At 58.9% G+C, this 230,686-nt stretch carries 210 protein-coding genes, 2 tRNA genes and 1 riboswitch (1 of these 213 running past the window's edge); of the genes, 94 read left to right on the forward strand and 118 right to left on the reverse strand.

All coding sequences use genetic code 11. The features are described from left to right. The 4 genes from GRI41_RS06165 to GRI41_RS06180 all read right to left on the reverse strand — a co-directional run. Window positions 1-235, reverse strand: the start of a protein-coding gene (locus GRI41_RS06165) for an XrtA system polysaccharide chain length determinant (protein ID WP_160603864.1). 1,286 nt of this gene lie to the left of the window's left edge; only the first 235 of its 1,521 coding nucleotides appear in the window; the start codon lies at window positions 233-235; the stop codon falls past the left edge of the window. 16 nt (window positions 236-251) lie between these two features. Continuing rightward, on the reverse strand, window positions 252-896 hold the full coding sequence (locus GRI41_RS06170; RefSeq protein ID WP_160603865.1) for an XrtA/PEP-CTERM system exopolysaccharide export protein: 645 nt from the start codon (window positions 894-896) through the stop codon (window positions 252-254). Between the two features lie 205 nt (window positions 897-1,101). After that, window positions 1,102-2,328: a pyridoxal-dependent decarboxylase, exosortase A system-associated gene (locus tag GRI41_RS06175; RefSeq protein ID WP_160603866.1), complete on the reverse strand. Its 1,227-nt coding sequence runs from the start codon at window positions 2,326-2,328 to the stop codon at window positions 1,102-1,104. Further along, window positions 2,325-3,863: an acyl-CoA ligase (AMP-forming), exosortase A system-associated gene (locus GRI41_RS06180; protein WP_160603867.1), complete on the reverse strand. Its 1,539-nt coding sequence runs from the start codon at window positions 3,861-3,863 to the stop codon at window positions 2,325-2,327. The genes GRI41_RS06175 and GRI41_RS06180 overlap by 4 nt, the downstream gene beginning before the upstream one ends. 30 nt (window positions 3,864-3,893) lie before the next feature. Between GRI41_RS06180 and GRI41_RS14235 the strand changes: the two genes are divergently transcribed. From GRI41_RS14235 to GRI41_RS06200, 4 genes are all read left to right on the forward strand, one after another. Next, complete coding sequence (locus tag GRI41_RS14235) at window positions 3,894-4,883, forward strand: GNAT family N-acetyltransferase (protein ID WP_407985519.1); 990 nt, start codon at window positions 3,894-3,896, stop codon at window positions 4,881-4,883. Between the two features lie 61 nt (window positions 4,884-4,944). Continuing rightward, window positions 4,945-5,271 (forward strand): acyl carrier protein, encoded by a 327-nt coding sequence (locus tag GRI41_RS06190; RefSeq protein ID WP_160604653.1) that lies wholly within the window; start codon window positions 4,945-4,947, stop codon window positions 5,269-5,271. A gap of 69 nt (window positions 5,272-5,340) precedes the next feature. Further along, on the forward strand, window positions 5,341-5,961 hold the full coding sequence (locus GRI41_RS06195; protein ID WP_328600521.1) for an alpha/beta hydrolase family protein: 621 nt from the start codon (window positions 5,341-5,343) through the stop codon (window positions 5,959-5,961). Next, the gene (locus GRI41_RS06200; RefSeq protein ID WP_160603869.1) at window positions 5,958-6,734 is read left to right on the forward strand and encodes a hydrolase 1, exosortase A system-associated; all 777 of its coding nucleotides are present in this window, start codon (window positions 5,958-5,960) and stop codon (window positions 6,732-6,734) included. The genes GRI41_RS06195 and GRI41_RS06200 overlap by 4 nt, the downstream gene beginning before the upstream one ends. On the opposite strand, the gene GRI41_RS06205 is transcribed toward GRI41_RS06200, so the two are convergent. The 8 genes from GRI41_RS06205 to GRI41_RS06240 all read right to left on the reverse strand — a co-directional run bounded on the left by GRI41_RS06205 (window position 6,723) and on the right by GRI41_RS06240 (window position 15,383). After that, window positions 6,723-7,940, reverse strand: coding sequence for a class I SAM-dependent RNA methyltransferase (locus GRI41_RS06205; protein WP_160603870.1), 1,218 nt, complete (start codon window positions 7,938-7,940; stop codon window positions 6,723-6,725). The two genes, GRI41_RS06200 and GRI41_RS06205, sit on opposite strands and share 12 nt — an antisense overlap. After that, window positions 7,937-9,370: an NAD(P)H-hydrate dehydratase gene (locus tag GRI41_RS06210; protein ID WP_160603871.1), complete on the reverse strand. Its 1,434-nt coding sequence runs from the start codon at window positions 9,368-9,370 to the stop codon at window positions 7,937-7,939. Before GRI41_RS06210 ends, GRI41_RS06205 begins: the two co-directional genes overlap by 4 nt. Continuing rightward, window positions 9,354-9,749 (reverse strand): hypothetical protein, encoded by a 396-nt coding sequence (locus GRI41_RS06215; protein WP_160603872.1) that lies wholly within the window; start codon window positions 9,747-9,749, stop codon window positions 9,354-9,356. Before GRI41_RS06215 ends, GRI41_RS06210 begins: the two co-directional genes overlap by 17 nt. A gap of 1 nt (window position 9,750) precedes the next feature. After that, entirely contained in the window at window positions 9,751-11,595 is a 1,845-nt protein-coding gene (ilvD, locus tag GRI41_RS06220; protein ID WP_160603873.1) for a dihydroxy-acid dehydratase, read from the reverse strand. A 96-nt stretch (window positions 11,596-11,691) separates the two neighbouring features. Then, window positions 11,692-12,426, reverse strand: a complete 735-nt coding sequence (locus tag GRI41_RS06225) for an N-formylglutamate amidohydrolase (protein WP_160603874.1) — start codon at window positions 12,424-12,426, stop codon at window positions 11,692-11,694. 12 nt (window positions 12,427-12,438) lie between these two features. Further along, window positions 12,439-13,251 (reverse strand): 4-(cytidine 5'-diphospho)-2-C-methyl-D-erythritol kinase, encoded by an 813-nt coding sequence (locus GRI41_RS06230; RefSeq protein WP_160603875.1) that lies wholly within the window; start codon window positions 13,249-13,251, stop codon window positions 12,439-12,441. 5 nt (window positions 13,252-13,256) lie between these two features. After that, window positions 13,257-13,664 carry a hypothetical protein gene (locus GRI41_RS06235; RefSeq protein WP_160603876.1) on the reverse strand — a complete coding sequence of 136 codons (408 nt, stop codon included), beginning with the start codon at window positions 13,662-13,664 and terminating at the stop codon, window positions 13,257-13,259. A 57-nt stretch (window positions 13,665-13,721) separates the two neighbouring features. Beyond that, window positions 13,722-15,383 carry an electron transfer flavoprotein-ubiquinone oxidoreductase gene (locus GRI41_RS06240; RefSeq protein ID WP_235901066.1) on the reverse strand — a complete coding sequence of 554 codons (1,662 nt, stop codon included), beginning with the start codon at window positions 15,381-15,383 and terminating at the stop codon, window positions 13,722-13,724. A gap of 87 nt (window positions 15,384-15,470) precedes the next feature. Between GRI41_RS06240 and GRI41_RS06245 the strand changes: the two genes are divergently transcribed. The 5 genes from GRI41_RS06245 (at window position 15,471) to GRI41_RS06265 (ending at window position 20,071) form a co-directional block, all read left to right on the forward strand. Next, complete coding sequence (locus GRI41_RS06245; protein WP_160603877.1) at window positions 15,471-16,223, forward strand: uracil-DNA glycosylase family protein; 753 nt, start codon at window positions 15,471-15,473, stop codon at window positions 16,221-16,223. Window position 16,224: 1 nt separating this feature from the next. Next, window positions 16,225-18,027, forward strand: coding sequence for a lytic transglycosylase domain-containing protein (locus GRI41_RS06250; RefSeq protein ID WP_160603878.1), 1,803 nt, complete (start codon window positions 16,225-16,227; stop codon window positions 18,025-18,027). Then, entirely contained in the window at window positions 18,027-18,554 is a 528-nt protein-coding gene (moaB, locus tag GRI41_RS06255) for a molybdenum cofactor biosynthesis protein B (protein WP_160603879.1), read from the forward strand. The genes GRI41_RS06250 and moaB overlap by 1 nt, the downstream gene beginning before the upstream one ends. Window positions 18,555-18,660: 106 nt before the next feature. Further along, on the forward strand, window positions 18,661-19,749 hold the full coding sequence (locus tag GRI41_RS06260) for a PA0069 family radical SAM protein (protein WP_160603880.1): 1,089 nt from the start codon (window positions 18,661-18,663) through the stop codon (window positions 19,747-19,749). 145 nt (window positions 19,750-19,894) lie between these two features. Then, a complete protein-coding gene (locus GRI41_RS06265) occupies window positions 19,895-20,071 on the forward strand; it encodes a hypothetical protein (RefSeq protein WP_160603881.1) in 177 nt (58 codons plus the stop codon). 38 nt (window positions 20,072-20,109) lie between these two features. Here GRI41_RS06265 and GRI41_RS06270 read toward each other — a convergent pair whose 3' ends face one another. Both GRI41_RS06270 and GRI41_RS06275 read right to left on the reverse strand, forming a co-directional pair. Further along, window positions 20,110-20,541 carry a DUF1330 domain-containing protein gene (locus GRI41_RS06270; RefSeq protein WP_160603882.1) on the reverse strand — a complete coding sequence of 144 codons (432 nt, stop codon included), beginning with the start codon at window positions 20,539-20,541 and terminating at the stop codon, window positions 20,110-20,112. Window positions 20,542-20,545: 4 nt separating this feature from the next. Beyond that, entirely contained in the window at window positions 20,546-22,162 is a 1,617-nt protein-coding gene (locus tag GRI41_RS06275) for a long-chain fatty acid--CoA ligase (RefSeq protein ID WP_160603883.1), read from the reverse strand. Window positions 22,163-22,245: 83 nt separating this feature from the next. Here GRI41_RS06275 and GRI41_RS06280 point away from each other — a divergent pair, with 83 nt between their 5' ends. Continuing rightward, on the forward strand, window positions 22,246-22,617 hold the full coding sequence (locus GRI41_RS06280; RefSeq protein WP_160603884.1) for a hypothetical protein: 372 nt from the start codon (window positions 22,246-22,248) through the stop codon (window positions 22,615-22,617). Here the strand turns inward: GRI41_RS06280 and dnaE are convergent. From dnaE to GRI41_RS06310, 6 genes are all read right to left on the reverse strand, one after another. Continuing rightward, window positions 22,600-26,157, reverse strand: a complete 3,558-nt coding sequence (dnaE, locus tag GRI41_RS06285; protein ID WP_160603885.1) for a DNA polymerase III subunit alpha — start codon at window positions 26,155-26,157, stop codon at window positions 22,600-22,602. The two genes, GRI41_RS06280 and dnaE, sit on opposite strands and share 18 nt — an antisense overlap. Window positions 26,158-26,253: 96 nt before the next feature. Beyond that, window positions 26,254-26,595, reverse strand: coding sequence for a hypothetical protein (locus tag GRI41_RS06290; protein ID WP_160603886.1), 342 nt, complete (start codon window positions 26,593-26,595; stop codon window positions 26,254-26,256). 50 nt (window positions 26,596-26,645) lie between these two features. After that, window positions 26,646-27,125, reverse strand: a complete 480-nt coding sequence (locus tag GRI41_RS06295) for a glutathione peroxidase (protein WP_160603887.1) — start codon at window positions 27,123-27,125, stop codon at window positions 26,646-26,648. Next, window positions 27,122-27,691 (reverse strand): DUF1579 domain-containing protein, encoded by a 570-nt coding sequence (locus tag GRI41_RS06300; RefSeq protein WP_160603888.1) that lies wholly within the window; start codon window positions 27,689-27,691, stop codon window positions 27,122-27,124. Before GRI41_RS06300 ends, GRI41_RS06295 begins: the two co-directional genes overlap by 4 nt. A gap of 39 nt (window positions 27,692-27,730) precedes the next feature. Further along, on the reverse strand, window positions 27,731-28,405 hold the full coding sequence (locus GRI41_RS06305; protein ID WP_160603889.1) for an ABC transporter ATP-binding protein: 675 nt from the start codon (window positions 28,403-28,405) through the stop codon (window positions 27,731-27,733). After that, window positions 28,398-29,639, reverse strand: coding sequence for a lipoprotein-releasing ABC transporter permease subunit (locus GRI41_RS06310; RefSeq protein WP_160603890.1), 1,242 nt, complete (start codon window positions 29,637-29,639; stop codon window positions 28,398-28,400). The genes GRI41_RS06305 and GRI41_RS06310 overlap by 8 nt, the downstream gene beginning before the upstream one ends. Window positions 29,640-29,858: 219 nt before the next feature. Here GRI41_RS06310 and purF point away from each other — a divergent pair, with 219 nt between their 5' ends. The 3 genes from purF (at window position 29,859) to GRI41_RS06325 (ending at window position 32,508) form a co-directional block, all read left to right on the forward strand. After that, a complete protein-coding gene (gene purF / locus GRI41_RS06315) occupies window positions 29,859-31,325 on the forward strand; it encodes an amidophosphoribosyltransferase (protein WP_160604655.1) in 1,467 nt (488 codons plus the stop codon). Continuing rightward, entirely contained in the window at window positions 31,325-32,047 is a 723-nt protein-coding gene (locus tag GRI41_RS06320) for an SDR family NAD(P)-dependent oxidoreductase (protein ID WP_160604656.1), read from the forward strand. Before purF ends, GRI41_RS06320 begins: the two co-directional genes overlap by 1 nt. A gap of 110 nt (window positions 32,048-32,157) precedes the next feature. Next, on the forward strand, window positions 32,158-32,508 hold the full coding sequence (locus tag GRI41_RS06325) for a PilZ domain-containing protein (protein ID WP_160603891.1): 351 nt from the start codon (window positions 32,158-32,160) through the stop codon (window positions 32,506-32,508). Between the two features lie 83 nt (window positions 32,509-32,591). On the opposite strand, the gene GRI41_RS06330 is transcribed toward GRI41_RS06325, so the two are convergent. Both GRI41_RS06330 and GRI41_RS06335 read right to left on the reverse strand, forming a co-directional pair. Beyond that, entirely contained in the window at window positions 32,592-33,806 is a 1,215-nt protein-coding gene (locus GRI41_RS06330; protein ID WP_160603892.1) for a serine hydrolase domain-containing protein, read from the reverse strand. Window positions 33,807-33,844: 38 nt separating this feature from the next. Then, entirely contained in the window at window positions 33,845-35,086 is a 1,242-nt protein-coding gene (locus tag GRI41_RS06335) for an SAM-dependent methyltransferase (protein WP_160603893.1), read from the reverse strand. A 132-nt stretch (window positions 35,087-35,218) separates the two neighbouring features. On the opposite strand from GRI41_RS06335, the gene GRI41_RS06340 reads away from it, so the two are divergent. Continuing rightward, window positions 35,219-35,632 (forward strand): hypothetical protein, encoded by a 414-nt coding sequence (locus GRI41_RS06340; RefSeq protein WP_160603894.1) that lies wholly within the window; start codon window positions 35,219-35,221, stop codon window positions 35,630-35,632. Here the strand turns inward: GRI41_RS06340 and GRI41_RS06345 are convergent. From GRI41_RS06345 to GRI41_RS06360, 4 genes are all read right to left on the reverse strand, one after another. Beyond that, a complete protein-coding gene (locus GRI41_RS06345; RefSeq protein WP_160603895.1) occupies window positions 35,622-37,010 on the reverse strand; it encodes a cryptochrome/photolyase family protein in 1,389 nt (462 codons plus the stop codon). The genes GRI41_RS06340 and GRI41_RS06345 overlap by 11 nt on opposite strands. A 169-nt stretch (window positions 37,011-37,179) precedes the next feature. Next, window positions 37,180-38,160 carry a metal-dependent hydrolase gene (locus GRI41_RS06350; protein ID WP_160603896.1) on the reverse strand — a complete coding sequence of 327 codons (981 nt, stop codon included), beginning with the start codon at window positions 38,158-38,160 and terminating at the stop codon, window positions 37,180-37,182. Between the two features lie 12 nt (window positions 38,161-38,172). Further along, a complete protein-coding gene (locus GRI41_RS06355; protein ID WP_160603897.1) occupies window positions 38,173-39,222 on the reverse strand; it encodes a 2-oxoacid:ferredoxin oxidoreductase subunit beta in 1,050 nt (349 codons plus the stop codon). A 104-nt stretch (window positions 39,223-39,326) separates the two neighbouring features. After that, on the reverse strand, window positions 39,327-41,246 hold the full coding sequence (locus GRI41_RS06360; RefSeq protein WP_160603898.1) for a 2-oxoacid:acceptor oxidoreductase subunit alpha: 1,920 nt from the start codon (window positions 41,244-41,246) through the stop codon (window positions 39,327-39,329). Between the two features lie 150 nt (window positions 41,247-41,396). On the opposite strand from GRI41_RS06360, the gene GRI41_RS06365 reads away from it, so the two are divergent. After that, window positions 41,397-41,918 carry an RNA pyrophosphohydrolase gene (locus tag GRI41_RS06365; RefSeq protein ID WP_235901067.1) on the forward strand — a complete coding sequence of 174 codons (522 nt, stop codon included), beginning with the start codon at window positions 41,397-41,399 and terminating at the stop codon, window positions 41,916-41,918. Further along, window positions 41,915-42,136 carry a hypothetical protein gene (locus GRI41_RS06370; protein ID WP_160603899.1) on the forward strand — a complete coding sequence of 74 codons (222 nt, stop codon included), beginning with the start codon at window positions 41,915-41,917 and terminating at the stop codon, window positions 42,134-42,136. Before GRI41_RS06365 ends, GRI41_RS06370 begins: the two co-directional genes overlap by 4 nt. Window positions 42,137-42,217: 81 nt before the next feature. Here GRI41_RS06370 and GRI41_RS06375 read toward each other — a convergent pair whose 3' ends face one another. From GRI41_RS06375 to GRI41_RS06400, 6 genes are all read right to left on the reverse strand, one after another. Beyond that, complete coding sequence (locus tag GRI41_RS06375) at window positions 42,218-42,721, reverse strand: tetratricopeptide repeat protein (RefSeq protein WP_235901068.1); 504 nt, start codon at window positions 42,719-42,721, stop codon at window positions 42,218-42,220. Window positions 42,722-42,793: 72 nt separating this feature from the next. Further along, window positions 42,794-43,975 (reverse strand): RsmB/NOP family class I SAM-dependent RNA methyltransferase, encoded by a 1,182-nt coding sequence (locus GRI41_RS06380; protein ID WP_160603901.1) that lies wholly within the window; start codon window positions 43,973-43,975, stop codon window positions 42,794-42,796. Continuing rightward, window positions 43,972-44,247, reverse strand: coding sequence for a hypothetical protein (locus tag GRI41_RS06385; RefSeq protein ID WP_160603902.1), 276 nt, complete (start codon window positions 44,245-44,247; stop codon window positions 43,972-43,974). Before GRI41_RS06385 ends, GRI41_RS06380 begins: the two co-directional genes overlap by 4 nt. Before the next feature lie 5 nt (window positions 44,248-44,252). Continuing rightward, complete coding sequence (guaB, locus tag GRI41_RS06390; RefSeq protein ID WP_160603903.1) at window positions 44,253-45,707, reverse strand: IMP dehydrogenase; 1,455 nt, start codon at window positions 45,705-45,707, stop codon at window positions 44,253-44,255. A gap of 122 nt (window positions 45,708-45,829) precedes the next feature. Further along, complete coding sequence (locus tag GRI41_RS06395; protein ID WP_160603904.1) at window positions 45,830-47,332, reverse strand: M28 family peptidase; 1,503 nt, start codon at window positions 47,330-47,332, stop codon at window positions 45,830-45,832. 26 nt (window positions 47,333-47,358) lie between these two features. Beyond that, window positions 47,359-48,114: a 3-hydroxybutyrate dehydrogenase gene (locus GRI41_RS06400; RefSeq protein WP_160603905.1), complete on the reverse strand. Its 756-nt coding sequence runs from the start codon at window positions 48,112-48,114 to the stop codon at window positions 47,359-47,361. Between the two features lie 115 nt (window positions 48,115-48,229). Here GRI41_RS06400 and ypfJ point away from each other — a divergent pair, with 115 nt between their 5' ends. Next, entirely contained in the window at window positions 48,230-49,093 is an 864-nt protein-coding gene (gene ypfJ / locus GRI41_RS06405) for a KPN_02809 family neutral zinc metallopeptidase (RefSeq protein WP_160603906.1), read from the forward strand. Between the two features lie 68 nt (window positions 49,094-49,161). Here the strand turns inward: ypfJ and GRI41_RS06410 are convergent, their stop codons facing one another. The 8 genes from GRI41_RS06410 to sdhC all read right to left on the reverse strand — a co-directional run bounded on the left by GRI41_RS06410 (window position 49,162) and on the right by sdhC (window position 57,234). Next, the gene (locus GRI41_RS06410) at window positions 49,162-50,715 is read right to left on the reverse strand and encodes a M56 family metallopeptidase (protein WP_160603907.1); all 1,554 of its coding nucleotides are present in this window, start codon (window positions 50,713-50,715) and stop codon (window positions 49,162-49,164) included. After that, a complete protein-coding gene (locus GRI41_RS06415; RefSeq protein ID WP_160603908.1) occupies window positions 50,712-51,101 on the reverse strand; it encodes a BlaI/MecI/CopY family transcriptional regulator in 390 nt (129 codons plus the stop codon). Before GRI41_RS06415 ends, GRI41_RS06410 begins: the two co-directional genes overlap by 4 nt. Before the next feature lie 204 nt (window positions 51,102-51,305). Further along, complete coding sequence (creD, locus tag GRI41_RS06420) at window positions 51,306-52,724, reverse strand: cell envelope integrity protein CreD (protein WP_160603909.1); 1,419 nt, start codon at window positions 52,722-52,724, stop codon at window positions 51,306-51,308. 157 nt (window positions 52,725-52,881) lie between these two features. After that, a complete protein-coding gene (locus tag GRI41_RS06425) occupies window positions 52,882-53,928 on the reverse strand; it encodes a C13 family peptidase (RefSeq protein WP_160603910.1) in 1,047 nt (348 codons plus the stop codon). A gap of 64 nt (window positions 53,929-53,992) precedes the next feature. Beyond that, window positions 53,993-54,523, reverse strand: coding sequence for an STM3941 family protein (locus GRI41_RS06430; protein WP_160603911.1), 531 nt, complete (start codon window positions 54,521-54,523; stop codon window positions 53,993-53,995). Next, on the reverse strand, window positions 54,520-56,346 hold the full coding sequence (sdhA, locus tag GRI41_RS06435; protein WP_160603912.1) for a succinate dehydrogenase flavoprotein subunit: 1,827 nt from the start codon (window positions 56,344-56,346) through the stop codon (window positions 54,520-54,522). Before sdhA ends, GRI41_RS06430 begins: the two co-directional genes overlap by 4 nt. 1 nt (window position 56,347) lies before the next feature. Further along, the gene (gene sdhD / locus GRI41_RS06440; protein WP_160603913.1) at window positions 56,348-56,788 is read right to left on the reverse strand and encodes a succinate dehydrogenase, hydrophobic membrane anchor protein; all 441 of its coding nucleotides are present in this window, start codon (window positions 56,786-56,788) and stop codon (window positions 56,348-56,350) included. Window positions 56,789-56,799: 11 nt separating this feature from the next. Then, window positions 56,800-57,234: a succinate dehydrogenase, cytochrome b556 subunit gene (gene sdhC, locus GRI41_RS06445; protein WP_160603914.1), complete on the reverse strand. Its 435-nt coding sequence runs from the start codon at window positions 57,232-57,234 to the stop codon at window positions 56,800-56,802. Between the two features lie 108 nt (window positions 57,235-57,342). Between sdhC and GRI41_RS06450 the strand changes: the two genes are divergently transcribed. The 3 genes from GRI41_RS06450 to GRI41_RS06460 are packed head-to-tail and all read left to right on the forward strand — an operon-like array spanning window position 57,343 to window position 59,924. Beyond that, window positions 57,343-58,053 carry an SDR family NAD(P)-dependent oxidoreductase gene (locus GRI41_RS06450; protein WP_160603915.1) on the forward strand — a complete coding sequence of 237 codons (711 nt, stop codon included), beginning with the start codon at window positions 57,343-57,345 and terminating at the stop codon, window positions 58,051-58,053. Beyond that, window positions 58,043-59,008, forward strand: coding sequence for a subclass B3 metallo-beta-lactamase (bla, locus tag GRI41_RS06455; protein ID WP_160603916.1), 966 nt, complete (start codon window positions 58,043-58,045; stop codon window positions 59,006-59,008). The genes GRI41_RS06450 and bla (GRI41_RS06455) overlap by 11 nt, the downstream gene beginning before the upstream one ends. A gap of 4 nt (window positions 59,009-59,012) precedes the next feature. After that, the gene (locus GRI41_RS06460) at window positions 59,013-59,924 is read left to right on the forward strand and encodes a 50S ribosomal protein L11 methyltransferase (protein ID WP_160604658.1); all 912 of its coding nucleotides are present in this window, start codon (window positions 59,013-59,015) and stop codon (window positions 59,922-59,924) included. Here GRI41_RS06460 and GRI41_RS06465 read toward each other — a convergent pair. From GRI41_RS06465 to GRI41_RS06490, 6 genes are read right to left on the reverse strand one after another with little or no spacing between them, the layout of a single operon-like run. Next, a complete protein-coding gene (locus GRI41_RS06465; RefSeq protein WP_160603917.1) occupies window positions 59,921-60,415 on the reverse strand; it encodes a CinA family protein in 495 nt (164 codons plus the stop codon). The genes GRI41_RS06460 and GRI41_RS06465 overlap by 4 nt on opposite strands. Beyond that, on the reverse strand, window positions 60,412-60,948 hold the full coding sequence (locus GRI41_RS06470) for a DUF4166 domain-containing protein (protein ID WP_160603918.1): 537 nt from the start codon (window positions 60,946-60,948) through the stop codon (window positions 60,412-60,414). Before GRI41_RS06470 ends, GRI41_RS06465 begins: the two co-directional genes overlap by 4 nt. A gap of 41 nt (window positions 60,949-60,989) precedes the next feature. After that, on the reverse strand, window positions 60,990-62,168 hold the full coding sequence (locus GRI41_RS06475) for a sterol desaturase family protein (RefSeq protein ID WP_160603919.1): 1,179 nt from the start codon (window positions 62,166-62,168) through the stop codon (window positions 60,990-60,992). Further along, window positions 62,165-63,331 (reverse strand): serine hydrolase, encoded by a 1,167-nt coding sequence (locus GRI41_RS06480; RefSeq protein ID WP_235901069.1) that lies wholly within the window; start codon window positions 63,329-63,331, stop codon window positions 62,165-62,167. The genes GRI41_RS06475 and GRI41_RS06480 overlap by 4 nt, the downstream gene beginning before the upstream one ends. Next, entirely contained in the window at window positions 63,331-65,472 is a 2,142-nt protein-coding gene (ligA, locus tag GRI41_RS06485; RefSeq protein WP_160604660.1) for an NAD-dependent DNA ligase LigA, read from the reverse strand. The genes GRI41_RS06480 and ligA overlap by 1 nt, the downstream gene beginning before the upstream one ends. A gap of 34 nt (window positions 65,473-65,506) precedes the next feature. Next, a complete protein-coding gene (locus GRI41_RS06490) occupies window positions 65,507-65,893 on the reverse strand; it encodes a putative quinol monooxygenase (protein WP_202388669.1) in 387 nt (128 codons plus the stop codon). 231 nt (window positions 65,894-66,124) lie between these two features. On the opposite strand from GRI41_RS06490, the gene GRI41_RS06495 reads away from it, so the two are divergent. Then, complete coding sequence (locus tag GRI41_RS06495; RefSeq protein ID WP_160603920.1) at window positions 66,125-67,069, forward strand: hypothetical protein; 945 nt, start codon at window positions 66,125-66,127, stop codon at window positions 67,067-67,069. A 49-nt stretch (window positions 67,070-67,118) separates the two neighbouring features. Here GRI41_RS06495 and recN read toward each other — a convergent pair whose 3' ends face one another. From recN to GRI41_RS14390, 3 genes are all read right to left on the reverse strand, one after another. Further along, complete coding sequence (recN, locus tag GRI41_RS06500; protein ID WP_160603921.1) at window positions 67,119-68,783, reverse strand: DNA repair protein RecN; 1,665 nt, start codon at window positions 68,781-68,783, stop codon at window positions 67,119-67,121. A gap of 161 nt (window positions 68,784-68,944) precedes the next feature. After that, window positions 68,945-69,772: an outer membrane protein assembly factor BamD gene (locus GRI41_RS06505; protein ID WP_160603922.1), complete on the reverse strand. Its 828-nt coding sequence runs from the start codon at window positions 69,770-69,772 to the stop codon at window positions 68,945-68,947. A gap of 72 nt (window positions 69,773-69,844) precedes the next feature. Further along, entirely contained in the window at window positions 69,845-69,973 is a 129-nt protein-coding gene (locus GRI41_RS14390; RefSeq protein ID WP_268893180.1) for a hypothetical protein, read from the reverse strand. A 668-nt stretch (window positions 69,974-70,641) separates the two neighbouring features. Here GRI41_RS14390 and GRI41_RS06510 point away from each other — a divergent pair. After that, entirely contained in the window at window positions 70,642-71,022 is a 381-nt protein-coding gene (locus GRI41_RS06510; RefSeq protein ID WP_160603923.1) for an outer membrane protein assembly factor BamD, read from the forward strand. Then, window positions 71,019-71,945, forward strand: a complete 927-nt coding sequence (locus GRI41_RS06515; protein WP_160603924.1) for a FecR family protein — start codon at window positions 71,019-71,021, stop codon at window positions 71,943-71,945. The genes GRI41_RS06510 and GRI41_RS06515 overlap by 4 nt, the downstream gene beginning before the upstream one ends. Window positions 71,946-71,966: 21 nt before the next feature. Here GRI41_RS06515 and GRI41_RS06520 read toward each other — a convergent pair whose 3' ends face one another. Continuing rightward, entirely contained in the window at window positions 71,967-74,195 is a 2,229-nt protein-coding gene (locus GRI41_RS06520) for a CHASE2 domain-containing protein (RefSeq protein ID WP_160603925.1), read from the reverse strand. 353 nt (window positions 74,196-74,548) lie between these two features. Between GRI41_RS06520 and GRI41_RS06525 the strand changes: the two genes are divergently transcribed. The 4 genes from GRI41_RS06525 to GRI41_RS06540 are packed head-to-tail and all read left to right on the forward strand — an operon-like array spanning window position 74,549 to window position 78,966. Continuing rightward, window positions 74,549-75,379, forward strand: a complete 831-nt coding sequence (locus GRI41_RS06525) for a hypothetical protein (RefSeq protein ID WP_160603926.1) — start codon at window positions 74,549-74,551, stop codon at window positions 75,377-75,379. After that, the gene (locus GRI41_RS06530) at window positions 75,376-76,566 is read left to right on the forward strand and encodes a DNA cytosine methyltransferase (RefSeq protein ID WP_328600522.1); all 1,191 of its coding nucleotides are present in this window, start codon (window positions 75,376-75,378) and stop codon (window positions 76,564-76,566) included. Before GRI41_RS06525 ends, GRI41_RS06530 begins: the two co-directional genes overlap by 4 nt. A 19-nt stretch (window positions 76,567-76,585) precedes the next feature. Then, window positions 76,586-77,983 (forward strand): ATP-binding protein, encoded by a 1,398-nt coding sequence (locus GRI41_RS06535; RefSeq protein WP_160603927.1) that lies wholly within the window; start codon window positions 76,586-76,588, stop codon window positions 77,981-77,983. Then, window positions 77,980-78,966, forward strand: coding sequence for an O-methyltransferase (locus GRI41_RS06540; protein WP_160603928.1), 987 nt, complete (start codon window positions 77,980-77,982; stop codon window positions 78,964-78,966). The genes GRI41_RS06535 and GRI41_RS06540 overlap by 4 nt, the downstream gene beginning before the upstream one ends. A gap of 63 nt (window positions 78,967-79,029) precedes the next feature. Here GRI41_RS06540 and lepA read toward each other — a convergent pair whose 3' ends face one another. From lepA to GRI41_RS06555, 3 genes are all read right to left on the reverse strand, one after another. Beyond that, window positions 79,030-80,847 carry a translation elongation factor 4 gene (lepA, locus tag GRI41_RS06545; protein WP_160603929.1) on the reverse strand — a complete coding sequence of 606 codons (1,818 nt, stop codon included), beginning with the start codon at window positions 80,845-80,847 and terminating at the stop codon, window positions 79,030-79,032. Window positions 80,848-80,914: 67 nt separating this feature from the next. After that, window positions 80,915-83,131 carry an EAL domain-containing protein gene (locus GRI41_RS06550; RefSeq protein WP_328600523.1) on the reverse strand — a complete coding sequence of 739 codons (2,217 nt, stop codon included), beginning with the start codon at window positions 83,129-83,131 and terminating at the stop codon, window positions 80,915-80,917. 30 nt (window positions 83,132-83,161) lie between these two features. Next, window positions 83,162-85,909 carry an EAL domain-containing protein gene (locus GRI41_RS06555; protein ID WP_235901070.1) on the reverse strand — a complete coding sequence of 916 codons (2,748 nt, stop codon included), beginning with the start codon at window positions 85,907-85,909 and terminating at the stop codon, window positions 83,162-83,164. A gap of 89 nt (window positions 85,910-85,998) precedes the next feature. On the opposite strand from GRI41_RS06555, the gene GRI41_RS06560 reads away from it, so the two are divergent. The 3 genes from GRI41_RS06560 to GRI41_RS06570 are packed head-to-tail and all read left to right on the forward strand — an operon-like array spanning window position 85,999 to window position 89,939. Next, on the forward strand, window positions 85,999-87,735 hold the full coding sequence (locus GRI41_RS06560) for a PHA/PHB synthase family protein (protein ID WP_235901071.1): 1,737 nt from the start codon (window positions 85,999-86,001) through the stop codon (window positions 87,733-87,735). Window positions 87,736-87,763: 28 nt separating this feature from the next. After that, window positions 87,764-88,612: an alpha/beta fold hydrolase gene (locus GRI41_RS06565; RefSeq protein ID WP_235901072.1), complete on the forward strand. Its 849-nt coding sequence runs from the start codon at window positions 87,764-87,766 to the stop codon at window positions 88,610-88,612. A gap of 10 nt (window positions 88,613-88,622) precedes the next feature. Further along, a complete protein-coding gene (locus tag GRI41_RS06570; RefSeq protein WP_160603930.1) occupies window positions 88,623-89,939 on the forward strand; it encodes an FAD-dependent oxidoreductase in 1,317 nt (438 codons plus the stop codon). Here the strand turns inward: GRI41_RS06570 and GRI41_RS06575 are convergent. After that, a complete protein-coding gene (locus GRI41_RS06575) occupies window positions 89,936-90,829 on the reverse strand; it encodes an alpha/beta fold hydrolase (protein ID WP_160603931.1) in 894 nt (297 codons plus the stop codon). The two genes, GRI41_RS06570 and GRI41_RS06575, sit on opposite strands and share 4 nt — an antisense overlap. A 67-nt stretch (window positions 90,830-90,896) precedes the next feature. Between GRI41_RS06575 and GRI41_RS06580 the strand changes: the two genes are divergently transcribed. Then, window positions 90,897-92,651: an N-acyl-D-amino-acid deacylase family protein gene (locus GRI41_RS06580; RefSeq protein WP_160603932.1), complete on the forward strand. Its 1,755-nt coding sequence runs from the start codon at window positions 90,897-90,899 to the stop codon at window positions 92,649-92,651. Between the two features lie 45 nt (window positions 92,652-92,696). On the opposite strand, the gene GRI41_RS06585 is transcribed toward GRI41_RS06580, so the two are convergent. From GRI41_RS06585 to GRI41_RS06615, 7 genes are all read right to left on the reverse strand, one after another. Next, a complete protein-coding gene (locus GRI41_RS06585; protein WP_160603933.1) occupies window positions 92,697-93,779 on the reverse strand; it encodes a DUF2855 family protein in 1,083 nt (360 codons plus the stop codon). A gap of 73 nt (window positions 93,780-93,852) precedes the next feature. After that, window positions 93,853-94,488 (reverse strand): glutathione S-transferase family protein, encoded by a 636-nt coding sequence (locus GRI41_RS06590; RefSeq protein ID WP_160603934.1) that lies wholly within the window; start codon window positions 94,486-94,488, stop codon window positions 93,853-93,855. Continuing rightward, entirely contained in the window at window positions 94,485-94,940 is a 456-nt protein-coding gene (locus tag GRI41_RS06595) for a hypothetical protein (RefSeq protein WP_160603935.1), read from the reverse strand. Before GRI41_RS06595 ends, GRI41_RS06590 begins: the two co-directional genes overlap by 4 nt. 14 nt (window positions 94,941-94,954) lie before the next feature. Next, window positions 94,955-96,082 (reverse strand): DNA polymerase III subunit beta, encoded by a 1,128-nt coding sequence (dnaN, locus tag GRI41_RS06600; protein ID WP_160603936.1) that lies wholly within the window; start codon window positions 96,080-96,082, stop codon window positions 94,955-94,957. Between the two features lie 157 nt (window positions 96,083-96,239). Continuing rightward, on the reverse strand, window positions 96,240-96,992 hold the full coding sequence (gene fabG / locus GRI41_RS06605) for a 3-oxoacyl-ACP reductase FabG (RefSeq protein WP_160603937.1): 753 nt from the start codon (window positions 96,990-96,992) through the stop codon (window positions 96,240-96,242). Further along, a complete protein-coding gene (gene fabD / locus GRI41_RS06610) occupies window positions 96,992-97,930 on the reverse strand; it encodes an ACP S-malonyltransferase (protein WP_160603938.1) in 939 nt (312 codons plus the stop codon). The genes fabG and fabD overlap by 1 nt, the downstream gene beginning before the upstream one ends. A 52-nt stretch (window positions 97,931-97,982) precedes the next feature. After that, window positions 97,983-98,807, reverse strand: coding sequence for an LD-carboxypeptidase (locus GRI41_RS06615; RefSeq protein ID WP_160603939.1), 825 nt, complete (start codon window positions 98,805-98,807; stop codon window positions 97,983-97,985). Between the two features lie 53 nt (window positions 98,808-98,860). Here GRI41_RS06615 and GRI41_RS06620 point away from each other — a divergent pair, with 53 nt between their 5' ends. Next, window positions 98,861-100,285: a glutamate ligase domain-containing protein gene (locus GRI41_RS06620; protein WP_160603940.1), complete on the forward strand. Its 1,425-nt coding sequence runs from the start codon at window positions 98,861-98,863 to the stop codon at window positions 100,283-100,285. Here the strand turns inward: GRI41_RS06620 and GRI41_RS06625 are convergent. From GRI41_RS06625 to GRI41_RS06635, 3 genes are all read right to left on the reverse strand, one after another. Then, window positions 100,282-100,947, reverse strand: coding sequence for a glutathione S-transferase family protein (locus tag GRI41_RS06625; protein ID WP_160603941.1), 666 nt, complete (start codon window positions 100,945-100,947; stop codon window positions 100,282-100,284). The genes GRI41_RS06620 and GRI41_RS06625 overlap by 4 nt on opposite strands. Next, window positions 100,947-101,909 carry a DUF808 domain-containing protein gene (locus tag GRI41_RS06630; RefSeq protein ID WP_160603942.1) on the reverse strand — a complete coding sequence of 321 codons (963 nt, stop codon included), beginning with the start codon at window positions 101,907-101,909 and terminating at the stop codon, window positions 100,947-100,949. The genes GRI41_RS06625 and GRI41_RS06630 overlap by 1 nt, the downstream gene beginning before the upstream one ends. A gap of 100 nt (window positions 101,910-102,009) precedes the next feature. Beyond that, window positions 102,010-103,149, reverse strand: a complete 1,140-nt coding sequence (locus GRI41_RS06635) for a patatin-like phospholipase family protein (protein ID WP_160603943.1) — start codon at window positions 103,147-103,149, stop codon at window positions 102,010-102,012. 288 nt (window positions 103,150-103,437) lie between these two features. Here GRI41_RS06635 and rpsF point away from each other — a divergent pair, with 288 nt between their 5' ends. The 5 genes from rpsF to GRI41_RS06660 all read left to right on the forward strand — a co-directional run bounded on the left by rpsF (window position 103,438) and on the right by GRI41_RS06660 (window position 107,464). Then, window positions 103,438-103,803, forward strand: coding sequence for a 30S ribosomal protein S6 (rpsF, locus tag GRI41_RS06640; RefSeq protein ID WP_160603944.1), 366 nt, complete (start codon window positions 103,438-103,440; stop codon window positions 103,801-103,803). Continuing rightward, window positions 103,803-104,027, forward strand: a complete 225-nt coding sequence (rpsR, locus tag GRI41_RS06645; RefSeq protein WP_160603945.1) for a 30S ribosomal protein S18 — start codon at window positions 103,803-103,805, stop codon at window positions 104,025-104,027. The genes rpsF and rpsR overlap by 1 nt, the downstream gene beginning before the upstream one ends. 11 nt (window positions 104,028-104,038) lie before the next feature. After that, window positions 104,039-104,728: a 50S ribosomal protein L9 gene (gene rplI / locus GRI41_RS06650; protein WP_160603946.1), complete on the forward strand. Its 690-nt coding sequence runs from the start codon at window positions 104,039-104,041 to the stop codon at window positions 104,726-104,728. 137 nt (window positions 104,729-104,865) lie between these two features. Further along, complete coding sequence (locus GRI41_RS06655; protein ID WP_160603947.1) at window positions 104,866-106,305, forward strand: AMP nucleosidase; 1,440 nt, start codon at window positions 104,866-104,868, stop codon at window positions 106,303-106,305. A 70-nt stretch (window positions 106,306-106,375) separates the two neighbouring features. Beyond that, window positions 106,376-107,464 (forward strand): FG-GAP repeat domain-containing protein, encoded by a 1,089-nt coding sequence (locus tag GRI41_RS06660; RefSeq protein WP_160603948.1) that lies wholly within the window; start codon window positions 106,376-106,378, stop codon window positions 107,462-107,464. On the opposite strand, the gene rimK is transcribed toward GRI41_RS06660, so the two are convergent. From rimK to GRI41_RS06700, 8 genes are all read right to left on the reverse strand, one after another. Next, window positions 107,461-108,366 carry a 30S ribosomal protein S6--L-glutamate ligase gene (rimK, locus tag GRI41_RS06665; RefSeq protein ID WP_160603949.1) on the reverse strand — a complete coding sequence of 302 codons (906 nt, stop codon included), beginning with the start codon at window positions 108,364-108,366 and terminating at the stop codon, window positions 107,461-107,463. The genes GRI41_RS06660 and rimK overlap by 4 nt on opposite strands. 10 nt (window positions 108,367-108,376) lie before the next feature. Beyond that, entirely contained in the window at window positions 108,377-108,841 is a 465-nt protein-coding gene (locus tag GRI41_RS06670; RefSeq protein WP_160603950.1) for an ATP-dependent zinc protease family protein, read from the reverse strand. Beyond that, window positions 108,838-109,803 (reverse strand): beta-propeller fold lactonase family protein, encoded by a 966-nt coding sequence (locus tag GRI41_RS06675; RefSeq protein ID WP_328600524.1) that lies wholly within the window; start codon window positions 109,801-109,803, stop codon window positions 108,838-108,840. Before GRI41_RS06675 ends, GRI41_RS06670 begins: the two co-directional genes overlap by 4 nt. A gap of 50 nt (window positions 109,804-109,853) precedes the next feature. Next, the gene (locus GRI41_RS06680) at window positions 109,854-111,728 is read right to left on the reverse strand and encodes a M2 family metallopeptidase (RefSeq protein WP_160603952.1); all 1,875 of its coding nucleotides are present in this window, start codon (window positions 111,726-111,728) and stop codon (window positions 109,854-109,856) included. An 80-nt stretch (window positions 111,729-111,808) separates the two neighbouring features. Beyond that, on the reverse strand, window positions 111,809-112,339 hold the full coding sequence (locus GRI41_RS06685) for a hypothetical protein (RefSeq protein ID WP_160603953.1): 531 nt from the start codon (window positions 112,337-112,339) through the stop codon (window positions 111,809-111,811). An 11-nt stretch (window positions 112,340-112,350) separates the two neighbouring features. Beyond that, complete coding sequence (locus tag GRI41_RS06690) at window positions 112,351-113,106, reverse strand: alpha/beta fold hydrolase (protein WP_328600525.1); 756 nt, start codon at window positions 113,104-113,106, stop codon at window positions 112,351-112,353. Further along, window positions 113,103-113,753, reverse strand: coding sequence for a 2-hydroxychromene-2-carboxylate isomerase (locus GRI41_RS06695; RefSeq protein WP_160603954.1), 651 nt, complete (start codon window positions 113,751-113,753; stop codon window positions 113,103-113,105). Before GRI41_RS06695 ends, GRI41_RS06690 begins: the two co-directional genes overlap by 4 nt. A gap of 32 nt (window positions 113,754-113,785) precedes the next feature. Further along, window positions 113,786-114,811, reverse strand: coding sequence for an aspartate-semialdehyde dehydrogenase (locus tag GRI41_RS06700; protein WP_160603955.1), 1,026 nt, complete (start codon window positions 114,809-114,811; stop codon window positions 113,786-113,788). Window positions 114,812-115,074: 263 nt separating this feature from the next. Here GRI41_RS06700 and GRI41_RS06705 point away from each other — a divergent pair, with 263 nt between their 5' ends. Beyond that, window positions 115,075-115,941, forward strand: a complete 867-nt coding sequence (locus GRI41_RS06705) for an alpha/beta fold hydrolase (protein WP_160603956.1) — start codon at window positions 115,075-115,077, stop codon at window positions 115,939-115,941. A gap of 33 nt (window positions 115,942-115,974) precedes the next feature. Here the strand turns inward: GRI41_RS06705 and GRI41_RS06710 are convergent, their stop codons facing one another. The 9 genes from GRI41_RS06710 to GRI41_RS06750 form a co-directional block, all read right to left on the reverse strand. Continuing rightward, window positions 115,975-118,230 carry a S9 family peptidase gene (locus GRI41_RS06710; RefSeq protein ID WP_160603957.1) on the reverse strand — a complete coding sequence of 752 codons (2,256 nt, stop codon included), beginning with the start codon at window positions 118,228-118,230 and terminating at the stop codon, window positions 115,975-115,977. A gap of 176 nt (window positions 118,231-118,406) precedes the next feature. Next, window positions 118,407-118,775 carry a 50S ribosomal protein L19 gene (gene rplS, locus GRI41_RS06715; protein WP_160603958.1) on the reverse strand — a complete coding sequence of 123 codons (369 nt, stop codon included), beginning with the start codon at window positions 118,773-118,775 and terminating at the stop codon, window positions 118,407-118,409. A 42-nt stretch (window positions 118,776-118,817) separates the two neighbouring features. Continuing rightward, on the reverse strand, window positions 118,818-119,519 hold the full coding sequence (gene trmD, locus GRI41_RS06720) for a tRNA (guanosine(37)-N1)-methyltransferase TrmD (protein ID WP_160603959.1): 702 nt from the start codon (window positions 119,517-119,519) through the stop codon (window positions 118,818-118,820). Beyond that, on the reverse strand, window positions 119,516-119,917 hold the full coding sequence (locus GRI41_RS06725) for a hypothetical protein (RefSeq protein ID WP_160603960.1): 402 nt from the start codon (window positions 119,915-119,917) through the stop codon (window positions 119,516-119,518). Before GRI41_RS06725 ends, trmD begins: the two co-directional genes overlap by 4 nt. Window positions 119,918-119,970: 53 nt before the next feature. Further along, window positions 119,971-120,462, reverse strand: a complete 492-nt coding sequence (gene rimM, locus GRI41_RS06730) for a ribosome maturation factor RimM (RefSeq protein ID WP_160603961.1) — start codon at window positions 120,460-120,462, stop codon at window positions 119,971-119,973. Between the two features lie 5 nt (window positions 120,463-120,467). Then, window positions 120,468-121,040: a 30S ribosomal protein S16 gene (gene rpsP, locus GRI41_RS06735; RefSeq protein ID WP_160603962.1), complete on the reverse strand. Its 573-nt coding sequence runs from the start codon at window positions 121,038-121,040 to the stop codon at window positions 120,468-120,470. Between the two features lie 50 nt (window positions 121,041-121,090). Further along, window positions 121,091-122,518, reverse strand: coding sequence for a signal recognition particle protein (gene ffh / locus GRI41_RS06740; RefSeq protein WP_160603963.1), 1,428 nt, complete (start codon window positions 122,516-122,518; stop codon window positions 121,091-121,093). Between the two features lie 268 nt (window positions 122,519-122,786). Then, window positions 122,787-122,862: transfer RNA gene (locus tag GRI41_RS06745), tRNA-Ala, on the reverse strand. Between the two features lie 349 nt (window positions 122,863-123,211). Further along, complete coding sequence (locus tag GRI41_RS06750; protein ID WP_160603964.1) at window positions 123,212-123,541, reverse strand: TIGR02300 family protein; 330 nt, start codon at window positions 123,539-123,541, stop codon at window positions 123,212-123,214. 173 nt (window positions 123,542-123,714) lie between these two features. Between GRI41_RS06750 and aroA the strand changes: the two genes are divergently transcribed. From aroA to GRI41_RS06785, 7 genes are all read left to right on the forward strand, one after another. Beyond that, window positions 123,715-125,046, forward strand: a complete 1,332-nt coding sequence (gene aroA, locus GRI41_RS06755) for a 3-phosphoshikimate 1-carboxyvinyltransferase (protein WP_160603965.1) — start codon at window positions 123,715-123,717, stop codon at window positions 125,044-125,046. A 7-nt stretch (window positions 125,047-125,053) separates the two neighbouring features. Further along, the gene (locus GRI41_RS06760) at window positions 125,054-125,311 is read left to right on the forward strand and encodes a CBU_0592 family membrane protein (RefSeq protein WP_160604668.1); all 258 of its coding nucleotides are present in this window, start codon (window positions 125,054-125,056) and stop codon (window positions 125,309-125,311) included. Then, window positions 125,308-125,931 (forward strand): (d)CMP kinase, encoded by a 624-nt coding sequence (locus GRI41_RS06765; protein ID WP_160603966.1) that lies wholly within the window; start codon window positions 125,308-125,310, stop codon window positions 125,929-125,931. Before GRI41_RS06760 ends, GRI41_RS06765 begins: the two co-directional genes overlap by 4 nt. A gap of 378 nt (window positions 125,932-126,309) precedes the next feature. After that, entirely contained in the window at window positions 126,310-128,013 is a 1,704-nt protein-coding gene (gene rpsA, locus GRI41_RS06770; protein WP_160603967.1) for a 30S ribosomal protein S1, read from the forward strand. Window positions 128,014-128,319: 306 nt separating this feature from the next. After that, window positions 128,320-129,075 (forward strand): hydroxyacylglutathione hydrolase, encoded by a 756-nt coding sequence (gene gloB / locus GRI41_RS06775; RefSeq protein WP_160603968.1) that lies wholly within the window; start codon window positions 128,320-128,322, stop codon window positions 129,073-129,075. 12 nt (window positions 129,076-129,087) lie between these two features. Next, window positions 129,088-129,777 (forward strand): alpha/beta hydrolase, encoded by a 690-nt coding sequence (locus tag GRI41_RS06780; RefSeq protein ID WP_160603969.1) that lies wholly within the window; start codon window positions 129,088-129,090, stop codon window positions 129,775-129,777. Beyond that, complete coding sequence (locus tag GRI41_RS06785; protein WP_160603970.1) at window positions 129,777-130,757, forward strand: NADPH:quinone oxidoreductase family protein; 981 nt, start codon at window positions 129,777-129,779, stop codon at window positions 130,755-130,757. Before GRI41_RS06780 ends, GRI41_RS06785 begins: the two co-directional genes overlap by 1 nt. A gap of 54 nt (window positions 130,758-130,811) precedes the next feature. Here GRI41_RS06785 and GRI41_RS06790 read toward each other — a convergent pair whose 3' ends face one another. The 8 genes from GRI41_RS06790 to GRI41_RS06825 form a co-directional block, all read right to left on the reverse strand. Then, a complete protein-coding gene (locus GRI41_RS06790; RefSeq protein WP_160603971.1) occupies window positions 130,812-131,345 on the reverse strand; it encodes a F0F1 ATP synthase subunit B family protein in 534 nt (177 codons plus the stop codon). Next, entirely contained in the window at window positions 131,338-131,832 is a 495-nt protein-coding gene (locus GRI41_RS06795) for a F0F1 ATP synthase subunit B family protein (RefSeq protein WP_160603972.1), read from the reverse strand. Before GRI41_RS06795 ends, GRI41_RS06790 begins: the two co-directional genes overlap by 8 nt. 74 nt (window positions 131,833-131,906) lie before the next feature. Next, complete coding sequence (locus GRI41_RS06800) at window positions 131,907-132,134, reverse strand: F0F1 ATP synthase subunit C (protein WP_160603973.1); 228 nt, start codon at window positions 132,132-132,134, stop codon at window positions 131,907-131,909. A gap of 60 nt (window positions 132,135-132,194) precedes the next feature. Then, window positions 132,195-132,953 carry a F0F1 ATP synthase subunit A gene (locus GRI41_RS06805; protein WP_160604669.1) on the reverse strand — a complete coding sequence of 253 codons (759 nt, stop codon included), beginning with the start codon at window positions 132,951-132,953 and terminating at the stop codon, window positions 132,195-132,197. 68 nt (window positions 132,954-133,021) lie between these two features. Then, window positions 133,022-133,357 carry an AtpZ/AtpI family protein gene (locus tag GRI41_RS06810; protein ID WP_160603974.1) on the reverse strand — a complete coding sequence of 112 codons (336 nt, stop codon included), beginning with the start codon at window positions 133,355-133,357 and terminating at the stop codon, window positions 133,022-133,024. 159 nt (window positions 133,358-133,516) lie between these two features. Beyond that, window positions 133,517-133,918 carry a YdbL family protein gene (locus GRI41_RS06815; RefSeq protein ID WP_235901073.1) on the reverse strand — a complete coding sequence of 134 codons (402 nt, stop codon included), beginning with the start codon at window positions 133,916-133,918 and terminating at the stop codon, window positions 133,517-133,519. Window positions 133,919-133,946: 28 nt separating this feature from the next. Further along, window positions 133,947-134,120: a YnbE family lipoprotein gene (locus tag GRI41_RS14290; protein WP_407985525.1), complete on the reverse strand. Its 174-nt coding sequence runs from the start codon at window positions 134,118-134,120 to the stop codon at window positions 133,947-133,949. Window positions 134,121-134,203: 83 nt separating this feature from the next. Then, window positions 134,204-137,452: an intermembrane phospholipid transport protein YdbH family protein gene (locus tag GRI41_RS06825; RefSeq protein WP_160603975.1), complete on the reverse strand. Its 3,249-nt coding sequence runs from the start codon at window positions 137,450-137,452 to the stop codon at window positions 134,204-134,206. A gap of 66 nt (window positions 137,453-137,518) precedes the next feature. Here GRI41_RS06825 and radC point away from each other — a divergent pair, with 66 nt between their 5' ends. Further along, window positions 137,519-138,217: a RadC family protein gene (gene radC / locus GRI41_RS06830; RefSeq protein WP_160603976.1), complete on the forward strand. Its 699-nt coding sequence runs from the start codon at window positions 137,519-137,521 to the stop codon at window positions 138,215-138,217. 10 nt (window positions 138,218-138,227) lie between these two features. On the opposite strand, the gene GRI41_RS06835 is transcribed toward radC, so the two are convergent. Then, on the reverse strand, window positions 138,228-141,017 hold the full coding sequence (locus GRI41_RS06835) for a DUF3857 domain-containing protein (protein ID WP_160603977.1): 2,790 nt from the start codon (window positions 141,015-141,017) through the stop codon (window positions 138,228-138,230). 179 nt (window positions 141,018-141,196) lie between these two features. Between GRI41_RS06835 and purB the strand changes: the two genes are divergently transcribed. The 5 genes from purB to GRI41_RS06860 all read left to right on the forward strand — a co-directional run bounded on the left by purB (window position 141,197) and on the right by GRI41_RS06860 (window position 145,078). Beyond that, on the forward strand, window positions 141,197-142,507 hold the full coding sequence (gene purB, locus GRI41_RS06840) for an adenylosuccinate lyase (RefSeq protein WP_160603978.1): 1,311 nt from the start codon (window positions 141,197-141,199) through the stop codon (window positions 142,505-142,507). A 94-nt stretch (window positions 142,508-142,601) separates the two neighbouring features. Beyond that, window positions 142,602-142,964 (forward strand): LapA family protein, encoded by a 363-nt coding sequence (locus GRI41_RS06845; protein WP_160603979.1) that lies wholly within the window; start codon window positions 142,602-142,604, stop codon window positions 142,962-142,964. Next, window positions 142,961-143,635, forward strand: coding sequence for an orotidine-5'-phosphate decarboxylase (pyrF, locus tag GRI41_RS06850; protein ID WP_160603980.1), 675 nt, complete (start codon window positions 142,961-142,963; stop codon window positions 143,633-143,635). Before GRI41_RS06845 ends, pyrF begins: the two co-directional genes overlap by 4 nt. Next, window positions 143,632-144,429, forward strand: coding sequence for a subclass B1 metallo-beta-lactamase (bla, locus tag GRI41_RS06855; RefSeq protein ID WP_160603981.1), 798 nt, complete (start codon window positions 143,632-143,634; stop codon window positions 144,427-144,429). The genes pyrF and bla (GRI41_RS06855) overlap by 4 nt, the downstream gene beginning before the upstream one ends. Before the next feature lie 4 nt (window positions 144,430-144,433). Then, window positions 144,434-145,078, forward strand: a complete 645-nt coding sequence (locus tag GRI41_RS06860; RefSeq protein ID WP_160603982.1) for a phosphoribosylanthranilate isomerase — start codon at window positions 144,434-144,436, stop codon at window positions 145,076-145,078. A 65-nt stretch (window positions 145,079-145,143) separates the two neighbouring features. Here GRI41_RS06860 and GRI41_RS06865 read toward each other — a convergent pair whose 3' ends face one another. After that, on the reverse strand, window positions 145,144-145,614 hold the full coding sequence (locus GRI41_RS06865) for a hypothetical protein (RefSeq protein WP_160603983.1): 471 nt from the start codon (window positions 145,612-145,614) through the stop codon (window positions 145,144-145,146). A 214-nt stretch (window positions 145,615-145,828) separates the two neighbouring features. On the opposite strand from GRI41_RS06865, the gene trpB reads away from it, so the two are divergent. The 5 genes from trpB to GRI41_RS06890 all read left to right on the forward strand — a co-directional run bounded on the left by trpB (window position 145,829) and on the right by GRI41_RS06890 (window position 150,496). Further along, window positions 145,829-147,040: a tryptophan synthase subunit beta gene (trpB, locus tag GRI41_RS06870; RefSeq protein WP_160603984.1), complete on the forward strand. Its 1,212-nt coding sequence runs from the start codon at window positions 145,829-145,831 to the stop codon at window positions 147,038-147,040. Continuing rightward, complete coding sequence (locus GRI41_RS06875) at window positions 147,037-147,465, forward strand: hypothetical protein (protein WP_160603985.1); 429 nt, start codon at window positions 147,037-147,039, stop codon at window positions 147,463-147,465. Before trpB ends, GRI41_RS06875 begins: the two co-directional genes overlap by 4 nt. Continuing rightward, complete coding sequence (trpA, locus tag GRI41_RS06880; protein WP_160603986.1) at window positions 147,458-148,234, forward strand: tryptophan synthase subunit alpha; 777 nt, start codon at window positions 147,458-147,460, stop codon at window positions 148,232-148,234. Before GRI41_RS06875 ends, trpA begins: the two co-directional genes overlap by 8 nt. An 11-nt stretch (window positions 148,235-148,245) precedes the next feature. Continuing rightward, on the forward strand, window positions 148,246-149,097 hold the full coding sequence (gene accD / locus GRI41_RS06885) for an acetyl-CoA carboxylase, carboxyltransferase subunit beta (protein WP_160603987.1): 852 nt from the start codon (window positions 148,246-148,248) through the stop codon (window positions 149,095-149,097). Between the two features lie 88 nt (window positions 149,098-149,185). After that, entirely contained in the window at window positions 149,186-150,496 is a 1,311-nt protein-coding gene (locus tag GRI41_RS06890) for a bifunctional folylpolyglutamate synthase/dihydrofolate synthase (RefSeq protein WP_160603988.1), read from the forward strand. Here GRI41_RS06890 and GRI41_RS06895 read toward each other — a convergent pair. Continuing rightward, the gene (locus tag GRI41_RS06895; protein ID WP_160603989.1) at window positions 150,493-152,223 is read right to left on the reverse strand and encodes an AmpG family muropeptide MFS transporter; all 1,731 of its coding nucleotides are present in this window, start codon (window positions 152,221-152,223) and stop codon (window positions 150,493-150,495) included. The two genes, GRI41_RS06890 and GRI41_RS06895, sit on opposite strands and share 4 nt — an antisense overlap. Window positions 152,224-152,296: 73 nt before the next feature. On the opposite strand from GRI41_RS06895, the gene GRI41_RS06900 reads away from it, so the two are divergent. Genes GRI41_RS06900 through rsmD form a run of 3 tightly spaced genes read left to right on the forward strand, consistent with a single transcriptional unit; the run spans window position 152,297 to window position 154,802 of the window. Further along, the gene (locus GRI41_RS06900; RefSeq protein WP_160603990.1) at window positions 152,297-153,457 is read left to right on the forward strand and encodes an aromatic ring-hydroxylating oxygenase subunit alpha; all 1,161 of its coding nucleotides are present in this window, start codon (window positions 152,297-152,299) and stop codon (window positions 153,455-153,457) included. A gap of 17 nt (window positions 153,458-153,474) precedes the next feature. Continuing rightward, window positions 153,475-154,257: a pseudouridine synthase gene (locus tag GRI41_RS06905; protein WP_160603991.1), complete on the forward strand. Its 783-nt coding sequence runs from the start codon at window positions 153,475-153,477 to the stop codon at window positions 154,255-154,257. Beyond that, window positions 154,254-154,802 carry a 16S rRNA (guanine(966)-N(2))-methyltransferase RsmD gene (gene rsmD / locus GRI41_RS06910; protein WP_160603992.1) on the forward strand — a complete coding sequence of 183 codons (549 nt, stop codon included), beginning with the start codon at window positions 154,254-154,256 and terminating at the stop codon, window positions 154,800-154,802. The genes GRI41_RS06905 and rsmD overlap by 4 nt, the downstream gene beginning before the upstream one ends. On the opposite strand, the gene GRI41_RS06915 is transcribed toward rsmD, so the two are convergent. Beyond that, complete coding sequence (locus GRI41_RS06915; protein WP_160604672.1) at window positions 154,799-155,188, reverse strand: GFA family protein; 390 nt, start codon at window positions 155,186-155,188, stop codon at window positions 154,799-154,801. The two genes, rsmD and GRI41_RS06915, sit on opposite strands and share 4 nt — an antisense overlap. 76 nt (window positions 155,189-155,264) lie before the next feature. Here GRI41_RS06915 and GRI41_RS06920 point away from each other — a divergent pair, with 76 nt between their 5' ends. Together GRI41_RS06920 and GRI41_RS14245 are read left to right on the forward strand one after the other, a co-directional pair. Continuing rightward, window positions 155,265-157,580, forward strand: a complete 2,316-nt coding sequence (locus tag GRI41_RS06920; RefSeq protein WP_160603993.1) for a UvrD-helicase domain-containing protein — start codon at window positions 155,265-155,267, stop codon at window positions 157,578-157,580. Between the two features lie 189 nt (window positions 157,581-157,769). Beyond that, entirely contained in the window at window positions 157,770-158,363 is a 594-nt protein-coding gene (locus tag GRI41_RS14245; RefSeq protein ID WP_202388671.1) for a hypothetical protein, read from the forward strand. On the opposite strand, the gene trhA is transcribed toward GRI41_RS14245, so the two are convergent. The 3 genes from trhA to GRI41_RS06940 form a co-directional block, all read right to left on the reverse strand. Next, window positions 158,347-158,979 (reverse strand): PAQR family membrane homeostasis protein TrhA, encoded by a 633-nt coding sequence (gene trhA, locus GRI41_RS06930; protein WP_160603994.1) that lies wholly within the window; start codon window positions 158,977-158,979, stop codon window positions 158,347-158,349. The two genes, GRI41_RS14245 and trhA, sit on opposite strands and share 17 nt — an antisense overlap. Window positions 158,980-158,991: 12 nt before the next feature. Beyond that, complete coding sequence (locus GRI41_RS06935) at window positions 158,992-160,371, reverse strand: DEAD/DEAH box helicase (protein WP_160603995.1); 1,380 nt, start codon at window positions 160,369-160,371, stop codon at window positions 158,992-158,994. Between the two features lie 168 nt (window positions 160,372-160,539). Continuing rightward, a complete protein-coding gene (locus GRI41_RS06940) occupies window positions 160,540-161,076 on the reverse strand; it encodes a hypothetical protein (RefSeq protein ID WP_160603996.1) in 537 nt (178 codons plus the stop codon). Window positions 161,077-161,268: 192 nt separating this feature from the next. On the opposite strand from GRI41_RS06940, the gene GRI41_RS06945 reads away from it, so the two are divergent. Then, the gene (locus GRI41_RS06945) at window positions 161,269-162,699 is read left to right on the forward strand and encodes an FAD-binding oxidoreductase (protein WP_160603997.1); all 1,431 of its coding nucleotides are present in this window, start codon (window positions 161,269-161,271) and stop codon (window positions 162,697-162,699) included. 153 nt (window positions 162,700-162,852) lie between these two features. After that, the gene (locus GRI41_RS06950; protein ID WP_160603998.1) at window positions 162,853-163,638 is read left to right on the forward strand and encodes a SapC family protein; all 786 of its coding nucleotides are present in this window, start codon (window positions 162,853-162,855) and stop codon (window positions 163,636-163,638) included. A gap of 214 nt (window positions 163,639-163,852) precedes the next feature. On the opposite strand, the gene GRI41_RS06955 is transcribed toward GRI41_RS06950, so the two are convergent. Further along, window positions 163,853-164,800: an N-formylglutamate amidohydrolase gene (locus tag GRI41_RS06955; RefSeq protein ID WP_160603999.1), complete on the reverse strand. Its 948-nt coding sequence runs from the start codon at window positions 164,798-164,800 to the stop codon at window positions 163,853-163,855. Between the two features lie 113 nt (window positions 164,801-164,913). Between GRI41_RS06955 and cpdR the strand changes: the two genes are divergently transcribed. The 4 genes from cpdR (at window position 164,914) to GRI41_RS06975 (ending at window position 168,656) form a co-directional block, all read left to right on the forward strand. Then, complete coding sequence (cpdR, locus tag GRI41_RS06960) at window positions 164,914-165,303, forward strand: cell cycle two-component system response regulator CpdR (RefSeq protein ID WP_160604000.1); 390 nt, start codon at window positions 164,914-164,916, stop codon at window positions 165,301-165,303. Window positions 165,304-165,392: 89 nt separating this feature from the next. Further along, window positions 165,393-165,467: transfer RNA gene (locus GRI41_RS06965), tRNA-Val, on the forward strand. An 83-nt stretch (window positions 165,468-165,550) separates the two neighbouring features. Then, window positions 165,551-166,765 carry an NADP-dependent isocitrate dehydrogenase gene (locus GRI41_RS06970; protein ID WP_160604001.1) on the forward strand — a complete coding sequence of 405 codons (1,215 nt, stop codon included), beginning with the start codon at window positions 165,551-165,553 and terminating at the stop codon, window positions 166,763-166,765. Between the two features lie 133 nt (window positions 166,766-166,898). After that, window positions 166,899-168,656: a cation:proton antiporter domain-containing protein gene (locus GRI41_RS06975; protein WP_160604002.1), complete on the forward strand. Its 1,758-nt coding sequence runs from the start codon at window positions 166,899-166,901 to the stop codon at window positions 168,654-168,656. Window positions 168,657-168,658: 2 nt separating this feature from the next. On the opposite strand, the gene alaS is transcribed toward GRI41_RS06975, so the two are convergent. From alaS to smpB, 9 genes are all read right to left on the reverse strand, one after another. Beyond that, the gene (gene alaS, locus GRI41_RS06980; protein WP_160604003.1) at window positions 168,659-171,310 is read right to left on the reverse strand and encodes an alanine--tRNA ligase; all 2,652 of its coding nucleotides are present in this window, start codon (window positions 171,308-171,310) and stop codon (window positions 168,659-168,661) included. Between the two features lie 202 nt (window positions 171,311-171,512). Beyond that, on the reverse strand, window positions 171,513-172,586 hold the full coding sequence (recA, locus tag GRI41_RS06985; RefSeq protein ID WP_160604004.1) for a recombinase RecA: 1,074 nt from the start codon (window positions 172,584-172,586) through the stop codon (window positions 171,513-171,515). A gap of 158 nt (window positions 172,587-172,744) precedes the next feature. Next, window positions 172,745-174,397, reverse strand: a complete 1,653-nt coding sequence (locus GRI41_RS06990) for a DUF4139 domain-containing protein (protein ID WP_160604005.1) — start codon at window positions 174,395-174,397, stop codon at window positions 172,745-172,747. A gap of 10 nt (window positions 174,398-174,407) precedes the next feature. Beyond that, window positions 174,408-175,913: a DUF4139 domain-containing protein gene (locus GRI41_RS06995; RefSeq protein WP_235901074.1), complete on the reverse strand. Its 1,506-nt coding sequence runs from the start codon at window positions 175,911-175,913 to the stop codon at window positions 174,408-174,410. A gap of 146 nt (window positions 175,914-176,059) precedes the next feature. Further along, complete coding sequence (locus GRI41_RS07000; RefSeq protein WP_235901075.1) at window positions 176,060-176,680, reverse strand: phage tail protein; 621 nt, start codon at window positions 176,678-176,680, stop codon at window positions 176,060-176,062. A 29-nt stretch (window positions 176,681-176,709) separates the two neighbouring features. Further along, window positions 176,710-177,330 carry a phage tail protein gene (locus GRI41_RS07005; protein ID WP_160604006.1) on the reverse strand — a complete coding sequence of 207 codons (621 nt, stop codon included), beginning with the start codon at window positions 177,328-177,330 and terminating at the stop codon, window positions 176,710-176,712. A 371-nt stretch (window positions 177,331-177,701) separates the two neighbouring features. Next, on the reverse strand, window positions 177,702-180,173 hold the full coding sequence (locus GRI41_RS07010; RefSeq protein ID WP_160604007.1) for a hybrid sensor histidine kinase/response regulator: 2,472 nt from the start codon (window positions 180,171-180,173) through the stop codon (window positions 177,702-177,704). Then, window positions 180,170-180,775, reverse strand: coding sequence for a DUF2062 domain-containing protein (locus tag GRI41_RS07015; RefSeq protein WP_235901076.1), 606 nt, complete (start codon window positions 180,773-180,775; stop codon window positions 180,170-180,172). Before GRI41_RS07015 ends, GRI41_RS07010 begins: the two co-directional genes overlap by 4 nt. A 465-nt stretch (window positions 180,776-181,240) precedes the next feature. Then, a complete protein-coding gene (gene smpB, locus GRI41_RS07020) occupies window positions 181,241-181,723 on the reverse strand; it encodes an SsrA-binding protein SmpB (protein ID WP_160604008.1) in 483 nt (160 codons plus the stop codon). Window positions 181,724-181,878: 155 nt separating this feature from the next. Here smpB and GRI41_RS07025 point away from each other — a divergent pair, with 155 nt between their 5' ends. Further along, window positions 181,879-183,813 carry an alpha/beta hydrolase family protein gene (locus GRI41_RS07025; protein WP_160604009.1) on the forward strand — a complete coding sequence of 645 codons (1,935 nt, stop codon included), beginning with the start codon at window positions 181,879-181,881 and terminating at the stop codon, window positions 183,811-183,813. 4 nt (window positions 183,814-183,817) lie between these two features. Here the strand turns inward: GRI41_RS07025 and dapA are convergent, their stop codons facing one another. Further along, a complete protein-coding gene (gene dapA / locus GRI41_RS07030) occupies window positions 183,818-184,699 on the reverse strand; it encodes a 4-hydroxy-tetrahydrodipicolinate synthase (protein ID WP_160604010.1) in 882 nt (293 codons plus the stop codon). 94 nt (window positions 184,700-184,793) lie between these two features. On the opposite strand from dapA, the gene GRI41_RS07035 reads away from it, so the two are divergent. The 5 genes from GRI41_RS07035 to GRI41_RS07055 are packed head-to-tail and all read left to right on the forward strand — an operon-like array spanning window position 184,794 to window position 189,868. Further along, window positions 184,794-186,752, forward strand: coding sequence for a lytic transglycosylase domain-containing protein (locus GRI41_RS07035; RefSeq protein WP_160604011.1), 1,959 nt, complete (start codon window positions 184,794-184,796; stop codon window positions 186,750-186,752). 3 nt (window positions 186,753-186,755) lie between these two features. Next, window positions 186,756-187,286 (forward strand): invasion associated locus B family protein, encoded by a 531-nt coding sequence (locus tag GRI41_RS07040; protein WP_235901077.1) that lies wholly within the window; start codon window positions 186,756-186,758, stop codon window positions 187,284-187,286. A gap of 52 nt (window positions 187,287-187,338) precedes the next feature. Beyond that, window positions 187,339-188,583 carry a 23S rRNA (adenine(2503)-C(2))-methyltransferase RlmN gene (rlmN, locus tag GRI41_RS07045; protein WP_160604012.1) on the forward strand — a complete coding sequence of 415 codons (1,245 nt, stop codon included), beginning with the start codon at window positions 187,339-187,341 and terminating at the stop codon, window positions 188,581-188,583. Next, entirely contained in the window at window positions 188,580-189,173 is a 594-nt protein-coding gene (locus GRI41_RS07050) for a class I SAM-dependent methyltransferase (protein WP_160604013.1), read from the forward strand. The genes rlmN and GRI41_RS07050 overlap by 4 nt, the downstream gene beginning before the upstream one ends. Before the next feature lie 41 nt (window positions 189,174-189,214). Then, window positions 189,215-189,868, forward strand: coding sequence for an MOSC domain-containing protein (locus GRI41_RS07055; RefSeq protein WP_160604014.1), 654 nt, complete (start codon window positions 189,215-189,217; stop codon window positions 189,866-189,868). 12 nt (window positions 189,869-189,880) lie between these two features. On the opposite strand, the gene GRI41_RS07060 is transcribed toward GRI41_RS07055, so the two are convergent. Then, the gene (locus GRI41_RS07060; RefSeq protein ID WP_160604015.1) at window positions 189,881-190,726 is read right to left on the reverse strand and encodes a PhzF family phenazine biosynthesis protein; all 846 of its coding nucleotides are present in this window, start codon (window positions 190,724-190,726) and stop codon (window positions 189,881-189,883) included. A 76-nt stretch (window positions 190,727-190,802) separates the two neighbouring features. Here GRI41_RS07060 and GRI41_RS07065 point away from each other — a divergent pair, with 76 nt between their 5' ends. From GRI41_RS07065 to GRI41_RS07075, 3 genes are read left to right on the forward strand one after another with little or no spacing between them, the layout of a single operon-like run. Beyond that, entirely contained in the window at window positions 190,803-191,612 is an 810-nt protein-coding gene (locus tag GRI41_RS07065) for an SDR family oxidoreductase (protein WP_235901165.1), read from the forward strand. 2 nt (window positions 191,613-191,614) lie between these two features. Beyond that, window positions 191,615-192,307 carry a cytochrome b/b6 domain-containing protein gene (locus tag GRI41_RS07070; RefSeq protein ID WP_160604016.1) on the forward strand — a complete coding sequence of 231 codons (693 nt, stop codon included), beginning with the start codon at window positions 191,615-191,617 and terminating at the stop codon, window positions 192,305-192,307. Beyond that, on the forward strand, window positions 192,304-193,068 hold the full coding sequence (locus GRI41_RS07075; RefSeq protein ID WP_160604017.1) for a molybdopterin-dependent oxidoreductase: 765 nt from the start codon (window positions 192,304-192,306) through the stop codon (window positions 193,066-193,068). The genes GRI41_RS07070 and GRI41_RS07075 overlap by 4 nt, the downstream gene beginning before the upstream one ends. 90 nt (window positions 193,069-193,158) lie before the next feature. Here GRI41_RS07075 and GRI41_RS07080 read toward each other — a convergent pair whose 3' ends face one another. Continuing rightward, the gene (locus GRI41_RS07080; RefSeq protein ID WP_160604018.1) at window positions 193,159-193,596 is read right to left on the reverse strand and encodes a DUF1801 domain-containing protein; all 438 of its coding nucleotides are present in this window, start codon (window positions 193,594-193,596) and stop codon (window positions 193,159-193,161) included. Window positions 193,597-193,701: 105 nt separating this feature from the next. On the opposite strand from GRI41_RS07080, the gene GRI41_RS07085 reads away from it, so the two are divergent. Both GRI41_RS07085 and GRI41_RS07090 read left to right on the forward strand, forming a co-directional pair. Further along, window positions 193,702-195,045, forward strand: a complete 1,344-nt coding sequence (locus GRI41_RS07085) for an SAM-dependent methyltransferase (RefSeq protein ID WP_160604019.1) — start codon at window positions 193,702-193,704, stop codon at window positions 195,043-195,045. A 74-nt stretch (window positions 195,046-195,119) separates the two neighbouring features. Beyond that, window positions 195,120-196,028 (forward strand): hypothetical protein, encoded by a 909-nt coding sequence (locus GRI41_RS07090; protein WP_160604020.1) that lies wholly within the window; start codon window positions 195,120-195,122, stop codon window positions 196,026-196,028. Window positions 196,029-196,258: 230 nt separating this feature from the next. Here the strand turns inward: GRI41_RS07090 and GRI41_RS07095 are convergent, their stop codons facing one another. Then, window positions 196,259-197,593 (reverse strand): acyltransferase family protein, encoded by a 1,335-nt coding sequence (locus GRI41_RS07095; protein WP_160604021.1) that lies wholly within the window; start codon window positions 197,591-197,593, stop codon window positions 196,259-196,261. 155 nt (window positions 197,594-197,748) lie between these two features. Here GRI41_RS07095 and GRI41_RS07100 point away from each other — a divergent pair, with 155 nt between their 5' ends. The 3 genes from GRI41_RS07100 to GRI41_RS07110 all read left to right on the forward strand — a co-directional run bounded on the left by GRI41_RS07100 (window position 197,749) and on the right by GRI41_RS07110 (window position 201,725). Further along, window positions 197,749-198,999 (forward strand): class I SAM-dependent methyltransferase, encoded by a 1,251-nt coding sequence (locus tag GRI41_RS07100; RefSeq protein WP_160604022.1) that lies wholly within the window; start codon window positions 197,749-197,751, stop codon window positions 198,997-198,999. 73 nt (window positions 199,000-199,072) lie between these two features. Then, window positions 199,073-200,287: an argininosuccinate synthase gene (locus GRI41_RS07105; protein ID WP_160604023.1), complete on the forward strand. Its 1,215-nt coding sequence runs from the start codon at window positions 199,073-199,075 to the stop codon at window positions 200,285-200,287. Between the two features lie 904 nt (window positions 200,288-201,191). Next, window positions 201,192-201,725, forward strand: a complete 534-nt coding sequence (locus GRI41_RS07110) for a septal ring lytic transglycosylase RlpA family protein (RefSeq protein ID WP_235901078.1) — start codon at window positions 201,192-201,194, stop codon at window positions 201,723-201,725. 435 nt (window positions 201,726-202,160) lie between these two features. Here GRI41_RS07110 and GRI41_RS07115 read toward each other — a convergent pair whose 3' ends face one another. Beyond that, window positions 202,161-202,490 carry a hypothetical protein gene (locus GRI41_RS07115; RefSeq protein ID WP_160604024.1) on the reverse strand — a complete coding sequence of 110 codons (330 nt, stop codon included), beginning with the start codon at window positions 202,488-202,490 and terminating at the stop codon, window positions 202,161-202,163. 113 nt (window positions 202,491-202,603) lie between these two features. Then, window positions 202,604-203,449 (reverse strand): hypothetical protein, encoded by an 846-nt coding sequence (locus GRI41_RS14395; RefSeq protein ID WP_160604025.1) that lies wholly within the window; start codon window positions 203,447-203,449, stop codon window positions 202,604-202,606. A gap of 1,024 nt (window positions 203,450-204,473) precedes the next feature. Here GRI41_RS14395 and GRI41_RS07125 point away from each other — a divergent pair. Next, the gene (locus GRI41_RS07125) at window positions 204,474-205,763 is read left to right on the forward strand and encodes a deoxyguanosinetriphosphate triphosphohydrolase family protein (RefSeq protein ID WP_160604026.1); all 1,290 of its coding nucleotides are present in this window, start codon (window positions 204,474-204,476) and stop codon (window positions 205,761-205,763) included. Here the strand turns inward: GRI41_RS07125 and GRI41_RS07130 are convergent. Together GRI41_RS07130 and uvrA are read right to left on the reverse strand one after the other, a co-directional pair. Then, window positions 205,760-206,230 (reverse strand): CYTH domain-containing protein, encoded by a 471-nt coding sequence (locus GRI41_RS07130; protein ID WP_160604027.1) that lies wholly within the window; start codon window positions 206,228-206,230, stop codon window positions 205,760-205,762. The two genes, GRI41_RS07125 and GRI41_RS07130, sit on opposite strands and share 4 nt — an antisense overlap. 2 nt (window positions 206,231-206,232) lie before the next feature. Further along, window positions 206,233-209,160, reverse strand: coding sequence for an excinuclease ABC subunit UvrA (gene uvrA, locus GRI41_RS07135; RefSeq protein WP_160604028.1), 2,928 nt, complete (start codon window positions 209,158-209,160; stop codon window positions 206,233-206,235). 342 nt (window positions 209,161-209,502) lie between these two features. Here uvrA and GRI41_RS07140 point away from each other — a divergent pair, with 342 nt between their 5' ends. The 3 genes from GRI41_RS07140 (at window position 209,503) to GRI41_RS07150 (ending at window position 213,795) form a co-directional block, all read left to right on the forward strand. Next, window positions 209,503-210,813, forward strand: a complete 1,311-nt coding sequence (locus tag GRI41_RS07140) for a hypothetical protein (RefSeq protein WP_160604029.1) — start codon at window positions 209,503-209,505, stop codon at window positions 210,811-210,813. A gap of 135 nt (window positions 210,814-210,948) precedes the next feature. Beyond that, on the forward strand, window positions 210,949-211,386 hold the full coding sequence (locus GRI41_RS07145; RefSeq protein ID WP_160604030.1) for a hypothetical protein: 438 nt from the start codon (window positions 210,949-210,951) through the stop codon (window positions 211,384-211,386). Window positions 211,387-211,590: 204 nt separating this feature from the next. Beyond that, a complete protein-coding gene (locus tag GRI41_RS07150; protein ID WP_160604031.1) occupies window positions 211,591-213,795 on the forward strand; it encodes a M3 family metallopeptidase in 2,205 nt (734 codons plus the stop codon). Between the two features lie 134 nt (window positions 213,796-213,929). Here GRI41_RS07150 and GRI41_RS07155 read toward each other — a convergent pair whose 3' ends face one another. The 4 genes from GRI41_RS07155 to GRI41_RS07170 form a co-directional block, all read right to left on the reverse strand. Continuing rightward, window positions 213,930-214,658: an ABC transporter ATP-binding protein gene (locus GRI41_RS07155; protein WP_160604032.1), complete on the reverse strand. Its 729-nt coding sequence runs from the start codon at window positions 214,656-214,658 to the stop codon at window positions 213,930-213,932. After that, a complete protein-coding gene (locus GRI41_RS07160; RefSeq protein ID WP_160604033.1) occupies window positions 214,655-215,620 on the reverse strand; it encodes a FecCD family ABC transporter permease in 966 nt (321 codons plus the stop codon). The genes GRI41_RS07155 and GRI41_RS07160 overlap by 4 nt, the downstream gene beginning before the upstream one ends. Further along, window positions 215,617-216,402, reverse strand: coding sequence for an ABC transporter substrate-binding protein (locus GRI41_RS07165; protein ID WP_160604034.1), 786 nt, complete (start codon window positions 216,400-216,402; stop codon window positions 215,617-215,619). The genes GRI41_RS07160 and GRI41_RS07165 overlap by 4 nt, the downstream gene beginning before the upstream one ends. Window positions 216,403-216,521: 119 nt before the next feature. Then, a complete protein-coding gene (locus tag GRI41_RS07170) occupies window positions 216,522-218,381 on the reverse strand; it encodes a TonB-dependent receptor plug domain-containing protein (protein WP_235901079.1) in 1,860 nt (619 codons plus the stop codon). A gap of 145 nt (window positions 218,382-218,526) precedes the next feature. Continuing rightward, a riboswitch (cobalamin riboswitch) is annotated at window positions 218,527-218,725 on the reverse strand. 221 nt (window positions 218,726-218,946) lie between these two features. On the opposite strand from GRI41_RS07170, the gene GRI41_RS07175 reads away from it, so the two are divergent. The 9 genes from GRI41_RS07175 (at window position 218,947) to odhB (ending at window position 230,631) form a co-directional block, all read left to right on the forward strand. Continuing rightward, entirely contained in the window at window positions 218,947-220,164 is a 1,218-nt protein-coding gene (locus tag GRI41_RS07175; protein ID WP_235901080.1) for a cell wall hydrolase, read from the forward strand. Between the two features lie 123 nt (window positions 220,165-220,287). Next, on the forward strand, window positions 220,288-220,593 hold the full coding sequence (locus tag GRI41_RS07180; RefSeq protein ID WP_160604036.1) for a hypothetical protein: 306 nt from the start codon (window positions 220,288-220,290) through the stop codon (window positions 220,591-220,593). Window positions 220,594-220,678: 85 nt separating this feature from the next. After that, a complete protein-coding gene (locus tag GRI41_RS07185) occupies window positions 220,679-221,605 on the forward strand; it encodes a Coq4 family protein (protein WP_235901081.1) in 927 nt (308 codons plus the stop codon). A 241-nt stretch (window positions 221,606-221,846) separates the two neighbouring features. Then, a complete protein-coding gene (locus GRI41_RS07190; protein ID WP_235901082.1) occupies window positions 221,847-223,709 on the forward strand; it encodes a putative bifunctional diguanylate cyclase/phosphodiesterase in 1,863 nt (620 codons plus the stop codon). Between the two features lie 288 nt (window positions 223,710-223,997). After that, a complete protein-coding gene (gene mdh / locus GRI41_RS07195; RefSeq protein WP_160604037.1) occupies window positions 223,998-224,960 on the forward strand; it encodes a malate dehydrogenase in 963 nt (320 codons plus the stop codon). Next, window positions 224,957-225,544: a hypothetical protein gene (locus GRI41_RS07200; protein ID WP_160604038.1), complete on the forward strand. Its 588-nt coding sequence runs from the start codon at window positions 224,957-224,959 to the stop codon at window positions 225,542-225,544. The genes mdh and GRI41_RS07200 overlap by 4 nt, the downstream gene beginning before the upstream one ends. A gap of 45 nt (window positions 225,545-225,589) precedes the next feature. Next, complete coding sequence (gene sucD, locus GRI41_RS07205) at window positions 225,590-226,480, forward strand: succinate--CoA ligase subunit alpha (protein WP_160604039.1); 891 nt, start codon at window positions 225,590-225,592, stop codon at window positions 226,478-226,480. Between the two features lie 83 nt (window positions 226,481-226,563). Beyond that, on the forward strand, window positions 226,564-229,419 hold the full coding sequence (locus GRI41_RS07210) for a 2-oxoglutarate dehydrogenase E1 component (protein WP_160604040.1): 2,856 nt from the start codon (window positions 226,564-226,566) through the stop codon (window positions 229,417-229,419). Between the two features lie 9 nt (window positions 229,420-229,428). Further along, entirely contained in the window at window positions 229,429-230,631 is a 1,203-nt protein-coding gene (odhB, locus tag GRI41_RS07215) for a 2-oxoglutarate dehydrogenase complex dihydrolipoyllysine-residue succinyltransferase (protein WP_160604041.1), read from the forward strand. Window positions 230,632-230,686 lie beyond the last annotated feature (55 nt).

Genomic DNA, 230,686 nt, shown 5'->3' on the forward strand with positions numbered 1-230,686 from the left:
GCGTTTGGCGCACGCGCGCAATGTCGCGTTCGCCAGCACCCTTTACGTCGACGATCTTGTCGAGGACGTCATCGAGCTGGACATAAATGCGCGCCTCCGATTCGTAGGAGTTGGGGATCATCGCGACCACCAACCAGCCCAGAACGCTCACGCCCCATGCGACACCAAGCGCCAACCAGCGCCGGTGCCAGACCGAGAAAAGCGCTGCGCGCAGATCTTCAAATACTTCGTTCATGCTGTTTGCCGATCCCTCAGAACATGCTTTCCGGAATGATGATCACATCGCCCGGCTGGAGGAGAACATTCGCGCGGCTGTCACCTTTCTTGAGAAGGTCGCTGAGACGCAGCTTGTATTCGGTCTGGCGGCCCGTGTTCCGGCTCTTGCGGATCAGTTTCGCGCGGTTGCCCGCGGCAAATTCGGACAGGCCGCCCACTGCAATCATCGCGTCGAGCAGCGTCATATTTGCGCGGTAAGGGATCGAAGCCGGTTTTTCGGTCGCGCCGATGATGCGGACCTGCTGGCTATATTCGCCATAGGGCTTGGTCACGATAACCGAGACCAGCGGCTCTTCGATATATTGCGAAAGCTGGAGGCGGATATCCTGCGCCAGCATCGTCGGCGTTTTGCCCGCGGCGGGCATATCGGTAACCAGCGGTGTGGTCAGGCGGCCATCGGGGCGAACCTGTATTTTTTCCGCGCCCAGTTCCGGATTGCGCCAGACATGGATCGTCAATTCGTCATTGGCGCCGATAATGTAATCCTCGCTGGCCGGAGCCTGCGAAGTCACAAAGGTTGCTTGCGGAAGCTCTGCACCACCTCCGGCAGCACAACCCGAAAGGGTCAATGCAGCCAAGGCTGTACCGGCGAGCAGTTTCGTGAACTTAATATTGGGCATCGATGCGCATCCTTGCCGTTGAGCGGGCTTTTCAGCGCAAGATCGGAGCTACCGCCCTTACACTACCCGCAGGTATGAAGGTGGCTTCTCGTAGAAAAGGGTGAACATACCGTTAGCCTTTTTGCGTTTACGGCTGTTTAGGATGTTGCAGTCCCAAAGCGGGACACATTGGTTTCAAACGTTAATTCGCCGATTCAGGCGTGAATTACACCAGAATCTCGCGGGCAGCGCCCTGCCCGAGGAAGTCCGCTGGAGACGCGGTTGCCCCATATGCACCCGCGCAAAAAATTACGACCAAATCACCGACTTCGGCCCTTGGAAAATGCGCTTTATCGGCCAAACGGTCGAGCGGAGTGCACAAACAGCCGACAATGTTAACTTCTTCGCTGGGTTCAGAATCATACTTCGTCGCAATCGCTGACGGGTAATTCCGCCTGACGACAGTTCCGAAATTGCCAGACGCAGCAAGTTGGTGATGCAATCCCCCGTCAGTAACCAGAAAAGTCGAGCCGTGGCTTTCCTTACGATCGACAATTTCAGTCAGATAGATTCCGGCCTCGCCCACAAGATAACGGCCCAGCTCTATGCACAAATCGGTGTCGGCCAGATTCGCCGGCAGGTTGGAAAAACGCTTGTCCAGTGCGGCGCCTATCGCCGCGATATCGACCGGTTCATCTCCGTGGAAATAGGGGATCCCCAAGCCGCCGCCCATATTGAGCTTTGGCAATGGCTGCCCGATTTCCGACGCAAGCTGGTCCGCCAGGTCGATCACATTGGCCTGCGCTTCGATAATGGCCTCTGCACTCAGCGCCTGACTGCCGGTGAAGATATGCAAGCCGCGCCATTCAGCGCCCGCCGCGATGATTTCCTTGGCCAATGCGGGAACGCGCGCCTGATCAATCCCGAACTGCTTGGCCCCGCCGCCCATCTTCATACCCGAACCACGCAGCTCGAAATCGGGATTTACCCGTATCGCCATGCGCGGAACCGCACCGATCCTTTCGCCGATAGCCAAAGCGCGGCGCGCTTCGTTTTCTGATTCGAGATTGAGCGTCACGCCGGCGCGCAGCGCGGCTTCCAGTTCTTCATTGCGCTTGCCCGGGCCAGCGAAACTGATCGCTCTCGGATCGAGACCGGCAGCCTGCGCCATCGCCAGTTCGCCGCCCGATGCAATATCGAAGCCGTCCACCAATCCCGCCATATGCTTTAGCAGCGGCGCGAAGGGGTTTGCCTTTATGGCATAGTTGATTTTCAGCCGATCGGGCATGGTGGCGCGCAGATCACCGACGCGCTTGGTCAAATGCTCGCGCGAATAAACAAACAAAGGCGTTGCCCCGCCCTGCTCCACCAAATCGCGCGCGGTATGGCCCGCAACGGCGATCTGTCCGTCCTTGCTTTGGTAACCGGCAGGAATTGGTCCGACTGGCTTCATGTGCCCAGCTCCCCCAGAATCTCTTTCGCAATGGCCGTCCGGTCGAGCTTACCGTTCGGATTGAGCGGCATCACTTTGCGCCAATGGATAACATGCGGCTGCATGAAATTGGGAAGTTCCTTCGCCAACGCCTTGGGAAGGTGGTCTTTCGGATCTTCCACGCCGGGCGCGGCGCGCACGACCAGATGGATCGCATGACCCAGCCGATCATCGGCAACACCCAGCGCAACGGCCTCTGCAACCAGATCAGTGGCGCGCGCGGCGTCTTCGATCTCTTGCGGGCTGATCCGGTTGCCCGCGCTCTTGATCATCGCATCGCGCCGTCCGACGAAATACAGCAAGCCGTCCGCATCGCGTTTGACCCTGTCTCCCGACCAGACCGCGACCCCGCCATAGTGCGAAGCGCCGGGCGCAGGCTTGAAGCGTACTGCAGTCCGCTCCGGGTCCTGCCAATAGCCTTGGGCGACAAGCGGCCCGCAATGGACCAATTCGCCTTCCTCTCCCGGTTCAGCGACATCGCCATCATCATCGATCACCATAATCTCTGCAAACGGGATGGCTTTGCCCATCGATGTCGGGTGGGTTGCGACCAGATCGGGATCAAGATAGGTCGAACGGAACGCCTCTGTCAGTCCGTACATCGGAAACAGTCGCGCTTGCGGAAAGATACCGCGCAATCCCTCGACCAGTTCTTCCGTCAATGCGCCGCCACTATTGGTCAAACGGCGCAGCGGTGCACTGGATTCGGCAGGCCAATCAAGCTCAGTCAATTGCACCCATAGCGGGGGGACGGCAGCCAGCGTTGTCACACCATATTTCGCGCAGGCCCGCGCAACATCGCGCGGAAAAAGATAATCAAGCGGTACAACGCAGCCGCCGGCATACCAGCTGCTCAAGAGCTGGTTCTGCCCGTAATCGAATGACAGCGGAAGCACGCCAAGCGTCACATCATCGGATTCCATGCCCAGATATTGCGCCACGCTGACCGCGCCGAGCCATAGATTGGCATGGCTGAGCATCACGCCCTTGGGCCGACCGGTAGAGCCGCTTGTGTATAGAATGGCGCACAATTCATCGGTCTGGCGCTGCGAAGGCGGCAGCGGCGCGGAAACATCGTCCAAAGCGTCCAGCACTTCGTTTTCGTCTAGCGCTTTGCAGGCCGCGGGCAGATCGCCAGACTCAAGCGATTCCAGCCGTGCTTTGGTCCCCAGCAACAAAACTGCCCCGCTATCGGCGAGGATATGGGCGGCCTGCGTGTGTTTGAGCAGCGGGTTAATCGGCACATGGACCAAACCCGCCCGCGCCGCAGCCAGCGGCATCAAGCAGGTGAGCTCATTCTTCGCAGCCCAAGTCGCCACGCGTGCGCCTTCCTGCGGCACGCGATCCCTTAACCATCCACTAAGACGCGCAACACGGTCCCTTAAGTCCTTGAAGCTAAGTGTCCGGTTGCGCAGGACCAGCGCCGGACTATCATCCGCGCCAATCTCGGCAAGATGATCCAGCGGTTTGGATTCTGGATTGGGCAAACTGGGCATTGAAGCTCCGGCAAAGGGATACGGCAATTGGTGTTGAGCGTCAGCTATCACGACACGGTTAACGTTCTGCAAGGGGTGATTGAAAAATCATCCGCGCAGGCTGCCACGCCGTTTGACCGCTTGGAATGGTTCACGCTCTTGCAGAAATCGGGTGCGCAGCCGTTTATAGCGATTGCCAATGGTTCCGATGAACGGGCGGCCTTGCCGCTCATTCATAGCGCAGGGCGGCTGGAAGCGCTGACAAACTGGTACAATTTTACCTGGCAGCCGCTCGGTTCAAACGATCCGGCCTTGCTCGAAGCCTTGGCAGCGGGGCTGAAGACCAAAGCGCACCGTATCGTCCTCTCTCCTCTTCCAGACGAAGATGGAGTTGCCTCGGCCTTGGAAGAGGCCTTTCGCAAGGCCGGTTGGAACGTGCTGCGCGAACATTGCGATCACAACCACATTCTTCACGTCAACGGGCGTGAATTCGCCGACTATTGGGCGTCGCGGCCGGGAAGGATGCGCACGACGCTGAAGCGCAAGGCCAAGAAAGTTGATGTCGAATTGCTCACCCGCTTCGATGCCGCTGCATGGGCCGAATATGAAGGGGTATACGAAAACAGCTGGAAACCGGAGGAAGGCGACCCCGCTCTGCTGCGCTCATTTGCCGAGCAAGAAGGTGCCGCCGGGCGCATTCGCCTTGCCATCGCCCGCCACGATGGAAAAGCCGTGGCCGCGCAGTTCTGGACCGTAGAAAACGGTATCGCCTACATCCACAAGCTCTCGCACCTTGAAGAGCATAAGAATCTCTCTGCCGGCACCACGCTGAGCGCGGCATTGTTCGAACATGTGATGGACACCGACAAGGTCGATCTCATTGATTTCGGAACCGGCAATGATCCTTACAAGCGCGACTGGATGGAGGTCGACCGGCCGCGCTATCGCTTGGATTGTCTCAATCCCGGCCAAGCTCAGGCGTGGCCTGCCCTCGCAAAGCGAATTATTACCCGGCTTGCACGCGGTGGCACCGAAAGCTAAGGGCGGCGGCGCACTTGCAGGGGAAAGCACGCAGATGACTGGCGAGCCCGTAACTGACGGTATGGAAAATACACCGGTGGATGCCGCCACAGATGCTGACGCGAAAGCTGATTGGCTGCCGCCCAGCCGCCACGCGATCGATACCCAGCTGCGTTCGATCCTGTGCGATGTTCTGGGGCTGGACGCTGACGATGTCGAAAAATTCGACGGAGACACCGGACTGTTCGGGCACCTTCCCGAACTCGATTCCATGGCAGTCGCCGGATTGCTCACCGAAATGGAAGACCGGTTGCACATCATTATCGAAGATGACGATGTCGATGGCGAAATGCTCGAAACATATGGCGGGCTTCTCGCCTTTGCCGAGGCCAAAGCAATCGAAGGCTGATCGGTGCGAAGCTTTGCACAATGGCCTGCTCCCCTAGCCGCCAAAGGCACTAGCGAAGAGCATGCTCTTGTGTTCAATCAGGGACGCGAAAAGCGCCTACTGATCCTTCCCGCATTGTTCGATGAAGCCAACAAGTTGCGGCGACAAACCGTTGAAATAATGCACCGTCTCGACCTGTCTGGGATCGACAGCGTCCTACCCGATTTTCCCGGCTGCAATGACAGCATGCAGCCGCTTGAGGCGCAAACGCTGGACAGCTGGCGCGCAGCAACAGCAGCGGCGGCCAAGCATTTCGATGCGACACATTTGCTTACCATGCGCAGCGGGGCTTTGCTCGCGCCCGATGGCTTGCCCGGATGGCGCTATGCGGCGCATGGCGGCAAACAAATGCTCCGCTCCATGCTCCGCGCCCGCACGATCGCGGCACGCGAAGCCGGCCGAGAGGAATCCACGGCTGAGCTGGAGCAAACCGGGCGCAAAGATGGGATTGAACTGGCCGGTTGGAAAATCGGGCCAGATATGTTTGCCGCCCTTTCCGACGCTGCCACTCCATCGAGTGAAACACTGGCGGATATTCCCCGCGAGGCAGTGCCCGGCGCAGGGTTGTGGCTCCGCGCCGAGCCTGACGAAGACCCCGAACAGGCCGATGCCATCGCCGCAATCATTGCAATCGGGCTGTCACACGAATGACCCGGCTATCGCTCACTTTCGAATGCCAGGGCTGCCGCTTAGCCGGCACTTTCGACACCGCGCCAGGGGCCACCGGCCTGTTGATCGTGACCGGAGGGAATGAAGTTCGCGCAGGGGCATTCTCGGGGCAGGCCAAGCTGGCGGCAAAATTGGCCGTTTCGGGTTTTCCCGTATTCCGCTTCGACCGCCGCGGGGTCGGCGATAGCGATGGCGAAAATCGCGGGTTCACCAAGAGCCGCAAAGACATTGCCGCTGCGATAGAAGCATTCCGCGCGATCAATCCGCAAATGACGCGCGTTGTCGGCTTCGGAAATTGCGACGCAGCGAGCGCGCTGATGCTGGCAGGCGGTGCAGAACTGGATGGATTGATCCTGTCCAACCCGTGGACAATCGAAGATGATGCCGATGATACGCCGCCGCCAAGCGCGGTCCGGTCTCGTTATCTAGAAAAGCTCAAAAACCCCAAGGAAGTGCTTCGGCTTCTGTCAGGGGGCGTGAACCTCAAAAAGCTGTTTCGCGGTTTGAAACAGGCCGCCAGCGGACCTTCCGAAGCGACCGGATTGTCGCAGCAAATGGCGCAAGGCATTGCCGCGTATGACAAGCCTGTGCGTATTCTTCTGGCAGATGCCGATCGCACCGCGCAGATGTTTTTGGAGAACTGGGATGCAAGCGATCCGCGCATCCATCGCTGCGAGGGTGCGTCGCACGCTTATGTCGAACCACAAGCGAGCGAATGGTTGGAGAACCAGATTTTGACCGCGTTACGCGGCTGAATCATCTTCCTCCCGCACGAAAAGGCTGCTCAATTCCACATGCGTTGACCAACGGAATTGCCCCACGGGCCGCAATTTCTGCAGCGTGTAGCCGCCTTCGATCAATCGCTTGGAATCGCGCGCCCAGCTTGAGGGATTGCAACTGATATAAACAATCTTAGCGACCGTGCTTTGCGCCAGCAATTCCACCTGATCGCGCGCACCCGCCCGTGGAGGATCGAGCAACACGGCGCTGAATTTGTTGAGTTCTTCCAGTTGTAGCGGATTGCGGAACAGGTCGCGATGGATCGGGTGAACCGGCTTTCCGGTAGCCCGCGCAGCCATCTGGCAGGCCAGATGCGTATCGCGCGCCGCCTCCGCCGCGAGCACCTTTGTCCTGCCAGCCAGCGCAAATGCGAAAGTGCCCAAGCCTGAAAAAAGATCCGCAACCACTGCCGCGCCGGAGAGCCAGGCTCTGGCATCGCCCGCAAGCACATCTTCTCCATCAACCGTGGCTTGCAGAAATCCGCCCGACGGAAAACCAACCGGCACACCGGAAAGCGTAACCGTTACCGGCTCCGGCTCCCACAATGTTTCGGGGCCGTATCCCTGATCGAGCGTCAGCCGCGCCAAACCCTGTTCGCGGGCAAAATCGAGGATCTTCTCGGTCTGCTCAAGCCCTTCGATGGGCAGGTTTTTCAGCGAACAATCAACGCCTTGATCGGTGTCGGTCAACTCGATGTCCACTGCCAGCTTGCCCTTGCGCCGCGCGAGGATTGTGCGCAGCGCCTGCGCAACCGAAAACAGGCTTTCGGTCAGGATTTGACACTCTGTCAGATCGACAATCCGGTGCGACCCCGCCTCGCGAAAACCAAGCTGCGGTTTACCCCCGCGGCTGATCGCGCACAGAGTTGCCCGGCGGCGGCTTCGCGGCGGCGAAAGATGGGTGGGAAGCAATTCGCCAACCGCAATATCCTGCCCCTCGGCCGCGTTCGAAACGCGCGAAGTCACAAAATCGCGCAATGTTTCTTCGTCCACATGCTGCAACTGGCAGCCGCCGCATTTGCCGAAATGCCGGCACACCGGCTTCACGTGATGCGGGCCGTGTTTCAGCGTTCCGTCGCTCTGTAGCACGTCACCCGGGACGGCCCCGGCAACATGGCGCCCATCAGCGGACAGGCCATCGCCTTTGGCAGCAATACGAATGATTTCTGATGCAGTGTTCACAGACACGCCGCGTAGGCGTCTGCCACCTTTCCGGCAAGACGGGACGCGGAGAAAGCCGGTCCGGCAAGTCTTGCAGCCTCGCCGTGGAGCCAAACCGCCTGGCATGCGGCGTCGAAGGGTTGCTCACCTGTCGCGAGCCGGCTTGCCGCTATCCCGGCCAGCACGTCACCCGTTCCCGCTGTCGACAGCCAGCTTGACGCAGCAGGGGAAACCGCAAGGCCAGCATCGCGATTGAAAATGACCGTGTCCGGGCCCTTTGCGACGATTGTTGCGTCAGTCATCCAATCCAGCTCGATAGCCTGATGAACTTTGTCAGGCAGCGGCGGTTTCTTTGCGGGTGGTTCAAAAACGCTGCGGAGCCGCGCCACTTCCCCGCCATGCGGTGTCAGCAGATAGGGCCGTTCGCTCGGCCCCGGCCATTCTACTGCGCCGATCAGGTTCAGTGCATCGGCATCGAGCACAGTGGGCACCGCGCGTTCCATTCCAAACACTGCCCGCAGCCGACCGCAGGCAACTTCGCCGGTTCCCAAGCCGGGCCCGATCAGAATGGAGGCAATCCGCTCGTCACTCAGCGCTTCGCCCAGCGGGCGGGCGTCCACAACAAGGTCAGACGGAGTTTCGATGTCACGGCCATCGCTCAGAATTTTCACATAACCCGCGCCTGCAGACATTGCTGCCTTGGCCGCCAATTTCGCAGCACCGGTCATTTCCCCCGCGACAATCGCTACCAGCCCGCGCGAATATTTGTGCGCGTCCGTATCGGGCACTTTCAGCGCGGGTTTCTGCAACACGGCGCCGGTTACAAAGTCTCTCTGCGCGGAAGCATCGATGCCGATTTCGACCAATCGCCGCTCTCCTAGCTGCGTTGCAGCGGGCAGCATCCAATGCCCCCATTTCCACGCGCCCAGCGCCAGCGTCAGATCAAAATCGGGGACAGGAGACAGCACCGCGCCATTGTCTGCATCGACACCGCTGGGCAGATCCACCGCAATGCTGAAATCATGCTGCGCCGCCAATCCGGCCAGCAGGCTGACCAATTCGCTCGACAAGGGGCGGGACAGGCCGGTGCCGAATAGACAGTCAACGAACACAGATCCGGAAATTTTCGCGCCGTCTTCGCTTATGTTCCCCTGAAAGGCCTCTCGGGCGCTTTGTGCGGCCTTTGTAGCGGGCTGTTTGGGGGCGACCACCTTTACGGCCAAACCGCGCCGCCGAAGCACCTCTGCAATCACATAGCCATCACCGCCATTGTTGCCCGGCCCGCACAGCACCGTCACCGGGCGCCCTGATGCCATCCGCCAGACCCATTCGGCAGCGCCCTTCCCCGCAATCTGCATCAATTCTTCGACGCTTGATCCGGCGTCTATCAGCGCCTGCTCCGCCGCCTGCATTTGCACGGCGGTGAGGATCAGATCATTCGGCCGCGTCATCCGCGCCGCTGTCCTGGTTATCCTGCCCGCTGACATTGGCGGTAAAGCGATAGCGGTCTGCGCCAATACTGATTTCCAGCACATCACCATCAAGCCGCCGCGTCAGCTGGTCCGCGCCGTCCAGTTCAACCAGACCGCGCCCGTCATCGAGCTGGGCAAAACGGCGGAACCCGCCATCGGGATGACGCACAATCAGGTGATTTTCGCCTTCAACCGTTTCCCGCTCGACCAGACAATCGGGGCCGAACTGGCTTCCTTCACCCAGCGCGCAGTCGATCATGGCCGCGCCTTCTTCGGCTTGTGGCTGCTCGACATCGGGTTGCGAACACGCCGCAATTGTGCAGCACAGCATCGTCAAGACATAGGCAGGATGCTTCACATTACCCTCTTTTCAATTGCGAGATATCGCGCACCGCGCCGCGCGCCGCGCTGGTCGTCATGGCTGCATAGGCTTCAAGCGCTTGCGACACCATACGCGGGCGGTCTTTGGCCGGTTGCCACGCCCCGCCCATCGCCGCGCGCCGTGCCTCCAGAACATCATCGGAAACCGCCAGTTTGATGCTGCGTCCGGGAATGTCGATTTCGATGATATCGCTATCTTCGACCAGTGCGATCGCACCACCTTCGGCCGCTTCGGGCGAGACATGGCCGATTGAGAGGCCTGAAGTCCCGCCAGAAAAGCGCCCGTCGGTCAGCAAAGCGCAGGCCGCGCCCAATCCCTTCGATTTGAGGTAGCTGGTGGGATAGAGCATTTCCTGCATGCCCGGTCCGCCTTTGGGGCCTTCATAGCGGATAACCACCACATCGCCTTCGCTCACCTGATCGGTGAGGATCGCGGTCACCGCATCGTCCTGGCTCTCATAGACCTTGGCCGGACCGGTGAAGGTCAGGATCGATTCGTCGACGCCCGCAGTTTTCACGATGCACCCGTCGAGCGCGATATTGCCCGAAAGAACCGCCAGGCCGCCGTCCTGGCTGAAAGCGTGCTCTTTGCTGCGGATCACGCCGTTTTCGCGGTCCAGATCAAGCTCTTCCCAGCGGCGGGACTGGCTGAAGGCGGTCTGCGTGGGCACGCCGCCGGGCGCAGCCGCGAAGAATTCGTGAACCTTGTTGTTCTGTGTGCGGCTGATGTCCCAATCATCGAGCGCATCGGCCATTGTCGGGCTGTGCACCGTGGGCAGCGCGGTGTTGAGCAGCCCGGCATTGTCGAGCTGGCCGAGAATCGCCATAATGCCGCCCGCACGGTGGACATCTTCCATATGCACGTCGTCCTTTGCCGGGGCGACTTTGGACAGGCAGGGAACGCGGCGGCTCAGCCGGTCAATATCTTCCATGGTGAAATCGACACCCGCCTCATGCGCGGCGGCCAGCAAATGCAGCACGGTGTTGGTCGATCCGCCCATCGCAATATCGAGCGACATGGCGTTCTCGAATGCAGAAAAGCTGGCGATAGAGCGCGGCAGAACGCTCTCGTCATTCTCTTCGTAATACCGCTTGGCCAGCGTCACGACCAAGCGGCCTGCGCGCAGGAACAGGCTTTTGCGATCCGCATGCGTTGCCAGCGTCGATCCATTGCCCGGAAGCGACAGGCCAAGCGCTTCGGTCAGGCAGTTCATCGAATTGGCGGTGAACATGCCCGAACACGATCCGCATGTCGGGCAGGCGTTCTGCTCGATCTCGGTAACTTGTTCGTCGGTGTAGCTGTCATCCGCAGCGGCCACCATCGCATCGACCAGATCAAGCGCCTTTTCCTTGCCATCGAGGACAACCTTGCCTGCCTCCATCGGCCCGCCGGAAACGAACACCGCCGGAATATTCAGCCGCATCGCGGCATTGAGCATACCCGGCGTGATCTTGTCGCAATTGGAAATGCACACCATCGCATCGGCGCAATGGGCGTTGACCATATATTCGACGCTATCGGCGATCAGATCGCGGCTAGGCAGCGAATAGAGCATCCCGTCATGCCCCATCGCAATGCCATCATCGACGGCTATGGTATTGAATTCCTTGGCAACGCCGCCCGCTTCCTCGATCTCGCGCGCGACCAGCTGGCCCAGATCCTTCAAGTGGACATGTCCGGGGACAAACTGTGTAAAGCTGTTCACAACCGCGATGATCGGCTTGCCGAAATCGCCGTCTTTCATCCCCGTTGCGCGCCACAATCCGCGCGCTCCGGCCATGTTGCGGCCATGGGTGGTGGTGCGGGAACGATAGGCGGGCATGGTGAACTCCGTTCGGTTGCGCTTCTGTCGGCTCAGCTTTGGCAGCAATGATACCTTACCGGAAGGCGCATCCGAAACAGAAAATCTTCAGGCCGCTCAGCCTTCTGCTTTGAGAGCCAGCGCAACGCGGTTGGCAATATCGGTTACCAGCGCGGCCCAGCGCGCTTGTTCGGCCCTGGTCGCGATAAGATCCTGCCTGATCTCGATGGTCAGATATTTGCGCCCCATCGCCTCCGCATGGCGATCCATCGTCGCGTTCAACTGTTTGCCCGAATAAGGCTGATTGTCTCCTACCGTCAGCCCCTCTTCGCCAAACAGCCGGATCGCATGGCGCGCGGCGCTGTCATCCTGATTGTAGAGCAAAGCCACTTCCCACGGGCGATCTTCGACTTTGGATTCAAGTTCGGGCGTAAAGCTGTGCAATGCAACGATAAGTTCCGGGTCCGCCTCGTCCAGCCACTCGCCCAGCGCAGCGTGATAGGGCCGATGGAAACGCTCAAGGCGGGCTTTGATATTCGCGCCGATGTTGCCCGCGATCAGATGGCCGTCGCTTTCGGTCGGGACAAGGCCGGGCGAATCCTCTGTCCGGTGGAGATCGCACACCAAACGGCTGACCGTTGCGATATGCGCCGCGATTCCATGGCGCCGGCCCATCCGGTCGGCAATGCCGTCGGTTCCGATATCGATGGCAATATGGGTGTCGAGAAGCGCGGCGGGAATGCCGAGCGGAACGTCCTCCGGCACGAAATTCGATGCATGGTCGGCGACGCACACAATACCGCCCCGGCGCGGCTCACCCACACGGCGATAAGGCAGATCGTCGGCTATCATTGTGGAATGTTCTTACCTTAGCTTTCCGGTCATCTGCCACCAGTCGGGATGCTCCAAAGCCAGCTTTTCTGCGGCCTCGCGCATGACGTCATGACTTCGATATAGCGCAAAACATGTCGCGCCTGAACCCGACATACGGCTGAGAAACGCATCGGTTCCGGCAAGCGCCGCCAGAACATCGGCGATTGCGGGGCACAGCCCGATGGCCGGTCCTTCGAGATCGTTGCGGCCCGCCAATGCGATTTGCTCAACCGATCCGCCCGGCAGCGCGCCGCGATCTTCGCCATCCCAAGCGGCAAACACGGGACCTGTCGCCAGCGGAACGCGCGGATTGACCAGCAGCACCGGCGTGCCGGTCAAATCGCTTTCAACGGGTTCAAGCTCGGTGCCGGTGCCGCGCCCGATACAGGTTACGCTCTCGACACAGGCCGGAACATCGGCGCCAAGCGCGGCTGCGCGGTCATGCCAGTCATCGGGCAATCCGTGCATCTCGCGCACCAGCCGAAAGACTGCCCCTGCATCAGCGGAACCGCCCCCCAAGCCCGCGGCAACGGGCAAATTCTTCTCAAGACTGACTCGCAACCCATTGGATCGCGGCAATTTCCCAAGCGCTTTGGCGACGATATTGTCGAACGGATTGGTCAGCGCTCCGCCAAATTCACCCGACACAAGAACCTCGTCCTGTTCCGCAGCGCTCGCTATCAGAACATCACCCTGATCGACAAAGGCGAACAGCGTTTCGAGCTCATGATACCCGTCATCCCGACGACGCCGCACATGCAGCGCGAGATTGATCTTGGCATAGGCGGTTTCGGCCAGTGACATGCGAGTCAGTCGCCCATTACCTGATAGCTCTCGACAACACCCTCGTCGTCGAAATCAATGATAAGCCATTCGGAATCGAGGCTCATTAGCCCGCGCTCTGGCCCCAACGGATAAACCAAATCGTGCTCGGAGAAGTATGTTGTCTCAGGGTCAGGCCCTAGCAAACTGATGACTGCGCCCTTGTCGAGACCATCAAGCCTTTTGCTCCACAGTAGATGCTCAATCATCTCAACACGCGTTCCATCCCAGTAGCTTGCCGACTTCCATTCTGCTGAATCAAAAAGTCTTATTGGAAGATAACCGGTTTGATATGCGCAGCCGACACTGAGCGCGGACAGCGCCAAAGCGAAAATCGCAAAAAAGCTTCGCAGTTTTCTTGCACGTATTACCGTGTCTCGGGGTCCGGTGATCATGCCTGTGCCCCTCCACCACTTCGTGGTCCCCCTCCCCGGTTCGGGGAGGAACTCTACTCACATATTCGGATAGTTCGGCCCGCCGCCGCCTTCGGGCGTGGTCCAGTTGATGTTCTGGTTGGGATCCTTGATGTCGCAGGTCTTGCAGTGGACGCAGTTTTGCGAGTTGATCTGGAATTTCATCTCGCCGCTGCTTTCGTCCTCCAGCCACTCATACACGCCCGCCGGGCAATAGCGTGTTGAGGGGCCCGCATAGACGCCCAGCTCGCTTTGTTTTTGCAGTTCCCAATCGGCCACTTTGAGGTGGACCGGCTGGTCCTCGGCATGGTTGGTGTAGCTGAAAGAGACGTTGGTCAGGCGGTCAAAGGTAATCTCGCCATCGGGCTTGGGATAGTCGATGGGCTGATACAGGTCAGCACGTCCGGTATGCGTGTAATCGGGCTCGTGCTTCATCGAGATAGGCAGGCCGATTTTGAGCTGGCGCATCCACATATCGATGCCGGCAATCACGGTGCCGAAATCGCCGCCGAATTTGGCAACGGCGGGCTGGGCATTCTGGACCTGCTTCAGTTCCTTTGCGATCCAGCTTTCGCGCAAGTTTGCTTCGTAATCCGGCAATTCGGTGTGCTCTGCACCGCCAGCGATAGCAGCTGCGACCGATTCCGCCGCGAGCATCCCGCTCTTCATCGCTGTGTGGCTGCCCTTGATGCGCGGGACGTTCACGAAGCCCGCTGCGCAACCGATCAGCGCGCCGCCCGGGAAGGCAAGTTTCGGGATGGATTGCCAGCCACCTTCATTGATCGCCCGCGCGCCATAGGCCACGCGTTTCCCGCCTTCGAGATATTCGCGGATCGCTGGGTGCGTCTTCCACCGCTGGAATTCCTGATAGGGCGACACATAGGGGTTGGCGTAATCAAGCGCGGTCACGAAACCGAGCGCGACCTGACCGTTTGCCTGATGGTAGAGGAAGCCCCCGCCCCAACTGTCGCTTTCGCTCAGCGGCCAGCCCTGCGTGTGGATCACACGGCCCGGCTCATGCTTGGCAGGATCGATGTCCCAAAGCTCTTTGATACCAAGGCCATAGACTTGCGGCTGGCAATCCGCCTCAAGGTCGAATTTCGCCTTCATCTGCTTGGTCAGATTGCCGCGAACACCCTCTGCGAACAGCGTGTATTTCGCTTCGATTTCCATGCCGGGCTGGAAATCGCCCTTGTGCGAGCCATCTTCGGCAACGCCCATATCCTGGGTAATCACGCCTTTGACCGCGCCATTATCGTCAAACATCACTTCGGCAGCAGGGAAGCCGGGGAAAACCATCACCCCCATCCCCTCGGCCTGCTCGCCAAGCCAGCGGGTCATGCTGCCCAGCGATCCGGTGTAGCAGCCATTGTTGGACATGAATGGCGGCATCATCAGATGCGGCATCGGATATTTGCCGCCTTTGGTCAGAACCCAGTGCCAGTTGTCGGTCACCGGCGTTTCCGCCATCGGGCAATCCATATCGCGCCAGTCGGGGAGCAGCTCGTCAAGTGCCTTCGGATCAACCACCGCGCCCGAGAGGATATGCGCGCCGATTTCAGAGCCTTTTTCGAGGACAACAACTTCAAGCTCGTCATTGATCTGCTTGAGGCGGATTGCCGCAGCAAGGCCTGCTGGCCCACCGCCGACAATCACAACGTCGCATGGCATCGATTCCCGTTCGATAGTCTCGGCACTCATCAGGTCTGATCCTCGTAATTTACTGTCGTCAAAGGTTGCGCAAACCCTTGAATAGTACGGCGCAGCAGGTCAAGACCCGCACCAGAGATGACCGAGCCGTCCCCCACCACTCTGGCAGACGAATTTGCCGCCGCGCTTGATTGGTGGCGCAGTGCAGGTGTCGATCACGATTTCGGCGATGACGTTACGGAGTGGCTGGCTGCGCACGAGCCGGACGAAATATCGCCGCAGCCGCCGGCCAAGCTTGCAAAGAATGAAGTGGCGGCCCCGCCTCCGCCAAAGAAAATTGGTGGGGAGAAGGAATCCTGGCCGGAAGATCTCGCACAATTCCACAATTGGTGGGTGACCGACAGTTCGATCGACGATGGCGGCGCCTATCCCGCGCTAGCTCCGCGCGGCTCCGCAGGGGCAAAATTGATGATAGTGGTTGCCGAGCCGGAAGAGCACGATAGCGACACTTTGTTGTCAGGTCCGCAAGGGCGGCTGCTCGATGGCATTCTCAAAGCAGCCGGGTTTGCGGCGGAAGATACCTATATCGCGGCCACTTTGCGGCGCCATACGCCGGTGCCCGATTGGGCGGCTTTGAAGGCCGCAGGTCTGTGCGATTTGCTCGCGCATCACATCGCTTTGGCCGCCCCGAATCGTATTCTTACCTTCGGACGCAACATTCCACCGCTTCTTGGGAACGATACGGCGCAAGGCGCTGCTATTTTACACAATATTAACCATGATAACCGAAGCACTCCTGTAATGAGTGTCGGTTCCTTGGCGCAGCTCCTTCGATCAGCGGGCAGACGGCAACGGTTCTGGCAACACTGGCTCGAATGGACGGATAGCTGATTTGACACAGTTTAAGCTACGGTTTGGCCTCCTGCACAAGGCCGCGACAATCGCGGGCGGAGCCATCGCAATCTCGGTTTCAACGCCCGTTCTGGCGGATGAAGCCATTGCAATTTCCAACAATAGCGCGGCGGAATATTTCCGCGACCGCGCGAATTCGACCAACGTCCCGCAATTGCTCAGCAATCCCGACCGGGTTTATTACACCAATCTGTTCGATGCGATCGACGGACAGGATTGGACCCGCGTCGAAGCCATGCTCAATGAACGCAGCGACGGCCCGCTGCATCAGGTGGCGATTGCAGAATATTACCTCCACGCCAATTCACCGCGCGTCGAAGGCCCGCAAATCCAGAAATGGCTGAGCGCCGGGCGCGCTCTTCCGCATGCAGAGCAAATGGGCCGGTTGGGCGAGAGGCGCGGTCTCGAGGCAACCTACAGCCTTCCTCAGGAACAATCGCTCGTCAGCCAGCCTTACGCATCCAAACGCATTCGTCCGCGCACGGTGCAGGACGGCACCATGCCCGGCTCCATTCGCAATGCGATCCTCGACCGGATCAAGAATGACGATCCCGATGGCGCGCGCCAATTGCTTGACGGTATCGATGCAAGCCTGAGCAGCGCCGCGCGCGCCGAATGGCGCCAACGCGTCGCTTTCAGCTATTACATTGAGAACAACGATCCCGCCGCCTTCGCGATGGCCCAAACGGTCAATAGTGGCGGTTCGGGCGGATGGGTCGCCGAAGGAAACTGGGTGGCCGGCCTTGCCGCCTGGCGGATGCAGGATTGCGGCAGCTCTGCAGTCTATTTCGAACAGGCAGCGATTGGTTCAACCAATGACGAACTGACCGCCGCCGCGCGCTATTGGGCGAGCCGGTCCTATGTCCGTTGCCGTGCCCCTGAAAAGGTCACCGAACAACTGCGCGCCGCCGCGCAACTGGACGAAACTTTGTACGGGATGCTTGCCCGCGAACAATTGGGCCAGCACTTGCCGCAATCGCACTCCGCCGATTTCGATCTTGAAGATTGGCAGAAGATCCGCAGCGTCGATAATGTCCGCACCGCCGTTGGCCTGGCAGAGATCGGCCGCGACAATCTGGCCGACGAAGTGCTGCGCCACCAAGCGAAAATCGGCGATGCGTCGCAATATCGCGAACTGTCGCGTTTGGCGCGCGAGCTTGGCCTTCCTTCGACCCAGCTGTGGATGGCGCACAACGCCCCTCGTGGTACATCGTCGGAGCCTGCGCTCCGTTATCCCGCCCCGCGCTGGACTCCGGTGACGGGCTGGAAAGTCGACCCGGCGCTGGCCTATGCCCACACATTGCAGGAATCCAACTTCCGCGCATCGGTGGTAAGCCCGGCGGGTGCGCGCGGCCTGATGCAGATCATGCCCGCCGCCGCGATCGACCACCGCGGAACATTGGGTATCCGCGGCACCGCCAGCGATCTTTCGAAGCCGGAAGTGAACCTCGCATTCGGTCAGGAACATCTCAACATGCTGCGCAACAGTTCTGCAACGCAGGGACTGCTGCCGAAGATCATGGCCGCCTATAATGCCGGTCTGACGCCGGTAACGCGCTGGAACACCGAAATCCGCGATCAAGGCGATGCGCTGCTTTACATGGAAAGCATCCCCTATTGGGAAACGCGCGGCTATGTCGCGATCGTGATGCGCAATTACTGGATGTATGAACGCCAGGCAGGCGGCGCATCCGAAAGCCGCCGTGCCTTGGCCCAAGGCATGTGGCCCACTTTCCCCGACATGTCCGGCAACAGTTCCGGACGCTATCTTGCGCAAAACTGATGCCGGTTGACGCGGAGCTCCCCTTCAAACCGCTCAATATCGCAATCATCACCGTGTCGGACACGCGCACCCGCGAGACCGACAGTTCGGGCGATATTCTGGCGGAGCGGGTCAAATCCGCAGGCCACAAACTGACCGCGCGCGTGATCGAGAAGGACGATTCCGACACCCTTGTGCGCCGACTGAACAACTGGATCGATGATGCGGGGATCGACGCGATCATCACCACCGGCGGAACCGGCCTGACCGGGCGGGATATCACCCCCGAAGCGTTGGACAGGGTTAAAGAGAAAGACATCCCCGGCTTTGGCGAGCTGTTCCGCTCGATCAGCTATCGCAGCATCGGGACCAGCACGATCCAGAGCCGCGCCTGCGCGGTTCTATCACGCGGCACCTATATTTTTGCCCTGCCCGGATCGAACGGCGCGGTGAAAGATGGCTGGGACGGAATTCTGGCCGAGCAACTCGATAGCCGGAATCGGCCCTGCAATTTCGTGGAACTGATGCCGCGTTTGCGCGAATCCTGAACAACTTCGCTTTCCGGAAATTTTCCGCAATCTATCTGGATTGCCGCGTTTCTCTGGCAAAGACAGATTGTGTTGCCAGACGGTATGTTCTATATATGTTCCAATTATGGAACACGCCAAGATCAAAGGGCGCGGGGCACAGTCGGGCGCTGTTCCGCAGCGCTTCGGGCTCGCCGCGCGCGAGGCCGACGGCGATTGGCGCGATCATGTGAAAGCGCTGGATGGGCCGCCGGTAAAGCTGCGCACCACGGTCACTGAGGAGCATCCCAAATCCATTCTCAGTTTCAACCAGTCGCCCGACATTCCTTTTGACAGGTCGGTCAACGCCTATCGCGGATGCGAGCATGGCTGCGTCTATTGCTATGCCCGCCCTACCCATGCCTATCATGATCTGTCGCCCGGACTTGATTTCGAAACCAGGCTGTTCGCCAAACCCAATGCTGCGGAGCTACTGCGCGAAACGCTTGCCAAAAGAAAATACATTCCGCGCTGGATCGCGATGGGGACCAACACCGACCCCTACCAACCGATCGAGGCGCGATACCGGATCACGCGCGATATACTGAAACTGTGCCTCGATACGTGCCATCCGGTGACGATCACCACCAAAAGTGACCGCGTGCTGCGCGATCTGGATCTTTTGACGGAGCTCGCCCGGCGCAACCTTACGGCGGTATCCGTATCCGTAACCACTTTCGATCCTCGCCTCTCCGCTTTGCTCGAACCCAGAGCCTCCGCGCCGCGAAAACGGCTCGCGGCGATAGAGCAATTGTCAGCAGCAGGTGTGCCAGTGCATTGCTCCGTCTCCCCGATCATTCCGGCGATTACCGACGAATTTATGGAGGAGATCGTTGCCTGGGCGGGCGAAGCCGGCGCACGGTCCGCGGGCTGGATTCCGCTCCGCCTTCCGCATGAAGTGGCGCCCTTGTTCCGCGAGTGGCTGGAAGTGCATTTTCCCGACCGTGCGGGCAAAGTGATGAGTATTGTCAGATCGATACGCGGCGGACGGGACAATGACCCCAATTTCCGATCGCGGATGAAGCCCTCGGGTGTCTGGGCCGATTTGCTGCGGTCGCGTTTCCATCTTGCCTGCAAGCGCGCGGGGCTGACCGGCAATGATCTTGACCCAAAGTTCGAGCTTGATTGCACCCAGTTTCGCAAGCCCGAAACAGGCGGCCAATTGCGGCTGCTCTAAAGGAAAAGTGGCCCAGAGCCCGGGTGCCGCGCGGCAGCGTTAATACAGAGCCGGTACCCTTTGTTAACTGTTGCTCCATAGCCTCGACGGGTCGCCCACCGGATATGGTGGCGACATCCCAAAGCGAGAAATCGAAGGCACGCCTATGTCAAAGACCATTCAAGCCACACTGATCGCAGCTGTATTGCTGATCGTGATTGCAACGCTGTTCAACTCGACATTCGTCGCAGGCGGAAGCGGCGTGGTTCTGATTGTCGGGCTCGCTTATGCCTATGTCGTCAGCAAGCGCGAAGTGGAACGCGGCGAGGTTATTGAGGGCTAGATCAGCCTGACCCAGCGGCTCGATGCTGCGGGCCTTGACTAACCGAAGCCCTCCCCGGCTGCGCCCGGCTCAAAGCGCATCAACCGGCTGTCGACCAGCGCGGCGGTGCGGTTCACGACCGCCAGCTGATACTCCGGATCTTTGATCATCTCGAAGAACGCGCCGGAATTGGGATATTGCGCGACAAAGCCTTCGTGCCATTGCTTGGCGTCGGGGCCCGTCACCATTGTTTCGAATGCCCCGCGCCAGACTATGCTTCCGCCGACCCGCTGGAAAATCGGGCCGCTGGTCTTGCCATATTCCTGATAGGCGCGCTTGCCGCTCCAGCCTTTGCCCGCATGTTCGTGTCCTTGCGGATATTCCGCATTGTCGCGAAATTGCAGCAGGTTGAGCATGTGAATAGGCCGGTCGCGCGGAAGATCTTTGAACGCTTGGAAATTTGCCGGAGATGGATCGATGTAAGTGGTCATTCGATCACCCCAGCGTGTAATCGCTGAACCGGTCGCGCAGGTCTTTCTTGCTGATTTTACCCGTCGCGGTGTGCGGGATGTCATCAACAAACTCGACCGCATCGGGCAGCCACCATTTGGCAACCAGCGGCTTCAGATGTTCGACAATATCATCGGCGGAGACATCTGATCCTTCCTTGCGCACCACGAACAGCACGGGCCGTTCATCCCATTTCGGATGCGGCATCCCAACGGCCGCGGCTTCGGCGACTTCTGCATGGCCAACGGCGGCATTTTCCAGCTCGACAGAGCTGATCCACTCACCGCCCGATTTGATCACGTCCTTTGTGCGATCGGTCAGCTGCAGCGTGCCGTCCGGATGGATGATGCCGACATCGCCGGTGTCAAACCACCCGTTCTCGTCAACGCAGTCTTCTTCTGCCTTGAAATAGCGGCGGATGATCCACGGGCCACGAATTTGCAGCGCGCCCGAGGTCTTGCCATCGCGCGGCAATTCCTTGCTCCAATCATCCAGATCAACCGTCCGCAGCTCGACACCGAAAATCGGGCGGCCTTGCATCGCGGTCTTGTCGACCTTTTCATCGAAGCTGAGTTCGTCCCAATCATATGTCGGCCCGCCAACGGTGCCGATCGGGCTGGTTTCGGTCATGCCCCATGCGTGTTGCACGCGCGTGCCGTTCTTCATCAGCCGCTCGATCATGAAGCGCGGGCAGGCAGAGCCGCCAATCGTCGCCGCTTTCAGTTTGGGAAGGTCAATTCCCTGCGCATCGCAATATTGAAAATGCGCCAGCCATACCGTCGGCACACCCGCGCTATCGGTCACGCCTTCGCGCTCCATCAATTCGTGGAGAATGGCGGGCTCATTGCTGCAAGAAAAGACGAATTTGATCCCCGCCATCGCGCCTGCATAGGGAAGACCCCAGCTCGCCGCGTGGAACATCGGCACCACCGGCAGCATCACGCTGGATGCGCTGAAATTGAAGGTCGATGGCTGAAGCCCGGATACGGCGTGGAGAATGGTTGAACCGTGTTCGTACTGGACGCCTTTCGGGTTGCCAGTGGTTCCGCTGGTATAGCACAGCATGCACGGGTCTGTGGAAGCTCCCTTCACCCATTCGAATTCGCCATCCTGGGCACCGATCCATTCTTCGAAACCAAGCACATCGGCGCCTTCTGGCGGATCATAGCAGACATAGTGATCGATCGTCGGCCATTTGTCTTTCATCTTGTCGATGATCGGCTGGAACATCGCATCGTACAGCATCACTTTGTCTTCAGCGTGATTGACGATGTAATCGAGCTGATCCTCGAACAGGCGCGGGTTGAGCGTGTGCAGCACCCCGCCCATCCCTGCGACGCCATACCAGCTGACCAAATGCCGCGAATGGTTCATCGCGAGGCTGACAACACGCTCGCCCTTTTTGATGCCCATTGCTTGCAGCGCCTGCGCCATTTTCAGCGCATCGCGGCGGATTTCAGCCCAGTTTGTGCGGGTTTCTTTGCCATCGGCCCAGCGCGTAACAATCTCGCGCATTCCAGCTTCGCGCGCGGCATGATCGATCACATGGGTAATGCGCGGCGTCCAATCGTTCTGCATGGCGCCCAAAACTGCTGCTGACATTATTTTCCTCTCCAAAAATACAAGTTGTTTTTTGCCACCATGCCCGCGCTTGCCCGATTGCGCAATCGCTCTAAAGCATAGGCATGAGCCCGATAAACGATCTCAAGAACATCATTGTCGATTTCAGCGGCCTCGCGAAGGACGCTCTGCATGTCTATGTCGCGCTGGTGGTGTTCCTCGCCGCCTGCCTGATTTTCCGCTGGCGCGTATCGGAATGGAAACCCTTGCTGCTGGTCTTTGCGGTGATCATCCTGGGCGAGATCGTGGACATCCGCGACACTTTGGCAATCGAAGGGCAGCTTTACCTGGGCGGCAACTGGCACGATATCTGGAATTCGATGCTGGCGCCCGTTCTGCTGTTCGTCGCCGCGCGATTTACCAATGTGCTTGAAAAACGCGATCCCGCGCCCATCACAACATCTGCGGCGCAAAGCGGCTTAGACGACGAGCCTTAGGTTCCGCTGCGCAGTCAGCGCGACTTTGTCGATCCCTTCGATCAAAGCCAATCGCTCTGCCAATTCGCCGTCGAGCGCATAGTCGCGGCCCAGACGGACTTCGGGTTCATTCTCCCCGCCGGTCTTGAGCCGGACCAGCACTTCGCCATGTCCTGCCGTGCCGGGTGCGAGCTCCAGCTTCAAATCGTGCAGTGCAGCCGCATCGCTCAATTCCATCCGCAGCATCATCCGCGAACCGCCCTTGATTTCCTCAAGCGGTCTGCCGCCGCGCACTGTCACGCGAGGGGGTTCATCGGGGCTTGGCGAATCCAGTTCCACATTGAGCAGAATACAGGTGCTGTCGGCGGCCCATTGCTGGAACTTTTCGACCAGCGATTCTTCAAAACATGCCGCGCTGAATTGCCCGGTAGAATCCGAAAAATCGGCGCGGATGAAGTCCTTGCCCTTGCGCGTTTTTCCCTTGTTCACGCTCTCGACCATGGCCGCCATTACCGCCGACTGCCGTCCGCCCGGCGGTGCCCCGGCCTCCATCAGGTTCTGATATGTTCGCGCGCCATTGGCAGAGGCAACTTGCCAATATTGCTGAACCGGATGGGCGGAGAAATAGAAGCCGAAATTCTCGCGCTCTTTCGCCATACGTTCGGGCCGCGACCATTCTTCAACCTCTTTCAGGCGCAGCGTGTCGTCCGCCTGATCGTCACCGCCAAACAATGCCGCTTGCCCGCTTTCGCGCTCGCGGGTTGCTGCATCGGCAATGGCCAGCAGCAATTCGACATTGCCGAACAATTTGTCGCGATTGGGCTCCAGCTCATCCAGAGCGCCAGCGCAGATCAAGCCTTCCAGCTGGCGGCGATTCATCGATCCGGGCGGGAGCCGTTCGAACAGATCGCTCAGGCTTTCAAACGCGCCATTTGCCTCGCGCTCGGCGGTGATGGCCTCCATCGCTTTTTCACCGACATTGCGAATGCCCGCCAGTGCATAGCGCACTGCATAGCCATCATCGGTTTGCTCGACCGAATATTCGGCCTCAGAACGGTTGATATCGGGCGGCGCAACCACAATTCCGTGGCGCCGCGCATCATCGACGAACAAAGCCAGTTTTTCCGATTGGTGCATGTCGAAACACATCGAGGCAGCGTAAAACTCCTCCGGATAATGCGCTTTCAACCACGCCGTTTGATAGGCGAGAAGAGCATAGGCCGCCGCGTGCGATTTGTTGAAGCCATAGCCCGCAAACTTGTCGATCAAATCGAACAATTCGTTGGCTTTCTTGGCGTCGATGTCGGACACCTCTTTGCACCCGTCAACAAAGCGTTGGCGCTGCGCATCCATTTCCGCCTGGACCTTTTTACCCATCGCGCGGCGCAGCAAATCGGCATCGCCAAGCGAGTAACCGGCAAGGATCTGCGCAGCCTGCATCACCTGTTCCTGGTAAACGAAAATCCCGTAGGTTTCGGCCAGAATCCCTTCGAGCTTGGGATGCGGATATTCGATCTCCGCTTCGCCGTTCTTACGTTTGCCGAACAGGGGAATATTATCCATCGGCCCCGGCCGGTAGAGCGAAACCAGCGCGATAATATCGCCGAAATTGGTCGGCTTCACCGCAGACAGCGTGCGCCGCATGCCTTCGGATTCGAGCTGGAACACGCCGACGGTGTTACCCGATTTGAGCAGTTCATAGACTTTGGGATCGTCCCAGGTGAGCGTGCCCAGATCGATGTCGATCCCGCGCTTCTTCATCAGCTCGGTCGCCTTGTGCAGCACCGAAAGCGTTTTCAGACCGAGAAAATCGAACTTTACCAACCCGCTGCTTTCGACATGCTTCATGTCGAACTGGGTAACCGGCATGTCTGATCGTGGATCACGGTACAGCGGGACAAGCTTGGCGAGCGGCCTATCGCCAATCACCACACCGGCGGCATGGGTCGAGGAATTACGCGGGAACCCTTCCAGCTGCATCGCCAGATCGACGAGGCGTTTCACCTCGTTGTCATTGTTATATTCGCGCTTGAAATCCGCCGCGCCATTGAGCGCACGCGGCAAAGTCCACGGATCTGTCGGATGATTGGGCACCATCTTGCACAGCCGGTCCACCTGACCATAACTCATCTGCAAGATCCGGCCCGTATCGCGCAGCACAGCGCGCGCTTTCAGCTTACCGAAAGTAATGATCTGCGCGACGTGATCGCTGCCATATTTTTGCTGCACATAGCGGATGACTTCGCCGCGCCGCGTTTCGCAGAAGTCGATATCGAAGTCGGGCATCGATACGCGTTCGGGGTTCAGGAACCGCTCGAACAGAAGGCCCAGTTTGAGCGGATCGAGATCGGTAATCGTCAGCGCCCACGCCACCACCGAACCCGCGCCCGAACCACGCCCCGGCCCCACCGGAATGCCGTTATCCTTGGCCCATTTGATGAAGTCAGCAACGATCAGAAAATACCCGGGGAAACCCATGCCAACGATCACTTCGACTTCAAATTTGAGTCGATCAGAATACGCTCTCACTTCCTCCAAATTTCCGCTCGCCCTGAGCTTGTCAAAGGGTTGCCCTTCTTCGGGCATTCCGTTCGAAAGCAAGGACAAGGCTTCGACAAGCTCAGCCTGATCGGTTTCTGGGTAGTATGGCGCCAAGCGCTCGGCCAAGCCCTTGCGCGCATCCTCGGCCAGTGCCTTGGCCTCGCCTTCCAGATCACCGGCAAGGCTGGGCAGGATCGGGTCGCGATATGGCGGCGCATAGGCACATCTCTGCGCGATGGTCAGCGTGTTGGCGATGGCTTCGGGAAGATCATCGAAAAGCTCTTCCATCATCGGCGCGGATTTGATGAAAGCCTCTCGATTGGAACGCGGCCGGTTTTCGGCATCGATCTGGGACGAATTGGCAATGCACAGCATCGCATCATGCGCCGCAAACATATGCGGCTCTGCAAAGAAGGAAGGATTGGTCCCGACCAGCGGCAGATTGCGCTGATAAGCCAGATCGATCAGGGCCTTTTCCGCCGCGTCCTGAACCGCATCAAATTTGCGCGACAGCTCGATATAGAGACGACCGGGGAAAAGCCCTTGCAGCCTGTCGAGCAGCGCCTCGCCATGCTCCTGCTGCCCTTCGCCCAGCAGCCGTGACAAAGCCCCGTCCCCCGATCCGGTCAGCGAAATTAGCCCGTCCGTATGGCCTTCCAGATTGCTCAGCCGGACATGCGGTTCAAATTCCAGTGGCCGGTCGAGATGCGCCATGCTGACAAGGTGGCAAAGATTGTCATAGCCCGCTTCATCCTGCGCATAGAGCGGGAGATAATCGACCTGCTTGCCTTCTTTGTCGCGGGCAATCCCCAGCAGCGTTCCGATGATGGGCTGGATGCCTTCATCAAAGCACGCCTTGGCGAACATCACCGCGCCGTAAAGCCCGTTGCGATCACAAATGGCGATTGCCGGAAAGCCGCGCTCTTTGGCCAGTTTCGCAATCTGCTTGGGATCAATCGCCGCCTCGAGCATCGAGTAGGACGACAGAACGCGAAGCGGAACGAAGGGAGCAAAAGGCATCAGAGGAATATGCGGGCGATTGGTCGAGTCGTGAAGAGCGAAGGAGCCTTATTCCCCTCTTTCGTCATCCCCCCGAAAACCGGAATGACGGGAGCACTACGGTTTTGTGGCTTCCGCCTTCGCCGCGGCAATCTTCTTGCGCGTGTCACGAATGCTCGACCATGCACCGTAAAGGATCAGCGCACCAAGAAAAATCCACACCCAGATCGGGATATTGCGCCCTGCAATGGCGAGATAGAGATAGGCCGAAACAAAAAAGAAGCCCGCGCACATTGTCGGCAACAGGGTCGATTTGCCCGATTTCGCATTGCGCACCAGCCAACCGATGCTGAGCAGAAAGAACGGGATTGCTCCGACATAGATAGCGCCGAAGATATACGGGTTCACACCATATTCGGCGCCAAGCGACAGGAACCACTGATTGATCGATTCGAGCACGCTGCCCTCCTAAAATAACGTCCGGCTATTCGCAGCGGAATCGCAAGCGGTTACAGCAGCTTGGCAATATCCTTCCCGATCTTCGCGGGCGTGTCTTGCGGTGCATAGCGTTTCACCACTTCCCCATCGCGATTGATCAGAAATTTGGTGAAATTCCATTTGATTGTCTTGCTGCCCATCAGCCCCGGCGCTTCGCGCTTCATCCAGTCGAACAGCGGGCTTGCGCCGTCGCCATTGACTTCCACCTTTTGCATCAGCGGAAATGTCAGGCCGAAATTGACTTTGCAAAATTCTTCAATCTCTTCCGCATTGCCCGGTTCCTGTCCGCCGAACTGGTTGCAGGGGAAAGCCAGCACCTCAAAACCCTTCTCGCCATATTCCTGATGCAGCGACTCGAGCCCGTCATATTGCGGAGTAAATCCGCATTTGCTGGCGGTGTTGACCACCAACAGGACTTTGCCTTTCTTTTCAGAGAGGTCGAGATCGGACCCGTCCGGTTTCTTGACGCTGAAATCTGCAATCGTGGTCATCGTGAATCTTTCGTGTCGCCGCTTGGCCGGTAAGTGAAATCAAAGCTCGGCCCCCAGCTTTTTCCCTGATCGTAGGAAACTTCGCCGCGTTGTCGAACCGAGCCGTCCAGCTCATTTGGGGTGTAGGTCATGCGGATCAAGCCATCCTTGCCCGGCCCGCCGATATTGGGCCAAGTGCCCGTCAGCACCATGCCGGTGCGCACGCCCTGCCCCTTGAAATAGACCGGCCCCGGCGATGATCCGATCCAGGTCTGTTCCCACAGCTGTGTTCTGGGGTTGTAACTGCTCAAACTGCCGCCGGGATTGGGCCGCACAGGCATCCAGTTTTCGCGGATCGCACAGCCATTATAGAGCCTTTCGACGAGGCTTCGGGCGACGATCTTTTCCGATCCGTCCGCCGCGGTTTCTGCCCCGGTGACATAGACTTTCCACGCGCCAACCCAGAAATCGAAAGCATCGTAATTTTCGCCGCTGCATGCAGGCTGCGATGGCGGCGGCGCTACCGGTTGGACCGTTTCAACCGCAGTTTCCTGCGCGAGTGCGAGAGCAAGAACCGAAACTAACATCTATAAAGCCCTTTCCGCAGAAATTCTGCCTTGGGCCACTCAGGAAAGTGTGCCCTCGTGCAAGCGTACCACACGGTCCATCTGTGAGGCCAGCCGTTCATTATGCGTCGCCACCAGCGCCGCGCTGCCCTCGCCCCGCACAAGCGCCAGAAACTGGTCGAGCACTTTGTCAGCGGTTGCCTCGTCAAGATTGCCGGTTGGTTCATCGGCGAGCACGAGCTGCGGGCGATTGGCCAAGGCGCGCGCCACGGCAACACGTTGCTGCTCGCCGCCCGAAAGCTGGCTTGGCCTATGCTCCAGCCGGCCGGCCAAACCGAGCGAGCTGAGCAATTCGCGCGCGCGGTCATCCGCCTCTTCGCGCGAAGTCCCTCCAACCATTTGTGGGAGGACGACATTTTCTTCCGCGCTGAAATCGGGAAGGAGATGGTGGAACTGATAGACGAAGCCCATATGTGTCCGCCGCAATTCGGTGCGCCCATCAGAGGGGAGCTGGCTCGCATCTATCCCGTCAATCTGGATAGTTCCGCCAAAACCGCCTTCCAGTAGGCCCACCGCTTGCAGCATCGTCGATTTGCCCGAGCCCGAGGGGCCAAGCAGCGCAACGATTTCACCCGGTTGGATTTCCAGATTAACCCCGCGCAAGACATCAATACGCACGCCGCCCTGTTCGAACGACCGCGTCAGGTCGGTGAGTTTGACGACCGGATTACTCATAGCGCAGCACCTGTACCGGATCGGTCTTGGCCGCCTTCATCGCCGGATATAGCGTCGCGAGGAAGCTGAGCCCGATAGCCAGCGCGCATATCCCGACAATTTCGGCCGGATCAGATCGCGCGGGAAGTTCGGTCAGCAAGCGGACTTCGGGGTTCCAGATGTCCTGCCCCGTGGCCCAATTGAGAAATTTCAGGATCGGCTGACGGAAGTAAAGCACCAGAAAGCCGAGAGCGACACCGGTGAATGTGCCGAACGCGCCGATCACCGTCCCCGTCGTCACGAAAATCTTCAGAATGTTCCGCCGCGTTGCGCCCATGGTGCGCAGGATCGCGATATCGCGGGTCTTGGCGCGCACCAGCATCACTAGCGAGGACAGAATATTGAACGCTGCGACCAGCACAATCAGCGACAGGGCAAAGAACATCGCCACGCGTTCCACCTCGAGCGCTTCGAAAATGCTGGAATTGATCGTCCGCCAGTCATTGATCACCGCGATTCCCTGCAACCTGGGCTGCAATGGCTCGAGAATGCGGCCCACATCCTCCGCATCGGTGGTCATGACTTCGATCAGGCCAATCTTGTCACCGGTCAGAAGCAGCGTTTGCGCATCCTTGATCGGCATCACCACAAAGGTCTGGTCAAATTCGTACACACCCGTCTCGATCAGCGCGGAGACTTGATAACCAACCTGGCGCGGGACCGTACCGAAGGGCGTCGTGCGGCCCTGCGGATTGAGCAGCGTCACGGTATCGCCCGTCCGCGCCCCGAGATTTTCTGCGAGCCGTTTGCCAATGGCAATCTGGCCGGCCTCGGGCTGGATTGCGGACAGATTGCCTTCAACGAGATTGGGAGCCAGCTTGGCAATGTCCTGCTGCGTATTCCCGCGGACTTTGACGCCGTTTGCGCGGCCATTGAACGTGATCAGCAGCGGCTGTTCGATGATCGGAGAGGCGCTGACCACATCGGGTGTCGCGCGCACTTCCTCCAGAATCTCTTCCCAATTATCGAGCCGGCCATTGTAGCCGATGATCATCGCATGGCCGTTGAGATTGACGAAACGGTCGAGCAGCTCGCCCCGAAACCCGTTCATCACGCTCATCACCACGATCAGCAGCGCGACGGATAGCATGACCACAAGCACACTGATCCCGGCCACGAGCGCGATAAACCCCTCGCCCTTGCCCGGCAGCATGTACCGCTTGGTGATCGTCCATTCGAAAGGATTGAGGAACAAGATAGTGGTGTGCTTCCCGTTAAGACCTGAGCGCCCGTTTAGGCATGGTTTCCTGTCGCTGCAATGAAATCTCTAAGACTATGCGCATAAACCCGAAGACACCTTCGCGATGGCCCTTGTAATTGAACTGCAACACCGCCATTGAGCGCGCATGTTTGCACCCCTGCGGCGCAGCAATCGGCCACACGCAACAAACAGCAGGCATCGGGCGGTCCCAATATGAACCTTTCTCACCCGTTTATCGACGCCAATGGAGACAAGCTGCGCGAAGAATGCGGCATCTTCGGCACCATTAATGCCGATAACGCCTCTGCTCTGACCGCGTTGGGTCTGCACGCCTTGCAACATCGCGGGCAAGAAGCAGCGGGCATCACCAGCTACAATGGCGACCGTTTCTATTCCGTGCGCGGAACTGGCCATGTTGCTGACAATTTTTCAACCGAAGAAGCGCTGGCCGAATTGCCCGGCCATATGGCGGCGGGCCATGTACGCTATTCAACCACCGGCGGATCGGGCCTCAGGAACGTCCAGCCGCTATTTGCCGATCTGGCCAGCGGCGGCTTTGCCGTGGCGCACAATGGCAATATCTCCAACGCGCGCACTTTGCGCGATGATCTGGTCAGCCGCGGCGCGATATTCCAGTCGACTTCGGATACCGAAGTCATCATCCACCTCGTCGCGACCAGCCGCTATCCCACCATGATCGACAGGATCGTGGACGCCTTGCGGATGGTCGAAGGCGCCTATTCGCTGATCATCATGACGCCCGAAGGGATGATCGCCTGCCGCGATCCGCACGGTATCCGCCCGCTGGTGATGGGAAAAGTCGGCGACACAATCACCTTTGCCAGCGAAAGCGTGGCCTTCAATGTAATCGGGGCGGAGATGATCCGCGAAGTAGAACCGGGCGAATTGATCCGCGTTGATTATGACGGAAAGATCGAATCGCTTCATCCTTTCGGCAACATCAAGCCGCGTCCCTGCATTTTCGAGCACGTCTATTTCAGCCGCCCGGATTCGGTGTTTGTCGGACAGTCGGTCTATTCCTCGCGCAAGTCGATTGGCGAACAGCTGGCAATTGAAAATCCCGCCGAAGTCGATCTGGTGGTTCCTGTGCCCGACAGCGGCGTTCCCGCGGCCATCGGTTATGCCCAGCAAGCGGGCATTCCTTTCGAGCTGGGAATCATCCGGTCGCACTATGTCGGGCGCACTTTCATCCAGCCGACGCAAGGCGCGCGTACTTCCAGCGTGTCGCTCAAGCACAATGCCAACCGGGCGCTGGTCGAAGGCAAACGCATTGTCCTGATCGACGATTCGCTGGTGCGCGGCACGACCAGCATCAAGATCGTCCAGATGATGCGCGATGCGGGTGCAACCGAAGTCCATTTCCGCGTTGCCAGTCCGCCATTTGCAAATAGCTGCTTTTACGGTGTCGACACGCCCGAGCGGGAAAAGCTGCTCGCGGCGCAGATGGATATGGACGCGATGCGCGATCATATTGGCGCAGACAGCCTCGCTTTTGTGTCGATTGACGGGCTCTATCGCGCGGTCGGTCTGGAAGGCCGCAACAGCGCGTGCCCGCAATATTGCGACGCCTGTTTCACCGGAGAATATCCGACACCGTTGACCGATCAAGCCGGGCGCGACGACAAGGACGCCCAGCTATCCTTTGACAGAGTTGCATGATGGCTGACAGCAAGCCGCTCGACGGCAAATTGGCGCTCGTCACCGGATCAAGCCGCGGAATCGGCGCAGAAACCGCCAAATCGCTGGCCAAGGCAGGCGCGCATGTGGTGCTGACCGGGCGCGATGTCAAAGCGCTGGAAGCGGTTGAAGATGAAATTCACGCGATAGGTGGCAGCTCCACCATCGCGCCGCTCGATCTTGCGGAAGTGGATGCGATTTCGCGCTTGGCAGCGGCCATTTCTGGACGCTGGGATAAGCTGGATTACCTAGTAATTTCGGCCGCCTATTTACCAACCCTCACACCCGTCACGCAGATCGACCAGAAACAGTTCAGCGTGGCGATCACTACCAATGTGCTGGCAACACAAGCATTGCTGGCGGCATTCGATCCACTGCTCAAGCGCGCCGATGCGGGCCGCGTGATCGGTCTGACCAGCAGCGTTGGTTCGGATGCCCGTGCCTACTGGGCGGCATACGGATCCACCAAAGCCGCGTTTGAATCGATGCTCGACAGCTACGCGCAGGAAGTCGAGAAAATCGGCGGTGTGAAAGTCGCAATTGTCGATCCGGGCGCGACTCGCACGGCAATGCGCGCAAAAGCCTATCCCGGAGAAGATCCCGCGACGGTCAAAAGCGCGGACGTGGTGGGCGACCGAATCGTCGAGTTGCTGGTTGAAGATTTTGCAACTTCGCACCGCGAGCGTGTGGTAAAACATCCGTAACCATTGCCGGTAACTTCCCGGAAAGCAGACCAGTCCACATTGTGCAAAGCCTGAGCGGAAACTTCCGCGAAAGGTGTGGTTAGTCTTTAAGCATTCTGGATGCCCGAAAAATGTTGGCTGAAACCTACGATTCATACGAGCTTGCCGCGCAAGAGGACCGCTGTTCTCCGCGCACCAAGCTGACAATTCCGGCGCAGCTACGCGCTTCGGGTGGTCGGGCATTCCAGACCGTGATCCACGACCTGTCGATTTCCGGCTTCTCCGGCGCTGCGATCAGCCGCATGCGTCCCGGCCAGATTTGCTGGGTCACTCTGCCGGGCCTTGAATCGCTTCAGGCCGAAGTGGTCTGGTGGGACGATTCGGTTGTCGGCTGTGCCTTCACCGAATTGCTCAGCCCGATCGTGCATGACAATATCTTGCAGCGATACAGCCCAAGCTCCGTGTATCGCGGCAACCTCTAAGGGGTCTGCCCCCAAAACAAAGACACCCTTAGATGTCCCGAAGCGGGTCGCCCGAAAGAGCGGCCCGTTTTGCTGTCCGGCGGCTATTCTGCCGGCGCGCCAGCTGCCGGAGCTGACCGCGCATCAACCGCAGCCTGCACCGCTTTGTAGAATTCGCGCCGTTGCGCGCCCTCTTCGCCCTGCCCCGATGCATTGGGCCAGTTGCTGTTGGACGCGATTACCAGCTTGCGCGCGGGGTCGACGAAGATACCTTGCCCGAAAATCCCTTGCGCGGCGAAAGCGCCGTCATCTTCGGTCCACCATTGGAAACCATAGCCGAAACCCGGCGATCCGATATCGGCCTGTTTGGTGGTGGCCTGCGCCAACCAATCGTCGGGCACGATCGACACGCCATCGATCATCGCGCCTGTTCGGATAAACTCGCCAAACCGGGCATAGTCGCGCGTCGCCGCCTGGATACAGCACCCGCCGATCTCGTGGCCGGTGGAACCGAGCAGCCATGTTGCATCCTGCTGCATACCGTATGGCGCCCACACTTTTTCCGACAGATATTCGGCAAGTGTCTTTCCGGTTGCCTCGCTGACCAGCACACCGATCAAATTTGTTTCACCGGTGCTATAGACCCATTTCTCCCCCGCCGGGACATCGCGGGGTAGTGTTTTCATATAGCTGACAGTGACATCTTCCCCTTCAGCCGCCTGATGTTCGTTGAACAAGGCAACATCCGATTTTGGATCGGTATAATCCTCGTTCCAGCGGACGCCCGATGTCATGGTCAGCAATTGCCGGATCGAAACATCGTCATAGGCAGAGCCTTTGAGACCTTCGATGTAGTCGGTCACCTTGTCATCAAGGCTCTTGATATGTCCGTCCTTCACAGCCGCGCCGACCAATGTGGAAGTGAAACTTTTCGCGACCGAGAAACTGGTCCACTTGCCATCGCGCCCGAAATCGAGCCCGTAGCGTTCGTAAACCAACTTTCCGTCAAGCAGGATGACAATCGCCGCTGTGCGCTGCTCTTTCATGTAAGCGTCAACATCGGTCGCAATGGTCAGCGGATCACCTTCGGGGAGTACACGGATCGTATCGCCCGACGCAATCACATTGGCATTGGCCAAAAGCGGAATTGCATCCATCGCCCGGAAAGCCGCCTCGCGCTGTTCATCTGACCAGAACAGTACATTGCGATCGGTCGGCATATTCGCGACCAGCGCGCGCTGGTCTTTATCGAGGGTGAAATAGGTAATCCCGCCGCCCGCCAGCAGCATTAGCAAAATGCCGATGATCCACTTTTTCATCTCTCAACCACTCCCATTCGTTTCTTACCGGACTGTTATTATTGGGCTTTGACCAGCGTCACCTGGCTCACATCAATCCCGCCTGCGCGAAAACCGCCTTCGCAATACATCAGATAGAACCGCCAAAGCCGGACAAAGCGTTCGTCAAATCCATCGGGCAATCTGCCCTGTTTGACCGCAGCATCAAAATTTTCCCGCCAGATGCGCAGCGTTTCGGCATAATCCTGCCCGAAATATTCCTGATCCGTCCATTGCAGCCCACGTGACTCTGCAAGCTCTTGAAACTCGCTATTGCGGATCAGCAAACCGCCCGGGAAAATATATGCCTGGATGAAGTCCGCGCTTGCGGCATAGGCATCGAACAATTCGTCATCAAAAGTGATAAACTGGATGGCCGCGCGGCCACCGGGTTTCAGATTACGCGCGATGCAGTCGAAATAGCTGGGCCAATATTCGCGGCCGACCGCTTCGACCATTTCGACGCTGACGATGGCATCGAACTGTTCTTCGGTGTCGCGGTAATCCTGCTTGCGGAACTCGATTGCCGGATCGTGATGCTCGCGCGCCCAGGCCAACTGCGCATGGGACAGGCTGATACCGGTGACCTTCGCCCCCTCGTCCGCAAAATGCCCCGCCAATGCGCCCCAACCGCAGCCGATTTCCAGCAGCGTTTCGGGCTTTTGCAAACGCCGGGACAACCGCGCCCATTTGCGCCGCTGCGCCGATTCAAGATCGTCTCCATCCGCAAACATCGCGGAGGAATAGCTCATCGTGCGGTCGAGCCATTGCGCGTAGAAATCATTGCCCAGATCATAATGCGCGTGGATGTTGCGCGCCGATCCCGATTTGCTGTTGCGATTGAGCCAATGGGCAATCTTGGCCGCCCAGCGGAACGGGCCCTTGGCCCTGCCCGCCGTGCCCAGTGACTTGGCATTGTGATTGAACACCGCGAACACATCGACTTCGTTGGGGCTGTCCCACTCGCCCGCTTCCCATGCCTGATACCACCCGACAGAACCGTTGGTCGCCAGCCGCATGACACCGCGCCAATCATGCAGATAGACGACCGCTTCGAAACCGGGATTGCGCGCGCCCAGCAGGCGGGTTGTTCCATCGGGCAAATGGCCGAGGATCGAACCGCGTTCCAGCCCGCGATCAATCTGGTCCAGAACCTTGTGAAAGCTGGGGGCAAACAGGCGCGTGAAAAGGCCGGGCTTGCGCTCGAATCGTGACGCGCCCTCGATCAGCTGTGACCCCCGATTTGTCCCCTCCGCACTCATGGCGGGGTTTATGCCGCGCAGCTTTGACGGGGGCAAGCCCACCGGCAAATTTGCGTGGCAGCAGCATCTGGTGGTAACAAACGGCCATCAGACAGAGCGCCGCATGAAAGCGCGTCGTCGATGGGGGGAAGCATGCAAAATCCATTGGTAAAAAGAATTGTCGCCGTCGTTGTGGGTGTATTGGTCGCCGGTCTGGTAGTGGGCGTTGTCGAAGGGCTCGGCCATATGGCTTTTCCGCCGCCAGAGGGGCTGGATATCACCGACCCTGAAGATCAGGCGCGGATCATGCTCGAGATACCGCTTGCTGCAAAAATTTCTGTCGTCGCCGCGTGGTTTCTCGGCGCGCTTGCGGGCGCTTGGAGTGCGATCCGTATTGCGAGCGAGGTCATTCCCGGCTGGATTGTCGGGCTGGTGATGGTCGGGCTCAGCGCGTGGACCACCCAGATGTTTCCGCATCCGCTGTGGATGATGGTTTCGGCATTCGTCTTGCCGCTCATTGCAGTGCTGGTGGCCAAACAGCTGCACAAAGCGCGGCTTACTGCTTGATCGCCTTATACGTGTCGAGCGCGCGTTCGCGTGCTTCGCGGTGCCCGATGATTTTCGCCGGATAGCCATCGGGCAGGCATCCATGCTCCTCGGGATCGTGGATATAGGGCGCGTCCAGCTGCGCCAGTTCGGGCACATATTCGCTGATATAACCCGCCGCATCGAATTTCTCCGACTGGCTCAGCGGCGCCATAATCCGCACGAACATATTGCTGTCCACGCCGGTCCCCGCGACCCATTGCCAATTGGTGCCGTTTTGCGCGTAGTCGGCATCGACCAGCGTGTCCCAAAACCATTGTTCGCCATGCCGCCAATCAATCAGCAGATGCTTGATCAGAAAACTCGCCGCGATCATCCGCACGCGGTTATGCATCCATCCCGTTTGCCATAGCTGGCGCATTCCCGCATCGACCACGGGGTATCCGGTCTTTCCCTTTTGCCACGCTTTCAGATCAGCAGCGGCATCCGCGTCGGTTTTCGGATCGCGCCATTTCAGCTTTTCGAAATCCTCACGATAGGATTGCGTGGGATAGGCCGGAAACTGGCAAATCACATTTTGTGCATAGTCGCGCCAGATCAGCTCCTTGCCATAAACATCCCAGCCCTTCCCCCGCCGCCCTTTCAAGGCGTGCCACACCTGCGCGGGCGAAATTTCGCCGAAATGCAAATGCGGTGAGAGACGCGATGATCCATCCTGCGAGGGCAAGTTGCGCGCGTCATCATATTCGGCGACATCGCCTTCCCATTCGGCCAGGCGATCTTGCGCAGCGGCCTCACCCACTTGCCAGAAGGCATCGATCCCGCCCGACCAATCGGGCCGCGTGGGCAGCAGGTTCCAATCATCCAACGCATCGCTTTTGGGCCAGCTATCGGGATGCGACAGCGTCTCTGGCTCCGGCAACACATCGCGCGGAGGCATCTGTTCGAGCGTGGCTTTGGAAAACGGCGTGTAGATCTTGTACGGCGTGCCCGATCCGGTGGTGACCGCGCCCGGCGGCAGCAGGTAATTCCCGTCATAGAGCTGCAGATCGAAGGCGTCTGACAGTTTGCCCTGTGCCTTGCGCCACCATGGTTCGTAATGGCGAATGGCGTGGATAACCTCTGCGCCTGTTTCTTCGACAATTTTTGTCAGCTCTTCCACCGTATCGCCGCACCGCAGGATTAGCCGCGAATGTCTTGCGCCAAGCGACTTGGACAGGCTGTCCAGCGAGTGATGCATCCACCAGCGCGAGGCACCACCATAGGCATGGCTGCCCGCGGCATCGTCATCCAGCACATAGACCGGAATAACCGGCCCTGCCTGCGCGGCGGCATACAGAGCGGGCTGATCTGCCATCCGCAGATCACGCCGAAGCCAGACGATTTGTGGTTTGGTCATCTGTCTCCTTACCGCCCCTCTTCTTTAGAGGAGGGGCAACGAGACTTGGCGTTGCTCGGCAATGCCTAGTCGCAGTGGGGTGGTGGAGATGGCTCGCGCGAGGCTCACGCCTCGCCACCACCCCCAACCCCCTCCTCTAAAGAAGAGGGGGCTTTCGTGTTAAAGCGCCCTACCCCGCCGGAAGTTCCTCACATTCCACTTCGGGCAACGCGACAGTGAAGCGATCCCGCGCACGAGGATCGTAGAATCGCGCGTCGCGGAGGAGAACGGTGCCGTCTTCGGCGCGCTCGGCAAAGGGAGCGCGTGACCAGAAGAGGAAGGCGTCAACACCCGGATCTTTTCCTCGATCAGATTCCAAATCCGGCAGTAGGCATCTTCCACTGACGATTTCTTCAGCGTGGAACCCTCCGCTATCATATCGGATGAGCGTCAGCCACCTTCCTTCATTGACCGCGAGCGTTTCACGAGCCCAAAAGTCAAAGGGGATCGGGCTTGCGATCACTTCAGCGCTGCTCATTTCCGCAAATGAACTCCCGGCATCCAATCCCGCGACATATTGGCTTCCATCGCGTTCAAATTTGTAAGTAATCGCCCCATTCAACCCGATATACGCCAAGCTCACCGCAATCGCCACGCGCGCAGGCTTCTTCCAATCCCCGCCCCGCTTCTCTCGTCGCAAAGAGAACCACGTCGCAAAACCCATCAGCGCCCATAGCCACACATCGATGATAAACAGCGTATCGCCGTAGAACCATTGGCTCGAAAATGGCTCCAGCAGGCGGATGCCATACACGTTCAGCCAATCAAGCGCGGGATGCGTCAAGCAGCCGATAAAGCTGAGCAGGAACAGCCATTTGAAATTGACCGGCAACCTGCCCTCGGGCCTCTTGCCGCGTTTCGTCTGCCACCTGTCAAACGCATAGAGCAGCCCTGCCAATATCAGCGGCAACAGCACCAGCGCCGGCGGGCCATGCGTAATCCCACGCCGGAAACCGAGATGCTCCGCGCCCTCCAGCCAGAAAAAACACGCCGCATCGACATCGGGCAAATTCGCCCCGATAATCAGCGCGGGCATGGCAAGGCCGGTTTTCTTCTTGAGACCAGCCTGCCCCAGCAATGCACCAACGAGAGAGTGGGTTAGGTTGTCCACGCGCCGCGCACCCTAATCCGTCGGATGCCCTTCATTCGGATCGACAGTCCACGTCTGCCCCTTGCCTAGCAGTTTGGCGAGATTGGCTTCTTTGCCCTCTGATGCCCGCGCGCGTTCTTCGATTACGGCAGTTTCAAAGGTCGGGCGCGGATCGTCATAGATCACGCCCAGAGCCATCGGGAACGGCCCGAAAGGCATTTCGATCAGCATATGCGCGATGGTGCGGTCTTTGGCGTTGTGGACCAGCACGCCCGCCTCTTCCCAATTCTCTTCACTCGCATCGACGACTTTGAGAGTCAGCGTGTCGCGATCGAGCGCAATGCCCTTGTCGTAGCCCGCCTTGGGATCGCCGAACAGCATCGGCTTGCCATCTTCCAGCCATAGCTGGCGGTCGCCCGCGCCTTTCGGGGCGGCGAAATCGTTGAACACGTCTTTGTTATAGACGATGCAGTTCTGGAAAATCTCGATAAAGGCCGCGCCTTGATGGGCATGCGCTGCCATCAGCACATCGGGCAGGTTTTTCGAAACATCAAAACCGCGCCCGACAAAACGCGCACCTGCACCCAGCGCAAAGGCGCATGGATTGGCCGGGTGATCATAGGACCCGATCGGCGTCGACGGGCTCTTGGTCCCTTCGCGGCTTGTGGGGGAGCTTTGCCCCTTGGTCAGGCCGTAAATCTCGTTGTTGAACAGCATGATCTGCATGTTCACATTGCGGCGCAGCACATGCATCATATGGTTGCCGCCGATGGACAGCCCGTCACCGTCACCGGTCACCAGCCAGATATCGAGATCGGGATTGGCCAGCTTAACACCCGTCGCAATCGCCGGCGCACGGCCGTGGATCGTGTGGAAGCCGTATGTTTCCATATAATAGGGGAACCGGCTGGAGCAGCCGATGCCGCTGATAAAGCAGGTGTTCGAAGGGTTCGCGCCAAGCTGCGGCAAAGTGCGCTGCACCGCCTTGAGGATCGCATAGTCCCCGCAACCGGGACACCAGCGGACCTCTTGATCCGTTTCCCAATCCTTGAGCGTGGTTTCGAATTTAACGGGTGCGTTCATAATTTACCTCGTCATCCCAGCGAATGCTGGGATCGCTATCAGCAAGCTCCGCCCAAGCGGAGGAAGATCCCAGCTTTCGCTGGGATGACGGAAGAGAGAATGGATCACTGCTCCGGACTCGGCAGTTGGTCGTCATTGACCGGAACCTGCCCGCCTTCATTGCCCGAAACATCGTCAAAATATTTGCCAATTGCCGCTTCCATTTCCGCAATCGCGAAAGGCTGTCCGCTGGTTTTGGTCAGCGGGGTCGCATCGACAAGGAACTGGTCGCGCAGCACGGTTTTGAACTGGCCGGTGTTCATTTCGGGCACCAGCACATTGTCATAGCTTTTCAGCAGATCGCCAAGGTTCGCGGGTAGCGGCCACAAATGGCGCACATGGATATGGCTGACATCGCAGCCCTTGGCGCGCATCCGGCGGACCGCCTGATGGATCGGGCCAAAAGTGGACCCCCAACCGACCACTGCCAGAGTGCCCGAAGTCTCGCCCAGTGCCACGTCCTGATCGGGCACTTTCACGCCTTTAACCTTGTTCACGCGCGCATCGGTCATCGCCTGATGGTTGTCGGGCGCGTAATCGATATGGCCGGTATCGACCGCCTTCTCGATCCCGCCAATGCGGTGCATCAGATCGGGCGTGCCCGGCTTGATCCATGGGCGCGCGCCCTTTTCGTCGCGCTTGTATGGGAGCAGCTCTTCGCCGCCGTTTTTCTCTTGCAGGAACTTCGCCGGAAACGGCTCAAACGTTTCGGGATCGGGCACTTTCCAGGGTTCTGCTGCATTGGCGATATAGCCATCGGTCAGCAGCATCACCGGCGTCATATATTCAACCGCGATCCGGCATGCCTCGATAGCGACTTCAAACGCGTCGCCCGGGCTGCATGCAGATACAACCGGCATCGGCGCATCGCCGTTGCGGCCATAAATCGCCTGATAGAGATCGCTTTGCTCGGTCTTGGTCGGAAGGCCGGTCGATGGCCCGCCGCGTTGGCTGTTGACGATGACCAGCGGCAGCTCGGTCATAATCGCAAGCCCCATCGCCTCGCCTTTCAGCGCGATACCGGGGCCGGAGGATGACGTAATGCCAAGCTGGCCTGCATAGGACGCGCCGATTGCCGCACAGATCGCGGCGATCTCGTCCTCTGCCTGAAAAGTGGTGACGCCGAATTCTTTGAGCCGCGCCAGATGGTGGAGGATCGCCGAGGCTGGCGTGATCGGATAGCCGCCAAAGAACATCGGCAATTCGGCCAATTGCGCGCCCGCAACCAGACCCAGCGAAATCGCCTCTGCCCCGGTGATGGTCCGGTACAGGCCCGGCTCGCTTTCAACCGCATCGACGTGGACCTTGGTCAGCGGCCCCGCAATTTCTGCCGTCTCGCCATAGGCATGGCCGGCATTCAGCGCCGCGATATTGGCATCGGCAATCTCGGGCTTGGATTTGAACTTGGCTTTCAGCCAATCCTCGATCGGCGTGCGATCGCGGTCAAACATCCACAGCGCGAGGCCCAGCGTCCACATATTCTTGGACCGCAGCGCATCCTTGTTACCCAGACCGAAGGGCTTCACCGCCTCGATCGTCAGCGCGGAAATGTCGAAGGCCAGCACATCCCATTTGGCCAGCGTGTCATCCTCCAGCGGCGACACATCATATTTCGCCTTGTCGAGATTGCGCTTGGAAAATTCGCCGGTGTCGATGATCACCAGCCCGCCGGGCTTGAGCGACGGCAAATTCACTTTGAGCGCGGCGGGGTTCATCGCCACCAGCACATCGGGAGCATCGCCCGCGGTGTTGATCTCGCGGCTGCCGAAATTGATCTGGAAAGCAGACACACCGAACAAAGTGCCCTGCGGTGCACGGATTTCGGCGGGGAAATCAGGGAAGGTCGCCAGATCGTTGCCCGCAAGCGCGGTTGATAGAGTGAACTGACCGCCGGTCAGCTGCATTCCATCGCCCGAATCTCCGGCGAAACGAACGACAACTGCTTCGGGTGCTGTGGTGGGTTTTTCCTTGGCCAAACTAGCCATCAACATTCCTTTTCGTGCGCGATTTTGCGCGCCTTATTCTGTCAGGAAACCGCACCTATGCGCGGTCACCTGCTCCCGCAATGTAGTTTTTCTCCTAGAAGGGCAAAAAGTCGAGTGGAAAATGAAGTTTTCCGCGTTAGAGCAGCCCCCATGAGCAAGGATGCGCAGATGAAAGAGCTTGGCTATCGCCCCTGTGTCGGGGTGATGCTGGTCAATACACACAGCAAGGTGTTTGTCGCCGAACGGCTCGATAGCCGCCACGGCAACGGCCACACGTCGGGCTTCTGGCAAATGCCGCAAGGCGGCGTCGATAAGGGCGAAGATTTGCAGGAAGCCGCGCTGCGCGAACTGGCCGAAGAAACCGGCGTCGGCGCCGACAAGGTCACTCTGCTGGGCCAGACGCGCGAACCCATCCGCTATGACTTGCCCGATGAATTGATCGGCAAATTATGGAAGGGAAAATATCGCGGCCAGGAACAGGTCTGGTACTGCGCCCGCTTCCTGGGCGACGATGCCGATATCGATCTGGAGGCACACGATCCGCCGGAGTTTTCCCAGTGGAAATGGATCGACCCTGAACGGCTTCCCGATGTGATCGTGCCGTTTAAGAAGCACGTCTATCAGGCTGTTCTGGAAGAGTTTCGTGCTTTGGTTTTTGCGGACACACCATGACCGACTATCAATGCTGGTTCTGTGGCGAGGGCATCAATCAGTCAGATTGCGGAGCGGTTATCATCACCATCGAAAATCTATGGCGATGGAACAAGGCGTCCAGCGAAACGGATGCCCCCGCTCAAGCTGTTTTTGCGCATAGAGAGTGTGCCAAGAGGAAGCTTCGCGGTCAGGGAATGGAATTTGACCCAGGAGTCTTCAACGAGGACGATAGTTAGCCAATCGCTCTCAGGCGTGGACACATCGCCCCATAATCAACCGGCTAATGGGCGAATGAGAATTTCGGAACGATACCGCTCTCAGTTCTGAGAAATTTCCGTATCGGGCATCACCGCCTCTGCGCGCAGCACTTGTGGCTGCGGGCCTCTTGCAATGGCGGCGGCCAGTTGGCGGGTTTCGGTGCAGGAAGTGCCGCACAAAGTTTCCAGCCGGGAAAGGTTTCCGCGCGCTTTTTCAACCGCGCCTTTTTCCACCAGAGCCTCGCCCTCACCCGAAATTGCGGCGAGATTTTCAGGCTCTCGCGCCAGGGCTTCACGATAGAGGCGGATTGCCTTGCCTTGCAGCCCTTCGCGGCGCGATGCCTCCGCCAGATAAAGGAAAACCGGCGTATAGGCCGGATCGACCGCCAGCGCGGCCTCGAAACTGTCAATGGCGCGTTGCGGCTGGCCGGCGTCAAGCGCTGCCTTGCCCTCGGCGATCAACATCGCGGCGCGTGGATGCGCATCGCGGTCCTGCGCCTGACCAATGCTGGCAGTAACGGCAAAAACCAGTGAAAGAGCCGCGGCGGCAGGGGCAAAGCGCATTATTAACTCCTTGACGGCAGTTTTCTCGGGATGGGTCGAATCTGCCATGGCCATAGTAGTTAACAGCGATTCCTATGCGGGTGAAGTGACGCGCGCGATGAAGAAGCCGTCCGTGCCGTCATGGAACGGAGTAAGCCGCCTTCCTTTCCCGTGCGGTCGGCCAATCGGCCAGTCGAGCGCGTCTGCCTGCCAGCCGGGATGCGCGGTCAGAAACGCGTCGATCCGGCTCGACCCTTCTTCGTCGAGCAAAGAGCAGGTGACATAGATAATCCGCCCGCCGGGTTTCACCAATTGCGCCGCCATGCCCAGCAAGCGCGATTGCAGCAGAGAGAATTCGGTCACCGCGGCCTTGTCCAGCCGCCAGCGCGCTTCGGGGTTGCGCCGCCATGTGCCGACGCCCGAACATGGTGCATCAACCAGAACCGCATCGGCCTTCCCACGAAAATCGGCGAGAATCTCCAGCTCTTTGCCCGGATCAAGCAAGATGGTTTCGATAACACCCGCACCGGCGCGTTCGGCGCGCGGGGGCAAATTGCCCAAGCGGCGTTTGTCGGTATCGCTGGCGATCAACGTCCCGCAATTGTCCATCGCCGCCGCGAGAGACAGCGTTTTGCCCCCTGCCCCGGCGCACAGATCGATCACCGTTTCGCCCGGTTTCGCATCGACCGCTGAACAGGCCCATTGGCTGCCGTGATCCTGCACTTCGATCTGGCCTTCGCGGAAGGCCTGCCATTGCTCTACCTGCGTTCCCGAGGGAAAGCGCAAACCCTGCGGGGCGAGCAATTCTTCGCCCTGTTCGGGAAGCTCCAGCGTGCCGCGATCGGCGCGCAGCGTATTCACCCTGATGTCGAGCGGCGCACGGTCGAGCAATGCCCCCGCTTCGGTTCCAACGATGTCGGATGCGGCGAGCAATTTGTTGACCACAGAATGCGCGATGCCGCCCTTCGCCGGGACTTCCCTGTCACCAATCGCAGGCGGGCCGTATTGCGATCCGTCAAACAGCGGCTTCAGCTCTGCATCGATTTCTGCAAGCCGCAACATTGCCGCGCGGCCGGTATCAGGAATGGGGCCGCAAGCGCGAATGGCACCATAGACCAGCTCGCGGATGGCGCGGCGGTCTTTCGAACCGGCATAGCGATTGCTGCGCGCCCAATCTGCGATGATCCGATCTGCCGGCGCGCCTTTGATCCGCGCCTTGTCGATAATGGTGTCGAGTATCTCAATCGACGCCTGAACGCGTGCTGCTGGGGTCATTTTCTGCTTCCAAGGTCGCGTTCCAGCTTGCGTTCGATTTCTCTGTCGAACGCGTCGCTGATTTTTTCAGATCTAGGTATCTCGGTGCAAGCGAACTGGTACCGCAACCCATCACTGGCGCTCATATTGCGCTCGTCAGCGAGTTTGGTGCCTTCAGCCTCGCATTCTTCGAGGGTTCGAAACACAACCGGTTGACGTTGCAAATCGAACTCTCCCGCTCGATCCGGATGCCATTCGATCAGGAAGAGCATGAAAGGGATGATTTCGATCATGTCATCTACCGCGTCGGGTAATTCGGTGCTTCACGTGTGATCGCGACATCGTGAACGTGGCTTTCATTGAGGCCCGCACCGGTGATCCGGACGAAATTGGCCCGTTCGCGCAAATCGGGAATGGTCGCCGAACCGGTATAGCCCATCGCCGCCTTGATCCCGCCGACCAGCTGGTGAACGATATCTTTCGCGGGGCCTTTATACGGGACTTGCCCTTCGATGCCTTCGGGAACCAGCTTAAGCGCCGAAACGTCTGCCTGGAAATAACGGTCGGCGCTGCCGCGCGCCATCGCGCCAACGCTGCCCATCCCGCGATAGCTTTTGTAACTGCGGCCCTGGTAAAGGAATGTTTCGCCCGGAGCCTCTGCAGTACCGGCCAGCATAGAGCCGACCATCACCGTTGAAGCGCCCGCTGCAATCGCCTTTGCCGCGTCGCCCGATGTGCGCAGGCCGCCATCGGCGATAATCGGAATGCCCGATGCCGCCGCTGCGCCCGCGCTGTCCATAATCGCGGTCAATTGCGGGACGCCGACGCCCGCGACAATCCGTGTGGTACAGATAGAACCCGGCCCGATGCCCACTTTCACCGCATCAGCGCCCGCATCGATCAGGGCTTTGGTGGCTTCTGCGGTCGCAACATTGCCCGCAACGACCTGCACATTGCCCGACAGTTTCTTGGCCCGCTCCACCGCTCGTGCCACATCCTTGTTGTGACCGTGAGCGGTGTCGATAATCACCACATCGCATTCGGCATCGATCAGCGCTTCGGTGCGTTCAAAGCCCTTGTCGCCAACGGTTGTTGCAGCGGCAACGCGCAAGCGCCCGCCTTCATCCTTGGTCGCGTCAGGGTAATTGACCGCCTTTTCGATATCCTTGACGGTGATCAGCCCGATGCAGCGATAGGCATCATCGACCACCAGCAGTTTTTCGATCCGGCGCTGGTGCAGCAAATGCCGTGCTTCGTCCTGCCCGATGCCCAGCGGCACGGTGACCAGATCGTCGGTGGTCATCAGCTCGCGAATGGGCTGTTTTGGGTTCTCGGCAAAGCGGACATCGCGATTGGTCAGGATGCCGACCAGTTTCTCGTCCTTGTCGGTCACCGGAATGCCGCTGATCTTGTTCTGGTCCATCAGCATTTGCGCATCACCCAATGTCGCATCGGGTGCGATGGTAATCGGGTTGACCACCATGCCGCTTTCAAAACGCTTCACCGCACGCACCGCGGCGCATTGCTGGACCACATCGAGATTGCGGTGAAGCACGCCAATGCCGCCCAGTTGCGCCATGACAATCGCCATGTCCGCTTCGGTCACCGTGTCCATTGCAGCCGAAAGAACCGGAATATTGAGGCTGATGCCGCGCGTCAGCTGCGTTCGTGTGTCGGCCATGCTCGGCAAAATGTCGCTTTCTGCGGGCCGCAGCAGCACATCATCGAATGTCAGACCGAGGGGGATATCCATAATCGTCACTTTCAAATCTATCATCCACGGCGATTTACGCCGGGAGAATCGTGACGGTCCATGTAACCAAGGTTTGTGACAGTCGCTAGAGCAAAGCGCGGAAATTTCCGCCGCGATTGTCGCTATTCGACCACCGGCCTTTGCGGGAAAGTGGCGACATTGGCGAAATGGCGCACCAAATCGATATGCAGCAGCAGATCTTCGGCAGCGCCGCCAAGCTCGACCGCGTCGATTTCGTCGCTTGGCATGTGATAGCGCTCGCGCGCATAGCGCCGCATCAGATCGGGCTGCGCAAAGGCGCTGGAGACCATCAGCACCGGCACATCGCGTTGGAGCAATGCCCAGCCGTCCTGACGCTGCACAAACAACTCCGCAAATGCCTGCCCCGCCATTCCGCGCCCCGTTTGCGCGATGATCGGTTTCACTTCATCGTCGAGCGCGGTCAGCCCTTCCCCCACGATCGCCACCGGTCCGCCGCGCGGCGCAACGCCGATACTATCGATATTGAAACCGGCGATGATGGATTCGAGAGGAATCGGCGGATTGCGCGAAAATGCCCGCGCGCCGAGCAGACCCCATTCTTCAGCGGTTGTCGCAACAAAATAGATATCGCGGTCCATCTGCCGCATCGCGCCCAAGCGCTCTGCCAATTCGGTCAGAACCGCCAGCCCGCTGGCATTATCCACCGCGCCGTTGCAAATCCTGTCGGACTGGCCCGGCAAATCGGGGCTTTCATCCAGACATTGGCCGAAATGGTCCCAATGCGCCATCAACAGCACCACCCCGGCATCGGGATCGCGCCCCGGCAGCTTTGCAATGAGATTATGCGTTTGCACCACAGCCTCCGATGATGTCGCATCGAGCGTGGCGACAAGGTCCAGCGCTTGCGGGCGGAAGCCCTCCTGAGCCGCCGCGCTTTTGAGCTGCGCATAGCGCGCGCCGATCAGCGCCGTGGCCGCTTCTGCAGTGATTATGCCATCGAGCGTCGACCCGTCGGCATCGCTGGAAAGGCGGTAAGCCCCCTTCTCGCGGATCTGGCGGATCTCGGCAAAATCATCATCGTCAGCGATGATCGCGAGCACCGCCGCGGCACCGTTTTCGAGCAGCGCTTCGCGTTGCGCGATCTGGCCGGCATGCCCCCATTCCATGATCGCCACGCGCCCCGCCAATTCCGATTGTTCGAGCGAAGCCCCCAACCGGCCGACATATTGAAGCGGCGCATCCTCTATCAGCGCCCGCCTGCCAGAGGCGAACAGCGCAATTGCATCATCGGGTATCGCCACCGTGGTGCCTTTGCGTTCGAACTTTGCGGTGGCGCTTTCCGCCGCCCACAATCCCAATTCGACCGGCTCGAACCAGGGATTGGCGGGATCGTTGGTTGCGGTTTCAAGTCCCGCAGATTGCCAAGTCTCGGCCAGATAGCGCAGTGCCTTGCGCTCCCCCATTGTGCCCGGGCGTCTGCCTTCGAATTCGTCGCTTGCCAGGATCGCGATATGCGCGCGCAATTCGCCTTCGATGGCGTCCAGGTTGGACGCGGTGGGAGAGGAGCTGGCGCCAATGCTCGCACAACCAGCCAAGGCGAACAAAGCCGCCAAGCCAGCGAATTGCGCGCCCCCGATCCTCATGTGCCCTTAACCCGTCCCCGTTGGCTTTATTCGGCGGTCCACCCGCCGTCGATGCTCCAATTGGCACCGGTTACATTGCCCGCTTCCTCGCGGCACAGGAACACTGCCAGAGCGCCGATCTCTGCAGGCTGAACGAATTTCTTGGTTGGTTGTTTGGCCAAGAGGACATCGTTGATAACCTCTTCCTCGCTCAAACCGCGCGCTTTCATCGTGTCGGGGATCTGCCCTTCGATCAGCGGGGTCCAGACATAGCCCGGGCTGATGCAATTGGCGGTCACACCGGTTTGCGCCAGTTCGAGCGCGATAGTCTTGGTGAAACCGTCAATCCCGTGTTTCGAAGCGTTGTAAGCGCTTTTGAAAGGCGAAGCGGTTTTGGAATGCGCGCTGGCGGTGTTGATGATCCGGCCCCAGCCCGCTTTTTTCATATACGGCACCGCGAGCCGCGTTGTGTGGAATGCGGCCGTGAGGTTGAGCGCGATGATCGCTTCCCATTTGGCGGTCGGAAAATCCTCTATCGGAGAGACAAATTGCATCCCCGCATTGTTTACCAAAATATCGACCGCGCCCGCATCGGCCATCAACTTTTCGCACCCTTCCTGCGTCAGCAGATCTGCATTCACATGGGTGGCTTTCAGTTCGTCGCACAGCGCCGCTATCTCGTCCGCTTCGCCGAAACCGCTGATCACCACTTCGGCCCCTTCGCCGGCCAATGCGCGGGCAATGGCAACGCCAATTCCCGAAGTTGATCCTGTGACAAGCGCGCGTTTTCCGGACAGGGACATTTGGTACTCCAGATAGTTAGAGAAATCGGACCTTTGCGTATGCTGTCATTTGCGGCCATCATGCGCGCCACGCAAGAATTATCCGCAACACCAGGTCGATTCGAAGGGAAAGACTATGCGCCTCAACCGGTTCAACCCGAACTCGATCCGCGTCGAAGACCAGCGTGGGGGCAGGTTCCCCGGCGGCGGCGGCGGCAAGGTCGGTTGCGGTACGATCATCATCGCGATCATCGCCGCTCTGGTTTTTGGCGTCGATCCGGCGCAGATGATCGGCGCGCTCGATGGCGGCCAGCAACCGGGAATTACCCAATCCGGCCAAGCGGGCAGGAGCACCGAAGAAAGCTGCGCGGTAAACCAGTATAGTCAGGAATCCTGCGCCGTTCTGGCCTCGCTCAACGAGACATGGCAGCCCGAATTCGAAAAGGCGGGCATCCGCTTCGGGCAGCCCAAGCTGGTGTTCTATGGCGGACGCGGCCGGTCAGGCTGCGGCGCGGCGCAGTCGGCAATGGGGCCGTTCTATTGTCCGGCGGACCAGGGCATTTACATCGACACCAGCTTTTATGACACGATGGCGCAGCGCATGGGCGCAGGTGGCGACTTTGCGCGCTATTACGTGATGGCGCATGAATACGGGCATCATATCCAATATCTGACCGGGATCGCGGGCCAGGTACGCAGCGCGCAGCAGCAAAATCCGCGCGGCGCCAACCAGTTGCAAGTCCGGATGGAATTGCAGGCAGACTGCTATGCCGGGGTCTGGGCCGGGAAAAACCGCCATCTGATCGAGGCCGGCGATATGGAAGAAGGCCTGCGGGCAGCGGCTTCGATCGGCGACGATACGCTGCAACGCAATGCCGGCCAGCGGGTACGGCCGGAAAGCTTCACTCACGGGTCAAGCGCGCAGCGCATGGAAGCGTTGAAGATCGGCATGCAAAGCGGAGACGATACCCGCTGCGACGCCTATTTCGACATGCGCTAAACATAAAAAGAGGCGGGAATTGTCGCCATTCCCGCCTCTTCAGCTGACTTAAAATTTAGGGGATTTAGTCAGCGTTCTTTGCCCCAATGCGCGATCTTGTCATCGATCGTGCGGAGAACTTCGGCGCGCATCTCATCGGACATGTCCGAATTTTTGGCGATGGATTCGCGCGCTTCCTTCAGACCTTTGAGAGCGCTCGCCATCACTTCGCTCTTGCAGACATGGACAACGCGCTGTCCGTCCACTTCGCTGGTATCGCCGAGCCGCTTGCCCGCTTTGCAGGTTGTTTCGACCCGGGTGCGTTTGCCATCATTGTTCATCTCGATAACCGAAACGCGCACTTCCTTCATCGCGTCTTCGATCTCGCCTTCCATGCCCGCCATTTCGGCTCGCATCTCAGCAATCATCGCGTCTTTTTCTTCGCGCGTCATGTGCTTCCCATCTCGGGTAACGATGCGGTGCTTGCGCACTTTGCGCCGCTCGCCATCGGCATCTTCTTCGACATCTTCGATCACGAAGACTTCGCGTTCGACTTCCTTTGCTTCGGGCGCTTCCGGCGCATCGGGTGCCTCGGGCGCAGCTTGCAAAGCCAGCGGCGCAGCGGGTGGCGCAGGCGGTGTGACCTTGGGCGATGCAGACGCGGCGGGTGGAACCGGCGCGCTCGGCGCCGAAATGGCTTCGGCGTATGAGATCGACGCGGTCAGCGGCAGCGCAAGCAGCGCAGCGCCCATCAATGCGCGACCGGCCAGTTTCCGGCGGGGGGATATTTCTGTCATAGTCAGGCTCCTCAAACGGTGGATTATCGATTTTTCGCCAATGACGGGGCACGCCATCGGCGCAGCAAGTGCAAGTTTCGGGGTGGCATCGTGCCGCGCAGCAAAACCGGCAATCACCGCCGCATAGGCCGCCTTTTGCGCACCGCCGCGAGCGGCCATCACGCGAGCATCGCATGCGGCCTCCTGATCGCGGCGCATCGCGCGCCATCCATACCAGGCAAGCGGGTTGAACCAGTGCAGCGCGAAAAGCGGTTGCGCCAGAAAATTGGCAAGCAGATCGTGCGCCTTGTGGTGCGACAATTCATGCTCCAGCGCGAGATCACGCTCGGTCCGGTCGCTCAGCGCCATAAAGCCTTGGGGCAGCGCCACGACCTTGTCGAACACGCCAAAGGCAATCGGGGAATTGGTCGTCGGTGTTTCCACCAGCCTGACCGCACCGTCTTCGCCCACCGGATAGGCATCTTCGAGCAATTCGTCGCGCATGCGGAAATAGATGTTGAAGCGCACCGCCAGGAAGATCGCGGCCCCGACCAGCCACACCGTCAGCGCCAGTGGCGTCCAGTCGAAAGGCGCGGCCTCCGCAAGCGGTTCTGCAACAGCAAGCGGGGCTTCGCTGAGCGTGTAATTGACTGATGTGTGCGACACCGGATCGGGCGCAGGGGCAAGCCACGCAGGCAAGACGACCGGCGGCAAAATCAGCCGCAGCAACGGGATCGTCCACAAGGCATAGGCAACATGCGGCCCGAAATGGCGCGCAACCGGGCGGCGAAGGACAAGAACCAGCGCAATCAGTGCGGCGGTCCAGACGAGCGTATCAAGCAGGAATGATTGGACTTCGGCGGTCATTTGCGCAGCTCCTTCAACAGAGCTTCCATTTCGGCGAGGTCATCTTCGGTCAGCGCCTCCGCCTCCGCCAATTGCGCGAATAGCGGCGCCGCGCGCCCGCCAAACAAGCGATCCACCAAACGGCGCGATTCCGATCCTGTATAATCGGCCCGCTCCAAAAGCGGGGAGTAAAGAAACCGGCGGCCATCGGGCTGCGTGGCGATCGCCTTCTTGGCGACCAGCCGTGACAGCAATGTCTTGACCGTTGCCAGCGACCAGTCGCGCTGCTCGCAAACCTCGTCGCACACTTCCGATGCGGTAAGCGGGCTACGCTTCCACAGCGCTTCCATCACCGCATGTTCGGCATCACTAATACGTTCTGGCTTTTCAGGATTCGACCCGGACATTCAGCCCTCCCCGGCATTTCCGCCAAAGGGCCCGATCTGTGCCCCGTTGTTAGACGATTACATCTGTAGCCATTGCGATTACGTCTGTAAACATGAAGCATGGATGAACGGCATATGTCGCTCGTCGAACGACCGGCGCGCCCCATGGAAAACGGGCGGAGAAGCCATGCTCCCCCGCCCGGTCCTTTCCCCAAAGGGAGTGGGTTAGCTTGCCGGGGCGAAGCCTTCCTCTTCTTCCTGCCCGGTGATGCCCGACCAATTGATGTTGCGTGTTGCATACATCACCGCCGCAAGAGCCACGAACAGCAGCACCGAACCGATCACCAGCGACAGCGCCTCGAGGCTCAGCAAGATGTAGAGCGTGGTGTACAATCCGGCGAGCATACCGCCGATCATTGCCGCACGATGCCATCCGCCCAGCACCGCCGCGCTGTAGGATGTCAGCAATCCGATGATCGCTGCGCTGGCGACGATATAGGCCCAGGCAAAGCCGATCACTTCGGCAAAGGCGAGCAACATCACGAAGAACAGCACCAGCCCGACACCGGTCAGCAGATATTCCGCGGCCGCCACGCGCGCACCGGCAACCACATCGAACATGAAGAAGCACACGAATGTGAAGCCGATAAACAGGAACCCGTATTTCACCGAGCGATCGACCTGGCTGTAAAGATCAACCGGTTCGATCAGGCGGATCGAGGCGTATTTGGTGCTCGAGCCATCGCCCATTTCTGTCGCATAGCGGATATCGGTCCGCCCGTGCACATCGTCCACCACCGGCGCCGGCGCGTCGCTCAGATTGACCAGCGATTCACCCAAGGCGAGGTTGGTGATACCGCCATAGGTTGCGGTGAAGCCTTCGCCATTGCCTTGCGATTCATCAGGATTGTCGGGCAGGAAATCGCCTTTGAAGCTGGGATGCTGCCACGGTGATTTGACGGTCCATTCGGTTTCGCCGCCGCGCGGGACGAGCGCAATCGAGCGGCTGCCGCGCAGGCCATATTGCCAGCTGACCGACAGCTCTTCGCTGCCATCCCATTCGACCGCTGTCGAGAAGCCCGATCCGTTGGTGCTCGCCGGGCCGTTGCCCGGATGCAGTTCCTGAACCTTTCCCGCAACGCGAACCGTAGTCCCATCGGTCAGGCCGCGCGGGTCGGAAACGCCGAAGCGCAATTCTGCCTGATCGAACAGCAATTGATCGCGCGAAACGCCGCTGCGGGCGAGATCGCGCGGCAGCATAAAGCGTGCACTGCCAGTCATGTCCGATTGATAGATGACCGAGCGATAGATCGAAATTTGTTTCACATCGGGCTGCAAATCGGTTTCGATGCTCTGCTTGAGCGGCGAAAGGAACAATTCGCGCCGGACATTGGTTGATCGCGTGACCTGCTTGCCATCGACGGTTTCGGTTTCCACCGACCGGCTGTTGTAAGGGATCACCAAAACCGGCCCGGTGACAATCTGCGCACCGCCCCAACCCGCGGTGATAGACGCCTGCGCGGTTTCCGACTGGTTTTCACGATCGCTCACCAAGGCGTAAACCATCACCAGCGGGATTAACAAAACGGCGCCTATCAGCGCCGCCAAAAACAACTTCACTCCGGGACTTCGATCTCGTTTCATCACTACCTCCTTCTGCGATGAACCGTGCATTGGGAGCGATGAACTGAATGGTCTGTGAACACTGTTTCGCTGCACCCACACCGCAAAAAGCCTCGCCAAACCGGCGAAGCACACGTTTTCGGTATATGTGGGAGTTTGTGCTGGAACCGCCGGAAAATCAGCGTTGTGAAGGTCGCTGCCGGGCCTCAAACTTCTTGCGCAGCTCATTCACCTCGGTGAGCTTACCCGTCGGCGCGGTCGCGCCTTTGGGGATATTCGCTTCCAATTGCGGCAACCATTCGCTGACCGCCGGGCCTATCGACGTTTGCGGCAGTGAGTTCTGTACGCCCAGCGCGGTTTCCCAGCCGGTGATCATCTGCTTTGCCTCCTTGGCCGCTGCCTCCAATGAATGCGGCTTGCGCAACGCGCGATTGATCAAGGCGTCGCCAAAAAACGTCCAGTCATTATCCGCTTCGCAGCCGAACGAGGTGCGGTTGAAAGTCGATGCGGTAACCACCGCAGTATCAGGCCCCGAAAGCTCGGGCACGAACACGCCCGAATAGCATGCGCTGATAATTAGGATCCGCCGATCGATCCCGACGCTTTGCAAAATATTGTGCAGGCGCTTGGGCGAGAGAATTCCATAACCCGTATTGCCATAGTGATAGGCCAGCCCCTGCGGTGCGCCGTGAGTGGTGGTGTAGAGCACCAGCACATCTTCATCGGTGTCCATAAGTTCCGCAATCCGGGCGATTGCAATGGTCATCGCGGTTATCGATCCGCGCGGCAGCCTGTTGGTGGCTTCGCGGCCATTGGGCCCGGCCAGCGTCACCGTGCGCCCGGCGGCATTGTATCGCCGCGAAAGGACATTGGCGGCTTCCCTCGTCTCGCGCGAGAACACCGCATCGCTATCGAGCGCGACGCTGAGCACATAGACGTCCACCTCGCCCGCGCGTTGCGGCGTTAGGCTGTCTAGCGCACCATCGAGCAAGCGCCGTTGCCGCAGCATTTCCTTTGCGTCGACACCGCGATGCAATTCGGGCGCGAGCTCCAGACTGCGCCGCCGCTGGGTTGGATTATTACCGCTGCCAAGTCCGGGCCAAGAAGCGGTATGGCGCGGGGGCTGTTGAGGTTCGCCAGCAGTTTGGGCAATCGCGGGCTGAAACCCTGCGCAGATTGCAGTGGTAAGCACAGTGATTGCCAATTGTGCCAGCCGCGTCCTCAAATGCGATCACTCCTATCTTTGTATCCAGGGCAGAATCGAACCATTTCCCTCGCCTGATCCTCCATCATATCGATCTGGGAGCGAAACGATCAATCGCGGCTAACAAGTCGCTATGGGACTTGTCTGTACCGGTCATGCTAATCGCGTATGGAAAACCTGTTAGAGACCGGTTCGCTGCTGCCGACATCCGGGTGTAACGCTTCAGGTTCAGCGTTCCAGCATCGCTAAGCTCAAAACCAAAAAACTTCGTCTGCCTTATGGAGTAGCTCCCCATCGAGACAATAGATGCCCAAGGAATGATAGTGTCCGACACCCTTGCATCAAAAATGCCGACCTGATCGACGCGAACGGCAAGCCCGCCGGTCATCGCCTTTTTTAGCAAAAACACTGCTAAAGCGCCGAAAAACAAGATGCACACCCAACCAATGGCATAGGCCATTTCGGGACTTAACCGCCGTGGTGTCGGCGGTTCTCCGAAAGCGCCAATCATCCAAAGACCGGCGGAAACAAAGCCTATGCCAAGCAAACTCAGCAGCAAAAGCCGCCAAGGCGAATAATGCGCCTCAAAATGGTTTTGGTCAGGCCCTTCGATCAATACACCCGCTTCTTCGGCTTGATATATTCCGCATCGTCGGTGAGCGTATATTCGTGGACCGGGCGGTAGTCGATTTTGACTTTGCCGCCTTTGCCGCCCCAGCCTTCAAACCAGGCGGCGGTGTGTTTCATCCACTGCTTGTCGTCACGCTCGGGGAAATCCTCATGTGCGTGGGCGCCGCGGCTTTCTTTGCGGTTTTCGGCAGAGGTCATGGTTACGCTAGCCTGCGCGATCAGATTGTCGAGCTCGAGCGTTTCGATCAGGTCGCTGTTCCAGATAAGCGAGCGGTCGGACACTTTGATATCTGACATCTTCTTATAGGTCGCGGCGAGCTGTTTGACACCTTCCTTCATCAATTCGCTGTCACGGAACACAGCGGCGTGTTTCTGCATCGTCTTCTGCATATCGCTACGCAGTTCCGCCGTGGGCGTGCCGCCATCGGCATTGCGGAAGTGATCGACGCGGCTGAGCGCGAGATCCGCACTGTCTTTGGGCAGATCGGGCTGCGCCGCGCCGGGCTTGGTGATTTCTTTCAGGCGATGACCGGTTGCCCGGCCAAACACCACCAGATCGATCAGCGAGTTCGAGCCGAGACGGTTCGCACCGTGGACCGACACACAGGCCGCTTCGCCCACCGCAAACAGGCCCGGTACAACCGTGTCCGGATTGCCATCCTTGCCGATGGTCACGACTTCGCCGTGATAGTTACAGGGGATGCCGCCCATATTGTAGTGAACCGTCGGAGTCACCGGCAGCGGTTCACGGGTCAGATCGACATTGGCGAAAATCTTGCCGCTTTCGGTAATGCCCGGCAGGCGATCGGCCAGCACTTCGGGATCTATATGATCGAGGTGCAGATAGATATGGTCACCTTCGTCGCCGACACCGCGCCCTTCGCGCATTTCCAGCGCCATAGAGCGGCTGACAACATCGCGCGAAGCAAGGTCTTTGGCCGACGGCGCGTAACGCTCCATAAAGCGCTCGCCTTCGGAGTTGGTCAGATAGCCGCCTTCGCCGCGCGCACCCTCGGTAATCAGAACGCCCGCACCGTAAATGCCGGTGGGGTGGAACTGGACGAATTCCATATCCTGCAATGGCAAGCCAGCGCGCAGAACCATACCGCCGCCATCGCCGGTGCATGTATGCGCCGATGTCGCGGTGTAATAGCAGCGGCCATAACCGCCGGTCGCCAGCACGACCGATTGCGCGCGGAAGCGGTGGATCGATCCATCGTCCAGGCACATCGCGATCACGCCAACGCATTTGCCCTCATTCATAATCAGGTCGAGCGCGAAATATTCGATGAAGAAGTCCGCATCATATTTCAGGCTCTGCTGATAGAGCGCGTGGAGCATCGCGTGGCCCGTGCGGTCAGCCGCAGCGCATGTCCGCTGGACCGGAGGCCCGTCGCCCATATTCTGCATATGGCCGCCAAATGGCCGCTGGTAGATTGTCCCGTCTTCGTTGCGCGAGAAAGGCACACCGGCATGTTCAAGCTCGTACACCGCTTGCGGCGCTTCGCGAACGAGATATTCGATCGCGTCCTGATCGCCCAGCCAGTCTGACCCCTTCACCGTGTCATACATATGCCATGACCAGTGATCTGGCGTGTTATTGCCCAGCGACGCGGCAATGCCGCCTTGCGCCGCAACCGTGTGCGAACGGGTTGGGAAAACCTTGGAGATATTGGCCGTTTTCAGACCTGCTTCGGCGCTGCCCATGGTCGCGCGAAGGCCGGAGCCACCTGCACCGACAACGACGGTGTCATAAAGGTGATCGATAATCTTGTAGGCAGGCTGAGTGCCCGCTTCGGACGCGCTCATATTAGCGGGCTCCCATTTGATTTTGAAGTTCGGCCAGCGCCCCTTCGGCGGCGGCATCGCCCTGCGCAGTCATAACGATCCGCGCGACAAAGAAGATACCCGCAACCGCACCGCCAACAGCAGCCAGATTGACCAATGCCAGCGCAGCAAATTTGTTGCCGGGAGTGTGGACGTAATCCTCGATCAGCACCTGCAAGCCATGATGTGCATGCCAGAACACGCAGATGATCAGCAGGATCATCGCAGTCGCAGGCACACCGCCGGAGAGATATTCGCTCCACGTGCCATATGCCATATCGGGCAGCAGAATGATCGATGCGACCAGCCAGATCGTCAGCACAACATTGCCGATCGCGGTGAAGCGCTGGACCAGCCAGTGATGCGCGCCCTCGTGCGAGGAGCCGAGCCCGCGCACCTTACCAAGTGAGGTTCCGTTACCCATGGTCTATTTCCTCAGAGATACAGGATTGTGGCCCAGAAGCCGGCGGTCAAAAGAATGGCGATAATCGGGCTGGCGATGGACCACATCTTGTTGGAATCCAGCTCGTACCCGGCGCCCACATCCAAAACAAAGTGGCGCAGGCCGCTGCACAGATGGTTGAAGAATGCCCAGCTCAGGCCGATCACAACAATCTTCAGAATGATCTTGATGATCGAATAGAAAATCTCCGCCCCGCTCCATTCCAGCGCGGCCAGATCAGCCCACATCCAGCTTTGGAATGTCGCATAGGCATCCGGCCCGCCAGCCAGCGCGCCAAGCCACCAGAGCAACACGCCCAAACCGACAATCGCCATCCCGTCGCCCGAAATGCGATGCAAGATAGAGACCAGCATTGCCGGCCCCCACTTCCAAATCGATAAATGCGGTGAGAGGGGTCTGTTAGCCATAAGTCCGTCCGGAAGAGTACCTGTTTGAGCCACTCCCTTAGCGCAATATGTGCGTGAAACAAGCAGAGTAGCGTGGACTTCTGATACAAAGTTCTGAATAGGTCCAAAATGGACAGAATCCTCCTGACAGGATCGAGCAGAGGCATTGGGGCAGCCATCCGCACGCAGCTGGAGGAGCGCGGGGCGAAAGTGTTTGGCCATGCCTCCAAAGCCTATGACGAAGCGACAATCGGTGCAGATCTGGCGCAGGCCGGTGCGCCCGCAATGCTGTGGAAGACAGCAATGGATCGCTCTGGCGGTGCAATAGATGTTCTGATCAACAATGCCGGTCTGTTCGACGCGGTGCCGCTCGATGACAGCGACGAGGCGTGGCTGGAAAGCTGGCACAAGACGCTGCAAATCAATCTGACCGCAGCGGCTGAATTGTCCCGATTTGCGGTGCGCCACTGGCAGGAACGCGGCGTTGCTGGCCGAATCGTCCACATCGCCAGCCGCGCGGGCCATCGCGGTGACAGCCCCGCCCATTGGCACTATGCAGCCGCCAAAGGGGGAATGCTGGCGATGCACAAGACCATTGCGCGCGCCTATGCCAAGGACCGGATTTGCAGCTTTGCGGTCACGCCAGGCTTCACCGATACGGCGATGGCAGGGGATTATCTGGAAAGCCGCGGAGGAGCGGGCCTGCTCGCGGACATACCGCTGGGCCGCGTTGCCGAGCCGGACGAAATTGCCAATATCGCGGTCTACTGCGCGCTCGATGCTCCCGAAAGTCTTACGGGCGCAACATTGGACGCAAATGGAGCCAGCTATGTTCGGTAAACCGCGCTTCATCGCTGCTCTCACGGCCGCCTGCGCAAGCGCGCTTTTGCTGTCTTGCTCTGCCCAACCCAACGCCCAACCCAACGCACAAGCCAGCGCACAGGCCAACGCCCAAGCTGGCGCACTGGAACAGCCGAACATCGCCGGGGCAAAGGAATTCCAGCCATTTCTGGCGGCCTGCAAACCATGGGATGACTGGGACAAGCCCGCCCCGCCTTTCAAGGTTCATGGCAATAGCTATTACGTCGGGACATGCGGGATCGCGGCAATCCTGATCACCGGCGATGAAGGCCACGTCCTGATCGATACGGGCACGCGCAAAGGCGCAGAAGTGGTCGCGGCCAACATCCAGACGCTTGGCTTCAAGCTGGAAGATGTTGCGGTGATCCTCCACACCCACGAACATTTCGACCATGTCGGCGGTTTTGCGTGGATGCGCGAACAAACCGGCGCACAGATCTTCGCGTCTCCTGAAGCTGCCAAGGCGCTCGAAAGCGGCATTGTCTCCGAAGATGATCCGCAATCGGGAATGCACGACCCGATGGAACCGGTGATCGTTGCCGGTGTGCTGACGGACGATTTTTCCAGCGACACACCGTTGAACCAGCTGACCATGATCAAAACACCGGGCCATTCGCCGGGTGCGCTTAGCTGGCAATGGGAAAGTTGCGCCCTAAACGACTGTAAAACGATTGTTTTCGCAGATAGTTTAAGCCCGATCAGCCGCGATAACTATAGGTTTGGAGATCACCTTAACTATCTCTCCGCATATCGCGAAGGAATCGAGCGATTGGGATCAGTTAAATGCGACATTTTACTCACGCCCCACCCTTCGCACAGCCAAATGCTGGAACGGATGCGGGCAGGCGGCCTGAACGACCCGAACGCATGCTCAGACTATGCGCGCAAGAAACGTGCTGATCTTGCGGACAGACTACGAAAAGAAGGCGCATAGCCCGATGTCGGACAGCTGGAAGATCACCGCCTTTGCCAACAAGGCGGATGTCGAAAATGCACTGCTGGCGCATGATGAGGCGCTCAATTGGGATCATGAGATAGTGCTGTCCGGCAGCGAGATCGCCGAGGATAGCCCGCAAGACTGGAAGCTGGAGGCGTGGCTCCCGCGCAAACCGGACGAGAATGACACCGCAGCGATCGCAGCATTGTTTGCAGGAATTGCCCCCGAACTGACGATCGACCGGCTGGAGGAACAGGACTGGCTCACGCTCAGCCAGCACGGTGTCGATCCGATCCATGCGGGCAAATTCTATATCCACACGCCCGATCATCCCGCCAATGACAATTCGGCGACGACCAGCATCACCATCCCCGCCAGCCAGGCCTTCGGCACCGGCCAGCATGAAACGACCGCAGGGTGTCTGGCGATGCTGACCTTGATGAAACGGTCGGGTGTTGCCGCGCGCAATGTGGCCGATATCGGCACGGGAACCGGTCTGCTTGCCTTCGCCGCGCTTGATCTTTGGCCCGGCGCCTTTGCCACCGCCAGCGATATCGACCCGGTCTGCACCGGCGTGGTCGAAGCCAACGCCGCGACCAACAATTTTGCCCTCGGCCATCGGCGCGGGGAATTGACCATGGTGATTGCCGACGGGATGGACGATCCGCTGCTGCAAGCGCGCGGCCCCTATGATGTGTTGATCGCCAATATCCTGGCCGGTCCGCTGGTCGATCTCGCGCCCGATTTTGCCGAATGCGTGCCCGCTGGCGGGCATCTGGTGCTGGCCGGTTTGATCACCAAGCAGGAAAGGCGCGTGCGCCGCGCCTATCGCCGCGCAGGCTTCCGGTTGGCGAAACGGCTGGTCAAGGGCGATTGGTCCATTCTCTGGCTGCGCAAGCGGCGCAAGGTCTAACCCGCCGACAGCCTCTCTGCGAAGAATGACAGCGCGGCCGCGGTGAAGGCCCACATATTGGCGATGCGTTCGTCGCTTTGCGTTTCGGTGATCTGCGTCCATTCGCCCTGCGGGCCGGCCAAGGCGGCGCAGCTTCGCCCGGCGGCGGCTCCGCTCGGGTGTTTGCTCCCGCCGACAGAGCCGCTTACCGCCAGCCCCCAATGCGCACCAAAGTTTTCGCGGATCGATCGCGCCTGCAGCAAGGCATAGTCCTCGCTCGCGCCGCGCATGCCCTTATAGGCCTTGGCCGGCTGATCGAACAGAATGTCGCGCGCGCGGAAGGAATAAACGACACCGCCACCGACAAAGAAATCCAGCGCCCCCGGTACGGTCAGCAGCGACGCCGCGATCAGACCGCCCGTTGCGCCATCGGCGACAGCCACTTTCTCCCCCCGTTCGCGCAGCAAACCGGCTATTTTAACCGTGGTCGGGTGCAATTGCTCGAGTGTCATGTGCTGTTCTCCGCTTCCCCGGTATCGGGCGATAGCGCGCCCTTATATGTCACGATCAGGCCCACAAAGGGCGCGGCGATTTCCACGTCGAAGCGGAAAAAGCCATCACGCTCGCTTTCAAAGCTGTCTCCGCCGGGCATGAGAAATCCGGGCATGGGCACGCCCAGCAGTGACCATTTCTTCGGCACCAAGAGCAACCTGCCATCGCTGACAACCAATGCCATTGTCGCCGAGACGGGGCCAAACCGTTCGGTGAGAAGTCCTGCACCTTCTTCGCTTCCCTGCGACTGGACGGAGTGGAACTTTCGGCCGCCGAAATTGCGCGTCCATCTTTCGCCATTCTTCTCCGGCGCAAAAGTGACCGTCACCGGCACATTCGATCCCGCTGCGGGAAAGCCGAAGATTGCCGCAGCGATCCTTGAAAGCACACCCGTCCCCCGGGTGATATCCGCGGCCCCGCTCCAGCTTCGCAATTCGCTGCTGTCATGCAGCTGTTTGACCTTTGGCGGGAGCCCATCGAACGCGACGCCCATTATCCTTCGGTAAAGAGGCAACGGACCGCCCGGGCGCGACATCAATCTGTCTTTTCGCCCGTGCGCGTCCACGGATAGAGGAACTGCCCGGCATAGCCGCGCGGCACGTCTTCGGGGATGCCGTAATCCTTCGGCCAGCGATCTTCGGGCAAGTGGAAAGTGCCGAACATCTTGTCGATCCACGGGAAATGGATCGCGAAATTGACGTCAAACGCCTCGCGCTCCAACCCGTGGTGCCAATGGTGAAAACGCGGCGTCGCGAGCCAGTGGCCCAGCCGGTTGAAATTGCCGCCGACATTGGCGTGCAATAGCGAGGAATAGACATAGACGAAACCGATATAGGCCTGCAGCACCGACGGGCTGAAGCCCAGCGTGAACAGCGGCAGCGATGTCACCATCCGCAGCATGATCACTTCGACAATATGCATCCGCGATCCGGCCAGCCAGTCCATGCTCTTGGCGCTGTGATGCACCGCATGGAAACCCCACAGAAACGGCACCTGATGGAACAGCCGGTGGTACCAATATTGCGCGAGGTCAGAGACAAACACCGCGATCAGGAATTGCAGCACCCACGGAATATCCGCCACAAAGGCGCGGAACGCATCCAAGCCTCCGGTGGCCTCGTTGATGAAGTTTGACGGGGCGAGCGTCAGGAATGCCAGAATTTGCACAAACATTGTGCTGATCAGGAAATAGAACAAATCCTCCCGCCATTCATTGCGGAACAATCTTTGTTCGCGCCGGTGCGGGCGGAACCGTTCGAGCGGGGCGAACATGAACCCTGTCGCCAGCAGATTGACGATGAAAAAGTCGAGCCCGAAGAAAACCCCCAGGCTTCGTGTGCCATCGGCTTCGACATTGGACCCGCCGAGCAACGCCGCCGCGATCCCGATCATCAGCGCCATCAGACCGAGAGCTTTGCGCGGTCTGAGAAGCAGGCTGAGCAAGGACAGCACATAGCTAGCCAACAGCACAGCATGCAGCACCACGCGGAAACCGCCCCATTGCTTGATTAGCTCCAGCTCTGGCGTGGCAAACCATTCGGGAAATTTGAGCGCGATCACCAGCAGCAGAGCGCTGATCGCCAATAGCAGCGCAAAAAAGCCGGAAAGCCACCCGCTGCCAAATCGCCTTACTTCGCGCGGCGATTCCAGATCGCGCATAAGCTGACGCAGGAATGGCCGCGCCGCATCGTCAATTTTCTCTTCGATTTTCATATTGCCCCGTCCCGTTCGCTGGTGTCAGTGGGAGGTAACATCTCCACCGGCACCGGCTGCCCTTTGGCATCAAAGTGATAGTGTACCGTTGCCGCAACAATTGCGTGCATCAATTCCATTCGCTGCGGCACGGGCACCGCAGTGCGCCCGATCATCACCACCACGGCGTAGCGGCTCCCGTCGGGCGCGGTGAGGATGCCGACATCATTGTAACCGGCTTGCTCCCCAATCACGCCCGGCGGAACAATATCGAGAACCTGCCCGGTGCCGGTTTTGTGGCCGATCAACCAGCCAGCGGGAACCCCGCCCTTCAACCGGTTGGGCCCGCTTTTCACATTCGCGAGGAGATCAAGAAAATGCGCGGTAGTCGGCGCTTCCAGCAATTCCCCCTTGGCCAGCTTTCCCAGCGCATCGGCAATCGCCACCGGGCTCGCGCCATCGACGGGATCAAGCACATAGGCATCGAATGCTTCTTTGCGCTGCGCCTCGGGCACCGCCTTGCGCACTTCGAAAAACCGTTTGCCGAAGGAATAGGATGGATCCCATTGCAGACCGGCCAGCGCGCTTTGCATTTCGCGTTCGCCGGGGCCGAATTTGATTGCGCCCAGCCCGGCAGCGGCGATGGCGTTGCGCACCCCGGGCGGCCCGCCAACGCGCTTCAGCAGCATATCATTGGCGGTGTTGTCACTCTCGGTAATCGCCCGCCTCAGCAAATCACCATAATCGGTATGGAACGCACCGCGCGCCAGCACGATTTTGCGCACGGGCTGGTGAAACAGTGTGAGATCGCTACGCCGGATCGATACCGGCTCGGCCAATTCCAGCGTGCCTTCGTCAACCTTTTGCAATGCCGCCAGCGCGACCCATAATTTGCTCAGGCTCTGCTGCGGGAACAGCCGTTCGCCGTTGTAATGAACGGTCCGGTCACGCGCAATATCGTGGATCGCGACCCCCAGATATCCGTCAAACCCGTTGGCCGCTGCAAACAACGCATTATCGAGCGCGCGTTCCTCTGCCGATAGCATCGGCGCATAACTCCGCTCGGCCACCGGCTCTCCGGCGGCCGCTTGTTCCTGATCGCCTTGCGTGCCGGGAAAGTCGCACGCGGTCAGAACCATGCAGCCAAGCGCCGCGAGTGCCCAACGAACGGGCCGCCGCCACATCACCCCGCGGCCTTCACAATGGCTGCCCAGCCCGCTTCATCGACGACTTCGATCCCGAGCGATTCCGCCTTCTTGAGCTTGCTGCCCGCCCCCGGCCCGGCAACCAGCAGATCGGTTTTCGCGCTGACCGAGCCGGACGCCTTGGCCCCTAACCGTTCGGCCTGCGCCTTGGCCTCGTCGCGGCTCATGGTTTCCAGCTTGCCGGTGAACACCACCGTCTTGCCGGCAACCGGACTGTCGAGCGTTTCGACGATGTATTCGGGCGGGTTCACTTCGCTCAGCAAATCTTCCCAAACTACGACATTGTGTTCTTCGTGGAAGAAATCCCCCAGCGCCTCCACCACGGCGCCGCCAATGCCGTCGATGTCGGTGAGTTCGGTGAGGGCTTCCTCCCCGGACCGGGGAGGGGGACCATCCGCAGGATGGTGGAGGGGCACGTCGGATAGATTAGACTCTTTGCCGTCTGGAACATCGGCGGGTGCCCCTCCACCACTTCGTGGTCCCCCTCCCCGTTTCGGGGAGGATCGCGCGGCTTCCGCCACAGTTCTCAGCGCAGGAAGCGTATGGAAATGCTTGAGCAAGTCCCGCGCCGTTACCGCGCCGACATGCCGGATACCCAGCCCGAACAGCAGCCGCGCGGCATCGGGTTCGCGCCGGTCTTCCACAGATTTGAGCAGCTTCTCCACAGACTTATCCTGCCACCCTTCGAGCGCCAAAATCGCGTCCTTGCGCTGATGCAGCCGGAATATATCCGCCGGGCTTTCGAGCCAGCCCAACGCGAAAAACTGGTCGATGGTTTTTTCGCCGAGCCCGTCAATGTCGAGCGCGCCGCGACTGACGAAATGTTTGAGCCGCTCGGTCCGCTGCGCCGGGCAGATCAGCCCGCCGGTGCAGCGCACATCGACCTCGCCCTCCTCCGCCACGGCTTCGCTATCGCATTCGGGGCAGTGATCGGGGAACGTGAAGGCTTCGCGCTTTTCATCGCGGGTCAGGTTTTCGACCACTTGCGGGATAACATCGCCCGCGCGCTGGACTTTCACACGGTCGCCGGGCCGCACGCCCAGCCTCTCGATCTCGTCCTTGTTATGCAGCGTCACACTGGTGACCGTGACCCCGCCAACCAGCACCGGCGCGAGCCGCCCAACCGGCGTTAGCTTGCCCGTCCGGCCGACCTGGATATCGATGCTTTCCAGCGTGGTTTCCGCCTGTTCGGCAGGGAATTTGCGCGCGATTGCCCAGCGCGGAAACTTGGTCACAAAGCCAAGCCTTCTTTGCCAGTCGAGCCGGTCAACCTTGTAGACCACACCGTCGATTTCATAGGGCAAATCGGGCCGCGCTGCGTTGATTGTCTGGTAATGCGCCAGCATCTCTTCCAGCGTTTCACACCGCGTGAAGTAAGGAGAAACGGGAATTCCCCATTCCTCCAACTGCCGCACCACCGCTTCCTGAGTTTCTCCCGGCACGTCGGACACATCGCCCCAACCATGCGCCCAGAATTTGAGCGGGCGTTTCGCGGTTACACTTGCATCCTTCTGGCGCAGCGAACCGGCGGCCGCATTGCGCGGATTGGCAAACAGCTTCTGCTGCGCCTCTTGCTGCGCAGCATTGAGCGCAGCAAAATCAGCCCGCGCCATATAAACTTCGCCGCGAATTTCGAAAATGTCCGGAGCGCCATCGGGCAGGTTTTGCGGAATGTCGGGAATATGCGCGACATTGGCGGTCACGTCTTCGCCCACCTGCCCGTCACCGCGCGTCGCGGCGCGTACCAGCTTGCCTTTCTCGTAGCGCAGCGAGCAGGACAAGCCATCGATCTTGTCCTCAGCCGTAAAGGCAACCGGCTCTCCCTCCGGCAAGTTGAGATAGCGTTTCACCCGCGCGACAAATTCGCCGACCTCTTCATCGTTGAACGCATTGTCGAGGCTCATCATTCGAACCTCATGCTGCACTTTGCTCAATGGAGATGCCGCGACCGCGTGGCCAATTTTTTGTGACGGGCTATCGGGCCGCACAAGATGCGGAAACGCCTCCTCCAGATCGCGATTGCGCCGCAGCAATGCGTCATATTCCTGATCCGAAATCTCCGGCGCATCCTTGGCATGATACAGCTCGTCATGCCGCGCAATCTGCCTGGCAAGCCGCATCAACTCATTCGCGGCATCGGCTTCGGAGAGTGCCTTAGTCACTGATAACAGGCCTCGTCTCGATCCGCGTACCGAAACCGTTGATATGCGGGCGCGCTTTGCCGATTGCTTCTTGCACCGATTCCAATTGCAGACTGTTCGCGTGATCAGTTTTTGTCCGCCACACTTCGGTGATCCAAATCAAGGTTTTGTCCTCCATGTCTTCCGCGATCAGATAGGTGATATTGCCGGGCATATCCTTGCTCCCGGCAAGCAGCGCGGCAATCACCTCGTTGCGCCGACCGGGCAGCGTCTTCATCTGGCTTATCAAACCGTACATCTCTTCCCCCGCAGCATCTCCCGTCGAGAGTGTCTTCTCCGGTTCGGCGCAGGCCGCCAGCAAAGCAAACGCTGCCGAACCCACAAATTCACGTCGCCGCATCACAGTTTCTCCAATATTGTCACCACCAGCGCACGCCGCTCTGCAAATCCGAGCTGCTCATATAGGCCGTTCGCGCCATGACTATGCACTTGGGCGCAGGTAGGCCCGGTCACCGCGCATACTCGAAGCCCCGGCGCATCCAAGGTTCCTCTCCCTTCACTAAGCCCCCTTGCCTCTGTATGTCACGTGCTTACAGCATGATCTGCACATAGACTTTGGGGGAGGATATCAATGAAGCGGGCTATTCTGGCAGGATTGGGAGCTATTGCACTTGCGGTAACGGGCAGCACGGTGGCTGAGGCGCAGTTGGGCGGGCTTATCCGTGACAATGTGCCGGGCGTGAAATTGCCCGACATTCTGGGCGGGAAGCAGCCCGTATCGACCAATATCAAGGATGCGAAATACGCCGATCCTTCGAAAGACAGTTTCAATCCCGGCACCGCGCGCTCGATGACAGAGCTTGAGCGCAGCGGCGATGGCGGATTTGTGCTGCAGGCCGGCTATTTCTCGATGATCGCGCAAACCTATTGCCTGCGCGCGGGGACCTATGGCCCGACCGGCGGGGACGGATATCTTTATGCGCCGGTCAAAGGGTCGCAGCACAAGATTGTCACCGCGATTTTGCGCAATTCCACCAACCGCCCCGAAATTGACCAACGCGATATCCAGGTGCTGCTCTGGGCGGTGGTCGCGCGCGCGAAGTTTGAAGATCTGAATTCGCGGCTGAAACTGGTCGCATCGCAGCTGTTGACCACGCGCGAGCTGGCCTCGATGAACCGCAATGCGCTCGACGTGCTGACCAATCGCCAGCTGAACCAGGTTACCGGCGGTCTGCCCGAACCAGTCGCGCGGATTGCCCGGGCCGAGGCGGATATGCGGCGGATGCTGGCATCGGGCGGCTCGAATTATGGCGATCTGGAAGCGGCGGCGGTGCTTGCCGGGGTTGCGCCGCGCGGCGCAGGCAGCATCGATGTTCCCGCCAGCCGGTGGAGCAAGCATCCTGACGGTTATTGGGTCCGCTATGATCCACAAGGATACAAGCGCACGCATGTAGAGATTTATGTCGAACCGGGCAGCAAGGCGGTGGGCCGCGTGTATGATCCGGCGACATCGGTGGCTGTGCCCGGAAACACGTCAAAACAGCGGATCGGCCAGTCGGGGCGGGTATACAGCTAGGCTGGCGCAAACGCCCCGCGCGCAGCCGCTTTCGATCAGGCGCTTTCGATCAGGCTTTTTCGAGCAAACGGTCCGCCTGCGCGCGGGCTTCATCGGTGGTTTCAGCGCCCGATAGCATCCGCGCGATTTCTTCCTTGCGCTCCGTCTCGTCGAGCAAGCGAACCGAGGTGCGGGTAACCGTTCCTTCGGAAGATTTTGCGATCATGTAATGCTGCCCGCCGCGCGCCGCGACTTGCGGGCTGTGCGTAACCGCGAGCAATTGCCCGCCATCGGCAAGCCTTGCCAGACGGTCGCCAATCGCGCTCGCCACTGCGCCGCCAACGCCGCGGTCGATCTCGTCGAAAATCACCGTCGCCGCCCCGCCCTTTTCCGCCAGCGCCACTTTCAGCGCGAGGATAAAGCGCGACAGTTCGCCGCCCGAGGCAATCTTGCCCAGCGGCGCAAAATCCGCGCCGGGATTGGTTGAAATGAGATATTCGACGCTGTCGGTCCCTTGCGCGCCCCAGCGATCTTCGGGAAGTGTTTCGATCGCAGTTTTGAACCGCGCCGCATCCAGTTTCAGCGGGACCAGCTCCCCTTCCACTGCCTTGTCCAGCGTCTTCGCCGCGCGCATCCGCGCATCGTGCAGTTTCTGCGCAGCGTTGCGGTACGCCTCGCCCGCCTCTTTCTCCGCCGCTTCGAGAGCGCCGACGCCTGCTTCGCCGCCTTCGATTGCATCGAGCTGCGCGCGCATTGTCCGCATCAATTCGGGCAAAGCATCAACATCGCAGCGATGCTTGCGCGCCGCCGCACGAAGTTCGAACAAGCGCGTTTCCGCATTGTCCAAAGCTTCGGGGTCGTGGACCAGTTGATAGCCCGCTTCGGTCAGCTTGTCCTCCGCCTCACCCGCTTCGATCACCGCGCGGTCGAGCGAAGCCAGCGCTTCGGACAGCAGCGGATGTTCCTCTGCAATACGGTCCAGCTTGCGCGCGGCGCTGCGCAGCGAGGCCAGCGGGGAATTGGACCCGTCCCACACTTTGCGCAGGTCCTCCAACTCGCCCTGCAGCCGCTCGCCCTTCTGCATGTCGGAACGCAGCCCGGCCAGCTGCGCCTCTTCCCCCGCCGTGGGCTGCAATTCGGTCAGCTCGGCGAGATGCGCGATCAGCAGATCTTCGTCTTCCTTGGCCTGTTCGATAGAGGCACGCGCATCGGCCAGCTTGGCGCGCACATCGCGCCACCTGTCCCAAGCTGCGGACACCGCATCGACATTGGCCCCGGCAAAGCGATCTAGCAAGATCCGGTGCCCGCCGGGATTGACCAGGCCGCGATCATCATGCTGGCCATGCAATTCGACCAGAGTGCCCGACATGGACCGCAGCAGCGCCACACCCACCGGCTGATCGTTCACAAATGCCTTGGAGCCGCCATCAGCTTTGAGCCGCCGCCGCAGGATCAGCGGTTCGCCAGGCTCGATCTCAACTTCCGCATCGTCCAGCACGTCGCGCAAAGCAGCGGGCATTGCGGCGAATTCAAACGTGGCGGTGACGCTGGCGCTATCCTCTCCCGCACGGATCAGGCCCATATCGGCGCGGTTGCCCAGCACCAGACCAAGCGCATCGAGCAGAATCGATTTACCCGCCCCTGTTTCGCCGGTCAGCACACCCAACCCGCCCGAAAATGTCAGGTCTAGCGCCTCGATCAGCACGATATTGCGGATGGAAAGCTGGGTCAGCATCAGGCGGTAATATCGCAGACCTTTGCCTACGTCATCAGCCGCGTGCGCGCTATTGACAGCTTAGGCGGACATTGCGCCAGTCCCGTTGGTGAGCCGGTTAATTCTTGGCTGCGCAGTTGCAGCCGCAGCGCCCGTTCGATCAGCGTTCGATCAGCGTTCGATCAGCTGGCGGTTGCGCCGGGTGCTTTCTTCTGGATCAGCTCGAACGCTTTCTCATACCACTCGTTGCCCGGGTAATTGGCACCCAGAACCGCGGCATATTTTACCGCTTCTTGCGGCACACCCAGCGCCAGACTGCTTTCGGTCAAGCGATAGAGAGCTTCCGGCGCGTGGCTGGTCGTCTGGTAATTGTCGACCACATTCTGGAAGCGGATCTGCGAAGCAAGCCAGCGGCCGGAACGTTGATAGAAACGCCCGATTTCCATTTCTTTGCCGGCAAGGTGATCGTTGACAAGGTCGAGCTTCAGCCGCGCATCGGCGGCATATTCGGTTGTCGGGAACCGGCGGTTTACTTCGGTCAGTGCCGAGCGCGCCTGATCGGTGATTTTCTGATCGCGGGTCACATCGCTGATCTGCTCGTAATAGCTGAGCGCAATCAGATAATAGGCGTATGGCGCGTCTTTGTTACCCGGGTGGATCGACAGGAAGCGCTGCGCGCTGGCAATCGATTTGTTGTAATCACGGCCAACGTAATAGCTGAAGGCGCTCATCAATTGTGCGCGGCGCGCCCATGGCGAATAGGGGTGCTGCCGTTCAACCTCGTCAAACAAAGCGGCGGCAAGCGGAGCGCGGCCTTGGTCGAGCTTTTCCTTGGCCGAGAAATACAGCGTTTCCACATCGCGCGCGACATAGGCCGTGCCGTCGGTACCACCGCCGGCACCGCCGCCTCCACCAATTCCCAAAGAGGCGCAGCCGCCCAGCATCATTGTGCTGGCGGCGAAAGCGGAAGCAAGTGCGATTGAGCGCGGACTGCGAGTGTTCGATGTCATAGCCAAGGCCTATAGACAGCCACTCGCTGAACGCCAAGTGAAGGTTGCGTTAAATGCTGTGCGTAGTGGCGATTAGCTGAGGGTGTAGGCAAGACCGCCTTCAAAACCTGAGGGATTAGTGCCAGCCCGCGTCCGCTTCAGCGGATCGACGAATTCCACTTTCGGCTTTACCCAGGCTTTTTTCTTATCGGACGTGTTCATAACTTTCTTCCCCCCATCGATCATCGATAATGACCTTAGCCAACTAAACGCCTAGAACCAAGTGAAGCTTACATCAAATGCTGTGCGTAGCTGCGCTTAGCTGGGCGTGTAGAAAGGGCTTTCCACCTTGCCTATGTAGGCACCACCTTGCGTGTGCTTGATCGGCGTCACGCTTTTAACCGTCGGCTTCGACCAGACACTCGGCTTTGCCCAAGACTTCTTACTATCGGCGGATTTCACGAATCTTTCCCCTCTTCAATCAATTCCCGGCGTCCCTAACGCAACAAACTTACAATTTGCAAGGTGCGGCGCGGTTCAAAGCAGCGGTTGCGTTCTCGCTGCACCTGCCCTGGCCGTTCGGTCAGCCCGGTATTTAGCTGGGCGTGTATAATGCGTTTTCGACCGGTGCGGGTTTAATCGCAGCGCGTGTTTGCCGCAGGGGCGATACGAATTGCACCGTCGGTTTTACCCAAGCCTTCTTAGTATCTGCGGCCTCCATCAATCTCTCCCGAGTTTCACGAAAAAATGCTCAGTGAGGCAACGGGAAGAGGAATGCAAATCAAACAATCGATTTGCCCATACGGAAGGCACACATTCCCCCAACGCCGCAAATATTGGAAATATCTGGCGATGCCTGTTACCAATGTGGGGGATTCTGGGAGGGTACTATGAATCGACATAATTTCCGCAATTTGGCAGCCGCGATTCTTTGCGGCGCATTGATCGCGGTTCCCGCGGCCGCGCAAACGCTTGAAGAACTTGATACGATGTCGGACGTTTCGGAAAGCGAAGAGGCGGGAATCGCTTTCGCGCAGGAACAGGCTGGTCGCGGTGAATTTCTGGAAGCAATCGCGACACTTGAACGCGTTCTGGCCAACCATCCCAAATCGCAATCCGCGCGGCTGCTTCACGCGATTTTTCTGTGCCGGATAGACGACCGTCCCGGCGGAACGGTGGAATTGTCCAAATTGAAAGAGAAACATTTCACCCCTGAATTATGGGCACGCGCTGCCGCGATCTGCGCCGCGCCGCAGGGGAATGAGCCATGACCCATTTCTCCACATTCTCGTTTAGGGGTTTCTCGCTCAAAGCCACTTTGGTCGCGCTGACCGCGATTGTCCTGACCGCTGCCCCCGCTGCCTCGGCACCGGTCCAGGTTGGCATCGCGGCGCTGGTGGTTGGCGATGTCAGAATGAGCAACGCCTCTATCACCAAGCCGCGCAAGATTGCCCGGCGTGCGCGTCTTTTCTGGGGCGACACGGTGCAAACCAAAAGCAACAGCAAGCTGCAAATCCTGCTACTCGACCGGTCAAGCCTGACGATTGGTTCAAAAGCCAGCCTGACCATCGACCGCTTCGTTTACGATCCCAACAAGAGCCGCACTTTGAGCTCCAGCGTCATCCGCGGCGCTTTTCGCTATATGTCTGGCAGACGGACGGGCAATTCTACCGCAACGGTCAGTTCACCTGTGGGTACGATTGGCATTCGCGGAACCGTTCTGGATGGTATCGTCGGCAAGGAAGCAAAAGACATCGCCGAGGACGAGCCGTTTCTCGACGGGGTAAAGAGCGACAAGAACACCGCCACATTGGTGGTGCTGCGCGGCCCCGGTGCCAGCACCGAAGCCGGGCTGACGGTCGGCTCCGCCGATGTGACCGCAGCGGGCAAAACGGTGCTGCTCGATCAGCCCTCGCTCGCCGCCTATATTCCGCGCCCCGGTGCGCAGCCGATTGGTCCGTTCCGGCTTTCTGGCCCCGGCCTCGCCAAGCTGCAGGATGAACTCTCTCCGCGTGTGGCCAAGGCCAATAGCGGCGGCGGATTACTGGGCAAATTGCTTCCGGCTGTGGCTGTCGGCGTGGGGATATTGTTGCTGACAGATGGCGATGATGACGATCCGAACCCCAACAACCCGAGCAATAATATACCGGCTAACAACCCGACCAGTTGCCCTCCGAACAGTCCCAATTGCTGAGAAGGCTGGATTACGCGCCGATTATTTGCGGGTTGCTTCGAACGTGCCGTCCCAATCGGGTGGCAGGGTTCCCTTTGCCAATGCGGTAACTCTGTCGCGATAGATTTGCGTCAGGTCTGACAAACCAAGCGCCGTGTAATCGGCATTCGCCGTTTCGAGTATCGCCTTGGCCGCCGACCAATCCTGCGCGCGATAGGCGGCGAGGAACTGCTCATGCTGCGGCAAAACCGCTTTGAACGCCGCGCTTGCAGCGAAATCTTCATCCCCGAGCAGCGCATAGACCGTGTCGGGCGCATCGCGGCCCACCACTTTCACGCGGTCCAGTTCGATCAGCGCAAATCCGTCAAGCTGCGCTGCCAGCGCGCTGCCGATCATAATCTCTACGCCATATTGCTTGGTCAGCCCTTCGAAGCGAGAGGCGATGTTCACCGTATCGCCGATCAGCGAATAGGATAGCCGCTGCTGCGACCCCATATTGCCGACGCAGCACAGGCCCGAATTCATCCCGATCCCGATTTTGACATTGTCGGGCCAGATCTGGCCATCGCGCTGCGGCATCTCTCTATTAAGCTGATCGAGCGCAGCGACCATTTGCAATGCGGAGCGCGCTCCATTGCGGAACTGGTCCGGATCGTCGAGCGGCGCGTTCCAGAAAGCCAGAATTGCGTCGCCGATAAATTTGTCGACCGTGGCTTTGCGCTCCAGCATGATGTCGCACATCGGGGTAAGAAAACCGGTCAGGAAGTTGATCACTTCATGCGGTTCATATTGCTCTGATATCTTCGAAAAGCCGCGAATATCGCAGAAGAGGACTGTCATCTCGCGCTCTTCGCCGCCGAGTTGCAGTTTCTCCGGACTGGCGGCGATCTGGCGGACCATTTCGGGCGACAGATACCGGTCAAACGCGTCGTGAATATAGGCGCGCTGTTGCTCTTCCTGACGGAAACTGAGCAGCGTTTGCACCGCATAGACCAGCACCATCGCCGCAATCGGATAGGTCGGATCGATCAAATAGCGCCACTGGTCAAAAGCCAGCCAGCTGCCCCCCGCGACCGATGCCGTGCCCGCCAGGCCAAAGGCCGCACCGGCAATCGCGCCGGCTTTGGGCAGCGCCAGCGCCAAAGCCCCGCCCAGCAGCAGGATCAGCGCAAATTCCAGCCCGCGCGCCCAGTCGGGTTGCTCGAGAAACTGGCCCAGCAGCATCTGTTCGGCCGCTTGCGCATGGACCATCACGCCGGGTTCGCGCTCGCTCGCCGGGGTTGCAACAACGTCACGCAGGCCGGTTGCGCTGGCGCCGATGAAGATGATTTTCCCGCCGAACAGATCAGCCTTTTCCTCGTCCGTAATATCGGGAGAAAGCGCTTTCCATGCGGGGATCGTCCGGCCCGGTTCGGGCGCGGTGAAATGTGACCACAGCTCGCCCGCCTCGGTCGTCGGCACTTCCAGCGCGCCAACCCTGAGCGAGACCATCGCGCCGGGCGCGCCGCGCGTTTCGCCGCTGCCATCGCTGGTCTTGATCAGGATGGACCCCGCCTGCTGCGCGACCCGCAAGGTCTCGAGCGACAGCGCGGGAACCAGCTCGCCGCGATGATGGAACAGCAGCGCCGCGCGCCGCACCACCCCGTCCTCTCCCTTGTTGATGCTGAGCGAGCCAAGGCCCGATGCCGCCTCTTGCAGCTGCGGAAGCGACTGCACCGATCCGCGGAAATCGGGCTCGACCAAAGTCGGCGGTGTCCCCAGCATCGCCATTCCGACGGGCAGTTCGAGCGGCCTTCCGCGATCCTCGGTCAGCAGGAAATAGCCGCCGACAACCGGCGCAGCGGCAAAGCTTTCCGCCAGCACCGCATCATTGCTGGGCAAGCCGGACAAGGTCGCGACCAGCGCCGCATTGCCCCCTTCCCCCGCGAACCGCTCGGCAATTTTGGCGGGAGAGGTGCGGTCTTCCTCCGAAAACACCATATCGAACCCGATCGCCAGCGCCCCGGCGGCGTTCAGCGTATCGGTGAGCCGCGCGATCTCGGTACGCGGCCACGGCCATTGCCCGAGCCGCTCAAGCGATTCCTCGTCAATATCGACAATCCGCACCCCGGCATCCTGATAGACCCGCGGCGCGGCGCGCTGATAGGCATCGAACACCATCAATCCGGCGCGGTCGAAGCCGGGGATCCGGGCAAAATGCACCGCCGCAACCGCCAACACGATCAACAACCCCACCGCCACCGGCGCTTTCAAGAATGACAGTCCCCTCACCCGGCGGAGAGTGCACCCGCTGCGCATGAGGCGCAAGGGGGAGAGTTGTTTGTTTGGTCCCTCAGTCGCCGGAGAGTTGTTTGTTTAGACCCTCAGTCGCCGGGCGCTGGCCATCCGGCCAGCTTGGCTGTCCTCGCTATCGCTCGGGCGGGCCGGTCGGCCCTTTGGCTGCCGCGACCAAGAACGGGCGCAATGCTGATGGCCGGGAATGGTCCGGTCCGCCAACGGACGGACCGCAAGCGCGACCGCACGCCGCCGTTAGGCGTAGCCAAGTGAGCGGATGCGAACGCCGGCGCTTGAGGCAAAACAAAAAACTTTTTCCTACTCACCACAATTCTGCTTCACGCTGCCGGATGACCAGAAGAGCCGATCCCCGCACCTCCCGCCTGCCTGTTTCCGCGACACAGCTCCCCGCTTTCACCCCCGTCCCGCGCCAATGCAATCGCCACGATGGCTGGACCGAGCAGCGCCAGCGCGACTTTATCGAGGCCCTAGCAGACACCGGCAGCGTCCACGCCGCTTGCAAAGCGGTCAATATGAGCCAGCGGGGCGCGTACCACCTGCGCCGCCAACCGGGCGGGGAAAGCTTCCGCGCCGCATGGCAAGCCGCGCTCGATCTGGGCGTGCAACGGATAGAGGACGTCGCAATGGACCGCGCGCTCAACGGGGTGGATGTGCCCGTCTATTCCTATGGCAAGCTGGTGGGCAAACGCACCGTCTATAATGACCGCCTGCTGATGTTCATCCTGCGCAACCGCGCGCCCGAACGTTTTGCCGAAAGCGGCAAGTCCCCCGCGATGAAAGGCGCGATCGGCAAAATGGAAAAGCGCCGCCTCAAGAAAAAATGGCGAAAAAAAGGGGAGGCCGAACTGCCCGAGCGGCGGATGATGGAGGGCAAAAAAGCGCGCGCCATCATCGAGCAGAAACTGGAAGAACTGCGCCAACGCGTAACCGCGCGCAAAGACGCCGAATGGGAGCGCCTGTCGGAAGAAACCCGCACCGCCTTCGCGCGAGCGGAAGAACTAAAAGCCCGCGATCTTGCGCGGACCGCTTACGGCGCGGCGGAGGAAACGGAGGCGCTACCCGCTCTGGCTGAGACGAAGGTGGAGTGTGAGGATGAAGCCGCGCCCGAGGAGCACCCGCGCGTGCGGATCAGGACGGCGAAGGATGATGGGTGGGGGTGAAGACTACAGTTGCAGTTAAGCTTCACCAATTCGAAATCACCGGAATTTCTATGATTGACTATTGCTGTGCGCAGGTAATTCGGGAACTAATTCTCCCCATGCAACGCATGCGGGCAGTCGATCTTTTTTGTGGCACAGGTGGTTTCTCCCGTGGTGCTCACGCTGCGGGTTTTGATGTCGTCTCAGCTTACGACAATGATCCCAACCTTACCTATTCTTATAAGACGAATTTCCCTAATACAAATTTGTTTTCTAAGGATATTTCTTGCCTATCGGGCACTGAACTCCTTGAAGATGCGCATGGCCCGGTCGATCTGATTTTCGGCGGCCCGCCCTGCCAGGGATTCAGCCTTATTGGTCGACGCGATGAGAATGACCCTAGGCGCAACCTTTTAGGAAAATTCTTCGAGATCGTGGACGAGGCGCGCCCTCGCGCTTTCGTAATGGAGAACGTCGAAGGGGTTATGATCGGTTCAGCCAGAGATGAACTGGATGACGCGATAAACGGGCTTACCGGATATATAACAACGGAACCGACCGTTCTTGATGCCTCCGAGTTTGGAGCGGCGACAAAACGCCGTAGAGCTTTTGTAGTAGGCTATTTACCTGGAGAATGCGCTCCATTCGACTTCAACGATCTTGATGAACTAAAGAGAGATCCTTCAACCGTCGAAGATGCGATCTCGGATTTGAGATCGTTAGTACCTGTTCACATTGAAGACGACGGGACCGACGTGTGGCGGCTCCGCGCAAATGCGAAAAGCTCAAAATACTCGAAGAAATTACATTCGAGCGATCGGGAGTTGACTGGCAACAAATCGACATCGCATCTTGATCGCGTCGTCGAACGATTTGCAATGATCCCACAAGGTGGTTTCGATCAAGTCGGAAAATACCCCCGGCTGAAATGGACCGGTCTTTGCCCGACCCTTCGAGCCGGGACTGGCTCAGATAAAGGATCGCATCAAGCAGTTCGGCCAATCCACCCTGCCGAGAACAGGGTCATTACCGTACGAGAAGCGGCGAGACTTCAGGGGTTTCCAGATCAACATCGCTTCCATCCAACCATCTGGCATAGCTTCAGACAGATTGGTAATTCCGTATCGCCAATTATTGCGGAATCCGTATTATTATCTGTACAACAGAAGTTAAATGAAAGAATGAATGTAGCTATAGCCGCCGAATAGTCTGATTTAAGAGGAACGGATGGACGAAGACGAAGCCAACGAAAACTCGATATATGGCGGACCAACGAAACGATTTTTTGTTTCTATGCTCACTCGGGATATCGACCTCGATGACGCAATTCTCGATCTAATCGATAACTCAGTCGACGGCGCTATCAGGCAAACCCACGCCAAGCCCTTCAGCCCATCGCCATTTTCCGGTTTCGAAGCAAACCTGACCTTAACCGAGAACTCATTCGAACTGACCGACAATTGCGGCGGGATCCCAGATGAATTTCTTGCTGATGCGTTCTCCTTAGGGCGACCTAGCATCGACAAGGATGGGGATATTCCCACCATTGGAATGTACGGAATAGGCATGAAGCGTGCGGTGTTCAAAATCGCCAAATGCGCGGAAATAACATCAATAAACCCTGAAGTATCTGCCAGTGTTAACTACTCGCGCGAATGGTTAAGCCCCGATAATATGAGCTGGGACTTGGACCTAGAACCGGTAGACCCGATGGGGCGAGAAAACGGCGTCACAATAGAGAGTGATGATCTCCGAGAAGAAGTTGCAGAAATGTTCGCAAATGACGACTTCTGTAACCAGCTAATCGACAAAATCGCGACCCACTATGGTTACATCATGCAGCGGGGTTTTGTAATCAAACTGAATGGGGCGGAAATTGAGCCGGTGACGCTGCCTTTGCTTTCTGCCGGTCACGGCTCGCAGCCCGCCATAAGGCCGTTCGACTTCGTCTCAAAATTTGGAGACGTTCACATTAATGTTTCGATCGGATTTTTTCGATCGCTCGTACGTGAAACAGAGATCGACGAGGAATCCGAAGCGCCTTCGACTGCTGAAAACGCCGGAATTTCGGTCGTATGCAACGACCGCGTCGTGTTGATTCATGATCGAACAATAAAAACAGGTTGGGGTGACGGTGGTGTCCCAAGATTTCACCCTCAGTTCCGCGCGATTGCCGGTTTAGTTGTTTTACAGAGCAACAAAGCCGATCAACTCCCGATCTCGACAACTAAGCGTGATCTAGATGTAGGTTCCGATCTCTTCCTACAAGTGCGACAAGCCTGCATAGAAGGACTGAAGATTTTCACTGACTTTACCAACAAATGGAAAGGAATGGAGAAGGAAACTGACGAGTTTTTTAAGAACGCGGAGAAGCAAGATGTCCGCACAAAAATTCGTCTAGCGGCGGATCATGGGACTGCTGTACGCGGAAACCCAGAAGCCAAGCGTTATCGCCCGACACTTCCGATGCCCGTTAGCAAATCCCCGCGACGCAGAATTTCGTTTGTACGCGATCTGGATCAAATTGAAGTTGTTTCTGAACACCTATTCGGGGAGCGCGGAGAAAAACCGGCTATGGTAGGTGCTGAGTGTTTTGATCGCGCCTTCAAAGAGGCGAAAAAATGACGAAAGGGAATGATGTTCCCTACCAGCTGCGTCCTAACAAATTCATAGATCGTCAGATATTTTTGGATTTGCTCCAACGCACCGTAGGAGAAGTAGGTAGCGAGAAATTTCTGTATATCTCTATGGGCGGCAAACATCTTGTTGATCACGAGTCGGTCTATCGCAGAGTCGGCATCCGCAATCTATTCGCTTTCGACACAGAAGAGTGGGTTGTATCCCGACAGCTCGCAAACTGCCCCAACGAAAGAGTAGTGTGTCAAAAGCTCTCCTCGAGTTCACTGCCAAGCCAAATCGACGATTTGTTGGGCCTGTTCGACTATGCTGAAAAGCTGATAATATGGCTAGACTATACCCGGCCGAGCGAACGGTTAAGTCAACTGGAAGAATTGAAGCAAATCCTTGAAAAGTGCCAGCCGGGCGACCTCGTCAGGATTACGATGAATGCGGACCCTTTTGGATTTCGAGGCGACTGGAGAAAGCAGGGATACAATTCACACTCAGCTTTTCGAGCACAAAAACTCAAAAATCAGATTGCATCGTTTTTTCCCAATTCGATCAATTCAATAACAGAAGAAGAAATCCCTGTTGTCCTCGCGAAAGCGATAGCTCTGGCGGCATCAAAAGCGAGCGCATCGACGAAACTAGATTACCATCCCGTTCTGGGAACCACCTACGCTGACAGGCAACGCATGGTCACCGTATCAATCCTCGTTTCAGAGCTAAACGCCACCTTATCTCCGGCGATCAAAAACTGGGAATTCACCCCAACTAGCTGGGACGATCTCTTGGACATCTCGGCCCCCGATCTGTCAATGAAAGAAAAATTGCATATTGATCAGCACATTGAGAAGGATGAGGCGGCCATTCTAAACTCAATCAAATTTCAACCGGCTGAAACGAGCACTGAAGCGCTCAGGGCGATTTCAAGCTACAAGCTCTTGCATCGCTATTACCCCACGTTTTACGCAATAGGCATTCAATAGCCTCCCGCGCCCATACGCAGCACGGCAATTTACTCATGCGGCGCTCCCGCATCCAAAATGGGTTCACTCCTCCCCCATCCGCAGCGCAGCAATAAACGCCTCCTGCGGAATTGAAACATTCCCATACTCCCGCATCTTCGCCTTACCCTTCTTCTGCTTCTCAAGCAGTTTCTTCTTCCGCGAAATATCGCCGCCGTAACATTTCGCGGTCACGTCTTTGCGCATTGCGCTGATTGTTTCGCGGGCGATAACTTTGCCGCCGATCGCGGCCTGGATGGGGATTTTGAAGAGGTGGCGGGGGATCAGGTCTTTCAGGCGTTCGCACATGCCGCGGCCGCGCGCCTCGGCGTTGGCGCGGTGGACGATCATGCTGAGCGCGTCGACCGGTTCGTTGTTCACCAGAATGCTCATTTTCACCAGATCGCCTTCGCGCAGGCCGATCTGCTCGTAATCGAAGCTGGCGTACCCCCGGGAGATGCTTTTGAGCCGGTCGTAGAAATCGAACACCACTTCGTTGAGCGGTAGCTCGTACGTCACTTGCGCGCGGCCACCCACATAAGTCAGGTCGATCTGCACGCCGCGCCGGTCCTGGCACAGTTTCAGAATGCCGCCGAGATATTCGTCGGGCGTGTAAATCACTGCCTTGATCCACGGTTCCTCGATCATCGCGATCCGCGTGGGGTCGGGATAATCGGCGGGGTTGTGCAGCATCAGCTCGCCCTCGGGCTCGGTCTTCGATTTGCTCAGCTGGATGCGGTACACGACCGAGGGGGCGGTGGTGATCAGGTCGAGATCATATTCGCGCGTGAGGCGTTCCTGGATGATCTCCAGATGGAGCAGGCCGAGGAAGCCGCAGCGGAAGCCGAAGCCGAGCGCGGCGCTGCTTTCGGTTTCGAAAGTGAAGCTGGCATCGTTGAGGCGCAGCTTGGCGATGCTCTCGCGCAGTTTCTCGAAATCGGCCGCATCGACGGGGAAAATGCCGCAGAAGACAACGCTTTGCACTTCCTTGTAACCGGGCAGAGGCTCTGCCGCCCCGCCCTTCACCGTGGTGATCGTGTCACCCACGCGGGCCTGTTCAACCTCTTTGATCTGCGCGGTGATAAAGCCGATTTCGCCGGGGCCAAGCTCGGGCAATTGCTCGATCTTGGGGCGCATGCAGCCAACGCGGTCAATCAGATGTTCGGTGCCGCCGACCATGAATTTGACCTGCTGCCCCTTGGTGATAACGCCGTCGATCACGCGCACGAGGATGACGACGCCGAGATAGGGATCGTACCAGCTGTCGACCAGGCTGGCTTTGAGCGGGGCGTCGCGGCGGCCGGCGGGCGCGGGGATTTTGGCGACAACCTGTTCGAGGATGTCCTCGATCCCGATGCCCGATTTGGCGGAGGCGAGCACGGCTTCGGATGCGTCGAGGCCGATGACGTCTTCGATTTCGGCGCGGACTTGCTCGGGTTCGGCAGCGGGGAGGTCGATCTTGTTGATGACGGGGACGATTTCGTGATCGTGCTCGATCGACTGGTAGACATTGGCGAGCGTTTGCGCCTCGACGCCTTGGGCGGCATCGACGACGAGCAGCGCGCCTTCGCATGCGGCTAGGCTGCGCGAAACTTCGTAAGCGAAATCGACGTGGCCGGGCGTGTCCATCAGGTTGAGCTGATAAGTCTCGCCATCTTTCGCGGTGTAATCGAGACGCACGGTCTGCGCCTTGATCGTGATCCCGCGCTCCTTCTCAATGTCCATGTTATCAAGGACTTGCTCGGACATCTCGCGCTCGGTCAGGCCGCCGGTATGTTGGATTAGCCGGTCAGCCAGAGTCGACTTGCCATGATCGATATGCGCGATAATCGAGAAATTGCGGATTTTGGATAATTCAGTCATCGCCGCCGCAATTAGCGACACTAGAAAGCGATGTCAGCACAATAAGCGCCGCACCGGATTTTCCCGATCAGCCTTTGTGGACCTTCATGTCGAGTTCCATAAAGGCAGGCCGTGTTGGTGTGCCATCTGCTGCCTGATTGTTGATCAGCGGATAGTTGCCCGGCGGCAATGCGGCCAACGGCATTCCTGCTGCTGCCAGCGAATAGGGAGATACGCGGTGGCGCGTGCACAGGCCGTCTGCTCCGTCGCTGACCAGTGGCGTTTCGAATTGCAGGCCCTGCGTCGCATCCCTTGACCGGCGGACCGTTGCAACCGCCAATTGCCCCTCACCCAAGTCGAGCACCAGATTGGTGCCCTTGGGAATGTTGAGAATGCCCTCGATCATCGCGCCGGTTGCCGACAGGTTGCGCAACACGGCCTTGTAGCGGTGATCTTCGTGGATCACGCCGATCTTGCGGAACACGGTCTTGCGATCGGCGCGATGTTTTGCGGGCCCCGACGGGTTAAATGTAAGCAGCCCTTCGGCAAAGCGGCTGAGCACTTCTGCTTGTGGCATCGCCCGGGAGAAAATGAACCCCTGGATCGCCCCTGCCCCGCGTTCGGTAACAAGCTGCAGCTCATCCGCGGACTCGACCCCTTCGGCGACAGTATCCATGTTGAGTGCCTTCGCAAGGCTTACGATCGCCGTGATAATGGCCGAATTATTGTTGCCCTTAACCGTCGATCCGCGAACGAAACTCTGGTCGATTTTGACCTTGTCGAACGGAGCATCGCGCAAGTATGCCAGCGATGAATAGCCTGTGCCAAAATCGTCTAGCGCCAACCGCACACCAAGCTTTTTGAGCTTCTTGAACATCCGGTTGGTGGCATGAGGATCGCCCATGAAGACGCTTTCCGTAATCTCGAGCTCAAGCCTGCCCGGAGTCAGACCCGAATTCTGCAAAGCGCGCTCGACGATTTGCGGAAAATCATCATTGGCGAATTGCACCGCCGAAACATTTACCGCGACGCGAATGGTATCGGGCCATTCGACCGCGTCGGTGCAAGCCCGCATCAAAGCCCATTCGCCGATATCGGCGATAATGCTGGTTTCTTCGGCAATCGGGATGAATTCGCCCGGGCTGATCCATCCCCGGTCAGGGTGGTTCCACCGCATCAAGGACTCAAACGCCTTGGCGTGCCGCGTATGCGGGCAAACAAGCGGTTGATAATGCAGTTCAAGCTGCTCTTTATGCAGCGCGTCACGAAGGTCTTCCTCGATCTGCTTGCGGAGCTTGGCCCCGTCTTTCAGATCGCTGGAATAGAAACGGAACTGCCCGCGCCCGCCCCCTTTGGCGGCATAAAGCGCCAGATCGGCAGCGCTGACCAGCTCATCGGCGTCCAACCCGTCATAAGGCGCAATCGCGACACCGATAGACGTCCCGATAATCGCCCGGCTTCCATCGATCGAATAGGGTTGCGACACCATCTGGATCACGCGCTGGGCAAGATCACCCAGCTTGCCGCGATCGTCCAGATCGGGGAGCATTATCTGGAATTCGTCGCCGCCCAGCCGGCCAATCTCGCCATTTTCCCCGATGATCGTCGTCAGCCGCTGGGCAACTTGCTTGAGAAGCTCGTCACCCGCCGGATGCCCGAGCGTATCGTTCACCTGCTTGAAGCGGTCCAGGTCGAGCATCATCAACGCGCAGCTTCGCTTCGCCGCCTGATAGGCGGTGAGCGTAGCGGTCAGCCGTTTCTCCATCCGGTGACGGTTGGCAAGACCCGTCAGCGTATCGAACCTAGCAAGGCGCGTAGCATCCAGTTCGCGCTCCCTGACCGCGGTGACATCCTTCGCGCCGCCGCGATAGCCAACGAATTCACCCTCTTTATCGTACTGGGGCTTGCCCGAAATGGACCACCAGACTTCGCTCTCTGTGCCTTCGATCGCAACGCGCGCTGCCAGATCGGCAAAGGAGTTTCGGGCGCTGATCAGGAAGGGAAGCGGACGTTCGGACTTTTCCGGATCATCGTTCTTGTCGGGGATGAACAGGCTGGTCAGCTGGCGACCGACAAGCGCGACACTGTCGCTACCCAAAGCGACAGCCGCACTTTCGGAAAGGTAGATCATGCGGCCTTTGGCGTCAGTCGCCCAGAACCAGCCGAGATCGAGATTCTCGAAATTGTCGAGCAGCTCCAGGCGCTGAATCGCGTTATCCAGCGCCACAGGCGCAGACGCTGGTTGCTGTTCAGCCTGAGCAGCCTTGCTGCTCCCCAACCGAGAGAGAAATCCGCCTTTAGACACGCGCGGTTCCTAATCCTGAATAGGTAACGATCATCCGCCCATCCCCGCAAGGTCATGTGCTTGCCGGTCGAGAACAGACGCCCGCTTCCTGAATTCAACTTTGTCCATATCGATGGGCTCGGCGAATTGTACGCCCATCCGCTCGTCTTCACTCCAGATTGTGGTCGCTTTGACGATGAGGCTTTCGGACAAAGCTATCGTAAATTCGGTGCCCGGCGGAACGTTCCACAGCCCCACAATCATCGCACCGCCGCTGGCGATGTTGCGGATATTCGCGTCGTAGAACTGTCCGTCATGGCTCAGCACAACTTTGCGCAGCATGGTTTGGCGCGGCGCACGTGCAGAGCGCGGCCCCTTGGCATCCAGCTGAAGTCCGTTGGAGAGTTGATCGAACACCTCATCACCCGGAAGAGGTTTCGAATAGATATAGCCCTGAACATGGCTGCAGCCCAGATTATGGACCAGTTCCAGTTCGTCCATCGTCTCGACACCCTCTGCCGTGGTATCCATGCCGAGCGACTTGGCCAGGCTGGTAATTGACGTGATCAAGGCGCCGTTTCTGCTGCCGGGTTCGGTTGCACCGCGAACAAAGCTCTGGTCGATCTTGATCTTGTCGAATGGCGCTTTCTTCAGATAGCCGAGCGAAGAGTACCCTGTGCCGAAATCGTCGAGCGCCAGACGAACGCCGACCCGCTTGAGCGAGGCGAACATCGCATCGGTTCCTTCGTCATCGCTAAGGAAAACGCTTTCGGTAATCTCAAGCTCCAACCGCGCGGGATCAATCCGTGCATGCGCGATGGCATTGGTCACGATTGCCGGGAGCTGCGGGTTGGCAAACTGCAGTGGCGAAACGTTCACGGCGCAGCGGATATTCTCCGGCCAACGCGCCATATTGTCGCATGCGGTGCGGATCGCCCATTCGCCGATCGCGTTGATCAGACCGATGTCTTCCGCAATCGGTATGAACTTGGCGGGCGACATCCATCCCCTTTGCGGGTGGTTCCAGCGCAGCAGCGCCTCGAAGCCGGCAATGGTTTCGTCCTGTGCGTTTACGACCGGCTGATAGTACAGCTCGAAACCGCCATGCGCGACGGCATCTCGCAAATCCTCTTCGAGCTTGCTGCGCTCTTCCGCTGCAGAAAGAAGGTCGTTTGAATAGAAATGGTGACGTCCGCGTCCGCCATCCTTTGCCGCATAGAGCGCAAGGTCGGCGTTGCGGACGATCATGTCGCTGGTCGTGCCGTCCTGCGGAGCAGTAGCAATGCCAACCGATGCCCCGATGATTACCCGCTGGCCTTCGATCGAATATGGCTGTGACAGCGAATAGATGATTTCCTGCGCGATTTGAGCCAAGCGCTCGCGCTCGGTCCTGCCGGGGATGATCACTTCGAATTCGTCACCGCCAACGCGGCCGACCCGGCCATCATCGCCAACCGCGCGCAGCAATCGTTGCGACACTTGTTTCAGCAAGGCGTCGCCTGCCGGATGGCCCAGCGTATCGTTGACTTGCTTGAACCGGTCGAGATCAAGCAGAAACAGGCTGCATTCGCGGTGATGCAGATGCGGTGCGTTGAGAATTTTCTCGAGTGTCTGCTGCATCTGGAACCGGTTGGCGAGCCCCGTCAATGAATCGAATTGGGCAAGTCGATTGACGTTTTCTTCGCTGCGCTTCTTTTCGGTCAGATCGGTCCCCGATCCGCGAAACCCGACAAAGTTGTGAAAATTGTCATATGCCGGGCGGCCATTCACCGACCACCAACGCTCTTCGCCCGAAGTGGCGGCCTTCACACCTAGCTCTTGAAATGACGATCGCGATGACAGGTGGAACGTCAGCGTCCGTTCACCCTCGCTGTTGCCGACGCCGAGTTCAAACAGGTCGACAAAGTCGGATCCGATTACATCATCTTCGGCCCGGTCCAACACCGAAATGACCGAGGGTGAGAGATAGGTGACATTGCCGCGGCGGTCGGTTTCCCAAAACCAACCCTGGCCTGTTTCCTCGTAATCTCTCAGAATGTCCTCAGCGCGGTTGCGCTCTCTCTCGCGCGCTTGCACTTTCTCGCGGCGTTTCTCGACGATAATCGATTGGCGATAGCCAACCACCACCATCGCAATCGCGGCAACGGAAATGCCCAAATAAGAAGTGTTGCTACCTTCGAGTATCGCTGCAGGGAACCAACAACAAAACTGGGCAACAAATTGTTGAACGATCCGGCCCGACAAGAGGCTGCCCGCGAGCGCCCCGGCACAGACCAGCCCGGCCAAGGCCCAAGGCCATGCCAGATCGCTATACATCACCCAGTAAGCGTGGCTGAATCCAATGCCAATCATGGGGATCACAATGGTCGCCCAGGCAATGGCAGACAGGGTCAAGTTGCTTTCTTCGCGAATACGCTCTCGTTTGGCGGCATTGCGGGCAACAAAGCACCCGATCAAACTGGCAGCGACGCTCACCATCACCGGCCAGGGCGGAAGCGCGGCTGTGAAGATAATCCCAATTGCAAGCGCGCCGGTGACCAAAATCGCCAATTGCCACCAATCGATTGGCAGAACATGCATTTTGAACTTGGTGGAACGGTCAGAAATCCGCCCGGCGCGTTGGGACTTTACCCGGCGCTGTTCGCCAGTGCGTCGCTCTGGCATTTGCTTCGGGGGTTGGTCGTTTTCAGCGCTTTCGCTGCGGGCTTCGGGCGCACGCTTTGCCACGCTGCCGCGCGCATGCGTGCCATCATCCGGAATCTGCCTTTGTGGTTCAGACCTGCCCATGGAACCCGCCATGCGCTTATCCTTTTGAAAAAACGTTAACCATCGCTGCAAATCTTGGCCAATTTTCCGGGGCCTGCTTGCCATTCCTACGGGTGCGGTGCATGAAACTTGAAAACCTGCCGGTTGGATTGGGAGAATTCATGGCTGACGAAACCAAACTTCACGACGAAGCTGCGCAGTCGACGACGGCGCTTGGTCCGCTGATCGGAATCGCGCGAGAAGACTTTGTCGGGGCCATTGCTCTGCTGCTCCGCGAAACCGCTACGGACCCGATGCGCTCGATGAAGCATGCTCAGGAAGTAGGACAGGACATGATCAAAATCATGACCGGCAAATCAGACCTTGCCCCCGACCCGCGCGACAAGCGCTTCAAAGACCCAGCCTGGCAATACAATCCGTTTTTCCGCGCCGGCGCGCAATATTACCTCGCTGTCCAGAAGGGTATGAGCAATTGGCTCAATGATCTGGAACTGGACGATCTGGAGCGCGATCGCGCCAACTTTATCTCCAACATCATTATTGATGGCCTTGCGCCGACTAACACGCTGATGGGCAATCCAACCGCCCAGAAACGTCTGGTCGATAGCGGTGGGCTCAGCCTCGTTAAGGGTTTGAAGAACGCCTATAACGATATGGTCCATAACAAAGGCATGGTGAGCCAGGTCGACAAACGCCCGTTCAAGCTGGGCGAAAATGTCGCGACGTCAAAAGGCTCCGTCGTTTTGCGTACCGAAATGATGGAATTGATTCATTATGCACCAACGACTGACGAAGTGCATGAAATTCCACAGTTAACAATCCCGCCACAGATCAACAAAATGTATATTAACGACCTCTCGCCAGAGAAATCGGTGATCAAGTGGCAAACCGACAATGCCATCCAGACATTCGTGATTTCGTGGCGCAATCCCTCCAAAGAACAAGGCCATTGGGATATGGCCGACTACGTCAGTTCCTGCCGCGAAGCGATGGAAGCTGTTTCGGCCATAACGGGCGCGAAAAAGGTCAATGTCTCCGCCGGTTGCTCGGGCGGGCAGACAGCGGCAATGCTGGCCAGCAAAATGGCATCCGACAAGGATGATCTGCTGGGTGCGTTGACGCTGATGGTTTGCGTTTTGCACCCCAAAGATGGCGATATCGAAGCGGGTTCGCTTGTCAGTGAAAACGGCATGAAACTCGCCCGGCGTCGCGCGGCCAAGAAAGGCGTGATCAAGGCAGACGATCTGGCACGCGGCTTTGCATGGCTGCGCCCCAATGATCTGATCTGGAACTATGTCATCAACAATTATTTGCTGGGCGATGATCCGCCGGCATTCGATGTGCTATTCTGGAATGCCGATGCCACCAATCTCTCGGCAAGTCTGATGGGCGATTTCCTGACCGCGTTTGAAACGCTGGCATTCACCAAAAAGGGCGAAGTCGAAATGGTCGATCACAAGGTTGATCTGTCCAAAGTCACCAGCGATCTGTTCATTCTTGGCGGCGTGACCGACCATATTACGCCGTGGAAAGCAACTTACCGGTCAACCCAGCTGTTCGGATCGAAGGATGTTACCTATGTGCTCAGTCAATCGGGTCACATGCAGGCGATCCTGAACCCTCCGGGCAATCCCAAGGCCAAATATTTCGTGCAAAAGAAGAAAGGCAAACTCCCGGCAACTGCCGATGAATGGTTGCCCGGGACAGAGGAAGTCGCCGGAAGCTGGTGGCCCTATTGGGCCGAGTGGGTGCAGGCCCGCTCGGGCAAGAAGAAGGCCGCGCCGAAAAAGCTGGGCAATGCCAAATACAAACCGATTGATCCGGCACCCGGCATCTATGTGACTGAAGAAGTCGCCTGAAACATCTCAATTATTTAAGGAATTTTGCTTGAGCAATCCTATGGCCTCGGCCGAAGTATCGATTGAAAATGTCGGCGGGCGCGATCTGCGCATCGCCCGTTGGCGGCTTGATGAACCGAGCGATCATCCACCGGTGTTGTTCTTCAACGGGATCGGCGCAAATATCGAAGCGGTCGCTCCGCTGGCTGAAGCGATGGATGACCGCGCATTCATCATGTTCGATATGCCCGGAACAGGCGGTTCACCCGATCCGGTCATCCCCTACACTGTGGTCACCATGGCGTGGACAGCAACACAGGTGCTCGACAAGTTTGGCCTGGAAGAAGTCGATGTGATGGGGATCAGCTGGGGCGGCGGATTGGCGCAGCATTTTGCGATCCAGCATCCCGGCCGCACACGCCGGCTTGTCCTGATCGCGACCAGTGCAGGCATGCTGATGGTACCGGGCAACCCTGCTGCGCTGACCAAGATGGCCAATCCGCGCCGCTATGTGGACCCGGACTTCATGGCGAAGCACTTCGAAACGCTTTACGGCGGCGCCTTGGGCAATTCGGAAGGCAAAGGGGGGCATATGTCGCGTCTCACGCCGCCCAGCCCGCGCGGTTACATGTATCAGTTGCTGGCCATGATCGGCTGGACCAGCGCGCCTGTTCTTCCCTTCATGCGCAAAGAGACGCTGATCCTGATGGGTGACGATGACCAGATCGTCCCGCTCGCCAATGGCAAATTTCTCAATTCGCTGATTCCCAACAGCGAACTGATCGTGATGGAAGGCGGCGGCCACTTGTTCCTGCTCAGCCACAAGGATCAGTGCGTCAGCGCGATCAAGGACTTCCTCAACGCACCAGACGAGGCGGAGCTTTCCGCAGCAGCATAGAAAGGCACATATGCGGCATATTGCGATCATCGGGTCCGGCCCGGCCGGCTATTACACGGCGGAAGCCGCGCAAAAGCAGTGGGGCGATGATGTCCGCGTCGATATCTTCGATATGCTGCCGGTGCCATACGGGTTGATCCGCACCGGCGTCGCGCCCGATCACCAGTCGATCAAAGGCGTGTCGCGGCGCTACGAGAAAACCGCGCTGACCGACAATGTCCGCTTCGTTGGCAATGTGTCGGTCGGCACGGACATTTCTATTGCCGAGCTTCAGGAACTTTACGACGCCGTGGTGCTCGCCACCGGCGCGCCCAATGACCGGCAATTGGGCCTGCCCGGCGAAGATCTGGGCCATGTGTTCGGCAGCGCCAGCTTTGTCGGTTGGTATAACGGGCACCCGCAATTCGCCGATCTAAACCCCGATCTGTCCGGCAAGAATGCAGTTGTAATCGGAATGGGCAATGTCGCGCTCGACGTTGCGCGGATTCTGGCAAAGACCGAAGCCGAATTTGCCGGCAGCGATATTGTTGCGCATGCATTGGACGCGCTGAAGGCATCGGGGTTGGAGAAGATCACCATTCTCGGCCGCCGCGGACCGCACCAGATCATGATGACGCCCAAGGAACTGGGCGAACTTGGCTCGCTCGAAAGAGCATCGCCGCGCGTTACCCTGGATGACCTTCCCGAAGAGGCGGACGATGCCATTCTTGAGCCCGGCATCCGCAAATCGGTGACCCATCTGCGCAGCTTCGCCGCGATCCCCGAAGATATGCATGCGGAAAAACCCATCGAGGTGGAATTTGATTTCTTTGCCAATCCCACCGCCATGGAGGGCGATGGTAAAGTCTCCTCCGTCATCGTCGAGGAAACGCGGCTGGAATCGGGCAAGGCAGTGGGAACAGGCAAAGCCTATGCGGTTCCGGCGGATATCGTGGTCGCATGCATCGGCTATCGCACATCGCCCATTCCGGACATTCCGTTTGACGAACGCGCCGGACGCTTCGCCAATGATGAAGGGCGAATATTGCCCGGCCTCTATTGCGTCGGTTGGGCGCGCCGGGGGCCATCGGGCACCATCGGCACAAACCGGCCCGACGGTTACAGCCTGATCGAGAAGATCGCGGAAGATGCCGAGAGCGGCACTCTGGGCCGCGCCGACAAGGCCGGAAGAGAAGGCTTCGATGCGCTCGCCGCAACCCGTGACCTTGATGTGGTTACGTTCCACGACTGGAAGAAAATCGAAGAGGCCGAAACCGCCGCAGCGCGCGACGGATCACCGCGAGAGAAGTTTGTCGATATCGAAGCGATGATCAAGGCCAGCCACTAACTGGCCAACCATTCGCCCAGCGCTGCGTTGATCTGATCGGGAATATCCTGCTGCACCCAATGCGATGCGTCAGGAAAGCGCCTGATCGTGAGATCCGGAACATAACTGTCCGTTGCATCGAGGCAGTGCAGATCAAGCGCCACATCTTTTTCGCCCCACAGGATCAGCGTGGGCGTTTCAACAATACCCTCTCCCACCTCGCGCGCATCGCCAATGCGCAGCAAGGCCCGGTAATAGTTGAGCATTGCTGTTAAAGCACCCGGCTTGCTCGCAGCATCGCGATAGGGTTTCAGATCAGCGTTGGTGAACCGTTCCTTATTGACCGCAGAGTCGCGAAAAACCCCGATGATCGGCGCTGCACCGCCGCGCCCTAGAAACTTCTCCGGCAGCCGCGGCAGTTGGAAGAAGAAGATATACCAGCTTTTGCTGAATTGCCGCCACTTGCGGATTTCGCGCTCCGCACATTTGGGATGCGGCACATTCATGATCACCAATCGTGCCAGCGGGCGCGGTTTCTTAATCGCAAAATGCCACGCAACAACAGCGCCCCAATCATGCGCGATCAAGGTGACTTCTTTCGCACCGCTCGCATCGATCAATTCGGCGACATCGGCTGTCAGCTTGCCAAGATCGTAATTTTCATAGCCTTGCGGCCTGCTGCTATTGCCATATCCGCGCATATTGGGCGCCCAGACGCGGTAACCCATTTCTGCCAGAACCGGCATCTGGTGCCGCCAGCTATAGTGCAATTCAGGAAAGCCATGCAGGCACAGGGCAAGCCGGTCACCCTGCCCGGCCTCTGCCACTTCAAAGCGAATATCATTCGCCTCGACCCATCGCATAGTGATCCCGCTATCGGGTGCTGGCGACCAAGTGAATTCCTGCTCCATGCCGAAACCATAGCGCAGACCATTTGAATATGCTAAATCGGTTTCAAATAAAAATGGGAGAGAGAGCATGCCCGCATTTGACCTGATTATCCGCGGTGGAACCATTGTCGATGGAACCGGAGAAGATCGATTTACCGGCGATGTCGCAATCAAGGACGGGCTAATTGCCCAAGTCGGCGAAGTGCGCGGCGATGCGGCGGAAGAAATAGACGCGGCAGGCCATTTGGTCACACCCGGCTTTGTCGACATCCACACGCATTATGATGGCCAGGCAACCTGGGATCAGGAAATGGCCCCTTCAAGCTGGCACGGCGTCACGACGGTGGTGATGGGCAATTGCGGCGTCGGCTTTGCCCCCGCCAAACCTGACCGGCATGAATGGCTGATCAGTCTGATGGAAGGGGTGGAAGACATTCCCGGCACCGCGCTGGCCGAAGGCATCACCTGGGATTGGGAGACGTTCCCCGAATATCTGGACGCGCTCGAAAAACTCCCGCGTACTGTCGATATCGGCACGCATGTACCGCATGGCGCGGTGCGCGCTTATGTTCTCGAAGATCGCGAGCAGCCCGGCGCTGTCCCGACAGAGGAAGACATCGCCAAGATGTCCCAGATCGTCGAGGAGGGCGTCCGCGCCGGCGCGTTGGGCTTCTCCACCAGCCGCACCGTTTTGCACAAATCGGTCGAAGGGGAACTGGTTCCGGGCACCACCGCGACCGCTGACGAGCTTGTCAAAATCGGCCGCGCGATGGGTCGCGTTGGCTATGGCGTGTTCGAAATGGCCAGCGACCTCCAGCGCGACTGGAACGAATTCGAATGGATGGGCGATCTCAGCCGCGAAACCGGCCTGCCCGTCACTTTCGCCGCGCTCGAATCCATCGCCAAGGACATGCCGCTGAAAGAGCAGATCGCGACGATGCGCGCGCAAAACGATAATGGCGCCAATATCGTGGCGCAGATCGCTTTGCGCGGAAACGGCATCATCATGGCGTGGCAGGGGACGGTGAACCCGTTCGTCTATCGACCAAGTTGGCAGAGCATCGCCGAATTGCCATGGGAAGAACAGAAGGCCAAGCTGCTCGATCCCGAATTCAAGAATCAGCTTTTGTCAGAGGCCAATGATTATTCCGAAGCGCCGCAAGATATCCTGCCCGTGCTTATGGTGGTCACGCAAGGCTGGGCGCTCCAATATGAAATGGACCCCGATTTCGATTACGAACCGGACGAAACCGCCAGCGTCAATGCGCGCGCCATCGCAAAGGGCGTTGATCCGCAGGAATATGCCTATGACATGCTTTGCGATGACGATGGCAAAGGCTTCATCTATCTGCCGATTTTGAACTATGCGGAAGGCAATCTCGATTTCCTCCATCCGCTCCAGCATGCCGATGACACGGTGAATTCGCTGTCCGATGGCGGCGCGCATTGCGGTACGATCTGCGATGCAGCAAGCCCCACATTCATGCTCGAACATTGGGTTCGCGATCGCAAACGCGGCGACCGGATCACGCTGGAAAATGCGATCAAGCGCCAATGCAGCGATACGGCGCGGCTCTATGGGCTGGAAGATCGCGGCATCCTTGCCCCCGGCTATCTTGCCGATCTCAACATCATCGATTTTGACGCGATCAAGCTGGGCAAACCGTGGTTGGCTTTCGATCTTCCTGCGGGCGGTAAGCGCCTGTTGCAAAAGGCCGATGGCTATGTCTGCACCATCAAAAACGGCAAAGTCACCTTCAAGGGCGGCCAATGGACCGGCGAAACGCCCGGCGGCCTTATCCGCGGTCCGCAGCACGCCGCATTGGCGGAAGCTGCCGAGTAAATGCGGACTTTGCGCGGACTTGTGAGATAGCTGGTCTGCGGCACCTTAGGGGTGAATGACAATCCCTTGTGAGGGATCTACGTTACCGCCCATCATCGAGACAAACACTTCGCGCGCCGCGTCGATACCATTGCGGATATCCACCGCCACCGTGCCATCGACATCGCTGAGGAATTTGTGCCAGCTGACAGCCACCTGTTTGGCCGCTTCTTCCGGTCCAAGGTCTTTAAACAATGCGACGGCATGATCCGGTGCGAAGAACAGGACCGGTTCGGGCCCGGCCATTTTCTCTCCTCCGCCAAACGCTCCGCCGCGCGCCTCGATATGCGTTGCACCGACGAGGCATGAATATTTGAGATCGTCCCCAAAGTGGCTGTGGATCGCAGCGAGTAAACCCGCATTGCCTGCGAAATCGACCGAAACCGCTGGGACTTTGGCAAGCGTGGCGACATGATCATAGGCGACGACTTCGTCATACAGCCCCGTGCCCTCGACGAAGGCGACGTTGCCCGCCGAAGTCAGGCCGATACGCCTGGTGCCGGGCGAGCGATCCTTGGTAACACTGGCGAGGCCCATCGCGGTTTTGGAAGAGGCACTGGTCAAGATCACCGCCTCTGCCCCGAACCAGTTTTCGCGGCGCATGAAATTCTCGATCAGAAAACCGGTTTTGAACAGCGGGCCAAAGATCATCCGCTCCGCCTCTTTCGACGGATCATGTTCCGGATCGGCGGCAAGGCGCGAATATTGGTTGTAAATCGGGCTCATTGGTTGGCGGTGCTCGGCCAGATCGACGAAGCCATGCGCTGTGACTTTTCCCGGCATGACAGTCAGATGCGTGCCCATCGGGATATAACCATAGACGCGCTCTCCCGCAGCAAAACCATCATGGTTCGATGCCTCGACCACGGCATGGCCCCACATCGGCACGATGCCATCGTCTCCCGATGCCGGGAAGAAATTCCAATAGCCGAACCGGTCGCCCGCCACCGCATAGGTGACATTGTTGGCGGTGACCGCAAAGCTCTCTATCTTCAGCCGCACCGCACCTTCGGACAGTTCACCGCCAGCAACATCGACGGTCTTGGCATCGGACGGATTGTCGCGGGTCACGTAAACGGCTTGGCTCATGGCTTCTCTCCTGATCGTTTTGCAGGAGCGTAGCGATTTGAAACCGGTCTTGCGAGCGAGAATTGCGGGCGATTTATGTGTCCGCCTGCTCCCCCGGCCATGCCGTAGCGGCGATCGAAGGGCGCGCGCGGCATGATGCCATCCACAGCGGCAAAACCTGCATTTGCGCCATGCCTGCCCCGCCCTCTGGCGTCGATTCAACGCCCCTTAGAATACAGTGAAGGAATATATCGGCCAGCGTGAAACCAGCCGATGTCCATGCGCCATCTTTCTGCAATTCCAGATCGAGGAAAGACAAAGTCTTGGCAATGTCGGGCAAGGCCTTGGCAATCCGCGCCTTGTCGAGATCCATCTTGGCATAGCGATGCATGATGTAGGGCATCACCAATCCGCGCTCAAACAGCGGGAAAAGATAGGAATTGCCAACCGAAATCCACCGTTCCACCACCGCCCGCTGCGCCGGATCTGCCGGTTGCAAAGCGCCGCCATTGTGCGCGTTGTCGATATAGTTGGCGATCGAATGCGTTTCGTAGAGCTCCAGCCCGTCAATCTCGACAAGCGGGACTTTGCCAAAGGGATGGCGGTTTTCGGGCGCATGGGCAGCTGTCGGAATAACCTCATGCGCGAGCCCCGCCTCCTCGCAGACGATCTGGACCACGCGGACATAGGTGGAAATGACGGGGCCGTAGATTTTGACGGGCGCTGTCACGATTCTTGCGGCAGTTTGAACCGGCCTTCGCTGGCGCTCGCAATTTTACGCGCGCACCGGTGCGTTACCGCAAGCCTTCCCGCTTCGGGCAAGCCCAGGCACAGCCGGATGGCGGGAACGAACAGCAATTGCACTTTCTCGGTCCGGATATCGCCCCAGGGGACGAAGAAGGGCCGCGAGAACGGGCCCAGAAACCGGCTCACGCTGACCCTCAATCCGGTTTGGCAAATATCCAGCCGCAAGCAGCCGCGATATTGCACGCCGCCCATCCAGAGATAGCCGATCGAACCCGATTGGAACCGCAGCGTTTCCAACGTTCTGTCGCGGGAATTGTCGGGATATCTGGATTCGATTGATGACCAACCCGAAAGCGCACCCAACAGCGCGGTAACCCCGAGCCAGATCGCTCCAAAACCAATCAGGAAAACGGGCAAAAAAAGCAGAACTTCCATGCCCGACCCGCGTGTTAGACGCGCATGGGCATCAGCACATAGAGCGCCGGGCTCTTGTCATCCTTGCGGATCAGAGTTGGCGCACCCGCATCGGCGAGATGCAGTTCCACCTCGTCACTGTCGATCTGGCTGAGAATATCTTTGAGATAGTTGGCATTGAAGCCGATCTCGAACCCGTCAGAGCCATATTGCGCGGCGACTTCTTCGGTCGCGGTGCCATTGTCAGGGCTGGTCACCGACAAAATAACCTTGTCGGTTTCGAGGCCCATCTTAACCGCGCGGGTTTTCTCGGTGGCGATAGTCGCAACACGGTCAACACCGGCAAAGAAGCTGGTCGGATCGATTTTCAGCAGCTTGTCATTCCCCGTCGGAATGACGCGGGTGTAATCGGGGAATGTTCCGTCGATCAGTTTCGATGTAAGAACAACACCGCCTTCGCCGCCCAGCGTGAAGCGGATCTTGCTGGCTGACAGGTCAATCTGGACATTCCCGTCAAGCGCTTCTTCGAGCAGCTTGCGCAATTCCGCCACCGCTTTGCGCGGGACAATCACATCGGGCATGCCCTCCGCGCCATCCGGCTGATCGATGGTAAATCGCGCAAGACGGTGTCCGTCTGTTGCCGCTGCTTTCAGCACCGGCTTGTCTTCATCCGATACGTGGAAGAAAATGCCGTTGAGGTAGTAGCGGGTTTCCTCGGTTGAAATCGCAAAACGCGTGCGGTCGATCAACTCGGCAAGCAATTTCGCGGGCAGTTCAAAGCTTGTCGGCAAATCACCTTCGACAATCACCGGGAAGTCATCGCGTGGCAGCGTAGGCAGCGAGAAGCGACTGCGGCCTGCCTTGATCGCCATCCGGTTGTCGGCGGCTTCCAGGCTGACCTGGCTTCCCTCGGGCAGCTTGCGCGCAATATCGAACAACAGATGGGCCGAGACGGTAATCGAGCCCGCCGTATCCACCGATGCGGCCGACATGTTCTCGATCACTTGCAGGTCAAGGTCGGTCGCCATGACTTTCACGGCCCCGCCCTCTTCGGCTTCGATCAGCACGTTCGACAGGATCGGAATGGTGTTGCGGCGTTCGACCACAGATTGCACGTGGGACAAACAGCGCAGCAGTGTAGCGCGTTCGATTGTGGCCTTCATCGCGTATCAATTCCCTTTTGCGCGCGGGTGGCCGGAATCGCCAGCCTGCGCCGGTAAAGTCACAAATATCCTTAGCGTTGAGCGCCTTTGGGGCAAGGCTGCACCCTGCGATAAGGGGGATGTTTGGCCGATTCCTTGGGGATAAACGGCCAAATCACTAGCCCAGCATGGCCATGCCGCCATTCACGTGCAGTGTTTGACCCGTCATGTAGCCTGCTTCGTTAGAGGCGAGATAGGCGACAGCCGCACCGATATCCTCACCCTCGCCCATCCGGCCCATCGGTATCTTGGCGTTGAGCGCTTCTTTTTGCGCATCGGGCAATTCATCGGTCATGGCGGTGCGGATGAAGCCTGGCGAGATACAATTCACCGTAATCCCGCGCGACGCGAGTTCCTGAGCCAGGCTTTTGGACATGCCGACCAGGCCCGCTTTCGCCGCAGCATAATTCATCTGCCCGGGATTGCCCGTGCTTCCCACCACGCTGGTGATGTTGATGATCCGGCCATGGCGCGCTTTCATCATCGGGCGGGCGCTGGCCCGCATCAGACGAAAGGCAGCCTCGAGGTTGACTTTCATCACCTGATCCCACTCTTCGTCCTTCATCCGCATCGCGAGGTTGTCGCGGGTGATGCCGGCATTGTTGACCAGAATGTCCATCTTGCCCAGCGTATCGACCGTTGCGGGAACCAATTGCTCCACACTGTCGCCATCGGACAGATTGCAGGTGATCTCCACATGATCGCCGCCAATTTCGTCATTCAGCTGCTCGCGAAAGACGCGCAGCTTGTCTCCGTTGGACCCCGACAAGGCCAGCCGTGCGCCTTGCGCGGCCAGCGCGTAGGCAATTGCAGAGCCGATGCCCCCGCTCGCGCCCGTTACCAATGCGGTTTTTCCGGTGAGGTCGAACATCAGCCAATTTCCTTTGCAAGTTCTTCAATCTGTTCCATCGTGACAATGCTGGAAACCTGCGCTTCCTTGTCGATCCGGCCAATCATCGGGCCCAGCACTTTTCCGCCCAGCTCGACGAAATGCTGCGTACCGGCCGCGCGCATGGCCAGCACGCTTTCGCGCCAGCGAACGCGGCCCGTAACCTGCTCTACCAACAGATCGCGTTCTTCTGCCGGATCATCGACCAGTGCCGCGGTAACGTTGGCGTAAATGGGCAGAGACATGCTCCCCGGCGATGTTTCAGCCAAAGCTTCCGCCATGGCGTCTGCGGCGGGCTGCATCAGCGAGCAGTGAAACGGCGCTGAAACGGGCAGCGGAACGCCGCGCTTGATCCCGTGGTCTTTCACCAGACCGACAGCGCGTTCGATTGCGCCCGAATGGCCTGACAATACAACCTGTGTCGGGTCGTTATCATTGGCCAGTTCGCACACTTCACCCTCTGCCGCAGCTTCTGCCAGCGCGAGCGCCTTTTCGACATCAGCACCAAGCAGCGCGCACATTGCGCCGACACCTACCGGAACGGCGGCCTGCATCGCTTCACCGCGCAGTTTCAACAGGCGCGCCGTGTCAGCTAGCGTGAACGAACCTGCGGCACACAAAGCGGTATATTCGCCGAGCGAATGCCCCGCGACACAGCTGCCAACATCGCTCAACACAATGCCGAAATCTTGTTCCAGCACCCGCAAGGTCGCAATAGCATTGGCCATAATTGCCGGCTGCGCATTGGCGGTCAGCGTCAATTCTTCCGCGGGCCCGTCGCGCATGATTGTCGACAAATTTTGCGACAGCGCATCATCGACTTCTTCAAACACAGCGCGCGCAGCTTTGCTGGCATCGGCCAGCTCTGCGCCCATTCCGACTTTTTGGCTCCCTTGCCCCGGGAAAACAAAAGCTCTCATTCAAACCTCCTGCTGCGCGCATTTATCGATAGCCCGCTTTGTGAGCAGCGAACTATGCGCCAGTGACGCTTCCCGCAAGCCCGAAGGGCACGATTGTGTTGGCTGCATCATGGCCGATATCGGCGAAGCCAAGATAGGGAATTCCCGATTTCCCGCACCAGTAGCGGGCGATTTCTTCCGGGTTCGAACCGAACGGACGATCATTTTCCGGAACATCGGAAATCCGGCCCAGTTTGATCCCAGCGACACCCGCAAGATGCTGGGAAATATGAAAAAACAGCCGGTCAACTGCGTATAGATGCTCGGAAACTTCTTCCACCATTACCACATGCCCGGTGAGATCGGGCATCAAGTCGGTTCCGACCAGCATTGCCAAAGTTGTCAGGTTGAAAGCCACATGCGGCTGCCCGCCCAGCGTGGGTTCCAATCCGACCCCGCCGCCTTTCAGCCAATCCAGACTGCGCCCGACGGCCTTTTCACCGCCATCGCGCTTGATATCGCCCACCATCGGACCGTGAACCGGCCTGCCAATGCCCGCGCGGTACAAGGCTGCAAGCAAGTAACCGGTGTCCGAATAGCCAAGAAATGTCTTGGTCTTGGCCGCATCTTTCATGCCGGCAATCGCACCGGCGGCAATTCTGTTGGCGCCGTACCCACCCATCGCGAACCAGACCGCGTCGAATTCCGGATCATTTGCACAATCGAGAAAAGCGCCAAGCCGTGTGGCGTCATCTCCGGCAAAATGGCCATGCCGGGCAAAGCACTGCTCATGGAAATGAAGCTCTATATCAGGATCATCCGCCACCATATCGCGAACGGCATCGGCCCGCTCCAGCTCCAGACGTTTTCCCGGCGCGCATATTGCAACTTTCACCATTGCTACCGTTTGCCCGCTTGCAAGCTCTCGCACAACTGCATACCGCACCGCGCATGAGCGAATTCCCCACTTACGAAGAGCTTTTGGCCCGTCCCTTCTTTTTCTGCGGCATTGGCGGATCGGGTATGTTGCCTCTCGCGCAGATCCTGAAGGGCCGCGGCGCAAGCGTGGCCGGATCGGATCGCAGCAGAGACCAAGGCCGGACACCGGAAAAATTTGCCGCGCTGGAAAGCCAGGGATTCGCGCTTCACCCGCAGGATGGCAGCGGAATGGTGTCTGCCGACCAGATATTGGTCGCCTCTGCAGCGGTGGAAGATACCGTCCCCGAAGTGGTCCGCGCGAACGAGCTTGGCTGTTTGCGGATGAGCCGCGCGGAATTGCTGTCGATCCTGTTCAATACCTCGGGCGCGGGCATTGCGATTGGCGGTACCAGCGGAAAATCGACGGTCACCGGTATGCTCGGCTGGATCATGCACGCGGCGGGCAATGATCCGACGATCATGAACGGTGCGGTGATGAAGAACTTCGTCACAGAGGACCGCCCTTTCGCCAGCGCCATCGTAGGCGGTCCCGGTGCATTTGTTAGCGAAGTCGACGAAAGCGACGGTTCGATCGCGCTCTATCGCCCTGCAGTCGGCGTGCTGCTCAATGTCAGCCTCGACCATAAGAGTATGGAAGAGCTGCGCGTTTTGTTTGGCGATTTCCTTGCGCGAAGCGGAGTAGCCGTGATTAACGCCGACAATGCAGAAGCATTGGCGCTTCTCCCGCGCGCCAAAGAAGCGATCACGTTTGGGATCGATCAGGAAAAGACACAAATCGGTATTGTTCCGGGCAGCATCGCCGATGGCCCCGTAAGGCAGGCCGCGACGGTGATCGACCGGCATGACGGCAGCGAGCATCCGCTGGTTCTGGGTTTGCCCGGCAGACACAATCTTTCGAACGCGCTTGCGGCGATTGCAGGCGCCGTTGCGGCAGGTGTGCCGGTTGCCAAGGCAGTTGCCGCCATCGCTGAATTTGCCGGCCTGGCACGCCGTTTCGATATTATCGGAACCAGCGAGAGCGGCATAACGGTGATCGATGATTTCGGCCACAATCCGGAAAAATGCGCTGCGACTTTGCGCACTCTCAAAACCCACGAAGGCCGCGTAATCGCATTCTTTCAGCCGCACGGATATGGCCCGCTGCGCCAGATGGGGCACGAACTCGCCGAAACCTTCGCGCATGAACTTGGTCCCGATGACATCACGATCATGTGCGATCCGGTCTATTTTGGCGGGACAGTCGACCGCAGCCTGGGCAGCGAGCGAATTGTCGACCTGATCAAGGATGAAGGCGGATTGGCCGATCACGTCCCCAGCCGCGAGGATTGCGGCAAGCTGATCCAGTCAATCGCCAAACCGGGCGACCGCGTGGTGATAATGGGCGCGCGCGATGATACGCTGACCAAATTTGCCAAGGAATTGCTGACCGCGCTCTAACCCACCGCCGAATGTACGCCGACTGCCTCTGCACCGGCCTTTTCGAGCAACATCGCCTTCTGAAACCCGTCACGCCGCATCAGCGTTTCAAGATAGTCAGCCAATCGCGGGGTGATATATTCCGCCAAACCGATACGGTTTGCCAGATAGAGAGCATAGCCGACGCAGATATCGGCGACGGTGAAGCGGCTCCTACACAAGAATTCGCGATCGCTCAGCCGCTGCTCAACTTTGATCAATCGCTTGCCAAACCACTTGCCATAGGCAATCCCGGCTTCCTCGAACCCCTTGTCTTTTTCGAACTTCGCAAAGCGCAAATAGACCGTCTGCGGAAATGTGATGGTCGCATCCGCGTGATAGGTGAAATCGAGATACTCGGCCCAATCCGGCTCATCTGCGCTGACCACCAGCGATGGCGCAGCACCTTTAACCGCCAGATAGTGGGCGATTGCACAGCTTTCGGTCATGCGAGTGTCCCCGTCAACCAAAAGGGGAATTGTCCCCAGCGGATTTTCCTCGAGATATTCGGGTTTCAGGAAACGCGGCGGGAAAGGCAGCATGTGCAAATCAAGCTCTACCCCGGCTTCGCAAGCTGCCCATGTCGCACGTAACCCGCGCGAGCCCTGAGAGGTGAAAAGTGTGGGCCGCCAGCTAGCCGTCATCAATGCGCTTCCGCATCGCCCGGGCCGTGTCCCATCTTGAACACTTTGTGCAGCACAAGAACGATGATCCACCCAACAATCAGCGCGACCAGCGCCGACAAGCCTGCGAAAGTCAGCCAACCCAGAAAACCGCCAAACGGCCCCGTTGCGCCTTCGACAGCCGCCTCAATTCCATGTGTCAGATCATACAGTCCGTGAATGCCCAATTCGTGCGTGCCATGCAGCAAGATCCCGCCGCCGACCCACAGCATCGCGATCGTCCCGATAAAGGAAAGCGTGACCAGCAGTTTGGGCATGGCTGCGACCAGTCCGCGGCCGAGCGCTTGGGCAAACTCACCGGGCCGTTTGGTCAGAGACAAGCCCACATCATCCATCTTCACGATCAGCGCCACTGTCCCGTACACCGCGACGGTCACTGCAATTGCGACCACTGCCAGAGCCAGGCCGCGCTGCCACCATTCGGTGAGATCGGTCAGTTCATTTAGCGTTATCGCCATAATTTCGGCAGAGAGGATCAGATCGGTCCGGATGGCCCCCGAAATCCGTTCCTTCTCGAACTTGGCCGGATCGTCGATGACATCCTCAACCGTCTTGCCGTGCTTTTCGCCGCCAAGCTTTTCCAGAACTTTCTCTGCGCCTTCATAGCTGAGATAGGCCCCGCCCAGCATCAAGATGAAGATGATCGCACTGGGCAAAAACTCGCTGAGCAATATCGCACCCGGCAGCAATATCAGCAGCTTGTTCTTGAAACTTCCCTTGGTGATCGACCAGATAATAGGCAATTCGCGCGCGGGAGACAGGCCGGTGACGTAAGACGGTGTTACCGCCGCGTCGTCTATCACCACACCGGCGGTCTTCGACCCTGCGCGTCCCGCAGCAGCGGCAATATCATCCACCGAAGCGGCCGCGGTTCGCGCAATGATTGAAACGTCGTCTAAAAGGGCAACCAATCCGCCTGGCACGTGCAGTATCTCCGCTGAATGATAGTCAGGCCAGGTCCCTAACCATCATTCAGCGGTTTGGCGAGGGCCGCATTGACGGCTACCCACCACTACCAGAAGCCTAGGCAAACAGGGATGCAAGCCAGGATTTCGTGTTAGTGGGGCTGTTGACCTCGATTGGCGCGGCCAGGGGATCAGGATTGTTCCAATAATCATACACCGCGTCGACAATCACATCCCAGGCATCGGTTTGGACAAAGTCCGCAACCGCCTCTTCCAGAACGGCCACATCTTGCCAATTATCGAGAGCGTAGTCGTGCTCCAGTTCCAGATTTGCGCGGATATAGCGGTCACCTAGCATCCGTTTCGCGTGCTGTTCGCACGATGTGGCAGACGCGCTCAGCGCCGCCTCGATCAATGGCGTTGCGGGCACAGAATTCTTGCGCGACATGGGCCTCAGCCATTCTAGCACGCCCCACCGGCCCGGATTTCCAACCTCTTTGGGCCGGATACCGCAAGGCGCTTTGCCGGTGCCTATGGAAAGCAGGCGGATATCCGCGACATCGGCGCGGAAATGCTCCGCCGCATAAGAAATGGCCGATGCTGACGGGTTGTTGGCGAACATGCCGCCGCCGGCAAAATGGCCCCATTGGTTGTTTTGCGGCAATGCGGGTGCATGCGGCGGGAAATAGGTCGGCGTTGCCCCAGAACACATCGCCGCATCGACCATCAGCATTTCAGCAAATGGATCCTGGCGGCCGCTACCGATCGAGACTGGGGTCCATTGCTTTTCATCCGCAGACCATAGCTGCAGAGCGTTGACCACGACCTGCGCAGACGATCTAGGCACTTCGCAGAGCTTCGCCGCGCCAAAAATTGCGCCAAGCGTGCTGCGCAGATTTTCGGGTTTGTATTTGGCGCGAAAGACCGATTCATTGGAACCGCTGGCCGCCGCCGCTTCGGCCCTAACCGTGACTGCATCGTGCAGTTTGCGGTCTTCTGCATTAAGCGTATCAGAAATATCGGGACCGGCCGCGGCCTCTTCAAAAATCGCTTCGCCATCGTGGCGATAAAGATCGATGATCGTTTCGAGCGGAACATCATCTGCCAACGCCAATGCCAGCGACGCGCCCGACGCGGTTCCGGCGAACAGGTCTGTCGATTTGACCAGATCCCCTTTCGGATCGAGCTCATTCAGCAACAGCGCGGACACCAAGCCACGCATTCCCCCGCCATCAAAAGCAATAATTTTATACGCCATGATCCAGTAAAATCCCGCATTTGCAGTAATGAACGAGGATCAATTTACTGATTCGGGAAAATTGTTATTGTATTGAACGGACAAACAGGTTTGAATTTGTTAACCAATTCGCCGTTTTGCCCGATCCGCAATGCGGCAAAGAAACCGTTTTCCCGCCTTGCAATCCTGCCAAATCCCGCTATTAGCGCACCTTCCCTTTTTCGAAGGGGAAACTGAAGAAAGCCGGAGGGGCCCCGCAATTGTGCGGATCAGCCAGCGATCGGCATTACAATGTGAAGGAACGAGAGCATGGCTCATTACGAGCATGTATTTCTCGCGCGTCAGGATCTGAGCCAGTCTCAGGTGGACGCGCTGGCCGCATCGGCCACAGAAATTATCGAACAGAATGACGGCAAAGTCACCAAGACCGAAACTTGGGGCCTGAAAAATCTTGCCTACAAGATTGACCGTAACCGCAAAGCGCATTTCGTGATGCTCAACATCGAGGGCCCCGGCTCCGTTGTTGCAGAACTCGAACGCCAGACCCGCATCAACGAAGACGTGATCCGTTACATGACGATCCGTATGGACGAGCCGGAAGAAGGCCCGTCGGTAATGATGCGCAAAAATGACCGCGACAAGAAGCGCCGGTCCGACCGTGAGGAGCGCAGCTAATGGCACGTCCTTTCTTCCGCCGCCGCAAAACTTGCCCGTTCTCGGGTAAGAATGCCCCAAAGATCGACTATAAAGACGTACGTCTGCTGCAGGGCTTCATGTCCGAACGCGGCAAGATCGTTCCTAGCCGGATCACCGCAGTATCCGCCAAGAAGCAGCGCGAGCTGGCCAAGGCAATCAAGCGCGCACGCCATATCGGCCTGCTGCCCTACCTCGTGAAGTAAGGAGAAGATCGATGGATATTATTCTCCTCGAACGTGTTGAGAAGCTTGGCACAATCGGTGACGTGGTAACCGTGAAAGACGGTTATGCGCGCAACTATCTGCTGCCAAACAAGAAAGCCCTTCGCGCCAATGATGCGAACAAGGCTGTTTTCGAAGCCAATCGCGAACGTCTTGAAAAAGAAAACGCTGAAAAGCGTACCGACGCAGAAAAAGCCGGTGAGAAGGTTGATGGTACAGAGATCGTTCTGATCCGTGCGTCGTCCAACTCGGGCCAGCTCTACGGTTCGGTAACCGTTCGCGACATCTTCAACGGCTTGGCCGAAAAAGGCCATGACGTGGACAAGAAATCGATCATTCTTGGCCATCCGATCAAGACCATCGGCATGTTCGATGTGATGGTTCGCCTGCACCCGGAAGTCGAAGTCACTGTGAAAGCCAACGTGGCCCGCAGCGACGACGAAGCTGAGCTGCAAAGCCAGGGTGTCGACGTTCTCGCGCAGATGTTCGAAGACGAACAGCGGGAAATCGAAGAAGCGGCGGCTGCCAATGCACCGGCCCGCGACCCGAGCCTGGAGCCTGGTGAAATCCCGGCCGAACTGTTCGAAGACGGCGCTGCTCCTGAAGCAGATGCTGCTGAAGAAGCCCCTGCCGCTGAAGAGGCACCGGCTGAAGAAGCTGCCGAAGAGAAATCTGAAGACTAATCTCCGGCTTCGGCACAACAAAAAAGAGGCGCGGCTCCTTCGGGACCCGCGCCTTTTTTGTAACAGCCTCCATCCCGGCCGTCGCGGGGATGAGGAGAGACTTTGAATTGAAACAAAAAACACGCTAACTGCCCGAGATGAAATCAATCGAAACAATCATTGGCGATCTGGATCGCCTGTATAATGCCTCTGTCGAGCACCTGCGCAACGATGTGATGGCTTTTGGCCGAGATGGCTCCCTCCCCTCGAAAACCCGCCGCACCGATGGCAGCTATGCCTATCCCGAACTGGTCATGCGGTTCAAAGGGGGCACCCAGCCCGAAGACCGCAGCCGCGCTTTCGGGCGGCTCAATGAACCGGGAACCTACGCGACAACGGTCACCCGCCCGGCAATGTTTGCAGAATATCTGCGCGACCAGCTTGAGCTGATCGGCAGCGATTATGATGTCGAGCTCGAAGCGCGCACCTCAACGCAGGAAATCCCCTTTCCCTATGTGCTCGATGGTGATGTCGCTGCGGAACTGGCCGGCATCAGCCCGCAAGAAATCGCACGCCATTTCCCCTCGACCGAATTGGCCGATATCGGCGATGAACTCGCCGACGGGATAGAGATCGATGACAGCGGGGAGTCGATCCCGCTCTCGCTGTTTGACGGGCTGCGGACCGACTTCTCGCTCGCGCGGCTTGCGCATTATACGGGGACAGACACCAAGCATTTCCAACGCTTCATCCTGTTCACCAATTATCACCGCTATGTCGATGAATTCGTTGACTGGGCGGGCGAACAATTGGGCAGCAACGGTTATCGCGCGCTCGCCGGTGCAGGCGGGCTGTATCTTGAACAATCGACCAAGAATGCCAGCCGCCAATTGTCAGACACCGCATGGCGCAAGCACCAGATGCCGGCCTATCACCTGATCAGCGAGGGCGGCTGCGGGATTACTCTGGTCAATATCGGGGTTGGCCCGTCCAACGCCAAGACCATTTGCGATCACCTTGCGGTTCTTCGCCCAGAGGCCTGGCTGATGATCGGGCACTGCGGAGGTTTGCGGCCTTCGCAGAAAATCGGCGATTATGTTCTTGCCCACGCATATTTGCGCGATGATCATGTGCTCGATCCGGTGCTGCCTCCTGAAATCCCTCTCCCCGCGATTGCGGAGGTCCAACAAGCCTTGGCGGGCGCAGCGGAAGAAGTCAGCGGCACCCACGGCGCGGACCTCAAGAAGCGGATGCGCACCGGTACGGTCGTGACCACCGACGACCGCAACTGGGAATTGCGCTATACCAGCAGCGCCAAACGGCTCTCGCTCAGCCGCGCGGTTGGCATCGATATGGAAAGCGCGACGATTGCCGCGCAGGGATACCGCTTCCGCGTACCCTATGGCACGCTTCTTTGCGTCAGCGACAAGCCGCTTCACGGCGAAATCAAGCTGCCCGGCCAAGCCAACAAGTTCTACGAAGAGGCAATCAGCGCCCACCTGAAAATCGGTGTGACGGCCTGCAAACGCCTTCACGAAGAAGGCAACCGGCTGCACTCACGCAAATTGCGCGCCTTCAACGAGCCGCCGTTCAGGTAGGATCAATCAAAGCCCGCCAATCTTCGAGGATTGCTAGCTAATGGAATTACCTTGAGGGAGCGTGGCAATAGTGAAGAAACAACTGATTACAGTTCTCGCCGTCTTTGCGTCGCCGTCCTGCTCAAGTGCCCAGCCTACCCTTGATACCGCATCAGGCACATCTTTCGCTGTGGGTGAGCGGCCGAGGGCAATCACTACTGCCGATTTCAACGGCGATGGCAGGATCGATATTGCCGTGGCCAATGCCGATAGTGATTCCGTCTCGATTCTTCTCCAACAAGAGGATGGCGCATTTTCGCGCGTTGATTACCCAGCCGGGAACGAACCTGCAGACATCGCCGATGCAGACATAGACGGTGATGGATCAGTCGATCTCGTGGTGGCAAATCACGAAACTTCCAGCGTAACTATAATTATCAATTCAGGAGACGGAAGCTTTACAGAGGCGGAACGATCACCTTTCAACATGGCGGCTCGACCGCACTTGCACAGTGTCGCCGTCGCAGATTTCAACGACGACGGCTTCATTGACATTGCCTCGGATAGTTCTGATAGCGACAGCATTTCAGTGATGTTTGGCAAGTCAAATGGCTTTGAACCATCAATCCAAGCCAACGTCGGCGAGTTTCCCTATTATCGGCTGGGAATTCTCCCGTCCGAAACCGGTACACGCGTGCTCGTACCTAGCCCTAGAGCAAACCGGGTTAGCCAACTTGACCTTTCCTCCGGATTAGCGCTTGCGGTGATCGGTGATGCGCGAGGCGCGGTTATGGCCCGCAGTGCCAATCTCGATAATGATGGCGTAGCAGATGTAGTGGCGATAATGGGCGATGGCGTAGTAATGTGGTCGCAGGTCGATGGCCGGTTTTCAAAACTGGAGTCCACGCCCGTTGCATTCGACGATGCAACAGAATTGGCAACGGGCGATCTTGATGGGGACGGCAGAGACGAAATCATTGTCGGGCTTTGGGGAAGCGACCAGATACAAATTCTCTCTCACGACGGTAAAAGGCTGGGTAAAATACAGGCTTGCTTCCGTCCAGCAGCACTTGAAATCGCCGACCTTAATGGCGACCAAAAGGGGGAAGTCATCGCTGGTTGCTGGAACGGATCAAATATATTGATATTTGACGGTTCAACAATACTGCCGGCTAGTTAGCCCTTACCCTTCGTCTTTGTCTTTCCCGGCTTTGCATTTGCGGCGATGAAGTCGATGATCATCCCGGCGACATCCTTGCCCGTCGCATTTTCGATACCTTCCAGTCCGGGCGACGAGTTCACTTCCATAATCACCGGTCCGTGATTGCTGCGGAGCAGATCCACGCCGCACACATTCAGGCCCATATGTTTTGCCGCGCGGACCGCGGTTGAGCGTTCTTCGGGGGTGATTTTGATCAGCTGCGCGGTGCCGCCACGGTGCAAATTGCTGCGGAATTCGCCCTCTGCCCCCTGTCGTTTCATCGCCGCGACGACTTTGCCGCCTACCACCAGACAGCGGATATCCGCGCCGCCGGCTTCCTTGATGAATTCTTGGACCAGAATGTTCACATTGGCGCCGCGGAATGCCTCGATAATCGACGCACCGCCTTTCAGCGTTTCCGCCAGCACGACACCGATACCCTGCGTCCCCTCAAGCAACTTGATGACCACCGGCGGGCCATTGACCGCTTTGATGATCTCTTCCGCCTGTTTCGGGTCATTGGCATAGGCTGTCAGCGGCAGGCCGAGCCCGTATTTGGCCAGGATCTGCATGCTCCGCAGCTTGTCCCGGCTGCGGCCGATTGCGACGCTTTCATTGAGCGGCCACACGCCGCTCATTTCAAACTGCCTGAGAACCGCGAGGCCATAATTGGTGATCGACGCGCCGATGCGCGGGATTACCGCATCGTAACCCGTCAAGGTCTCTCCATTATAGGTGACCGTCGGGCGGTGGCTGGCGATATTTACCGTGCACCGCAAAGTGTTGAGAATATTGAGCGAATGGCCGCGCGCTTCCGCCGCCTCTACCAATCGCTTGTGCGAATAGAGGTTCGGATTGCGAGCCAGCATGGCGATCTTCATCGAATTGTCCTTACGGCTTGTGGCCTTTAATTGCTTTCATTTCGGGCGTCTGGAGCCACGAATAGCCGGAGTCTACGACAAAACGGCGACGCAATGTCGAGCGTCCGACCAAAATCGGAAATTTCATATCGCTGCGGTCGGCGAGGCTGATTTCGACGCGGAATTCCTGATCGCCGATCTGCATCGGTGTTTTGATCACATAGCGCCGCTGCGTCTTTCCGTTGGAACTGGTAATCCCGCGTATATCAACATGAACCGCTTCGCAGATCAATGGTTCCGCCTGATCGGGAAAGTCGACCGCGAAACGGACATATTTCTGCCCGTCGCGCTCCAGCTCCTCGATCACTTTGCCATGGAGCGAGGAAGTTCGCGCGCCGGTGTCGATCTTGGCGGGGATGCCGCTAAGGCCGAGTTCGGGCAAATGCACAAGCTCGCGCCAGCCGACAACGGGCAGATCTTTACGCCGGCCGGTCAATTGAGGATCGCCATTCCGTCACCGCCCTTGCCCGTTGCGAGCCGGCGTGTGACTTTACCCGATGCATAGTCGACTTCGGCGACCGTATCGGTGCCTGTCTCCGCGACATAGATGCGCTTGCCGTCATCAGACCACAGGATTGTAACCTGCAGGCGTTTCTCGGCTTCCTCCGCGTTTGACACGGCAATCGATCGCAGGACCTTGGCGGTAGCCAGATCGATCACGGTCAGCCCGCCATCGGCAAGGTCGGAGGTGACCGCAACGTCGCCTTGCGGCCGGATCGCGAGCCGGAGCGGGAAGCGGCCGGTTTTGACTTCATTGCGAACATCGAGCGTTTGCGGATCGAGTTCAATCGCAGTGTCGGACCCGCGTGCCGATACCCACAGCGCCTTTCCGTCAGGCGATAGCGAGATTCCCTCCGGCTCTACCCCCACCGCAACCGAACGCGGCGCGCGGCGGGTCTTGAGATCGACCAGCGTGACAGTCTTCGATCCTAGGTCGGTGGTCCACGCATGATTGCCATTGGGGGCAATCGCCAGCATGTGCGATCCTTCTTTGCCGGTGGAATATTCGAAAACCTCTGCGCTTTCGCCAACAGGGCCGCGAATCCAGAAGACCGATTTGCGCCCCTCTGCGGTTGCATATAGATCGCCATTGCCGTGCCACACTATGCCGTGAGGGCGAGCATTGTCGCCCAGATCGATGCTTTTCACGCGCGAAAGGTCCGCTGTCGCGAAAATATCGATCGTCGTCCCGCCATAACAGGCAAGCGCGACATGCGCCCCGTCCGGCGATGTCGCCAATTCGTGCGGATTAGCGCAGCTTTCGACGCGCTTGACCTCTTCGCCGGAGCCAAGATTGATCTTGGACAGCGTATTGCCGCGCTTATTGGCAACAAACAGCGCCTGTCCGGCCTGTCCGTGCGACATTGCCGCACTGTCATTTCCTTCGACATCGCTCACAGGTGCGCAAGCCGCCGAAAGGAACAGCGGCAACGCCGCCAAACCGGCTTTTACCATCCTTGTGGTTTCCCTTTATTCTGCTCGTCGAGCCATTCTTTGAGCGGGGCGAAATATTCGAGCATGGCCTTGCCGCTCATCTGGCGTTCGCCGGTAAAGGCTTCCAGCGCGTCGGGCCAAGGCTGGCTCGATCCCATCGCGAGCATTTCGTTCAGGCTCTTGCCGACTTCTTCATTGCCATAGAAGGAACAGCGGTGCAGCGGCCCTTCCCAGCCGACTTTGTCGCAAGCCGCCTTGTAAAACTGGAACTGCAGCAACCGCGCAAGGAAATAGCGGGTGTAGGATACATTGCCCGGCACGTGGTATTTCGCACCCGGGTCAAAGCCATCCGCATCGCGCTGCGTCGGCGGTGTAATACCTTGGTACTCAAGCCGCAGCTTGTTCCAATCATTGTTGTATTCTTCGGGAGTGGTTGATCCGTCAAAAATACCCCAGCGATAACGGTCCATCAGCAGGCCGAAGGGCAGGAACGCGGCCTTGTCCATCGCCTGACGCAGCAACAGGCCGATGTCCTTGTCCGCGCTGGGCACGTCTTCGCGATCGAGCATATCGATCTGCACCAGATATTCGGGCGTGATCGACAACGCGATCATATCGCCGATTGCTTCGTGGAAACCGTCATTGGCGCTGTCGCGATAGAGGAAATCCTGCACCCCGTAAGCGCGTTGATAGTAGTTATGACCCAGCTCGTGGTGGATTGTCACAAAGTCGTCTGCGTTCTTCTTGATGCACATCTTGATCCGCAGATCATCGCTGTTTTCGATGTCCCACGCCGATGCATGGCACACCACCTCGCGATCGCGTGGCTTCACAAATTGGGAACGCCGATAGAAACTTTCCGGAAGCGCCTCGAAACCGAGCGAGGAGAAGAATTTCTCGCCCACGCGGACCATATCGACTTCGCTCAGGCCCTTTTCCTCGATCAGTGCAGTCAGATCATATCCGATATCGCCGGCGCCCTCGGGCGCGACCAGCGGATAGATATTGCCCCATTCCTGCGCCCACATATTGCCGAGCAAATCCGCGCGGATCGGGCCGGTCGCGGGCTGTACTTCGTCGCCATAATGCTCGTTCAGCTTGCCGCGCACATAGGTGTGCAGCGCCATGTAAAGCGGTTTGACCTCCTGCCACATCCGCTCTGTCTCGGCGGCGAATTGATCGGCGCTCATGTCATATTTGGAACGCTGCATCGCGCCGAAATCGGCATAGCCCAATTCGCGCGCACCGGCATTGGTCAGCTCGGCCAGACGGACATAATCGTCCTTCATCGGTGCGCCGACATTGCTGTGCCAGCTGGACCACATTTCAGAAAGTTCTTCGGGCGTGCGTTCAAGATTGCCCATCTCTGCCTCGATGTCAGAGCCGGAGATCTCTTCACCATTCAGCGTGCCTTTGCCCTGCCCGTAGGCCGCGTTGAGCGACGTTGCGAGCTCGGCCGCCTCTGCGGCAGCGCCTTCAGTCGTTGGCGCTGGCAACACGAGAGCAACGCGCAGAATGTCGAGCTTGCGCGCCACATCAGGGTCAAGGCCGTCAAGCGCGGCAAACTTGGCGGCTGCCAACCCCTTTGCGACCGATGTTTCGGCGGCAATCGCGCCAAAATAGGCATTCAGCGCATTGGTATCGTCGGTGATATAGGTCGAATTGATCCATGCGGCCCGGCCGCCCAGAACCCACATCTTCTCCATCTCGGCTTCGGTTTTGGCGACAAAGGCGGCCGCACCTTCAGCGGTCAGCGGGTGGCCATCGACCATTTCGACCGCGCCTTCCGCGGCCTCTCCGGCGGCATGATGATCGGCATATGCCGGCGCGGCAAGCGATATGGCGAGCGCAGACACAGCGGTTTTGAGTGCAGCAGGTGCGAATTTCATGGTGGCAAATCCTCTCAGGAAAGACCGGCGACCCGCCGGCTTTATTCATGACAGGAGTTTGGACCCGAATAGCGGCTTTATCAAGCCTCGCTCTGCAGGCCGCGCCGCTGTTTCCATTCCAACGCCAAGGCCAGCAAAACGCCCAGAAAGCTGACCATAAAGGCGATCATTTTCGGCGGCCGCACGGTTGCCGCAAAACCGGCCAGTTCATCGGACCCTGCATTCGCGCTTGCCTGGATGAATTGCGCGATCGTCTCGCCATAGTCGGTGAGCAGGAACACCGCCCCGGCAATGGCAATCACAGTGCCAAGATGCCGCAGGAAACCCGTTCCAGCCGCGCGGTAATAAAGCCCGCCCAATGTCGCGCCGATGCCATAAATGCCGATAAAGACCAGATCGCCGATCATCGAATAGCGCGCCTGCTCCATCACCCCGGCTTCCGTCCACGCGGCGTGGATCGCGTTGACTGTCGCGGCGTCGCCTGCGGCCTGATGGTCCGCGATGCCGCCCGGCACCTCTGTAATGCCCAGAGGCAGGCTCATCGCGATTACGATTGCAAAGGCGATCAGGCCGCCGATCCACCACATGAGAAATGTCTTACGTTGAACCATCTTACCCCCCATTACCCCCCAAAAAATTCGACCAGCGCATCGCCCAATGCGCCTTCGGTTACCGAACTCATATGCGTTCCCGGAATCTCGCGGTAGCGGCCATCGGGCAAAACCCGCGCCAGTTCCTTCGCCGAACCGTTATCAAAATCCTTGTCCCCGCAAATCAGCGCGGTTGGCATGGTGATACGCGCCAGATCTGCCTGCTTCACATCTTCCACCGCGCCCAGCAGCAGCCGCGCTGCTTCGCGGTCGATATTCATCGTCTTCATGAAACTCTTGGCCATGAAAGCCGGATCGCCGCGTTTGATCTCGTCAAAACGGTCAATCGCATCGATGAAAAAGGCGGATCGCCGCGCCCAACCGGCCAGCCCCTCCAGCCCCATCCCGCACAGCGCCAGCCGCCGCGGCTCGAGGCCTTCGATCACCCCCTTGGCAACGGTGCGCGCGCCCAAAGAGAATCCGGCCAGATCATAGTCTTCCAGATCAAGATGCCCGACCAGTGCCGCCAGATCCTTGCTGAGCACGCCATGCGGATAATCCAGCGCATTGTGCGACATGCTGCTGTGCCCATGCGCGCGCAGATCGGGCATGATCACTTCAAAACCGGCAGCGGCCAGCTTTTGCGCATGGCCGAATTTGATCCAGTTCATTTCGGCACTGGAAAACAACCCGTGGAGGAGGATGATGGGGCGCCCCCCGCCCATGCGGTGCACAGCCAATTCGGTACCATCGAAAGACGGCACATGCTCTGTCGAAAAACTGCTCACCGTTCCGCCAGCCCCTTCTCGTTCATGCGCCACAGCACCATTTCGATCCGGTCCTGTCCGAAGAAGGGCTCTCCATCGAAAACCAAGGTCGGAACGCCCCAATGGCCGGCAGCCTCAAGCGCTTCCTGATTGGCCGCAATTTCTGCATCCAGCCGCTCCGCATCGGACGTGACTTCGGCTTCGAGTTCGGCGAAATCGAGCCCCGCACGCTCCGCCGCACCCGCCAGATGGTCGCCTTCATGCCAATTGTCGGTTTTGCCATCCCAGATCAGCTTTGACACTTCATCCGCGAATTTCAGACCGTTCCCGCGCCGGGCCGCCGCCTGCCCCATCCGCACAATCCGGTAAATATAGGGCTGCTCGGCGGGGATCGTCATCGTCGCGATCTCCTGGACCACCGGGTCCGGGCGCGGCCAGCGATACGGAATATCCAATTGCTGCGCGACCCGCGCCGCATCCATGAAGATGTACCGGCCTGCGGCTCTATTGCCCTCGGCAAAAAACTCCGGCTGCCGGATCGCCAGAGGATAAACCGGACGCAAATTGATCGCGACGTCGAAAATCTCGGTGAGAGCCCGATACCGCCCGATCGCGAGATAGCTATAGGGAGAGCGGAATGAAAAATAGAGGTCTGCTTGAAGTGTCATGCCGCCTGTTTTGCAGCAAGACAGCCCAAAGGTCACCCCTTCTTCAGATGCTTGCGCCCCAGCAATTCGGCAATCTGCACTGCATTGAGCGCCGCGCCTTTGCGAAGATTATCCGACACGCACCATAGCGAAAGGCCGTTTTCGACAGTCGGGTCTTCGCGGACACGGCTTATATAGGTGGCGCTGTCGCCGGCGCATTCGACGGGCGTGACATAGCCGCCATCCTCACGCTTATCGACCAGCATCAGGCCCGGCGCCTCACGCAAAATCTCTTGCGCTTCCTTCGCGGAAATTTCCTTCTCGAATTCGATATTCACCGCTTCGGAGTGGCCGACGAAAACGGGCACGCGCACACAGGTCGCGTTGAGTTTGATTTTCGGGTCGAGAATCTTCTTCGTTTCGGCGACCATTTTCCATTCTTCCTTGGTCGATCCATCGTCGAGGAAGACATCAATATGCGGAATGACGTTGAACGCGATCTGCTTGGTGAAAGTCGCAGGCTCGGGCTTGTCGCCAACGAAGATCGCCCGGCTTTGTTCGAACAATTCGTCCATGCCCGATTTGCCCGCGCCCGATACCGATTGATAAGTCGCCACCACGACGCGCTTGATCGTTGCGGCATCGTGGAGCGGCTTTAGCGCGACCATCAACTGCGCAGTGGAGCAATTGGGATTGGCGATGATATTGCGCTTGGCATAGCCATCAATCGCATCGGGGTTAACCTCTGGCACGATCAACGGAACATCGGGGTCCATCCGGTAAAGCGAACTGTTATCGATCACCACACAGCCAGCCGCCGCAGCTTTGGGCGCATATTCCTTGGCCGGGCCGCTACCCGCCGCGAACAAAGCAATGTCCCAGCCGTTCCAGTCGAAATGCTCGATATTCTTGCATTTGAGCATTTTGCCGGTTTCGCCAAATTCGACCTCGCTGCCTTGCGAGCGCGAGCTGGCAACAGCGGCGACTTCCTCAATCGGAAATTCGCGCTCTGCAAGGATTGCCATCACTTCGCGGCCAACATTCCCTGTCGCACCGACAACCGCCACTCGATAACCCAAAACCATTCTCCTGAATCGCGAAACCCGCGCATCAATTATGTCGCCCCTCTAGCAGCAATTGCCAGCGGCGAAAGCAAGCAAAGCTATGCATAAGGTTAGGAACTTAGGGGAAGGCGCCGATGTGGGGGAATTTTCCTGTGATCAAACGGCAGCGAGAGATTTTACATAGTTTACAATTTATAAGGCATGTTTACCTATCGGATCGAAACGTAAAATCTGACCCGCAAAAGCGGGCAATGTGGCTTTGAGGACGGGTTGCGCGCGTGACAATTTCGATTGAAAACTGGCGCGTGGACGCCAGACATTTCGCGTTTGAAGACACGCGAATTGCCTATTGGACGAAGGGGGATCGCAGACCGCTTTTGCTGATCCACGGCTTTCCCACGTCATCTTGGGACTGGGCCCCCATTTGGAAGGCGCTGGCGCAAAGCCATCGCCTGATCGCAGCCGATTTGATCGGCTTCGGCCTGTCGGACAAGCCGCGCGCGGACTATTCGATCGGGCGGCAATGCGACATGCTGCTGGCGCTGCTCGACCATCTGGAAATCGATGAATTCGACATTCTGGCGCATGATTACGGGGCATCGGTGGCGCAGGAACTGCTCGCCCGGCAAAAAGATGGCGCCGGAGCCGCGGGACTTTCAAAGATCGTATTTCTGAACGGCGGCATGTTCGCTCGATATCAACGGACCCGGCCGATTATGCGGTTGGCGAGGTCCCCTCTCGGCTTCCTGGTCAGCAAGACTTTAAACCGCAAGAGCTTCGGCAAGCACTTTTCCTCAATCTTCGGAACGGACAGCAAACCGGGCGAGGATCGGCTCGATATTTTCTGGTCGCTGTTTACCGAACAGGACGGAAACCGGATCATTCACCGGCTCGCCCACTATATCCAGGATCGCCATATATCCGAGGAACGTTGGGATGGCGCGTTGAAAGATGCACAGGACCGTATCGGCCTGATCAATGGCGCAGCCGATCCGATTGCCGGCGAACACTGCCACCGCCGCTGGGTCAAGCAACTGCCCCACGCCAAAGAACATCTGTTACCCGGCGTGGGCCATTATCCGCATGTGGAGGCACCGGCCGAAGTGGCATCGATGGCTCTCAATTGGTTGCGTCAGTCCGGCTAGTCTGAAGCCCCTGCCCCCTCACAAAAACTGTGATCACTCCGGCGGGGTTACCCCGTGGCGCTCAAGAAAGGCGAAGATCGTGTTCCACATATGCGGGCTGATATTCTCGCCCGAAACGCGGTGGGTGTAACCGGGGTAGAGCATCATCTCGAAGGGAATATTGCCTTCCTGCAGAACCGAAATCAGCTCTGAAGAATTCTCGAACACCACATTGTCATCCGCCATTCCGTGGATCAGCAGCAAAGGATCGCTGATTTTCGCGGCGTCGGGAATCGCGCTGGCTTTCTCATAGGCATCTGGCACCAAGTTCGGATCGCCCATGAAGCGTTCGGTATAGTGGGTATCATAAAGTTCCCACTTGGTGACAGGTGCGCCCGAAATACCGGCGGCATAGAGCCCCGGATCGGCCTGCATCTGTTTCAGCGTCATATAGCCGCCATAGGACCAGCCATAGAGCGCGACCTTGTCCGGATCGACGAAATCGAGAGTCTTTAGATAGTTCGCGCCTTCGCGCTGGTCATCCACCTCGACGCCGCCCATCGCGTGATAGAGCGGCTGCTCGAAGGCAACCCCGCGATTGGCCGAGCCGCGATTGTCCAGCTCGAACCAGATATATCCCGCATCGACCACCGCCTGCTGCAACGCGCCGTCCCAACCATTGTGGACGATTTGCGGGCCCGGGCCGCTATAGTGATAATAGAACACAGGATACTTCTTGCCCGGCTCCATCTCCGGCGTGACCATCTTCCAATAGAGATCGGTTTCGCCGTCGGCAGCCTTAATTGTGCCGAACTGCGCCGGACGATGGCTCGCAAGGTGCGAAGCGTAGGGATGGTCGGCGTTGAGCGCGTTTTCTTCCACCCATGCGAGACGGTTGCCGCTCTCATCCGCGAGATAGGTCTGCGCAGGCTGGCTATGGTTTGATCGTGTGATCAGAAGCGTCTGGGCCGCCTTGTCCATCTTCGCACTATGGGTGAAACCGGGCTCGGTCAGGCGCAAACGCGGTTCGTCAGGCGAGAAAACCGTGCTTGCCACATAAATATGCTTCTCAAGAACGCCTTCGACCGCTTCGTAATACACCGCCGCATATCTGCCATCGACGCCTACCAGTTCGGTCACCGGTTCGTCATCCTTGGTCAGCTGGGTCCATTTGCTGCCGTTGAAGTGATAGAGCTGGCCGACGCCGCTGCGCTCGCTCCACCAGATCAGCTCCCCGCCTTCCAGAAATTTGTAATTGTCCGACAGGTTGATCCAGTAATCCTCCGCCGCCGCTTTTTCGGTGAACCAGATCTCGCTCGCCCCTGTCGCCGGATCGACTTTCAGCATGTCCAGCACCGTCTGCTCGCGGTTTTGCCGCTGGACATAGAGCATGCCATCGGGCGCCCAATCGACGCGCGCGAGGTAGATATCGGTTTCCTCGCCCAGATCGACCTTCACCCGGTTGCCGCCATCGGGGTCCATCACGAACAAATCGACAATCGCATTGTCGCTGCCCGCCACCGGGTAGCGTTGATCGAAAACCTTGGTGCCGGTTGCGCCGATGGCTGCGCGGGTGACGACGCCCACGCCTTCCTCGTCAGTCCGCTGGACCGCGATGCGCGTGTCGTCGGGGTTCCACCAGTAACCGGTCATCCGGCCCATTTCTTCCTGCGCGACGAACTCCGCCTCTCCCCAGCGGATGGTATCGCCTTCCTTGGGAGTAATCGGCGCGGCGTCTTTGCCAATCTCGCCAACCCACAGCTGCCGATCGCGGATGAAAGACACATATTTGCCGGTGTCGCTGAGAACCGGATTCAGCTCGCTTTCTTCGGTATCGGTCAGGCGCGTGACGCTTGCTCCGTCCGGGCCGCCGATTTTGGCCAGATAGAGATCGCCATCAAGCGGCACGAGCACGCCCGATCCGTCTGCGGTCCATTGATAGGAAATAATCCCTTTGAGATTGCCAACCCGCGCGCGCTCGCGCTGCATCTTTTCATCTTCAGACAGCTCGCGGCCGGAGCCGAGTTTCTCCGAATCGACCAGCATGGTCCACGCACCGCTTTCGCGGTCATAGCCCCACAGATCGTAACGCTCGCGATCATCCTCGCGATTGCGCAGCAGGGTGAGGTAACGCCCATCGGGTGACAGCTTCGCCTGGCGCGGGCTGGCCCCGTCGAGAGAGGGGCTGGCGAAAACGCGTTCGAAAGTCAGATCGGCCGATGTATCCTGTTCGACGGTCATTGTGTGATCGTCTGCATGGGCGGGTGTGGCAAAAGCAAGCGAAGCGGCTGCGGCAAGCAATAGGCGCATATCAATTTAGAACCCCTGTGTTTCGTCATTGCGAGCGTAGCGAAGCAATCCAGAGTATCAAGCGCTTACGCTGGATTGCCGCGTCGCCTAGCGGCTCCTCGCAATGACGAGCACCATAGAAAAAGGGCGCCCCGGCCAAACCGGAACGCCCTTTTTCTATTTCGCTATTGCCAGGATTAGCTCTTAGGAGCGTTGACCCGACGCTCCGCGATGCGCGCACTCTTACCGGTGCGGCCACGCAGATAATACAGCTTCGCGCGGCGCACGACACCGCGGCGGACCACGGTGATGCTGTCCACGATTGGCGCGTAAAGCGGGAATACGCGTTCCACACCTTCGCCAAAGCTGATCTTGCGGACGGTGAAGTTGCTGCCCATGCCGCGATTGCTGCGAGCGATGCACACACCTTCGAAATTCTGGATACGCTCGCGCGTACCTTCGATAACTTTCACGCCTACGCGAATTGTATCGCCGGCCTGAAATTCAGGGATATCTTTCCCCAATGCGCCGATTGCTTCGGCTTCCAGTTCTTGAATCAGGTTCATTGACCCGAGTCCTTCTATTTCCCGCCGCGCGCCAGAGGCAGGTCAGTCCCGATCGCCATTGTAGCGATCCCAAAGGTCTGGCCTGCGTAACCGAGTATGATCTTCGGACATTTGCTTGCGCCATGCCGCGATCTTCGCATGATCCCCCGATCGCAGCACTTCGGGGATCGTGCGCCCTTCCCATTCCTGAGGTCGGGTATATTGAGGGTACTCCAGCAGTCCTTCTTCGAAAGACTCCTCGGTACCGCTCGAAGCCGCGCCCATTACGCCGGGAAGCAGCCGAATGCAAGCATCAAGTATTATCAAGGCCGCCGGTTCTCCGCCGGAGAGCACGATGTCGCCAACGCTGACTTCCTCGATCTCCCGCCCTTCGAATACGCGCTCGTCAAATCCCTCGAACCGGCCGCACAGAATTGTCACCCCCGGCCCATCGGACAATTCGCGGATACGAGTTTGAGAAATCGGCTTTCCGCGCGGTGTCATGGCAAGGATCGGTGCCATGGGCTGCATGCGCTTCGCATGATCAACTGCAGCAGCGAGAACATCCACCTTAAGCACCATCCCAGCACCGCCGCCCGCTGGCGTATCATCGACATTCTTGTGCTTGTCCGTCGCAAAATCGCGGATCTGGATAGTATCAAGCGACCACTTCTGCTCCTCCAACGCCCGCCCCGCGAGCGAAAGCCGCAGCGGCCCGGGAAACATCTCCGGATAGAGAGTGAGTATGGTGGCGGCGAAGGTCATAATTCAGCGTATCGATCTTTCAGCTCGGCCTTTTTTCGTCTGCGCTGATCCATCCATCCACAAACTGCGATTATTGCGCCCGCCGGAATCCAGACAATCATACCGATGTCGAAGAAAAGGAAGTCGAACAATCCACTCACCATCTCAAAAAATGTTATCTTGGTTGGGAGAATTACGGACAAAAGGAGAGTCCAGAACACCGCCGGAAATGCAATGGCACCAATCAGCCGGGCAACAGGCCGTAAGTTCGCACAAAACTCGTTAAGGAGCACAATCACGACCACGCCCGGAACTGCGTAAGCTGCGATCGGAAGCAACCAATCTATGGGCTGCGTCGAATACGGCGCAGGCTCCTCATGTGCCGTCGCTGGAGATGCCAACAGGAACAGCGCTGACATGAAAAGTAGCCTCTTCATCTCAACTCCCCCTTCCTTCGCCCGCACTCCAACGCCTATATCTCGGCGAAGTCGGCGTTCACCACAAGGCGTTTCTCGTCCCACTCGATCACCGCCTGTTTGGTCATCGGGATCATGAACTTCTTGCCGTTCGGCTTTTCGATCTCGATCACGTCCTGCGCGCCGAAATTCTCAACCGCGCAGACGGTGCCGAGTTCTTCACCCCCATCGGAAACCGCCGCAAGGCCCAGCAAATCGGCGTGGTAATATTCGCCCTCGCCCAATTCGGGCAAAGCATCGCGGGCAATGGTCAGGACGGTGCTGCGCAGGGCCTCGGCTGCATTGCGGTCGGTGACTTCGGCAAAGCGCGCAATCGCGCCGCCTTTATTGTCATCGCGGATTTTTTTGAGAGTGAGCGTTCCGTCGTTGAACGCCTTGTGCTGTTTGAGCGCGGCTATTCCTTCGCCAAACAGTTTCAGACGGACTTCGCCCGTCACCCCGTGCGCGCCCGATATGGCAGCGAGGGTGACGGGCTGATCCTGTGACAAAGGGCTTAGCCTTCTGCCTTGTCTTCAGAAGCTTCGTCGGCAACCGGGCCGCCTTCGGCAACTTCTTCAGCAATCGCAGCTTTGTCTTCTGCCGATGCTTCTTCGGGTGCATCGGTTGCGGCTTCAGCAACAGCTTCTGCTGTTTCTTCGGTCTTTACCGAACCGGTTGCATCGTTCTCTGTGCTATCCGCATCGGTTTCAGCAGAAGCGTTCTTCGCTTCTTCTTCGGCTTCTTTGGCAGCAGCTGCTTTTTCAGCCTTCTCTTCCAAACGCTCTGTGGCTTTTTCGCCAGGCTTTGCCTTGTTCGGGTTGTTGCGAGCAGCACGCTCGCGGATGCCGGCCGCGTCAAGGAAGCGCGCAACACGGTCCGAAGGCTGTGCGCCAACACCGAGCCAGTATTTCGCGCGGTCTTCGTCCAGCTTTACGCGGTTTTCGTCATCCTTCGCGAGCAGCGGGTTATAAGTACCGATCTGCTCGAGATAACGGCCGTCGCGCGGCTTGCGGCTGTCAGCGGCCACGATGCGATAGTAAGGGCGCTTTTTCGCGCCGCCACGGGAAAGACGTAGTGCAATTGCCATGATGTATTCCTTCTTTAAATCAAATATCTGTAATCACTAAATTTTCTAATCTATTTCTTGGGCCCGCCGAGGCCGGGGAGACCCGGCGGCAATCCGCCGCCCGGACCGCCAAGCCCGGGCATGGCCGCATCGAGGCCGCCCTTGCCGAACATGGCGGCAAGCCCTTTCAGGCCGCCCATTTTCTTGATCTGCTTCATCGCGCGCGACATCTCCTTGTACATTTTAAGGAGCTTATTCACGTCCTGAACGTCCTTGCCCGCGCCCGCTGCAATGCGCCGTTTGCGCTTGGCATTGAGCAAGGCGGGATTGGCGCGCTCTTTCGGAGTCATCGACCCGATAATCGCGTCCATATGGACCAGAACCTTGTCGTCCATCCCGCTATTGGCCATCGCCGCTTTGGCTTTCTTCATGCCGGGCATCATGCCCGCCAGCATGCCCAGCCCGCCCATATTGTTCATTTGCTGAAGCTGCGTGCGCAGATCGTTGAGATCGAACTGCCCCTTCGCCATCCGCTTGGCGAGCGCTTCTGCATCTTCTTCCTTGATCGTTGCCGCGGCCTTTTCGACCAGCGAAACAACATCGCCCATGCCCAGAATGCGGTCGGCAACACGTTTGGGGTGGAATGTCTCCAACGCATCGAGCTTCTCGCCGGTACCGGCAAATTTGATCGGTTTGCCGGTCACGTGGCGCATAGACAGCGCCGCACCGCCGCGCGCATCGCCGTCCATCCGGGTTAGGATCACACCGGTCAGCGGTACTTCCTCGGTAAAGCTTTTCGCGACGTTGACCGCGTCCTGGCCGGTCAGGCTGTCGACCACCAGCAGCACTTCGGTCGGCGCCGAGATCGCTGACACCGCTTTCATTTCGGCCATCAGCGCTTCATCGACATGCAGACGGCCTGCCGTATCGAGCAGCAGCACATCGGCTGCCTGCAATTTCGCCGCATCGAGTGCGCGGCGGGCAATATCAACCGGCTGCTGGCCCGCGACAATCGGCAAGGTTGCGCATTCGATCTGCTCGCCCAGCACCGCAAGCTGTTCCTGCGCAGCAGGGCGATTGACGTCGAGCGACGCCATCATCGATTTCTTGCCGTGTTTCTCTTTAAGGAACTTGGCGAGCTTGGCGGTCGAAGTTGTTTTACCCGAGCCTTGCAGACCGACCATCATGATCACAACCGGCGGTTTGGCTTCGAGAGTGAGCGGAACGCTTTCCTCTCCGCCCAGCATTTCGACCAATTCGTCGGAAACGATTTTGACGACCTGCTGCCCCGGCGTGACCGATTTCAAAACTTCTGCGCCGATGGCTTTTTCCGTAACCGCATCGATAAAGCGGCGGACCACAGGCAATGCGACATCGGCTTCGAGCAAAGCAATGCGGACTTCGCGCATTGCATCGCGAACATCCTGTTCCTTCAGCGCGCCGCGACCGCGCAGGCCATCGAACACACCCGAAAGGCGGTCTGACAAGCTGTCGAACATAACGCTTCACTCCTATGTTGATGCCCCTGAAATAGGAACGCCAACGCCAAATGCCAAAAACGCCGGCGGACGAAACCTCGTCGGCCAGCGTGCGGATTCCAAAAGGAACACGACTTTTTTCAAATTCCATTTCGCTGTATTTTGGTTCAGGTCGCAGGCGAAAATTGTGCTTCGCGAGAACCGGCGCGCAGTGGGCATACAGCCCATGAGCACCGGAAGCGCAGCGAAGCGCGATTTGCAGCCCGTCCTGAAACAAAAGACGGTGAAATGGTGGAGCCTAGCGGGATCGAACCGCTGACCTCAACACTGCCAGTGTTGCGCTCTCCCAGCTGAGCTAAGGCCCCGTGCCATTTTGTTTCCCACTCGAAAGTGAGAGGTGGCCCTTTATGAGCCGCCGCGCCCATTTGCAAGCGGGTTTCTTGGCACGGTGTTTTTTGTTTGGCCTCAAGCGCCGGCGTTCGCATCCGCTCACTTGGCTATCCTCGCTTTCGCTCCCTAACGGTCGCTTCGCAGCGGGCGCGCAGTCGCGCTTGCGGCCCACTGAAAGTGGACCGACCCATTCCCGGCCATTTCGGTATCGCGATGATCCGGTTCGCGACTAGCGAACCGCAAGGCCGACCGGCCGCCCGAGCTTATGCGAGGTAGCCAAGCGAGCCGGATGGCTCGCGCCCGGCGACTGAGGGCTAAAACGAATTAAGTATCATCATTCCCGTCATCGTCGCCCTTGCCCTTGGATACGGCAAGGTCGTCGCTGTCGTCGCCAAGATCGACGTCTGCGTCGGGACGGTTTTCGTCCTCGTCGACATCGCTCAGCTCATCATCCTCATCCGCCAGATCGCTATCGGCGTCGCCTTTCTTCTTCTCGTCATCGAAAGGAATAGGCTGTTTCGTTTTCAGAACCGGCTCCGGCTCCCACTCTTCACCGCATTCAATGCAAGTGGCGGGCTCGTCTTTGCCCAGATCGTAGAAGCGAGTGCCGCATTTCGGGCAAGTACGCTTTGTGCCCCATTCTGGCTTGACCATTATAAATCCTTACGTGCTGTCCAGATTAGCTATCTGGAGCGAAAAATCTTCACTGCTTATTGGGGTCCGGCCCCGTGAAATCAAGTGCCGGAATCAGTGCGGGCGCGCCTTGCCATAGGGTATGTGCGCTGTCAAAGCCCTGTTGAACAAGCCGCCGCAATCGAAAGCAGTCCGTGACCGACACCCCAACCTCCAAACGCTTTGCACCGATTGGCCCGCTGACCGGCACCATCCGCGTGCCCGGCGACAAGTCGATCAGCCACCGCGCCTTGATGTTTGGCGCGCTGGCGGTGGGCGAAACCAAAGTCACCGGCCTGCTGGAAGGGCACGATGTTCTCGCCACGGCGGAGGCTTTGCGCATAATGGGCGCGACTATCGAACGCTTCGATGACGGGAGTTGGTCGATTCACGGCGTAGGCGTAGGCGGATTGCTACAACCCGCACAGGCGCTCGATATGGGCAATAGCGGCACCTCAACCCGCCTGCTGATGGGCCTGATCGCCAGCCACGCTATCACCGCGAATTTCACCGGCGATGCCAGCCTGTCAGGCCGCCCGATGGGCCGCGTTATCGATCCGCTCAGCCAGATGGGCGCGCGCTTTGAACCCAGCCCGGGCGGAACATTGCCGCTGATGATGAAAGGCAGCTTCCCCACTGTACCGATAAGCTACCGGCTGCCGGTTGCATCGGCACAGGTCAAAAGTGCCATTTTGCTGGCGGGCCTGAACACACCGGGCATCACCACCGTGATCGAGCCGGTCCCGACACGCGACCATACAGAACGGATGCTCAAGGGGTTTGGCGCGGATCTAACTGTCGAGGAAGTGGATGGCGAGCGAGTGATCCGCATTCGCGGCGATGCCGAATTGACGCCGCAGACGATCACCGTTCCGGGCGATCCATCCTCCGCTGCATTCTTCATCGTCGCGGCGCTGCTGGTAGAGGGCAGCGATCTCACGATTGAGAATGTCGGCCTTAACCCGACGCGCGCGGGCCTGATCACCGTTTTGCAGCAGATGGGCGGCGATATTGAATTGCTGAACGAACGCGAAGTCGGCGGCGAGCCGGTTGCCGATTTGCGAGTTCAGCACTCCCAATTGCGCGGAATCGATGTCGATCCCGCAATCGCGCCCAGCATGATTGACGAATTTCCGGTTCTGTTTGTGGCCGCGGCCAATGCACAGGGAACCACCACCACCAGCGGCTTGCACGAATTGCGCGTGAAAGAAAGCGACCGCCTGTCCGCCATGGCGGCGGCGCTGACTTCGGTTGGCGCGCGATTGAAAGAGCTGGAAGACGGATTGGTCATCGCCGGATCCGGCGGCGAGCCTTTGCGCGGAACCGGCAATGAATTGATCACCACCCATCTCGACCACCGCATTGCCATGAGCATGGCGGTGGCAGGATTGGCGAGCAAAGACGGCGTCGAAGTCGACGATACACGGCCCATCGCCACCAGCTTTCCCGATTTCGAGCAATTGTTGGAAGGCGCGGCCCGTGGCTGATCTCACCATGCCGCCACTCGATTGGGCGACGCTGGTCGGATTTGTCGGCATGGCCTGCATCATCGCCGCCTATGCCTATGTAACGGGCAAGGACAAACCCGATCCGTTCATCCTCCACGGCACCAATCTGCTCGGGGCGGCACTGCTTACGGTTTCCTTGCTGGTCCATACAAACCTGCCCAGCCTCGTGCTCGAGGCATTTTGGGCGGCCATCGCGATCTGGGGGCTGACCAAGGCATTTCTGGCGCGGAGGAAAGCGTCGTGATCATCGCCATCGACGGCCCCACTGCCAGCGGGAAAGGCACGTTGTCCAAACAGATCGCAGCGCATTTTGGCTTGCCGCATTTGGATACCGGCCTGCTTTATCGCGCGGTCGGGCGGCAGGTCATTCTCAATGGTGGTGATCCAGACAATCCTTCGGATGCCTTGGCTGCGGTCGCCTTTCCCGATGAACTGCTCGACGATCCGGTGCTGCGCAACGAAGCCACCGGCAGTCTGGCCAGCCGCGCTTCGGTACACCCCGATGTTCGCAAAGCCCTGTTCGAGCGCCAACGCGACTTTGCCTTGCAGGATGGCGGTGCGGTGCTGGACGGGCGCGATATCGGGACGGTGATCGCACCCGATGCCGACGTGAAGCTGTTCATCACCGCAAGCGTGGCAGCGCGCGCCAAGCGGCGCTTTGCCGAAATGCAGCAGCGCGGTGTCTCCATTACGCTTGAGGAGATTGTCGCCGATCTGGAACGCAGGGACGCGCGCGATACCGGCCGCAAAGACGCGCCGCTCATGGCCGCAGATGACGCCTTCACAATCGACACGTCCGATCTGGGCATCGAAGATGCCTTTGCCGCCGCGCTGGAAGCGATTGAGACGGCGAGCAGCAATTAGAGCTGTCCTACATCCAACCAAATCGCCTAGCTGGACGGATGCCCGTGCATCGTCCTTCTCGTCACCAAACCACCCGCAAATCACGCCTCACAGATTTTCTCTCTTGGACAGCGGTCCATGTGGTCCATGTCTTGGCTGACGCCCTCGGGCAGCTGACCGTAAATCGCTTGCATTTCCCCCGCGTCTGCCCTAGGCGCGCGCCCGTTCTCGCAATCTCCCGCAATATTGGTGGTTGAAAGGACCTCTATGTTGGCATCCGGCCACATGGAGACGTCGGCCTCTTGCCCCGCTAGCCTTCGCAATGGTGCGTTGGAGGCGGTTTAAGACCCCGGACAACCGGTGGCCGGTAACTCACATACTCAGGGATACCCCTACTCTATGGCAACTTCAGCCAACCCAACGCGCTCGGATTTTGAAGCGCTTCTCAACGAACAACTCGGTGGTGCAGAAGATGGCGGTTTCGAAGGCCGCGTCGTTAAAGGCACCGTAACCGCAATCGAAAACGGCAAGGCCGTTGTCGATGTAGGCCTCAAAAGCGAAGGCCGCATCGATCTCAAAGAATTTGCGCGTGGCGATGACGACCACGGCCTGACTGTCGGCGCAGAAGTCGAAGTCTATGTCGACCGTGTCGAAAATGCCGACGGCGAAGCCATGCTCAGCCGCGACCGCGCCCGCCGCGAAGCCGCTTGGGACAAGCTCGAAAACGAATTTGGCGAAAATGCCCGCGTAAACGGCCGCATCTTTGGCCGCGTCAAAGGCGGCTTCACAGTCGATCTTGACGGCGCCGTGGCCTTCCTGCCCGGCAGCCAAGTCGATATCCGCCCTGTACGTGACATCACCCCGCTGATGGACATCGAACAGCCATTCCAGATCCTCAAGATGGATCGCCGCCGCGGCAACATTGTTGTTTCGCGTCGTTCGATCCTCGAAGAAACCCGTGCGGAACAGCGCAGCGAACTGATCGGCGATCTGAGCGAAGGCCAGGTCATCGATGGTGTGGTCAAGAACATCACCGATTACGGTGCGTTTGTTGATCTGGGCGGCATTGACGGCCTGCTCCACGTCACCGACATGAGCTACAAGCGGGTCAACCACCCCAGCGAAATCATCGAAATCGGCCAGACCGTTACCGTACAGATCGTTCGCATCAACAGCGAAACACAGCGCATCAGCCTGGGCATGAAGCAGCTGGAAAGCGATCCATGGGATGGCGTTGGCGCGAAATATCCGATTGGCGCGAAGCTGACCGGTACTGTCACCAACATCACCGAATATGGTGCGTTCGTGGAACTGGAAGCCGGCATCGAAGGCCTGGTCCACGTTTCCGAAATGTCGTGGACGAAGAAGAATGTTCACCCCGGCAAGATCGTTTCGACATCGCAAGAAGTCGAAGTGCTGGTTCTCGAAGTGGACAGCGAAAAGCGCCGCATCTCGCTCGGCCTCAAGCAAGCTCAGGGCAATCCTTGGGAAGAATTCGCCGAGAAGAACCCAGTGGGCTCGACAGTTACCGGCGAAGTCAAGAACGCGACCGAATTCGGTCTGTTCATCGGCCTCGAAGGCGACGTGGACGGCATGGTTCACATGTCCGACATCGCGTGGGGCATTTCGGGCGAAGACGCATTGGCGCTGCACCGCAAGGGTGAAGAAGTCCAGGCGATCGTTCTCGATGTCGACACCGATAAAGAGCGTATCAGCCTTGGCATGAAGCAGCTCGAAAAAGGCGCTCCATCGGCAGAAGGTGCCGCTGGTGGCGGCTTGAAGCGTGGCGACGTTGTAACCGTAACTGTCCTCGAAGTTCGCGATGGCGGCCTCGAAGTGCAGGCTGGCGACGATGGCGCAACCGGCTTCATCAAGCGTTCGGACCTCGGCCGTGATCGTGACGAGCAACGCCCTGACCGCTTCCAGGCGGGCAACAAGGTCGATGCGATGGTCACCGGTTTCGACCGTTCGAAGAAGCCGAACTTCTCGATCAAAGCGCGTCAGATCTCCGAAGAGAAGGAAGCAGTGGAGCAGTTCGGTTCATCCGATTCGGGCGCATCACTCGGCGACATTCTCGGCGAAGCTCTGAAGAAGGGCGATTAATTCGTTTTAGTCCCTCAATCGGCGGGCGGAATGCATCCGCATTCCTTGCCTGCCTCGCATAAGCTCGGGCGGCCAGTCGGCCTTGCGGTCGGCTGTCGCCGCCCGGGATTGCGAAACTTTTTATGGCCGGGAATGAACCGGCCCGCCAACGGACGGACCGCAAGGCCAACCGGCCGCCCGCAGCGAAGCGACCGTCAGGGAGCGAAAGCGAGGATAGCCAAGGCTGCGGACGCAGCCGCCGGCGCTTGAGGCCAATCAAGAACGCCGGGCCTTTCCTACTTTGGGCACCTGCCCTACACTGGCGGCATGCTACAAATTCATCAATTCCCGTGCCTGTCTGACAATTACGGATATCTCGTCCACGATCCCGCCAGCGGAGAGACAACCTGCATCGATACGCCCGATGCCAAGGAATATCTCAAACAGGCCGAGGCAAAAGGGTGGACCATCACCCATATCTGGAACACCCATTGGCATCCCGATCATGCGGGCGGGAACGAGGAAATCAAAGCTGCCACCGGCTGCACCGTCTTTGGCCCTGCCGAAGTTGAGAAAATCGCAAAGCCCGATGTGGTAATCAAACATGGCGATACGGTTTCGCTGGGCGCATTCACCGGCGATGTAATCGATGTTGGCGGTCATACAAACGGCCATATCGCGATCCACATTGCCGAGGCTGGCGTTGCCTTTGTGGGCGACGCGGTGTTTGCCCTTGGCTGCGGCAGAATGTTCGAGGGGACACCCGATCAGTTCTGGGCCAGCCTGGAGCGGATCAAAGCCCTCCCCGCCGACACGATGCTCTACTGCGCGCATGAATATACGCAGGCGAATGCGAAATTCGCGGTCCATGCCGATCCGGACAATTCCGCCCTCGCCGATTATGCGGCAGAGATTGATCGCAAACGCGCACAAGGTTCACCGACCGTGCCCATGCCGCTGTCGCGCGAATTGGAGACCAATCCCTTTCTGCGCGCTGACGAAGCAGTGCTCGCCGCGAAATGGGGCGGTGATACGCCTGCTGAAACTTTCGCAGCTCTGAGAGCGGGCAAAGACAACTTCTAGAAAGTGGTATAAATGAAGCCGGTCGAAATCGTCCTTCTGCACGGACCGCTTGTCGGGCCAGCCTCCGTCGAACCGACCCGGCAGGAATTACAGTCCAGAGGCTTGACCGTCGTGGTGCCAAAACCGGCGAACGATCAAGCAAACATTGCTTGGCGCGATTGGCCCGCGAGCCTGACGGATCGCTTGCCAAAACTCGATCTGCCGGTTTTTGTTGGACACAGCATGGGGAGTCTCCTCGCTGCACGAATGGCTGCCGACTACGCGGAATGCGGCATGATATGCCTAGACGGCGACATTCCGTGTTTGAACGGACCTACACCGCCTGTTGCCGCCAGCTTTCGTCCAATCATCGAAGGATTACCGCAAAGTGACAGACTGCTGCCACCATGGCATAAATGGTGGCCAAGCGATCCCTTTCAGGGCTGGCCCGTAACCGATGCGGAAAAGGCCCGCGTCAGCGCCGACATCCCGCAATTGCGTTTCGATTGGTTCGACGACAGCTTTATCATGCCGAACTGGGATCATGCCGCTAAGGGCTTCATTCAACTGAACGCGTGGTTCGACGAGGAATCCAAGCGCGCAGAGAAACTTGGCTTTCCGGTAGAGCGGATCGAAGGGACACATCTCCACCCCGCTGTTGCCCCCGTGGAAACCGCCGATGCGATCATTGCCTGCATCGCGCGAATGGAGCGGCCCAACTGATGAAGGCTTTGCGCGTATCACACCTATCCTCTGACCTATCAGGCGTTGAGCTGGCCGAAATGTCCATGCCCGAACGCAAGACCGGCGAAGTCTTGGTGCGCGTCCGGGCTGCATCGCTCAATTTCCCTGACCTGTTGATGACGCGCGGGGAATATCAGTTCAAACCGGAGCCGCCTTTCACTTTGGGAATGGAAATGGCGGGCGAGGTGGTCGAGGCCGATCCCGATAGCGGCTTTGCCGCGGGCGACCGTGTGATGGGCGGCGCTAAGACCGGCAGCATGGCGGAGTTCCTCTCGGTACCCGCTCGCGCGCTTGCGCCGCTCCCGGATGGGCTCGATTTCGAGAAAGGCGCGGCGATGGGCGCGGCCTATCAAACCGCATATACCGCGCTTGTCGAACAAGGCGGTGTGCAAGCGGGCCAATGGGTGCTGGTGCATGGCGCAAGCGGCGGGGTGGCGCTTGCCGCTGTTGATCTGGCCAAGGCGCTGGGCGCGAAAGTGATCGCGGCGTCCGGTTCACCGCAAAAGCTTCCGCGAATTGCCGAACTTTACGCCCCTGATGCAACCATCGAAAGCGTCGGCCGGTTTCGCGATCAGGTCTCCGAAATTACTGGCGGCACGCTATGCGATCTTGTCTGCGAGCCGGTTGGCGGCGACATTTTCGATGAAAGCACGCGCTGCGTCGCCTTTGGCGGAAAACTGCTGGTGGTGGGTTTCGCCGGAGGGCGCATCGCCGACATCGCGACCAATATTCCGCTGATCAAAGGTTTTTCCGTGGTGGGCGTACGCGCAGGCGAATATGCGCGGCGTTTCCCCGAGCGCGGCAAACGTATCAAAGACGAAGTTGCCCGCATGGCCAGCAGTGGGCAAATCAGCCCCGCCATCGACCGCACATTGCCCCTGTCCCGATGGCGCGAAGCTTTCGAAGCCATGGCGGGCCGGGAACTGGTCGGGAAAGTAATCCTCATCCCCGGGCAATAGACACAAAAAAGGCGGCCACTCGGGCCGCCCTTTTCATATCTGTTCTATCGCTGCTTAGAGACCGGCGATCAGCTGATCGGCCAACTTCCCGTCGGCAGAGGCATCATGCTTCTTGGCAATCAGATCTTGCGCGGCGGCGGTTGCGGCATTGGCAGCCCGCGCGCGGACATCGTCCACTGCATCGCGTTCGGCAGCGGCAATCTTGTCTTCCGCCATCTTCTTGCGGCGAGCGACCATTGCCTTGCTGTCTTCTTCTGCCTTCGCAACGATGGCATCGGCTTCCTTCTGGGCGCCTTCCATCATCGCCTCGGCGTCTTTTTCAGCGCCGGCAATCTTTGCCGCATATTCGTTGCGCAAAGCTTCCGCTTCGGCGCGGAGCTTCTTCGCTTCGTCCAGCTGTTCGCGGATTGCGGCAATCTTGTTGTCGAGCCCGCCGGTGATCATTCCGGGGACTTTCTTCCACAGCATGATTGCGATCGAAACCGCCATCGCGATGGATACGATCTGATAGGGCTCCAGACTCCACAGATGCGGCCCGATCGATTCGGGAATGTCCGTGGTGGTGAATACTTCGGGTGCGTTAGACATTGGTCATCGCCTTCTTCACCGCCGATTTGGCATTGGCCGCAGTCACTTTCACGCCCGCAAGCTGCTGGACGATGTCCTGCGCAGCCTCTGCAGCCACCGATTCAACTTCGGTCAATGCCGCGGTGCGTGCTTCGGCGATTTCGACTTCAGCCTTGGCCAGCTTGGTATCAAGCCGTTTCTGCGCTGCTGCCAGCTTCTTTTCGCTTTTGGCAGCGGCATCAGCCTTTGCCTTGGCGATTACGGCCTGTGCCTCCGCGCGATTTTCATTCTCGCGCTTGCGCCATGCTTCCTCTTCCTCGTCCGCCTGGGCACGCGCGGCTTCGGCAGCGGCCAGATCGCCTGCGATCTGATCGTCACGCTGGGCAACGGTTTCCATGACGCGCGGTACCATACCGCGGCCGACAACGAAGAAGACAAACCCAAAGGTCACCAGCAGCCAGAAAATCTGGCTGGAATAGGTTTCCATTATCTGAGCTATCTGAGGCATAGGATCAGGTCCCGGCTTTTAGCAGAGGAATACCAGATCGACCCGACCGAAGCCGGGCCGACCTTGGTGATATGTTAGGCGACGAAGATCAGGATCATCGCGACGACGAACGCCAGCAGGCCGAGAAGCTCAGCTGCGGCGAAGCCGATGAACAGGCGGCCTTGCTGACCGTCTGCGGCGCCTGGGTTGCGCAGTGCGCTCTCAAGGAACGAACCGAATACGTTACCAACACCGATTGCGGCCATGCCGGCACCGATAGCGGCGAGACCTGCACCGATGAGCTTTGCTGCTGCTGGATCCATTGTACTTACTCCTTAGAAATATCTGTAAATGTTAATCAGAAAAGGTGGTGAAAATGCGTCTTAGTGTAGGTGTTCGGCGTCGTTGATGTACAGCGACGTCAACAGCGCGAAAACATAGGCCTGGATGCCCGCGACCAGAATTTCCAGCGCGCTGATGCCGACCATCAGAATGAAGCTGGGGACCGCAACCAGTGCGGCAAATTCAACGCCGGCATTGGTGCCGTCGATCACGAAGCTCGACAGAACTTTGAGCAGAACGTGCCCCGCCATCATCGCCACGAACAAACGCAGCGCGAGGCTGAACGGACGCACAAGGAACGAGATCAGCTCGATCGGGAAAATGATCGGGATCATCGGCAGCGGTGTGCCATGCGGCACGAACAGGCTGAAAAACTTAATGCCGTGCTTCCAGAAACCGACAATCAGAACGATCGAGAAACTGATGATCGCAAGAACGCCGGTGACGGTGAAGTGGCTGGTGAATGTGAACGGGTGCAGGCCGATTATGCCGAGCGGCAGAAGCCCCAGAAGGTTGGCGAACAGGATGAACATGAACAGGCTGAAGATGTAAGGCACATATTTGCGCCCCGCCTTGCCGATATTCGCTTCCAGCATGTCGTCGATGAAACCGGTGAAGGTTTCGACCATCATTTGCCAACGGCCAGGCACAAGCTCTCGCTTCATCCCGCCCACTACAAATACAGTGAGCACGATTGTGGTGATTACCATCCACATCGCGCTGTTGGTGAAAGCGATATTGAAGCCCGCGAGTTCCCACGAATTCGAACCCATCAAGGGCTCGATGTGGAACTGGTGCATCGGATCGACTTTGCCTTCTTCGGCTGCCACGTCTGAACGTCCCTACGCGTTAAGAGCAGTCGCTGCGGTTACTCACCCTTGGGTGTGTCATCCGATTGCGTGCTCGCCATTCGAAAAATGTTCCTGAAAGCAACGATTATCCCGAGGAACAATCCCACCAACAGACCCCAGGGCGACGTACCGGCGAAATAGTCAATTGTGACGCCGATAATCACACCGCCGAGAATCCCGCCAAGAAGGTCCGCCAGAACCCGGTTTCCGCTGCGATAATTCGCATCGGTTCCCGAAACTTGCGACCGGTTGCGTTCACTTTCACGCTCTTTCGCAGCTTTAAGCCGCGCTTCGAGCGCATCAATGCGCGCATCCTCGGCGATGGGTTCCCGTGCGGGCTTCTCGTCGCTCATGTCGTTATCCTCAAATAGGGGGCCTAAAAAAGGGTTGCACGACACGGGCAAATAAGCTGCCCGCCGAGGGCGAGGCCCCCTTAGGCGGGGGGTGTTTTGAAGTCAACCGGCGCTATTGTGCACCTGCAACAATTTTGAATGTTTTTGCCCAGTTGCGTCTCAGGCAGCCGCGCAGCGGCTATCGCGCACCGGCGGCGCACTGGTGCGAGTCTGCCAAGAACCATCGGGTGCCTGATATTTCTCACCTGGAACGGTGGCGGCAATCGCCAGGCAGCCAGAGGTGAAAGCATATTCTTCGATGGTCGAACGCTTGGCCGAAGCCCGCTCGGTATAGACCGCGCGGCGCTTGATATTGATGTCTTTGACAATCCGTTCCAGCTCGGGCGTCGAGGCACCGACAATGCCGAGATAACCGTCCATCTTCTCGCCAACCTGCCCTGCCTTGCGTGCGGCATCATAGGCCGGCTCTCGCTGGGCCTGCGCGCTGCCGGCGAATCCGCCAAAGGCCATCGCTGCCGCCGCGAGTGCAAACATAGACTTATTCACAAATGACTGTGCCATAACGGCCTCCTTAACCGGACATCCCCAATCAGAAGATATCCGCATTCTCTTCAATCGTATTGCCCGCATCTTCTGCGAGCCGGTAAACCACTTCGGCAGTGATATTGATGTTGAGCTCGATCACGATCGGTTCGCTCGGTGCATTCACCGTGACACAACCCGAAAGCATCGCAGCCCCCAGCAACAATACCGGTACTGCCAATTTTCGCCTGACCCCGTACACTTGCCTTCCCCTTTGTTCTGCGGGTCTTGCAGCATGCGTGCTCAAGGTCAATTTCGAGATTGTCATAGCAATTCCTCGCTGTCTGAATTGTGAATATCGGATTCATCTTGCCGCACTCCCTCGGGCGGGGTGACCGGCAATTCCGGTTCTGGTGTTGGGGATGGAAGCTGCGAATCAGCGGGCACAAACCGCGTTCCGTCATCGGTAAACAGGCCCAGATCGCGCGGATCGGTGACCGTGGCGGGATCATACATCGACTTCATCAGGTCGACCAATTTGTAGAAAGGCGCGCGGATATTCACATTGAAACGGATCGGCAGGTCGGCGATTTGCCGGGTGATGAAGTTCTGTTTGGTGCCTTCACCCTGCCGCACGCCTTCGAAGGACAGCTTTGTCACGATATCGCCCGTCAAAGGCCCTTCAATATCGATGGTCATCGATGTGTAATCGAGGCTTTTCAGCGTGTTAAACGCGTAATTTGCGATTGGCGACAGGTCTTCATAGGTCAGTTCCCCGACATAAGAGACATTCCCGCCTGCCCTTGACCGGAGCGAGCCACCCTCGATCCGGCCAAAGCCCAATTCGTCAAAAACGATCGGCAGTTCCCCGTCAAAAACGCCGGTTGCCGCCAGGTTCCCCAGCTCCATATTCTCCACGAACAACGCCGAATCGAGTCCCTCGACAACCAGCACATAGCGCCGCTCTTCTGCCGCGCTGAGATTGAGATCGACCGGGCGCAGCGTCAGCGTACCGCCCATAAACGGCCATTTCCCGCCGGTAACACCCAGAAACTGCCCGCTGGTAAGGCTGAAACCGATTTCGCCGTCTCTCGCCTCGATACCCGGATTGACCGATTCGACCTTGATCCGCTGATTGGGCGCGGTGGTGAGGCTGAGCAAATCGGTAAACTCGACCGTGCCCGATGCGCCTTTTACCGGGCCAAAAGCCGCCGCAAGATCAAGCGAATCGGATGAAAAGGAGCCGAAGCTCGTGACATCCTGCGCATTCCAGTCGATCCGGCCCGACCCGCGGATGACCCCTCTCACATTGGCGGCAATACCCTTGATCAGCTCGGTCAGTTGATCGGGCTGAAGCGTATCGTCAAAAGTCAGCCCGTCGACGGTGAGATCGGCAAAACCCGTTCCTGTGCCGAGATTGTGCTGGATCGCCACTCCGCTGACGATCCGGTCGCTGGCCGGCGCGCGCAGATCGGCATTGGCAAGGATGACATTATCCTCGAGCGTCAACCTGCCGTCACGCGCAACAAGCGGTTCGAATCGCGGTGCGTCAGCGCGATCGACCAGCGTGAACTGCCCCTCCGCGATGGTGAGAACCCCGTTGGTATAGTCCCATTCGCCAGAGCTCTGCTGCAAATCCAGCGGGACCGCGAACAAGCCTATGTCTGCGCCGGAGAATGAACCGGCGATGCCATCATCGAGCCGCGCCAGCAGATCCGAAACGACAAAGCGGCTTGCCTCGCCTTCGGGGCCAAGCGAGATATCGAGCGCCTTTGCGCTGGCCACGCCGGGATAGGCAAAGCCGACCGGCCCACTCGAAATGCGCACAGGTGTCCCCGCCAAACTACCGGAAACATTCAGCGAAGGTGTTCCCGCGGCAATGCGAAAGCCGCGCGCATCCTGGCTGACAATTGCCTTTCCGCGCGCCGGGCATAGCGTCACATTGCGGCTTGATAGTTCGAGATTGGCAAAGGCCAGACTGTCAAAACCGATCTGCGTGCAACTGTTCCACAGCGATAGTCCGCGCGATGCGCTCCACGCGCCGCTCACCGGCAAGCGCAATCCGCGCGCCGCGCCGCCGGGCAATGGCCCGCTGGCCTCTACGCTGCCCGAAAATCCGACCGCGCCCGATGCGTTCTGGGTCAGCAGCATTTCGGGTATCTCCACGCGGCTGTCGCCAGAGGCGTAATCTTCCATTTTTAACCGGAACAGCGATTGTCCGTTTCCGCCCAGCTCCATCCGGCCAATCAGCGGCGGCAAATCGCGCCCGCCCATGCGGAAATTGCCCGATATGTTGGGCGTTCGCGCGCCGTTCTGAACATATTGCAGCCGTGACAATGCCAGCAGCGTTGCCCCTGAATTCCCTCTCACTTCGCCCTGCGAGACGAGCACGGTTACCGCGTCCCCGTTCATGCGTCCCGTCATCGAGGCGGCAAAGCTCGCGCCGCGCATTTCGCGCTGCAGGCCGCGGTCGAGTTTCTGCAATAGCGGCTGCAGCAAAGTTCCTTCGGCCGCCTTCGACAGGCCGGCTAGCTGCGTCGATGCAACACTGCTGAGCGCGAGGCCTTGCCCGTCGGCATCCAGTTGTAGATCGGCATTTTCAAAGCCATTGCGCATCCGCAATGAGCCCTCGATGCCAAGCGAAGCCAGAGCGAATTGCTCTGCAGCGAGGCTTTCCGCCGCCAAGGTAAACAGCCCATCGAGATTGCCGCTGTCATAGGTCAGCTTGACCGGCCCGGACACGCCGCTGCTACGCGCAAAACCGGTATCCGCCATTCCCGTTTCAAGAGAGCCGTCAAGCGCGATCGCGGTGAAATCGGGACTGATTTCAATCTTCGAAGCGAGGCCAAACTGGTCGAGCGCCACTCCCGTGTCTGAGCAGCGCAGCTTGGCCATGCGCAACGGACCATCGAACAGGATTTGCCCCGAACTGGTCTCGACCTCGCCATAGGCGCTCGCCCGCTCAAGGTTGCAGCCGGAAATTTGTGCCTCGGGCGCGATTGCCGCCAGAACGCCTTCGAACCCGTCATCCAGCCGCCCTTCCCCTTCGGCTTTCAAGCCTACGGGACCGAAATCGGTTTCAATGAGGCCGCGCCCGTCAACCAGCTTTATATCCCATTCGGGCAGGCCCGCGGGTTCGTCAGATTCGGCGAACAGGATCGGGTCAAGCGAGCCGAAGCTCAATTTTCCGTCGAGATATGAACCGTATAGCCGCGGCTTGGTCAGGGTGATCCGGCCGATTTCGGGTATGCCGAAACCATAGGCCAGGCTTATTTCCGCGCGCTCCACGGTCAAATCGGGATTGGCCGGATCGCCGACAACTATATTGGTCAGCACCTGACGATCCGGCGAGATATCTTCGACCGTATAGGTCGCGGGCAGATCGAGCTGCTCCAGCTGCTCGCCAATCAGATCGCGGGCCAGCTGTTCGCGGGTAATCCAGCCATAGACGACCAGCGAAAGCAGGATAATCAGCAGGCCGAGCAAAACGCGCTTCACCCAGCGCCGCTTCTTGCGCCGCGGGGTTGCCGCCGCGCCTTCCGTATCCGTATCAATGTCCGCTTGCGACGCCATTGCTTGCTACTTGCGCGCAAGCTGCGGCAAAGGCAATGAAACAAAGCAGTCATCGCAGGACCAATTGTGCCGCAAACGGGCGAAAACACAGCGAAACATGGTGGCGCAGGCCACCGCGCACGCTTGCGCAAGCGATTGCTGGAAGGCGGCGCAGAAGCTCTCGCCGATTACGAAGTTCTCGAATATTTGCTGTTCGCCGCGATCAAGCAAGGCGATACCAAACCGGTCGCCAAAGCATTGATCGATCATTTCGGCTCTCTATCGGCGGTGCTCAACGCCGAGCCGGAGGCCCTGCAGCGCGTGAAAGGCGTGGGTCAGACAAGCGCGGCGGCGCTCAAAAGCGTGGCACTTGCGGCGCGGCGCATGGCGCGCAGCGAAGTGGAGCAGAAACCCGTGCTCGGCAGCTGGCAGGCGCTGCTCGATTACCTCACCATCGACATGGCGCATCTGACTGTCGAGCGTGTTCGCGTGCTCTATCTCAATGCCAGAAACAGGCTGATCCTCGATCATCATGTTGGCGACGGTTCGGTTGACGAGGCCGCGATCCACCCGCGCGAAGTGATCCGCCGCGGTCTCGATATTGGTGCGACGGCGCTCATTCTGGTGCACAACCACCCCAGCGGCAGCCCCGAACCGAGCCGCGCGGACATTCAGATCACCGGCAGAATCGCCGAAGCAGGCCGTCTGCTGGGTATCACCGTCCATGACCATGTGATCATCGGCCGCGACGGCCACGTTTCGCTGCGCGCAAAGGGACTGATTTAGCCCTGCCCGGTCAAAGCTTCGGCACGATTCCGTAAAGCGCATACTGATCGGCCAATTCGGGCGATTGGCGCAGCGCCATTCTGACAAAATCGCGCCCATTCGCATCGCCTTGCTCGAGCAATACGATACCTTTGAGATAGCGCGTGGCGGCGAGATCGGGGCTGAGTTTCAACGCTTCCTCGATATCGGCCAGCGCGCTCGCATAATCGCCCATGCGATAATGCACCATCGCACGGCTATCGAGCACATTGGCGGCGTTGCTCGTGCGTTCTACTGCGCGGGTACAGACATTGATCGCATCATCGAGTGCGACCTTGTGCAATCCGCGATACCAGCAATCGGCATTGAGCACTTCGCTGCTATTGGCCTTTTCTTCGCGGCGCTGGGCAAGCACCGCAAGCCCGGCTTCGACATCACCGTTCAGCCCCAACACGATCGAACGCGCTGCTACCATTCCGTCCTGCTCATCCTCCGAAACGGGGAGCAATTCGAGCAGATCAAGCGCCTCTTGCGGGCGCCCTGCCCGCGCGATTATCTGCGCCTGGTAATAGGCCGTGTCATTCGATGGCGAGAGGTCATAGGCCGCCTGAATATCGGCTTCGGCCTTGTCCAGCTGACCGAGCATTTCGTAAAGATAGGCGCGCTGGAGGAACAGCGACGACGTCGGCTCCTCGTTGATAACCGTGTTGTAATCTTTCAGCGCATTTTCGTAATCATAGATCAGCCAAAAGAATGCTGCGCGCGCCTGAAGCGGGCCGAAATCGTCATCATCCGCGTCTGCGACTGCGACATTATACCCGGCGAGCGCTTCTTTGGTGCGCTTGGCCAGATCATCTTTGTCACGTTCCCACCGCCAGACCGAGCCTTCGGGTGCGCGCAAGGTCAGATCGGCTTTCGCAATCTTGAGCGCGGCGCGGCGTTGATCGGGCAAATCGGAAACCGGAATTTCGCCCAGATCGTTGATTTGCTCTTCTTCCACCCGAACAAGCGCACCATCGACAATCGTGCGGCGGACCACCCGCGTATTGGCATAGCTTTCATCGATCTGCTTGGTGCCGGTAAGTGCAAATCCCTTCCCGTCATTGGGCAATATCAGCCCGTAATTATTGTGGTTGCGTGAGGGACCAAAGGTCGCCACCGGAATCTCGCGCCATTTCGGGCGGGCACGGTTGGGCGCAAACCGGACATTGTTGGCGCTGGCGAGCGATACCTCGATATCGCCGTCGGCGAACTGGAACACCGGGTCGGCAACACCTTTGAGGATCACGGTCCCCACTGCGCGTTCGTTGTCATAGGTGATATCGACCGATGTGACCTGGCTGCGCCCCAGCGCGCCGCCCCCGAACCCGCGACCGAAACGCTTTTTCACTTCGGGATCGTTTTCATCGACGATGCTGCGCAATCGCGCGCCTGCGGTTCCCGACATTTCCATCCGCATGGTGAAAGTGGTGGGCAAATCAATGCCCGCCGAATGATCGATCGTGATATCGGTAATCCGGTCAGGATAGGCTTGCGACCGGTCGGAAAGCGGCGTGAGATCGGCACCGCCGGGTGTAAGCGGCAAGGCGTAATAAAACGTCGGGACGTCCGCCATATTGGCCAGCCGCGTGGCGGTGCTGGTTCCGTCGAGCCAGTAATCGACGCCGTCCACTGTCGCGCGCACGATCATATGATCGAAATTTGCCGGCATGGGGAGCAATTCGGGCAACGCATCGCCGCCCCTTGTCTGGACCAACACGACATCCGCATCGATGCCCATCTGGCGCAGGATCGCCAGCAGCAGAACCGACTTTGCCTTGCAATCGCCGTAGCGTTTTTGCCACGTATCGCTGGCGTCCTGCGGCAAGTAATTTCCGCCATCGAGGCCGTCCAACAGGTAGCTGACCTGATCCTGCACCAGCCGGACCGCCAATTCGGTCCGTTTGAGCGGATCGGCGGTTTTCGCCATGATCGCTTTGACTTCGCCTTCCAGATCACCGCCTGCGGGGATCACCGCAGCCTTGGTAAAATGCGGCTCCATAACACGTGACAGTTCCTGCCAGCTGGCAAAGCTGCCCACGCGCAAAATCGGATAGCGGCTGAAACGCGAAGGCGCGTCATGCGGCATGTCCTCGCGCTTGGCCAAAGGGAGATTGACGGTTAGATATTTGTATCCGCCGCGCAATTCGGGCTCGGCCAGTTTGGCTTCCTCTTCTGCGCGCCAGGTAATCTCTTCGTTTTCTGGCCAGCTCATAATGACCCGCGCAGTGCCGACCCGCCAAGGTTCGGAAGGCAGATATTGCAGCGCCTGCATCTCGTCACCCAGCGCCTGATCGGCAATGGTGGTGGTGCGGGCAACGCGCAGCACATCGCCCTCTTTCAAACCCGGCACGGCAACGGTCGCGGTCAGGCGGCCATCGAGCAAGCGCTGTTCCAGACCCCGTTCGCGCCGGATGATTTCAAACTTAACCCCGTCCGCGATCAGATCGATCACTTCGCCATCGCGCAGGATTTCCAGCTTGTGGATGAACAGATCGCCTTTGTCGGGCGCCCAATTGAACTGCAGCGTGCCTTCTCTTGTCAGCGCATCAAGATTGTCGATACGCACCGCGCGGTCGGCATATTCATGGACCGTGCCGTTCTCCAGCCGGTTCTGCCAGTCATAGAGCAATTCGGACGGGCCGGTTTCCAGCGTCGCCATGTCGATCTGGGCAGGCTGGACCCAGTCCGGTGTTGATTCGTAACGGACGTCTTCGCCTGCATAAGCTGGCGCCGAAATGGCTGCGATTGCTACGGCGCTGATGCCGGCAAATTTGTTCATTCATTACCCCTGTAAATAGGCCCCGCCCCGATGGATGCGATCAATCTACAGCTTGGCCGGTTCTATGCAACGCACAATTGGCGCGGATTGCGCGCCTTCGCCTCTTGCCATTGGAGAGTGCGCGCCCTAGCCGCCTCGGCTAACACGACACGCAACACAATCATCTCCGGAGCCCGTCCATGATCCCGCGCTATGCCCGCCCCGCAATGTCCGCCATCTGGGAGGCGGAATCCCGCTATCGCATCTGGTTCGAAATTGAAGCCCATGCGACCGAAAAGCTGGGCGAGCTGGGCGTGGTTCCCGAAAGCGCGGCAAAGGCGCTGTGGGATTGGTGGGCAACCAACCCGGAAATCGATGTTCCGGCAATCGATGCGATCGAAGCGGTGACCAAGCATGACGTGATCGCGTTCCTCACCTGGGTGGCAGAGCAAGTGGGTGACGAAGCGCGCTTCATGCATCAGGGCATGACCAGCTCTGACGTGCTCGACACCACATTGGCAGTGCAGCTTGCGCGCGCTTCGGATATTCTGCTGGAAGATCTCGATCTGCTTCTGGCGGCGATCAAGCGCCGCGCGGAAGAGCATAAATACACGCCGACCATCGGGCGCAGCCACGGCATCCATGCCGAACCGGTGACTTTCGGGCTCAAATTGGCGCAAGCCTATGCCGAATTTGACCGGTGCAAGACGCGCCTTCTGGCTGCGCGCGAAGAAATCGCGACCTGCGCCATTTCCGGTGCGGTCGGCACTTTCGCCAATATCGATCCCAGCGTCGAAGCGCATGTCGCCGAAAAGCTGGGCCTGGCGATCGAACCGATTTCCACCCAGGTCATCCCGCGCGATCGCCATGCGATGTTCTTCTCTACACTGGCGGTTATCGCCGGATCGATCGAACGCGTCGCGGTCGAAGTCCGCCATTTGCAGCGCACCGAAGTTCTTGAGGCGGAGGAGTATTTCTCCCCTGGTCAAAAAGGTAGCTCTGCGATGCCGCACAAGCGCAACCCGATCCTGACCGAAAATCTGACCGGCCAGGCACGGATGATCCGCGGCTATGCCCTGCCCGCGCTGGAGAATGTCGCGCTGTGGCACGAACGTGACATTTCGCATTCTTCGGTCGAACGTTTCATCGGCCCCGATGCCACGATCACGCTCGACTTTGCGCTGGGCCGCCTGACCGGGGTGATCGACAAGCTGCTGGTCTATCCGGAGCGGATGCAGAAAAATATGGACCGGATGGGCGGGCTTATCCACTCGCAGCGCGTTTTGCTGGCTCTCACCCAAGCCGGTGTCAGCCGCGAGGATGCCTATCGGCTGGTCCAGCGCAATGCGATGAAAGTGTGGGAATCGGACGGGGAAACGTCGCTGCTCGACCTGCTCAAGGCAGACGAAGAAGTGACCGCAGCCCTATCCGCCGAAGAGATCGAGGCCAAGTTCGACCTCGATTACCATTTCAAGGAAGTGGACACGATCTTCGCGCGCGTTTTTGGCTGACGGCGATTACGTCGCTTGAAGACTGCGAGTCGCGCCCTTCCCTTCACCGGTCAACGCGCGTAGCATCGCCAAAAATAACTGACGGAGTTTCGCAATGCAGATTGTCCGCACAATCTTTTGGGTCTTGCTGTTTGTAGGCCTGATGACCTTTTCAATCTTCAACTGGAACCCGGTCGAAGTGTCTATCTGGAGCGGGTTTGTGCTCGAAACGCGGGTTCCGGCACTGGTTATCGTCTCCTTTCTCCTCGGCATGATCCCGACATGGCTGCTGCATCGCGGCACCAAATGGCGGCTTGAACGGCGGATCAAACAGCTGGAAAACGCGACCCGCGCGGCTTCGGTGACCCAGCCGGTTTCGCCCCCGCCCGGTACCCAACCGGCAAATCCGGTCGATCCCGCCCGGCCAACGCCCGCACCAATTACCAACCCAGATACGGGAGCAAAACCGATACCATGAGCAACCCCGTCTATCTCGCGCTTGATCTTCCACAGCTCGACGCGGCCAAGGCATTGGCACAAAAGGTTAAAGCGCATGTCGGCGGATTGAAGCTAGGTTTGGAATTTTTCTGCGCACACGGATCGCACGGGGTGCACGAGATTGCGCAGGTCGGCCTGCCGATCTTTCTCGATCTGAAACTGCACGACATCCCCAATACGGTGGCCGGCGCGATGCAGGCGATTCATGTGCTCGAACCCGCAATCGTGACCGTCCATGCAAGCGGCGGCCGCGCCATGCTGGAAGATGCCAAGGCTGCGGCGGGGGAGCATACAAAAGTTGTCGCCGTCACGATGCTGACCAGCCTCGATGAACGCGATCTGCAACGCACCGGAATTGCGGGCACGCCGCACGACCACGTCATGCGCCTGACCGAACTGGCGCATGAATCAGGAATCGACGGGATCGTCTGTTCGGGGCAGGAAGTCGCCGCCGCACACAAGCAATGGAAAGACGGGTTCTTTGTGGTGCCCGGCCTGCGCCCCGCAGGCAGCGCTGCCGGAGACCAGAAACGTGTGGTCACACCGCGCAAAGCCCGCGATGACGGGGCGAGCGTGCTGGTCATCGGCCGCCCGATCAGCCGCGCCCCCGATCCGGTACAGGCCGCGCGCGATATCGAGGAAACGCTTTGATCACCCATTTGCGCGCCCTTGTGGCGGTGGCGCTCGCGCTTTCTCTGACCGATTGCACCTATCGCGAACTGCGCCCCTCTATTGCCGAGCAACAGGCCGATGTGCCCGAAGCCGTCAGCTATGGCCCGATCACGCTCCAGCAAATCGCGCCAACGGTGTGGCAGCACACATCCTATCTTGATCTGCCCGGCTTTGGTGCGGTTGCCTCAAACGGGCTCATCATTGTCGACGGCGATCGCTCGGTGCTGGTCGACACCGCTTGGACGGTGCAGCAAACCGAAGTGATCCTGCGATGGACAGAGCAAGAGCTCAAACGCCCGATCCGTGCGGCGGTAGTGACCCACGCGCATAGCGACAAGATGGGCGGGATCGACGCGCTTCACAGCGCCGGTGTCGCGACCTATGCACATCCGCTGAGCAACCGGCTTGCGCCCGCCAATGATCTGACGCCTGCGCTCAACGAGCTGAACTTTGATGCTGATGGCTGGGCCGCGCTGCCGGCTGACGGTTCCTTGGGGCCGCTGCGGGTTTATTATCCCGGACCGGGGCACACCGATGACAACATCACCGTCGCAATTTCGGGTACAGCAATTGCCTTTGGCGGATGCCTGATCAAGGCATCGGATGCGCGGTCGCTGGGCAATCTGGCCGATGCCGATGTCGGCCACTATACCAAAGCGGTTGAAAATTTCGCCGCGGCCTTTCCGCAGGCCAGCACCATCGCGATGAGCCATTCGAAACTGGATGACCGCGACGCGATCAAACGCACATTGCGGCTGGCCAAGGACCTCTAGAACCATGCCCATCGACATCAAAATCTGCGGACTTTCCACGCCCGAAACGATGGGCGCGGCGCTGGATGCCGGGGCAACGCATGTCGGACTGGTCCATTTCGAACCGAGCCCCCGGCATGTTCCACTCAGCGATGCCTCCGAATTGCGCGCGCAGGCACGCGGCCGGGCGAAAGCAGTTTTGCTACTGGTCAATGCGGATATCGAAACAACCTCGCGCGCGATCGAAGCGGTAAAGCCCGATGTGATCCAGTTCCACGGCACCGAGACTCCCGAATGGGTGTCGCTGGTGCGCGATCAGCTCAAGATTGAAGTGTGGAAAGCACTCGGAGTTAAGGACAAGCCGACGCTGGCCAAGTCAGACCGCTATATCGGGAAGGTTGACCGTCTTTTATTCGATGCTCCGGCAAAAGCGCTTCCGGGCGGCAACGGCACAAGCTTCGACTGGAGCTTGCTCGCGGAGCATAACCACAAGATCGAATGGGGGCTCGCGGGCGGGCTTACACCAGACAATGTTGGCGATGCCATCCGGCAAACGGGTGCATCGCTGGTCGACACATCATCGGGCGTAGAGAGCGCGCCGGGAATCAAAGATCCGGCAAAGATCGCTGCATTTTGCGCCGCTGCCCGCGCTGCGCAACCGCAGGAATAATCCGGCGCAGAAATGAAAAGGGCGGCCCGACCGGACCGCCCTTCCCGATTTGATTTTCGGTTGGCTTAGAATTTGTAGCCAACGCCAACCACAGCGGTGTTCACATCAACGAAATCGCTGAAGAAGTGGCGATATTCGCCCTTCAGGTAAACGCCGCTGCCACCAAGCTTCTGCTCGTAACCGGCACCGAGGTGTGGAACGTCCTCGCCTTCACCGAAGCTGTAACCGCCGGTGGCATAGATTTTGCCGCCATTGCCGACTTTAGCGCCGAGACGGGCAGTCGTGCCCCAAACGACGTCAGCGCCGCTGGCAAGGATCTTGTCAGCCGAAGCTTCGACACCGAAAAATACGCTGCCGCTTTCTTCCTGGCCGAGGTCGAAATCGACGCCAGCCGCAACACCGGCGACAGCTTCTTCAGCGCCGTTGGCCCATGCCACACCGCCGCGTGTTTCGATGCGGGTTTCGGTTTCAGCATGTGCGGGAGTCGCGACAGCAGCAATGGCCAGCGCCCCGAGAATTGTTGCAGTCTTACGCATAGTAAATTCCTTCATATTTCCTGCCGCTCCGAAAAAGGGGGTGAGCGGCACGCAAGCCAGATGGGGCTGCGAAGCTGAACATCAACTGACAAATTTTACGAATGGATACATTTCTGAAAATGTTGCAACTGGGCAACATTACATTAACAGATTGTCAGAATGTGTAATGTTTTCACGGCTGGACAGGCTCCGCCTGCTCTGCCAATCGGGGCCTATGGATGCTCCCAATTCCTATCGCACGCAGCCGGACGAAAGTGGCCATTTCGGCGACTTTGGCGGACGCTATGTGGCCGAAACCTTAATGCCGCTGATCCTCGATCTGGAGCGCGAATATCGCGCTGCGCAGGCCGATCCGGCATTTCAGGCCCAATTCGATGATTTGCTTGAACATTATGTCGGGCGCCCCAGTCCACTCTATTTCGCCGAACGGCTGACTGAAGCTGTCGGAGGGGCGCAAGTGTGGTTCAAACGCGACGAGCTGAACCATACTGGCGCGCACAAGATCAACAATTGCATTGGGCAAATCCTGCTTGCAATCCGCATGGGCAAGACGCGCATTATCGCGGAAACCGGTGCGGGCCAGCACGGGGTTGCCACCGCCACCGTCTGCGCGCGCTTCGGCCTGCCCTGCGTGATCTATATGGGCGCCACCGATGTCGCGCGGCAGCAGCCCAATGTGTTCCGCATGCGGCTGCTCGGCGCAGAAGTTGTGCCCGTCACCAGCGGCGCGGCGACGCTCAAAGACGCGATGAATGAAGGGCTGCGCGATTGGGTCGCCAATGTGCATGACACATTCTACATCATCGGCACCGCCGCGGGCCCGCATCCCTACCCCGAATTGGTGCGCGATTTCCAAAGCGTGATCGGCAAGGAAGCCCGCGCGCAAATGCTCGATCGCACCGGCCGCCTGCCCGATCTTTTAGTCGCCGCGATTGGCGGCGGATCGAATGCGCTGGGCCTGTTCCACCCCTTCTTGGACGATGCCGACGTTAAGATGCTCGGCGTGGAGGCGGCGGGTCACGGCCTGGACGGAGACGAACACGCCGCCAGCCTTATGGGCGGCGCGCCGGGCGTGCTCCACGGCAACAAAACCTATCTGCTGCAGGACGAGGACGGCCAGATCACCGAAGGCCACTCGATCAGCGCGGGCCTCGACTATCCCGGCATCGGCCCCGAACACGCATGGCTCAAGGAAAGCGGCCGCGTCGATTACACCGCCGTAACCGATGACGAGGCGCTGGAGGGCTTCCAACTGCTGTGCCGCACCGAAGGCATTATCCCCGCGCTGGAGCCAAGCCATGCGATTGCGGCTGTGGCGAAGGTTGCAAAGGAAATGCCGGATGATGCGATTATCTTGGCCAACCTATGCGGACGCGGGGACAAGGATATTTTCACTGTGGCTGATGCGCTGGGGGTGGAGATTTGATAGGGCTTGCTCGCGCAGCTTTTGCTCTCCTAGTTTTACTGCCTGTTTTGGCTTTTACAGGAGAAATAAACCAACGAGATGCAGTCAACATCTTTGGCACTGGCGCGGTAATGTTCGTCCTATTAGTTGCCTTGTTCGAGATTGCAGACAGGCTACTTTCATTTGCTCTCCATTCGGACGAATCTGACGGCGTGGAACAGGATACCACCGTCCACACTCTCAACCCCGCTGCTATGGGATTTTATTTCGGTTGTGTCTTGTCAGGAGCTTATCTGCTTTTGCTGATTTTTCGAGACGATCCATGGGTCCAAGAATTGATAGCATGGGACTTTTCCGGCAGACGTCCAGAACTGTTGCTTGTCGTTTTCCCGCTGGTGATGATGTTTTCTTATGCAAAATGGATCGACACTCGAAAAAATGACTGACCGCCTTTCCACCGCCTTCTCCAAACCCGCGCTCGTCTGCTTCGTCACCGCAGGCGACGGCGACACCGCGGCCAATCTCGATGCGCTGGTCGAGGGCGGCGCGGATGTGATCGAACTGGGAATGCCCTTCACCGATCCGATGGCCGATGGGCCCGCGATCCAGAAGGCCAATTTGCGCGCGCTGGATGCGGGGATCACCACGGCGCAGATATTCGCGATTGCCGCTGCGTTTCGGGAGCGGCACCCTGAGGTCCCGCTGATCCTGATGGGCTATGCCAATCCGATGATCCGGCGCGGACCGGAATGGTTTGCGCAGGAATGCGCCACAGCGGGCGTCGATGGCGTGATTTGCGTCGACATCCCGCCCGAAGAAGACGCCGCGCTCGGCCCTGCCCTGCGCGAGCGTGGCGTTGCGCCGATCCGGCTTGCCACGCCGACCACTGACGCCGCGCGTCTGCCGCAAGTGCTCGCGGGATCGGACGGGTTTGTCTATTACGTTTCGGTCGCAGGAATTACTGGCCTGCAACAGGCCGCGACCGCATCAATCGAGGAAGCGGTCGCCAAGCTCAAAGCCGCCACCGACTTGCCCGTTGCGGTAGGTTTTGGTGTGCGTACGCCAGAGCAGGCCAGCGCCATTGCCAAAGTAGCTGATGGCGTGGTTGTCGGCTCTGCATTGGTTGAATTGGTCGAGCAGCATGGCGAAGAGGCTCCCTCTGCGCTAAAAGAGCTGACTTCGGCACTCGCAAACGCAGTCCACACTGCCCGCTAAGGACAACACACATGAACTGGCTTACCCGCGTCCGCAACTCGCTGCCCTTCCAGTCGAAGCGCGAAACCAATGACAATCTGTGGGTCAAATGCCCGCATTGTCAGGAAATGCTGTTCCTCAAGGAATATGAAGAAAATCAGCAGGTTTGCACGCGCTGCGATCATCACGGAAGGATCGGCGCGGATGAGCGGCTGAACCAGTTGCTCGACATGGGATACGAATTGCTGGAGCAGCCCGAGGTCAAGGAAGACCCGCTGAAATTCAAGGATTCGAAGAAATATACCGAGCGGTTGAAGCAGGCCCGCGCCAAGAACCCGCACAAGGATGCGTTCAGCGTTGGCTCGGGTCAGATCGAGGGCCGCGATGCGGTGGTGGGCGTGCAAGATTTCGGATTTATGGGCGGCTCTATGGGGATGGCCGTGGGCACCGCTTTCTGCGCCGGTGCCGAACGTGCGCTCACTCGCAAATGCGCCTACATCGTGGTCACAGCAGCGGGCGGCGCGAGAATGCAGGAGGGCATACTCAGCCTGATGCAAATGCCCAAGGCAACGGTGATGACGCGGCGCCTGCACGAAGCCGGCCTGCCCTATATCGTCGTGCTGACCGATCCGACCACCGGCGGCGTAACCGCCAGCTATGCGATGCTGGGCGATATCCATATTGCAGAGCCCGGCGCCTTGATCGGCTTTGCCGGTCAGCGGGTGATCCAGGACACGATCCGCGAACAATTGCCCGAAGGCTTCCAGCGCGCCGAATATCTGCGCAAACACGGCATGGTTGATATGGTCGTCCACCGCCACGAATTGCGCGATACTTTGGCCAATCTGCTCGACTTCCTGCAAGGCGAAAAAGCGGCAGCATAGGGCGTCATCCCAGCGCAGGCTGGGATCGTTGTCAGACTAGCGGTACTTGGTGGAGAGCGGTCCCAGCCTTCGCTGGGACGACGGAAAAATGAAAGACTTCGGCACATCCTCCGATCCGGCGGTTCAGGGACAGCTTGACCGGCTTGCCGCGCTGTCGCTTCCCGAGGGGCGGCTGGGCCTTGAAACGATGCGTGATGTTCTTGCGCGGCTGGGCAATCCGCAAGACCGCCTGCCCCCGGTGTTCCATGTCGCGGGGACCAATGGCAAAGGTTCGGCCTGCGCATTTCTGCGCGCGACGCTGGAGGCCGATGGCAAGACCGTTCACGTCACCACCAGCCCGCATCTGGTGCGCTATAACGAGCGTATTCGCGTTGCTGGCAAGCTGATTGAGGACGCGCGGCTGGCGCAGCTGCTGGAGGAAGTGCTCGACGCAGCCGATGGTCTCAACCCCAGTTTTTTTGAAGTGACAATCGCCGCTGCCTTCACCGAATTCGCCCGCGTTCCGGCCGATGCCTGTGTGGTCGAAGTGGGGCTTGGCGGCCGGTTCGATGCGACCAATGTGCTGCGGCCCGAAGTGCTGGCGGCCTGCGGGATTGCCGAACTGGGGATCGATCACGAGCGTTTCCTGCTTGCCCCGGAAGACGGCGTCCCCACCCAGCCTCTGGCCCGGATCGCGTTCGAGAAAGCGGGAATTGCCAAGGAAGGCGTGCCGCTGGTGTCGCTGGGGCAGTGGCTCCACCCCGACTCGCAAATCGCCATCGGCGAGGTTGCCGACTCCATCGGTGCGCCGCTGTTTGAATTGGGCGATGCGTGGAACGTCTATTCTTCCGATGAAGGCCTGAGCTATTTTGACGAAGGTGACGACATCTATTTTGCGGGCAAGCTCGCGCTTCATGGCGAACATCAGGCGATAAATGCGGGCCTCGCAATCGCTATGCTTCGCCACCAGAGCGCTCTCAAGATTGCCGATGATGCCATTGTGAAAGGGCTTCAAAGCGCGAAATGGCCTGCCCGTTTGCAGCGCCTTTCCGCAGGTCCGGTGACCAGCCTTTCACCCGGTCTGCCGGTTTGGCTCGATGGCGGCCATAATCCCAATGCGGGGGCAGCAATCGCCGAATTTTTCCCGCAGGATATCCACCTTGTGCTGGGAATGCTGGACAACAAAAACCCGCAGGCATTTCTCGATCCGATGGGCGATCGCATCCGCAGCCTGACCGTGGTTCCGGTTCCAGCCCATGACAGCCATCCGGCCACAGCATTTGGCCCCGATGCGCGCGCTGCAAGCGATGTCGAGGAAGCGCTGCTAAACCTTCCTGCGGACGATTATCCGGTTCTCATCGCCGGCTCGCTATACCTCGCGGGCGAGGTGCTGCGGCTCAACAACGAATTACCCGACTAGGACGCTTTCGAAGCAGCCACCGCTTCCGGCGCCACAACACCAGCCGCCTTGCCCAACCGCGCCTGCCGCATCCATTCGATGATGCACAGCACCACGGCAAACATGCCGATCAGCGTCGTCAGGATGAAGACGTCGTAATAGCCGCGTTCTTCAATCATTTGCCCCAGCGCGCCGCGCCCCAGAGTCCCCACCAGCAAGGTGAGCGAGGACAGAAGCGCATATTGCACCGCGCTATAGCCCTTGGAAACGATGCTGGAGAGATAGGCGACGAATGCCGCCCCTGCGACGCCAACGGCAATATTCTCGCCCGCAATCGCCATCATCAGTTTCGAAAGCCGCTCATCACCCCCAAGAGCAGAGACCAGCCATGTGAAGCCGGTATTGTCGGCCACCGACTGCATCACCGCACCGCCGCGCGCCAGATCGGCATAAAGCAGATTGGTCACCGCCGCGAAGAATGCGCCCAGCGTAAGCGTGAGCATCCGGCCAATCGCAGTCAGCAGATATCCGCCCAAGGCCAGGCCCAGCAGCAACGCGCCGACCCCGAAGAACTTGGAAGCCACCGCAACCTCATCCTTCGTATATTCGAGCTCGCCGAGATAGAATGGATAGGCAAAGCTGCCCCAGATTGCGTCGGTAATCCGGTAGGTCAGGACCAGCGCGATAACGATAACCATCGCCCAGCCAAGCCGCCCGATCAGATCGGTCAGCGGCAACACCAAGGCGCGATACAGATGGTCAACCGCGCGGTCGGCCGTGCTTTGTGCGGGCGCGGCCTCGGTCAGCAGGTTTGTCCCCATCCGTTCCTGCCGGACCAGCCACGCTGCGATGATTGATGGGATAACCACCGTGGCAATCACGATCAGCGGCCCCATGGTCGAGATAAATTCGACCGAGTCCGGCCGCGTGTCGGGGTTGCTCGAAAGCGAGCGCACCATAAACACACCAACGGTAATCAGTGCCCAACCCCATAGCGCGCCCACCGCGGCCAGCGACCATGCCCGCAAACGCGGCGACAATTGCCCTGCCTTGCGCAAACCGTAAGGGTCGTCCTTGTCTTCCTCGCCGTTCGTTTCGGACGCTGTCGCATCCGCATCGGGCGCCCAGAGCCCCGCAAATCCGACAACGAGCATCAGTGCGCCCATGGTCAGATAGACTGTCGGCCAGTCGGTCCGCTCTGCCAGGAACAGGGCGAATGCACCGCCCACCAGCGCCGCGATGCGATACCCCATCTGGTACACGGTCGAGAGGATATCGATGGTCGCGACTTCATCGGCCACGTCGACCCGCCATGCGTCGATCACAACGTCTTGCGTGGCACTGGCAAAGGCCGCCAGACCGGCGAGCAAGCTGAAGATCCCGATCGTTTCATTGGTAGGCGCGATAAAACTGAGCGAAGTCAGCGCCGCGCCGATCAGCAATTGCGCGGTAACAATCCACTGTTTCCGTTTGCCGAGCTTTCGAAGGACGGGAATATCCACGCGATCAAGCGCGGGCGACCACAGGAATTTGAAAGCATAGGCAAGCCCGACCAACGAGAAGACACCCATCGTTTCCAGATCGATCTCGCCGCTATCGGAAAGCCACGCGTAAAGCGTGCCAAGGACCAGCGCGTAAGGAAGTCCGGCAGCAAAGCCGAACAACAGCATATAGGCGGTCTTGCGATGCCCCAGCGCCGCCAGAACCGCGCGCCAGCCGGGTTTTCCCTTTGCCGCTGCTTCAGCCATAATTCCCCGTCCTCTTTGCCTCGAAACGATTTCATGCAACACTAGCGTGATCGCGCGATTTAGGAAGTGTTCGATGAACGAGACAGCAACCATTCCCCACAAATTACGTCCGACGCAGGGGCAATTGGCGCTGGCCGAAGCGATAGCCCGTGACGAAACGCGCGAGGGGTCGGGCATCACCCATGTACCTGCCTCGGTCTATACAGACCCGGATCACTGGCAGCGCGAGAAGTCGGCTCTGTTCGACCGGCTGCCGCAAGTCATCGCGCCTTCCGCGTTGCTTCCCGAAGCGGGCATGGCTGTGCCGCATGACGATACCGGGCGCCCGCTGCTGATTACCCGCGATGCCGACGGGGAAATTCACGTCTTCCTGAATGTCTGCCGCCATCGCGGAACGCGGCTTGTCGAAGGCGAAGACGTGCAATGCGCCAAGCGGCTCGTCTGCCCCTATCACGCATGGACGTACAAGCTCGACGGCAAATTGCTTGCTCTGCCGCGCCCTGAAACATTTCCCGGGCTAAACAAAGCGGACAATTCCCTGATCGAACTGCCCAGCTGCGAAGCGGGCGGGATTATCTGGTTTGCCCCCGAAGAAGGCGCCGATTTCACTTTGGCCAGAGAACTGGGCAAGGATTTCGCCGCTTTCGGGTTGGAGGACCATTTCCTGTTTCGCCGCAAAACCCATCAGGTTGCCGGAAACTGGAAACTGATCATGGATGCTTTCCTCGAAAGCTATCACGTTACCCGCCTCCACGCGAACACGATCGGGCCGTTTTTCAAAGACGGGATCACCTCGGGCGATATGGTCGGGCCGCATGCGCGGTCTGCTGTCGGCAGGCTGGAAGAAATGGACGGGGTCGACCTCACCGATATGGCTGCGATGCGGCGGGTGATCACCTTTGCCTATCAATTGCTTCCTGCGACGATCATCATTCCCAGCCCCGATTACGTCAATGTGATGGTGCTGATGCCGGACGCGCATGATCACACAGTGGTGGAAGACTTCATGCTGATCCCCGAAGAACCCGCGACCGAGAAGGCACGCGACCATTGGGAACGCAGCTGGAAACTGCTCGATGGCGGCGTGTTTGCCAGCGAGGATTTCCGCGCCGCAGAGCTGGGGCAGCAGGGCCTTTCGACCGGTGCGGTGCCCGAATTGACGCTGGGCAATCTGGAAACGGGCATATTGCGCTTCCACGAGACCGTGCAGCAGGCGTTGCGCGAGGCGAACTAAGCGCGTAACCGCGCGCCATGACCACAAACCCACCCCGTCAGGAAGGCCGCCCCGAAGGCGAGCGTATTGCCAAATTACTCGCGCGTGCAGGCGTTGCCAGCCGCCGCGAAGTTGAACGCATGATCGAGGCCGGGCGCATCGCGATTGACGGCAAAGTGCTCGATACCCCTGCAACCATCATCCCCAATATCAACGGCGTGACGGTGGACGGGAAGCCCGTGGCCAAGCCGCAACCGCCGCGCATCTTCTGCTTTCATAAGCCGTCCGGATTGCTGACCGCAGAACGCGATTTCACCGGCCGCGGCACAATTTACGATGCGCTGGTCAATGCGCTGCCCAAAGACGCGCCGCGGGTGATGCCGATTGGCCGTCTCGACATAAACACCGAGGGCCTGCTGCTGATGACCAATGATGGCGAGCTGAAACGCGCGATGGAGCTACCCAGCAATGCCATTCCGCGCACTTACCGTGCGCGCGCCTATGGCGAGATCACGCAGGCGCAGCTGGAAGATCTGATGGACGGGATCACCATAGAGGGCGTTCGCTACGGCCCGATCAATGCCAATCTGGAACGGCGCACCGGCGCCAACCAATGGATCGAGATGACGATAACCGAAGGCAAAAACCGCGAGGTGCGCAACGTGCTGGAGCATCTGGGCCTGCAGGTGAACCGGTTGATGCGCACCGAATATGGCCCCTTCGCGCTTGGCGATATCAAGCGCGGGCTGGCCGCCGAAGTCCCGCAAATAGAGGTCGAGCGGTTTCGCAAGCAGATCATGCGCGGTCCGAAGAAATCATGAGGATAATCGCGGGCGAATGGCGCGGACGCAAATTGGCGGCGCCCAAAGGCGACACCACCCGCCCCACCGCCGATCGCACGCGCGAAACGCTGTTCAGCATGCTCACCAGCCGGCTCGGAAGCTTTGAAGGCCTTTCGGTCGCTGACCTGTTTGCCGGATCGGGCGCGTTGGGCCTGGAGGCATTGTCACGCGGTGCAGAGCATTGCCTGTTCGTCGAACAGGAAGAACAGGCACTGAAAAGCATTCGCGCGAATATCGCGGCGCTTGATGCGCGCAGCCGCTGCGATGTCCGCGCCGCTTCGGCAATGGGCCTTGGCCCCGCCAAAAAGCCGCTCGATCTGGTCCTGCTCGATCCGCCGTACGAAACGGGCGCAGGCGAAGTCGCCCTCGACAAGATGAACCGGCTCGGCTGGATTGGCCCCGCAACATGGATCGCGCTGGAAACCGGCGCCAAAGAGGATTTCGCGGTCAAAGACCTGTCCGTTCAGGCCGAACGCAAAGTCGGCAAAGCCAAATTATGGCTTATCCGCGCCGATTCTGCTTAGCCGGGAAACCGTTCGAATTCAGGGAGTTCATGCGCGGACTTCATCCAGTCCAGCCGCTCTGCGGTCTGGATATGCGATTGCGCAGGCAAAGCTGCCGGATCATCCAGCGTACCCGATTGGATATCGACGATACCGGGCAGATTTTCGGCATTGCGATAAAACAGCCCTGTGCCGCATTCGGGGCAAAAGGACCGTCGACCATGCTCGGATGAATGATAGGTCTTGGGTGATCCTTGTACCGAAAGCTGTTCCTCCTGGAACATTGCCCAGCCGACCATTGGTGCGCCGGCAGAATTGCGGCAATCATTGCAGTGACACAGCGCATGGTGCATTGGCTCACCAGACAATTCGTAACGGATCGCTCCACATTGACAGCCGCCCTTCATCGCATTTTCCTCCCGATAATACCGCCGCGAAACCACTTGCCGCGACAGGATTTGTTCTCTAACTGTTCTTCTTCTCATGAATGATGGCTCTCTGCAACCCCCCGCCCAGAATTCGGGCGACATTCCGGCCTACGCCGCGCGGCTAAACGCGCCGCAGAAAAACGCTGTGCTGACCACAGAGGGGCCGGTGTTGATGCTGGCGGGTGCGGGAACGGGGAAAACCGCCGCGCTCACCGCCCGCCTCGCGCATCTGGTGGCGATGCGCAAAGCGTGGCCTAGCGAAATCCTGTGCGTGACTTTTACCAACAAGGCCGCGCGGGAAATGCGCGAACGGGTTGGCGGGCATATCGGCGATGCGGTGGAAGGGATGCCATGGCTGGGCACGTTTCATTCGATCGGCGCGAAAATGCTGCGCCGCCATGCCGAACTGGTCGGCCTGCAAAGCAATTACACGATCATCGACACCGACGATCAGCTGCGGCTGCTCAAGCAGCTGATTCGCGATGCGGAGCTGGACGAGAAACGCTGGCCGCCGCGCCAGCTTGCAGGATTGATCGACCGCTGGAAGAATCGCGGGCTCAACCCCGATGATCTCGATGCCGTAGAAAATGAAAGCTACGCCAACGGGCGCGGTCAGGAGTTTTACCGCACCTATCAGGAACGGCTGAAAGCGCTCAATGCCTGCGATTTCGGCGATCTGTTGCTGCATGTGCTCAACATTTTCCGCAAGCACCGCGAAGTGCTGGAGCAGTATCAAAAGCGCTTCAAATATATTCTGGTGGACGAATATCAGGACACCAACCAGGTCCAGTATCTGTGGCTTCGGCTGCTGGCGCAGGAACGCAAGAATATCTGCGTGGTCGGCGATGATGATCAGTCGATCTATTCCTGGCGCGGGGCTGAAGTCGCCAATATCCTCAAATTCGACCGCGATTTTCCCGGCGCCAAAGTCGTGCGGCTGGAACAGAATTACCGCTCCACGCCCGAAATTCTCGCCGCCGCATCGGGCCTGATCAACGCCAACAGCCAGCGGCTGGGCAAGGAATTATGGACCGAATTGCCCAAGGGCGACAAGGTCCGCGTGGTCGGCGTGTGGGACGCGCCCGAAGAAGCGCGCCGCGTGGGCGAAGATATCGAGCGATTGGAAAGCGAAGGCGCGAATCTCGATCAAATCGCCATTCTCGTGCGCGCGCAATATCAAACGCGCGAATTTGAAGACCGCTTTATCCAGATCGGCCTCAATTACCGGATCATCGGCGGTTTCCGCTTCTATGAACGCGCGGAAATTCGCGATGCTCTCGCCTATTTGCGGGTGATTGCGCAGCCGCAGGATGATCTGGCGTTTGAGCGGATTTACAACCAGCCCAAACGCGGGCTTGGCGCGAAAACGCTGGAGAAGATGCATTCCTATGCCCGGTCAAGCGGGATGCCGCTTGCCGCCGCATCGCTGCAATTGGCCGATAGTGATGAATTGCCCAAACGCGCGGGCAGCACCATCGCCGCCTTGATGCGCGATTTCCTCCGCTGGCGCGAAATGGAGCCCAACGTAACACCTGCCGATTTGCTGCGTACGGTGCTCGATGAATGCGGTTATTCGGCGATGCTGGAAGCGGAAAACACGGCCGAAGCTGCCGGCCGAATTGAAAACCTGTCCGAACTCGCCCGCGCGATGGAGGAATATGAATCGCTGGGCGATTTCCTCGAACATGTTTCGCTGGTGATGGACAATGACGCGCGCGATGATGGGGAAAAAATCACCATCATGACGATGCACGCGGCCAAGGGATTGGAATTTAACAACGTGTTCCTTCCCGGGTGGGAAGAAGGCGTGTTTCCCAGCCAGCGCTCGCTCGACGAAGGCGGGCTCGCCAGTCTGGAGGAAGAACGCCGCCTTGCCTATGTCGCGATCACCCGCGCGCGCAAACGCTGCACCATCCTGCACGCCGCCAACCGGCGGATTTACGGCCAATGGACCAGCTCGATCCCCAGCCGCTTTATCGAGGAACTGCCTGACGAATATATCGATCAGGAAACCACGATGGCGGGCGGTGCGTCGTTATGGCGCGCCAATTGGTCCGAAAGCGACGATCCTTTCGCGCATGTCAGCAGCGCCCGCCCCAACCGCAGCAATGCGCGCGGCCCCGGATGGCAGCGCGCATTGTCGAGCGGCTACGAAACCAAGCAAGCTGTCGTCAAAGAAAACCGCCGCAGCGCCGCCAGCTTCGCGGCCCAACCGCGCAGCGACATCACCCTAGGCGCGCGCGTGTTCCACGACAAATTCGGATACGGCACAGTGATGAGCCAAGAAGGCAACAAGCTGGAAATCAACTTCGAACAAGCGGGCACGAAGCGGGTTATTGATAGTTTTGTAACAGTTGATTCAAGTGATTAGCCCGCATTTCGGCTCACTTTAAAAAACTCAGATAATAAAATCGTATTACACCTCGCGTGATCGGAATCCTTACGCCGATCTGCGCGCAAATCCATCTTCGCAACTCACACGTGCAATTCCATTCTCTATAGTATATATGATCGCGTTTTAAATATTCACCGAATCATTATTCTACTGTGAGGGGTATTTATGAGCGACGATTCTGGTAGAGGGCATACAACGCAAATTATTGTCGCAGTTATTGGCGTTGTCGGCGTGATTGCCACGGCAATGTTTGCCAATTGGGACAAGATCTTTCCCGAAAGGCCCTCGCCCGAGCCTGCCGGAACGCCCACCGAGACCCCCGAACCAACGCCAGAACCGACGCCTGAACCTTCGCCAACCCCCAGTGCGACGCCCGATCCGCAGCCGAGCGATACCCCTACGCCAACCCCAACCCGCACCGCCGATCCGGCGGATGCCTTTGTCGGTACATGGCTGAATGTTGATCGCGGCACAGGCGGGACAACGCGGTGGATCATCCGCAAGACCCGTTCGGGATTGCACTTGCAGGGATATGGCGCATGCTCGCCCACCGATTGCGTCTATGATCCGGTAACGGTGCGCGCGTCACAAATTGACGGTCGAACCATGACGTTCGAACGCACATCCAGCTTTGCCGATCGAAAAGTGACTATGGCCGTTTCGGGAGACCGTTTGCGCAGCATGACGCGCACGCGCTATACCGACAATTCGGGGCGTCCGAACCGCAGCGCGCGGTATGATTTCAGGAAGTCAAGCTGATCCAGATCGCGGCGAAGAAAGACGCGCCACCCAGCATCCCGAAGGCGTGCCAGATCGAGTAACGGAAGGGCATTGCCTTGCTTTTGTAGAACAGCGTGCCGACCGTGTAGAACGATCCGCCCATTGCCATCGCGACCAAGGCCGCGCCGGGCAGGACATTCCAGAATACGGGCAGCGCAACCAGGCCGAACCAACCGAGCCCGAGATAGGACACCAGCGACCATTTTGAATCGAGATTGGTCCCGAACACTTTGAACACCACCCCGATCATCGCGAGCGTCCACACAATCGCAAGAATGACATAGGCGGTCGTCGTCCCCGCCAGAACGAGCAGCGGGCCAAAGGTACCAGCAATCAGCGGATAGATCGCCGCATGATCCCATTTGCGCATGGTCTTGCGCCAGTGATGATGCGGCAACAGGTGATAGGCACCCGAAATGCTGATCGAAGTGATGATCGCAATCGCATAGATCACCGTCATCATCAGCAGCAGCGCATCGCCGCGCGCCGCCGCCATCGGCAACAGGAACGCGCCTGCGACGGCAAAGCCGATCAGGCTCACCGCATGGACTGCTCCATCAACATAGCGTTCGGGTGCGGTCTGGCTGGGGTACATTCTGAAGGGTGACTACTTCTTGAATCCCACACCAAGGAAGCCGGGCTCGGGGCCGTTCCATTCGCCCGCCGGGACCGGATCATCATCATGGTCGCGGCGTTTGCGCGGCGGTTTGGGTTTATCGCCCTTGTCCGCTTTCGACACGTTTTTCGACTTGTCCTGCGTGGGCGATTTTGCGGATTTGTCTTCGCGCGCTTTCTTCGGCGCGCCGACATCGTCTTTTTTCGGTTGCGGTTTCTTTGGCGGTTTGGGAGCTTCCTTCAGCTCCACCCGCACGTCTGCTTTGCCGAAGACTGCAATCTTGGCCTTGGTCAGCTTTTCGACATTGTCGATGGCTTCGGCATCGGCTTTGGTCACGAATGTGAAAGCGCGGCCTTTCGCGCCGGCCCTGCCCGTGCGCCCGATGCGGTGGACATAATCATCGGGATGCCACGGCGTGTCGTAATTGAACACGTGGCTGACCCCTTTGATATCGAGCCCGCGCGCGGCAACATCCGACGCCACCAGGATATTGATCTCGCCCGATTTGAAGCGTTCGAGTTCTTTCTGGCGAGTGTTCTGGTCAATATCACCGTGGATTTCGCCACTCTTGAACCCATTGCGTTGCAAATTCCGGTTGAGTTCGCGCACCGTGGTTTTCTTGTTGGAAAACACGATTGCGGTTTCAACGTGATCATTGCCCAGCAGCCATTCGAGCGTTTCCAGCTTCTTGCGCTGTTCGACATTGATCTTGAACGCGGTGATATTGTCGTTGGTGCTGGCCGCGCGGCTGACTTCGATTTGCTTTGGATTGCTGAGGAATTTGTCGGCAAGCTTCTTGATGACTGGCGGCATTGTCGCCGAAAACAACATCGTCTGGCGCGCTTCTGGCAGTTTCTCGCAGATAAATTCGATATCGGGAATAAAGCCCATATCGAGCATCCGGTCGGCTTCGTCGATCACCAGCAATTCGCAACCGCTGAGCAGGATCTTGCCGCGTTCAAACAGGTCCATCAACCGCCCGGGGGTAGCGATCAGAACATCGACGCCCTCGTTCAGCGCTTTCAGCTGGTCGCCCATCTGCACGCCGCCAATCAGCAGCGCCATTTTGAGATCGTGGTTCTTGCCGTATTTCTCGAAATTCTCGGCAACCTGCGCGGCCAATTCGCGCGTCGGTTCGAGGATAAGCGAGCGCGGCATCAGCGCGCGGCGACGGCCAGCGGCCATCACATCGATCATCGGGAGCACGAAGCTGGCGGTCTTGCCAGTACCCGTCTGGGCAATACCGATGAGGTCTTTCATCATCAGCACCGCGGGAATTGCTTCCGCCTGGATTGGGGTCGGCTCGGTATAGCCAGCGGCTTCCACCGCTTTCAAAAGGTCTTCGGAGAGGCCGAGATCGGCAAATTTCATAGATTATCCGGTAAATGGGGGCGCGAAGCCCGATTCCGCAAAGGCCCATTGCCCATGCGTAAATTCGCTTCGCCCTCTGCGGCGAGACGGTGCAAAAGTCAAGAAATCGGCAGCATGCTGGCTGCGTCTATTTGGTCACGGTTGGCTGCGCTGCAACCTGTCGTTCAATCAGCTGCGTTCGGGGACCAGCTGGCGGATCTTGCTCAGCTTGCATTTCACTCCGGTGCGCGACTGCAATTTGTCGCGGTTGATGCACAGGTTTCCGTCTTCGCTGGGCTCGACATAAAAACCCGAATAGAAATCGCGAACCGAACACGTCTTCTCCAGATTGGCGGCAATCATCTTGTTGCTGCGCAAATAGAGTATCAGCCGGTTATCGCGCGTCGGTTGAACACCGGAGATCTGGTTCATCTTGACGCATTTGCCGATCTTGCGTTCGACCAAACGCCGCGGGCGCGTCTGCTGCGGTAGCGGTGCGTTCAGATCCTGCCGCGTGGCCGGGCGGCGCGGTGAAACACGGATCACCACGCGTTGGTCGATCCGCACCTGATACTGGACGGGCAGCCCGTTCGCCCCTTCGACCACGACCCATGCGGGTTGGTTCACAGGCTGCGCCTCGGGCATCTGCGCGGCCAACTTGGCACCAGTCGCAGGCTCGTCCACGCGTGCGTCAACATCACCAGCGGGGGCTGGCAGAAGAAGCACTAGAGGTGCAAAGATGGCGCTCAAACTCGGCATTAAAACCCGATCAATTTCCTCCTGACTACGGTAACCCTGTTGTGCCGCAGCCGTCTCAATCGCGCCTCTCTAGCAGCACAGTTTGAATGTTGGCTTAATTGCCCGGGAAAAGATTCAGCGCGGTAGCTATGCCCGCTTAGCTGGTGCATTAGGGAACCCATGACTGGCAAATCCAATTTCCTCGATTGTGCATCCGACTTGCTGGGCAAGCAAGGCTTCACCTGCGATCCGGAGCTTGTGCAACCGTGGCTGACCGATTGGCGCGGGCGCTATACCGGCGCGGCGCTGGGCATGGCATCGCCCGCTTCGACGCGCGAAGTCGCCGATCTCGTCAAACTTTGTAGCGTGCACGAGGTCGCGATTGTCCCGCAAGGGGGAAATAGCGGCATGTCGGGCGGCGCCACCCCGGACGCCAGCGGAAATGCGATCGTCCTGTCGCTGCGCCGGATGGATACGATCAGGGCGATCGATGCAGAGGACATGACCGTCACCTGCGATGCGGGCGTGATCCTGCAAAATCTGCATGAACTGGCGGCTGAGCACCGGCTTCGCTTCCCGCTCACACTTGGCGGAAAGGGATCGGCCACAATTGGCGGGCTCATCTCCACCAATGCCGGCGGAACGCAGGTGCTGCGCCACGGAACCATGCGCGCGCAGGTGATCGGTTTGGAAGCGGTGATGCCGGACGGGCAGATTTTCAACTCACTCACGCCGCTCAAGAAAGACAATCGCGGTTTCGACCTCAAGCAAATGCTGATCGGATCGGAAGGCACGCTGGGAGTAGTAACGGCGGCGACCTTGCGGTTGTTGCCCGAAATTTCGGGCCGCACGGTTTTCTGGGCGGGATTGCAATCCATCACGAACGCCCGCAAATTTCTGCTCCACTGCCAGAAAGCCGCCGGCGATCATCTGGAAGGCTTTGAAGTCATGCCCGCGCATAGCCTTCAGGCTGTGCTTGACCATTTGCCCGATGCGCGCGCGCCGCTGGCAGCGCGGTCAAACTGGAACGCGCTGGTCGAATTGGTCAGCAATGACGCGAAAACCGCCGACCTTCCCGAAATTGCCGAGAATATTCTGGCAAGCGCTCTCGAACAGGAATTGATCGAGGATGCCACGATCGCCGCGAGCGAAACGCAGGCCGAAGCGTTCTGGTTGCTGCGCGATTCGATTTCCCCTGCCGAGCGCGCGATTGGCCCGGCGATGCAGCACGATATCTCTGTCCCGGTCGACAAAATGGCGAGATTTGTCGAAACCGCCGTACCGCAGGTTGAAGCGCGTTTTCCCGATAGCCGCGCGATTGCCTTTGGCCATTTGGGCGATGGCAATGTCCATTTCCACGTCCTCGCCCCGCCGCGCGCGGTCGCGGGGGAATGGGAAATTGAAGAAGGCAAGCAAATCAGCATGTTCGTGCACGATCTTGTCACCGAATGGGGCGGATCAATCAGCGCAGAGCACGGGATCGGGCAGATGAAAGTCGATGAGCTTGGCCGCCTTGCCGATCCGGTTGCGCTCTCCCTGATGCGCAGCGTGAAGCAGGCGCTCGACCCCAAAGGGCTGTTCAATCCGGGGAAATTGATCCCGCGCGGCTAAGCGGCCAGGCGGCAGGCCCCTAGCGAACGCATGGTGCCTCTTGCGCCGCAGAGGATCTGCCCGTAAAGCGCGCGCTTCACGCGGACGGACGCTATCGCGTCTGCTGCACACAGATTTTAAACCCGATAATTCAAGACCAACCGGAGACGATCCATGGCCAGCGCGCCGCAACCCCAACTGCCCTTGTTCTACAAGGATCTCATGCCTCTCAACAGCCGCGATCACGCGAAGTGGAAGAACAAAGGCACCGATTCCGCCAATTGGCTGATCGGCCAGCACGCCATTCCGCTGACGGTCGATGAATTCGTGCAAACGCAGCGCGATTTCCCGATCATCTTTTCGTCGGGCGACAACCCGCTTCCGCTGGCTCTGATGGGCCTCAACGAAGGCGTAAACACCTTCGTCGATGACAAGGGCAAGATCAACGAACCGATCTATCTGCCAGCCTATATCCGCCGCTATCCTTTCATGCTGGCAAAGCTGACACCCGAAGGCGACGATCTTTCGCTGTGCTTCGACCCGACTGCCGGCACTATCGGTGAATTTGACGAAGGCGATCCGCTGTTCGACGATGAAGGCAAAGCGACACCGGCAACGCAGAACATTCTCCAGTTCTGCGAACATTTCGAAGGCGCCGGCCAACGCACCAAGGCGTTTATTGACGAGCTGAAGAAGCACGACCTGCTGATGGATGGCGAAATCGCCATTTCGCAGAACGACAATCCTGACAAGCCTTTCGTCTATCGCGGTTTCCAGATGATCGATCAGGAAAAGCTGCAAGACATCAAAGGCAACATCCTGCGTGACTGGAACAAGAACGGAATGATGGTGCTGATCCATGCACACATCATGTCGCTCGACCTGATGCGCGCGATTTTTGCCCGCCAGGTTTCGCAGGGCACCGCTCCGAAAGCGGATGCAGAGGTTCCTGCAACTTAACGGCTTTCCAGACCGCTTCGGCGATCACACGAAATTATGGAATGCGCCGGGTTGAAAAACTCTGGCGCATTCTTATTTTGCAGGTGTTCAGGCAGGAACCCTCCCCCTTGTAACTGCTTGAACGGGCGCATGAAAATGCGTCACCTCCCTGAACCTTGGCCACCTCGTGCATATGCATGAGGTGGCTTTTTTTCGATGTATTGGAGAGGCGCCTTTATTCCGCCGCGACGGGCAGCGCCTGGCCTCTGCCCAGGGCCGCGACTTTCTCCGCCAAATGGCGGACCAGACCGGACAATATCTGCACAAGATCGCTGGTATCGTCTGACAGGCTTGTCATATCCTGCGCCAGATAGAGCGACCGGCAGATTTCCAGCTGCACCGCGTGGAGCGCCCTGGCCGGTGCGGCGTGACGGTCCAGCACATAGCCGCCCGCATAGGGGCGATTATGCGCGACGCGCGCATTGGCATGCGAAAGATGGCGCAATGCCCCTGCCACTATCCGGTCATCGGCAGACGCCCCGAACCGGTCACCAACGACAAAATGCGCAGGCACATCGTCTTCATGGGCCTTTTTGAGCGGCGGCATCGAATGGAAATCGAGCAGCAAAGCCGCCCCCCACTGGTCGCGCATTGCCTGAAGCGCCCCCGAAAGCGCGCTGTGATAGGGTTCATGCACCCGGCGAATTCGGGCCGCCAGTTCGGTCTGCGACAGGCGTTCGTTCCAGATTTCGCCCAGACCGGGCAAACGGCGCGGCACCAGCCCCAGCCCGCTGCGCGCGCGCCGGTTGGCCAGCGAATGGCGCACCGTACCCGGCGCCGCCTGCGCGACCATATCCCAGTCAACATCGTCGGTTGCCCGGTTGAGATCGAGCATCGCGCGCGGCGCACGCGCCACCAGCAACCCCGCCCCGGTCTGCTCCGCCACACGCGCCGCAATGTGATCGACATGGCGATCTTCCAGCCTGACTTTCGAATAATCGGGCCGCCGCATTTTCTTGATCAAAGCATCGGGATAATCGCGCCCCGCATGGGGAACCGCGATCAGAACTGGAATGGGCATATCCTGCGGAATTGCCAGCGAATAAGCAGGTTTGCGCGTGCCGGGAATCAGTCCGCCGGTATCCTCTTCGGTCTTCCCGTGATTGTCGCCCGACTGAACCATCAAAGCCCACGCTGGACGGACTTTGTTCAGGAGTCAAAGCATGGCTGTGTCAAAGCTGGTCATCTGTCACAAAGCGAGGGATTTCTTAAGCCAATCGGGCTAAGAGCCTGTGCATGACGGAATCACCTGCCCTACGTATCCTTTTGGCCGAGGATGAAGAAGCAATGCGCACCTATCTGGCGCGCGCGCTGGAAAAAGCCGGTTACGAGGTTGTCACGGTTGATCGGGGTACCGAAGCCGTGCCGCTGCTTGAAGCCGAGCATTTCGACCTGCTTTTGTCGGACATAGTCATGCCCGAAATGGACGGAATCGAGCTGGCGCAGCGTTGCAACGAAGTGAGCCCCGCGACCAAAGTGATGTTCATCACCGGTTTTGCCGCGGTCACGCTTAAGGCAAGCCGCGATCAACCCACCGCAAAAGTTCTGTCAAAGCCGTTTCATCTGCGCGATCTGGTGCTGGAAGTGGAACGGATTTTCGAAGATCAGGCCGCCGCCAGCCTATAGGTTTCCCGAAAATCAAAACACCCTCTTGCGCGGCTGATTGCCGGGCGCTAGAGGCCGCGTCTGCTGCATTGGCAGCAAAATGATGGTGCGGGCGTATAGCTCAGTGGTAGAGCACTGTATTGACATTGCAGGGGTCGGAAGTTCAACTCTTCCTACGCCCACCATCATCTCCTTGCCTCTCCTCTCGCCTCTGCTAGAGAGCGCGCAACCGCGCGACGCGGGTTGAAAGAAAGAGGCAACACTCCCCATGGCGAAAATCACCGTGAAGAACCCCATCGTCGAGATTGACGGCGATGAAATGACGAAAATTATCTGGCAGTGGATCCGCGAGCGTTTGATCCTGCCTTATCTCGATGTCGATCTGAAATATTACGATCTTTCGATCGAGAAGCGCGACGAAACCGATGACCAGATCACCATCGACTGCGCCAATGCGATCAAGGAATATGGCGTTGGCGTGAAATGCGCCACCATCACTCCTGACGAGGCACGCGTCGAGGAATTCGGTCTCAAGAAAATGTGGCGTTCGCCCAACGGCACGATCCGTAACATCCTGGGCGGTGTTGTGTTCCGCGAACCCATCGTGATCGACAATGTTCCGCGCCTCGTGCCCGGTTGGACCGACCCGATTGTGGTTGGCCGTCATGCCTTTGGTGACCAATATCGCGCGACCGACACGCTGATCCCGGGTGCGGGTAAGCTGCGCCTCGTGTTCGAAGGCGAAGATGGCGAAAAAATTGACCTCGATGTGTTTGAATTTGAAAGTTCGGGCGTCGCGATGGCGATGTATAACCTCGACGATTCGATCCGCGACTTTGCGCGTGCCAGCTTCCAATATGGTCTGGACCGCAAATGGCCCGTCTATCTGTCGACCAAGAACACCATCCTCAAGAAATATGACGGCCGGTTCAAGGATCTGTTCGAAGAGGTTTTCGAAGCCGAATACAAAGCCGATTTCGACAAGGCCGGCATCACATATGAGCACCGCTTGATCGACGACATGGTGGCAGCAGCTCTTAAATGGAGCGGCAAGTTCGTCTGGGCCTGTAAGAACTATGATGGTGACGTTCAGTCAGACATCGTTGCACAAGGTTTCGGTTCGCTCGGCCTGATGACGTCTGTTCTGATGACGCCCGACGGCAAGACTGTGGAAGCAGAAGCCGCGCACGGCACCGTCACCCGTCACTACCGCCAGCACCAGCAAGGCAAGGCCACTTCGACCAACCCGATTGCGTCGATTTTCGCATGGACACGCGGCCTGATCTATCGCGGCAAATTCGACAACACGCCCGAAGTGGTGAAGTTTGCCGAAACGCTTGAGCGGGTCTGCATCGAAACCGTAGAAAACGGCCAGATGACCAAAGACCTCGCGTTGCTGATTGGCCCCGAGCAAAACTGGCTGACAACAGAGCAGTTCTTCGAAGCGATTGTCACCAATCTCGAGAAAGCGATGACCGCCTGATCAGGCCGGTTACCGCAGCACATTTGAAAGGCGGGCTGCTCTCCCGGGCGCCCGCCTTTTTCTTTTGCTGCAACAACGTGGAAGAACCGCGGCGGCGGAGTGACACTGTGCCGGCAACGGGTTAGATTGCCCCATGGCCGGTGAAATCGACACATCATCAATGGGTGACGCGCTGGTGATTCTCGGCGCGGCCGGACTGGTCATTCCGGTATTCACCCGTTTCCGCATAACCCCGGTTATCGGTTTTATCCTGATCGGCGTGGCGGTTGGCCCGTTTGGCCTGGGCAAGCTGATTTATGATGTGCCCTGGCTCAATTACGTGACCATCACCGATCCCGAAGCGCTTGAGCCTTTTGCCGAGTTCGGGATCATATTGCTGCTGTTTACCATCGGGCTGGAGCTGTCTTTCAAACGGCTCTGGCAGATGCGGCGACTAGTCTTCGGGCTGGGCGCGCTCGAGCTGCTGATAATCGGCACTTTCCTGGCCATCGTCTTGGGCATGATGGGCCAATATTGGACCGGCGCCTTGGCGCTCGGGCTGGCGCTCGCTTTTTCCTCCACCGCGATTGTGTTGCCGATTTCGGGAACATCCTCTCCGGTCGGGCGGGCGGCGCTGTCGATGCTCTTGTTCGAAGACATCATGATCGTCCCGATTATCTTCATGCTGGGCGCGCTGGCGCCCAATGCGCAGGATGGCGGCTGGGAAGGCTTGGTCGAGACGCTGTGGCAAGGCGGCCTGGTGGTGGTTGCGCTGCTCGTGATCGGGCGCTTCGCCTTGCCCCGCCTGTTCGCTCAGGCCGCGCGCACCAAAAGCCCCGAACTGTTTCTCGCTGCCAGTCTGCTGGTCGTCATCGGCGCCAGCCTGGTCACCGCAGCGGTTGGCCTATCCCCGATAGTCGGCGCGATCATTGCCGGCCTGCTGATCGCCGAAACCGAATATCACGGAGAGGTGGAAGGCATTATCGAGCCGTTCAAAGGGCTCGCGCTGGGTATTTTCCTGATCACCGTGGGGATGAGCATCGACCTTGAGACAATCTGGGCCAATCTTGGTTCGATCCTGCTCGCGGTGGTTCTGGTGCTGACGTTCAAGGCATTTGTTACCGGCATTTTGCTGCGGATGATGGGCGCGCGGCGCAGCACCGCGGCGGAAACCGGCATACTTATGGCGAGCCCTTCGGAAACCACTCTGATTGTCCTCGCCGCAGCAGGCGCAGCCGCTTTGATCCAACCGGGCACCGCGCAGTTCTGGCAAATCGTTACCGCCATCGGATTGACGGTTACGCCCTTGCTCGCGCGTCTTGGCCGGTTGATTGCGCGGCGGGTTGAGCCGGTGCCCGAACTCGAAGAGGTCGATCTGAGCAAACCGCCGGTGATTATTATCGGGATTGGCCGTGTCGGGCGGCTGATCGCGCAAATGCTCGACGCGCATGAGAAGCCCTATATGGCGGTCGATTCTGACGCGGATCTGATCGCTGGCGCCAAACGCAAAGGCTACCGCGCGACGTTTGGCGATGCGGCGCGCGGCGATGCGTTGAGCCGTCTGGGTGTTGACCGGTCACCCGCGGTGGTGCTGACCATGGACGAACCGGTGCTGGCCGAACGGCTCACGCGCAAATTGCGCAAGGAGCATCCCGATCTGCTGATCGTCGCCCGTGCGCGCGACACCAGCCACGCGGCCGAGCTATACCGCGCAGGCGCGAGCCATGCGATTCCCGAAAATCTGGAAAGTTCGCTGCAGCTATCCGAAGCGGTTCTGGTCGATATCGGCGTGCCGATGGGCCCCGTCATCGCCTCTATCCACGAGAAGCGCGACGAATATCGGGCAAAAATCGAGCATGAGGGCGCGCTCGATTACAAGCCGCAATTGCGCACCAGCACCGCGAAAAGCTGAACTCAGCCCGCTATTGCAGCGCGAACCGCGTCAATCGCTGCGTCGGCCTTGCTGCCATCCGGGCCGCCGCCCTGCGCCATATCCGCGCGGCCCCCGCCGCCCTTCCCGCCGAGCGTCTCCACGCCCGCGCGCACCAGCACCACCGCATCGAAACGTTCGGTCAGATCATCGGTCACCGCGACAGCGAAAGCCGCGCGGCCATCATTGACCGCAACCGCCGCGGCAATGCCCGATCCAAGCCGCGCCTTGGCTTCATCTAGCAGTCCGCGTAGCTCTTTCGGATTGAGCCCCTCGAGCACCTGGCCCGAGAATTTTACCCCGCCAACATCCTCATCCGCCGGCCCAGAGGCCGCGCCGCCGCCGCCAAGCGCCAATTGTTTGCGCGCTTCGGCGAGTTCTTTTTCGAGCGTTTTGCGCTCTTCCACCAATGCGCTGACGCGCGCGCCGGCATCGTCCGGCGACGTTTTCAGAATTCCGGCCAGCGTCTTCAGCGCATCCTCGCGTTCGACCAGCCATTGGCGGGCGGCTTCCCCGGTCAGTGCTTCGATCCGGCGGACGCCCGATGACACCGCGCTTTCCGAAATAATCCGGAACACGCCGATATCGCCGGTCGCTTTCACATGTGTGCCGCCGCACAGCTCGACCGAATAGTTTTTCCCGCCGCTCGCTTGCTGTCCCATCGACAACACGCGGACTTCATCGCCATATTTCTCGCCGAACAGCGCCAATGCGCCCGCCTCCACCGCATCATCGGGGCTCATCAACCGCGTCACAACCGGATCGTTCGCGCGGATTTCCGCGTTCACTTCCGCTTCGATAGCAGCGATGTCTTCCTCGCTGAGGGGTTTGGGGTGGGAGAAATCAAAACGGAGACGGTCGGATGCCACCAGCGAGCCCTTTTGGGTCACGTGATCGCCAAGCCGGTTGCGCAGCGCGGCATGCACCAGATGGGTCGCCGAATGGTTCGCGCGGATCCGGTCACGACGGCCCGCATCAACATCCAGATGGACGGTATCGCCAAGCGAAATGGTGCCGGCCTCTATTTTCGCTTCATGCGTGTGCAAGCGGCCGAGCGGTTTGGCCGTATCGGTGACCGCCGCTGCCAAGCCTTCGGGCGTGGAGATTGTGCCCACATCGCCCGCCTGACCGCCGCTCTCGCCATAGAAGGGCGTCTGGTTGGTCAGGATGATGACTTCATCACCTTTGGCGGCCGATTGCACTTCCGCGCCATCCTTGACCAACGCAACGACGGTTCCTTCACCGCTGGTCGCGCCATATCCGGTGAATTCGGTGCTGCCCTCGCGCTCGGCAATGTCGAACCACACTTCGTTCGATGCCGCATCGCCGGACCCTTTCCACGCAGCACGCGCAGCCGCTTTCTGGCGCTCCATCGCAGCGTCGAAACCGTCCCGATCGACGCCGATATTGCGCGCGCGCAACGCATCTTCGGTCAGATCATAGGGGAAGCCATATGTGTCGTAGAGCTTGAAAGCGGTTTCGCCATCAAGCCGATCGCCTTCGCCCATTTCGCCGGTGGCGTCGTCGAGCAGTTTGAGACCCTTGTCGAGCGTTCGGCGGAACTGGCTTTCCTCGCGCTCGAGCACTTCGGTGATCAGTGCCTGGCCGCGTTGCAATTCGGGATAGGCCTGCCCCATCTCGGTCACCAGTTCGGGCACGAGCCGGTGCATCAGCGGCTCGCTCGCGCCAAGCAGATGCGCGTGGCGCATGGCGCGGCGCATGATCCGGCGAAGCACATAACCGCGCCCTTCATTCGATGGCAGAACACCGTCTGCGAGCAGGAAGCTGGTCGAACGCAAATGATCGGCAATAACGCGGTGGCTGGCCTGTGCATCGCCCTCTGCACGAACGCCAACCAGCGCTTCGGAAGCGGCGATCAGCGCTTTGAATGTGTCGGTATCGTAATTGTCATGCACGCCCTGCATCACCGCGGCGATCCGTTCGAGCCCCATGCCGGTGTCAATCGAAGGTTTGGGCAGATCGGTCCGGTTGCCCGAACCATCCTGCTCGAACTGCATGAAAACGAGATTCCAGATCTCGATAAAGCGGTCGCCATCCTCCTCGGGAGTACCCGGAAGGCCGCCGGGAATATGCTCGCCGTGATCGTAAAAGATTTCGCTGCACGGACCGCAGGGGCCGGTGTCGCCCATCGACCAAAAATTGTCATTGGTGGCGATGCGGATGATCCGGTCTTCGGGAAGTCCGGCAATCTTGCGCCACAGATCAAACGCCTCGTCATCGGTGTGATAGACCGTGGTGACCAGCTTTTCAGCCGGCAGGCCCCATTCCTTTGTCAACAGGTCCCAGGCATTGTGGATCGCCTGTTCCTTGAAGTAATCGCCGAAGGAGAAATTGCCCAGCATTTCGAAGAATGTGTGGTGGCGCGCGGTGTAGCCGACATTGTCGAGATCGTTGTGCTTGCCCCCGGCGCGGACGCATTTCTGCGAACTGGTCGCGCGCGGCGCGGGCGGCGTTTCAAGGCCGGTGAACACATTCTTGAACGGAACCATCCCCGCATTGACGAACATCAATGTGGGATCGTTATACGGAACCAAGGGCGCGCTCGGCACCTTGGCGTGATCCTGGGCCGCGAAATAGTCTAGAAACGAGCGGCGAATATCATTGGTCGATTGCATGATGTGCAGTTAGGCGCTGCATCGCCGTGCGACAAGACGGTTAAACACCGAAGTTTGCCCCGCGCGTTCGCCTGCATTGCCCGAATGGAAAAACCGGTGCGGGGGCTGCGGCTGTTTCCAGCGTACCTCTCGCACCGGTTTTCCATTTGCCCGGACGCCGGGGAGTCATCCCCGATGGCGCGCCCGCTTGAGAAGGATGATGTCAGTCTTCCGCGCTGGCCTCGGCGTCAGGACCGGCCATCATCTCCTCGGCGACTTCATCGGTGCGGCCGCGAATGGCGGCTTCCAACTTGTCGCGCATCTCAGGATTTTCATCGAGATAGGTTTTCGAATTCTCGCGCCCCTGCCCGATACGGACCGAGTCGTAAGAGAACCACGAACCGGACTTCTCGACCACTCCGGCTTTCACCCCTAGGTCGAGAATCTCGCCGGTTTTCGAAATGCCCTTGCCATACATGATGTCGAATTCGACTTGCTTGAACGGCGGAGCAACCTTGTTCTTGACCACTTTCACGCGGGTCGAGTTGCCGATCACTTCGTCGCGATCCTTGATCTGGCCGGTACGGCGGATATCGAGGCGGACCGACGCGTAGAATTTCAGCGCATTACCGCCGGTGGTCACTTCGGGATTGCCATACATCACGCCGATTTTCATCCGCAGCTGGTTGATGAAAATCACCATGCATTTGGAGCGGTTGATCGAACCGGTCAGCTTGCGCAGGCTTTGCGACATCAGCCGCGCCTGGAGGCCGACATGGCTGTCGCCCATTTCGCCTTCGATTTCTGCGCGGGGGACCAGCGCAGCAACCGAATCGACCACCAGAACATCGATCGCATTGGAACGCACCAGCGTATCGACAATTTCCAGTGCCTGCTCACCGGTATCGGGCTGCGACACAATCAGTTCGTCAATATCGACGCCTAGCTTCTTAGCATAGACCGGATCGAGCGCGTGTTCCGCATCGACAAAGGCAACCGTGCCGCCCTGTTTCTGCGCTTCTGCCAGAACATGCAGCGCGAGCGTGGTCTTGCCCGAGCTTTCCGGCCCGTAAACCTCGATCACGCGGCCCTTGGGCAGGCCGCCAATACCCAATGCAATATCCAGCCCCAGCGAGCCGGTGGAAATCGCTTCGACTTCCATCGCCTCTTTCGAGCCGAGCTTCATCGCTGAGCCTTTACCGAATGCACGGTCAATCTGTGCGAGCGCCGCGTCGAGCGCCTTCTGACGATCCACGTTGTTTTCCTTACCTTCTACCAGCTTGAGACTTGCTGCCATGACACGGCTCCCGTTACTTGCCTAGAGGGCTAAAAGATTTGGCCCCAGCTCTTCGTCTGGAGCAGTATGTACCGCGTTTGTTCCAAAAGAACAAGAGCGGAACAAAACTTTTTTGATCCACCCGGAAAGTGGCGGAATTCTGCGGGTTTTGGCGTGTTCTACTCGTCGTCCGGGCGGTTGGCGTTGCGCAATTTCCAGTCAAATTCGCGCATCGCATTGGCGGGAATCGTCACCTCGACCACCAGACTGCCATTCTTCACCCGGCGTTTCTGGCGCGGCCAGCGGACTTCGTAATCGGCAGGGTCGCCAAGCTTCAGCCGCAGCTGCACCGGATGATTGTTGGCATTGCTGATCTGCGCGCGCATCTGCACCCACTTCCCCTTGCGCAATTCATCGGGGTCGTCCTCGCTGGTCCGCGCGCATTGCGAAAACACCTGCGTGCTTTCGCCAATTTCCAGCTCAATGTCCTGCCCCACCGCATAATCACGCATATCGAGTTCGGCGACGAGATGGGTTCCCGCCGGACCGGGTTCGAACAGTGTCACCCCGCCCATGGGCAGCGCCGCGCCCAGCCCCCGTTCTTCCAGGTTCTTCATCGTCAGAAACAGATAGGTCTCGTCGAGCTCGCTGATATCCCGATCGTCATCGCCCGGATTAAACCCGTCATAGGGATCGCAATCGGCCATATAGAGATATTGTGCACGCACTCGCTGCTTGTCGAGAAACGCCACCTGCTTGAGCCCCTGCGCGGCCACATCCACCTGCTCGGGAATGCGGTAGAGCTTGAGATCACCAAGCTGCTCTTCCTTGGCCACCAGCGCGAGCGGTGCGGCAGAATCGAAATTGTCGCGCTTCACACGCGCACCCGTGACAACAATCGGGCTGGCACTTTCCATCATCATTGGCGAAGGTGGCGGAGCCGGCAGCGCCAGATTGTTGTAATAGACCGGCGTTCCCGCCGCGGTGCTTCCGATCGGATAGCATGTCAGCCGCAGGGGCCGCGCGGTTGGCGGATCGGACAATTGTTCAAAATCGCTGGTGATGTTGATTGTCCCGGCAACCGCCATCAGGTCCGCATCGGGAAAGCTTTGCCCATTGTCGTTGAGAATGGTCAGCCATGACATCAGGCGAAGATCCACGTCTCCCTTCGCGCCGGTATCCGCCAAAGTCGCGACATAGTTGGCCTGCCAATCAAACCCCCAGGCGATGTAAGTCAGCTGGACCTGATAGGTCCCGCCCGTTTCATCGCGCGTGTCGATTGAGAACACCGGATTGGCCGACAGCCCGGTGGGCACACGGTCAAAAGTCAGCTTTTCAGGCAGGCCCGAACAGCGCACGGCCTCGTACCCCTCCTGCGTTTGCAGCACCAATCCGCCATCCGCGCGCGTGCGGACGATGGCGGACTCGCTCTGCGTGGCGCCGGTTGCGGGGTTGGTCCGGCTGACGCGCACGCGATTGCCCAATGTCCCGTCGAGCAAAGCCGCCGGAGACAGCAAATCGGCATTGCGGTTTTTCTCTATCGTTCCGCCGGGAAGGCCGGTGACGATCGCGCTGACGGCGACCATCCCTTCGGCAACACCGTCAAACCGGATGGTCGATTCGCCCGCAGGCAAGGTCACCGTCCGCGTTTCGGTAATCATCGCGATGCCTTGCGGCCAATCGCGATCCATCTCTTGGCCAAGATACCGGTCCGGGTCGCGATAGACGGTGATTGCCAGTGCGTCGGGTTCGGATGCGGTGACCACCTCTCGCGCCGTGGCTGGCGCGCAGGCCCCCGCCACCAGCAGAAAGGAAAGAAACAGGCGGCGCATCGTCGCCGCCTTAGTAACGCGTTGCGAAGGTCACGCGAAACTCGCGCTCGCCATTGGCCGGTACGGGGACAACCCATTTGCGATTATCGCTGTTTATCTGCGTTCCGGGCAGGTCTTCGCGCACAATCCGGAAGTCCCGGCTCCACCAGCCCTGATCGAGCCCGGCTTGCACCAGATCGATTTCGACCGGCACCGGTTTGGCGTTGGTCATGGTGTAACGCATGGTCGTTTGCCAATAGGTCACCGGGCGTTCTTCGTTGACCCGCGTGGTTTCGACCCCGTCTTCGATCACGATATAGCGCGCGGTCTGGCGCCATTCGTCTGCGGTAAGCACTTCGCGCTTTTCAACTTCGGCCTGGACCAAAACATCGAATGCGCTGCCGGTCGAAAGCGACAATTCGCTGCCCATCGGCGTGTGGCCGATCCGGTTTTCGCCGATGAATTGCGGGGTGCCTTTGCTGTCACGCTGATAGAAACGCACCGTGCCGGCGGGCAAAGCATCGCCCAGCCCGTCGGCGCTGGAGGTGGAAAAAGCGATATCGGTGGACACATTGACCGGATTGCTTTCGTTGCGCATCCAGCCGATCGTCCTACGATACACCTTCTTTGCCGAAACGCCCTGCACATCGAGAAAGCTGACCTGCTTGGTCTGCTGGTTGGCAATCGTGGTCCGCGCATCAATCGGATAGAGATAGAATTCGCCGATTTGTTCGCGATTGGCGCTCTCGGTCCCCGCTCTCACCAGATTGCGATTGTTGTTGCGTGCGCCCGCATTGGGGTTCCCGGCAACCAGCAAAGTGTCGGCATTATGAAAAGTTGTGCCAGTGGTGTTGGTCAGGGTTACCCAGCCCTGCATGTCGATGCTGCCTGCACCTTCGTCATAAAGCGCGACATAGTTGGACGTCCAACCGAGCCCGGGTGTCAGATAGCGGATCGATGCCGGGCGCGTCCCCGCCCGGTCGCTCAAGACATTGACCGACAGGGTCGGCCGCGCGCGCAGATTGGGCGGCACCCGGTCGAACACCGCGCGCACCGGCAAGCCATCATCGCGCAACACCTCTATCCGGTTGCCGATCTGCACCACCACACCGCCAGCAGTGGAGAGGACTTTGGCCCGCTCGCGCGTTTCTGCACCGGTGGCGGGATTGGTCCGCACCAGCGTGATCGTCTGGCCGATGGCTTTTTCCATCAATTTGCCCGGAGTCAGCAAATCGAAGTCAAAATTCTGTTCCAGAATAGCCGCACCGGGTGCAGCGAAGCTGAGCGTTTCGGGGCGGATTTGCGCCGAAACATCGGGAAATTCGATCCGGCTGCGGCCGCGTGCAATATCCAGCTGGCGAACATCCTGCACCAGCGATTGCCCGTTCTGGTAGATGGTAACCGACACATCGCCCTGCGCGGTAGAATCGGGATCGGCAATCGCGTCAGTGCCGGATTGCGCATGCGATGCTGTGGTCAATGTGAAAGCCAGCGCCGTCCCGAGCAGAGCCGCGCGAACCGAATTGTTCCTGATCATCTTGCAATCCCCTTTGCTTGCAGCGGCTGTTTCACCGCCTCAATCCCTTGCCCGATCCTTGCACAAAGTTGAGCCATGTCAAAGCCATACAAAAAGGGGGCGCAACCATTGGTGCGCCCCCTTTCCTGATTATTGGCTGAACGGCGTCAATTGCGTGACGGGAACACGCCAACCGAGGCCACGCAATAACGCATCACCAGATAGGGCTGCATATTGGGGTGCGACTGATTGCCGCCACCGGACACATCGATATGCAGCGTGCCCGGATGCAACGCGCCGGTAGATGCCGGTGTCGCCGTATCCGAATAGATCGGCGTTGTTGTACGGCCGATGGCATTGCCCGACGGATTGCCCGTATCAGCCTGAGCGGTGTGCTCCGCCCGTACTTGGCCGGTGTGGCTGTGCGCAGGAATCTGCGTGCTGTTCAGCGTAACCGTTTCGGTGCCTGACCGCTGCCCCAATGGGCGCGGCGTCAGGCCCGCGCCGGTGCCCTGGCCAACCACAGTCCGCCCGCGCAAATCGGGCAGCGCAAAAGTTGTCCGGCCATCACCGCCATATGTCGTGCCATATAGCGAAAACAGCGCCTGGTTAGAGTTGATTGGCAAGAGCTGACCTGCTGCATCATATGTGCCGCGAGGACAGAACGTATAACCTGTCAGGCTGAGTTCGCCCAGATAGTCATTGGGCCCTGCACTCGCAGGAGCAGACACGCCCATCATCGCTGCTGGCACCGATGCAATTGCGGCAATTTTCATAAAGTTTTTCATTGGATTTTCCTATTCAAAATACCGGGAGATCAGTTGCGCGACGGGTAAACGCCCTCCAGCACGACGCAATAACGCATCGCCAGATAAGGCTGCATATTCGGGTGCGCCTGATTGCCGCCACCGGATACATCGATATGCAGCGTGCCCGAATGCAACGCGCCGGTGGATGCCGGTGTCGCCGTATCCGAATAGATCGGCGTGGTGGTACGGCCGATGGCATTGCCCGACGGATTGCCCGTATCAGCCTGAGCGGTGTGCTCCGCCCGTACTTGGCCGGTATGGCTGTGCGCAGGGATTTGCGAGGTGATCAGTGTGACCTCTTCGGCGCCTGAACGCTGCCCCAATGGGCGCGTCGTCAGCCCTGGACCGGTGCCTTGGCCAATCACAGTCCGCCCGCGCAAATCGGGAAGCCCCATCGTTGTCCGCCCGTCCCCGCCATAAGTTGTGCCGTAGAGAGAGAACAGTGCCGAATATTGGCTGATCGGGAGCAATTGCCCCGCTGCTTCGGTGCTGCTGCGCGGGCAGAAATTATAGCCCACAAGCATCACTTCGCCGATATATTCGTCTGTGCCGGCTGCCGCCGGGGTCGCGGTGGCCATCAATGCTGCGGGCGCAGCACTAATCATCGCCAATTTCGCAAGATTTTTCATTTAGCTTCCTCCTGAATATGTGACCGACCCAATTGATTGAATCAAGCGCAGCCAATGGCCCCGTCGAGCAGCCCCGCCGGTTACCGATTGCAACTGTTTTGGAGAAAATGCCGCATCCGCTTTGCGCGGACACGCTTACGCGCAGCACAATCGCCATCAGCGATCATTTGACCAGAAGTCCCGGCGCGTACATTCATGCAATCCCCCTGCTTGATTTTATCTTTTTGGGGCGACCTCACGCTCTTGGTAGCACAGATAATCAGCGCAGCAAGGGTTGGCGGGTATTTTGTCGTTTTTGTACGTTTTGTCGTTTTTATACAAAACGTTATTTTGGCTTGAAAGCGATCAAAATCGCAGCACCATCGCGGCGTCTAACCACGTGATTTTGCTAGAACTTCGCCCACCACTTCGCTGATCTGCTGGACGCTGAACGGCTTGGGGACGAAGTGCATATCGTCGATATCGATTTCCTTGCGCAGCTGCTCTTCGGCATAGCCTGACATGAAAATGATCGGCATTTTGGGATGCGCCTTGCGCAGCGCCTTGACCATTGTCGGGCCGTCCATTCCGGGCATGACCACATCGGACAGCACCAGATCGAAGGGACCGCGATTGGCGATGGCGGCCAACCCTTCTTCCCCGTCGCTGGCGGTGGTCACGGTATAGCCAGAGCGGGTCAGCGCGCGCTCACCCACCGCGCGGACCATATCCTCGTCCTCGACCAGCAGGACATTTCCGCCTCCGGACCATTCGCTCGCGGGTTTTTCCGCTTCGGGCTTTGCCGCGGCCACTTCGCCGCGATGGACGGGGAGATAGATGGTGAAACGCGCACCGGCGGGCATATTTGCGCTGCCGGGAATATTGTCAGCAAAGATGAAGCCGCCTGATTGTTTGACGATACCATAGACCGTCGATAGGCCGAGGCCGGTCCCCTTGCCCTGTTCTTTGGTGGTGAAAAACGGCTCGAAAATCTTGCCGAGCACGGCTTGCGGAACACCGCCGCCGGTGTCCTGAACAACCAGAACGGTGTAATCGCCAACGGGAATAATGTCGGTTCCCATTTTCTGGATGTCGCGCGCAGTCACGCGCCGCGTCGCCATCGTCAATTGGCCGGTTCCATCGCCGCTCGCCTGAATTGCATCGCGCGCATTGACCGCGAGATTGACGATCACCTGCTCCAATTGCTGCGGGTCCGCCCGCACCGGCCCGAGATCGCGGTCATGGCGGACTTTAAAAGTAATCTTCTCTCCCAATAGCCGCTTCAGCAGCTGGCTGACTTCGCTCACCACATCGGGCAATTGCAACACTTCGGGACGCAGCGTCTGCTGGCGCGAAAAGGCCAGCAATTGCCGCGTCAGGCTGGCCGCGCGGTTCGAATTTGCGCGGATCTGCTGGATATCGTCATAGTCGCTATCGCCCGGCGTATGGCGCAGCAGCATCAGATCGCAATATCCGATGATCGCGGTCAGAACATTGTTGAAATCATGCGCGACCCCGCCTGCCAACTGCCCGACAGCCTGCATCTTGGTCGCTTGCGCAACTTGCCGCTTCAGTTTCGTTTCTTCGGTGGAATCGGTCAGGCTGAGCAAGACCGCAGCCTCGCCCAATCCGCGAACGCCGGCCAATCCCAGCGACACCGGATCGTCAGGCTGCGCGCCCAGCCGCACCGCCATATCGCCGTTGCTGGCCGGGCCTTTGCCAAACCGGCGCACCGCATCGGCCAGCGCGCTCTTGTCTTCGCGAACCACCAGGTCGGATGGATATTGCGGCAGCCCCGCCTCTTCGCGCTCAACCGCGCGCAAAAATGCCTGATTGCCGAACAGGAAGCGCCCGTCGCGGTCGGTCATGGCGAGGCCGAGCGGCAAGGCCCCGAGCAATGCCTCCAGCTGCGGTGTGGCGGCGGCCCCCGCGCTTTCGCCCTGATTGCCGATGCCAACGCCCTTTTCGAGCAACAGCATCAGCGAGGATGCTTCATTGGCGGCGCTTGGCTGATCATTGGCAAGCGTATCGAGCGGGACCTGCACCAGCGTTTGCGGCGGGCCCTTGCGCCCTTCGCGGGCGAAGAAAATCTGGTCCTGATCGTCGGTGCGCAATTGGGCGACAAATTCCTGCCCTGCCAATGTCGCGCTTGCATCGCCAGAGGCGCGTTCGGCAAAGCCCTGGCTGGCGGCGCGCATCATCCCGTCGGGCGCAACCAGCGCCGCCTCAATGCCCGCGCGCGACAATAATTGCCCCAGCGGCCCGCCGATCCATTCCGCCACATCCTGCGCCGGATCCGCCTCTGCCGAAACGCGCAGCCGCCAGATCAGATAGTCATCGCCCCGCCCCGCCCGTTCGGCCTTGGCGTGCCAGCCCGAGGTGCCGTTCGCGGCAACAAGATCGCGCGCTTCGGCTTGGCCATCGCGCCAGGCTTCGCGCGCGGCGCGCGTCAAAGCCTCCAGCGATTGCCTTTCCAGCTTGAGATTGGGTGGGGAAACATTGTTGCCGAACCAGTCCTCATACAGCCGGTTGGCGCAGGCCAGCCGGTTGGCGCGGTCTGTAATCGCAATCGCCATCCCCGGCTGCTCGATCGCGGCGACGGTCACCGACCAGTCAGGCGGCGCCATTTCATCGCTTTGCGGAACCGCGGTCAGGCGGACAAAAGCATAAATGGCTGCGGCCAATACGATCACGCCGCCGACAAAAGACGCCACCAGAATCGCGCTTTCGCTCACCAGCCATAGCGCTCCGCCGCTCAGCGCAAGCGCGGCGAAAATCACCCCCGCCAACACAAGCTGGTTTGAATCGAACCCGGGAAGCCGAAGCTTAGCGGGCTTGCTTTGCGCTTCACCCACTGCGGTCATGCCTTCGAATCTGCCAACCGATCACGCCGCCGCGCCTGCATCAGCCGCAATTCCTTGCGCCGGCGATGCGCAACGATGAAGCGCCATGCAAAGCTGGAGACGAGATAGCCGATCGCCGCGCCCACAATCGCGAGCACGACAAAGCCGAAAATTGTCACCAGAACGGTCACGCCGACGCCTTCGAACAGATCGACAAACCAGGACCAACGCCCGCTGGCCATTTCCGAGTGCGCCGCGCCGCCGGTCGCGGCCATATCCACTTTCAGGATAAAGCTGCCAACACGGTTGGCGACAACCGCCCAGACCGGAAAGGTGAACGGATTGGTGATGAAAGTGACCAACGCCGACAAAGGCACATTGGCCCGCGCGGGCAAGGCCAGAAACGCGGCCAGAAAAATCTGCCCAACCGGAATGATAAAGCCTGCAAAAACACCCAGCGCCACACCGCGCGGAACGGACCGGCGGGTAAAACGCCAAAGTTCGGGGCTGAGAAAGCGATGCGCAATCGGCGCGAGATACTTGTTTTGCGCCATTTCCTCACGCGTTGGCGTGTATTTACGGATCAAATCCGCAAGGAAAGTCTTGGATGGCATCTTGATCATGGCTGCCCGCACGCAATGCGCGCGCGATGTACATTGCGCAAGCCTGCAATGGAGATTTTAGACGAACCGATCATGACGGAGGATATGGGGTTGGAGCGATGAACCTCAACTTATTAGTTTTGTTTGTTTGGAATGTTTTTTGTTTGTTTTGCCTCAGGCGCCGGAGAATGTTTGTTTTAGGCCCTCAGTCGCCGGGCGCGAGCCATCCGGCTCGCTTGGCTATCCTCGCTTTCGCTCCCTGATGGTCGCTGCGCTGCGGGCGCGCAGTCGCGCTTGCGGTCCGTCCGTTGGCGGACCGGATCAGCGCAATACTGACATGGCTTGGAATGGTCCGACCCGACCCAGACGGGTCGCAAGCGCAACCGCGCGTCGCCCGATAGGGCGGAAGCCTAAGGGAGCGAATGCGACCGCCGGCGCTTGAGGCTAAACAAACAAACGCGCCCGGCGCTTGAGGCCAAACAAAAGCTATCCCCGCTCGCGCATCAGCCTTGCTTTGTCGCGCTTCCAGTCGCGGTCTTTGACATATTCGCGTTTGTCCTGCGCTTTGCGGCCTTTGCCCAGCGCCAGTTCCACTTTCGCGCGGCCGGTCCGGTTGAAATAGATCGACATCGGGATCAGCGTCATGCCCTTGCGTTCCACCGCGCCCATCAGCTTGTTGATTTCACGCTGGTTGAGCAGCAGTTTGCGCGGGCGCTTTGCCTCGTGGTTTTCGCGGTTGCCGTGGCTGTATTCGGGAATGTTGGCGTTGATCAGCCACACCTCGCCATCTTTCACTTCGGCATAGCTTTCGGCAATCGTCGCCTCACCAGCGCGCAAGGCCTTCACTTCGGTCCCTTGCAGCATCAGGCCCGCTTCAAACTTGTCCTCCACCTCATAATCGAACCGCGCCCGCCGGTTTTCGGCGACCACTTTCTGTTTGTCGAAGGTTTCGGGTTTGGGGCGTGCCATGGTGAAAGCGCATTTAGGCGCTGCCGGGCAAGAACGAAAGGGAAGAAGAAACAAAAAGCCGTCCGGTTTCCACCAATTGCAATGTCTTGATCGCGTCACGAAAAGAATGGTACGCGGCGAATGAAATTATCGCCTGATATGAAGAGCTTGAAACGATGAAACTTTTCGCCCGCCTGTTGGCGCCGCTCGCCCTCGCAAGCGTTCCTTTCCTTGCGCATGCCGCACCGACCGTGCCGCTCGAATATTATGGAGATTTGCCTGCGATACAGGATGCGGTTCTCTCCCCCAGCGGCGCGCAGACCGCGCTGCTGGCCACGATTGACGGGGAACGGGTAATCCGCGTTTTGCGGGCGGATGGCACGCCGGTCACGCAGCTGCGAGTTGGCGAGGCAAAAATCCGTTCGATTGAATGGATCGGCGAAGAAGCGATATTGCTGCTGCGCACCGAAACCGACCGCACCCGGTTGGGCCTGGGGCGCGGAAAATATGAATGGCTGCGCGCCAATGTGATCCCGCTGCGCGCGGATCGCCAGCCGGTTTCCGTGTTTGCCAACCAGTCCTTTATGGCCAATGCGGTGCTGGGCTTTCACGGCATTCGCGAAGTCGGCGGGCGTTGGAAGGGCTATTTCGGCGGCTTGCGCATGGGCCGCAGTTCTGGCGAACGCGCGAAGATTTTGCATTATGCCCCCGGCCTTTTCGAAGTCGATTTGCAGAGCGGCGATGTCCGCCAGATCGCGCAGCCGCCCGCCAACGGGATCTGGCGCGACTGGCTGGTTGGCAAGGATGGCAACATTGCGGTGACGTTCGAACGCAACAGCGATTCGGGTGACTGGACCATCGCCAATGGCAACGGAAACACGATTGCCAGCGGCCGCCAGCGTTCGGGCTATATCGACCCGATCGGTTTGGGGGCAACGGGCGAAACGGTCATTTATTCGGTGTATGATGACGATGGCGAAGGGGCGCAGCGGTTCGAAGTTCCGCTATCCGGCGGAGAAAGCGCGCCTGTGTGGCAGGATACCTATATCGACCAATTCTTTCACCAGCCTTTCACCGGACACATTATCGGTATCCTCAATGATAACGGAGCGGCAAAATTGGCCGACACGGCCATGCAATCACGGATCGAGGCCGCGCTCAATTCTCCTTCCGGCGGTGTCACCGAATTGAACGCGTGGACAGCCGATTTGTCCGCTTTCCTGCTGCGCACCAGCGGCAAATATGACAGCGGGACATGGTACCGCTTTACCGCGGGCGACGGGCAGCGCGCGATCATCGGGCTGGAGCGTCCGGCGATACAGGGGCCGGTTATCGGCGATGTCAGAACATTCCAGTACAAAGCTGCCGACGGGCTGGAAATGGAAGCGGTCCTCACTCTCCCGCCCGGAAAAGCCGCGAAAAACCTGCCGGTGATCATGCTGCCGCATGGCGGGCCGACCGCGCATGACGAGCCCGGTTTCGATTGGTGGGCACAGGCATTTGCCGCGCATGGCTATGCAGTGATGCAGCCCAATTTCCGCGGTTCGACCGGCTATGGCGCGGCTTTCCGCGATGCGGGCAATGGCGAGTGGGGCCGCAAAATGCAGAGCGACATTTCGGACGGGCTGCGTGCATTGGCCGATGCCGGTATCGCCGATCCCGATCGCGCTTGCATCGTCGGCGCAAGCTATGGCGGCTATGCCGCATTGGCCGGAGTCACGTTGCAAAACGGGCTCTATCGCTGCGCGGTGTCGGTCAATGGCGTGTCCGATCTGCCGCTGCTCGCGCGCGACGCGGTTCAGGGCAGCAGCAATGTGGTGGAACGCAATTTCGATACGCTGATGGGCAAGGAAACCGACCTCTCGGCGCTATCACCCGCCCGCAATGCAGACCGGGCCGATGCTCCGGTGCTTCTCATTCACGGCAAGGATGACACGGTGGTCCCGTTCGAACATGCCGCCTCGATGGAAGATGCGCTGAAAGATGCGGGCAAGCCGGTAAAGCTGGTATCGCTGGCTGACGAGGACCACTGGCTGTCGCAGGCCGAAACCCGCAAGCAAATGCTCTCGGCAGCGATGGTATTTGTCCGCAAGCACAACCCGGCGGATTGACGGCTTATACCAGTTCCGCATGCTCCAGCGCGGCGTCCACCGCTTTGCGCGCGTGATCGCTGCAGCTGGTTAGCGGCAGGCGCACTTCGTCGGTGATATAGTCGAGCACGCGGCTCATCGCATATTTGACCGGTGCGGGGCTGCTGTCTTCGAACATCGCGTAATGCAGCGGGTACAGCTTGTCATTGAGACGGCGCGCGGCGACCAGATCATTGTCGGCGCAGGCCTTCTGGAATTCGGCGCATAGTGCGGGCGCGACATTGGCTGTCACCGAAATGCAGCCCTTGCCGCCCGCCGCATTGAACGGCAGCGCGAGCTCGTCATTGCCCGAAAGCTGGCAGAAATCGCGGCCAATGCCCATCCGGTGATCGGCCACACGGCTGAGATCCTCGCTCGCATCCTTGATCGCCACGATCTGGTCAGGAAACTTGTTGGCCAGCTCGATCGTCGTTTCGGGCGCGATATCGGTCACCGTCCGGCCCGGCACGTTGTAGAGCACAATCGGCAGGTCGCAATTTTCTGCCAGATGGCTGAAATGCGCAACCAGCCCCGCCTGGCTCGGCTTGTTGTAATAGGGCGCGACGCACAGCCCCGCGCTGGCCCCGGCTTTCTTGGAGAAATTCATGTGCAGCAAAGCGTTTTGCGTATCGTTGCTGCCGCACCCCGCGATCACCGGCACGCGGCCCGCCGCCTGTTCGATGCAGACTTCGATCACGCGGTGATGTTCGGCATTGGACAGGGTGGAGGCTTCACCCGTGGTTCCGCAGGGCACCAGAGCCTTGCTGCCGCACTCTATTTGCCAGTCGACCAGTTTGCGAAAAGCGCCCTCGTCAAACGATCCGTCGCGAAAAGGAGTCACCAGAGCCGGAATTGAGCCGGAGAACATTTGCCTAATCCTATCTTTAGCCTCATGAGAATCAGCAAAAATTCCCAACCAGCAGGCGTTTCATTCAGCGCCTGATAAGGAGCCGTGACCCACTATGTCCAGCATGGACCGCAAACCCCTTCCCCTGATCGCCCTTATTGCCATCCCTACTTTGGCCTTTTCTGCGCCCACTTGCGCGCAAAGCCCGTCAAGCTGGGACCAGGCCCGGCAGGAAATGGCCGCGAGCGCGCCGACCCGCTCTGCGCAGGCTGTCAGCCGCTGGGAACAGCTAAACGCCAACCCGCGCATGCGGTTTGAAGATTACGCCGGTTTCGTTCTGGCCAATCCCGGTTTCCCGCAGGAAGCCAAGCTGCGCACCCGCGCGGAAAACGCGCTCGATAACGAACCGGTGAGCAGCGAGCGTCTGGTCGCGTTTTTCGACCAATACCCGCCGCTGACCAACAGCGCGAAAGCGCGCTATGCGCTTGCTTTGGGTGCGGTTGGCCGCCCCGAAGCGCCGCGTGTGGCATTGGAAGCATGGCGCGGCGGCGAAATGAGCGGGCCGTCCTCTGCCTATCTCGACGGTATGTTCGGATCACAGTTTAGCCAGGCAGATCACGATGCGCGGATGGATGCGCTGCTGTGGCAAGACGACCTCGAAGGCGCGCGCCGCCAGATCACCCGCACTTCGCCCGCCAAGCGCGATCTTTACATGGCGCGTCTGGCCTATCTGAAAGGCGACCAGCCCTCGAGCGTTGGCCTGCCCATCCCGGCATCTGCGCGAAGTGATGCGGGCTTTGTCTACAATCAGGTCCGCCATTTCCGCAGCAGCGGGCAAGGCGGAACCGCAGTCAATATTCTCGCAACTCGCCCGCAGTTTGACGCGCTGCCTTTCGATTCCGAAGCGCTGCTGATCGAAATGCTCAAACTCGCGCGGACCGGCAATGCCCGTCAGGCGCAGCAAATCGCCGCCAAGGTCGATGACATGTTCGAACCGGGCGTTGATATCCGCACCAAAAGCTACCGTATCCGCGATGATTACACCTCGCTGATGTGGCTCGGCGGCACCGAAGCGCTGTGGAAACTGGGCGATGCATCGGCCGCAGCGCCACTGTTCTATCGTTACGGATCGGCCGCGCAAACACCGCAAACCCGATCGAAAGGGTTTTACTGGGCGGGCCTCGCCGCGCAGCGCGCGGGCGATAGTGCCGGCGCAGAACGCTATTTCCGGATGGCGGCCGATTACCCGGACCGGTTCTACGGCATGCTCGCGCTGGACAAGCTGGGCCAGCCCATGCCTTCGCTGGCGGCGCAATTTAACGGGCCGATTGACCCGCAAAAGGCCGCTGCCTTCAGCGCATCCCCCATCGCCAACGCCGTTCGCGAAGTATCGCGCGACGCGCCGTGGAGCACGGGCATCCAGTTCTACCGCACCGTCGCGCAAGCCGCGAAAACGCCCGAAGAACACGCGCTTGTCGCCGATCTCGCCCGCGAAACCGGCCGCCGCGATCTGGCGGTCAACGTCGCCGAAGCGGCGGGCGCAGACGGGCACAAGAACTTTGTCGCTTTCGGCCATCCGACTTTGAACACACCACCAGGCACCAACTGGACCATGGTGCATGCGATCTCTCGGCAGGAAAGCCAGTTCGCACAAAACGCGATCAGCCACGCCGGTGCGCGCGGCCTGATGCAGCTGATGCCCGGCACCGCGCGCGAACAGGCGGGCAAGCTGGGCATGCAGTATATGCGCGCCGACCTAATCGACAGCCCGAGCTATAACATCCAGCTTGGCGATGCCTATTTCGCGCGGATGCTGAGCTATTATGATGGCGCCTATCCGTTGGCTGTGGCGGCCTACAATGCCGGCCCCGGCAATGTGAACCGCTTCCTGCGTTCCAATGGCGATCCGCGCAATGGCAGCATTGACTGGGTCACCTGGATCGAACGCATTCCGATTTACGAGACCAAGAATTATGTCCAACGCGTGCTCGAAAACGCGGTGGTGTACGAACATCTCTATCCGGAAAAAGCGCGCTTCGGAAATCCGCGTCCGGTCAGCTCTTATTTGCGCTAAGCCATGATGCCAGCAGCCCGTCCATTCAGACTGCCGGCAAGCGTCATCGCATGCGTGTTGGCGGCCGGTCTGGCTGCTTTCGCCCCCGCTGCTGCAGCGGCGAAAGACAGTTTGGGCGTGTTCTCCGATTGGGGCGCGTTTCGCGACAGGGACACACCGCGCTGCTATGCCATCGCCAAAGCCGCGCCCAGCAGCCAGCAACGCGATCACAACCCTTTCGCCAGCGTCGGCACATGGCCCGCGCGCAAAGTCCGCAACCAGATCCATTTCCGCCTTTCGCGCAATCTGGCGCGCGGTTCCTCTATCGAACTCAAAGTCGGCACGCGCAGCTTTGCGCTGACCGGATCGGGCGGCAACGCATGGGCCAAAGACCGGCGAATGGACGCGGCGATTGTCGCGGCGATGCGTTCCGCCAACCGTATGACAGTGCGCGCCAAAGACAGCAGAGGACGCAATTTTTCCAACACTTACGATCTTGATGGCGCGGCCACAGCAATGGACGCGGCGACCATCGGTTGCGCGCGGCTGGGCTGATAACGCGCACCGCTAGCTTTCCTGCACTGCCGCGCCTATATCGCGGCCAATCATGGCCGATACAGCTCTTATGTCGATCCCGGGACAAGTCGATCCCGTCCCCGTCGCACGCGACATCACGCCGCGCGCCGATGGGCGTGTGGATCTGATGGGGCTGCCCAAAGCGCGGATCAAACAGCTGTTTGAAGAAGCGGGTCTGGATCCCAAACAGGCCAAGCTGCGCTCCAAACAGGTTTACCACTGGCTTTACCATCGCGGCACAACCGACTTCGCGCAGATGACCGACATTTCGAAGAAGATGCAGCCTTGGATGGCAGAGCGTTTTGTTGTCGGACGGCCCAATGTTGTCGAGGCGCAGCATTCCACCGACGGCACGCGTAAATGGCTGCTCAAAACCGATGACGGTCACGAGTTCGAAATGGTCTTCATCCCCGACGAGACGCGCGGAACCTTGTGCGTTTCAAGCCAGGTCGGTTGCACGCTCAATTGCACATTCTGCCACACCGGAACGATGCGGCTGGTGCGCAATCTGACGCCGGGCGAGATCGTCGGTCAGGTTATGCTGGCGCGCGATGCTTTGGGCGAATGGCCCAAAGGCCGGATGGACATTGCCGATGATGAAAGCGAAAGCGAATATCGCGCGGATGGCCGCCTGCTGACCAATATCGTGATGATGGGCATGGGCGAGCCGCTGTATAATTTCGACCATGTCCGCGATGCCTTGCAGTTGGTGATGGATGGCGAAGGCCTTGCCCTGTCCAAGCGCCGGATCACCCTGTCCACCAGCGGCGTGGTTCCGATGATGTACAAATGCGGCGAAGAAATCGGCGTCAATCTGGCCGTTTCGCTGCACGCCGTGACCAAGGACATTCGCGACGAGATTGTCCCGATAAACCGCAAATACGGCATCGAAGAACTGCTCAAAGCCTGCGCGGATTATCCCGGCGCGTCCAATGCACGGCGGATCACGTTTGAATATGTGATGCTGAAAGACAAGAATGACAGCGACGATGATGCGCGCGAACTGGTACGCCTGATCCGCGAATATGATCTTCCTGCCAAGGTCAATCTGATCCCGTTCAACCCGTGGCCCGGCGCGGCCTATGAATGTTCGGACCCCGAACGGATCAAGGCGTTTTCCAACATCATTTTCGCAAGCGGCATCAGCGGCCCGATCCGCACCCCGCGCGGCCGCGATATCGACGCCGCCTGCGGGCAGCTCAAAACCGCAGCGCAAAAGAAAAGCCGGGCCGAACGGGATCGCGAAGCCGCGGAGGCGGCAGCGACTGCCGATTGACCGCCGATCAAGCCACGATCGAATATTACCAGCGCGAGGCACCGCGCTATGTCAAAGCGTTCGATCATGGCCACAGCCGCCATCTAGATGCGTTTCTCGACCTGCTTTCTCCAAAGGCGGAGATTTTGGAACTCGGCTGCGGCGGCGGGCGCGATACTCTGCGCATTATGGAGCGCGGCTTCGATGTCGACCCGACCGATGGCACGCCTGCCATGGCCGCCGAGGCGACAAAGCATGTCGGCAGGCCCGTGCGCGTGATGCGCTTCGACCAGCTGACCGCCCTCGCCCGCTATGATGCCGTGTGGGCGCATGCCTGCCTGCTCCACGCACCGCGCGCCGATCTTTCGGCAATCTTCGCCGCGATCCACCGCGCTCTCAGGCCAGCGGGCTGGCACTTTGCCAATTACAAGCTGGGCGATGGCGAAGGGCGCGATCTGCTGGGACGGCTGGGCAATTTCCCCACCGCGCAGTGGCTTGAAGAGCTATACGAAGCGAACGGACTTTCCATTCATTCGTCCGAGCAATATCGCGGCAAGGGTGCCGATGGCACGGTCAGGGATTGGCAAGCGATAACCGTTTCAAAGCGCTAACGGCACCGCTACACCCCGAAGGCGCAAGCTGGAGAGAACGCATGTCGTGGCACGTGGATGCATTGCTGACCGGCAAAGCCAAGGCTTTCCGCGATGGAGAAAAAAGCGCGATCGGCAAAACCCCGGCCACTGGCGCGGTGCGGATCACCACGCTGGGCCTTGGCGGGGACGAGCAAGCCGATCCCGCACATCATGGCGGGCCGCATATGGCGGTGCACCATTATCCGCGCGATCACCATGCCTTCTGGCGCGACCAGATCGGCGATCACCCCTTGCTTGACGATCCGGGCGCCTTTGGCAGCAATTTGTCCGTATCAGGGCTGGTCGACAGCCAGGTCAGGCTGGGCGACCGGTTCCGGCTTGGCAGCGCGGTTGTGGAAGTCAGCCAGCCGCGCATGCCCTGCTGGAAGATAGAGCATCGCTTCCAGCGCAAAGCGATGGTCGCGACCATCATCAAATCGGGAAAATCGGGCTGGTATTACCGCGTGATTGAAGAAGGCGAAGCGCAGGCGGGAGACCGGCTAGAGCTGGTCTCTACCGGCGCGAGCGACTGGACCGTCGAGCACATCTTGCAGAGCATTGCCAATCCCAAGGTCGTGCCAGAGATTGCCGAACTGGAAGCGATGGCAGAATGCGAATTGCTCGGCCCGTCATGGCGCGGCGGAGCGCGCAAGAAAATCGCCGCCCTTGGCTAAGGCAAAACGCGCTTAAGCGAGCGCTGGCAAATCGCCGCCGCGAGAAATCGTGACGCTGCGGCCGCCGATCCAGATTTTTCCGCCGGCATCTTGCGAGCAGTGAATGCGCCCCTCTGCCCCGACCTTTTGCCCTTGGGCGGCGATGTAACTGTCCTGCGCCAAGCCCGCCCCGAACAGATGCATCGCGACCCCGGCGTTGAAGCTGCCGGTCACCGGATCTTCTACCAACGCGCCGTGCTGGTTGGCGAAAAAGGCGCGCAGTTCCCAGTCCACTTCCGCGCCCGACGGATGCGGTCCAGCCAGCCCGATATCGGTACCGGGCGGCGCCTTGAAAGCGGGCTGAGCCGCCAGAACATCCTCTGCCGAACGCAGGCGCAGCAGCTGCCATTTGGGCCCATTGCAGACATGCACGGCTTCGACAATCGCATCTGGATCGGCGCCGGTCACGCGGATAGCCTCTGCGCGTTCATCATCGGACAGCGGACCATCGTGCGTCAAAGCCGGGGCCGCGAAAGCCAGCATGTCACCCTCGCGGCGAATCTCGATCAGGCCCGCTTCGCATTGCTGCACAATGGTTCCCGCATTCCGCGGCGTTCCGCCCGCCTCCAGCCATGCGTGGCACGTGCCCAGCGTCGGGTGACCGGCGAAAGGCAATTCGCCCGCCGGATAGAAAATCCGCACGCGGTAATCCGCAGCCGGATCTGTGGGCGGCAGCAGGAAGGTCGTTTCCGAAAATCCCAGCCACTGCGTCAGCTGCAGCATCTGCGCGGTGTCGAGCCCCTGCGCGCCATGCACCACGCCCAAGGGATTGCCCTTGAAACCCGCAGAGCCAAACACGTCAACAAGATCAAGCGTCATCGAAATATCCTCCGGTTGCGGGATGTGGACAGCAGCATTGCCGGCCTATAGCGCTTGGGACGGGCCGCATGTTATGATGAATTCTTTTCAGGATGAAAGCCGACCTCAGATGGGCGAAAAGCCAAAACCCGCAATTCTCATAACCGGATCGGCCAAGCGCATCGGGGCCGAAATTGCGCGGGCCTTCGCCCAGGCCGGCTGGCACGTCATCATCCATTATGGCAGCTCGGTTGCAGAGGCAGAGGCGCTGGCGGCCGAGCTTCCTTCAGCCGAGGCAATCCATTGCGATCTGTCCGATAGCGACGCCGCGGTGGCGATGGTCAAATCGCTGGCGGCGCGGCTCGATGATTGGCGCGTGCTGGTCAATTCCGCCTCCATCTTCCGCCATGACGATGTAACCGCAATGGATTCGCAGACGTATGACAGGGTGATGCGGATTAACGCCAAAACCCCCGCGCGCATGGCGCAGGCCTTCCTCGAACATGCCAGGGCACATAGCGGGCGCAGGGTCATCCAGGTGACCGACCAGAAGCTGGAAAACCCCAATCCCGATTTCTTCTCCTACACAATGAGCAAGCACGCTTTGGACGCGACAATCGCGATGCTGGCCAAGGGGGCTGCGCAGCCGGAAGACCGCGTCTACGGGCTGGCCCCAGGCGCAATTCTGGCGAGCCATGACCAGACCGCAGAGGAAACCGAACGCAGCCATGTGCTCAACCTGCTGCGGCGCAAAACGGGTGCCAGCGAGATTGCCGATGCCATGCTGTTCCTCGCCGAGGGGCATCTGGCCGGCGGGGAGACATTGTTCATCGATAGCGGCCAGCATCTGCTCGATCAGCCGCGCGATGTCATTTACCTTGCCCGCCAAACATCGGTGGGCAGCTGACCATGGCCCGGCCAGCCAGAAAGCACGGGCTGATCACGCGCCTATGGCACTGGCTCAACTTGGTCTGCATCGCCGTGCTGTTTATGTCGGGGCTCAATATCTCCAACGCGCACCGGCTGCTCTATTGGGGCGATTGGGGATTTGCCGCTGAACATGCGTGGCTGGAAGTCCCGCGCTTTCCGCATTGGATGACCATTCCAGACCATTACAATCTCGCGGTCGCGCGCGACTGGCACAATTTGATGGCATGGCCCTTTGCCCTCGGCCTGCTGGTAATGTGGATTGCCCTGATCGTTACCGGGCGGTTCTGGAGAGAGCTGCGTACCACACGAAAAGAGTGGTATTACAAAGCGATATGGGCGGATATTACCGCGCATCTGAAGCTCAATTTCGACCACGGCAAGGGCAAGTACAATTTCCTGCAAAGGCTCGCTTACGGCGCGGTGTTGGGCATCTTTCTGCCCGGAATGATCATCACCGGATTGGCCATCAGCCCGGGCTTTGAGCCCGCTGCGCCCTGGGTGGTGGACATGCTGGGCGGGCGGCAAAGCGCGCGGTCATTCCACTTCATTTTCGCATGGGGAATCTTCGCCTTCTTCGTGGTGCATGTGGTTCTGGTGCTGCTGTCCGGCCCGATCCGGCAAGTGGGCGATATGATCACCGGCGGCAAAGCCGGTCAGCGAGGCAAGCCATGACAAATAGCACCGGCCCCCAGATCAAGCGCCGCGGCCTGCTGGCGGGAATGGGCGCGCTGTTCCTTGGTGCCTGTTCCAAAGTGGCGGAAACCAAGATCGGTTCCGGCCTGCTGGACGCTGCGGAAGATTGGCACCGCAAAGCACACCGCTCGCTTGCCTCGCGCATGGCATTGGCGCGCGAGTTCGAGAAAGAGGACATCTCCCCCTATTTCCGCGGCAACGGAACCACCGAAATCGATACGCCTGAATATCAGGCGGCGATGGAGAACCAGTTCGCCGATTGGCGGCTGGAAGTGCGCGGTATGGTCGATACGCCCATGTCGCTGAGCATGGACAACATCCGTGCCCTGCCCCAGCGCACGCAGATCACCCGCCACGATTGCGTCGAAGGCTGGAGCGCGATCGGCGAATGGACCGGCCCGCAGCTCTCCACTTTGCTTGAAGCGGCAGGCGTGCAGCAAGGCGCAAATTTCGTGGTCTTCCGCTGCGCCGACAGCTTCCGCCAAGGCCCCTATTACGAAAGCATCGATATGGTCGATGCCTATCACCCTCAGACCATCGTCGCGCATCTGCTCAACGGAGAGCCGCTGCCGGTCAAGAACGGTGCTCCGCTAAGAATGCGGATCGAGAAGCAGCTGGGTTACAAACACGCCAAATATCTGACCGCAATCGAACTCGTGGCGAGCCTAGAGGATATCGGCGAAGGCCAAGGCGGCTATTGGGAAGATCATCATGGCTATCAGTGGTATGCTGGGATCTGAGATCCGCCGTCACCCCCGCGAAGGCTGGGGTCGTTTTGAGCAAATCACAAGGCCGATAGCGATCCCAGCCTGCGCTGGGATGACGTGTATTTACTCCGGATAAATCCGGTTCATCGTTTCCCAATCCTCGCCGATCATTTCTTCCAGCACAGCCATGTCGATATCGGCCAGCTTGTTGACATAGAGGCAGCTTTTGCCGCGCGAATATTTGCCCAGCCGTTCCAGCTGCGCATCGCGGCGCTTGCCCGATTGCTCGTCGCAATATCCGCCCATCAGATAGAGCGAATGCATCGCCTTGCGCGGGCTGAAACCGGCACGCATCCACGTCACATCGCGCCCGCTGGCATAGGTGGTGTTATATGTGCCGTAACCGATGATCGATGGGCCCCACATTTGCGGTTCCTGCCCCGTCACTTTGCGGAACAGCGCATCAAGCACTTTGGCTTCCTCGCGCTTGCGATCGTGATCAACACTTTCGATAAAGTCCTCTACCGAAACATCGGTGGGCAGTGTTTTGGGTTCGCTCATCAATCTTCTCCCGCGTGCAGGATGCGCGATTGATTGACACAGCGCAAGCGGCTGTCACAGTGCCCGCCAAGCATAGCGAAAAACAATATCGGGGGCAGACCATCCATGTGGCTTTTGAGCAAATTCCTGAAACCGGCGATCCATACGGGCACGCTGGTGGTGACCGATCACGACGGCAAGGAATACACATTCGGCACCGGCGAGGGATTGGATGATCGCGGGCCGATCCGCATCACACTGACCAACAAGAAAGCCGCCAACCACATCGCCCGCTATCCGCAAATGGGCGCGGGAGAGGCGTTTATGTGGGGCTGGCTGGTGGTCGAGGAACCGCACGATATCCGCGACATGATCCTGTTCGTGACCATGAACACCAAGCGTCAGGGTGACGCGGCCATTCAGGCCAAGGGCGTGCTGCGCAAGACCGGCGAAGCGATCAAGGCCAAGCTGGACGGGATCAATCTGCGCAGCAGCGCGCGCAAAAATGCCGAGCATACATATAACCTGACGCGGCGCCTGTACGAGCTGTTCCTCGACGAAGACCGCCAATACACGATGGCGTACTATCGCGGCGATCCTGATGCAACTTCGCTCGAACAAGCGCAGATGGACAAGAAGGCACACATGGCCGCGAAGATGTTCATGAAGCGGCCCGAAGAAAATGGCGGTCAGCCGATGCGCGTGCTCGATATTGGCTGCGGCTGGGGCGGTTTCGCGCTGTATTTGCACGAAATGTATGGCTGCGAAGTGCTCGGCGTCGCCCTCGCCCCCGATCAGATTGCCTTTTGCAAGGAACGCGCCGAAGCGGCGGGCGTGGCCGACAAGGTCAAATTCGAACTGATGGATTACCGCGATGTCCCGCGCGACTATTTCGGCAGTGGAGACAGGGAAGGCTTTGACCGCATTTCCAGCGTTGGCCTGCTCGAACATGTGGGCACCATCCATTATCCGCAATTTTACGAACACACCGCGCGCCTGCTGAAACAAGACGGCGTGATGTTCAGCCATTGCTGCGGCCGCGCGGGCCCTCCGGGCATTACCGACGCTTGGACGCGCACTTACATTTTCCCCGGCGGCTACATCCCTGCTTTGTCCGAACTGGTCACGCAGAGCGAGAAATTCGGCTGGCAAGTGATGGATGTGGAGGCGATGCGCTTCCACTACTCCTACACGCTGGAGGAATGGTACAACCGCACCGTCATGCACAAGGACGAGATCACCCGAATGTATGACGAGGTGTTCTACCGCATGTGGCTGTTCTACCTCGCCGGCGCCGAACAAAGCTTCCGCAATGGCACGCTGGTCAACTGGCAATTGCTCTATGTCAAAGAGCGCGACGCGATCCCGATGACGAGGGAGTATATGGGCGAGGAGAGTGCGCGGTTGCGGGAAGCTGGTGTTGTACCCGAGTGGAGTTTGGGTGCTGAGTTGAGAGAGGCGGCGGAGTGAGGCGGAACAATACACCCAGTTTGAAGCCGAGAGAGCACGGCGAAAGCCTCGCATAGGGAAAGCGGATTTTTGGTATGGCAGTTCTTCGTAATCCGGTCCTGTGGCTTTGCACGCTTGTCTGTGCGGTGGCCGCTTCCGTAACGCCCGCGGCAGCGCAGCAGCGGCCTATCGACAAGGATCCTGTTCTCGCTAGCGAGAAAGAAGTCGCAGATTTTGAGCGCCGGGCCAAAGAGGGAATCACGGTCAGCGAACTGCTCGACATTATGGAATTGGCAGGGGCCAGATACAGCGCCGAATACCGCAAAAGAGTAGCCAGCCGGATTGTCGACGATCACAAACATTTGATTGGTGAGAAGGGCAATCGCCTGTGGTTCTACTCGGGCAGGAACAGCAACAAGATTTTGCGCCGCGTCAGAAAGTCCGGAACGGTCAGTTTTCTGGTCACACCGGATGCAATGGTCCAGATGAACGAAATCGGGTTGAAGCGATCCGTGGCCATGACCTTTTACGCGCCCACAGCGAAGCCTGCCAATTTTTCAACTTCGCGATACGCATTCAACGTCAGTCTGCCCGACAAGAATTCTCCCTTCGCGGATGAAGAGGTTAGGGTAACCGATGCCAACATATCTGTGGTGTCAAAAGCTTTCGCGGTGTCGAAATTCTATTTCACGATTTCGGGCAACCGCTTTTGCGAATTCATCGAATATCGCACGGCGTATTTTGACAGCAATGTCGACCGCGAACAGAAATGGATGACAAGGCTTGGCCAGATCTTCGCCAAGCTGTTCAGAGAAACCGATTCCTCTGCGCCGATCGTGTGTTATTACGATGCATACTCGGCAAAGCAGAAGAAAACATTCCAATACACAGAGTCGCTCGATCATCGCCAGATACCCTATTGGCCATCGACCGACCCGGTGGTCAGTTCCACGCGCGTTTCGGAACGCGAATTTCTTGCCGAATTGCGCCGCGAGATGAATTGACAACGCTGGAATGTTGGCGGCGTTTCAGGCGGCGTCGCTTTGATGCCGTGAACTATGCTCTCTCCAGCGATTTTCCTACACGCCCGCGCCCCGCTATATTCGCGCCGGCTCTTTGAAAATCGAATAACACACGAAACCCGCGGCGCCGCTTCAACAAGCCTGCACAGCGGATGTACTTCATCAACTAAACCCGCGAAATTGCCATCGTCACGCTGCGAATCGGATGGTTTCTAACCTTTCACCATGCGGTAAACCGGCCCGAACCCGACCAATGCGGCACCAACAAATGGCAAGGCTACGACCCACAGCCTGACACCCGTCACACCCTCCGGGCTGGCGATGCTGATCGCGGCTGTCATGGCGAGGCCGGTGCAGATCAGCACCATACCAAGCACCAGCCGCCAATGCGGAACCGGAAAATCGCGCTTGGCTCCACCGCCAAGGCTGCCTCTTTCAAACCGGACAAACAGCATGATCAGCGGCAATGTGACGGCGACGTACAGCGCAAACCAGACCGGCCGCGTTATCCACCATTGCGCACTGCCAGGCGCGACTTCGAGCCCCACCCCGCCCAGCAACCGCGCGGCAATCATCACCAGAACGAAGGCGGTCAGATGCCACAGATAGATGCTCATGATCATTCCGTTCATCAGCACCACCCCGGTCCAGATGCGGATATTCTCCAGCATCTTTCGCGCCGGCTTCTGCAGCATCATCGCAAAGCCTGTCTGCATCACGCCCAGCGCCAGCAAAGCGAATGTCGGCGGCATCGAATTGGTGATCTCGGCACCTGGCACACCGATCATCGCGACCGGATAAAGGTCTGCGCTCACTAGCCAGACAAGCAGAAGCAAGCTCGCCAAGAAGCACCACAATGCATTGCTGAACTTCTCGAAAAACCCGTTCTGCCAGGCCACTCCAAATTGGTGAATCGCCAACCAAACAAACAGGAAATTCAGGAAGTTGACATAGGTAACGCCCCAATGAAAAGTCAGGCCGTCAACCAACAGTGCGGCAATGACAAACACTGCCATCGACCACTCGCTGAGCCGTTCCCACAGCCATATTGCCAGCGGAGTGAGCGCGGTGACGAGCAGATAAACGGCCAGAAACCACACGGGGATCAGCGCCAACTGGGTCGCCATGCGGACTATGTCGCGATCGATGCCCATGGTGGTGCCGAAGAATGCGATTACGCCCCATACCAGCAGCACTGGGAAAACGGGATTGATCAGGCGCTGGATACGGCTGGCAAACCAGTCTGAATAATATCCGCCCTTCCTCTTGGTTGCTGTCCAACTCATTCCGTTGGAAAATCCGCCGACAAGGAAGAAAATCGGCATCACCTGGAAACCCCAGGTCAGCCACTGCGTCCACGGAAGAATGCCGAGCAAGTGACCGCCCTGCACCGCGCCGCTCTCATCCATATAGGGTGCCGCGACGAGCCAATGACCAACGACAACCGCGAGAATGGAGAAGGCACGAAGGAAATCTACATAACGATTGCGTTCAGGCGGCGCCATTTCGGCCATCTCACGGGCCTTCGACCACATGGTTCGTTTCACCGGATTCGCAGACACAGCTGGTTCGGAATTCGTCATAGATTTCAGAGCCTCTCCGTACTGGAGGTAGGAAGACCCAACGTTCGCTGCAAGGATTGGCCGGTAACGCTTCCCCTTACCGCAACGAATGTTCTATCACTGAAGCCAAAGGAGGGGACATGAGCAAAAGCTTGGTCAAAAAGTACCTCGGCAGCATTGTCAAACGCGGGACATTGAGCGTGACATTTGCTGATGGCGGGCAAGCGGAATTTGGCGTTCCGGAGGATGGCTTTCCCGACATTGCCTTGCGCCTGACCGATGGCAAAGTTCCGCGCGATATCATCCTCGACCCGCGCCTCGGCGCTGCAGAGGCCTTTATGGACGGGCGGCTGGTGATCGAACGCGGTGATGTGATGGGGCTTGTTGAACTGCTTCGCGGCAATGCGCCGTGGGATCGCGGCGGAACAATCGGCAGCCCCAGCACGCTTCGCAAATTGCGTGACCGGATCGGATCGGGACTGGAATCGGTCAACAACGCGATGAAATCGCAGCGCAATGTCGCCCATCATTACGATATCGGCAATGATCTCTACAAGCTGATGCTCGATACAGAGCATATGCAATATAGCTGCGCATATTGGCCCACCGATGACATCACTCTGGCCGAGGCTCAGGAAGCCAAGCTCGCACATATTGCCGCCAAGCTGGCCCTCGAACCCGGGCAGGAAGTTCTCGATATTGGCTGCGGCTGGGGCGGAATGGCGATATTTCTGGCCAGCCGCGCCAAGGTGAAAGTGCACGGTATCACCCTGAGCGAGGAACAGCTCGCGCTCGCCGCCGAACGCGCCGAGGCCGCTGGCGTCAGCGACCTAGTGACGTTCGAATTGGTCGATTACCGCGATTTGCCCAAACGGGACGCGCGTTATGACCGGATCGTATCGGTGGGCATGTTCGAACATGTCGGCAGGCCGCAATTCGAGAAATTTTTTGAATGCTGCGCCAATCTGCTGAAAGCCGATGGCGTCATGCTGCTGCACACGATCGGTCGCCTCGGCAGCCCGGGAACCACCGATGCCTTCACCCGCAAATATATCTTCCCCGGGGGTTACATTCCCGCGCTGAGCGAAACGATGGAAGCGAGCGAGAAATTCCGCCTTATCGCCAGCGATATCGAGATATTACGGTTGCACTACGCCAAGACGCTGCGCGAATGGTACAAAAGGTGCGAAGAACACCGCGAAGCGATCGTCGCGATGTTCGATGAACGCTTCTACCGGATGTGGACCTTCTACCTCGCCGGGGCGACTGCGGCCTTCGAACATGGCGGGATGTGCAATTTCCAGATCCAATATTGCCGCAGCAGACATGCCTTGCCGATCACGCGAGACTATCTGGCGGACAACGAAACCAACATGCTGCAAAAGCCATAATTCATTGTGAAGTGCGGCGCGCGCTGATAGCGGCCCCGCTTACCAACCAGACGCCTATTCATCGGAGTGCCCCATGTCTGACATCAAACGCGTCGTCCTTGCCTATTCGGGCGGCCTAGACACCAGCGTGATCGCAAAATGGCTTGAGGTAGAGCGCGGCTGCGAAGTGGTGACTTTCACCGCCGATCTTGGCCAAGGCGAAGAAATTGAACCTGCGCGTGCGAAAGCGCGTGCGATGGGCATCCCCGACAAACATATCTTCATCGAAGACGTGCGCGAGGAATTTGTCAGAGATTTTGTGTTCCCGATGATGCGCGCCAATGCGCGGTATGAAGGCGACTATCTGCTGGGCACCAGCATTGCCCGCCCTCTGATTTCCAAACGCCTTGTAGAGATTGCGCATGAGACCCAGGCTGATGCCATCGCCCATGGCGCCACTGGCAAAGGCAACGATCAAGTCCGGTTCGAACTCAGCGCCTATGCGCTTGACCCCGATATCAAAGTCATTGCCCCGTGGCGTGAATGGGATCTAACCAGCCGGACCGCACTGATCGCTTGGGCGGAAAAGCATCAGATCAAGGTACCCACCGACAAGCGCGGTGAAAGCCCCTTCTCCACCGATTCCAACCTGCTTCACACATCGAGCGAAGGCAAAGTGCTCGAAGACCCGTGGGATGAGACGCCCGACTACGTCTACTCGCGAACGGACAATCCCGAAAACGCGCCCGACACGCCCGAATATGTCACGATTGATTTCGAGAAGGGCGACGGTGTCGCCTTGAACGGCGAGGCGATGAGCCCGGCAACGCTGTTGGCCGCATTGAACGACCTTGGCCGCAAACACGGTATCGGCCGGCTTGATCTGGTCGAGAACCGCTTTGTCGGAATGAAGTCACGTGGAATGTACGAAACTCCGGGCGGCGAAATTTACGCCCGCGCGCATCGGGGGATCGAACAGATCACACTGGATCGCGGTGCAGCACACCTCAAAGACGAACTGATGCCGAAATATGCAGAGCTGATCTATAATGGCTTCTGGTACAGCCCCGAGCGTGAGATGCTGCAGGCGGCGATCGATCTGAGCCAGGAGAAAGTCAGCGGCACCGTTCGCATGAAGCTCTACAAAGGCAATGCTGATGTCGTCGGGCGCAAATCGCCCAACAGCCTTTATTCAGAACAGCATGTGACTTTTGAGGATGACGCGGGCGCTTACGACCAGCAGGATGCGGCGGGCTTCATTCAGCTCAATGCCTTGCGTTTGAAACTGCTTGCCAAGCGCGATCGATAGAAACCGATCAATCGATTCGACGAGCGGTTGAGTTATCCACTCGCGTCCACAAGTGAATCCGCAAAAAGTGGATAAGTAGGCCAAATCATGCTTGCGCGACTCAGTTTTGAGGCGCAGCTTCACCTTATCGAAAGGCAAGAAAGCCTCATTGATTGACGGTTTAACGACTTGAAATAAATGAGATTTTCAAACCATTTCGAGGCAGCGGTTACTGTCCGCGCGGTCCTCGAGGAACACCTGGCGAAAGCTTCGGCTGGAGGTAGGGAAACCGTTTGAAAGGAACGCGAAAGCATGCCGCTGTTTGGCCGAATATTCCGGCCCTGCGTTGAGGCAAAGTGGAAACTTCGGTGGAAACGGAGCTGTTTGAGATGGCAGGCCAATAAGGAATGGACGGCTGCGGAACCGGAAGGCAGGCGGATTGATCTTCGGATCAGGAAGATTGCACGAAGGAACCGGATGCCGGTGCGAGCGCCGGTGACAGAACCGAACCGAAGATTGGTCGCAAGACCAAAGGTAGGAACGGGAAAACACCGGAGGCCAAGTGCTCCAATGATGAGAAGTCGCAAGACAGATCATCGAAGCAGTCCACGCCCGGTAAGAGTGGGGTCGGTAGCAATACCGGCCCCATTTGCTTTTGGGGTCCAATACCTCCCTCGAAATGATCAAGGCAGGCATTTCGGAAACGCGATTCGTTTTCCGTGCGGTTGCCCTTGCTTTCCGCACTACTGCACGATCATTCCGGCAAATCCGCCATGCGACAGCCCGGTATAACGAGTCCGTATAACCCGTTTTCCGCTCGATTCTCCGATGAAGCGAGGCGAGTCAGCGATAAACCGTTGTTTACATTTGGAGAGCCTGCAATTCCGCAAGTACAGAGCGCCCCGTTCGGCAATGGGGTCAGAATATGTCTAAAGCAAAGAGTTCCTTTTCGCGGCGCCTCGCGCTGGTAGCATTGGTCGGTGTATTGCCGCTGCCAATGGTCGGATCCGCTTTCGCTGAAGAATCGGAGCCCCAGGTCGCGGCCAGCTTTGTCGCGAGTTTCGAGACTTTCGAGACGCTACCCGAGGCGCCCGAGGCAGAAGGCAATGTCGTCGACATCACCGAGATCGACCCGCCAATCGAGATTGAGGAAGAGCCAGAGACGCGCTCACTCGGGACCGGTGTCGCCAGCTACTATGGACGCCGCTTTCATGGCCGGCTAACCGCCAATGGTGAGCGGTTCAATATGAACGCGATGACCGCAGCGCACAAAACGCTGCCCTTCGGAACCCGTGTTCGCGTGACCAATCCGCGCAACGGCAAGGCGGTTGTGGTTCGGATCAATGATCGCGGCCCTTTCATTCGCGGACGGACCATCGATCTCAGCCGCGCTGCAGCGGGCGAAATCGGCATTATCAGCCGCGGTCACGGCCGCGTTGAACTCGATATTATCGGGTAAGACCGACTAGTCTAACGAAGGCAGGACCTAAACCAAGGTCGCTTGGCGCGTTTACTGTTTCCCCACCGCTTCTTGTAATCCCCTAAGCCGCGCCATCGTATTGCTGGCCATCCCCTCGGCACCATCTTTCAGGCCAACGCGCTTTTTGCAGGTCGGGCATGTGCATAGCCCCCCGGCCAGCATGTCTCTGGGATCTATCAGAAATTCGAAACCGCAATGGGGACACGGGATCGATTGTTCTTCACTCATCAGAGGCGCTCCGTTGCTTGCCAGAGCTTTGTTACAACGCGCTACGCAGACATCCGTATTGTATAAATGCGTCGCGATTCACCACAAAATCACCCAATCTGTGCCGCAAACAGCAAACCCCGCCCACCGGTTGGGGTGAGCGGGGCTTTGATAGCCAGAATGTCTGGCCGGATTGCTTGGCGCTGCTTATTCGGCAGGCGCGGTTTCTGCAGCTGGTGCAGCTGCCCCTTCTGCAGCCATCATTTCCTTGGCGCAAGTTTCGCCGATTGCGGTCATTTTCTCCTGATCGAGCATATCAGCAGCGGTCAGGCCCTGATCAGCCACAGCTTTCGAAGAACATTCGCAGAAACCTTCCGCCATCGCTGCCGGGCCGCCCGCTTCGGTGAATTCCTTCATGCAGGTGTCGCTGAATACTTTCATCGCCGCGTCATCATCGGCAACCGATCCGCAAGCCGCAAGCAGCGCCGCGCCGGCAAGTACAGGAGTGGCTTTTAGGATGCTGGTAAAAGTAGTCATGTGTAATCCCCTATTTGATTCCATTGATCTGTGCTCTGAATTCTGCCCGATGTTGTCGCACCCACGCGGCTTTGGCAACCGCAAACCGGAAATTTTACGTTTTGATATGTCTCTCAATCAGAAGACTCCCCCGCACAGGACGCCAGCATCTCCTCCTCCCCCGTTACCAGCCACCACTCATGCACGCCCGCCTCGAACGCTTCGAGCTGGAGCGCCTCGATCGCGCCCGCATGGTCGATCGGATCGGGGCGCAGCTCGCCACATTTGGGGACAGCCTCCGCCGCCAGCTCGTGCGGATTCTTCGCGCCCAAAGGACGCGCGGCGTCCATCCGCTCCAGCCGGTTACCGAACCATTGGCAATCCTCCGGCCCCAAAAGCCCCCGAACATGGGCAAACGGAACATCGCAAGCCCCGCCGCAATTGGGGCATGGCGGCGCGGTACTCCCTTCGGTTTCGGAGAGACATGGACCACTTGGACCACTGTTCTGATCAGAATTCCGTTCGGGCTGTGGAGACAGTGCGGGAGACGTTTCATCCCGCAGCTCCTCCCCCTTCCCGAACCGCTCCAGCATCGCATCGAAATCCTCCGCCAGCGCCGCTGCATCCTCGCTCGCCGCCAGCTTGTCGAGCCGCCCCAGATGCGCGAGCAGAAGCCGGTCTGAATAGCGCCTGCGCTTGCCGACTTCCTCGCCGTGGTAGAACACCGGCTCCTCCACCCCGTTCATCGCCCGCTCGGCCAGCTCCCCCGCAGCCCCCTCGCGCGCCACCAACATCGCCGCATCCCACGCCCGCCGGAACGCACGGCTGGAGCGCCGCATGCGATAGGCCGACTGATGCGAATGCCCCGCCCTGCGCGCCGCCGACCGCACCGAGCCGAACGTCGCCAGCGCCTCAAGAAACACCGTCTGCGCCGCAAGATCGAACTGCGTTTGTGCGGGACGCGTGGAGTCAGATGGCAATGCGTCGATCAGGGCCGGGAGGTTGAACCTACTAGCCCCCTCTTGTTGACCCTGCGGGTCAGCTTCGCTTCCAGAGGAGGGGGTTGGAGGTGGTGGCGGAGCCGTAGCGCATGAAGCTTCGGAGCTGGCGCTCTCGGCATCGTCCGATTTGGGTTCACACGAAGACGCTAAGGCACGAAGAGGTTGTGCCGATCCCTCCCCCACCCCCAAATCCGCAGCCCGAAGAGCAGCATTCTGCGCCCGAATCTGCGCAGCAGAGATAAAGCTCATGCCACACCTCCCAACCTTGTGGGAGGCACAACTCCGGTCCGACCCAGACGGATCGCAAGCGCGACCGCGCGCCCGAGCTTATGCGAGGTAGCCAAGGAATGCGGATGCATTCCGCCCGGCGACTGAGGGTTAGAACAAACAACTTTCATGGTTCACCTATGGGCTTGTGAGCAAGGGAACCGAGTTAGCTATACAGAATGGGGCGTGTAGGACAGAATGGTATTAGGCTTGCAACTAGACCGTTTATCGCAAAATCGCGGCAAACCAGCGGCCATTATTGGTGTGACAACCCTCACACATATATGTGAGAAACTAACTACGTTCACGATTGGTTCGTTGACACTTTGTCCCGAATCTGGTCTTTAGTTTGTTAACAGACGGGACAACTTGATGGTGGCTACGATGAACAATCGCTGTCAAATTCGATGACAAACTCATCGTGTCCTTAGCAATTATTCACAAACACGCACCGCTCGGTCACTACCGGGCAGGGGCGCGTTTGTCCAACGCCAGAGGGAGCCGGGCCGTGACGAACCTAGAGATACCGTCGGACGACGAAGTTGTAGAAGCACTGGCAGGGCTAGGCGGGAATGCTACCGCGATTGAACTCAGAGACACACTTATTGCCGGTGGTCACAGTAAAAGTAGATGCGAGCTGGCAATACAGCGAGCGACTGATCGTGGAAGATTGCGTGTAGAGCGCGATTGGACGCTCAGTCTAGACGAAGAGAGGCAAGTAGCTTAACAGCCTTAAATGGCTAATTTAAAGCGCGAAGATCGTCGTCATAAACAAAAGTCAAACGATCAAAGAACGCCCTTCGAAAAAGATAGAGACCGAATTCTCTATTCTTCGGCGTTCCAACGGCTTGCCGGGATCACACAAATCGTGCGCGCCGGCGAAGCCGACGTTTTCCATACGCGTCAGCAACACAGCATAAAAGTCGCTCAGATTGGGCGAAGACTTGCACAACATCTTAAGAAGACACAAGCGGACGAGGCGCGTCACTGGGGTCTTGACGAGGAGGTAGTTGAGGCTGCCTGCCTTGCTCACGACCTAGGTCATCCTCCGTTTGGGCATGTGGGCGAAAAGGTGTTGCATGACTTGGTTCAAGATCATGGACAATCCGGTGGTTTCGAAGGCAATGCTCAATCTTTCCGCATACTCACGAAACTCGCAGTCAGGCTTCCCGACGACACAGAGCCTGGGCTAGACCTAACGCGAGCAACACTGAACGCGACGCTCAAATACCCATGGATGTGGCAGAAAACAGGCAAAGCTTCGCGGAAATGGTCTGCTTATAAATCTGAGAAAGAAGATTTTGATTTTGCCCGCGAAGGCTTTGCAGACAATGAGCGAAGCTTAGAAGCCGATCTCATGGATTGGTGTGACGACGTAGCATACTCAGTGCACGACCTCGAAGACTTCCAACGATGCAATGCGATCCCGTGGGCAAATATCTTTGAAGACCCCTCGGACGTAATCGCACACGCTGCGCAAGCGCAAGGCGCGGCGAACGAGAAGAACAGAAAGCGCTTAACTAAGGTGTGGGAAGAACTAGCAATTGGAATGAGCAAGTTTGAGACGCTCTTGCTAAGCCGCTACGACGGCAGTCGCGAGCAGAGAGAACAATTGCGCCGCATGACATCGGATTTCATCGGAAAATTCATAGTGGCGCCAAAGCTCAACAAGCCTGATTCAGCCAAGAACATCACGATCGACCCGCGGTCTCGTGATGAGGTCGATCTACTGAAGCAAATCACCCGAGACTATATCATCTCGAGCCCGACTTTGATGGCGCAGCAACGTGGTCAACGCGAAGTCTTAACCAAGCTCTATGAGATTTTGAAGGCTGAGGCAAAAAGCGGGAAGACGCCAAACTGGCTCCCTGTCAGATTGCAATACTTGCGCGACTTATCGGAGGAGGACGATGCCCGTTTTGTTTGCGACTGCATTTCTAGTCTGACCGAAAGTGAGACTGTAAGGCTGCACGCTCGCTTGACGGGAACGACAGCAGGATCAGTGCTTGATCCTATTGTACGCTAGCTAGGAATCTGCGGGTAAGAACGGGCAAGATTCTCATTTAAGAAAGCGGGGTCATGTGTGACCTCGCCGCCGAGCCATTCCGGCCTCGGAAACCTCTGCCCCACTGATTGCAACTCAATTTCAGCCAAAAGTAGACCGTCTAATTCTCCGTGAAACTCGTCGACTTCAAAAGCAAGGCGTTCAGTCAACGGAACTAAATGACGGGTCTTCTTAATCAACTCATCGCCGTCCAAAAATCCAAGCAAGCTAGTCGCTAGCTCAAATGGCATCTCAAACTCGAACTCCTGTCGAGCCGTGACATCCTTGCCAACCTTGATGGTGATGAATGCCATTTCATCCATCGTACGAATTCTTACGGATCGGCCATCGCTCCTTGATAGGTAGCCCTGCGTTATATCGGTTTTCTTGGTAACCCCGTGCATCCAAGTATCGCCGATCACCAAAAACTTTCGTTCGATCTCGACCATATTCACTCAGCCGCTTCCATCGCGCGATCCAGCATCGGTTTCAAATACTGCCCGGTGTAACTCCCCTTCACCTTCGCAACCTCCTCCGGCGTACCCTCAGCAACGATCTCCCCGCCCCGCACACCACCATCAGGCCCAAGGTCCAGCACGTGATCCGCAGTCTTAATCACATCCAGATTATGCTCGATCACAACCACCGAATTCCCCTGCTCCACCAGCCGGTGCAGCACTTCCAGCAGTTTGCGCACATCCTCGAAATGCAGGCCCGTCGTCGGCTCGTCGAGGATGTAGAGCGTTTGTCCGGTGCTGCGTTTGCTGAGTTCTTTCGCGAGTTTCACGCGCTGCGCCTCGCCGCCTGACAGGGTGGTCGCTTGCTGGCCGACTTTGACATAGCCGAGGCCGACTTCATTGAGCATCGCCATCTTGTCGCGGATCGGGGGGACGGCTTTGAAGAACTCCTCCGCATCCTCGATCGTCATATCGAGCACGTCGGCGATGGAGAGGCCTTTGAATTTCACTTCCAGCGTTTCGCGGTTGTAGCGGCGCCCGCCGCATTCCTCGCAGGTCACATAGACATCGGGCAGGAAGTGCATTTCGATCTTGATCAGCCCGTCGCCCTTGCATGCCTCGCACCGGCCGCCTTTGACGTTGAATGAAAAGCGCCCCGGCTTGTACCCGCGCGCGCCGCTTTCGGGCAGGCCCGCGAACCAGTCGCGGATATTGGTGAAGGCGCCGGTATAGGTGGCGGGGTTGCTGCGCGGGGTGCGGCCGATGGGGGACTGGTCGATCTGGATGACCTTGTCGCAATATTCGAGGCCGGTGATGCTGTCATGCGCGCCCGCGATCACTCGCGCGCCATTGAGTGCCCGCGCCGCGCCGGCATGCAGCGTGTCGATAGTGAGGCTGGACTTGCCGCTGCCCGATACACCGGTGACGCAGGTGAAGGTGCCGAGCGGGATTTCTGCGGTGACATTTTTGAGGTTGTTCGCCTTCGCCCCCTTCACCGTCAGGCTGTGGCCATTGCCTTTGCGGCGCGTGGTGGGGATGGCGATTTCGCGGCGGCCGGTGAGGTAATCGGCGGTCATCGAATTCTTCGCCTTCATCACCTGTTTGAGCGTGCCCTGCGCGACAATCTCGCCGCCATGCACGCCTGCGCCGGGGCCGATATCAACCACATGATCGGCCTGGCGGATCGCATCTTCGTCATGCTCGACCACGATCACCGTGTTGCCCAGATCGCGCAGGCGTTTGAGCGTTTCGAGCAGCCGGTCATTATCGCGCTGATGCAGGCCGATCGAGGGTTCATCGAGAACGTAGAGTACGCCGGAGAGGCCGCTGCCGATTTGCGATGCGAGGCGGATGCGCTGGCTCTCACCGCCCGAGAGGGTGCCACTGGTGCGGTCGAGATTGAGATAATCGAGCCCGACATTGTCGAGGAAGCCGAGCCGCTCGTTGATCTCCTTGAGGATTGCTTTCGCAATCTGGCTCTGCTGCTCGTTGAGATGGCTATCGAGCTCAAGGAACCACTCCTTCGCATCGCTGACCGACATCCGCGTGGGCGCGCTGATATGCGTCGGGCCGTCGGCGCTGGGGATCTTCACCGCGAGCGCCTTGGGATTGAGCCGCGCGCCTTCGCAGCTCTCGCATGGCTGGCTGGTCTGGAACTTGCCCAGCTCCTCGCGCATCCACGCGCTGTCGGTCTGCAGCATCCGGCGGTTGAGATTGCCCAGCACGCCCTCGAACGCCTTGTTGACGGTGTAATGCTTGCGCCCGTCCTTGAACGTCAGCGGGACGCGCTGCCCCTTGGTACCATTGAGAATAATGTCCTGATGCTCGGCGCTCAGCTGGCTCCACGGCGTGTCGAGATCGAAGCCGAATTCCGCCGCCAGACTGCCCAGAACCTGCATGTAATAGGGCGATGGCGGGTTGGACTTGGCCCACGGCACCACCGCGCCTTTTTTCAGGCTGAGCGCTTCATTGGGCACCACCAGCTGCGGATCGAACAGCTGTTTCTCCCCCAGCCCGTCGCAAGTAGGACACGCGCCCTGGGGGGAGTTGAAAGAGAATAACCGCGGTTCGACTTCCTCGATCGTAAAACCGCTGACGGGGCAAGAGAACCGCTCCGAAAACACAATGCGGTTGGCGGGGATGCCCGCGCCTTTCATTGCGCCGCCCGATGCTTCCTCGTCCTCACGTCCAGGCACCACACCATCGGCCAAATCGACATATGCCAGCCCGTCGGCCAGCTTCAGCGCGGTCTCGAAACTGTCGGCCAGCCGCGTCTCAAGCCCTTCCTTCACCGCCAGGCGGTCCACCACCACTTCGATGTCATGCTTGAACTTCTTGTCGAGCGCAGGCGCTTCCTCGATTCCGTAAAGCTCGCCGTCGATCCGAACACGAGTGAAACCCGCCTTCTGCCATTCGGCCAGCTCCTTGCGATATTCACCCTTGCGCCCACGCACCACCGGCGCGAGCAGATAGAGCCGCGTCCCTTCGGGCAATTCCATCACCCGGTCGACCATGTTGGAGACTGTCTGCGCCTCAATCGGCTTGCCCGTCTCCGGCGAGTAAGGAACCCCCACCCGCGCCCAGAGCAGCCGCATATAGTCGTAAATCTCGGTCACCGTGGCGACGGTTGAACGCGGATTGCGCGAGGTGGTTTTCTGCTCGATCGAGATCGCCGGTGACAGCCCATCGATGTGCTCGACATCGGGCTTCTGCATCATCTCGAGGAATTGCCGCGCATAGGCGCTCAGGCTCTCGACATAGCGCCGCTGCCCCTCGGCATAGATCGTATCAAAGGCGAGCGACGACTTCCCGCTGCCCGACAGCCCGGTAATCACGATCAGCGCATCGCGCGGCAGATCGATATCGATCCCTTTAAGATTATGCTCGCGGGCGCCCCGCACGGAGATTTTTGTGAGTGCCATGCAAAAGCATTTGGGGAGTGTTGCAGCGCGAGTCCAGTGGGGCGCGCGGCACCGCGCGGTTTATCCCAATGTTCTTGGTTTGTTTGAGTGTGACCTAGGTCACGGACGGCATGTTCAAAACTTCATAGCCAACCAATGATTACACGCATTTCGCACGCAAGGAGGGGTACACGTGGAAACAGTCACCATCGTTTTTTCGGACAAGCAGAATGTCGAGGCAGCAATCTACCTCGATGGCACACCCAAAGTACTCAACGGCTCAAAACGAAACTTGGAAGTAACCGCCAATCAAGAACATACTTTGGCGTTTTCATGCCTGGGATCCATGGGCGGCCAGATTACGTGGAAACTGTTCTACAAAGGCAAGGTCATTCGATCGCGAACGCCTTACCAACTCCCGGCCGGAAACAACCACGGATTCGACTTCACCGACTTTACCGTTCCAGTTCCTGCAACAGAGGAGTCCGAAGCATGAACCTCTCCCGCCTTCTCACCACCGGTCTTACAGCAATGCTTATTTTGCCATCTGCAGCATATGCCGAGGATGCGAAACACCGCGAAGCCGCAGCCGAAAGCATCGCCAACTCTGACGCCGCAAATATCGAAAGGGGTGGTCCGATTGACGGCGCAAATGGCCTGGTCGACGCTCCCCGCCTCGAAGCCCTCGCAACAGAGGACGGAGGTAAAGTTTCAATCCAGTGGACCTTCTCCGGCTCAAAACCGGGTATCTCTGGCCAGCAAAATTCCGATGGCAGCTATGACATTCAGTATAGCCGGTTCACGTTGGGTGCCGAGCGGACAGTAAAAGGATCGACCGACAACGTTGCACTGTTCGGGCTTGACGGTTTCGAAACCGGGACCAGCGCCAAGCTCCAATGGACGAATTATCTGGGCGCGGTGAATTTCAATAAAGCCACCATGGCCGACATTCGTGCGAATCTGGCAATCGCTGTGCGCAACTGCATGGCAAACAATGCCGCGATGGACAAAAAGGACCTCACCAAGAAATGTGACCCTCAGGATCCGGGGAATTCGGGTGTCGATTCCTTTATTCAAAACCACGCGCCTGAATTGCTCGCCCCATCCTTGGAAGCGGTTTTCACAAGCAGCACAAAGTTCTTTGGCTTGGAGGCCGAGATAAACCGGTCAAAATTCGACTTTCTCGACCGGACGACCTTCGATCTCAAAACCAACAGTGAAACAGGATTCACCGCTGGCGCGTTTGCGGGCATATTGTTTCACACAAGCCCAAGCTCCATCGAAATCTCCGCCAAATATCAAAGGAGCTACAAGGCAGCAGATGCCATAGAAATCTGCCAGCCAATTGCAGGCACCACTCAGCTTGAGTGTAAAAGTGGGGCGGATGGCGCGCCTACTCGCACCAATAAGGCGATCGTCGCTTTGCGCGGAACGCACGGCGTGAAAGACAGTGATGGTTCAATCATCTTTGCTTTGTCACCAGAGTTCAGCGTTGATGTGAAGAACGATGACTACGCGATCGATGTCCCGGTCTATTTCGTACCTTCGAAAAAGGGCCCTCTGAACGGCGGCATACGCTTTGGATACACTGACAAGAGCAAGGTTGGCGGCGGACGCGTTCGAGACTTTTCCGCGGGATTGTTCTTCGGCGTGTCCTTTGGACAGATCCGTTAGCAAGCGGCGCGTCAAGCTAGCCGCAAGATCGAGGATCGGACGTTGCATGTCGCTTGCATCCAATTCTCACCATACGGTTGCGGTAAACTTTGCGAATGGAATTTCTGTTCGATAATTTTTTGAGGGGAACAAATAATGGCAGTCACGGCACAACAGGAAACAGAACTTCTCGCAATGTGCACGCAGTTTTTTGCGGAGTCGCTTCAGTTTAATCTTACGCTTTACAGCCTTTCCAAATGGGCGCTGATTGCGGCAATGGTACTGTTGGTCCTTCAGGGCATCATTTCGCTGCTCAAGCTGCTCAAAGCTGCGCCTGAAGGTGGCGAGGTCTCTGTCGCGGGGGCTGGAAGAACTGCTGGCCTCAAGGAACTTCTCGAGGTGTTTCCCAAATTCATCGATTCCTTGGCAAAGGCACCGGCGGCAATTGCGCTGGTGGTGGTTGCCTTGTTGCTGATTTGGGTGCCGACTGTCGACGCGCCGGAAATCTGTACCGCGCCGTTGACGGAAACGGTTGGCGATGCCGATCTTGGCGACGAACCCGGTGACGACACAGGGGAGTCAGCCGAAAGTTGATCTGATTGTGCAGCACTGAGGACCGGTGCGCACAACCCACCCCATCGACCAACGTCACATTCCGCTCGACCTGCGGCAATCCTGTGGTTGCAATTGTAATCAATCTCCGGTTCAAGCATTGTCAGTTAATTATGCGATCCATCGCGCGGTTATGGGGGCACGCCTCGCTGCGCTGAGAACATATTCTACCGGAGACTGATCCACATGAAACTGAAACTGTTTACCGCCAGCGCAATGGCGCTTGCTCTTGTTGCAGGCACCGCCGCTTGTACGCAGGCCGAATTGCCGCCGCGCGAGCTGAGCGAGGAAACCACGTCACTATTTGCCAATGTGCCCACGGGTGACGGCTATTTCGCGACCGACAGCGAGCTGCCTTTCCAGACGCCTGATTTCAGCAAGATCAACGATGAGGATTTCGAGCCCGCTTTCGAGCAGGCGATGGAAATCCACAACGCCGAAATCGCCGCGATCAAGAACAATCCGGCAGAAGCCAATTTCGACAATACGATCGTCGCGCTGGAAATTTCGGGCTCCATGCTCAGCCGCGTGGCCAATGTTTTCTTCGCGCTGACCGGCGCGAACACCAATGACACGCTGGATGGTGTGAATGAGCGCGTTTCCCCCAAGCTGACCGCGCATGGCGATGCGATCACTCTCGATCCCGATCTGTTTGCCCGCGTGAAATCGGTCTATGATGCGCGCGACAGTCTGGATCTCAACACCGAAGATATGACGCTTCTTGAGCGGACCTATGACGATATGGTCCATGCCGGCGCATTGCTGACTGCGGAGCAGAAGGAAGAGGTCAAAAAGATCAACACCGCATTGTCTGAAAAGACGACCAAGTTCGGTGTGACCGTTCGCGAGGCAACGGTGGACAACGCCTTGGTGGTGGATAGCCGCGAAGAATTGGCTGGCCTGTCCGACAGCGATATTGAAAATGCTGCGAAAGCTGCGTCAGAGCGCGGCCTGGGCGGCAAGTTCGTAATTCCGCTGCAAAACACCACGCAGCAGCCGCTTCTGCCCGAACTGGAAAACCGCGATGTGCGCGAAAAGCTGTTCAAGCTGAGCGTCAACCGCGCCGATCAGGGTGACAGCAACGACACGCGCGTTCTGCTCGCCGAAATCGCCAGCTTGCGCGCGCAGAAGGCGGCTTTGTTCGGTGAACCCGATTGGGCGAGCTACACCATGTATGACCGCATGGCGAAAGAGCCCAAGACCGCGCTCGATTTCATGGAGCAAATGGTAGGACCGCTGGCCGAAACGCAGCGCCGCGAGGCCGGCCTGCTGAACGAGCAGATCAAGAAAGACGGCGGCGATTTCACCGTGCAGCCGTGGGATTGGTATCGCTATGCCAACCAGGTCCGCAAAGAGAAGTATGACTTGGACGAAAGCCTGGTCACACCCTATTTCCAGATCGACAATGTGCTCGAAAAAGGCGTGTTCCACGCCGCGACAGAGCTTTACGGCATCACTTTCGAAAAGCGCGATGACATTCCGGTCTATCACGAGGATGTGACGGTCTATACCGTGTTCGAAGAAGACGGCAGCGAGCTGGGCCTGTTCTATTTCGACCCCTACCAGCGCCCATCCAAACGCGGCGGCGCGTGGATGAGCACTTTTGTGGACCAGAGCCACATGTATGACACCAAACCGGTGATCTACAATGTGCTCAACATCCCCAAAGCTGCAGAAGGTGAACCGCAACTGGTCAGCTTCGACAATGTGAACACACTGTTCCACGAATTCGGCCACGCATTGCACGGCCTGTTCGCCGACCAGAATTACCGCTCGATTTCGGGCACCGCGACAGCGCGCGACTTTGTCGAATATCCCAGCCAGGTGAACGAGATGTGGGCGACCTACCCGTCGATCCTGCAGAACTATGCCAAGCACCACGAAACGGGTGAGACGATCCCCACCGAACTGATCGAGAAGATCGAAGCGGCGGCGAAATTCAACCAGGGCTATGATTTCGGCGAAGTGGTCGAGGCCGCATTGCTCGATATGAAATGGCACGCTCTCTCGCCCGAAGAAGCGGCAGCGATCGATACGCCCGAAAAGGTCGATGAATTCGAACGCAAGTCTCTCGAAGAGCTGGGCCTCGAAATCGGTCTGGTGCCGCCGCGTTACCGCAGCACCTATTTCAACCACATCTTCTCCAGCCCTGCAGGCTATAGCTCGGGCTATTACTCTTACCTGTGGACCGAAATGCTGGACCGCGACAGCCGCAAATGGTTCATGGATAATGGCGGCCTGACCCGCGAAAACGGCGATCATTATCGCGCAGAAGTCCTCAGCCGCGGTGGCACGATGGATTATTTCGAAATGTTCGACAATTTCGCAGGGCGCGAGCCCGATGTCGGCCCGATGCTCGAAGCGCGCGGCCTGACCGGAGACGGCGAATAAGCCAACCACCTTTGGCCAGTGCCGAAGGGAAGAATTACAGCCGGTTGCCTAAATGGCGGCCGGCTGTTTTTCTTTTGGGAAGCTAGCGCGACAATCAAGAACCCCACCCGAGTGATGCGCTTGGAATATCGTGCTTAGCGTGTCACCAATGCGCGATGGCCTTCACTGCCAATCCACTCTGCTGTGACACCCCAAACGCGCTGGATCACTTCGCCAGCCAGCGCCTTTTCGGGGACATCATCCGCTACTGCCTGGCCTTGATCGAGAACCACGACGCGGTCCGCATGGTTCATCGCAAGCGCCAGATCATGCAGCACGATGATTACGCCCTTCCCACTTTGCGCCTCGCGCTTTAAATGACCGATCAGCGCCAATTGATGCGCCAGATCGAGCGCGGCGAGCGGTTCATCGGCGAGGATCCACTCAGGCTCGCCCGCCAGCACGCGCGCCAAGAATGCGCGCGCCTTTTCGCCTCCGGAAAGCTCCGAAATCGGACGCGCAGCCAGAACTTCCAGATCAAGCGCCTTCAGCGCAGCCTCTACTGGGCCCGCGGCGCTATCCCCATGCGGCATCCGGCCCAGCGCAACCAGATTGCGTACCGCAACATCCCACGCCGCTTCGCCATTTTGGGGTAGATAACCGATATGCTGCGCGCGGGCGCCGCTGGAGAATTCTGAAAGCGCTTTTCCGTGCAATGTCGCCAGCCCGCAATCGGGCTGCAGCAGCCCTGAGAGAATTGACAGCAAGGTCGATTTGCCCGCGCCGTTCGGGCCGCAAATGGCAGTGATCTGACCCGGGCCGAACGATGCCGATACCGCGTCCAGCCGGTTCGCCAGCGAAATGGCGTCTGCCGAAAGCGTCATGACAACCCTCCCGAATAGCCGCGCCGCATTTTCATCAGCAACCACAGGAAGAACGGCGCACCGATCAGGCTGAGAGCAATGCCAAGGCGCAATTCGGTGACCGTCGGCAGGATGCGAACCACACTGTCCGCGACAAGCACCAGCAGGCCGCCCGCCAACGCGCTCGGGACAATCAGGGAGGATGGCCGCCGATCGGTGAAAGGGCGTACCAGATGCGGCACGATCAGACCGACAAAGCCGATGATCCCCGCCACCGCGACGCCGCTTCCCACGGTCAGCCCCACCCCTGCGATCAGCCAAGCCTGCAAAACCGCTAAACGCATGCCGAGCGAGCGAGCAGCCGCATCACCCAGGATCAGCGCGTCGAGATCCTTTCGCGCCATCCAAAAACACGCGATGCCCAGCAAAGTGAGCGGCGCGGCAAGATAAACCTCGCGCCAGCTCCGGTCGGTCAGCGCACCCATCAACCACGTCACAATCTCGCTCATCGCAAAGGCATTTGGGGCGAAACTGATTGCCAGGCTCATCAAGGCCCCGGCAAGGCTCGCAATCATCATTCCCGCCAGAGTGAACAGCGCAATCCCTCCGGTGCGGCCTGCGATCAGCGCCAGCAATGCCATCGCCCCAGCCGCTCCGGCCAAGGCAAAGACTGGTAGCAACCACGCACTGGCGGCATATCCGAACCAGAAGCTCGCGACTGCGCCCAATGCGGCGCCCGGGGCAATACCGAACAGGCCCGGATCAGCGAGCGGATTGCGCAGATAGCCCTGCATCGCCGCACCAGCCGCGCCCAGCCCCGCTCCCACGGTGATCGCCAGCAAAGCGCGCGGAAGGCGGAGCTCGGCAAGGATCAACATCGCATTGGGTGTGCTGGCGAAATCAAGCCAAACACGCCCTGCAAAAAGCGATAGCGCGAAGACAATGATCAGCGCGAAGCACAATAATCCGATCGGGCGGGTCATGAAACGCGCTCCCGAATTGATCGCAGCCGCTCAACCGCACGGATAATCGTCGGCCCACCGCAATAGAGCAGCGAAGTATCAAACGTCGCGCGATGCGTTGCAATCTGCTCCAAGGCTGGATGCTGCTGCGAACGCTCCTGGCCCGCGAGCAACAGCACCTCTGGCGGATCGACCAGCATGCGTTCGAACGAAAGATAATCTGCCTGCCCCATGCCGCGCGCCGCGCTGTGGCTGGCGAAACCGGTATGACGCATGAGCGCGCTCACCAAAGCGTCTTCACCCGGAACAATACCCGATGGCTGCCACAGCACCGCGCTAAGCGGGTCGGCATCACCTGCCTTGGACTGGTCTAGCGCCAAATCAATCGCCGCGACGAGCGCCGAGCCTTTTTCCGGATTGCCCGCAAGACCCGCCAGCTGATCGATCTGCGCCTTGCTGTCATCGATGGTCGCGGCGATGCCGAATGTTTCCACCCGTATGCCCAGGTCAGAAAACGCCTGCCGCGTGGATGGCGGAAGGAAGCTCCCCGCCACCACAATATCGGGCGATAGCGCCAGCACCTCCTCCACCGTACCGCCGGTTGCCGCGAATTGCCGAGCTTTCGCGACATCCATCGAGGACGATTTGGCATCATGGCTGTAATGCGAGATAGCGAGCAACTGTTCGGGCTCAGCCACCTCTGCAAGGATAGCATCTGTGCAGGGGTTGAGGCTGACGATCGTCGGCTTGTCACCGCTACGTTCCAAGCTCTCCATCTGCTCGACACACCCACTCAACGTCATTCCCGCGAAAGCGGGGATCCAGAGTGGCCAAGCTCTACCCGGCCAGCTGGATCTCCCGTTGGCCGTTGGCCTGCTTCGCAACCGCAGAGATGACGGAGAGTGGTTTGGTGATGGGGCGATCAAAACTTTGCCCGCGCTCCCACAAAGGCACCTCGCCCTGCCGTGCCATAGCCAGCGGCTGTCTGGTAATCCTCATCGAAGACATTTTCGACTCGGCCGAACAGCTCGACGGTTTCGCCAAACGGTACCGAAGCACGCAACGTCACCACATGATATCCGTCGAGCCGGGTGAAATTGCCCGCATCGTCAAAGCTGTCACCAACCATGCGGATATCCCCGCCAACGGTCAGTCCGGCCAGCGGCGTTTCCCAATCGGCGCTGAATGTCAGCGCATGTTTGGGACGGCGCGCCAGCACATTGCCTTCATTTGCCGCGCCAGCCGTGCGGTTCTCTGTGTCGACATAGGCATAGACGGCAGCGACACCGAACGTGTCGGACGGGTTCGCCCCCAGTTCGACTTCAAATCCCTGCGCGCGGACTTTGCCGACGTTGTCGTAAGTGCCAAACGGCCGGTTTGTGCAGATGCCGCCGGTCACACCAAAGCAGGAGACAAATTCGATCTGGTTCTCGCTATCGCGCTGGAACGCGGTGATGCCCGCATAGAACGGATCATTGCGATTGTGCCACGCAAGGCCGAGATCGAAGCTGGTACTTTGTTCGGGCTGAAGCGTATCATTGCCGAAATCGGAGAAAAGCTGGAACAGGCTGGGTGCCTTGAAACCTTCGCCCACGCTGGCGCGTACGCGGATGTCTTCGGCAACTTCGTAACTGATATCCGCGCCGAAGCTGGTCGCTCCGCCAAAGTCGCGGTGATCGTCATGCCGCACACCCAAATGACCCGAAAGCCCGCCAAATTCGATGCCCAGCTGCGCATAAGCGCCGGCAATCCGCGTTTCCTGACGCGCGGTAAAATTGGTTTCCAGACTGGTCCACTCATTCTCGCCGCCGAAATTGATAATCAGCGGACCAATCGGCCGCCACTCGCCGCGCAGTTCAACCCGGTCAGAGTGGCCGTCGCTGGTGAAACCGGGGGCGGTGCCGAACGCCGGATTGAAATTCTGCCGCTCGGTATCCGCGAAGGAATAGGCAGCGGTCAGATAGAGTGGGCCATTGTCAAAGGACAGGCCCGTAGCCGCTGAATATTGCTGCGTCTTTTGGTATTCGCCGGTGTCGATCAGGCCAAACGGGGCAACATTGGCAAAGCCGTCAATGTCCAGATCGCCCTCTGCATAGCGTCCACGCGCAAACAGAGTGATCCGGTCGCTGACATAGACGCTGGTACGTCCGGCAATGTCCCATTGTTCGAACCCGTCGGCTTCACTTCCAGAGGCAGCGGCGGAGAAGCCATCTGTTGTCAGATAGCTGCCAGAGGCGCCGATATAGAATTGGTCGGTTTGGACCCCACCCGTCGCGGTACCGAAAATCGTGTCGCGCGCGCCATATTCGGCGCTGGCGGCAAAGCCGGTTTCATCGCGTGTGGTCGCAACCAACACACCGCCGACGGCGTCCGAGCCCCAAATCGTGCTGTTTGAGCCGCGCAGAAGGTCGATCTTGTCAAGATTTCCGGTGGTCAAATTGCCGAAATCAAACCCGCCCGATGGCGAGGCCGGGTCGGCCACGCGCACGCCATCGACAATGACCAGCAACTGCTCCGCCTCAGCACCACGAACGCGAACGCTGGTAACCCCACCAATGCCGCCATTACGGCTGATCGCCACACCCGGCGCGCGTTCGAGGACACGGGTAAGGTCAGCGCCCTGCACTTCTTCAATCTCTTCGCGCCCGATAATGGTGACGGCTTGACCGGTGTCTTCGACTTCGGAAGCGTTGCCGGTGGCCGTTACGGTGATGACGTCGTCGTCGATCTTCCATGCAGCGGTACATACCGCACCCGGCTCGTCGCAGGGGTCTTGGGCCAATGCCGGGGAAGCAACAGCTGCAAAACAAGTACTCAATAACAGATGTTTACGCATACAAACTCCATTCATAAGCAACATCGCCCATAATGGAGGAGACGCACGCATTCGCGCCTTCCATCTGCCTTCGGTACACCCCGCCCGGCGGCTCGAACGACCGTCATTGGCAGGTCTCCTGGCTTCCGGATCATCGCACCGCTTCCGCCTTCCCGTCCATTGGCAAACTCAGGACAGTGGCATATTGGAGGCGGCCCTCCCCGGTCACAGTTGCGGGGGCAGCGGAGGCTTGGACCCTCCTTCCCTCTTAGGCCCGTATTACACAGGCAACCCATGACGTCGCCGTGCCATTAAGCCCGTGCAAGCTTGCGGACAAGGCCGTAAATCGCTTTGCAGGCGGCAGGTAAGCAATTCTTCAGCATGCCGCTTAACCGCATAGAGCGATGTGTTCCGCTAAGAGACGGTCGCAAATGGCGCGTGGAAGCGAATTGTTCTCGCTGATACGCGCTTCAGCGCGCCATTTCACCGCCGGTATTTCTGGCTTCCAACGAGTTCACCACACGGGATTATTTTGACCGACACTTCCGCCCTTTCTGCTGAACAGCGTACTGCGATCTTCCAGGCCCGGATGAGCCGGAAGCGCCCCTCGCTGTTTGCGTGGCTGAGGAAAGCGGGTGGGCTTCGCTCGCTTCGGGAATTGAAGTTTTCCGATGTGCTTGGCGCGCAGCATCGCGGCCGGCGCATCCTTGCGCTTGCCGCCGCAATTGCCGTGCCTGCAGTGGCCGCGCCCGGCGATTGGCAGGATTTCGGCCTGAACAAGGCGGATGTCGCATTGGTCCCCGAAGTCCAGGCAATGCCGTTCGAGCAGCCCGGCAACAATTTTCCAGGCTCTGCATTCTATTTCTTGGAAGACACGCCGCGTGTCGCGGTTGAAGCGCAAGGCGATGAAGCGCTTGCTTTGTTCGATATGTCGGGCACCGGCGAGATCGAAGCGGCGGAACTCGCCGCGGCGAGCAATGCCGGCCCCGCAGCCCGCCGGTTCTTTTCCGCCGGTAGCGGCATCACCCAGGCACGCGCGCTCCAATGCCTGACCAACGCGGTCTATTATGAAGCCGCGAGCGAAGCCACAGGCGGACAGCGCGCGGTTGCGCAAGTCGTGCTCAACCGGGTGGCGCATCCCAGCTATCCCAACAGCGTTTGCGGTGTGGTTTTCCAGGGATCGGAACGGCGCACGGGCTGCCAATTCAGCTTCACCTGCGACGGGTCGATGAATCGCAAGCCGGGCAGCGCAGCGTGGGCGCGCGCGCGCAGCGTGGCACAAGATGCGCTTTCTGGCCGGGTTTACGAAGCCGTAGGCCTTGCAACGCATTACCACACGATCTGGATCCACCCTTATTGGGCCCCCAGCCTCGATCATATCGGCACGATCGGCGCGCACCGTTTCTATAAATGGAAAGGCAATGCCGGCAAGCCAGCAGCGTTCCGCGCCGCCTATGCCGGCATTGAACCCTCCGCCAAGCCAAGCGCGCGGCAAGCTGCCGATACGGGTATCCCGAGCGCAAATGATGTCGCTGATCCGCTGGCGCTGCAACGCGCCTTCGAAGCGGCACGCGAGAAAGCCGTGCGCGAGAACGCCCAACCCAAGCCGCGCGCGCCTGCGCCCAACTATGCGCCGCAAATCGAGGCGCGCGGCGGCGACCGGATATTCACCGCTGACAACCTGCCCGATAGCGGCGGAGTAAAAGAAGAATACCGCAATAGTGGGCGTTGGATAAACGAACCCAACTAGCTGATACGTAACCGTATTTTTGTGCCGGTTAATATGTCCGAAACCAGAATTCGGAACCAAGCTTTAGGCCAAGCCCGCTATTGCGTTGCCACCCCCAAAGATCGCGCTACAGGATCGCATTGAATGACCGTCTATTTCGCTGCCGCCCGTACTCCGGCAAAGTCACCGCTTGCGCGCGCTTTCCAGCGCCGCGAATTGCCCACTGCGGCAAACGACAATCCCGGCGGCATTGATAGCGACCATTTGCTCCATTCGGCCTTGCGCCATTTTGCCAAGCACGGTCTGCGTGCGGCCGAAGAGGCACGCAAGGAAGCGGAGAAATCCTTCTTCGCAGGCGATCGGGAAAGCTATCAATGGTGGCTGGGCATTTGCCGAACGCTGGACCGGCGCATGGCCGCGCAAATCCAAAGCGGGAAAAGCCTCGGTTGATCAAACTGTGCTAAGGTAGCACAGCCAAATACCCGCCCGGGGATACTCATTGACAAAAAATTAAGCATGTTCCAGAATCTGGGGCATGGCTACGTCGCCCGATCTGAGGTCGCACTCTGACCACACAACGCATGATCTGCGTGCACACGCACCATTCATGCTGCGCGAAAAGGGCGGCGACGAAGGCGAAACGCTGGGTCCCAATATCATTGCCCGCCGTACAAGCGACGGGGTGGAACGCTTGCCGATTGTTCACCCCGACAGACGCCGGCCAGAGTTTAATTTCACCAAAGCCTGGAAACATTTCAGTATCCTGGTGAAAGACAAGGACAGAACCGACGAACTATTCGGCGTGCTCGATGCTTTGCCGTGGCGTTCTGTTGGAGAAGAAGCGGCAAAGTTCATCGTCAGCGATCTGGGCCGCAAAATCTATCAGTCGGAACCCTATTTGCCCGATCTGCTCGATGATCATGCCTATCTGCGGCAAATGCCCAAAGGCAGCTTCGCAGACGCCTATTGCAACTTCATGGAGGCAGAGGGCCTGACCGCCGCCGGCCTGATCGAAGAAGCCAACGTTACGCGCAAGGATCTGGTCAAGCTTGAGGACGGCGTTGAATGGTACAATGACCGTCTTCGCGATACGCATGACATTCTTCACGTTCTGACCGGTTACGGGCGCGACACATTGGGCGAACAATGCGTGCTGGCCTTCCTGTTTGACCAGCGCCCCAGCCCCGGACATTTGTTCCTCGGTTGGGCGGGAACGCTGCTTATGAAAGCGAAGCTGAAGACCAAAGCACCGGTTCTTCGCGCCTTTCTGCAAGCACGCCGCAACGGTCGCAAGACGCAGCGCATTGTCGAGCAACCCATTCACGAATTGCTGGCGCTTCCGCTGGAAGAAGTGCGCCGCAAGCTCAACATTCCGGAGCCGACCTATTATCTGGAAGCGCTCGAAACCTGGCGCAGCGAAGGTATCGACCCGCATGCACTTCTGGGCAAAGAAGCGGCGTGAACGTTCATTCCTTTGCCGGATTATAGGGCGATAGTACCGCTCAATTCTTGAAAATTTTCCAACGAATTCATCTGCTTTTCGCGGAGATTATCTCGCGTTAACCACTCTGTGACCAATATTCTCTAGGCACAGGGTGGGCAGCAGCAGGAAAATATTCATTCTAAACCCGAGAAATCTTCTGCCAGGCCGCTATGTGGATAACGCGGTTGACCAACAGGTTCGCAGAACTTTGGTCAGCTCTTTGTATGCCAGTCCACTGAGCCTGATTACCGGAGCGGTCGCAACCGTTGCCGCAGCGATTGTCTCTGCCTGGGTTTCAGAGCTGTCTGCACTGTGGTTCGCTGCCTCAATTCTCGCAATGATCGCGACAATTCGGGTTATCGCTGCGCTGCGGCTTTCACCGGAGGCGGAAAGCACTTCGACCGCCATGCTCGAGGTCGTTTACGAAATTGGCGCATTCAGCTTTGCGCTCGCTCTCGGCACGACCGCAGCATACACAATCCTCAATGGCGCTGCCTCGCAGATACAAGTGCTGATGGTCGCCAATGCGCTGGGATATGGCATTGGTGTATCCGCGCGTAACGCCGGACGCCCGACAATTGCGATCGGGCAATTGGCGTTTTCCTGCATCCCCATCGCGATCGCATGCTTCCTGACGATGAAGATCGAATTGGTTGCCCTAGGAATCACGATCTTGCTTCTGGTCCCGGCGCAGTCGCTCATTTCGCGCAATATTTTCGGCGTGCTGCGCGATTCAATCACCTCAGCAGAGCGCAACGCCGAAATGGCCGACAAGATGCGCAATCTGGCGCGAACCGACGTGGTCACCGGCCTTGCCAACCGTGCGGGTCTCAATTTCGATATCGTCGAAAAGCTGATGCATGTTGAAGATGACCAGATGCTGGCCTTGTTCTGGATGGATCTTGACCGGTTCAAGGAAGTCAACGACTTGCTGGGCCACCCCGTGGGCGACCGCGTACTCAGCGAAGTGGCCAAACGCCTCGATGAAATTTCACCAAAAGGCGCCACCGTTTCGCGCTTTGGCGGAGACGAATTTATCGTTTTCTGCGAAGTCAGCGACCGCAAGGAAAGCGAACGCTTGGCCAGCGAAATCCATGCCGAAATCATGCGCCCCTTCCGCATTGACGGAGAACGTCTGGAAATTGGTGCGTCAATCGGCGTCGCATTGCTGCCCGATGACGGGCTCGATTCTGATGCATTGATGCAGAATGCCGACCTTGCGCTCTATCACGCCAAGGTGAACGGCCGGAAGCAAACCTGCTTCTACAACCCGACAATGAGCCGCGATCTCGCTCGCCGCCGCGAAATTGAAGCGGAACTTCGCTCTGCGATCCAGAAGAACGAATTGTCGATTTTCTTCCAGCCGATTGTCGATCTGGCAACCGGCCGCATCCGCACATTCGAAGCATTGGTCCGCTGGTTCCACCCTGAAAAGGGCGAATTGCGGCCCGACGAATTTATCCCCGTTGCGGAGGAAACCGGTGTTATCGTGACGCTGGGCAACTGGATTACCGCGCAGGCTGCAAAAGCAGCGGTGCAATGGCCCGAAGACGTAACCGTCGCGGTCAATCTCTCTCCCTTGCAGATCAAGGCACCAGGCGCGGCATTGGGTATCAAGAATGCGCTACGTGAGGCCGGCCTCGCTCCCGAACGGCTCGAGCTGGAAGTGACGGAAAGCCTGCTGCTCGACGACAATTACGCGACCGAGGCCTTTATCGAGGACCTGTCGCAGATCGGCGTCCGCTTTGCGTTGGACGATTTCGGCACCGGCTATTCTTCGCTGGGCTATATCCAGAAATACCCGTTCAAAAAGATCAAGGTCGATCGCAGCTTCGTATCCGGCCCGAATGTCGGCAAGAAAACCGACGCGATTATCCGCGCGGTTGCCGAACTCGGTTCCAAGCTCGAAATGGATATTGTTGCCGAAGGGCTTGAGACTATCGAACAGGTCCGCACGGTTCGCGAGGCAGGCTGTACGCTCGGCCAGGGATATTATTTCAGCCGCGCGGTGCCCGATTATCTGGCAGCAATGTTGCTTGCTCAGGAAGCCGGCGCCGAAGAACCAAAGCGTGCGCTGGGCTAGGCCCGCGGCGATCCGCCGCCATCGGATTTTTGGCGAACCCGCACAGCCTGAACAAATCCTGCATCAACCCCGAATTCCGGCCCGAATCCAGACCTTTTCAGCGCCGCAAATGCAATTGCGAACTATTAGCAAAGATAGTTTGTAAAAGCTGGGCTTTACGGTTGCAATCGCTATCCCCCGCGCGTAATTCCACCTGCAAACGCTAGGCGCGGCTTCCTCGCGGGACGTGGGGTGCGCCAGATAGCAGGCTTTACGGTCCCGCGTGTTTGGAAGGACTTCCCTGTAATTATGGCCCGCAAGAAGATCGCACTCATCGGCTCTGGCATGATCGGTGGCACGCTCGCCCACCTCGCCGCGAAGAAAGAAATGGGCGACATCGTCCTGTTCGACATTGCAGAGGGCATGCCACAGGGCAAAGCACTCGATCTCAGCCAATGCGGCCCGATTGAAGGTTTCGACGCCAAAATTACCGGCACGAACGATTATGCCGACATTGCAGGCGCCGACGTGGTGATCGTCACCGCTGGTGTTCCGCGCAAGCCCGGCATGAGCCGCGATGATCTGCTCGGCATCAACTTGTCGGTGATGAAAGCGGTCGGCGAAGGCATCAAGAACAACTGCCCCGACGCGTTCGTGATCTGCATCACCAACCCGCTCGACGCAATGGTGTGGGCGCTGCGCGAATTCTCCGGCCTGCCGCATAACAAAGTCGTGGGCATGGCGGGCGTGCTCGACAGCGCGCGCTTCGCGACCTTCCTCGCGTGGGAATTCGATTGCTCGGTCAAGGACGTCAACGCCTTCGTTCTGGGCGGCCATGGTGACACGATGGTTCCGGTCAAAAGCTACACCACGATCAACGGTATTCCGGTGGATGATTACGCGAAGATCAAAGGCGTCCCCGAAAGCCGTCTGGACGAAATCGTGGCCCGCACCCGTGCCGGCGGCGGCGAAATCGTGAAACTGCTGGGCAACGGCTCAGCCTATTACGCGCCAGCCACCAGCGCGATTGCGATGGCCGAGGCCTATCTGGGCGACCAGAAACGCATCCTGCCATCAGCGTCTTATGTCGAAGGCAAATACGGCCTCGACGGGCTTTACGTGGGCGTCCCCACCGTGATCGGCGCAGGCGGCTGCGAAGATGTGATCGAGATTGAACTGTCCGACGAAGAAAAGGCCAACCTCAAGGTCTCGACCGACGCGGTCGAGGAACTGCTCGAGGCGTGCAAGGGGCTGGATAGCTCGCTAGCGTGATGAAAGCCGCGTCCACACTTTTAGGCCTGTTACTGATGTCGCCCTGTGCTGCACCAGCATGGGCATCGGACGACGAGTATCGAACAGCGGCAGCCAGCACATCCGCATTTGTGGATTCTGTTAAAGAATGTTCTATGGGTCTGTCTGATCCAGAACAGTATCATCCGGTTTTGGAAGCGAAGGGCTGGCAACGCGTCTATGTGGTTTTGGAAGATGGACGTAAGCTTATATCGCCTCTCACCGAACGTAACATGTTCTTCAAAGATGATATTCACCTGACCTTGTCGCCAAAGTCTTCGGGCGAATTTTTTTACCGGAATTCTTGCTCGATTTCAGCTTATTTCGACCCCGAAACGGCGAAAGCAGAGGCGATCTCGGAAGAGTTGGACGCATACTTCGAAACCGAAAGGTCAGGCTTTGGAGGACGACGCTCATTCAAAAATGGTGCTGATTTGGCCCTATCCTTCACTCCCTCACTTATCGGCGAGAATCTCCACTTTTCCGTCGATATCAAATTGAATGAGATCGAGAAGAGTCCCTCACAAACCACCAGAATTCCAGCGTCATCGCCTCAAGACAAGTAGCGCAAGACCTACTCATCTCAGGCAGTGCCAATTTAAGGAAATTGTATGTCCATCCTCATTAACAAAAACACCAAAGTCATCACCCAGGGAATGACCGGCGACACCGGCACATTCCACACGCAGCAGGCGCTCGATTACGGGACGCAGATGGTCGCGGGTGTTACGCCCGGCAAAGGCGGAACCACGCATATCGGCCTTCCCAACTTCAACACCGTTCGTGAAGCAGTCGCTGAAACCGGCGCCACCGCATCCTGCATCTACGTTCCGCCACCATTTGCGGGCGACGCGATCTGCGAAGCGATTGATGCCGAGGTCGAGCTGATCATCGCGATTACCGAGGGCATTCCGGTGCTCGATATGGTCCGCGTGAAGGCAGCGCTCGAAGGTTCCAAATCACGCCTGATCGGCCCCAACTGCCCCGGTGTTCTGACACCGGGCGAGTGCAAAATCGGCATTATGCCCGGCTCGATCTTCCAGAAAGGCTCAGTGGGCGTTGTCAGCCGCTCGGGCACGCTCACATACGAAGCGGTCCACCAGACAACCATGGTTGGCCTCGGCCAGACCACTGCAGTCGGCATCGGCGGCGATCCGGTGAACGGAACCAACTTTATCGACGTGCTCGACATGTTCCTCGACGATGAGGAAACCAAGTCGATGATCATGATCGGCGAAATTGGCGGCAGCGCGGAAGAAGAAGCCGCGGCGTTCCTCAAGGCCGAAGCAGCCAAGGGCCGCAGCAAGCCGACCGTCGGCTTTATCGCTGGCCGCACAGCGCCTCCGGGCCGCCGCATGGGGCACGCGGGCGCGATTGTCTCGGGCGGCAAAGGCGGCGCGGATGACAAGATCGCGGCGATGGAAGATGCGGGCATCCGTGTCTCCCCCAGCCCCAGCGAGCTCGGCACAACGCTGGACGCGATGCTGAAGGAATTGGCCTGATTTGAACCGGGTGCCTTCCTCCCCAGGAGCACCCGGTTCGCCTCTTTTCAAATGCCGCACTGGCGGCGTCAAAGGTGACCCCAATGGGTAACGAAAGCCACGATTTTTCTCCCCCTGAAACTTGGGGCGATCCCTCTGCGGAAGCCCAGCAAGGTCCATCCTGGGACAATCCCCGCTGGCCGCTTGTTGGCGGCGAGAGCGAGGATGAATTCACGCAGGCGCTTGATCCGACGACAATGAAGCTCGCGGTTGAGCAAGCCGCGGCGAAAGCAGGCAAGGCGACCGATCCGAAAGCCATCGAAGAAGCAGCGGGCGATTCCATCCGCGCGATGCTGATGGTGCGGCTCTACCGCGTACGCGGGCATCTGGCCGCCAATCTTGATCCGCTGGGCCTGTCGCATCTTGATGAGCCCGAGGATCTGACTCTCGAATGGCACGGCTTTGCCGGACAGGAAGAGAAAGACGTCTATGTCGGCGGCGTGTTTGGCTATGAATGGGTCAAAGTCCGCGAATTATACGATGTCCTTCGGCGCACATATTGCGGCAATGTCGGCCTCGAATATATGCATATTACCGACACTGACGAGCGCCGGTTCCTGCAAGACCAGTTCGAAAGCCCCGAAGACACCATCCAGTTCACCGATGAGGGCAAGAAAGCGATCCTTGCCTCGGTGATTCGCGGCGAGGAATATGAAAACTTCCTCGGCAAGAAATATGTCGGGACCAAACGGTTCGGCCTCGACGGTGGCGAATCGATGATCCCCGCGCTCGAAGCGGTGATCAAATATGGCGGCCAGCTGGGCGTGCGCGAGATTATCTATGGCATGGCGCATCGCGGGCGTTTGAATGTGCTCGCCAATGTGATGGCCAAGCCATACAAAGTGATCTTCCACGAATTTTCCGGCGGCAGCGCCAGCCCCGAAGATGTCGGCGGATCGGGCGATGTGAAATACCACCTCGGCACCAGCACCGACCGCGAATTTGACGGGATCAGCGTACACATGTCGCTGGTTCCCAACCCGTCACATTTGGAAGCTGTCGATCCGGTCGTGCTTGGCAAAACGCGCGCGCAGCAGGCCATCCGCGATGACCTTGCCGCCCACGCAGAAGTTCTGCCCGTTCTGATCCACGGCGATGCGGCCTTCGCAGGCCAAGGCGTTGTGTGGGAAAGCCTCAGCTTCTCTGGCATCAATGGTTACAACACCGGCGGCTGCCTGCACTTTATCATCAACAACCAGATCGGCTTCACCACCAGCCCGCGTTTCGCGCGCAGCTCGCCCTATCCCAGCGATGTTGCGAAGGGTGTTCAGGCGCCCATCCTGCATGTGAATGGCGATGATCCTGAAGCGGTGACTTTTGCCTGCAAGCTGGCGATTGAATACCGCCAGAAGTTCAAGCGCGATATTGTGATCGATATGTGGTGCTATCGCCGCTTCGGACACAATGAGGGCGACGAGCCCAAATTCACCCAGCCGTTGATGTATGACGAAATCCGTCAACATCCCAAAGTCAGCTATCTCTATTCGGACAAGCTGCTCGAAGAAGGCGTGATCGAAAGTGGAACCGCCCCGCAATTGCGCGAAGAATTCGAAGCGCTTTTGCAGGAAGAATTTGACGCGGCAAAAAGCTATAAAGCCAATCAGGCGGACTGGTTTGGCGGCCGCTGGGCGGGCCTGAGCAAGCCGGCCGATGCGGAAGGCGCGCGGCGCAATGTCGAAACCGCGCTCGAGAAGAAGCTGTTTGACAGCCTTGGGCGTACGCTCACCACCGTTCCTGACGATCACGAGATCCACAAAACTCTGGGCCGCGTGCTCAAAGCGAAAGCCGAAATGTTCGACAAGGGCGAAGGTTTCGACTGGGCGACAGCAGAAGCGCTGGCGTTCGGCAGCCTTGTAACAGAAGGCTACGGCGTTCGCTTGTCCGGACAGGATTCGGGCCGCGGTACTTTCAGCCAGCGCCACGCTGTCTGGGTCGACCAGAAGACCGAAGAGAAATATATCCCGCTTTGCCAGCTGCCGCATGGCAAATTCGAAGTCTATGACAGCCCGCTGTCCGAATATGGCGTGCTCGGGTTCGAATATGGCTTCGCTATGGCTGATCCCAAAACACTGGTGATGTGGGAAGCGCAATTCGGCGATTTTGCCAATGGCGCGCAAATCATGATCGACCAGTTCATCGCCAGCGGCGAAGCCAAATGGCTGCGCGCAAACGGGCTCGTGATGCTGCTGCCGCATGGGTACGAGGGCCAAGGGCCGGAGCACAGCTCGGCGCGGCTGGAGCGCTTCCTGCAGCTATGTGCGAATGACAATATCCAGGTGTGCAACATCACCACGCCGGCCAATTACTTCCACGTATTGCGCCGCCAGATGCACCGCGATTTCCGCAAGCCGATGGTTATCATGACTCCGAAAAGCCTGCTGCGCCACCCGATGGCGAAAAGCAGCGCAGACGAGTTTATGGGCGAACATCACTTCATGCGGATCAAATCCGACACGAAGGATATTGCCGATGACAAGATCAAACGGCTTGTCCTGTGTTCGGGCAAAGTCGCCTATGATCTGATCGAGAAGCGCGACGAAATGGGGATCGAAGATATCTCCATCGTGCGTATCGAACAGCTCTACCCCTTCCCCGGCGCACCGCTAACAACCCGCCTCAAGCGCATGAAAAACCTCGAGGAAATTGTTTGGTGTCAAGAAGAGCCGCAGAATAACGGCGCGTGGACCTTCGTCGATCGGCTGATCGAGAAGGCCGCCGCGGATGCGGGCAAAAATCTGCGCCCGATCTATGCCGGGCGCGAGCCAGCCGCTTCGCCCGCGACGGGTCTCGCCAAACGTCACGTCGCGCAGCAGGAAAGCCTGATCAGCGTCGCACTGGATCTCGCCAATGTTGGCAAGTCCGCCAAAGTCACAACGTCACGCCCCAAGAAGAAGGGCTGAGGAACAATTATGGCTACTGAAATCAATGTCCCCACTCTCGGTGAATCGGTTACCGAAGGCACCATCGGCGAATGGCTGAAACAGCCCGGCGATGCGGTTGCTGTTGATGAACCGATCGCAAGCCTCGAAACCGACAAGGTTGCGATCGAAGTCCCCTCGCCTGTTGCGGGCATTATCGGCGAGTTGAAAGCCGAAGTTGGCGATACGGTGGAAGTTGGCGCGGTCATCGCGACAGTGGAAGAAGGCGGCGCGCCCGCTGCAAAATCGGAAACGCCGGCCCCTGCCCCTGCATCCACACCGGCTGCAAGCGAAGCCAGCGATGCGTCGCAAACACTCTCGCCGGCTGTGCGCCGCGCGGTATTGGAGCATGGCGTTGACCCAACCACGATCAAAGGCACCGGCAAGGACGGCCGCCTGACCAAGGAAGATGTGATCGCTGCCGCAAAGGCAAAAGGCGATGACCCTGCCCCGGCGACGTCAAGCGAAGCACCGGCACCGGCCGCAACCGGTGCGCGCAACACAGAACGGGTGAAAATGACCCGTTTGCGCCAGACAATCGCCAAACGTCTGAAAGGCGCGCAGGAAAATGCTGCGCTGCTCACCACTTTCAACGATGTTGATATGACCGCGGTGATCGAAGCGCGGACCAAGTATAAAGACCTGTTCGCCAAGAAGCACGATATCAAGCTCGGCTTTATGGGCTTCTTCGCCAAGGCAGCGCATCTCGCGCTCAAAGACGTGCCCAGCGTCAATGCACAGATCGACGGCGATGAAATCGTTTATCACGACTACGTCGACATTTCCGTGGCGGTCAGCGCACCCAACGGCCTGGTCGTTCCGGTTGTCCGCGATGTCGACAAGAAGGGCTTTGCCCAGATCGAACAAGACATTGCCGATTTCGGCAAGCGCGCGCGCGATGGTACGCTGACCATGGAAGACATGTCGGGCGGCACCTTCACCATTTCCAATGGCGGCGTGTTCGGATCGCTGATGTCCACCCCGATCATCAACCCGCCGCAAAGCGCCGTGCTCGGTCTGCACCGGATCGAAGACCGCCCGGTTGTGGTCGATGGCGAAGTTGTGGTGCGCCCGATGATGTATATCGCGCTCAGCTATGACCACCGCCTGATTGATGGCCGCGAAGCAGTAACCGCGCTGAAGATTATCAAAGAGGCAATCGAAGATCCGACGCGGATGCTGATTGATCTTTAATTGCCGTCACCCCAGCGAAAGCTGGGGTCTCGTGCCGCCAGGTACGACTTTGCTG

Source organism: Pontixanthobacter aquaemixtae (genome assembly GCF_009827395.1).
GTDB lineage: Bacteria > Pseudomonadota > Alphaproteobacteria > Sphingomonadales > Sphingomonadaceae > Pontixanthobacter > Pontixanthobacter aquaemixtae.

Bases quoted from the DNA above. Each gene is read 5' to 3' on its own strand.
- trhA (WP_160603994.1), bottom strand. From the start codon at position 158,979: ATGTACCCCAGCCAGACCGCACCCGAACGCTATGTTGATGGAGCAGTC.
- GRI41_RS06580 (WP_160603932.1), top strand. From the start codon at position 90,897: ATGCCCGCATTTGACCTGATTATCCGCGGTGGAACCATTGTCGATGGA.
- GRI41_RS07085 (WP_160604019.1), top strand. From the start codon at position 193,702: ATGTGGCTTTTGAGCAAATTCCTGAAACCGGCGATCCATACGGGCACG.
- mdh (WP_160604037.1), top strand. From the start codon at position 223,998: ATGGCCCGCAAGAAGATCGCACTCATCGGCTCTGGCATGATCGGTGGC.
- GRI41_RS06340 (WP_160603894.1), top strand. From the start codon at position 35,219: ATGCAAAATCCATTGGTAAAAAGAATTGTCGCCGTCGTTGTGGGTGTA.
- GRI41_RS06760 (WP_160604668.1), top strand. From the start codon at position 125,054: ATGCCGCCACTCGATTGGGCGACGCTGGTCGGATTTGTCGGCATGGCC.
- GRI41_RS06470 (WP_160603918.1), bottom strand. From the start codon at position 60,948: ATGGGCGTCGCGTTCGATGGGCTCCCGCCAAAGGTCAAACAGCTGCAT.
- GRI41_RS07180 (WP_160604036.1), top strand. From the start codon at position 220,288: ATGACCGTCTATTTCGCTGCCGCCCGTACTCCGGCAAAGTCACCGCTT.
- GRI41_RS06375 (WP_235901068.1), bottom strand. From the start codon at position 42,721: ATGCGCTTTGCCCCTGCCGCCGCGGCTCTTTCACTGGTTTTTGCCGTT.
- GRI41_RS06905 (WP_160603991.1), top strand. From the start codon at position 153,475: ATGACCACAAACCCACCCCGTCAGGAAGGCCGCCCCGAAGGCGAGCGT.
- GRI41_RS06575 (WP_160603931.1), bottom strand. From the start codon at position 90,829: ATGGAGCAGGAATTCACTTGGTCGCCAGCACCCGATAGCGGGATCACT.
- GRI41_RS06995 (WP_235901074.1), bottom strand. From the start codon at position 175,913: ATGATCAGGAACAATTCGGTTCGCGCGGCTCTGCTCGGGACGGCGCTG.
- GRI41_RS06200 (WP_160603869.1), top strand. From the start codon at position 5,958: ATGACCCGGCTATCGCTCACTTTCGAATGCCAGGGCTGCCGCTTAGCC.
- GRI41_RS06555 (WP_235901070.1), bottom strand. From the start codon at position 85,909: ATGGCGGGTTCCATGGGCAGGTCTGAACCACAAAGGCAGATTCCGGAT.
- GRI41_RS06480 (WP_235901069.1), bottom strand. From the start codon at position 63,331: ATGTGGCGGCGGCCCGTTCGTTGGGCACTCGCGGCGCTTGGCTGCATG.
- GRI41_RS06210 (WP_160603871.1), bottom strand. From the start codon at position 9,370: ATGACGCGGCCGAATGATCTGATCCTCACCGCCGTGCAAATGCAGGCG.
- GRI41_RS06615 (WP_160603939.1), bottom strand. From the start codon at position 98,807: ATGGTGAAAGTTGCAATATGCGCGCCGGGAAAACGTCTGGAGCTGGAG.
- GRI41_RS06900 (WP_160603990.1), top strand. From the start codon at position 152,297: ATGAACGAGACAGCAACCATTCCCCACAAATTACGTCCGACGCAGGGG.
- GRI41_RS06240 (WP_235901066.1), bottom strand. From the start codon at position 15,383: ATGAGTGCCGAGACTATCGAACGGGAATCGATGCCATGCGACGTTGTG.
- GRI41_RS06570 (WP_160603930.1), top strand. From the start codon at position 88,623: ATGCGGCATATTGCGATCATCGGGTCCGGCCCGGCCGGCTATTACACG.
- rpsP (WP_160603962.1), bottom strand. From the start codon at position 121,040: ATGGCAATTGCACTACGTCTTTCCCGTGGCGGCGCGAAAAAGCGCCCT.
- GRI41_RS06410 (WP_160603907.1), bottom strand. From the start codon at position 50,715: ATGACCGCCGAAGTCCAATCATTCCTGCTTGATACGCTCGTCTGGACC.
- GRI41_RS06890 (WP_160603988.1), top strand. From the start codon at position 149,186: ATGAAAGACTTCGGCACATCCTCCGATCCGGCGGTTCAGGGACAGCTT.
- GRI41_RS06535 (WP_160603927.1), top strand. From the start codon at position 76,586: ATGGACGAAGACGAAGCCAACGAAAACTCGATATATGGCGGACCAACG.
- sucD (WP_160604039.1), top strand. From the start codon at position 225,590: ATGTCCATCCTCATTAACAAAAACACCAAAGTCATCACCCAGGGAATG.
- GRI41_RS06540 (WP_160603928.1), top strand. From the start codon at position 77,980: ATGACGAAAGGGAATGATGTTCCCTACCAGCTGCGTCCTAACAAATTC.
- GRI41_RS06655 (WP_160603947.1), top strand. From the start codon at position 104,866: ATGAAATCAATCGAAACAATCATTGGCGATCTGGATCGCCTGTATAAT.
- GRI41_RS06725 (WP_160603960.1), bottom strand. From the start codon at position 119,917: ATGTCAGCGCTGTTCCTGTTGGCATCTCCAGCGACGGCACATGAGGAG.
- GRI41_RS06270 (WP_160603882.1), bottom strand. From the start codon at position 20,541: ATGACCACTTACATCGATCCATCTCCGGCAAATTTCCAAGCGTTCAAA.
- GRI41_RS06330 (WP_160603892.1), bottom strand. From the start codon at position 33,806: ATGAAAAAGTGGATCATCGGCATTTTGCTAATGCTGCTGGCGGGCGGC.
- GRI41_RS07065 (WP_235901165.1), top strand. From the start codon at position 190,803: ATGAATTCTTTTCAGGATGAAAGCCGACCTCAGATGGGCGAAAAGCCA.
- GRI41_RS06825 (WP_160603975.1), bottom strand. From the start codon at position 137,452: ATGGCGTCGCAAGCGGACATTGATACGGATACGGAAGGCGCGGCGGCA.
- lepA (WP_160603929.1), bottom strand. From the start codon at position 80,847: ATGACTGAATTATCCAAAATCCGCAATTTCTCGATTATCGCGCATATC.
- GRI41_RS06815 (WP_235901073.1), bottom strand. From the start codon at position 133,918: ATGGCACAGTCATTTGTGAATAAGTCTATGTTTGCACTCGCGGCGGCA.
- ilvD (WP_160603873.1), bottom strand. From the start codon at position 11,595: ATGCCCGCCTATCGTTCCCGCACCACCACCCATGGCCGCAACATGGCC.
- ligA (WP_160604660.1), bottom strand. From the start codon at position 65,472: ATGCGGCTTGCCAGGCAGATTGCGCGGCATGACGAGCTGTATCATGCC.
- GRI41_RS07210 (WP_160604040.1), top strand. From the start codon at position 226,564: ATGGGTAACGAAAGCCACGATTTTTCTCCCCCTGAAACTTGGGGCGAT.
- GRI41_RS06295 (WP_160603887.1), bottom strand. From the start codon at position 27,125: ATGACCACGATTGCAGATTTCAGCGTCAAGAAACCGGACGGGTCCGAT.
- GRI41_RS06170 (WP_160603865.1), bottom strand. From the start codon at position 896: ATGCCCAATATTAAGTTCACGAAACTGCTCGCCGGTACAGCCTTGGCT.
- GRI41_RS06300 (WP_160603888.1), bottom strand. From the start codon at position 27,691: ATGTTAGTTTCGGTTCTTGCTCTCGCACTCGCGCAGGAAACTGCGGTT.
- fabG (WP_160603937.1), bottom strand. From the start codon at position 96,992: ATGTTCGACCTCACCGGAAAAACCGCATTGGTAACGGGCGCGAGCGGG.
- pyrF (WP_160603980.1), top strand. From the start codon at position 142,961: ATGAGCAACCCCGTCTATCTCGCGCTTGATCTTCCACAGCTCGACGCG.
- GRI41_RS06235 (WP_160603876.1), bottom strand. From the start codon at position 13,664: ATGATCACCGGACCCCGAGACACGGTAATACGTGCAAGAAAACTGCGA.
- GRI41_RS06265 (WP_160603881.1), top strand. From the start codon at position 19,895: ATGTCAAAGACCATTCAAGCCACACTGATCGCAGCTGTATTGCTGATC.
- GRI41_RS06180 (WP_160603867.1), bottom strand. From the start codon at position 3,863: ATGCCCAGTTTGCCCAATCCAGAATCCAAACCGCTGGATCATCTTGCC.
- gloB (WP_160603968.1), top strand. From the start codon at position 128,320: ATGCTACAAATTCATCAATTCCCGTGCCTGTCTGACAATTACGGATAT.
- GRI41_RS06275 (WP_160603883.1), bottom strand. From the start codon at position 22,162: ATGTCAGCAGCAGTTTTGGGCGCCATGCAGAACGATTGGACGCCGCGC.
- GRI41_RS06750 (WP_160603964.1), bottom strand. From the start codon at position 123,541: ATGGTCAAGCCAGAATGGGGCACAAAGCGTACTTGCCCGAAATGCGGC.
- GRI41_RS06620 (WP_160603940.1), top strand. From the start codon at position 98,861: ATGAGCGAATTCCCCACTTACGAAGAGCTTTTGGCCCGTCCCTTCTTT.
- GRI41_RS07100 (WP_160604022.1), top strand. From the start codon at position 197,749: ATGAGCAAAAGCTTGGTCAAAAAGTACCTCGGCAGCATTGTCAAACGC.
- GRI41_RS06380 (WP_160603901.1), bottom strand. From the start codon at position 43,975: ATGACCCCAGCAGCACGCGTTCAGGCGTCGATTGAGATACTCGACACC.
- GRI41_RS06800 (WP_160603973.1), bottom strand. From the start codon at position 132,134: ATGGATCCAGCAGCAGCAAAGCTCATCGGTGCAGGTCTCGCCGCTATC.
- odhB (WP_160604041.1), top strand. From the start codon at position 229,429: ATGGCTACTGAAATCAATGTCCCCACTCTCGGTGAATCGGTTACCGAA.
- GRI41_RS07035 (WP_160604011.1), top strand. From the start codon at position 184,794: ATGTCCAGCATGGACCGCAAACCCCTTCCCCTGATCGCCCTTATTGCC.
- GRI41_RS06490 (WP_202388669.1), bottom strand. From the start codon at position 65,893: ATGCGGCGACGTGAATTTGTGGGTTCGGCAGCGTTTGCTTTGCTGGCG.
- GRI41_RS06895 (WP_160603989.1), bottom strand. From the start codon at position 152,223: ATGGCTGAAGCAGCGGCAAAGGGAAAACCCGGCTGGCGCGCGGTTCTG.
- GRI41_RS07040 (WP_235901077.1), top strand. From the start codon at position 186,756: ATGATGCCAGCAGCCCGTCCATTCAGACTGCCGGCAAGCGTCATCGCA.
- alaS (WP_160604003.1), bottom strand. From the start codon at position 171,310: ATGCAATCGACCAATGATATTCGCCGCTCGTTTCTAGACTATTTCGCG.
- GRI41_RS06415 (WP_160603908.1), bottom strand. From the start codon at position 51,101: ATGTCCGGGTCGAATCCTGAAAAGCCAGAACGTATTAGTGATGCCGAA.
- GRI41_RS07155 (WP_160604032.1), bottom strand. From the start codon at position 214,658: ATGACGCTTTCGGCAGACGCCATTTCGCTGGCGAACCGGCTGGACGCG.
- moaB (WP_160603879.1), top strand. From the start codon at position 18,027: ATGCCGGTTGACGCGGAGCTCCCCTTCAAACCGCTCAATATCGCAATC.
- GRI41_RS06305 (WP_160603889.1), bottom strand. From the start codon at position 28,405: ATGAGTAATCCGGTCGTCAAACTCACCGACCTGACGCGGTCGTTCGAA.
- GRI41_RS07145 (WP_160604030.1), top strand. From the start codon at position 210,949: ATGGCAGTCACGGCACAACAGGAAACAGAACTTCTCGCAATGTGCACG.
- GRI41_RS06950 (WP_160603998.1), top strand. From the start codon at position 162,853: ATGGCCAGCGCGCCGCAACCCCAACTGCCCTTGTTCTACAAGGATCTC.
- GRI41_RS06325 (WP_160603891.1), top strand. From the start codon at position 32,158: ATGTTGGCTGAAACCTACGATTCATACGAGCTTGCCGCGCAAGAGGAC.
- rplS (WP_160603958.1), bottom strand. From the start codon at position 118,775: ATGAACCTGATTCAAGAACTGGAAGCCGAAGCAATCGGCGCATTGGGG.
- GRI41_RS06625 (WP_160603941.1), bottom strand. From the start codon at position 100,947: ATGACGGCTAGCTGGCGGCCCACACTTTTCACCTCTCAGGGCTCGCGC.
- GRI41_RS06175 (WP_160603866.1), bottom strand. From the start codon at position 2,328: ATGAAGCCAGTCGGACCAATTCCTGCCGGTTACCAAAGCAAGGACGGA.
- sdhC (WP_160603914.1), bottom strand. From the start codon at position 57,234: ATGGCTAACAGACCCCTCTCACCGCATTTATCGATTTGGAAGTGGGGG.
- GRI41_RS07150 (WP_160604031.1), top strand. From the start codon at position 211,591: ATGAAACTGAAACTGTTTACCGCCAGCGCAATGGCGCTTGCTCTTGTT.
- GRI41_RS07115 (WP_160604024.1), bottom strand. From the start codon at position 202,490: ATGACTACTTTTACCAGCATCCTAAAAGCCACTCCTGTACTTGCCGGC.
- GRI41_RS06515 (WP_160603924.1), top strand. From the start codon at position 71,019: ATGACCCATTTCTCCACATTCTCGTTTAGGGGTTTCTCGCTCAAAGCC.
- GRI41_RS06365 (WP_235901067.1), top strand. From the start codon at position 41,397: ATGAGCAAGGATGCGCAGATGAAAGAGCTTGGCTATCGCCCCTGTGTC.
- GRI41_RS06955 (WP_160603999.1), bottom strand. From the start codon at position 164,800: ATGGTTCAGTCGGGCGACAATCACGGGAAGACCGAAGAGGATACCGGC.
- GRI41_RS06780 (WP_160603969.1), top strand. From the start codon at position 129,088: ATGAAGCCGGTCGAAATCGTCCTTCTGCACGGACCGCTTGTCGGGCCA.
- smpB (WP_160604008.1), bottom strand. From the start codon at position 181,723: ATGGCACGCCCCAAACCCGAAACCTTCGACAAACAGAAAGTGGTCGCC.
- guaB (WP_160603903.1), bottom strand. From the start codon at position 45,707: ATGGATATCCCCCTCGGTCTGACATTCGATGATGTGCTGCTGCGGCCC.
- GRI41_RS07005 (WP_160604006.1), bottom strand. From the start codon at position 177,330: ATGAAAAATCTTGCGAAATTGGCGATGATTAGTGCTGCGCCCGCAGCA.
- GRI41_RS06945 (WP_160603997.1), top strand. From the start codon at position 161,269: ATGACTGGCAAATCCAATTTCCTCGATTGTGCATCCGACTTGCTGGGC.
- GRI41_RS06370 (WP_160603899.1), top strand. From the start codon at position 41,915: ATGACCGACTATCAATGCTGGTTCTGTGGCGAGGGCATCAATCAGTCA.
- GRI41_RS06860 (WP_160603982.1), top strand. From the start codon at position 144,434: ATGCCCATCGACATCAAAATCTGCGGACTTTCCACGCCCGAAACGATG.
- GRI41_RS06510 (WP_160603923.1), top strand. From the start codon at position 70,642: ATGAATCGACATAATTTCCGCAATTTGGCAGCCGCGATTCTTTGCGGC.
- GRI41_RS06495 (WP_160603920.1), top strand. From the start codon at position 66,125: ATGAAGCGGGCTATTCTGGCAGGATTGGGAGCTATTGCACTTGCGGTA.
- GRI41_RS06320 (WP_160604656.1), top strand. From the start codon at position 31,325: ATGGCTGACAGCAAGCCGCTCGACGGCAAATTGGCGCTCGTCACCGGA.
- GRI41_RS06260 (WP_160603880.1), top strand. From the start codon at position 18,661: ATGGAACACGCCAAGATCAAAGGGCGCGGGGCACAGTCGGGCGCTGTT.
- GRI41_RS06635 (WP_160603943.1), bottom strand. From the start codon at position 103,149: ATGGCGTATAAAATTATTGCTTTTGATGGCGGGGGAATGCGTGGCTTG.
- GRI41_RS06795 (WP_160603972.1), bottom strand. From the start codon at position 131,832: ATGCCTCAGATAGCTCAGATAATGGAAACCTATTCCAGCCAGATTTTC.
- GRI41_RS14245 (WP_202388671.1), top strand. From the start codon at position 157,770: ATGAGCGACGATTCTGGTAGAGGGCATACAACGCAAATTATTGTCGCA.
- GRI41_RS06915 (WP_160604672.1), bottom strand. From the start codon at position 155,188: ATGAAGGGCGGCTGTCAATGTGGAGCGATCCGTTACGAATTGTCTGGT.
- rlmN (WP_160604012.1), top strand. From the start codon at position 187,339: ATGGCCGATACAGCTCTTATGTCGATCCCGGGACAAGTCGATCCCGTC.
- GRI41_RS07055 (WP_160604014.1), top strand. From the start codon at position 189,215: ATGTCGTGGCACGTGGATGCATTGCTGACCGGCAAAGCCAAGGCTTTC.
- rsmD (WP_160603992.1), top strand. From the start codon at position 154,254: ATGAGGATAATCGCGGGCGAATGGCGCGGACGCAAATTGGCGGCGCCC.
- GRI41_RS06225 (WP_160603874.1), bottom strand. From the start codon at position 12,426: ATGATAGCCGACGATCTGCCTTATCGCCGTGTGGGTGAGCCGCGCCGG.
- GRI41_RS06395 (WP_160603904.1), bottom strand. From the start codon at position 47,332: ATGAGGATCGGGGGCGCGCAATTCGCTGGCTTGGCGGCTTTGTTCGCC.
- rimK (WP_160603949.1), bottom strand. From the start codon at position 108,366: ATGAAGATCGCCATGCTGGCTCGCAATCCGAACCTCTATTCGCACAAG.
- creD (WP_160603909.1), bottom strand. From the start codon at position 52,724: ATGAAACGAGATCGAAGTCCCGGAGTGAAGTTGTTTTTGGCGGCGCTG.
- trmD (WP_160603959.1), bottom strand. From the start codon at position 119,519: ATGACCTTCGCCGCCACCATACTCACTCTCTATCCGGAGATGTTTCCC.
- purB (WP_160603978.1), top strand. From the start codon at position 141,197: ATGATCCCGCGCTATGCCCGCCCCGCAATGTCCGCCATCTGGGAGGCG.
- recA (WP_160604004.1), bottom strand. From the start codon at position 172,586: ATGGCAGCAAGTCTCAAGCTGGTAGAAGGTAAGGAAAACAACGTGGAT.
- GRI41_RS07015 (WP_235901076.1), bottom strand. From the start codon at position 180,775: ATGATCAAGATGCCATCCAAGACTTTCCTTGCGGATTTGATCCGTAAA.
- GRI41_RS06400 (WP_160603905.1), bottom strand. From the start codon at position 48,114: ATGTCCCTGTCCGGAAAACGCGCGCTTGTCACAGGATCAACTTCGGGA.
- GRI41_RS07125 (WP_160604026.1), top strand. From the start codon at position 204,474: ATGGCTAATTTAAAGCGCGAAGATCGTCGTCATAAACAAAAGTCAAAC.
- GRI41_RS06385 (WP_160603902.1), bottom strand. From the start codon at position 44,247: ATGATCGAAATCATCCCTTTCATGCTCTTCCTGATCGAATGGCATCCG.
- GRI41_RS06845 (WP_160603979.1), top strand. From the start codon at position 142,602: ATGCAGATTGTCCGCACAATCTTTTGGGTCTTGCTGTTTGTAGGCCTG.
- GRI41_RS06190 (WP_160604653.1), top strand. From the start codon at position 4,945: ATGGAAAATACACCGGTGGATGCCGCCACAGATGCTGACGCGAAAGCT.
- rpsF (WP_160603944.1), top strand. From the start codon at position 103,438: ATGGCTCATTACGAGCATGTATTTCTCGCGCGTCAGGATCTGAGCCAG.
- accD (WP_160603987.1), top strand. From the start codon at position 148,246: ATGAACTGGCTTACCCGCGTCCGCAACTCGCTGCCCTTCCAGTCGAAG.
- GRI41_RS06360 (WP_160603898.1), bottom strand. From the start codon at position 41,246: ATGGCTAGTTTGGCCAAGGAAAAACCCACCACAGCACCCGAAGCAGTT.
- GRI41_RS06595 (WP_160603935.1), bottom strand. From the start codon at position 94,940: ATGGAAGTTCTGCTTTTTTTGCCCGTTTTCCTGATTGGTTTTGGAGCG.
- recN (WP_160603921.1), bottom strand. From the start codon at position 68,783: ATGCTGACCCAGCTTTCCATCCGCAATATCGTGCTGATCGAGGCGCTA.
- GRI41_RS07185 (WP_235901081.1), top strand. From the start codon at position 220,679: ATGGCTACGTCGCCCGATCTGAGGTCGCACTCTGACCACACAACGCAT.
- GRI41_RS07160 (WP_160604033.1), bottom strand. From the start codon at position 215,620: ATGACCCGCCCGATCGGATTATTGTGCTTCGCGCTGATCATTGTCTTC.
- sdhD (WP_160603913.1), bottom strand. From the start codon at position 56,788: ATGGGTAACGGAACCTCACTTGGTAAGGTGCGCGGGCTCGGCTCCTCG.
- GRI41_RS07070 (WP_160604016.1), top strand. From the start codon at position 191,615: ATGGCCCGGCCAGCCAGAAAGCACGGGCTGATCACGCGCCTATGGCAC.
- GRI41_RS14390 (WP_268893180.1), bottom strand. From the start codon at position 69,973: ATGAACACGTCCGATAAGAAAAAAGCCTGGGTAAAGCCGAAAGTGGAA.
- GRI41_RS06355 (WP_160603897.1), bottom strand. From the start codon at position 39,222: ATGAACGCACCCGTTAAATTCGAAACCACGCTCAAGGATTGGGAAACG.
- GRI41_RS06695 (WP_160603954.1), bottom strand. From the start codon at position 113,753: ATGACACTTCAAGCAGACCTCTATTTTTCATTCCGCTCTCCCTATAGC.
- bla (WP_160603916.1), top strand. From the start codon at position 58,043: ATGTTCGGTAAACCGCGCTTCATCGCTGCTCTCACGGCCGCCTGCGCA.
- GRI41_RS06865 (WP_160603983.1), bottom strand. From the start codon at position 145,614: ATGCGTAAGACTGCAACAATTCTCGGGGCGCTGGCCATTGCTGCTGTC.
- GRI41_RS06920 (WP_160603993.1), top strand. From the start codon at position 155,265: ATGAATGATGGCTCTCTGCAACCCCCCGCCCAGAATTCGGGCGACATT.
- GRI41_RS07110 (WP_235901078.1), top strand. From the start codon at position 201,192: ATGTCTAAAGCAAAGAGTTCCTTTTCGCGGCGCCTCGCGCTGGTAGCA.
- GRI41_RS06785 (WP_160603970.1), top strand. From the start codon at position 129,777: ATGAAGGCTTTGCGCGTATCACACCTATCCTCTGACCTATCAGGCGTT.
- GRI41_RS06475 (WP_160603919.1), bottom strand. From the start codon at position 62,168: ATGAAAATCGAAGAGAAAATTGACGATGCGGCGCGGCCATTCCTGCGT.
- GRI41_RS06680 (WP_160603952.1), bottom strand. From the start codon at position 111,728: ATGAAATTCGCACCTGCTGCACTCAAAACCGCTGTGTCTGCGCTCGCC.
- GRI41_RS06805 (WP_160604669.1), bottom strand. From the start codon at position 132,953: ATGCACCAGTTCCACATCGAGCCCTTGATGGGTTCGAATTCGTGGGAA.
- GRI41_RS07130 (WP_160604027.1), bottom strand. From the start codon at position 206,230: ATGGTCGAGATCGAACGAAAGTTTTTGGTGATCGGCGATACTTGGATG.
- GRI41_RS07165 (WP_160604034.1), bottom strand. From the start codon at position 216,402: ATGACGTTGAGTGGGTGTGTCGAGCAGATGGAGAGCTTGGAACGTAGC.
- GRI41_RS06560 (WP_235901071.1), top strand. From the start codon at position 85,999: ATGAAACTTGAAAACCTGCCGGTTGGATTGGGAGAATTCATGGCTGAC.
- GRI41_RS06935 (WP_160603995.1), bottom strand. From the start codon at position 160,371: ATGAAATTTGCCGATCTCGGCCTCTCCGAAGACCTTTTGAAAGCGGTG.
- GRI41_RS06450 (WP_160603915.1), top strand. From the start codon at position 57,343: ATGGACAGAATCCTCCTGACAGGATCGAGCAGAGGCATTGGGGCAGCC.
- GRI41_RS07025 (WP_160604009.1), top strand. From the start codon at position 181,879: ATGAAACTTTTCGCCCGCCTGTTGGCGCCGCTCGCCCTCGCAAGCGTT.
- GRI41_RS06970 (WP_160604001.1), top strand. From the start codon at position 165,551: ATGGCGAAAATCACCGTGAAGAACCCCATCGTCGAGATTGACGGCGAT.
- GRI41_RS07080 (WP_160604018.1), bottom strand. From the start codon at position 193,596: ATGAGCGAACCCAAAACACTGCCCACCGATGTTTCGGTAGAGGACTTT.
- GRI41_RS06790 (WP_160603971.1), bottom strand. From the start codon at position 131,345: ATGTCTAACGCACCCGAAGTATTCACCACCACGGACATTCCCGAATCG.
- sdhA (WP_160603912.1), bottom strand. From the start codon at position 56,346: ATGAGCGCGTCCGAAGCGGGCACTCAGCCTGCCTACAAGATTATCGAT.
- GRI41_RS06585 (WP_160603933.1), bottom strand. From the start codon at position 93,779: ATGAGCCAAGCCGTTTACGTGACCCGCGACAATCCGTCCGATGCCAAG.
- rpsR (WP_160603945.1), top strand. From the start codon at position 103,803: ATGGCACGTCCTTTCTTCCGCCGCCGCAAAACTTGCCCGTTCTCGGGT.
- GRI41_RS06710 (WP_160603957.1), bottom strand. From the start codon at position 118,230: ATGCGCCTATTGCTTGCCGCAGCCGCTTCGCTTGCTTTTGCCACACCC.
- GRI41_RS06465 (WP_160603917.1), bottom strand. From the start codon at position 60,415: ATGACACTCGAGCAATTGCACCCGACCACGGTTAAAATAGCCGGTTTG.
- GRI41_RS07000 (WP_235901075.1), bottom strand. From the start codon at position 176,680: ATGAAAAACTTTATGAAAATTGCCGCAATTGCATCGGTGCCAGCAGCG.
- GRI41_RS06505 (WP_160603922.1), bottom strand. From the start codon at position 69,772: ATGACATCGAACACTCGCAGTCCGCGCTCAATCGCACTTGCTTCCGCT.
- ffh (WP_160603963.1), bottom strand. From the start codon at position 122,518: ATGTTCGACAGCTTGTCAGACCGCCTTTCGGGTGTGTTCGATGGCCTG.
- GRI41_RS06345 (WP_160603895.1), bottom strand. From the start codon at position 37,010: ATGACCAAACCACAAATCGTCTGGCTTCGGCGTGATCTGCGGATGGCA.
- GRI41_RS07010 (WP_160604007.1), bottom strand. From the start codon at position 180,173: ATGACCGCAGTGGGTGAAGCGCAAAGCAAGCCCGCTAAGCTTCGGCTT.
- dnaN (WP_160603936.1), bottom strand. From the start codon at position 96,082: ATGAAGGCCACAATCGAACGCGCTACACTGCTGCGCTGTTTGTCCCAC.
- GRI41_RS06975 (WP_160604002.1), top strand. From the start codon at position 166,899: ATGGCCGGTGAAATCGACACATCATCAATGGGTGACGCGCTGGTGATT.
- dapA (WP_160604010.1), bottom strand. From the start codon at position 184,699: ATGTTCTCCGGCTCAATTCCGGCTCTGGTGACTCCTTTTCGCGACGGA.
- GRI41_RS06230 (WP_160603875.1), bottom strand. From the start codon at position 13,251: ATGTCACTGGCCGAAACCGCCTATGCCAAGATCAATCTCGCGCTGCAT.
- GRI41_RS06335 (WP_160603893.1), bottom strand. From the start codon at position 35,086: ATGAGTGCGGAGGGGACAAATCGGGGGTCACAGCTGATCGAGGGCGCG.
- GRI41_RS06525 (WP_160603926.1), top strand. From the start codon at position 74,549: ATGACCAGAAGAGCCGATCCCCGCACCTCCCGCCTGCCTGTTTCCGCG.
- uvrA (WP_160604028.1), bottom strand. From the start codon at position 209,160: ATGGCACTCACAAAAATCTCCGTGCGGGGCGCCCGCGAGCATAATCTT.
- GRI41_RS07090 (WP_160604020.1), top strand. From the start codon at position 195,120: ATGGCAGTTCTTCGTAATCCGGTCCTGTGGCTTTGCACGCTTGTCTGT.
- GRI41_RS06245 (WP_160603877.1), top strand. From the start codon at position 15,471: ATGACCGAGCCGTCCCCCACCACTCTGGCAGACGAATTTGCCGCCGCG.
- GRI41_RS06990 (WP_160604005.1), bottom strand. From the start codon at position 174,397: ATGCGCCGCCTGTTTCTTTCCTTTCTGCTGGTGGCGGGGGCCTGCGCG.
- ypfJ (WP_160603906.1), top strand. From the start codon at position 48,230: ATGCGCCTCAACCGGTTCAACCCGAACTCGATCCGCGTCGAAGACCAG.
- GRI41_RS06835 (WP_160603977.1), bottom strand. From the start codon at position 141,017: ATGAACAAATTTGCCGGCATCAGCGCCGTAGCAATCGCAGCCATTTCG.
- GRI41_RS06460 (WP_160604658.1), top strand. From the start codon at position 59,013: ATGTCGGACAGCTGGAAGATCACCGCCTTTGCCAACAAGGCGGATGTC.
- GRI41_RS06280 (WP_160603884.1), top strand. From the start codon at position 22,246: ATGAGCCCGATAAACGATCTCAAGAACATCATTGTCGATTTCAGCGGC.
- GRI41_RS07075 (WP_160604017.1), top strand. From the start codon at position 192,304: ATGACAAATAGCACCGGCCCCCAGATCAAGCGCCGCGGCCTGCTGGCG.
- fabD (WP_160603938.1), bottom strand. From the start codon at position 97,930: ATGAGAGCTTTTGTTTTCCCGGGGCAAGGGAGCCAAAAAGTCGGAATG.
- rplI (WP_160603946.1), top strand. From the start codon at position 104,039: ATGGATATTATTCTCCTCGAACGTGTTGAGAAGCTTGGCACAATCGGT.
- GRI41_RS06810 (WP_160603974.1), bottom strand. From the start codon at position 133,357: ATGAGCGACGAGAAGCCCGCACGGGAACCCATCGCCGAGGATGCGCGC.
- purF (WP_160604655.1), top strand. From the start codon at position 29,859: ATGAACCTTTCTCACCCGTTTATCGACGCCAATGGAGACAAGCTGCGC.
- trpA (WP_160603986.1), top strand. From the start codon at position 147,458: ATGACTGACCGCCTTTCCACCGCCTTCTCCAAACCCGCGCTCGTCTGC.
- trpB (WP_160603984.1), top strand. From the start codon at position 145,829: ATGGATGCTCCCAATTCCTATCGCACGCAGCCGGACGAAAGTGGCCAT.
- GRI41_RS07105 (WP_160604023.1), top strand. From the start codon at position 199,073: ATGTCTGACATCAAACGCGTCGTCCTTGCCTATTCGGGCGGCCTAGAC.
- dnaE (WP_160603885.1), bottom strand. From the start codon at position 26,157: ATGCCTTTTGCTCCCTTCGTTCCGCTTCGCGTTCTGTCGTCCTACTCG.
- rpsA (WP_160603967.1), top strand. From the start codon at position 126,310: ATGGCAACTTCAGCCAACCCAACGCGCTCGGATTTTGAAGCGCTTCTC.
- cpdR (WP_160604000.1), top strand. From the start codon at position 164,914: ATGACGGAATCACCTGCCCTACGTATCCTTTTGGCCGAGGATGAAGAA.
- GRI41_RS06685 (WP_160603953.1), bottom strand. From the start codon at position 112,339: ATGGTTCAACGTAAGACATTTCTCATGTGGTGGATCGGCGGCCTGATC.
- GRI41_RS07060 (WP_160604015.1), bottom strand. From the start codon at position 190,726: ATGACGCTTGATCTTGTTGACGTGTTTGGCTCTGCGGGTTTCAAGGGC.